The sequence below is a fragment of the Thiobacillus thiophilus genome (genome assembly GCF_055378705.1).
Genome location: NZ_AP042404.1, coordinates 57,672 through 286,403 on the forward strand (window position 1 = coordinate 57,672; position 228,732 = coordinate 286,403).

Consider the following 228,732-nt stretch of genomic DNA (forward strand, 5'->3'; position numbering starts at 1 on the left):
TTTCATAGCGCCACTGGTCGGTGTGGAAATACCAGTAGGAGGTGGAGTTCATTTGGCGCGACGGACGTTGCCAGTCGGTGGCGAAGGCGATCGGCGCCCAACCGGCCTGCGGACGCAGTTTTTCCTGGCCCACGTAGTGCGCCCAGCCGCCGCCCGATTGACCCACGCAACCGCAGATGTGCAGCAGGTTCATCACGCCGCGGTACATCATGTCGTTGTGGTACCAGTGGTTGATCGCAGCACCCATGATCACCATGGATTTGCCGTGAGTCTTGGAGGCGTTGTACGCAAACTCGCGACCGGTGCGCTCGATGTCGGCAGCTTTCACGCCGGTGACTTTTTCAGCCCAGGCCGGGGTATAGGCCACGGCGGCATCCTGGTAATCCCTGGCCACGTTGGCGCCGCCCAGACCACGGTCAATACCGTACTGTGCAATCTGCATGTCAAACACGGAAGTAACCAGCGCTTCTTCACCGTTGGCCAGCTTGATCTTGCGCACGGGCACATTGCGCCACAACAAATCGCCTTCACCCGGCTCGAAGTGCGGGAAGCCAACTGAAGCCACCGCATCCTTGCTGTCGATACATGACAGCTCGGCCAGAATTTCCTGCTGGCTGGCAGCGTTCTTGGGCAATAGATTCCACTTGCCTTCTTCGCCCCAGCGGAAGCCGATCGAGCCATTGGGCACGACGAGGGACTTGGACATCTCGTCAAAGACGATGGTTTTCCAGTCGGGATTGTTGGTCTCGCCCAGTGCGCCGTCCAGATCGGATGCACGCAGGCAGCGGTCGGATACATAGCCTTCGCCATGCTGGCGCAGCATCACCAGAATCGGCAGGTCGGTGTATTTACGGGCGTATTCCGAGAAGTAGGGGTCCTGCTTGTCGATGTAGAACTCTTTCAGTGCCACGTGTCCCATCGCCAGGAAGGCGGCGGTGTCGGTGCCCGGGTTGACCGGCATCCACAGGTCGGAGGCCTTGCAATACTCGGCGTAATCGGGCGCCATCGAGATGACCTTGGCACCCTTGTAGCGTACTTCGGAGACGAAGTGGGCATCCGGCGTACGCGTGGTCGGCAGGCTGGAGCCGCAGACGATGATGTAGGTGGAGTTGTACCAGTCGGCCGATTCCGGCACGTCGGTCTGCTCACCCCAGGTCTGCGGAGATGCGGCCGGCAGGTCGCAATACCAGTCGTAGAAGGAACCGCAGGCGCCGCCGATCAGCGACAGATAGCGCGCACCGGATGCATAGGAAATCTGCGACATCGCCGGAATGGGCGAGAAACCGAAAATCCGGTCAGGGCCGTATTTTTTGATGGTATAGACGTTGGCAGCAGCGACGATTTCTTTCACTTCCTGCCAGTCGGCACGCACGAAACCACCCAGGCCGCGTACGGCTGTGTATTTTTTGCGCTTGTTTTCGTCAGCCTGAATGGCGGCCCAGGCCTCGACCGGATCCTTGCCGGACTTGCGCTCGGTGCGGTACAAGTCCAGCAGGCGGCCGCGGATCAGCGGGTATTTGATGCGCTGCGGGCTATACAGATACCAGGAGAAAGAGGCGCCACGCTGGCAGCCGCGCGGCTCGTGATCCGGCAGGTCTTCGCGGGTGCGCGGGTAGTCGGTCTGCTGCATTTCGAACGCAACCAGGCCGTTCTTGACGAAAATCTTCCACGAGCAGCCGCCGGTGCAGTTCACGCCGTGCGTGGAGCGAACCACCTTGTCATGCGCCCAGCGATGACGATAGGCGTCTTCCCACTGACGATCCTCGTTGGTAACGATGCCGTGGTTGTCGGAGAAGGTCTCTTTGATTTTTTCGAAAAACTTCAAACGGTCGAGAAAGTGGCTCATTTCATGATTCCTATCGTGTCAATTCGATTGCGTTGTTTCATTCACGGGTATTACGGCTGTTACGGGTTCTTGATTTCCGAGCCTGGCCGCAGATAGAACCACCAGTTCAGGATCAGGCACAGGGCATAAAATATAGCGAAGCCGTACATCGCGTTTTGCGGGGTGCCGGCCTTGATCTGCGCGCCGATCACGACCGGGGCGATGAAGGCGCCGTACGCTGCGACAGCGGAAGTCCAGCCCAGTACCGGGCCAGCCTGCACGCGGTCGAAGATCACGCCGACGGTGCGGAAGGTCGACCCGTTGCCGATGCCGGAAGCGGCGAACAGCACCACGAACAGCACCATGAAGATCATGAAATACTGTTCAGGCGTGGCGGAGTTGTAGGCCAGGAACATCACGTAGCCGGTTGCCGCGGAGGCTACCACCATGACGACCGAAATCAGCTGGGTCACGATGGAGCCACCCACCTTGTCGGAAATCCAGCCGCCCACCGGGCGGATCAGCGCGCCGACGAAGGGGCCGATCCAGGCGTAGGTGAGTGCCGACACCGCGTTGGGGTTTTTGGTGGTGTGGGTCATTACGCCGTCTACAAGCTCATGCTGGAAGCCGAAGATCACCGTGATGGCAAGAGGCAGTGCCATCGAGAAGCCGATGAACGAACCGAAGGTCAGCACATACAGCACGGTCATGGACCAGGTGTGCTTGTTACTGAAGATGGTGAATTGCTTGGCGATGTTCGCCTTCATTTCGCCGAACGCCGCGAGCTTCATCACGAACAGCGTGCCGACCATGATCAGCGGCAAGGCCACCCACATGTTCAACAGGCCCAGGCCGGTCGGCGCCGGGAGGTACAGGTACAGGCCCACGCCGGCAGTCACGAAAGCCAGGCCGTAGAGCCACAGGATCTTGATGAAGGCGGAAATCGTCGAGCCGATGTTGGGTGAAATCGGCATCAGGTTGTTCATGCCGAAAAAGCCGAGGAAGGCCAGCGGCACCAGCGCCAGCAGCCAGACAAAACCGGCGTTCTGGATATAGGTGGGCGTGCCGGCCAGAATCTTGCCGAGAATCCAGCCGCTATCCTTGATCAGGGTCATCGGTTCGCCCGCCAGCGCACCGAAGATGCCGGCGGTCATCACCAGCGGGATCAGGACCTGCATGGTGGTGACGCCGAAGTTGCCGAGGCCGGCATTGAGGCCGAGCGCCGTGCCCTGCAGGCGTTTCGGGAAGAAGGTGCTGATGTTGGACATCGAGCAGGCGAAGTTGCCGCCGCCGATACCGGACAGCAGCGCCATCAACTGGAACGCCCACAGCGGCGTGTCCTTGTCCTGAAGGGCGAGACCGGTGCCGATGGCAGGAATCATCAGCAGCGCAGTGGTCAGGAAAATGGTGTTGCGGCCGCCGGCGATACGGATGAAGAACGAAGCGGGGATCCTCAGCGTGGCGCCTGCCAGGCCGGCGATGGCGGTCAGAGTGAACAGCTGCTCAGGCTTGAACGGGAAGCCCAGGTTCAGCATCTGCACTGTGATGATTCCCCACATCAGCCAGACGGCGAAGCCCATCAGAAGGCTGGGGATGGAAATCCACAGGTTGCGGTTGGCAATTTTCTTGCCGGTGGACTCCCAGAACTTCTGGTTCTCCACATCCCATTCCTTGATGTTGATCGACATTTCTCAAACCTCCTTAGATTATTTAAAAGTGCTACTTATTCCAGCGTATCCAGTGCTTGTGGCTTTTTATGGCGCGCCCGGTCAAGCGGCCTGACCTCGGTCCAGTACATCCACATCAGAGACACCCATACGATGCCGAACATCAGCATGAAGGCGGAGGAGCGGATGCCCGTCAGGTCGACCAGCGCGCCGAACATGATCGGCATGAAGAAGCCGCCCAGACCGCCCGCCAGTCCCACTACACCGGAGATCACGCCGATGTTTTTCGGGTAATCGTCGGAAATGTATTTGAAGACCGATGCCTTGCCGATCGCAAAGGCGATCCCCAGGGTGAACATGATGATGGTGAAGGCGGTGGGGCCGAGCCCCACGTGAAATGTGGCAGGGCCGGTCACGGTATGGATGGTGAACTCGGTCTGCGGGTAGGACAGGAAGAACAGGCAGACCAGCGATATCCACAGCACCCACCAGGTCATGGTGTGGGCGCCATACTTGTCGGAGAAGTGGCCGCCGATCGCACGCAGCACGCCGCCCGGAATACTGAAGGCCGCGGCCAGCAGGGCGGCGGTCTTGAGGTCGAAGCCGTATTCGGAAACGTAGTACTTGGTCATCCACAGCGCCAGCGCCACATAGCCGCCGAACACGATGGAATAGTACTGGCTCAATTTCCACACCTTGGGATCCTTGAAGGCGGCGAGCTGCTCGCGGATGGTGACGCTCTTGCCCACCTTGTGGCCGGGGTCGGAAAAGGTAAAGAACCAGAAGAGGATGGCGGTAACCAGCATCAATACCGCATAAACCTTAGGCACCATCGCCCAGCCGTAGCCCACCACAATGATAGGGGCCACCAGTTTGGTCACCGCCGCGCCGGTGTTGCCGGCACCGAAAATGCCCATGGCCAGGCCTTGGCGTTCACGGGGAAACCAGCGCGCACAGTAGGCAATGCCCACGGTAAACGAGCCGCCCGCAACGCCGACGAACAGGCTGGTAAAGAGGAAATGCCAGTACTCGGTGGCGCGTGAAATCATCCAGATCGGGATGACGGTGGACAGCATCAGGATGAAAAACACGATGCGCCCGCCGAATTTGTCGGTCCACATCCCCAGCGGCAGCCGGATCAGGGAGCCGGTGAGCACCGGCATCGCGATCAGGAGACCGAACTGGGTCTCGTTGAGGTCGAGCATTTTCTTGATGGGAATGCCGATCACGGCAAACATCATCCAGATCATGAAGCAGACAGTGAACGCAATCGTGCTTGCAGTCACCACGGACCATGCCTTGTATTGTTGCGTAGCCATGCTATTCCCCCATTTGTCTGGTTTATGCACTGATGACGAGAATAGTTTTTTGCCGGGCCGCGGTATATAGGCAGGACTGCGGATTTTGAGCGGAAAAAAGAACAGTGATTCGCTACGCCATCAGGCCGCCAGGACTAGTTCTTGTGGCCGGGTGGGATAGTTCTTTTGGGGGATATGCCTGGCGGGAATTGTCGAGCGACAGCCAGGTCGAGGCGCGGGTCAGGGCCTTTTGCAGGGTCGGCAAGGCGTTACGATGCGACCTGCCTGTGCCGGGGCTCGTTCAGTCTTTTTGCACCAAGCCGTGTTCCACAGCATAGACCGCCGCCTGCACCCGGCTGGTCAGGTGAAGTTTCTTGAGAATATTCTGCACGTGGATCTTGACCGTGCTTTCCGCCACGTTGAGGGTGTGCGCCATTTCCTTGTTGCTTACGCCCTTGGCGAGCAGGGCGATGATCTCTTTTTCGCGCGGGCTGAGCTTTTCCTTGTCATCCTCCTGCGCGACACCTTCCTTGCCCATGCGGACGCCCATCATCAGCTTGCCGGTCATCTGCGGCGACACCACCGACTCGCCGCGTGCGGCGGAGCGAATGGCATTCAGCAGAAAATCGGTTTCAATGTTTTTCAGCAAGTAGCCGCGGGCGCCGGCGCGGATCGTTTCGATCAGGTCTTCGGCGTCCTCCGACACGGTCAGCAGCAGCACGTTGCACGTCGGCACTTCCTCGGACAGCAGCTTGACCGCTTCACGCCCGCCGATGCCCGGCATGTGCAGGTCGAGCAGCACCACGTCGGGCTGGAGGGATTTGGCGCGTTTCAGTCCCTCCAGGCCGTCGCCGGCTTCGCCCACCACCTCGAAGTCCTCCTGCCGCTGCAGCAGCGCCTTGATGCCGCTCCTGAACAGGGTGTGGTCGTCGACGATCAATATACGAATCGGTTGGTTCATGCAGTTCCCTTCGGTTGTTTGGTAAGCGTCAGGGATACGCGCGTGCCTTCTCCCTGCGCAGAGGCGATTGCCAGTTGCGCGCCGATACGATGCGCTCTTTCCTTCATGATCTTGAGTCCGACATGTTGTTCTGCGTCGATGCTGGATTTTGGTCCGGAGTCGAATCCCTTGCCGTTGTCGATGACGATAATGCGATATCCCTCGTTTTGCTCCATTTCAACGTCAACCTGTGTCGCCTGGGCATGTTTGCGCACATTGGACAAGGCTTCCTGAATGATGTGCAGCAACTGGATCACGTATTCCGGCGCCAGGGGCGCGCCGCCGCCGCGCTGCCGGAAGCGGGTCTTGATCCCGGTCTGGCCCTCGAATTTCTCCAGTGTGCTGGTGATCGCGCTGGCCAGATCGGCATGTTCCATACGGGTGCGGAAGTGCACCAGCAACTCGCGCACGACGTCATAGCTTTCCTGCACCCCTTCGCGAATCTGCGCCAGTCCTTCCATGGCCTCGGTATTGTTGCCGCGACGGAGCGAGTCTGCCAGCATCTGCACCTGAATGTTAAGGAAGGCGAGGGACTGGGCGATGCTGTCGTGGAGTTCCTGAGCGATCAGATTGCGCTCTTCCGATACCGCCATTTCCTTTTCTCGCGAAACCAGGCGCTGGTTCTCGATTGCGACGCCGAGGTGCTGGCCGATGGTTTCGAGCAGCAGGATTTCATGGCTGTCGAACACATGCGGCTCGTGGAAAAAGAGGTTGAAAATGCCCAGCACCTGCTTCTTGGAGCGGATCGGGATGGCGGAAACAGACTGGAAGCCGTCCCGCTTGCAGCGGTTCAACAGCGGTCGCGGCGTTTCGATATTGAGGTCCCAGGATATCGGCGTGCCGTCCCGAGCCGATTCGCCGCACAGGCATTCGCCCAGCGTCAGGCATTCTTCCTCTTTGGCGAATTTTTCCGACACGCCTTCATGGATGATGATATGCAGGGCATTCGAATTCGGCGCAGCCAGGCGCACCAGTCCACCCTGCGCTGTGAGGACGCCCATCAGTTTTTTCAGCACCTCGCGGCACAAGTCTTCCACCGAAGCCGGTTTGTTGAGGAAGGCAGCGAAGTCATACAATATCGCCAGTTCCTGATTTTTGTCTTCCAGGCTCCTGGTTTTTTCCTGCACCCGGTCTTCCAGCGTGCCATAGAGATTTTGCAGCCGGTCGGCCATCTGGTTGAAGCCATCGGCGAGCGCGCCGAATTCATCCTGACTTTGCACCGGCAGACGCACGCTGAAATCGGCTGCCGCCATGCGCTGTATGCCGTCCTGCAGCTTGGCCACCGGCCGGATCACCATCACGAAGAACAGATAGATCAGAATGAGGGTGCCGACCATCGACAGCACCACCAGGCTGATCTGGAATGAGCGCAGCAGGGTGGTATTGCGGGTATTGCTTTGCTCCACCATCAGCACCAGATCGTTTACCATGCTGACGAAATTCACCAGGGCCGGCTGGTAGGCGGTAATAAGCGTCAATTGGCCCGCCACCCTTTCGCTGTTCATGATTTCAAGCGTCAGCGGCTTTATCCGTTCCTCCCATTCCTGGTGCAGCAGCTTCATTTGCTGTCGCACTTCCTGCTCCTTCGGCAGGAACAGCGGCCGCGCCTGATTGCCTTCTTCCAGTGTGCGCAGGGTGGATTCGAACAAGCCGATTTCCTTGAGGATTTCGGCATCGATCACGACGCTGTCGGTGTTTTCGTGGGTGCTTTGCGACAGCAGGTAGGCCATGCGGTAGGAGCGCATGCGCGCGCTGCCGGCATCGTTGATCGCCGCGCCGGCGCCTTCCAGCTGCCAGGAAATATAGAGGGTCATGCCGATCGCGGCGAGCGCAACAAAAAAGAAAAAGATCAGGATGTTGACGATCTTGGTGCCAAGCTTTTGATTAAGGGCGGCCATCAGACAATCTTATCGATACGGGGTGCCGGTAAACTACCGGGAACGGTTGGGGGGATCAAGCGTCGCGATGCGGGGATGCTGCACACCACCCGCGCATGGCCTGTGTTTTTTCGTCAAGAGCGGCAACAAGAACCTTACCGCAATTCCAGTCCGGTCAGGGCCGCACTTACAGGAAGCAGAACGTAAACCGCCCGTCGTCGAACGTTACCGCCAGTCGCGCCCCGCGGTTCTTCGCATAGTCCCACGATCCCCTGGTGGCGCAGCCTTCGTGGCATTCACTCACCCCTGCCGGCGATTCCAGATCGCGCTCGCGGTCGTACCAGCTCAGCAACATGGCATCGTCGTCCAGCTGCTGCCGGGCGATGGCCGTCGCCAGTTTCAACGCGGCGTTGAAGTCGAGGCCCAGTTCGGCTGTGTCGAGGCGAAGCGTTTTCATAATGCGATATGCGTAAGCGCTTTTAATGCGCCTGGCTTCATAAATGCGCTTTCAGCGCATAAAGCATGTCCAGCGCGGCCTTCGGGGTGAGGGTGTCGGGGTCGAGCTCGCGCAGCTGGTCGAGCGCGGGGTGCGGCGGCGGATCGTCGTTGGGGAGGTGGGCGGCGAACAGGTCGCCCTGCGGGCCGGGCTGCAGCTGCGCGTCCTCAAGTTCGCGCAGGTGGCGCCGCGCGGCGAGAATTACCGGGCTGGGCACGCCGGCCAGGCGGGCAACCTGGATGCCATAGCTTTGCGAGGCGGGGCCTTCTTCCACCGCGTGCAGGAACACCAGGTCGGCGCCATGTTCCTTGGCGTCGAGATGCACGTTGACGAGCTGACGGAATTCCTGCGCCAGTTGGGTCAACTCGAAATAGTGGGTGGCGAACAGGGTGAACGCGCGGGTGGCGCTGACCAGATGCCGCGCCACCGCCCACGCCAGCGCAAGGCCGTCGAAGGTCGAGGTGCCGCGCCCGATTTCGTCCAGCAGCACCAGGCTGTTGGCGCTGGCGTTGTGCAGAATGTGCGCGGTTTCGGTCATCTCGACCATGAAGGTGGAACGGCCGCCGGCCAGATCATCCGACGCGCCGATGCGGGTGAAGATCTGGTCGACGTCGCCGATTTTCGCCGAACTGGCGGGCACCCACAACCCGCAGCAGGCCAAGAGCGTGATCAGCGCCACCTGCCGCATATAGGTCGATTTGCCACCCATGTTGGGTCCGGTGATCAGCAGCATCTGACGGCTGCGGGTCAGTGTCACGTCGTTGGCGATGAAATGCGCCACCTGTGCTTCGACCACCGGATGGCGGCCGCCGCGGATGACGATGCCGGGTTCGCTGGCGTATTCGGGTGCATTGAGCTGGAGCGTGCCCGTGCGCTCGGCCTGGCTTGCCAGCACGTCGATTTCGGCCAGCGCGGCGGCAATCGCCAGCAGGTCCGGCACATGCGGCGTCAGCGTCGCCAGCAGCACCTCGAACAGCGCCTTCTCGCGCGCCAGCGCGCGGTCCTGCGCGGACAAGGCCTTGTCTTCGAAAGCCTTGAGTTCCGGCGTGATGTAGCGCTCGGCGTTTTTCAGCGTCTGGCGGCGGCGGTAATCGTCGGGGACGTTTTCCGACTGCGCGCGGCTGACCTCGATGTAAAAGCCATGCACCTTGTTGTATTCGACTTTGAGGGTGCCGATGCCCGAGCGTGCGCGTTCGCGCGCTTCCAGTTCCAGTAAAAACGCCCCGGCGTCGCGTGTCAGCGCGCGCAGCTCGTCGAGATCGGCGTCGTAGCCGTCGGCAATCACTCCGCCTTCGCGCAGCACGCTGGCAGGCTCGGGCTGGATGGCGTGCACCAGTAGTGTATGCAGGTCGGGACGCGCGGCGAGTGCGTTTTGCAGCGCCGAAAGGCGTGCGTGGTCGTCGGGCAAGGCGGCGGCGAGATCGGGCAACAGGGCGAGGGTGTCACGCAGGCCGGACAGGTCGCGCGGACGCGCGTTCTTCAGCGCGATGCGGCCGCCGATGCGTTCCACATCGGCGCAGCTTTTCAGCAGCCGGGTGATGGCCGCCGCCGCGTCGGAGATCTCGGCCAGCACGCCAATGGCATCGCGCCGCTGGGTCAACACGAGCCGGTCGCGCAGCGGATGGTGCAGCCAGTGGCGCAACAGGCGCGTGCCCATGCCGGTGGCGGTGGTGTCGAGCACCGACAAGAGCGTCGGTGCCGCTTCGCCGCGCAGGGTTTCGGTAAGTTCCAGATTGCGCCGGGTGGCGGCGTCGAGCTGAACATAATCGCCGTCGCACTCGGCGCGGATGGCCTGAATGTGCGGCAGTGCGGTGCGCTGGGTGGTCTGGATGTAATCGAGCAGGGCGCCTGCGGCAGCAATCGCCAGGCGCAGATCGGCGACGCCGAAACCGGCGAGATCGCGGCTACCGAATTGCTGTGCCAGCCGGGTCTGCGCCCCGCCCGGATCGAACTGCCACGGCGCCAGCCGGCGAACCGCGCAATTGGCGCCGTTGAAGGCAAACTCATCGGGTGCGAGGATTTCCGCCGGCCGTACCCGCGCCAGCAGGGCGGGCAGGGCGGTGGCATGGATCTCGGTGACCTGAAAGCGCCCGGCTGCGAGGTTGAGCCAGGCCACGCCGACCGTTTCGGCGCCCTGTGCGCCAGCATCTGGCGCGATGGCGAGAATCAGGATGTCGCGCGTCTCGTCCAGCAGACCGGAATCGGTCAGCGTGCCGGGCGTGACGATGCGCGCCACCTGCCGGTCAACCGGGCCTTTGGAGGTGGCGGGGTCGCCCACCTGCTCGGCGATCACCACCGATTCGCCCAGCTTCAACAGCCGTGCCAGATACTGCTCGGCGCTGTGATATGGCACCCCGGCCATCTTGATCGGGCTGCCTGCGGAGGCGCCGCGCGTGGTGAGCGTGATGTTCAGCAGCCGCGCGGCCTTTTCGGCGTCGTCGAAGAACAACTCGTAAAAGTCGCCCATGCGGTAGAACAGCAGCATGTCGGGATGCTGCGCCTTGATGCCAAGGTACTGCTGCATCATCGGCGTGTGTTTTTCGATTGCCTTGTCAAGCAAGGTATTTTCCAGTCAAAACAATAAGTTGAGTGCGTGTGATGGCAGATTTGTGCGGATGTGGCAACCCGACGCAAGGGAATAATGTAGTTGAAGCCGTAGCGATGAAATCGTCTTGGGAAGAGGTTCCCAGTAAATAGCCAGATAATACTCGACAAGAAAATAATGGCAGCGCCGCACGTATAGCTTGGCGCTGGCTACCAGTGACGCTTCCATGTACCGAAATGAGGCAAAACCGTAACGCGTGGCGATAGTGTTCTATTTGTTTGCCGCCGTGCATTTTGTCTACCTTTTGTCTTATTATTATGTATGTATACTTAGCATAAAAGCTGGACCTTATCTAAAACTGTATATCTTTTATGAATCTTCTTGAAAATCTTGACAGCCGCTAAAGCGGGTGTTTTCCACCACTGGTGGAAAAGAAGACGCGGTGAACAAGCCTCGTTGCCGCCGCCACTTCCGCAGAAGCCTGCTGTACTGCGGCCTCTTGTATTCCTTCGTTTCCTTGAATTTCAGTGAAGATAATAATGCATCAAGTTGTTTCTTGAATGAAATCGGATCTTCACCTGACTGAACGCATGCCCTGTCGAGCCTGCGCCGCTGTCCGCCGGGTAGCGGGGATGGCACTTGTCATCGTCATGGGCGTGATTGTGGCGGGCTGCTTGTCCGTGCCGGATGTCATGTGTGCGCACGCACCGATATTGTCCGAAATAGGGCTCAATACTTCCATCGTACTGTGGCTGGCGGGCGTGGCCTTGCTTTCGCCGCGGCACCGCTCTTGGCTGGGCGGGTTCATCGCAGCCATCAGCACAGTGGTGATGGCGCAATATCTTTTTGCCTGGATGCCGCCCGATGGCTTCTGGCGCGTTGTGCTTAATGTCGACGGGCGTGGATTATCCCTGCCCAGGCGTATGCCCCCTCTCGCTGCATTTTCCATGCTGTGCGCGGGTTTGGCACTGGCCACCCTCGATCGATCGCGAAAGCTGCCTGGGCAGATCCTGTCGCAGGTCGCGCCCGGGCTCATCCTGGCTGCCGCGGTTGGCGGCATTCTCAATCACAGTCTCGATGGCTTGCTGTTCGTGGCCACCGTCGATCGAGATGCGGTCATGAACTTGCCGATCACGATGGCTATGTGTGTGCTGGTCTCCGGTTATCTTGCGGCAATGGTTGAAGCGCCCTGGTTTCGCCGTTTTTATGCCGCACGCGAGGAGCGGCAAGTTCTGGCAATCAGTCTGACTGGACTTGCCGCAGCGTTGCTGCTCGGTAGCGCTGCGGCCGTGGCTGTACTTGGCAAACAGATGCAAGTGACGGTGGAGAATGCGCTGTCCAGCTCGGTGCAGAACCAGGCGGAAATTTTTTCGCTGGTGGTGTCATCGGCATTGAACCGGCTGCAAGTACGGGCGGATGGTGTGACGTCCCGCACGGACCCGACAGCCCTGTTGCGAGATCTGGCCGGTCCGGTTGGCTCCGCCTGGCTGGCGGGCGTCGACGGTCCCGAAAGACGGCATGTGGGGCAAGCTGCAGACGATTTACAATTTCGGCTTCGCCTTGAAGATGCGCGCCCAGCCTGGCTGATCTGGAAGCGGGGATGGCTGCTGGAAGTTCATTTCCCGGCCGCGCAGGGGCAAGGAACTATCGTGGTTCAGGAACCCCTGCCTCTACTTGAGCACCTTTTTACGGAGGATGCGGCGGCAGGGTTGGAAACGCGCTTGTGCAAACTTGCGGGCAATGAACACATGGCCTGCTTTCCTTCGGTTTTTATGCCGCGCCCGCAGCTGGAACCGATGCGCCACAGCGATGAACAAACCCCGATGGGGTACGCCCTGAAGGGGCAGCGCGGCGTTGCTGTTGCGTCGGATAGCCGGGGCGAAATGGTGGTTGCGGCCTACGTTCCGGTGGCGGAACTGGGTCTTGGCATGGTGCGCAAAATTGATGCTGAAAAACTATATCAGCCAATGCGCATCACTGTGTGGCGGACGATTACGGTCATAACGGGCATCGGCCTCATTGCTGCGTTGCTGATCTATCTGCGCGTTCGGTTTGTCGTGCGGCGTGCCGTCGAAACCGGACGGCAGTTGCGCGGCGTGCTGGACGTGCTGCCGGTTGGGGTGTGGGTAACGAGGCTGTATAAAAAGCCCCTAAAAATAATCATTCCCGCATCTTGCCCCAGCCTCCCGCCTGCATCAACATCGCTGCATTGATTTTGTGATGGCACAGACCGCATGGCGCGCTACAAGCATATCGACACCAGCCCCCGTTTCCTTGCCGTCGACCTGCAACGGCAACTGCTTCCCGGTACTTTCGAGCACGCGCTCAATCACCTCATCGACCACGAGCTGGACCTGTCCAGCTTCGATGCCCGCTTCAACAACGACGCGACCGGTGCGGCGGCTTATCCGCCTGCCATGCTGCTCAAGGTCGTGCTGTTTGCCTACAGCCAGGGCATTATTTCCAGTCGCAACATTGAAGCAGTCTGCCGTGACCACGTCACCTTCATCGCCCTGTCAGGCGACACCCAGCCCCACTTCACCACGATTGCCGGATTTGTCTCGAAGCTTGCCGACGACATCGCCCGCGTCTTCACCCAAATCCTCTACCTGTGCGACCGGCAGGGTTTGATCGGACGCGAGATGTTTGCCATCGACGGCGTCAAGCTGCCCAGCAACGCCAGCAAACAGAAGAGCGGCACCCGTGCCGACTTCGAGCACCAGGCCACCAAGCTCGAAGCCGCTGCCCGCGTCATGCTCGAACGGCATCGGGAAGAGGACAGCAAACCGGTCGAGGCCGACCTCAGACAGAAAGAAGTCCAGCGCATCAGCCGCCTGCAAACCGATGCCGCCCAACTGCGTCAATGGCTCACCGCTCATCCCGATGATCGCAAGGGCAGCAAAGGCACGATACGGAAGAGCAACCGCACCGACAACGAATCCGCCAAGATGGCGACCAGCAAAGGCGTCATCCAGGGTTATACGGGTGTGGCCGCCGTCGATGCCCGTCACCAGATCATCGTGGACGCGCAGGCCCACGGTACCGGCAGCGAACAGGAACTGCTGGTACCGGTGGTCAAAGCCATCCAGGTCGCATTGAATGATGCTCCACTCATCACCCCGGCCAGCCTCATCACAGCGGACGCGGGTTACCACTCAGAAGCCAACCTTAAGCAACTTACTGAACTGGAAGTGGACGCCTTGATTGCCGACAACGGTATGCGGCAACGCGATCCACGCTTCAAGGATCAGGACAAACACAAGCAGGCCCCCGATCCTCTGCACGACAAATCCGGCCAGAAGAAAGAGAAGAAGCCGACTGCTGTTTATCGCCCCGCAGACTTTCGCTATGACATGGACGCGCAGACCTGCGTTTGCCCTGCGGGCAAGACACTCTACGGCAACGGCAGCCATTGCATCATCAATGGTTTCGTTGCCGTCAAATTTCAGGGCGCGCAGCAGGACTGCGTACCGTGCGCACAACGGGATAAGTGTCTACGCACGCCGACCAGGACCAAGACCCGGCAAGTGAGTTTCTTTCAGGGCAAGGCTGACGGCACGGAGTCCTTCACCGACAAGATGAAAGTCCGTATCGATTGCCCGGAAGGACAGGCGCGATACGGACGACGCTTCGCCACGGTGGAACCGGTGTTCGGCAACTTGCGGCACAACAAACAGCTCAACCGCTTCACCTTGCGGGGGCAGAAGAAAGTGGATGCGCAGTGGAAGCTCTACTGCCTGGTGCACAACATCGAGAAGCTGGCGCATCACGGGTATGCGCAGTAGGGACGGGGCGGGCAGCCCGCACTACGTCAATCAGATGCTGCCATGACTGATCGGAACATCCCACCGAATCGGTTCGGTAAGTTGCAAATCATGAATTGAAAACGGCGTGGAAATTCCACGCCGTTTTTTACGTCGCCAATTTGGCTGAAAAGGGGTTTTTCTACAGCGTCAACGGATGCATCTGGACATTTCATCTTGAATAATCCCGCCGGCAGCGGCATCTGGACTGGCGAATGCAAGGTTGGCATCAAGCCGTGTGGCGAATGCAAGGGCTGGTGGCATGACACGGGCAAGCGCATCGGCGCAGATGACTGGGCGTCTGCCCGCGCCATTAAGCACGGTGAAACCTCCCTTGACGAGGTGATCGACATTGAGTGTTTCGATGGCAGCCATAAAGTCATCAGCAACTCCGCCTTGCCGCTGCATGACGAAAAAGGCGCCATCGCCGGGGCCGTGGTGGTTTTCAGGGACATTACCGAGCGGATGCGGACGGATGCGGAAATTCGGCATCTGGAGCGCAAATTCCATTCTCTGGCCGAGAACCTGCCGGATATTGTTTCTCGCTTCGACAGCGACTTACGCCGTATTTATGTCAATCCCGCGGTCGAGAAATCAATCGGCATGTCACAGGAATTCCTGCTGGGCAAGACCTGTACCGAACTTGGGATGACGGACAAGGAGGCAGAAATATGGACCAATGCGCTGCGGCGGGTGCTTTTCACCGGGGAACCGGAAGTCTTCGAGTTTGGAATAACCACGAAGGAGGGTGTCGTCAGGTATTACCACACCAGAGCCGTCCCGGAATACGATGTATCGGGCAGGGTTGAATCGGTCCTGACCATCGCGCGCGACATTTCCACCCTTAAAGGCGCCGAATTGATATTGCGCGAAAGCGAGGAACGTCTTCATGGCATTACTTCCAATGTGCCGGGCATGATGTTCCAGTGTTGCCGGCATGCGGGTGGCGAACTGCAATTCACGTACGTCAGCAATGGCGCGAAATGGCTGCTGGGCCTGGATGCGGCAGCGATCCTGCGGGAAAACAGCGCGTTCATCGGCCTCGTCGTCGCGGAGGATGCGCACGCCTTCCATGACAGCCTGGCGCAGTCGCAGAAGGAGCTGTCGTTCTGGAATTGGGAAGGGCGTATCGTTACCGCGGATGGTGAGGCGAGATGGATCAACCTGCGTGCCACCCCGCGTCGCTACGGCGAGGATGTCTGCCTGTGGGATGGTGTTGCGATCAACATTACCGAAAGCAAAACCAGCGAAGAAGAACTCGTCAATTCGAAAAACATGTTGCGCGAGCTTTCTGCGCATCTCGAAAGCGTGCGTGAGGAAGAGCGCAAACGTATTGCACGCGAAATCCACGATGAACTGGGACAGACGCTCACCGCGCTGCGGATGGATGTTTCGCTGGCACGTCTCAGCTTTGGCGAGTCCAATCCACAACTCATGGCACGCCTGCAATCCATGACACAACTGGTGGACCGCACCATCAAGACCGCACGGCATGTTACATCGAGCTTGCGGCCGGGGGCTTTGGATCTTGGTATCGTTGCCGCACTTGAGTGGCTGGTAGAGGAATTTATCGGGTATGCGGGCATCCCCTGTGAACTTGTGCTGGGCGATGGCGACATTTCCCTGGGCGAATTTAGCGCGACCGCAGTATTCCGCATCATTCAGGAGTCGCTGACGAATATCGCGCGCCATGCCGAGGCGACCCAGGCCGAAATCCTCGTGGCTTCAACCGATGGCCATCTCTGTTTTGAGGTGAGTGACAATGGAAAAGGATTCGAGCCGCATACCGTAGCGAACCGCAAATCATTCGGCCTGGTCGGCATCCGCGAGCGGGTGGCGATGATGGAGGGCGTATTTGAACTGGACAGCGAACCGGGGCGGGGCACACGTATTCGCGTGTGCGTCCCTGTGGCATAACCGCAGCCTTGTGTCGTGTCCTGTGCTCCATGAACCGTGCCACCCCCTTATCCAACTGAGGTTTTCAGGATGATCCGACTCGTCATTGTCGACGACCATGCCATTGTGCGTCACGGGCTTAAACAGATACTTGCGCTTGCGCCCGATATCAGCGTTGTTGGAGAGGCGGCAGGAGGAGAGGGTCTTCAGCATGTGCTCGTGCAAACCGCCTGCGATATCGTTCTCCTCGATATGAACATGCCGGGCCTGTCTGGCGTAGACCTGATTAAATGGCTGCGTACGGAGCATCCCAATCTGCCGATTCTGGTATTGAGCATGCATGCCGAGGGGCAGATCGCCAGCCGCGCGCTCAAGGCAGGCGCTAGCGGTTATCTGACCAAGGACAGCGAGCCGGAAATCCTCCTTGGGGCCATTCGCAAGGTCTCTGGCGGGGGGAAATTCATCGACGCCGCATTGGTCGAAACGCTCGTGTTTGGTCATGACCCGGAAGGCTGCGCTCCGCATGAGGAACTGTCGGAACGGGAACTTCAGGTATTCCTCATGCTCACCTCCGGCAGGACGATAAGCGAGATCGCAAGTGATTTGTTCCTGAGCATCAAGACGGTCAGCACACACAAATTCCGCCTCATGCGGAAAATGAACCTCCAGACATCAACTGACCTGGTTCGCTATGCCATCCGCCATCAATTGATCGACGGCTGAGTTTTCCTCCCGCGACGGGCCAACCGTCGCCACGCCATTGCCCCGGCCAGTCGATCGTCAAACTGTCGCCGCGGCATTTCATCTGCTCTTCGGGCTGCATACAAGAATTGATCCGGTCGATCTTTGGTCTTGGCTTGAATACGCCGGATTCTCCCGCCTGTAAACGTCAGGGGACTCCAAATCCATACAGTCGTAGCAGATCAAGCCCACCGGTACGTTGGCAGGATGCCGTGGAAATACTTTGCGGCTTAAAACATTACCTGGCCGTCTCAATATCTCAATAGGAATATTCCTACTCCGGTGTGAGCAAGTCCTGAACCAAAAGCAGATTGTGCCGACTTCATTTCAGGGCATTCACTATCGATAACTATTTTGTGTGGAATGGTATGTCCATATCCGTCCGGAGCAGGTCTGACGAGGGGTTGGGGATAATGAAATTATTGCTGGTCGAGCCATCGATTCTTCTGCGAGAACGCCTGGCTGCCATGCTGTCCAGTCTTCACGGCGTCGAGATTGTGGAGATCGCCGTGCTCGAAAATGCAAGCCGTGCAATGCAGGGCGTTCAACCGGAAGTCGTGGTCATGGGGGTCCAGAAGCCGGATGAAGGCGGCCTTGAGGATCTTGCCCGGGCAAGGTCTGCATGCCCTGCGGCATGCATGATCGTGGTGAGTTCCTACTCGCCGGAGGTATACAGAAAGCGCTGGCTGCAAGCAGGGGCGGATCATTTTTACGATCTGTCTGCCCAGATCGATCTGTTGCTGAATACCGTGACGCGCTACAGCTGACACATCTGTGTTCCTCGCCATGACAAGCGTATCGACAAGTGGAAGGTGGTATGGAATTTAATGCAACTGAAGGCCGGGCGACAGATTTTTTGATCGGCATTGGCAGTGTGGAGAACGCGGCGCTCGGCATATTGATTTTTGCTTGCGGGCTGGCGGGCGGATGGGTCGCACATCGATTCCTGGAATCCAGGCGCGCCGCCAGGCTCGCGTCGCTTGAGCGGAGCGGCCATCCGGCGGGAAATAGCCTGCCTGATCTCGACAGGGTATGCGCAAGCGTGATGCCGATCTGGTCGTTGCAGGTGGAGACGGGGCGTGTACAGACCGAGGATGCGGTGACCTCGCTCGCCATCCGTTTTTCCGGTCTGGCGGAAAAGCTGGAGGCGGCGGTATCTGCCTCGCAATCGGCTGCAGGCGGTAGCGACGCGAAACAGGGACAGGAAGGTCTGGTAGATCTGCTCGAAACAAGCCAGTGGGATCTGGGTTCGATTATCGATTCGTTGCGCGAGTCCACCGCTTCCAAGCAAAACCTGCTGCAAGAGGTCAATCAGTTGGCGTTATTCATGAGTGAGTTGAAGGAGATGGCAGCCGAGGTCGGCAGCATCGCCATGCAGACCAACCTGCTCGCGCTCAACGCTGCCATCGAGGCGGCACGTGCCGGCGAGGCGGGGCGAGGTTTCGCTGTGGTGGCCGACGAGGTGCGCAAGCTTTCCAAGCTGTCCGCTGAAACGGGTAAGAGAATCAGTCAAGGGGCGGAACAGATCAATGCCGCGATCGCGTCCACCGTATCTGCATCCGAGCAGTCTGCGACACGGGATGCCGAGACGGTTACGCATTCCGAATCGGTCATCGGCCAGGTGATCGAGCGTTTTCATGGTACAGCGAGTCGATTGACAGACTCTTCCCGCATCCTGAATGAGGCCAGCGTGGGTATTCGGGATGAAATTTCCGATGTGCTGGTCTCGTTGCAGTTTCAGGATCGCGTGAGCCAGATTCTTTCACACGTCCGTGACGACATCCGGAAATTTGAAGCGCATGTCAACGACTGCCTGGATGCGGGGCAATGTACGCCCATCGATGAAAAGGCATGGCTGGACGCGTTATCGAAAACCTATACCACGACCGAACAGCGGGAGATGCACACCGGTGCAAACGCCACGCAGTCGGCCAGTTCAGAAATCACCTTTTTTTAGGAAATTACTATGGCAAAAACCATCATGGTTGTTGACGACTCGGCTTCGCTGCGCCAGGTCGTGAGCATCGCGCTCAAGGGCGCCGGATTCGACGTTATCGAGGCATGTGACGGCAAGGATGGCCTGTCCAAGATTACCGGACAGAAAATTCACCTCATCATCAGCGACGTCAACATGCCGAACATGGACGGCATCACCTTCGTGAAAGAGGTCAAGAAGATGGCGAATTACAAGTTCACGCCCATCATCATGCTCACCACCGAATCGCAGGAGGCAAAAAAGCAGGAAGGGCAGGCGGCAGGCGCCAAGGCCTGGGTGGTCAAGCCCTTCCAGCCGGCACAGATGCTGGCTGCCGTATCAAAACTGATCATGCCCTAAAGCCGACAACAGGGAGAGCGATATGGACATCAATGCGCAGCAGGTGAACGGCATTTGCACGCTGCAAATGGAAGGCGAACTCACCATTTATCACGGCCAGCAAATCAGGGATGGTTTGATTGAGCATCTGGCTGCCAACAATGAGGTCGAACTCAATCTAAGCGGCATCACCGAGATGGATACCGCCGGATTCCAGTTGCTGCTGGCAGCAAAGCGCGAAGGCATTCGACTGGGCAAGGTCGTGCGTTTCGTCTCCCATAGTCAGGCAACGCTGGATGTGATCGATCTCTACAGCATGGCGGCTCAATTCGGCGATCCCCTGCTGATTTCCGCTCGGCAATAACCGCCGTCATATACCAAGGAGACGTAGCGTGAACATGGATCAGGCATTACAGACCTATATCGAGGAAAGCCGAGGCTTGCTCGATGAAATGGAGAGCATCCTGCTGCGACTCGAAAGCGAGCCGCAGGATGAGGAAACGGTCAACGCCATGTTTCGTGCCGCGCACACCATCAAGGGCTCTGCGGGCTTGTTCGGGCTCGATGCAATCGTGGCCTTCACCCATGTGGTCGAAAACGCGCTTGACGAGGTGCGCGAGGATGCACTGGCAATCAGTGGCGAACTGGTCGAACTGCTGCTCAAGTGCTGCGACCACATCGGCCTGCTGATTACGGTGGTGGCAGAAGCCGGAGAGACACTTGATTTGGAGCAGGCGGCTGCGGGCGAGGCGATTGCCGCTGCACTCAGGTCCCTGATGGGGGGGGCTGTCTCCGATATCGCCATACCCGCGGTTCAAGAGGCCCGGCTCGATACGAGCGGCGGCGGCCCGATCGAGGGTGACTATTGGCACATCTCGCTCGGCTTCGGGCCCGATGTGCTGAGAAACGGCATGGACCCTATCTCCTTCATCCGCTATCTCTCTACCATCGGCGATATCGTTTCGCTCAGGGTCGACGATAGCGAACTGCCCGAACTGAACGCAATTGATCCGGAATCCTGCTACTTGAGTTTCTCGATCGAGTTCAAGAGCGAGGCGGACAAGAAAACCATTGAGGACACCTTCGAGTTCGTACGGGAGGACTGCAGGCTGCGCATTTTCCCCCCGCCGAGCCATCTCGCCGCTTTCGTCGAGCGACTCGAGCACGCGAGCGGCAATACCGACATGCTCGGTCAGTTGCTGATCGAGGCGGGCATTCTCACCAGCAACGAATTGGAGGATGCGCTGGCAGCCCAGGAAAGCACGATGGCGGCTAGTGGCGGCGCCAAGCCGCCCATCGGCGAAGTTCTGGTCAAGGAAGGCGTGGTGCAGAAAGAGGTGGTGGATGTGGCGCTGGAGAAGCAGCGCCAGATTCGCGACCACAAAACCCAGGAAGCCAAGTTCATACGCGTGAGCGCGGAAAAACTCGATGAGCTTATCAATCTCGTCGGCGAGCTGGTGATTGCCGGCGCCGGCGCTTCCTTGCTGGCTCATCGTTCCGGTGACGTGGCGCTGCATGAATCCACCTCAGTCGTATCGGGCCTGGTCGAGGAAATCCGCGACGGCGCGCTCAAGCTGCGCATGGTGGAAATCGGCGAGACGTTCAACCGCTTCCAGCGCGTCGTGCGCGATGTGAGCAAGGAACTGGGCAAGGACATCGGCCTGGAGATCGGCGGCGCAGAAACCGAACTGGACAAGACCGTGGTCGAAAAGATCGGTGACCCTCTCATGCACCTGGTGCGTAATGCCATGGATCACGGCATCGAGCCGGCCGAGGCGCGCATGGCGGCCAGCAAGCCGGCGAAGGGCACCTTGCGGCTGAATGCCTACCACGATTCCGGCAGCATCGTGATCGAAGTGGCCGATGACGGCGGTGGCCTCAAGAAGGAACGCATCCTCAAGAAGGCGATCGAGCGCGGCATCATCAGTCCCGGCCAGAGCTTGTCGGATAGCGAGATTTACAACCTGATTTTCGAGGCCGGATTCTCCACCGCAGACCAGGTCACCAATCTCTCCGGCCGCGGCGTCGGCATGGATGTGGTCAAGCGCAACATCCAGGCACTGCGCGGCACGGTGGACATTGAAAGCATGGAGGGAAACGGCACAACGGTACGCATCCGGCTGCCGCTCACCCTGGCCATTATCGATGGCTTTCTGGTCGGCGTAGGCAAATCGGCTTTCGTGGTGCCGCTCGACATGGTGCTGGAGTGCATCGAACTGTCAGACGCGGACAGAAAGGCTGCAGATACGCGCAACTACGTCAATCTGCGTGGCGAGGTGCTGCCCTTTGTCCGTCTGCGCGATCAATTCGAAGTCAATGCAGTCGCAGGCAAACGAGAAAACATTGTGGTCGTCCAATACGGTGGGCAGAAGGCCGGATTTGTCGTGGATGAGTTGATGGGCGAGTTTCAGACCGTCATCAAGCCGCTGGGCAGTGTGTTCAGGCATTTGAGAGGTATTTCCGGTTCCACGATTCTGGGAACGGGCGAGGTGGCGCTGATTCTGGATGTGCCGGCACTGGTGCAGCTGGGGGTCGCGCGGGATGAGCAGATGGTCATGCATGGCGCGTGATTGGGCCGGGTTTTTTTTAGAGTTTCTATTTTTTCAGAGATATACAGGGAGACGTGGCAATGTTTAAGAACATGAAGATAGGGGTGCGGTTGGGGCTGGGCTTTGGCCTGTTGCTGGTTCTGATGGCTGCAGTTGCTGCTATTGGTATCAAAGAGCTTGCTTTGGTTAACGAGATTTCGAACAGGATGGCCACCCAGGATTGGACCAAATCCGTTCTTGCAAACGACGTTGTTGACATGGCCAACGACAATGCACGTGCCAGCTATGAACTGTTCCTGACAACCGACAAAGCCACCATCGCCAAAACCCTGGAGCGTATGGACTCCAACAAAAAGAAAATCACGGACAAGATCGATCAGCTTGAGGCAATGCTCTACAAGCCGGAAGGCAAGGCCATGCTCGCAGCGATTCGGGAGGCGCGCAAACCTTACGTCGCATCATTCACACAGGCAAGCAAGCTGCTGCTGGAAGAAAATAAACGTGAAGAAGCATCGCGTGTCATGGCGCAAGATACGGTGCCCGCACTAAACACCTTCATGGCAGCCATCAACGACCTTATTGCGTTCCAGGGCCAGATTATGGAGAACTCCGGGAAGGAAGCAGCCACTGCCTATGATGATGGCAGTCGGCTCATGATTATTCTGGCTGTGATTTCGGCTATTTTTGGCGCGGGTATTGCTTTCTGGGTTACCCGTTCCATCACCAAGCCAATTGGCGAGGCGGTAAGCGTGGCCAATAGCCTCGCCGAAGGCGATTTCGGCGTGAAGATCGACGTGCAGTCCAGGGACGAGACCGGCATGCTGCTCGGCGCGATGAAGAACATGGTGGAGCGGCTTTCGCAGATCATCACCGAGGTGCGCGGCGCGGCGGACAATCTGTCCAGCGCGTCCGAAGAAGTGTCCGCAACGGCGCAATCCCTGAGCCAGGCTTCCAGCGAACAGGCGGCGAGCGTGGAAGAAACCTCCGCCTCGATCGAGCAGATGTCCGCGTCCATCGGCCAGAACACCGAGAACGCCAAAGTGACGGATGGCATGGCCTCCAAGGCGGCGAAGGAAGCCACCGAAGGCGGCGAGGCGGTCAAAGAGACCGTCACGGCCATGAAGAGCATCGCCGGCAAGATCGGCATCATTGACGACATTGCCTACCAGACCAACCTGCTGGCGCTGAATGCCGCCATCGAAGCGGCGCGGGCCGGCGAGCACGGCAAGGGCTTCGCGGTGGTGGCGGCGGAAGTGCGCAAGCTGGCGGAACGCAGCCAGGTGGCGGCGCAGGAGATCGGCGAGCTGGCGGGCGGCTCGGTGGACATGGCGGAACGGGCCGGCAAGCTGCTGGACGAAATGGTGCCAACCATCAACAAGACCTCGGATCTGGTGCAGGAAATCACCGCTGCCTCCGAAGAGCAATCCTCCGGCGTCGGGCAGATCAACACGGCCATGTCCCAGCTGAACCAGATCACCCAGCAGAATGCCTCCAGCTCGGAAGAACTGGCTGCCACGGCGGAGGAAATGAGCAGCCAGGCCGAGCAACTGCAACAGTCCATGAGTTTCTTCCAGCTGGAGAGTGGCAGCAGCGGGACGATGTCGAGCGCCAAGAAAACAGCCCCCCAGAAGCATACCCGGGTGGCGCACGCCAAGGCTGCCGGCAGCAAAGCCGCGTCGAGATCCGTGGCCGGCCCCAGCGATGAATTTGAATTCGTCAAGTTCTGAGGAGACGACATGAGTGCGCTTGTCAAACTGAAAGAACAGGCGGGGCCGGCTGCGACACAGGACCAGCAGCAGTACCTGACCTTCATGCTGGGGGGCGAGGTGTTCGCGATCGGCATCCTCGCCATCAAGGAAATCATCGAGTACGGCAACCTCACCGAGGTGCCCATGATGCCGGACTACATTCGCGGGGTGATCAACCTGCGCGGCAGCGTGGTGCCGGTGGTGGATCTCGCCGCGCGCTTCGGCCGCAAGGGCACCGAGCTCACCCGCCGCACCTGTATCGTCATCATCGAAGTGGAATCCGATCAGGAGAAACAGGTGGTGGGCGTGGTGGTGGATGCGGTGAACGAGGTGCTGGAAATACCCGGGGACCAGATTGAACCGCCGCCGGCTTTTGGCGCGAAGATCCGCACTGACTTCATTCGCGGCATGGGCAAGGTGGACGGCAAGTTCGTGATCATGCTGAACGTGGACAACGTGCTGTCGATCGACGATCTGGCGTTGCTGGAGCAGGCGAATGCGCATGGCGCGGGATCTGCGGATGAGGCTGTGGCGGAGTGATCGACATCAAACAATGCCCGTGCCTTCCAGCCGATCGCCTGCCCGCAAAAAACAGGAACGGTGTTCGGCCTGCTTTCCTGGCTACTCTGTCTGCCTGCCAGTCAAGCCGCACGCAGCACCTGGCTGACGGTGGCGCATGGCATGCGTGGAATTGCCATGCCGGGCGAATCGAATAAGGGGAGTGGGGCATGCAAGCGTCCACACTGACTGATCAGGAGTTCGGCGAATTCCAGCGGCTGATCTACCGGCTTGCGGGAATCAGCCTTTCCCCGGCCAAAAAGGCGCTGGTATGCGGCCGTCTTGCGAAGCGGCTGAAGCATTATTCACTCGATTCCTACCGCGATTATTTGCGCTTGCTGACAAGCGGCAATGAACCGGCGGAATTGCAAACCGCACTGGACCTGCTCACCACCAACGAAACCTATTTCTTTCGCGAGCCCAAACACTTCGAATTCCTGCAGCAGCGCATCCTCGCAGAGCGGCAACCAGGCTCGCCGTTCCGTGTCTGGAGCGCGGCCTGCTCGAGCGGTGAGGAGCCCTTCACGCTGGCGATGGTGTTGGCCGACCAGCTTGGCGAAGCGCCGTGGGAAATCGTCGCTTCCGACATCAGCACACGGGTACTGGAACGCGCGCGCAGCGGGCTGTATGCGATGGAACGCGCAAGTCATATCCCGCAACGCTACCTGCAGGAATATTGCCTCAAGGGCGTGGGTTCGCAGGATGGCCGTTTTCTTTTGGACAAGCGCCTGCGTGCGCGCGTCAGTTTCCAGCAGATCAACCTCAACGAAACCCTGCCGCGCCTGGGCGAGTTCGATGTGGTTTTTCTGCGCAATGTGATGATTTATTTCAATACCGACACCAAGGCGCGGGTGGTCGAGCGTATCGCCGCCACGCTCAAGCCTGGCGGCTATCTGATCATTGGCCACTCGGAAAGCCTCAACGGTATTACAGATGTGCTCACTGCGGTGCGGCCATCGGTGTACAGAAAATAGACCTGCAACACGCCCCATGCGCAAGCCGCCTCATGTCATTGAAATCTTCCTGAATCCCGGTGAATTCTATTTCGGCGATCGGGATATCCGTATTCGGACAATCCTGGGGTCCTGTGTGTCCATCACGCTCTGGCATCCGAAATTGCTGATTGGCGGCATGTGCCACTACATGCTGCCGAACCGGCAAGCGCGGGGATCGAAGCTGGCGGATGGCAAGTACGCGGATGAGGCCCTTTGGCTCCTGTTTGAAGAGATCCGCAGGAGCGGTACTGCGATTGAGGACTATGAGGTCAAATTATTTGGCGGGGGCAATATGTTTCAGCGGTTGGTCAATGTGGGGCAGCGCCATATCGGGCTCAAAAATGCCGATGCCGGGCGGTCTCTGCTGAAGCACCATGGGCTGCGCCTGGCGTCGGAAGACCTGGGCGGTGCCGGCCATCGCACGGTGATATTCGATATCTGGTCGGGCCATGTATGGGTGCGCCAGCTTGCCCCGAAGTGCGTGGGCGATGACTAAAGCAAGGGATCTATGTCAACGAATATAAAAGTCCTGGTCGTGGACGATTCCGCGGTCGTGCGACAGGTGCTGTCCGAAGTGCTGAACGGTCATGCCGGCATCGAGGTGATCGCCGTTGCAGCCGACCCCATTTTCGCTCAGGAGAAGATGAAAAAGCAGTGGCCGGACGTGATTGTCCTGGACGTGGAAATGCCGCGCATGGATGGCATCACGTTTCTCAGGAAGATCATGGCGGAACGGCCGACGCCGGTGGTGATCTGCTCCTCGATTTCGCAGAAGGGATCGGAAACCGCCATGCAGGCGCTGGCGGCAGGCGCAGTCGGGGTCGTGCCCAAGCCGGGTATCGGTAACCGACGCATGGCGTTGGAAGACGCTGGGTCGGATCTGATTCGCGCCGTGAAAACCGCGGCGCACGCCAATGTCCGCAATCTGAAGGTCAGCAGCGGCGCACCCGCTGCCATGATGCCAAAACTCAGCGCCGACGCGATTCTGCCCGCCACGAACCAGGCCATGGCGCAGACGACCGAGCGCATCGTCGCCATCGGCACGTCCACCGGCGGCACCCAGGCGCTGGAAGCGGTGCTGACCGTGTTGCCGCGCGTGTCGCCAGGGATCGTCATCGTGCAGCATATGCCCGAGAAATTCACAGCCTCCTTCGCCGCCCGGCTCGACACCTTGTGCCAGATCGAGGTGCGCGAGGCGCAGAACGGCGATCGCGTCATGCCCGGTCGTGCGCTGATCGCCCCCGGCGGCAGGCACATGCTGCTCAAGCGCAACGGTTCCCAGTATCACGTTGAAGTGGTGGATGGCCCGGTGGTCAACCGCCATCGACCATCGGTGGATGTGTTGTTCCGCTCGGTGGCCAAGTTCGCGGGCAGGAATGCCCTGGGCGTCATTATGACCGGGATGGGCGATGACGGTGCGCGCGGCCTCAAGGAAATGCACGATGCGGGTGCGCCCACCGTGGCGCAGGACGAAGCCACCTGCGTGGTCTACGGCATGCCCAAGGAGGCGGTGAAGCTGGGCGGGGTGGATCGCATCGTATCGCTGCAGGCGATTCCGGCAGAGATCATGAAATATGCGTGAGCGTAAAGCGGGGTTGAAAATCAGTGTCTGATTGCCAAGCCGCGTCAATGAAGGCACGTCCATCATTCCTTTCCAATGGCATGGGTGCTGCCATTTTCGTGATTGCCTGTCTGGCGGTTCTGTTGGGTATCCTGCACGCCCGGATGCCGCAGGCGTTGGCGCATATCGAGGGCTACCTCGCCTTTCATAACATGGTGGAAATCCTGGCCGTGGTGGTGGCGGGCATGATCTTCGGCATTGGCTGGCATACGGCGAAAGCGCACGGGCCGACATTTCTCACGTTGCTGTCGGTGGCGTTTCTTGCAGTGGGTCTGCTGGATGTCGCGCATTTGCTGTCGTATGCGGGCATGCCGGATTTCGTTACGCCGTCGGGTGCGGAAAAAGCCATCAATTTCTGGCTTGCCGCGCGCATCACCGCGGCAGTTGCCTTGCTGGCGGCGGTAATCATGCCCCGGATATCGATGAATTCCGGCTTGCGCCACGCGGCGCTCGTCGCGGCGCTGGCTTGGGTCGCGGCAGTGTATTGGATCGTGATATACCGGGCAGAATGGCTTCCGGCCACCTTTGTCCCGGCGCAAGGGCTGACGCCGTTCAAGATCGGTGTCGAGTATTTCGTTATCGGACTGCACGCGGCGGCGGCGCTCGTTATATTTTCCAGGCATCGAACGGCAGGCAACGACGTTGCGCCCTACCTGTTTGCAGCGGTCAGCATCATGGCCTTGAGCGAGCTGAATTTCACGCTCTACAGCCAGGTAAACGATGGATTCAGTTTCCTCGGGCACGTCTACAAAGTCGTGGCTTATGGTTTTCTCTATCGCGCCGTGTTCGTGGTGGCTGTGCAGCAGCCCTATCGCGAACTGGCCGCTTCGGAGAAGAACTCGCGAAAAAGCGAGCAACGCTTCCGCACGATTTTAGACGCAGCACCGAATGCCCTGTTCCTGCTCGATGCAGAAGGATGCATCGTGATGGTGAATTCGGCCGCGGAAACGATGCTGGGCTATCGCCATGACGAGATGATCGGCCAGCCGATGGAAATGCTGTTTCCGGAAAATATGCATACCATTTATGCGGAGCAGCGTGAGCGTTATGCCGTTCCCGTACCGGAACCGTTGGCTGTTCAGTTGGACATGGTCGCCCGGCACAAGGATGGCGAGGGCATTCCAGTCGCGATCAGCCTGTCTCGGATCGAGCTGGACGATAAACGTGAAATATTTGTCGTGATGCGTGACACGACCACGACCAAGGAAATGGAAAACCTGCTGCGTCGCCATTCGCAGGAATTTCAGGCACTGGTGGACAACGCGCCGGACGTGATCGCGCGTTTCGACCGCAACCTGCGTTACCTCTACGCCAATCCAGCGAACGAGTTGGCCACCGGGGTGGAACAGGGTGAATGTCTGGGCAAGACCTGGGGTGAACTGGGACTGCCGCAGGAAGCAGCCGAGCCTTGGCAGCGCAGTGCGCATGAGGTATTCGAACACGGTGAGGCGGTGACCATCGAATGCGATATTGAAATACCGCAGCTGGGTTTGCGCCATTTTCATGTGCGCATGGTGCCCGAGCGGGATATGGACAACCGGGTTGTTTCCGTGCTGGTGATCGCGCGTGATATCTCGGAGCGTAAACATCAAGAGGATCAATTGTTTCATCAGGCCCGCCACGATGTGCTGACGGGCCTGCCAAACCGCGCGCTCATTCTGGACCGTCTCCAGCAGGCGATTTCCCACGCACAGCGAGGCCAGCGATTGCTCGCGGTTGCGTATCTGGATCTGGATCATTTCAAGGACATCAACGACACCCTGGGGCATGCCGCGGGAGATGAACTGCTGTGCCAGGCCACGGCGCGGATCAATGGGGCGTTGCGGCAGGGCGATACCGTGGGTCGTCAGAGTGGCGATGAGTTCATTCTGCTGCTGCCGGATATCGTGCACATCGAGGATGTGGCGATCGTGGCCGAAAAGGTTCTGGGTACGCTGGTACAGCCGTTTCTGTTGAATGGTCACCAAGTGTATATGACGGGCAGTCTTGGCCTGTCAATCTGCCCATTAGATGGCGAGGATGCCGAATCCCTGCTGCGTAATGCCGATATCGCCATGTACCGCGCCAAGGAGGAAGGGCGAAACACCTTCCGTTTCTACGTGTCGGAGATGGATACGCGGATGCGCGCCCGGGTCGAGATCGAGCACGATCTTCGCATGGCTATCAAACACGGGGAGTTGGTGCTGCACTATCAGCCGCGCGTCAGCCTGATTTCCGGAGTGGTGCTGGGCTTTGAGGCGCTGGTCCGCTGGAATCACCCGCGCGAGGGATTGATTGGCCCGGATCGATTTATCGGCGTGGCTGAGGATACCGGCCTCATCATGCCGCTTGGTGACTGGGTGCTGGAAGCGGCTTGCCGGCAAGCGCGACAGTGGCAGGACATGGGACTTCCCGAGGTGCGCATGTCGATGAATCTTTCTGCACGACAATTTCGCGATCCGGGCCTGGTGGGCCGTGTGGAGCAGGTGCTCGCGGAAACAGGGTTCGATCCGTCATTCCTGGAACTGGAAATCACCGAGAGCACCGTGATGCATGACAGCGAAGTGGCGATCGGCACGCTGCGTGCGCTCAAGAAACTGGGCGTTACGCTGTCGGTGGACGATTTCGGCACGGGCTATTCCTCGCTGTCCTATCTCAAACTGTTCCCGATCGATGTGCTCAAGATTGATCGCTCCTTCGTGCGTGACCTGACAACGGATTCGGACGATGCCGCCATCGTGCGCGCAATCGTCTCCCTGTCGCACAGCCTGGGTTTGGTGGTGGTGGCCGAAGGGGTGGAAGAGGTCGCACAGGCCGCTTTTCTGCACAATGTGAAGTGCGACGAGCTGCAGGGGTATTACTTCAGCCGCCCCCTTCCCGAGGAAGCCGCCGAACGCCTGCTGCACAGCAACCGTCGCCTGGATATAGACGAACTTGAAATCGAACGGCAGGCGCCTACCTTGCTGATCGTCGATAGTGAACCCGATATACGCAATGCCCTCGCACGCACTCTGCGCGGGAAAGGCTGGCGCATTCTCAATGCGGGCGACGCGGATGAAGCATTGGGCATGTTGACCACGCATGGCGCACAGGTGGTCCTGTGTGAACATCACATGCCCGGCATAACCGGCACCGCATTTCTGGGCCGAATCAAGCAGATGTTTCCGGAAACGGTAGGCATCGTTTATTCCGGCATGGGTAATGTGGAAGCGATGGCCGAGGCCGTCGAGCAGGGAGCCGCATACAAGGCGCTGCATAAGCCATGGGACGATGATGCACTGCCCGACACGATTCGGGAGGCATTCGGCGTTTATGCACAGGATGCCGAAATTCGCGGCGAGATACCCATATGCGGTGGCAAGCTGACATGCCACGACCTGCGGTGCGGGAGGCGGCTGCAATGAACGCCAGAATGCGTGATGTTGGGCTTGCACTGAGCAAGGTGTTCGCATCTGCCAAGGTGGCGCGCGGCACCATTTTTCGGGCCTCGTCACCCGCCGACAGGCCATTGAGGACAGCATGAAACGCGTATTCGAAAGCCTGCGTTCCCGGCTGATCGCATTGATATTGGTCGCAATGCTGCCCATGCTGACGATCGCCTGGTTCATCGGCGCGCAGCTGTACCACCATGCCGTCGACGATGCTTACCGAGAGACCAAAATCTTGGTGCAGGGCATTTCACTGCAGCAGGAAGAGCATATCAACACGGCGCGGGAGCTACTGTTTTCCTTGTCGGCCAGCCCGTTAATCATCGAGCGCAGGCAAGAGGCTTGTTCGGTTTTCAAGGATGCGCTTGCAAAGCACGCAATTTTCGCCAATGTCGGCATGACCGATGTCGAGGGGAATGCCATCTGTATGGGGGCCCCAAAAACACACGAGGGCAGTTTCAGCGACCGGCTGTGGTTCCGCCAGATCCGCCAGGGGCATGATGAAATTGTGGTGGGCGACTATCACCTGGGCGTCCTGATAAAAGAGCCCGTGGTGATCGTTGCCAAACCTGTTAAAGGCAGACATGGCGAGCATCTGGCCTATCTGTTCGTGTCGGTGGATCTTTCCTGGTTCGATCGGAACAACCTCGGTAACAAATTACCCAAGGGTGCCGAGGTGATTTTTTATGATCATAACGGCGTCATTCTTCACAGCGAACCAGAGCCGGAAATCTGGCGCGGCAAACCTATTGGCGCGGCGATTCGACGGATCGGCGCACCGGATCCGGCGACTGGCGTCACAGAGGCGTATGCGATGGATGGCATCTCGCGTCTGTTTTCCTTTGCCAAGCTGGAAAGCAGTTCGGCCAGTGAAAATGCGTTTGTTGCCGTCGGCATTCCCACCGACACCGCGTTGGCGCAGGTGCGCCGCACCGGGGGATTGGCCGTGCTGGTTGTCCTGGGCGTGTTCGGCGGAATGCTGCTGTTCGCCTGGGTCGGAACCGGGCGCCTGGTGATTGCGCCGGTGCGCGCCCTGATCTATCAGGCGAATGCGCATGCGGCGGGGGATCTGGCGCAACGCAGCGGGGTGGCTGATGGCACCGAATTGAGTGAACTTGCGCACGCACTGGACGGGATGGCGGTGAAGTTGGCCGCGCACGAACATGAGCTGAGGCTGCACCTGCATGCGTTCAATGCGCACGCCATCGTGAGCGCTGCGGATACGGCAGGCAATATCGTTTATGCAAACGACAAGTTCTGTGAAATCAGCCAGTACGCGCGGGAAGAGGTCATCGGAAAAACGCACCAACTGATCAACTCCGGCTTTCATCCTCCCGAGTTTTTCTCCACGCTGTGGGGAACGATTTCCCAGGGGGAAATCTGGCACGGCAACATCCGCAACCGGCGCAAGGACGGGAGCTATTACTGGGTGGCCTCGACCATCGTGCCTTTCGTTGACGATAACGGACAGCTGGAACGTTACTTTTCGATTCGGACCGACATTACCCGTGCGCTGGCGATCGATGAGGCGCTTCAGAAAAGCGAGGAGCGTTTTCGGCTGCTGGCCAAGAATGCGCTGGACGTGATTTCGCTGCACGATCCTGATGGCCGGTATTCCTATGTCAGCCCATCCTGCGAGCGCGTGCTGGGCTATGCACCGGCCGATCTGACCGGGCATGACGGCTACGAGCTGGTGCATCCGGACGATGTCGAACGGGTGCGAGGCATGCTGCATCAGCCAGCACTGCTCGGCGAGCCGGGGGAGTGTGGATATGTCCGGGTGCGGCACCGGAATGGCGGATACATCTGGGTGGATGCCACCGCTGCGCCAACCCGGGACGAAGCCGGGAACATTGTGAGCATTCAGGTTTCCGTTCGCGACGTAACGGGCCGCAAGGCAGCGGAGGATACGTTGCGCCTGCATGACCGGGCGATTGCCGCGAGCGGAAGCGGTATCGTGATTTTCCGGCGCGGCGACCTCGGAATCGAGTATGCCAATGCGGCGTATTCGGACATAGTCGAATTGCCGGAAGCGGACCTGCCCGGCCAGCGCTGGCCGGCATTGGCGGAAGCTGCGGGAAGCCTTGGCGCATGGCAGTTCCTGCGCGACGCGGTGATTTCGGGTGAAGAGATGCATGCCGTGGTGGAGGGCTTGTCGCGTCATGGCCGCAACGTGTGGTGCGATGTGTTTGTCTCGCCGGTGCGCAGCGAGGGGCGTGCGATAACGCATTTTGTGGCGGCGATCAGCGATGTGACCGATCAGGTGATCATGGAGGCGGTGCTGATGCGCGCCAAGGAGGCCGCAGAGCAGGCCAGTCAGGCTAAATCGAAATTCCTTTCCCATGTCGGCCATGAACTGCGGACACCGCTCAATTCCATCGTCGGGTTCGCCCAGTTGCTGGAGTCCGACCCGTACGCCCCGCTGAATGAGGAACAGCATGAACGCATCGAACACATTCTGCGTTCTGGCTGGGAGTTGCGCGAACTGATCGACGATGTGCTGGACCTGTCCCGTATCGAAGCTGGCCGGCTGGAACTGAAGCCGGAGGATGTCAATGTGTTTGACCTGGTGCGCGAATGCCTGGAGATGATCGCCGCGCAGGCCACCGAAAAAGGCCTGGAGGTCGTCAATCTGAGCGGCGAATGTGCCCAGCAAATGGCGCGTGTCGATGTGAAGCGCTTCAAACAGGTGATGCTCAATTTACTGAGTAACGCGGTGAAGTACAACCGGGAAGGCGGCCGCGTGACGGTGTCCTGCCACGTGTCGGACGACGGTGTTATGCACATGGCCGTCAGCGATACCGGTATCGGCATTCCTCCGGAGAAGCGCGATGAATTGTTCCAGTATTTCAGCCGTCTGGGCGCAGAAAACTCCGGTATTCCAGGTATTGGCGTGGGATTGGCGCTGTGCCGGCATCTGGTGGATTTGATGGGCGGCAATATCACTGTGGAAAGCGTTCCAGGACAGGGGAGCCGCTTCGAGATCGAGCTTCCTGGTACATGCTGCGTGCCGGAAACGGTTTGAGGCGGGTGCCGAATGAGATGCATGAATCATACAGACCCGAATACCCGATTGATTGATTTTTAAAAGGAGCTGGACCATGAATATAGATACCCAGAAGGAAGGCAGTACAGCCCGCTTGTTGCTGAACGGACGTTTCGATTTCAACAGCCATGTAGTGTTTAACCAGAGCACCGATTCCCTGCTGAAAGACGCAGGTGTCGACGAACTGGAACTGGATTTCGACCAGGTGAAATATATCGACAGTTCCGCCATGGGCATGCTGCTGCTGCTTAAGGAGCGGGCAAAAGGCGCTTCGAAATCCATCACGCTGCTGAATTGCAAGGGATCAGTGGCCCAGGTTTTCGAGTTGTCGAATTTCCGCCGCCTGTTCACCATCAAGTAAATGGATCGAAGGATGAGTCAGTCTGGCATGACGGTTATGGTGGTGGATGACATCGCCAACAACATTGCGATCGCCAGCCAGGTGGTTAAAAGAATGGGGCATCGTTTTATCGAGGCGCGCTCGGGAGAGGAGGCGCTGGAGAAATTTCTTGCCGAGACGCCGGACATGATCCTGATGGATGTGATGATGCCTGGGATAGGCGGCCTGGAAGCGACGCGGCGCATCCGGCAGGCTGCAGGGTCGCACTGGCTGCCGATTTTGATGGTGACCGCGCTCACGCGCGAGGATGAAATTCTTGAAGGGCTGCAAGCGGGGGCGGACGACTATTTGACCAAACCGCTGTCTTTGCCGGTGTTTCAGGCCAAAATTCAGGTGTTTGCGCGGATCGCCGAACTACAGCAGGAACTCTCCCGACGCACGGCAGAACTTTCCGCCTACTACCGCCAGGCGGAAGATGAACGGCGCCTTGGGGCTCGGTTGATGGCGTACATGGTCAACCGCGAAGGACTCGATGACCCCAACTTGCGCTACCGTGTGACCCCCGCATGGCATTTCAGCGGCGATCTGATTGCCGCTGCACGAACGCCCGGAAAATGCCAGCATATCCTGCTAAGCGACGGCATGGGGCATGGTTTGCCTGCAGCGATGGCCTCGCTGCCTCAGTTCGATACCTTTTACGCCATGACCGAGCTGGGCTATGGCATCGGGCGCATTGTGGAGGTGATGAACAGCCGCATGCATACCATGATGCCGCAGGGGCGTTATGCCGCCCTGACACTCGTTTCGATCAATCCTGCGATGGGGGCGATCGAAGTCTGGAACGGCGGCAACCCCTATCCCCGCCTGGTCGATGCCAACGGGAAAATCGTCAAGCACTGGAAATCCAGGCATGTGCCGCTTGGCATTTTGCCGCCGGAAGAGTTCTCTGCGGAACTTGAGGTGTATTCCTACGAAGGGGAATGCCAGCTGTTCCTGTGGTCGGATGGCTTGACCGAGGCTGAAAATGCCGAAGGCGAGCAGTTTGGCGCTGAGCGCGCTTGCGCAACGCTGGAATCGACCGGGCCGGAGCATCGTTTCGAGACGCTTATAGAGGCGCTTGATGCGCATCGGGTGGGTACGCTGGTGGATGACATTACCGTGCTCATGGCGGCAGTTCCGGCGCCGGGTACGATGGTGCAACCGGTTGCTCCTGTGACGGATTCGGAACATGGCAGCAATGGTTTGCGCATGTCGTTTCATTTCGAGGCGCAGGACCTGAGATATCTGGATGTGGTGCCGGCATTGTCCGGCGTGATCGAGCGGATCGCGGCAACGAAAGAACATGCCGGTCAGGTTTTTCTTATTCTGTCTGAACTGGTTTCCAATGCGCTGGACCACGGACTGCTGCGGATAGGTTCTTCGCTTAAAACAAACAGCGATGGTTTCGCCACCTACGCCGCTCATCGCCAGAGTGCACTGGAGGAACTGCAGGAGGGGTTTGTCGACATTGATATCGAAATCCTGCGGCGTGATAACCGGAAGATGGTAAAAATCAACGTGCGTGACAGTGGCCCTGGATTTGATTGGGCAGCCCGGTCACAGACGTCCCCGTCCAGGCTGTATGGGCGCGGTATTGAGCTGGTACGGCGATTGAGCCTGGAAATGCAGTACATCGGTGCCGGCAATGAGGTCGTCGTGTATTACGAGCTGAGTCCTGTCAATCAGTTTGTTGGCAGCAACCAGAGTCATTCGCTTATGCATTAATTGAATTGACCCACCTGTGTAAATGATGGCGGGTTCAGTTTGGCGTTGGTGATAGGTTGATCGCCAGCGGGTGGATTCTGGATTGGGCATGCATCAGGCAGGCCGACCCGTCGTTTCGGGTCGCCCCGTCTTCCAGTTCATCCACCATTCGCTTGTGGTGGCCTGCAAAATCAGACCTTCAGTTCGGGCGGCAGATGGGGGGCGATGACCTGCAGCATCTGCGCGAAGATTTTCGGGGTGGCGGCGACGATGTTGCCGGATTCCAGAAAGCCTTCGTCGCCCATGAAATTGCCGACCAGCGCGCCGGATTCCTGCGCGATCAGGCTGCCGGCGGCGAGGTCCCAGGGTTGCAGGTGCATTTCCCAGAAACCGTCATAGCGGCCGCACGCCACGTAGCATAGGTCGAGCGCGGCGGAACCGGGGCGGCGCAGGCCGGAGGTGGCGAGCATCATGTCGCGGAACATGTTGAGGTAGGCATCGGCGAAACTGAAATCGCGGAAGGGGAAGCCGGTGCCGATCAGGCATTCGCTCAACTTGGCGCGCTTGCTGGCGCGGATGCGGCGGTCGTTGAGCATGGCGCCGCGGCCGCGGCTGGCGGTGAAGAGCTCGTTGCGCGCGGGGTCGTAGACGACGGCCTGGGTAATCTGGCCCTTGTGCTTTAGCGCGATCGAGATCGAATACTGCTGCAGGCCGTGCAGGAAATTGGTGGTGCCGTCGAGCGGATCGATGATCCACTGGTAGTCTTCACCATTTTTGGCTTCGGCCGCGCCAGACTCCTCTGCTAAAATCCCATGGTTTGGGTAGGCGCCGAGCAGGATTTCGATGATGGTGCGTTCGGCGTTTTGGTCGACTTCGCTGACGTAATCGCGGTCCTGTTTGCTCCTTACGGTGAGTTGGTCGAGGTCGAGCGAGGCGCGATTGATAATCCGCCCCGCTTCGCGAGCGGCTTTCACCGCTGTGTTGAGCATGGGATGCATGATGTCTGGCAATAGATTCAAAGAACGAGCTCAGCATTTTACTTGATGGCACAGTCAGACCCGAAACTTCTCGCCAATATTCGTATTGTGCTGGCGCGCACCAGCCACCCCGGCAATATCGGCGCGGCGGCGCGGGCGATGAAGACGATGGGGCTGTCGCAGCTTTATCTGGTGAACCCGGCTGTATTCCCCAACAGTCAGGCCGATGCGATGGCCGCGAGCGCGGGCGACCTGCTGGCGCAGGCACAGGTCTGCGCCACGCTGGCCGAGGCGCTGGCCGGCACCACGCTGGCACTGGGCGTGTCGGCGCGCCGGCGCGATATCGTGGCCGATGTGCTGACGCCGCCCGAAGCGGCCATTCGTCTGTTGACCGAAGCGCAGGCCGGCCCGGTGGCGCTGGTGTTCGGCAACGAAACCAGCGGGATGTCGAACGAGGAGCTGGGCCTGTGTCAGGGGTTGGTGACGATTGCCGCCAACCCGGACTACACCTCGCTCAATCTGGCGGCGGCAGTGCAGGTGCTGGGCTACGAGATCCGCCAGGCCTGGCTGGGCACAGCGAGCTGGCCGCAGCCCGAAATGGACGCGGCGACCGGAGACGAACTGGAGCGGTTCTACGGCCACCTGGAAGCCACGCTGGCCGAGCTGGAATTTCTCAATCCCGGCTCACCCAGCAAGCTGATGCTGAAACTGCGGCGGCTGTTTGCGCGCACCCGGCTGGCGAAGGAGGAAGTGAATATCCTGCGCGGAATTCTGACCGCGGCGCAGGGTGCGCAGCGGGCTGCGGTCAAGGCACGGAACCACGATGACGAATAGTTGACTAAATAACTCGGAAATAGCATCCTCAACGCATGAACCTGTACAGCCAACTCAAGGAAGACATCGCCGTCGTGTTCGACCGTGACCCGGCGGCGCGCACGACGTTTGAGGTCATCACTACGTATCCCGGCTTTCATGCGATGGTCATCCACCGTCTGGCGAACAAGCTGTGGCGCATGGAATGGAGGTGGCTGGCGCGCTTTACCTCGCACATCGGGCGCTGGCTCACCGGTATCGAAATTCACCCCGGCGCCACCATTGGCCGCCGCGTTTTCATCGACCATGGCATGGGCGTGGTGGTGGGCGAAACCGCCGAGATCGGCGACGACTGCACCCTCTATCACGGCGTGACGCTCGGCGGCACCTCCTGGAACAAGGGCAAGCGCCATCCCACCCTGATGCCAGGCGTGGTGGTGGGGGCGGGCGCCAAGATTCTCGGCCCGATCACCATCGGCGCCAATGCCCGCGTCGGCTCCAACGCCGTCGTAGTGAGGGATGTTCCGGACAATGCGACGGCAGTGGGTATCCCGGCGCGCATCCTCGATAGCGTGACCGAAATACAGCGCAACCAGCAGGCGGAAAAGCTCGGGTTTTCGGCCTATGCCATTTCGGCCGACATGAACGACCCGGTGGTGAAAGCGATCCACGGCCTGGTCGATCATTCGGCCCACATCGACCACCGGTTGGAGCTGATTCTGGCGCAGTTGCAGAAACTCGGCGTGGAAATGCCTGTGGGACAGGATCAACCCGATGATTTCGATCCGAACTATTTGAACAAAATAGTTGACTAAATTGCTAAGGTAAGGAATAGTTGACTAAATTGCTCGGGAATTTTATAGTTCGGGCGAAATTCAGGAGAACACGTCATGAGATTGACCACCAAAGGCCGCTTCGCCGTCACTGCCATGCTCGATCTGGCGTTGCGTGGCGGCAAGAATCCGGTGACGCTGGCTGGCATCAGCGAGCGCCAGGATATATCCCTGTCGTATCTGGAGCAGCTTTTCAGCCGTTTGCGCCGCCACGAACTGGTCGAAAGCGTACGCGGCCCCGGCGGCGGCTATTATCTCGCCCGGCCGCTTGGCGACGTCAGCGTGGCTGACATCATACGCGCAGTGGACGAACCCATCGATTCGACCCAGTGTGGCGGCAAGGAAAACTGCCTGGACGAGCACCGCTGCATGACCCACGACCTGTGGGTTGGCCTGAATGCGCACATATTTGATTATCTCGATAATGTGACACTGGCGACCCTGGTGGCCAAGCAGGAAGGATGCAAGGAAAAGGTGCTGCAGGATCGCCGCGCCTTGAAGGTGACGCCGCTGGCGGCCTGATCCCGGACCAGGCAATCCCAGATTCAGCTATTGAGGTTAAGGGCAACACGATGAAAACACTGTATTTCGATTATTCCGCCACCACCCCGGTCGATCCCCGCGTGGCGGCCTTGATGATTCCGTATCTGACCGAGCATTTCGGCAATCCCGCTTCGCGCTCCCACCCGTTTGGCTGGGAAGCGGAAAAGGCGGTGGAAGAGGCGCGTGCTCAAGTGGCCGCGCTGGTCGGCGCCGACCCGAAGGAAATCGTATTCACCTCCGGCGCCACCGAATCGAACAACCTCGCCATCAAGGGCGCGGGGCATTTCTACTCGGCCACCAAGGGCAAGCACATCATTACCGTGCGCACCGAACACAAGGCCGTGCTCGATACCGTGCGCGAGATGGAGCGCCAGGGCTTCGAGGCGACTTACCTGAACGTCAAGGAAAATGGCCTGCTCGATATGGACGTACTGCGCGCGGCCATCCGTCCCGACACCGTGCTGGTCTCGGTGATGGCGGTCAACAACGAAATCGGCGTGATTCAGGACCTCGACGCCATTGGCAGGATCTGTCGCGAGAAGGGCGTGATTTTCCACGTCGACGCCGCGCAGGCGACCGGCAAGATGCCGATCGACCTGAAGACGCTGCCGGTCGATCTGATGTCGTTCTCGGCACACAAGACCTACGGCCCCAAGGGCATCGGCGCGCTCTACGTGCGACGCAAGCCGCGCATTCGCCTGGAAGCGCAGATGCACGGCGGCGGCCACGAGCGCGGCATGCGTTCGGGCACGCTGGCGACCCACCAGATCGTCGGCATGGGCGAAGCCTTCCGCATCGCGAAGGAAGAAATGGCGACCGAGAACGAGCGTGTCCGCATGCTGCGCGATCGCCTCTATAGCGGCCTCAAGGACATCGAGGAAGTGCACCTGAACGGTGACCTGGAGCAGCGCGTGCCGCACAACCTCAACGTCAGCTTCAACTTCGTCGAGGGCGAATCGCTGATTATGGCGATCAAGGATCTGGCGGTGTCGAGCGGTTCGGCCTGCACCTCGGCCAGCCTGGAACCGTCCTACGTGCTGCGCGCACTGGGCCGCAGCGACGAACTGGCGCACAGCTCGATCCGCTTCTCCATCGGCCGCTTCACCACCGAAGAAGAAGTCGATTACGCAATTAAATTGCTGCACGAAAAGATCGGCAAACTGCGCGAACTTTCCCCGCTGTGGGAAATGTTCAAGGAAGGCGTCGATCTGGATTCCGTGCAGTGGGCTGCACACTGATTTTTTAGGGGCTGGATCCTGGATCCTGACCTTCCGCGATTGAAAGGAGCACCAAAATGGCATACAGCGATAAAGTACTCGACCATTACGAAAACCCCCGCAACGTCGGTTCCTTCACCAAGGAAGACGACGCTGTCGGCACCGGTATGGTCGGCGCGCCCGCCTGCGGCGACGTGATGAAGCTACAGATCAGGGTCGGCAAGGATGGCCTGATCGAAGACGCCAAGTTCAAGACCTACGGCTGCGGCTCGGCGATTGCATCAAGCTCGCTGGTGACCGAATGGGTCAAGGGCAAGACCCTCGACCAGGCGATGGAAATCAAGAACACCGCGATTGCAGAAGAGCTCGCGCTGCCGCCGGTGAAGATCCATTGCTCGATCCTGGCCGAAGATGCAATCAAGGCCGCGGTCGCCGATTACAAACAGAAAAAGGGTATGGAGTAAGTCATGGCTGTGACCTTGTCCGAGCGCGCGGCGCAACACGTTACCAATTACCTGTCCAAACGCGGCAAGGGTGTCGGCGTCCGTCTCGGCGTGCGCACCACCGGCTGCTCCGGCATGGCCTACAAGCTGGAGTTCGCCGATGAGGTGCCCGAAGGCGACGAGGTGTTCACCAGCCACGGTGTGACCGTATTTGTCGACCCGAAAAGCCTGACCTACCTCGACGGCACCGAGCTCGACTATACCCGCGAAGGCCTGAACGAAGGCTTCAAGTTCATTAACCCGAACGTGAAGAACGAGTGCGGCTGCGGCGAGTCGTTCAACGTTTGATTGCGGTGAGAGGTGAGGCGATAGGTGTGAGGCGTTCAACAACGCTCGCCTTACGCCTTACGCCTCACGCCTCACGCCTTACCCTTAATGGACTTCTCCCAAACCCACTTCGAACTCTTCGATCTGCCGCAATCGTATGCGCTGGATCGGGACAAGCTTGACGCGGCCTACCGCGATCTGCAGAACACGGTGCATCCGGACCGTTTCGCCGCGCAGCCGGAGGCCGAGCAGCGGGTGGCGATGCAGTGGGCAACGCAGGTGAACGAGGCGTATCGGACGCTCAGGCATGCGGTGAATCGTGGTGTGTATCTGCTGAAGTTGCAGGGCATCGACGCATTCGATGCCAGCAACACCCGGATGGCACCGGTCTTCCTGATGCAGCAGATGGAGTGGCGCGAGGCGATCGAGGACGCGCGTGCGGGCAAGCATATGGCGGTGCTGGATTCGTTGGCGGACGACCTGCGTGCTGCGCATCGCCGCATCGAGGCGCAACTGGCCGAGCTGATCGACACGGTGCACGATTATGAAGCGGCAAGCGAAGCCGTGCGCCAGCTGCGATTCATGGACAAACTCATCGCCGAAATCGGCGACGTCTACGAAGAACTGGAAAGTTAAGATGGCTCTGCTGCAAATCGCCGAACCCGGCATGTCCGCCGCCCCGCACCAGCACCGGCTGGCGGTCGGGATCGATCTTGGTACGACCAATTCGCTGGTGGCCACGGTGCGCTCCGGCCTTGCCGTGGTGCTGGACGACGAATCCGCGCATTCTCTGCTGCCTTCGGTGGTGCGTTACCACGCCAACGGCAACGTCGATGTGGGCTACGCTGCGAAATCGGCGCAAAACAACGATCCCCACAACACCATCGCATCGGTCAAGCGCTTCATGGGGCGCGGAATTGCCGACATCAAGGATATCGCCAGTCTGCCGTACCGCTTCGTCGATGCGTCCGGCATGGTGCAGCTGAAAACTGCCGCCGGCGTGAAAAGCCCGGTCGAGGTCTCGGCCGAAATCATCCGGGTGCTGCGCCGGCGCGCCGAGGCCGCGATGGGCGGCGAACTCGTCGGTGCGGTGATCACGGTGCCGGCGTATTTCGACGACGCCCAGCGTCAGGCCACCAAGGACGCCGCGCAACTCGCAGGCCTGAACGTGCTGCGCCTGCTGAATGAGCCGACTGCGGCAGCGATCGCCTATGGCCTCGACAATGCGTCGGAAGGCGTCTACGCGGTCTATGACCTCGGCGGTGGCACCTTCGATATTTCCATTCTCAAGCTGTCCAAAGGTGTTTTCGAAGTGCTCGCCACACACGGCGACTCGGCGCTCGGCGGCGACGATTTCGACCAGCGCATCTTCTGCTGGATGGTCGAGCAGGGCCGTTTTGCGCCGCTATCGGCGGGCGACATGCGGCTGTTGCTGACCAAGGCGCGCGACGCCAAGGAAGCGCTGACCGAACACACCGAAGTGCGCGTCACCGCGGTGCTGTCGACCGGCGAAATGATGGACGCGACGCTGACGCAAGCCGGATTCAATGCCATGACCGCCGGCCTCGTCAACAAGACGCTGGCGCCCACACGCAAGGCGCTGCGCGATTCCGGGCTTGCCGTGGACGAGGTCAAGGGCGTGGTGATGGTTGGCGGCTCCACCCGCATGCCGTGCATTCGTCAGGCTGTGGCCGACTTCTTCCGACAGACGCCACTGACCAATCTCGACCCCGACAAGGTGGTCGTGCTCGGCGCGGCGATGCAGGCCGACGTGCTGGCGGGCAACCGCGCCGGCGACGACTGGCTCTTGCTCGACGTCATTCCGCTGTCGCTGGGCCTGGAAACCATGGGCGGGCTGACCGAGAAGGTCATCCCGCGCAACACCACCATTCCCACCGCGCGCGCACAGGAATTCACCACCTTCAAGGACGGCCAGACCGCGATGAGCGTGCATGTGCTGCAGGGCGAGCGCGAACTGGCGTCGGACTGCCGCTCGCTGGCGCGCTTCGAGTTGCGCGGCATCCCGCCGATGGTGGCCGGCGCGGCGCGCATCCGTGTCACCTTCCAGGTCGACGCCGATGGCCTCCTGTCGGTGTCGGCGCGCGAGCAGAGCAGCGGCGTGGAAGCCAGCGTGCAGGTCAAGCCATCGTACGGCCTCGACGACGAGGATATCACCCGCATGTTGAAGGATGCCTTCACCCACGCCAAAGGCGACATGTTTGCGCGTGCACTGAACGAGCAGATCGTCGACGCGCAGGGCCTGCTTGCAGCCACCCGCGCGGCGCTGGCGGCAGACCCCGTGCTGCTCGATGAAGCCGAAACCGCGGCGATCGAAGCCAGCATCGCCGCTCTTGAAAAGCTGATGGGCAGCACCGATCATCTGGCCATCAAGCGCGGTATCGAGGCCCTCAATGCAGCCACCACCGACTTCGCCCAGCGCCGCATGGACCAGAACGTGCGCCGCGCAATGGCCGGGCAGAAACTGGAAACCTTTGGCTGATGCCCCGCACCCTATTGAATGCCGATTTCATCGAATTCCTGCGGGCGCGGCTCGAAGCCCTTCCGGTCTGCGTGGCCGAAGCCGGGGTCGATGTCCGGCAGATTTTCCGGGACGGTGTGTGTAAACGCTCCCCGGCCGACAGCCCAAAGTGGCCTGACCGTATCCAATTCAGCCTTATTTAAAAAGACATGCCACAACTCATCGTATTGCCTCACGTCGAACTCTGTCCCGAAGGCGCCGTCATCGACGCCAAACCCGGCGAGACCATTTGCGATACCCTGCTCGCCAATGGCGTCGAGATCGAGCACGCCTGCGAAAAGTCCTGCGCCTGCACCACCTGCCACGTCATCGTGCGCGAAGGCTTCAATTCGCTGGAAGCGTCCACTGAAGAAGAGGATGATCTGCTCGACAAGGCTTGGGGGCTGGAACCGCAGTCGCGGCTATCGTGCCAGGCGCGCGTGGTCGACAGCGACCTGGTGATCGAAATCCCCAAGTACACCATCAACATGGTCAAGGAAGGTCATTGAAATGAAGTGGACGGATACCCTCGATATTGCGATCGAACTCGCCGAAGCGCACCCCGAAATCGATCCGCGCACTATCCGCTTCACCGACCTGCATCGCTGGGTGATGGAACTGCCAGAATTCGAGGATGACGCCGAACATTCCGGCGAGAAAATCCTTGAAGCGATCCAGATGGCGTGGATCGACGAAGTCAGCTAATTCAGCGGGCGCGCCGTGCGCCGGATTCAGGGAAATCGGGCTGACCTATATCCGGTATCCGGGCGGCTCAACGCCTGTCTGCATGCTGGGAGCCGAGACACGAGTAACCGCGCAGCGTGCAAGTCGGGATTAAGTCGCGCCCCCGCCATCATAGAAACCCTGACTGGAGCGTTCGAGTTCCTGCTCATAGGTGAAGTGCTGCTCGTCCGCCTTTAGCGCAACGAGGGCCGGACTGTCGGATCCACTGTGAGACAACAAAGCCTCAATGACCGCGTTGACGTCGCTAATGGGTGGCACTATAAGCATTTGCAACCGGTCGAAAACTTCCTGATCGATCGTGATTTGGACTTGGTCTGTCATATTAGACTCCTGAATGAAATAGCGATTTTCATTGTAGTTCAAATACTCTGCCGTTCACTTCAGGCCGGATCTCGCAATAGTTATTGCCCAGGAAAGCGGCGAAATATGGATCGGTCAGGCGGATTTGCAGCCGATTTCCTTCAAGTCCGACAGGCTGCTAGACTGCTCCAAAATTCGAGACACGCATGGCCGAGGAGACTGATCTTTCCCGTACCGAACCGGCAAGTCCGCGGCGCCTGCAACAGGTGCGCAGCGCGGGCGATGTGCCGCGTTCCGCCGAACTCACCGCATGGGTGATGTTGCTGACGGCGCTGGGCGTGCTGGCCTGGCAGGCGCCGCGCCTGCTGGATGCCTTGCAGGTTCTGACCGTGACGGCGTTCACTCATGCGGCACAGCCGCTTTCCCCGGTTTTCCTTGAAGCGGCACAGTCCGCGCTGTGGGCGGTGCTGCCTGTGCTGGTTGCCATTTTTGTCGCTGCGCTGGTGGCGCCGATGCTACTTTCGGGCTGGGTGTATGCGCCCCAGGTGATCCAGGCCGACCTGACACGTGCCCATCCTTTCAAGCCCTTTACGCGGCTGTTTTCAGCCGATTCCCTGTTCGATGGGACGCTGGCGCTATTGAAGCTGGCGCTCGCCGCCGCTGCAGTGGGGTGGGCGCTGACCAGCGGCTGGCCGGGGCTGCAAGACCTGACCGGCAGCGTGACGAGCGTGGCGCTGGGCGAGACGGCCGGCTGGATCGGGCGTGGCGTGCTGGCGCTGGCCGCGGCGCTGACGCTGGCGGCGGCGCTGGACGCGGGCTGGCGCTGGTGGCGCTATCTGCGCCGCCATGCGATGACCTGGCAGGAGGTGCTGGCCGAGGCGCGCGAAGCCGAGGGCAACCCGGAAATGCGTGCACGGATGCACGGTCGCCAGCAGCAGGCGGGGCAGGGCCGGCATGTTGACGAGGTGATCGGATGAGCGCGCAGGGCGTGATGGTGATGGGCATGCCGGTGAACCGGCTGGCGGTGCCGCTGCTGGTGCTGCTGATCCTGGCGATGATGATATTGCCCTTGCCCACATTTATGCTCGACGTGCTATTCACGCTCAACATCGCGCTGGCGATGATCGTGATGCTGGTGAGCCTGAACGCGCGGCGCCCGCTGGATTTCTCGGTGTTCCCCACGGTGCTGCTGCTGACGACGCTGTTGCGCCTGTCGCTCAACGTCGCGTCCACCCGCATCATCCTGATGCAGGGCCACACCGGACCGGACGCGGCGGGCAAGGTGATCGAGTCCTTCGGCAATTTCCTGGTCGGCGGCAACTACGTCGTCGGCTTCGTGGTGTTCCTGATTCTGGTCATCATCAACTTTGTCGTCATTACCAAGGGCGCCGGGCGCATCGCCGAGGTGGCGGCGCGTTTCACCCTGGACTCGATGCCGGGCAAACAGCTGGCGGTGGATGCCGACCTCAACGCGGGCTTCATCAACGAAAACGAAGCGCGCACACGGCGCCACGAGATTGGCCGCGAAGCCGACTTCTACGGCGCGATGGACGGCGCTTCCAAGTTCGTGCGCGGCGATGCCATTGCCGGCATCGTCATCCTGCTGGTCAACCTGATCGGCGGCGTTCTGGTCGGGCTGTTCCAGCACAACCTGGGGTTGACCGAGGCGCTCGGGTACTACGCGCTGCTGACGGTGGGCGACGGCCTGGTGACGCAGATTCCGGCGCTGATCGTTTCAACCGCGGCGGGCATCGTGGTCAGCCGCGCGTCGAGCGAGCAGGACCTGTCGCGCGAGTTTTCCACCCAGATTTTCGGCCGGCCGCAGACGCTGTATGTCGCCGCCGCGGTGCTGGGCGCGCTGGGGCTGATCCCGGGGACGCCGCACCTGGCGTTTCTCGTCATCGCAGCGGTGCTGGGCGGGCTGGGATTGTGGTTGATGCTGCGTCAGCACACGGCCCTTGGTATCGAGCCGCTGGCGCTGATCGAAGAGGACATCGCGCCGGCCGATGTCACCTGGGACGATATTCCGCCGGTCGACGTGCTGGCGCTCGAAGTCGGTTACCGGCTGATCCCGCTGGTCGACCGCAACCAGGGCGGAGCGGCGCTGACGAAGATCACCGAGGCGCGCCGCCGCTTTGCCACCGACATGGGGCTGGTGGTGCCGCTCATTCGCGTGCGCGACAACCTCGACCTCAAGCCCAGCAGTTATCGCATCACCCTCAAGGGCGTCGACGTCGCACACGGCGAGCTGCCGACCGGCCAGGTGCTGGCGGTCGACATGGGCGACGTGCTGGGGCAGCTCGACGGCACGCCGGGGGTGGACCCGCTGACCGGGCTGGCCGGTGTCTGGATCGATGCCGGGCGGGTCGAGGAAGCCGAATTGCGAGGTTTCGTGGTGCTGGAGCCCGCCGAACTGATTGCGCGCCAGGTCGAGGCCGTGTTCCGCCAGCACGCGCCGGAACTGCTGGGGCGCAGCGAAGTGCAGCAACTGCTCGGCACGCTGGCGCGCAGCCATCCCGGGCTGGTCGAGGACGTGACGCCGCGCCATCTACCGCTGACCAGCGTGCAGGCGGTGCTGCAGCAGCTGATCGCGGAAAACGTCTCGATCCGCGACACCCGCACCCTGTTCGAAACCCTGGCCGCGCGCGCGCCGAAAAGCCAGGCGATCGACGATCTGGTGGAAACCGTGCGCGCGGCGCTGGGGCGCAGTATCGTCGACCGCCTGTTCGAAGGCAGCAACACGCTGCAGGTGATCGGGCTGGCGGCCGCCAGCGAAACCCGTTTACTGAACGAGATGGGTGACGAGGGCGAGGCCCTGCTATCGCCCGCCACGCTGGATGCCCTGAACGACGCCGCCGAGCGCGCGCTGGCCGAGCAGGAAGGCGCAGGCTACCCACCGGTGCTGCTGATCTCGCCCGGCCTGCGCGCCATGCTGGCGCGGCTGCTGCGACGCAACCTGCCGCGGCTTGCGGTGATTGCCTACGCCGAGGTGCCAGCCGATAAAATAGTGCAGATGAGCACGGAACTGCGCATAGAGGAGGGCTCATGAGCGTGCAGGTATTTGTCGCGGCGAACGCGCGCGAAGGCCTGGCGCGCGTTCGCCGCGAGCTGGGCGACGAAGCCGTGGTGCTTTCCACGCGGCCGCACCCACAGGGCGTCGAACTGCTGGCCAGCGCCTACGGCGAACTGGCGGTGCCGGCCGTCGGCGAGAGGCCCGATACGGCCGGCAGCTCGCGCATCCTGAACGAGCTGTCGCGCCTGCGCGGCATGCTGCAAAACCAGCTGGCGGGCTTTGCCTGGGGCGCGGCGCGGCGGCGCGACCCGGCGCGGGTGGCGCTGATGCAGACGCTGTTCGCCGCCGGCTTCGGCAGCGCGCTTGCCCGTACCCTGGCGGCGCGCCTGCCGCGCGGGCTCGACACCGACGCCGCCCGGCGCTGGCTGCGCCAGGTGCTGATCCGCAACCTGCCGGTGCTGCCACCTGAAGCCGACCTGCTGGTGCGGGGCGGCCGCTACGCACTGGTCGGCTCGACCGGCTCGGGCAAGACCACCACGTTGGCCAAGCTCGCCGCACGCGGTGTGGACGCGCATGGCGCCGCGCAGGTGGCGCTGGTGGCCGCCGATGCCTACCGCATCGGCGCAGCGGCGCAATTGACGGTATATGCCGATCTGCTGGGCGTAGCGCTGCATGTGGCTGAAGACCAGGCCAGGCTGGCGCAGCTGTTGCCTGGGCTCGCCACCAAGAAACTGGTGCTGATCGACACCGCAGGGTTTGCGCCGGCCGATCCGCGCAGCCGCGAGGGGCGGACGCTCGATGCCCTGGGTGTGCGCCGTTTGCTGGCCATTTCCGCCAGCCAGCAGGGGGCGGCGATCGAACAGGCGATGACGTATTTTGGCCAGGGCGCGGCCGCCTGCATTCTCACCAAACTCGACGAAACCCCGCAGCCGGGCGCGGCGCTCGACAGCCTGATCCGTCATCGCCTGCCCCTGGCGTATATCAGCGGCGGCCAGCGCGTGCCGGAGGACCTTCACGTGCCCAGCGCCGCCTACCTCATCGACCGCGCGTTGAAGGGGGGGCAGCTCGCCACCCCGTATGCGCTGGAGGCAGAAGACTGGCCGCTGTTTGCCGGCGTCGAGGCCGAACGCGCCGAGCGCCGCACCCTGAAGGGCATGGATGGCGCCTGACCAGGCCGCCGGGCTCAGGCGGCGGCGCGCCCAGCAGTCGCCGCCTTGCATCCACTGTTTTTTCGACGCCGCCGGATCCGTCGTCCGGCTGGCGCAGGCGCTACACCGGCGCGGCGTGTCTTCACTGCTGATCGATGCCCGTGGGCGGGTATTTTCCGATTCCCCGACCCGCAGCCTGTTCGACTGCAGGCAACAGCTCGAGCGAGGCCAGCTGCATAGACTGCCCATGCCGTTTGGCGATGGCTGGTATGCGCCGGGGATACGGGGAGACGAACCGGCATTGAAGGCTATTGTGCGGGGCTACGATTGCGTTGTATTCGATGCGCGTCCTGACGCGCCGGACTGGATACCGCTGCCGGGTACGGCCCAGGCCGTCGTCCTGGAAGTGAACCCCACGAACGCATCGAGCGTGCAGGGCTACACCCTGCTCAAAACGCTGGCTCACTCGGGCATGTCATTCAGCATTGGCCTGCTAGGGGACGCCGCCGCCTGCGATCATCTGCAGGTGGCGTGCAAAAAATTTCTCGATCCCGCGTTCAACCGGGCCGTTTACAGCGTCGCTCGCGAGGATGATGCATTCGCCGCACTTGCCGTTAGAATGGCGAACGAGGAGACGCGCCTGACGGCACGTTATAAAAGAGAAAACACTGAAAGTATGGCCTTGAAACATGGCGGCTAAATCAACACAGCAAGCAACGTCGCAAGACGAACAAATCGCCAAATATGCGCCGCTGGTCAAGCGCATTGCGTATCACATGATGGCGCGCCTGCCTGCCAGCGTCGAAGTCGACGATCTCATCCAGGTGGGCCTGATTGGCCTGATGGATGCGGTATCCCGCTTCGACGGCAACCAGGGTGCCCAGTTCGAATCCTATGCCACCCAGCGTATCCGCGGCTCCATGCTCGACGAACTGCGCGAGGCCGACTGGCTGCCGCGCCATGTGCGGCAGAAATCGCGGCAGATCGAATCCGCCATCTGCCGGCTGCAACAGCGCAACGGCAAGTCGCCGACCGAGCAGGAAATATCGGCTGAACTTGGCGTCCCGATCGATCAGTATCAATCCATGCTGGGTGACGTGAGATGCTCGCAGCTGCTGTATTACGAAGACTTCTCCGACGAGGACAGCGCCAGCTTCCTGGAGCGCTATCTGGTCAGCGGCAGCAATGATCCGCTTGCCGTGCTGGAAGACGAAGGCTTCCGCGACAGCCTGATCGCTGCGATCCACCATCTGCCCGAGCGCGAACGCAGCATGATGGGCATGTACTACGAACAGGATATGAACCTGAAGGAAATCGGCGCGGTGCTCGGCGTGTCCGAATCGCGCGTGTGCCAGCTGCATTCGCAGGCGGTTGCGCGCCTGCGGGTCCAGCTCAAGATCTGGAAGGACTGAGGCAGCAGGCCCCATGCGGGGCCAAGCGTGGATAAATCCGCGATAATGGCGGCTTGTTTATCCAACCCGTATCTGCCGCCATGAGCCAAGCCCCCCTCACAAAAACCTCAGCCAGAAAAAAAGCCCTCGATTACCACCGCCTGCCCAAGCCCGGCAAGATCTCGGTCGAATCGTCCAAGCCCTGTTCCACGCAAGAGGATCTGTCCCTGGCCTACACGCCGGGGGTCGCCCAACCGGTGCTGGAAATCGCGAAAAATCCCGAGAAGGCCTACGACTACACCAACAAGGGCAACCTGGTCGCGGTGATCACCGACGGTACCGCGATCCTGGGGCTGGGCAACCGCGGTCCGCTCGCCGCCAAGCCGGTGATGGAAGGCAAGGCCGTGCTGTTCAAGCACTTCGCCGGCATCGACGTCTACGACATCGAGGTCAACGCCAAAACGCCGCAGGATTTCATCAAGGTGGTGGAGGCGATCGCGCCGACCTTTGGCGGCATCAACCTCGAAGACATCGCCGCGCCGCACTGCTTCGAGATCGAGGTGGCGCTGAAGAAGACACTCGACATCCCGGTGTTCCACGACGACCAGCACGGCACCGCCACCATCATCTGCGCCGGCTTGATCAACGCCCTGCACGTGCAGGGCAAGACGCTGGAGACCGCGAAGATCGTCTGCCTCGGCGCCGGGGCTGCCGGCATTGCATCGATGAAGCTGCTGCTGGCGATGGGCGTGAAGAAATCCAGCATCACTCTGGTCGACTCCAAAGGCGTGGTGCACAAGGAACGCACCGATCTCAACAGCTTCAAGAAGGGCTTCGCGCGCAAGACCGCATTGCGCACGCTGGCCGATGCGATGAATGGCGCGGATGTATTCGTCGGCGTGTCGGACGCCAATCTGGTGAGCCCGGCGATGGTAAAAAGCATGGCCGACCGCCCGGTGGTCTTCGCGCTGGCCAACCCCAACCCGGAAATCCTGCCGGAAAAGGCCCGTGCCGCGCGCAGCGACCTCATCATGGCGACCGGGCGCTCGGATTATCCAAACCAGGTCAACAACGTACTGGGCTTTCCGTTCATCTTTCGCGGTGCGCTCGACGCCCGTGCCAAAGAGATCACCCAGGACATGCTGATCGCAGCCGTTCATGCGCTGGCGGAACTCGCGCGCGAGCGGGTGCCGGCATCGGTGCTGAAGGCCTACAAGCTGAAGAAGCTGAAATTCGGCCCGGACTACATCCTGCCCAAGCCGTTCGACCCGCGCTTGGCCGAGCGGGTGCCGCAGGCAGTGGCGAAGGCGGCGAAGAAGGGGATGGCGGCAGCCAAGCGCCGTTAAACCGGGAAAACAAAAAACCCGAATTGTGCCGTGAAGCCCATCGCGCGCCCCGTTTACCTCAACCTGTTGCGCATCCACCTGCCTTTGCCGGGCTGGGTGTCGATCCTGCACCGGGTGTCTGGTGCGCTGCTGTTCGCGGCCCTGCCGCTCGGGGTGTGGACCCTGTCGGTGTCGCTGGCGGATGAAGCCGGTTTTCAGCGCATTGCCGGATGGCTTGCCCATCCGCTGGCGCGGCCGGTTCTGCTCGGCCTGGTCTGGGCGTTTGTGCATCATCTCCTGGCCGGCTTGCGCCATCTGGCGCTGGACGTGCACTGGGGCGTGGATTTGCGTCATGCGCGGCAGACGGGGAGCGCGGTATTGCTGGTAACCGGCCTGGTCACGCTGCTTGCCGCCTGGAGACTGTACGCATGATGAAATCGGCTACCGGCTCGCGCACCGGAACCGGCACCTGGCTGCTGCAGCGTGCCGCGGCGGTGGTACTGGCTCTGGTTCTGCCGGGGCTGGCAATTTACTTCCTGGCGGCGCTGCCGGCCGATTTCACCGGCTGGCAGGCGCTGTTCGCGCCGCTGTGGCTGCGCGTGCTGATGCTGCTAACGGCATCGGCGCTGGCGCTGCATGCCTGGGTGGGGATGCGCGATATCTTCATGGATTATGCCCACCCAACGGTGTTGCGGCTGACGCTCCATCTGGCGGTGATCCTTACCCTGGCGGGCAGCGTGGCCTGGCTGGCCGCGATTTTGTTTGACACAGCGTGGAGCGCGGCATGAACACGCGCCGCTTCGATGCCCTCATCATCGGCGGTGGTGGCGCCGGCCTGCGCGCTGCGTTGCAGCTGGCGCGCTCGGACTACAAGGTCGCGGTAGTGTCCAAGGTGTTCCCCACACGGTCGCATACGGTGTCGGCGCAGGGCGGCATCACCGCCGCGCTCGCCAACGTCGACGACGACCGCTGGGAATGGCATATGTACGACACGGTCAAGGGCGGCGACTGGCTCGGCGACCAGGATGCGATCGAGTTCATGTGCCGCGAGGCCGCCAGCGCGGTGTACGAACTCGAACACATGGGTTTGCCGTTCTCGCGCCTCGACAACGGCAAGATCTACCAGCGGCCGTTCGGCGGCCAGTCGAAGCATTTCGGCGGCGAGCAGGCCACCCGCACCTGCGCCGCCGCCGACCGCACCGGCCATGCGCTGCTGCACACGCTGTACCAGCAGAACATCGCCCACCGTACGCAGTTTTTCGACGAATACTTCGCGCTCGACCTGCTGCGCGATGCCGAAGGCTATTGCCTTGGCGTCACTGCAATGAGCATCGAGACCGGCGAGCCCCTGCTGATCGAGGCGCGCGCGACGCTCCTGGCCACCGGCGGGGCAGGGCGGGTGTTCGGCAACAGCAGTAACGCCATGATCAATACAGGAGACGGCCTCGGCATGGTGCTGCGTGCCGGGCTGCCGCTGCAGGACATGGAGTTCTGGCAGTTCCATCCCACCGGCATCGCCGGCGTGGGTTCGCTGATTACCGAAGGCGTGCGCGGCGAGGGCGGCTATCTTCTGAACAAGAATGGCGAGCGCTTCATGGAGCGCTACGCGCCGCATGCCAAGGATCTGGCCGGACGCGACGTGGTGGCGCGCGCCATTGCCATCGAGATTGCCGAGGGCCGCGGCTGTGGTGCACGTGGGGATCACGTCGATCTCAAGCTCGACCACCTGGGCGAAACGCTCATCGCCGAAAAGCTGCCCGGCATCCGCGAACTGGCGGTCCGCTTTGCCGGTGTCGATCCGGCCAAGGCGCCGATTCCGGTTGCCCCCACCGCACACTACATGATGGGCGGCATCCCCACCAACCTGTATGGCCAGGTCGTCGCGCCGGCGCGTTTCGGTCCCGAGGAGCCGGTGCCGGGCCTGTATGCCGTCGGCGAATGCGCCTGCGTGTCGGTGCACGGCGCCAACCGGCTGGGCGGCAACTCGCTGCTCGACCTGATCGTGTTCGGCCGTGCCGCCGGCCTGCACATGCTGGAGTATTTGCGCGACAACCCTTACCCCCGGGCCTTGCCCGACAATGCGGCCGAGGCCAGCCTGGCGCGCTTGAATCGTTGGGACCGCCCCGGCAGCGAACGCGTGGCGGCGATTACCGACGACCTCAGGCGCACGATGCAGGTGCATGCCGGTGTATTCCGCACCGATGCGGTGTTGCGCGCGGGGCTGGATAAACTGGACGTTCTGGAAAATCGTCTGGCGCACGCCGGTTTGCAGGACACCAGCCGCGTCTTCAACACCGCGCGCATCGAGGCGCTGGAACTGGAAAACCTGATCGGCGTGGCGCGCGCGACGCTGGTGTCGGCGATTCACCGCACCGAGAGCCGCGGCGCGCATACGCGGGACGATTTCCCAGCGCGCGACGACGCGCTTTGGCTCAAGCACACGCTGTATTCGCGCGAGGGGGACCAGGTGGATGCCAAGCCGGTGCGCTTGAAGCCGCTGACGGTGGAGACCATCCGGCCGCAGGAGCGGGTGTATTGATGAAATTCCGCCTCTACCGCTACCTTCCCGAGTCCGGCGAAAAGCCCTTCATGCAGGATGTCGAGCTGGACATCGATCCCGCCGGCAAGATGCTGCTCGACGCGCTTTTGGCGATCAAGGCGCAGGACGAAACCCTGAGCCTGCGCCGCTCCTGCCGCGAGGGCGTGTGCGGGTCGGACGCGGTGAACGTCAACGGCAGGAACCGGCTGGCGTGCATCACGCCCCTGTCCGAACTGAAAGAACCCATCGAGGTGCGCCCGCTGCCGGGGTTGCCGGTGATCCGCGACCTGATCGTCGACATGGAGCCGTTCTTCAGGCAGTACCGTTCGATCAAGCCCTGGCTGATCAACGACGAGCCGGAACCCGAGGTCGAGCGCCTGCAAAGCCCGGCCGACCGCACACAGCTCGACGGCGCCTACGAGTGCATCCTGTGCGCCTGCTGCACCACCTCGTGTCCCTCGTTCTGGTGGAACCCGGACACCTTCGTCGGTCCGGCGGGCCTCCTGCAGGCCTGGCGCTTCATCGCCGACTCGCGCGACGAGGCGACTGCGGCGCGGCTCGACAATCTGGAGGACCCGTACCGGCTGTACCGCTGCCGCGGCATCATGAACTGCGTCGATGCCTGCCCCAAGGGCCTGAACCCGATGGAAGCGATCGGGCGCATCAAGTCGCTGCTGGTGAAACGTCGTGTCTGATCGAGTGGCCTGGCGCTGCCGGCGCGGGTTGCTGGAGCTGGATCTCTGGCTGGGTGGCTTTTGGGCGGCGCACCGCGCTACACTTCAGCCTTGCGAGACGGCGGCGCTGGAGCGCCTGCTGGGCCTGTCGGACATGGAGATCCTCGACCGGCTGCACGGCCGGTCGTCTGCGGGCGATGTCGGGCTGGAAATTCTGGTTCAACGTCTGCAATATTATCGAGCAGTAATATTTTTGGAATCACAATGACAAAAACCGTCACCCTCACCTTCAGCGACGGCAGCCCTTCGATCGAACTGCCGATCGAGCAGGGCACTTACGGCAAGCCGGTGATCGATATTCGTACACTCGACGCGCACGGCTATTTCACCCATGATCCCGGCTTTACCGCCACCTCCAGCTGCACCTCGGCCATCACCTATATCGACGGCGACGAAGGCCTGCTGTACTACCGCGGCTATCCGATCGAGGCGCTGGCCTACCAGTCGGATTTCATGGAAGTCAGCTACCTGCTGCTGCACGGCGAACTGCCGACGGCGGCGCAGAAAATGGCGTTCGTGCAGTCGATCCGCCACCACACCCTGCTGCACGACCAGATGGAGAACGTGTTCCGCGGCTTTCGCCGCAGCGCTCACCCGATGGCGGTGATGATCGGCGTGACCGGTGCGATGTCGGCCTTCTACCACAAGGGACTGGACAACTTCAATCCGCAGCATCGCGCCATCGTCGCCCATCGGCTGATCGCCAAGATTCCCACGGTGGCGGCTTGGGCCTACAAGTTCAACGAGGGCCAGCCCTTCGTCTATCCGCAGAACCGGCTCTCGTATGCCGAAAACTTCATGCACATGATGTTTTCCAGCCCCTGCGAGCCCTACGAGCCGAATCCGGTGCTGGCGCGCGCACTCGACCGCATTTTCATCCTGCACGCCGATCACGAGCAGAATGCCTCGACCTCGACCGTGCGCCTGGCCGGCTCCAGCGGCGCCAATCCGTATGCCTGCATCGCCAGCGGTATGGCCTCGCTGTGGGGGCCGCTGCATGGCGGCGCCAACGAGGCAGTGCTGAACATGCTGGAGGAGATAGGCGATGTCTCGAAGATCCCGGGATTCATCAAGCGCGCCAAGGACAGGTCCGATCCGTTCCGCCTGATGGGGTTCGGCCACCGCATCTACAAGAACATGGACCCGCGCGCCGCGATCATCCGCCAGACCTGTTACGAGGTGCTGGATGAGCTCGGCCTGCGCGACGATCCGCAGTTCAAGATCGCGCTCGAGCTCGAACGTATCGCGCTGGAGGACGAGTATTTCATCGAGAAGAAGCTCTATCCCAACGTCGACTTCTATTCCGGCATCATCTTCCGCGCCATGGGCATCCCCACCAGTATGTTCACCGCGATCTTCGCGCTCGCGCGCACCGCGGGCTGGGTCGCGCAGTGGCACGAAATGCTGTCCGACCCCGCACACAAGATCGGCCGTCCGCGCCAGCTCTACATCGGTCCGGCGCGGCGCGAGTTCGTGCCGCTGGACCAGCGCGGAATCGGCTAACGATTTCCGTCTCGCATGAGCGCACCTGACTGGCAGCTGACTTCCCCGCTGTATGCCGGCAATGCGGCGTACCTGGAGCAGTTCGGCGACGCCGCCCTGGCGCCCTGGCTGGCGCAGCCCCTGCCGGGCGCGACGCCGACATCGGATGCTGCGCAGGTCGCGGTGTTGCGGCTGATCAACGCCTACCGCTATCTGGGGGTGCGCCGCGCCGAACTCGACCCCCTGCGGCGCTTCGAGCCGCCGCCCACCCCCGAACTCGATCCCGAGCACTACGGGCTGACCGAGGCGGACCTGACGCGCGAATTCGAGACCGGTTCGCTGTTCGGGGTGGCGCGCACCACCCTGGCTGACATCCTGCAGCGGCTTGACGCAGCGTATTGCGGCCATATCGGCGTCGAATACATGCACATCACCGACGTCGCGCGCAAGCGCTGGCTGCAGGAGCGCATCGAATCGGCGCAAGGACGCTTCAAGGTGTCCGTCGACCTGAAAAAGAAGCTGCTGAAGCGACTGACCGACGCCGAGACGCTGGAGAAATACCTCCACACGCGCCATGTCGGGCAGAAACGTTTCTCGCTCGAGGGTGCCGAGAGCCTGATCCCGCTGCTCGACCAGGTGATCGCGCGCTGCGTCCGCCACGGTGCCAGGGAAATCGTGATCGGCATGGCGCATCGTGGACGCATCAACGTGCTGGCCAACATCATGGGACGCACGATCGAGAGCCTGTTCGAGGAGCCAAAAAACAGCTGTCCCGATTCGCCGCTGTCGGGCGACGTCAAGTACCACCAGGGCTTTTCCACCGACTTCGCGACGGATTTCGGCCCGGTGCACGTGGCGCTGGCGTTCAATCCCTCGCATCTCGAGATCGTGCATCCGGTGGTGCGCGGCTCGGTGCGCGCGCGCCAGGATCGGCGCGGCGACGTGCTCGGCTACGAAGTGGTGCCGGTGATCCTGCACGGCGATGCCGCGCTGTCGGGGCAGGGCGTGGTGATGGAAAGCCTCAACATGTCGCAAACGCGCGGCTTCCGCAACCACGGCGCGATTCACATCGTCATCAACAACCAGATCGGTTTCACCACCTCCGACCCGCGCGACGTGCGCTCGACGCTGTATTGCACCGACGTGGCGAAAATGGTCGAGTCGCCGGTGCTGCACGTCAATGGCGACGACCCCGAGGCGGTGGCCTTTGCGGTGCAGACGGCGGTCGACTACCGCTACACTTTCCACAAGAACTGCTTCATCGACCTGGTGTGCTATCGCCGCCATGGCCACAACGAGCAGGACGAGCCGCTCGTCACCCAGCCGTTGATGTACCGCCGCATCCAGGCGCACCCCAGCACACGTACGCTGTATGCGCAGCGGCTGGTCGACGAAGGCGCGCTATCGCAGGCGCAGGCCGATGGTCTGGTCGACGAATGCCGCGAGCGGCTGGAGCATGGCGAATCGCTGAGCCCGCCGGCCTCATCCGATTTCAAGGAAACCTTCAGCATGGACTGGGGCCGCTTCAAGGGCGCCCAGGCCCCGGAAGTGCCGACCGCGGTGCCGGCCAGTCGCCTCGATTTCCTCGGCGAGCGCATCACCACGCTGCAGCACGAAATCGAACTCCATTCGCGGGTGCAGAAGGTGCTGGACGACCGCCGCAGGATGCGTGCGGGCGAACGGCCGATGGACTGGGGCTACGCCGAGAACCTGGCCTACGCCAGCCTGCTCGACGCCGGCCACAACGTGCGGGTGTCGGGCCAGGACTCGGCGCGCGGCACCTTCTTCCACCGCCATGCGGTGTGGCACGACCAGAAGCGCGAACGCCGCCAGAGCGGCGTCTATATTCCGCTCGAACACATCCACGAACGCCAGGGCAACTTCACCATCATCGATTCGCTGCTGTCGGAAGAGGCAGTGCTGGCGTTCGAGTACGGCTACGCCACCGCCGACCCCGACACCCTGGTGGTGTGGGAGGCGCAGTTCGGCGATTTCGCCAACGGCGCGCAGGTGGTGATCGACCAGTTCATCGCCAGCGGCGAAACCAAATGGGGGCGACTGTGCGGACTCACGCTGATGCTGCCGCACGGATTCGAGGGACAGGGGCCGGAGCATTCCTCGGCCCGACTCGAGCGCTTCCTGCAGCTGTGCGCGCAGGACAACATCCAGGTCTGCGTACCGACCCTGCCGGCGCAGATGTTTCACCTGCTGCGCCGGCAGATCGTGCGCCGGTTGAGAAAACCGCTGGTGATCCTGAGCCCGAAGAGCCTGCTACGCCATCCTGCTTCCACCTCGTCGCTGGCGGATCTTGCAAGCGGCGCATTCATGCCGGTGATCGACGATCCGCGTACCCCGCGCCAGGCGAAACGCGTGGTGGCATGCAGCGGCCGGGTGTGGTTCGACCTCGAAGCGGCACGTGCGGCCCGCAGCCTGGACGATGTTGCGTTGATCCGGGTCGAGCAGCTCTACCCCTTTCCCGAAGAGGCATTCCGCGCGGTGCTGGCTGCCTATCCGCAGGTCGCCACCCTTGTCTGGGCGCAGGAGGAACCGATGAACCAGGGCGCCTGGCATCAGACCCTGCACCACCTCAACCATTGCGCGCCCGGCGGCAAACGCTTCCATTACGCCGGACGCCCCGTTGCCGCCGCGCCGGCTTCGGGCTACCTGTCGCGCCACCGCGCGGAACTGGAAGCGCTGCTGAACGATGCGCTGGAGACCCTCTGTGAAAATTGAAGTGCGCATACCGGCGCTGTCCGATTCGGTGGCCAGCGGCACCCTGTTGCCGTGGCGCAAGCAGGTCGGCGAGACGGTCGCGCGCGACGAAACCCTGATCGACCTGGAAACCGACAAGGTGATCCTGGAAATTCCCGCGCCCGCTTCGGGAACCCTGATTGAAGTTCGTCAGCCCGAGGGCGCCGTGGTCAAAGCCGACGAAGTGGTGGCGGTGATCGAGACCGGGGAGGGGGCCGCTGCGGCCGCGTCTGCCGAAAAGCCGGCGCCGACAGCGCCCGTCATGCCGGCTGCCGTGAGCGCGCCGGCACAGGAGAAAAAGCCCAGCGTACCGCTGCCCGCCACGCCTGTCGCGCCGGTCGTCGCGCAGGGCGAAACGCGACGCGAGCCGATGTCGCGGCTGCGCAGCCGCGTCGCCGAACGCCTGGTCGCGGCGCAGCACACTGCCGCCATGCTCACCACCTTCAACGAGGTGAACATGCAGCCGCTGAACGAACTGCGCCAGCGCTTCAAGGCCGAGTTCGAGGTCAGGCACGGCGTCAAGCTGGGCTACATGTCGTTTTTCGTGCGCGCGGTGTGCGCCGCGATGCAGCAGTTTCCCGTCGTCAACGCCGCCATCGACGGCAACGATATCGTGTGGCACGGCGACATCGACATCGGTATCGCCATCTCCAGCCCGCGTGGGCTGGTGGTGCCGATCCTGCGCCATGCGCAGGCGCTGTCGCCGGTCGAAATCGAGGCAGCCATCGCCGACTTCGCCCGCCGCGCGCGCGATGCCAAGCTCACGCTGGAGGACCTGTCCGGCGGCACCTTCTCCATCACCAACGGCGGTGTGTTCGGCTCGCTCCTGTCCACACCCATCCTCAACCCGCCGCAGTCGGCCATCCTCGGCATGCACACCATTCAGGAGCGCCCGGTCGCCGAACATGGCCAGGTAGTGATCCGTCCGATGATGTACGTGGCGCTGACCTACGATCACCGGTTGATCGACGGCCGCGACGCGGTGCAGTTTCTGGTTGCGCTAAAGACGATTCTGGAAGCACCCGAAATCCTGTTGGAGGAAACCTGAGCATGCCGGCATCGCAACAACAATCCCTGGAACAGCCCGCTGAAAATCTGGTCGAGATCAGCGATCTGCATTTCGCGTTCGAGCAGAACCAGGTGCTCAGGGGCATCAATCTCGCTATCCCGCGCGGCAAGGTGGTCGGCATCCTCGGCGTCAGCGGCTGCGGCAAGACCACGCTGCTGCGGCATATCGGCGGCCAGTTGAGGCCGTCGCGCGGCCAGGTAAAATTTGACGGCCAGGTAGTCCACAAGCTGAACAGCACCGAGCTTTACGCGATGCGGCGCAAGATGGGAATGATGTTCCAGATCAGCGGGCTGTTCACCGACCTGTCGGTGTTCGACAACATCGCCTATCCGATGCGCGAGCACACCGACCTGCCGGAAGACGTCATCCACGACCTGGTGCTGATGAAGCTCCACGCCGTCGGCCTGCGTGGCGCCCACGCCCTGCGCACCAGCGAGCTGTCGGGCGGCATGGAGCGCCGCGTGGCGCTCGCACGGGCGATCGCACTCGACCCCATGCTGATCATGTACGACGAGCCCTTCGCCGGTCTCGATCCGATCTCGCTCAACACCATTGCCAACCTGATCCGCCGCCTCAACGATGCGCTGGGACTGACATCGATCGTGGTGACCTACGACGTGTCGGAATCGCTGAAGGTCGCCGACTATGTCTACTTCATCCACGACGGCGTGGTGGTGGCCGAAGGCAATGCCGCCGAAATGGCTGATTCGAGCGACCCCTTCGTCCACCAGTTCGTTCACGCCAAGCCGGACGGACCGGTTGCCTTCCAGTATCCGAGCCGACCCTATGCGGAAGAGCTGGAAATCCCGCCGGCAGGCTCCCAGCCCATCTGACGGCGTGCAGGGGGCCATTTTTCATGGCGCTAGATTCAGGCGTGAACCACGACAATCGGGGGCGGCGGGCGAACTGCGTTTGCACAACGACCAGGGCGCGGTTTTCTGCCTGCTTCTGCCTTGATCCGGCGCACGGGCATCGGCCTGCCTACTCCTCCAGCAGCGTCACCGTGGTTGCGGCCGTCTTCATGTCGATGTCGAACCGCACTACGCAGTATTCGTTCAGTTCGTCGATTGGCGTGGGGTCGTCCGCGCAGCTGCAGCCGGCGATGATCCCCGTATAGAAAATCCCCGCCTTCACCCGGAGCAGACCGGCGTCTTCGGTGGCGCTAAGAAGCATCGCCTGGAAAGGCCGCTCCGTGACGTGGCTGCTGTGGGTCAGTCCCTGCTGCAGGGGGAGTTCGGTGGCATCCATCTGCGCAATTTCCTGGCGGATGACGTCCTTGAATTCGGGCGTTCCCCAGGCGTTCAGTGATGTGGGCAATCGGATCATGGCTGTCGTCTCTCGTGTGGGCGGTCACGCTATCGGCCTGCCTGCCGCCCGGTCAAGCAGGTTTGGTGGGCGCTGCGACGGCCTCGCTCCAGTAGTTGAGGGTCAGCGGCCGCGGCCCGGGCAGGTATCGCGTCTGCAGTGCGTCGCAGCGGAATCCGGCCACCTCCAGCAGCGCCGGAATGTCGTGGTCGAGATGGTAGCCGCCAGCGATCTTCTGCCAGCGCGGCGTCAGCCTGGCCTGTCAGCGCCGCACGCTTTCGTCGGGCGCGCGACCGTGTTTGCAGAATAGCAGCCTGCCACCCGTATCCGCCAGACCGGTACGACCGCGCACCCGCTGGACATTGATGCCCCCCGGATCGTTGCCGAGAAAGAAGCCGCGCACTTCGCCTGCAAAGGCGAGGTGGGCTACATACCCATGGTCGGCCATTTGGCTGAAGCAGGGGTTGTCATCCACGATGACTTTCGCGAAGGCAAGGTTGCCCCCGCCACGCAGAACCGCGAATTCATCCGTGCGTGCGAAGCACGGCGGCCCAGGGGACGCCGTATTGCGCATGTACGCATTGATTCGGCGGGCTGCCAGGCAGACCTCTTCAACCACTGCGAAGACCACGGACAAAGCTTCGCCATCGGCGCGCGCCTGGATGCCCCAACCCGTGCGGCCATTGCTGCGATCCCCGAATCCGCCTGGAAGCCCTGCGCGGACAGCATGGTGGCTGAGACCGCGCACAGCATGAATGGCCCCCGCAAAGCGTTCCGCCTGATCGTCGTCAAGCGGGCGCAGCAGGCTGAACTGCTTGAGGCCGGGGTCGAAGACGACGCGCCCCGTTACCACGTCATCGCCAGCAACCGGCGCGAGTCAACCGAAGCGACGTTGATCTGGTATCGCCAGCGCGGCGACGTGTCGGAGAACGGCATCAAGGAACGCAAACTCGGCTTTGGCATGCAGTGCATGCCGTGCGGCCAGTTTGCGGCGAATGCGTACAACCTGTTTGTACTGTTCCGGCAGTACGCGCTGATCGCTGCGCCGACCACCCACCAGCGCATCATCGATCTCGACGAGGTCATGCAGCCGATAGATGCTGCCCGGTGGCCCATCGCAATGTGGATCTTGCGCAGCATCCGGCTGGCGGTGAGCCAGGACACGGCAATCTGTTTGGAAAGACGCGCGGCAGAGATTCCCCCCTTGTCCGAGGCAATCAGGTAGATTGCGCAGAACCCCTTGGTAAGGGGGGCACGTCGGTGGAATGAAACAGCGTACCTGCCGTGAGCGGGGCCTGGCAATGGCACTGCGAGCATTTGCAGGAATGGCGTGTGCTGATGGCACAGCCATGATCACGCCCGCAATGCGGGCAAGGAAAAACTGAAAATGGTTCAGCGGTATAAATTTTTTATTGATTACTTGGCCCCGGGGGAATCAGGCCTCACAGAACTGTTCGACTTTCCGGCGATATTGCCACCGGTGGCATTTTGGCGGCGTTGTCTCCCCTGTTTTCGCTCTATCTTCAGGCATCTGTTTGCGGAGTGGGTCGGGTAATAGCGACTCAATTCGCTCGAAGTTCCCCTCATGATACGCTGGCCCTACTTCCAGCGGGCTTGAAAAATCTTCACATCACATCAAAATAAAGCCAGTAATTGAGGCTTAATCCTGCTATGGCAACCAAGCGAGAAAGCAGTACCCTACTGGAACCGACTGCGACAAGAGTGAAGCCGCCCCCTCTGTACAAGGTGCTGCTGCTGAACGACGACTACACCCCGATGGAATTCGTGGTGCATGTCCTGAAGAAGTTTTTTGGTATCGGCCAGGAACAGGCAACACAAATAATGCTCAAAGTCCATACTGAAGGCGTAGGAGTGTGCGGGGTTTTTACGAAGGATATTGCGCATACCAAGGTTGAGCAGGTTGTGGATTTTGCGCGGCAGCATCAGCATCCGCTGCAATGTACGATGGAGGAAAGTTAGATGATTGCCCAGGAACTCGAAGTCACACTGCATATGGCCTTCATGGATGCCCGGCAGAAACGCCACGAATTCATTTCGGTGGAGCACCTGCTGATGGCGATGCTGGACAATCCGTCCGGGGTGGAGGTGTTGCGCGCCTGTGGCGCCAATATCGAGGCCATGCGCGAACAGCTTGGCGCCTTTATCGAGGAACACACCCCCAAGGTGGTGGGCGAGGGCGAGGTCGATACCCAGCCCACGCTCGGTTTCCAGCGCGTGATCCAGCGCGCCATTCTGCATGTGCAGTCGTCCGGCAAGAAGGAAGTGACCGGCGCCAACGTGCTGGTGGCGGTGTTCGGCGAGAAGGATTCGCACGCGGTGTATTTCCTGACCCAGCAGGGGGTGACGCGGCTCGATATCGTCAACTTCATCTCCCACGGTATCACCAAGACCCCGCAGGGCGAACCGTTGCCGCGCTCGGATGAGCCTTCCGAAACCAGTTCCGAAGCGCCTGCCGCTTCGCCGCTAGACAGCTTTGCGCAGAACCTGAACACGCAGGCGCTGGCCGGCAGGATCGACCCGTTGATCGGACGCGACCAGGAGCTCGTGCGCGTGATCCAGACCCTGTGCCGCCGACGCAAGAACAATCCCCTGCTGGTGGGCGAGGCCGGCGTGGGCAAGACCGCCATTGCCGAAGGCCTGGCGCGCCGTATCGTTGAAGGCTCGGTGCCCGACATCCTGGCGCAAAGCACGGTGTATGCGCTGGACATGGGCGCCCTGCTTGCCGGCACCAAATACCGCGGCGATTTCGAGCAGCGCCTGAAGGGCGTGTTGAAGCAGTTGACCGAAAATCCCAAAGCAATCCTGTTCATCGACGAAATCCACACCTTGGTCGGCGCCGGGGCGGCATCCGGCGGCACGCTCGACGCATCCAACCTGCTGAAGCCGGCGCTGTCGTCGGGCAACCTGCGCTGCATTGGTGCGACCACGTACACCGAATATCGCGGCATTTTCGAGAAAGATCACGCTTTATCGCGGCGTTTCCAGAAAATCGATGTGCCCGAGCCCTCGGTCGACGAAACCGTGGCAATCCTGCGCGGCCTGAAATCGCGTTTCGAAGATCACCATGGCGTCAAATACACGGCGGCCGCGCTGACCACGGCGGCGCAGCTATCGGCACGCTATATCAACGACCGCCATCTGCCGGACAAGGCGATCGACGTGATCGACGAGGCGGGCGCGGCGCAGCGCATCCTGCCGAAATCCAGGCAGAAGCGGACGATTACCCCGCGCGAGATCGAGGACATCATCGCCAGGATTGCGCGCATCCCGCCGAAGACCGTGTCGTCCGACGACAAGAGCTCGCTGAAGACGCTGGACCGCGACCTGAAGGCGGTGGTGTTCGGCCAGGATGCGGCCATCGATGCGCTGGCCACCGCGATCAAGATGTCGCGCAGCGGCCTTGGCAATCCCCAGAAACCGATCGGTAACTTCCTGTTCTCCGGCCCCACCGGGGTCGGCAAGACCGAGGTTGCCCGCCAGCTGGCCTATGTGCTGGGGGTCGAGCTGATCCGCTTCGACATGTCGGAATACATGGAGCGCCATGCGGTGTCGCGGCTGATCGGCGCGCCGCCCGGCTATGTCGGATTCGATCAGGGCGGACTGTTAACGGAATCTGTCAACAAGCATCCGTATGCCATTGTTTTGCTTGATGAGATTGAGAAGGCCCATCCGGATATTTTCAATGTTCTGTTACAGGTGATGGACCACGGCACGCTGACCGATGCGAACGGGCGCAAGGCCGACTTCCGCAACGTGGTGCTCATCATGACGACCAATGCGGGTGCGGAAATGCTCAACAAGGCGAACATCGGCTTTTCCAACGCGCGCGAAAGCGGCGATGAAATGGGCGAAATCAAACGCATGTTCACCCCGGAATTCCGTAACCGACTGGACGCGATCATTCCCTTTGCGTCGCTTTCCGAGCCGGTCATCCTGCAGGTGGTGGACAAATTCCTGATGCAGCTGGAAGACCAGTTGCACGAGAAGAAGGTCGAGGCGGTATTTACCGACGCACTGAAGGCCCACCTCGCCAAGCATGGTTTCGACCCGCTGATGGGTGCGCGGCCGATGGCGCGTCTGATCCAGGACACCATCCGCAAGGCACTGGCCGACGAGCTGCTGTTCGGCAAGCTGGCGCATGGCGGGCGGGTGACCATCGATATCGACGCCAGCGACAAGGTTTGCCTGGGATTCGAGGAGGCGGTTCCAGCGTAAAGCCGTAAAGATTTTGTATGCGTGGCCGTAAAACGAGTACGGCGACAGGTACGTATTCAGCCGTTACTGAGGATGTTTCCGGCTTCATGCCCATGTAAGCCAGGAAACACGCGGAATACAGCGCCTGTTGCACATTCGTCAAGATGGAAGGAACACATGAACCCCAACCACGCATCGCGTATCACCATTGTGGCGCTGATCAGCCTGTTGCCAGTCTGCGCGCTTTCGGCCGAAACGGGGCACGATCAGGCCGCCTCTGAAAACCCTGCTGCTTCTGGCGAGGATCTGGCGGCGATAGCCGAGCGCATCCGCCAGACGGGGGAGCAGATGCGCGAGGATATCAAGAATGCGCGCGCGCGCCTGGAAGCCAACAAGGCCATTCAGGAAGCGGAGCGCAAGCGGGAAGCGGAGCGGGCGCGTCAGCAGGCCATGAAGGACGCGGCTGAGGAGGCCGCGAACAAGGAACTCAAGCTGCGTCAGGCCAGAGCCGCCGCCCAGGCACAGGCCAGCCGGGAGGCCGCACAGCGGGCTGAACATGAACGCCAGGCGGCCCTGGCAGCGCAGCGCGTCCGGGATGAACAGGCGGGCCGGGAGAGAGCGGCCAAGGCGCTGATGGAAGCCCGAAAATCATCCGATATAAAAGCTTTTGCCGGCGAGAGTAAAAAGGAAAGGGCGGCCCGCGCGTTGCTGGAAGCTCGTCAATCGGCTGGTCCGAAAGCGATGGCTGACTGAGGTCTTTGCGTTGCTTGCGCCATCAGGACGCGAACAAAATAAAAGCGGCGCCGGAAGACGCCGCGAAAAAACCCGGTGTGGCAGGAGGAGGAGCGCCTGGGGATTGCCCCCAATACCGGGAAATATGCACACACTGTATAGGCCAAAATAACGACTTGTGTCAGTACTGCACTCAGCCTTGAGTGATGAAAGGGCTTTGTGGAATTGTATTCGGCAGTTTTATCCTGTTCCTGAGGAGCGGCCGGGAAGGCCTGTTCCGGATGGCGTGGCGCATAAATAACGGTGAAAGAGACTAAAATGAATGCGAACCATTCGAGATCGAGTGGCTCAGAATATGAGCGGTAAGACCATTGCTACCTGCGACGGCCTGTCGTCATATCCGGCACTTAAGGAGATCATGATGAATACACGACTTAATGAAGTTATTGTACATATCGATGAAATTCTTGACGAAGACACTTTACGCCGTCTCGAAGACGGGGTTCGCCAGGATGCGGGGGTGGTTTCCGTGGGTCACAACCCGGAAAAGCCCCACATCCTCATGGTGGTCTACGATTCGGATTCCACTCATGCGTCCAGCCTGCTCCACAGCTTCAAGGAACGCGGCCTGCATGCACAAGTCGTCGGCCTGTGATGATTTGCCGCTGCTGATGATGCGTAAATCGATCGTGATACTGCTGGCGGGCCTGTTTGCCAGTCACGCACTGGCCTTGAACGATGCCGTGTCGGTCAAGCTCGAAGCGCAGAACAACTCGGGTCAAAACGGCATCGCAAGCCTGACCCCGGAAGGGGATACCACCCGTGTTGCGATCGAGATCCCCACCATGCCTGCCGGCGCTTCCCAACCCGCATACGTCTACCTTGGGCGCTGCGGCAAGCTGAGCAAGGCGCCGAAGTGGCGCCTGGAAGATATCAGGGACGGACGCTCCGTCACCGTGGTTCCCGTACCGCTGGATGTTATCCTGAAAGACAAGTCGGCGATCAACGTCCACAAGAGCGCGGCCGAAATGCAGATTCACGTCTCCTGCGGAAACATCGTCGGGGCGATCCAGCACTAATCGCAGCGCGGAGCGGGCGGCTTCCAGGACCGCGTTTACCCGCCCACGGCCAACTGGTTGATCACGTTGTCCACGGCGAACAGGCACCAGGCGTTCTGTTCGGCCCGCTCTTTCTCGGCCTGGGTGGCGACCAGTCCATCCAGGGTGACCACGTAATTGCGGGTGTGGACGCGGATCTGCCCGGGATCGGGAATCAGCGGGTCCATCTCCAGCACCAGCGAGAGGGCATCGCTGACCTCGTCGTCGTTGTCCTGTTCCGGCGGCCGCACTTCCAATGCGTTCACCACGTCGCGGCAGCCCGGCGTCCACCACGCCAGCACCCCCGCCATACGCTTGTGGGAAAGGCTGATGACCCAGCCGTCCAGCGTCCCAACGCCGTCCTTTACCGAAACCAGGATGTCGCCGCTGGCATCCTCCCCGCCGGCTTCCTGCAGGATGAGCGTCTCGCCCTTCCTGATCACGCGCAGCGTACAGTTCTTCAGTTCGCGCACATCCAGCAACAATGTCGTGAGGGCGTCCAGAATCGCGCCGTCGCCCCTGGGCTCCGGCGGCGCCACGTGCAGCCGGTCGACTACCCCGCGCACCGATGGCGTCGCCCCCGCGAGTTCGAGGGCGAGCTTTTTTGCGGCGACGCTCTCGACATCGCCTTCCAGGACCACGACGCCGTCCTCGGTCAGGTCGATCTGAACGGGCCAGCGATGCAGGTTGATGCGCGGCTCGCGCTCGAACGCCGCCCGCAGTGTTTTGAGAATGGGATTTCCATTTTGCATGTCAAGGCACCTCTCCGTTCAACATAGCATATGGGTCGCATGCCCTGCCGGCCCTTCAGGCTTCCCGCCTCGCAGCCGTATGCCGGGCAAAATGGCCGCGTGCAGCCGGGCCGTCATATTTCTTTCCTAGACTGTCAGGTCTAGTGTCACGAACCAGAAATAAAAATGAGGACGACGACATAAACGACAAAACCCGAGCCGCTGTACCGCTCGAAGACAGGGAACTGGCGCACATGCATGCCTGGTGGCAGGCCTGCAACTACCTGGCGGCAGGCGTGATTTATCTGCAGGACAATCCGCTGCTGCGCCAGCCCCTCAAGCCCGAGCACATCAAGCGGCGTCTCCTCGGCCACTGGGGGGCCAGTCCGGCGCTGTCCTTCGCCTACGTCCATCTCAACCGGATGATCGTCAAGCACGACCTCGACGCCATCTTTATCGCCGGCCCCGGCCATGGCGCGCCGGGCGTGCTGGCCCCGTGCTATCTGGAAGGCACCTATTCGGAGGTCTATCCGAACAAGAGTGAAGACGAGGAAGGTATGCAGCGCTTCTTCAAGACCTTCTCTTTCCCCGGCGGCGTCGGTTCCCACTGCACGCCCGAGACTCCGGGCTCCATCCACGAGGGCGGCGAGCTGGGCTATTCGATCTCGCACGCTTTCGGCGCCGCCTTCGACAACCCGGACCTGCTGGTCGCGGTGATGGTGGGCGACGGCGAGGCGGAGACCGGGCCGCTCGCCGCCGCCTGGCACTCGAACAAGTTCCTGAACCCGATCAGGGACGGCGCGGTATTGCCCATCCTCAACCTCAATGGCTACAAGATCGACAACCCGACGGTGCTCGCCCGCATCCCCCACGATGAGCTGAAGAGCCTGTTCGAGGGCTACGGCTGGTCGCCCCGCTTCGTCGAGGGCGACGACCCGATGAACATGCACCAGGCCATGGCCGTCACGCTGGAGAACTGCGTGCTGGAGATTCGCGAAATCCAGCGCCAGGCACGTGAATCGGGCGAGCCATTCCGGCCGCACTGGCCGATGATCGTGCTGCGCACGCCCAAGGGCTGGACCGGACCGAAGGAGGTCGACGGCCACAAGGTGGAAGGCTCCTGGCGCGCCCACCAGGTTCCGCTGGCAGGGGTGCGAGAGAACCCGGAGCATCTGCGGCAACTGGAGGAATGGCTGCGCAGCTACCAGCCGGAGGCGCTGTTCGACGAGCGCGGCCGCCTGATCCCCGAACTCAGGGCCTTGGCCCCGACCGGCACCCGACGCATGAGCGCCAACCCCCACGCCAACGGCGGCCTGTTGTGCCGCGCGCTGCGCCTGCCGGACTTTCGCGACTATGCCACCGCGGTGGCGGGGCCGGGCGAAACGCGGGTGGGCAACACTCGTCCATTGGGCGAATTCCTGCGCGACATCCTGCGCCGCAATCCGGACAACTTCCGCATCTTCGGCCCCGACGAAACCCGCTCGAACCGCCTGAACGCGGTATTCGAGGCGAGCAAGAAGACCTGGCTGGCCGCAATGCTGCCCGAGGATGCCGACGGTGGTGAACTCGCGCCCGACGGGCGGGTCATGGAACTGCTCTCCGAGCACACCCTGGAAGGCTGGCTGGAAGGCTACCTGCTCACCGGACGACACGGCCTCTTCGCCACCTATGAAGCCTTCGTTCACATCATCGATTCCATGTTCAACCAGCATGCCAAGTGGCTGGACATCGCCGAGGACATTGCCTGGCGTGCGCCGGTGGCCAGCCTCAATCTGCTCATCAGTTCAACCGTCTGGCGTCAGGACCACAACGGCTTCACCCACCAGGACCCGGGCTTCCTCGACGTGGTGGTGAACAAGAGCCCCAGCATCACCCGCATCTACCTGCCGCCCGACGCCAACTGTCTGCTTTCGGTAACCGACCACTGTCTGAGATCCACCGACGACGTCAACGTCATCGTGGCGGACAAGCAGGCGCACCTGCAATACCTGGACATGGATGCCGCCATCCGCCACTGCACCAAGGGCATCGGCATCTGGGACTGGGCCAGCAACGACGCCGGCGCGGAACCCGACGTGGTGATGGCCGCCTGCGGCGACGTCCCGACCCAGGAAGCCCTGGCGGCGGTATGCCTGCTGCGCGCGCATTTCCCGGCGCTGAAAATCCGCTTCATCAACGTGGTGGACCTTTATCGCGTGACGCCGGCGAGCGAGCATCCGCACGGCTTGAACGACCGCGACTTCGACAGCCTCTTCACCCAGGACAAGCCCATCATCTTCAACTTCCACGGCTATCCCTGGCTCATCCACCGCCTCGCCTACCGACGCACCAATCATCGCAATCTGCACGTGCGCGGCTACAAGGAGAAGGACAGCATCAACACGCCGCTGGAACTGGCCATCCAGAACGAGATCGACCGCTTCTCACTGGCCATCGATGTCATCAATCGGGTGCACGGGTTGCTGGTGACCGGGGCACACGCCAAGGGAACGCTCCGGGACATGCAGATCGAATGCATCAATTACGCCCATGAATTCGGTGTGGACCAGCCCGACGCTGCCGCGTGGACCTGGCCGCAGTGCAAGCCTTGATGCGGTGCGCCGGTTGATCGGGGAGTCGTCCGCGGCCCGATCAAAAACTGCAGCAACAGCCCGCCAGATTGAACTTGGAAAATACCGTCTATAAATGAATTTGCATCGCCTGCCCGATACGGTGGTCTGGCGAACGTCTTCCGCAACGCTGCCGCATGTACGGGCAGCGTCGCTTACCCAACAGCAAAGGAGATTCAGATGAATAAGCCAATCAACACCTTGGCCGTTCTGTCCATGCTTGCCGGCGTACTGGCAGGGATGCCAGGGGCGGCTACAGCCGAAGAGAACACCATGCCACGTGCGGGAATGATGCAGGACGCGAAAGAGGGCGTCATGGGCTGCCCCGGCTACGGAACGATGGGCGGCACGGGCTATGGAATGGGGATGGGAGCGATGGGCGGCATGGGCCCCGGGATGGGCATGATGGGCGGATTCGGCCCTGGGATGGGCGGTGGCATGGGCGGATTCGGCCCGGGCATGATGGGCATGGGGCCGATGGCCATGCTCGATCTGAGCGATGCGCAGACCGCCCAGGTGCAGAAGATCCAGGCCGAGTTTATGAAGGCGCAGCGTCCGCTCATGCGCCGGATATGGGACGAAAAGAAACAGCTTTGGAATCTGACGAAGACGGAGAAACCCGACCCGGCGGCGGTCGGCAAGGCCTACGGCAGGCTCGCGGACCTGCAGCGCCAGGCGCTAGAAGCCCACATCGACGCGGAAAACAAGATGGCTGCCGTGCTGACCAAGGAGCAGCAGTCGCAAATGCGCCGCGGCTTCGGCCGCAGCATGTGGGGTAACTGACCCGCGTAAGGAGCGAGCGACATGATGGGCGGCTACGGCATGACAGGCGGCTTCGGATTCGGCTGGATATTCATGATCCTGTGGGGGATGCTCATCATCGTTGGCATTGCCGTGCTGGTGAAATGGATGAGCGCACCCTCCGCCGCGGACGGGCGCAGCGGCGGCGCGGGCAAGGCGCTGAACATCCTCAGGGAACGCTATGCGCGGGGCGAGATCGACGAACAGGAATTCCAGAAGAAGAAGCACGATCTGATCCAGTAGCCGTGTATTCCGGCATCTGTTAGCCGCCGGGAAAGAAAGGAACAGCCATGAATCGGAAGCGTGGGTTCTGGATCGCCCTGTGGCTGACACTTGTCGTCGTGACAGGATGGCTGGCATGGGCTCACGGCCCGATGGGCACGGGCTGGCATGGCTGGAGCCACATGGGCGCCTGGAAAATGGATCGCGGCGACGACCCGCATGCGTGGTATGGCATGGGGCGCGGGATGATGGGATTCGGGGTGTGGGGGCATGGCGGGGATTACGCCATGATGCGCCGGCTGCTAACCGACCTCACGCCGGAGCAGATCGAAAAAATCGACCCGCTGCAGGCTGAGCTGACCCGGCGCAATCTCGACTTGATGCAGCAGCGCCGGGCGGCGCAGGCTCGCCTGAACCAGCTTTACGCCAGTGAAGAACGGGACTGGGACGCGATTCGCGCTGCCCCGCGGACCGTGTTCGATCTGCAGCGCCGGCAAATGGCCCATGCCTGGCGCAACCACGGGCGGCTGTGGCGCCATAACCGGCAACGCGCCCTGTCATGAAGATCGGGAAGATGCGCCATGGCCATTGATCCCGTCTGCGGCATGAAGGTGGCCGAGGATGCGCCCCTGCAGCACCGTTTCGAGGACGTCACCTATCGGTTCTGCAGCGAGCATTGCCTGCACATGTTCCGCGACCACCCGCATCGGTATCTGAAGCCGGACTCGGCAGCGCCCCCCGCACCGGCCCTGGCTGCCAAGGGGATCTACACCTGCCCCATGCATCCGGAAATCCGACAGCAGGGACCGGGCGCCTGCCCCAAATGCGGCATGGCGCTGGAGCCGGTCAACCCGCCCGCAGCGGTGCCGAAAACCGAATACACCTGCCCGATGCACCCGGAAGTGGTGCAGGATCACCCCGGCGCCTGTCCCAAGTGCGGCATGGCGCTGGAGCCCCGCACCGTCGCGGCGGAAGAGGACAATGCCGAGTTAGACGACATGAGCCGGCGCTTCCGGGTCAGCGTCGTGCTCGCCCTCCCGATCCTGTTTAGCGCCATGGGCGCCGAGTTCTGGCCCGAAGCCGTCGGTGAAATCATTGCGCCGCGGTCGCGGCAATGGCTCGAACTTCTGCTGGCTACCCCGGTTGTGCTGTGGGGCGGTTGGCCTTTCTTTGTAAGGGGTTGGCGTTCGTTGCTCACGCGCAATCTCAACATGTTCACCCTCATCGCGCTTGGCGTGGGGGTGGCCTGGGGCTACAGTATGGTCGCCGTTTTGGCGCCTGGAATCTTTCCGCGCCCAGTGTTCCACATGGGCGTGGTGCCGGTCTATTTCGAGGCCGCGGCGGTGATCACCGCACTGGTGCTGCTGGGACAGGTGCTGGAGCTGCGCGCCCGCAGCCAGACCAACGCCGCCATCAAGCTGCTGCTGGGCCTGGCGCCGAAGACGGCGCGCATCGTGCGCGACGACGACAGTGAAGCGGACATCCCGCTGGAGCAGGTTCAGCCCGGCGACCGCCTGCGCGTCCGCCCCGGCGAGAAGGTCCCGGTGGACGGCACGGTCACCGACGGCGTCAGCTATGTCGACGAATCCATGGTCACCGGCGAACCGGTACCGGTGGAAAAGCGCGCCGGCACCAAGCTCATCGGCGCCACGGTGAACGGCACCGGCAGCCTGCTGATGACGGCGGAGAAGGTCGGTAGCGAAACCCTGCTGGCGCAGATCGTCCAGATGGTGGCAGAGGCGCAGCGCTCGCGCGCCCCGATCCAGAAGCTGGCGGACGTGGTCGCGGGCTATTTCGTCCCGGCGGTGGTGCTCATCGCCGTGGCGACGTTCGTGGTGTGGTACCTGCTGGGGCCGGAGCCGCGACTGGCGCATGCGGTAATCAATGCCGTCGCGGTGCTGATCATCGCCTGTCCCTGCGCCCTCGGGCTCGCCACGCCGGTTTCGATCATGGTGGGCACTGGACGTGGCGCCATGATGGGGGTGCTGTTCAGGAACGCCGAGGCGCTGGAGGTGATGCGCAAGGTGGACACCCTGGTGGTGGACAAGACCGGCACTCTCACCGAAGGACATCCAGAGCTGGTGAGCGTCACCCCGGCCGTGGGCTTCGATGAAACAGAGATCGTGCGACTCGCCGCCGGCATCGAGCAGGCCAGCGAGCATCCCCTGGCTGCTGCCATCGTTCGCGGCGCGAAAAAACGCGCGGTCGAACGGGTATCTGTGGCGGATTTCCAGTCGATCACCGGCAAAGGCGTCACCGGCACGGTGGGCGGGCGCCGGATCGCCCTCGGCAATCTCGCGTTGCTGCAGGACCTCGGCATCGACGCGGGCGAGCTGCCGGCGCAGGCTGATGCCCTGCGCGGCGAGGGCCAGACGGTGATGTTCCTCGGCGTCGACGGCCGCGCCGCCGGCCTCATCGGCGTGGCCGACCCGATCAAGCCGACCACGCTGGAGGCGATCCGTGCGCTGCATGAAGAGGGCATCCGCATCGTCATGCTCACCGGCGACAGCCGCGTGACCGCCGAGGCGGTGGCCGCCAGACTGGGCATCGATCAGGTGCAGGCGGAAGTCCTGCCAGACCAGAAAGCCAGTGTAGTCAAACAGCTGCAGGCCGAAGGCCGTATCGTCGCCATGGCGGGCGACGGTATCAACGATGCCCCCGCCCTGGCCCAGGCCCAGGTCGGAATCGCCATGGGCACCGGCACCGACATCGCCATGGAAAGCGCCGGCGTGACCCTGGTCAAGGGCGACCTGCGCGGCATCGTGCGCGCCCGCAAGCTCTCGCAAGCCACCCTGCGTAACATCCGGCAAAACCTGTTCTTCGCCTTCATCTACAACTCGCTCGGGATTCCGCTCGCCGCCGGGGTGCTGTATCCATTCTTCGGCCTGCTGCTCTCGCCCATGATCGCCGCGGCGGCCATGAGCTTCAGTTCGGTGTCGGTGATCACCAATGCGCTGCGCCTGCGGCACATCAGCCTCTGAGTCCCCTTAAATATTATTAAGTATCAACAAGAAACGAACTCTTGTTGATACTCTACCCGAATTCCATGTCGGGCCGATTTTCGGCAGGTTCAGGCCACAGGGGGAGGCAAGGATGGACCCGCCCGCTTCGGAAATCTGAGTCACCGAAATGCGGCGCCCGCCCCGGCAGGCGGCCGCGTTTCATACCGAGGGCTGTAATCGTGCCTATATTTCAGGGGAACGCGCGATTGCCGCAAACGCGGCATGGTCGCCAACCCATCTCAAGGAGGCAACATGTTCAAGCGAATTCTGGTAGCGGTGGACGCCAGTCAAACCGGCGAACTGGCGCTGCAGACGGCAATCGGGCTTGCCGCGGAAATGCAGGCCCGGCTGCGGATCGTGCACGCGGTCGATATGACGAACGTCAACATGATCCCTGAGTTTCCCACGCAGCCCGAGACGTCCAAGGTGGCTGAAGAAATCCTCAAGGATGGGCAGGAAATTCTGCGCGGCGCGGAAGCGACCGCTGCGGCCGCAGGGCTTGCGGTCGAAACGAATCTCGTCAGGATCGACACCCAGAATCAGCACAACATTTCCGAGACCATCGCCAACGATGCGGAAGCCTGGCCGGCCGACCTCATCGTGATCGGCACGCACGGCCGGCGCGGGCTGCGCCGCCTGTTCCTCGGCAGTGTTGCCGAGGGCGTCGCGCGCGTGGCGACCACACCTGTCCTGCTGATTCGCGAAAAATGAGCGCAGCGATTTGGTGGCGGTTTTTTTGACAAAGCCACGGCAGGAACCAGAAAAAAGTAGACAGCTGTATGGCGTGGAGCAGGCGGTTTGAAGTTGCGGAGGCGGCGTCCTTGTCGTGAGTGCCGGTGCCGCGTCACCCCAGCATTCGGCCCGAGGCCGGTGCACACTCGATACCGGCGGCGATTGCATTGGCGGATAATCCGGCCTCGCCCACTCAACAGAAGCAAAGCCGAATGCAAAGAGACGCCAAAGAAAAACCCCAGTATGCCGTCGTGGCGGCGGTGCAGTTGCCGGGCGTGAGCGACGTCGAGTTCGAGGCGTCGCTCGCCGAGCTGCGCGAGCTCGCAAAGACGCTGGGGTTCACCGTCACCCGCACTTTCACGCAAAAACGCTCCGGCTTCGACGCGACGGCGTATCTGGGCGTCGGCAAGCGGCAGGAGATACGCCACTTCGTTCACGGCGGGAGCGGCGACGAGATCGAGCCCGAGCGCGCGCCACAGAACCCTTTGTATCGATTGCCGCTTGCCGAGACGGCGAATGATGAGGCCATGGTCTCGCCCGACCCGATCGACATCGTCTTCGTCGACCACGAGATTTCGCCATCGCAGGCACGCCACCTCGAAAACGAGGTCGGCTGCCAGGTGATGGATCGCACCATGGTCATCCTCGAAATCTTCCACCGCAACGCACGCTCTCCCGCTGCGCGCGCGCAGGTGGAGATCGCGCGCCTGGCCTACCTGGCGCCGCGCCTGCGCGAGGCGGCGAAACTCGCGGGGCCGCAGGGGCGGCAGCGCAGCGGCGTCGGCGGACGCGGCGCCGGCGAATCGCACACCGAACTCGACAAGCGCAAGATCCGCGACCGCATCGCCGAACTGCAGAAGGAGATTGCTGCGATGGACGTCGAGCGCAAGACGCAACGCGCACGGCGGCAAGCGCACCAGGGACTCGCCAGCGTGGCGCTGGTCGGCTACACCAACGCGGGCAAATCCACCCTGATGCGCGCACTCACGGGAAGCGCGGTGCTGGTCGCCAACAAACTGTTCGCGACGCTCGACACCACCGTGCGCAGCCTGCATCCCGAGAGCATCCCACGCGTACTGGTCAGTGACACGGTCGGCTTCATCAAGAATCTGCCCCACGGGCTGGTCGCGTCGTTCAAATCAACGCTGGAAGAGGCGCTTGATGCGTCGCTGCTGCTCCATGTCATCGATGCCAGCGATCCCGGCTTCGAGCGGCAGATCGAAACCACCGAAGAAGTCCTGAAGGAGATCGGTGCGCAGGACGTGCCGCGTTTGCGCGTTTTCAACAAGATCGACCACACCGGTGACGCCGCGGTGCAGGTCGAACGCGAAGCCGCGTTGCGCGCCGGCTATCCCGATTGCATCGTGATGAGCGCGCGCCGCCCCGCTGACGTTGCGAAACTGCACCGGGCGATCGTTGCATTTTTCCAGCAGAATCTCGTCGAGGCCGAGCTTTTTCTGCCCTGGTCGGCGCAGCAGCTGCGCGGGGAAATATTCGCGCGCTGCGAGGTGCTGGAGGAGCGCGCCGACGAAGAGGGTGCGTTCTTCCACGTCCGCAGCGAGCAGGGGGCTCTGGACAGCCTGCGCGAGCAATTCGACCAGAACGACCGGCCATGAACCGCCGCTGGGAAAGCCGCCAAACCAAATTTTGGGGGCATCGAGTTCCTGTCCACAACAGACTTAAGCCAAGGAGGCGACATTACAACGTCATGCTCGTGATGCTGGCGGTGCACAGGCCTGGCCGGCTCTTTGTGGACGGATGGTTTGCACACCACTGCAAGGCGTGTCCCTCATGAGCCCGAGTGGCAAGTTCGCGCTCATTCTCATGCCGGAATAACGAGGCTGTATAAAAAGCCCCTAAAAATAATCATTCCCGCATCTTGCCCCAGCCTCCCGCCTGCATCAACATCGCTGCATTGATTTTGTGATGGCACAGACCGCATGGCGCGCTACAAGCATATCGACACCAGCCCCCGTTTCCTTGCCGTCGACCTGCAACGGCAACTGCTTCCCGGTACTTTCGAGCACGCGCTCAATCACCTCATCGACCACGAGCTGGACCTGTCCAGCTTCGATGCCCGCTTCAACAACGACGCGACCGGTGCGGCGGCTTATCCGCCTGCCATGCTGCTCAAGGTCGTGCTGTTTGCCTACAGCCAGGGCATTATTTCCAGTCGCAACATTGAAGCAGTCTGCCGTGACCACGTCACCTTCATCGCCCTGTCAGGCGACACCCAGCCCCACTTCACCACGATTGCCGGATTTGTCTCGAAGCTTGCCGACGACATCGCCCGCGTCTTCACCCAAATCCTCTACCTGTGCGACCGGCAGGGTTTGATCGGACGCGAGATGTTTGCCATCGACGGCGTCAAGCTGCCCAGCAACGCCAGCAAACAGAAGAGCGGCACCCGTGCCGACTTCGAGCACCAGGCCACCAAGCTCGAAGCCGCTGCCCGCGTCATGCTCGAACGGCATCGGGAAGAGGACAGCAAACCGGTCGAGGCCGACCTCAGACAGAAAGAAGTCCAGCGCATCAGCCGCCTGCAAACCGATGCCGCCCAACTGCGTCAATGGCTCACCGCTCATCCCGATGATCGCAAGGGCAGCAAAGGCACGATACGGAAGAGCAACCGCACCGACAACGAATCCGCCAAGATGGCGACCAGCAAAGGCGTCATCCAGGGTTATACGGGTGTGGCCGCCGTCGATGCCCGTCACCAGATCATCGTGGACGCGCAGGCCCACGGTACCGGCAGCGAACAGGAACTGCTGGTACCGGTGGTCAAAGCCATCCAGGTCGCATTGAATGATGCTCCACTCATCACCCCGGCCAGCCTCATCACAGCGGACGCGGGTTACCACTCAGAAGCCAACCTTAAGCAACTTACTGAACTGGAAGTGGACGCCTTGATTGCCGACAACGGTATGCGGCAACGCGATCCACGCTTCAAGGATCAGGACAAACACAAGCAGGCCCCCGATCCTCTGCACGACAAATCCGGCCAGAAGAAAGAGAAGAAGCCGACTGCTGTTTATCGCCCCGCAGACTTTCGCTATGACATGGACGCGCAGACCTGCGTTTGCCCTGCGGGCAAGACACTCTACGGCAACGGCAGCCATTGCATCATCAATGGTTTCGTTGCCGTCAAATTTCAGGGCGCGCAGCAGGACTGCGTACCGTGCGCACAACGGGATAAGTGTCTACGCACGCCGACCAGGACCAAGACCCGGCAAGTGAGTTTCTTTCAGGGCAAGGCTGACGGCACGGAGTCCTTCACCGACAAGATGAAAGTCCGTATCGATTGCCCGGAAGGACAGGCGCGATACGGACGACGCTTCGCCACGGTGGAACCGGTGTTCGGCAACTTGCGGCACAACAAACAGCTCAACCGCTTCACCTTGCGGGGGCAGAAGAAAGTGGATGCGCAGTGGAAGCTCTACTGCCTGGTGCACAACATCGAGAAGCTGGCGCATCACGGGTATGCGCAGTAGGGACGGGGCGGGCAGCCCGCACTACGTCAATCAGATGCTGCCATGACTGATCGGAACATCCCACCGAATCGGTTCGGTAAGTTGCAAATCATGAATTGAAAACGGCGTGGAAATTCCACGCCGTTTTTTACGTCGCCAATTTGGCTGAAAAGGGGTTTTTCTACAGCGTCAACGCATGGGGGAGGGTGGTTTTTACCTGCTTTCATGATGCTTATACTAAAGTCCAAGTGGATGGCTTGCCGCCGCAAAAAAGGCTCAGAGGCATGCCGGAAAATGCCGATGGCTTGGCTGACGGGGTCGGCTTGCCGGATCGACAAACCAGATTGTCATAACAGGAGAAACTTATGACACGCCTTGCCATAACGACACTGATGCTTGCCTTGCTGGTTCCGCCTGCCTACGCCATGGACGGAATGATTGCCGTGCCGAGCATGCACACCGCCAAATCCTCGATGGACAGGCTGGAGGCGATCGCCAAGGCGCGCGATCTGAAAGTTTTTGCGCGTATCGATCACGCAGCGGGTGCGCGAAGTATCGGCCAGGCGTTGCGGCCAACCGAACTGCTTATTTTCGGGCATCCCAAAGGCGGCACCCCCTTGCTGCAATGCAGCCAAAGCTACGGCATCGAACTGCCAATGAGGGTGCTGGCCTGGGAAGACATCCAAGGCAAACGCTGGCTTGGCTACAAGGATCCGGCCGCTTATGCAATGAAGCCGGCGGATCCCGATTGTGAAGCGGCGCTCAAGCGCCTGAGCGGCACACTGGACACCCTGGTCAGGGAAGCCGCGAGCCCATAGTGGGCGCTGCGGTAGAGGCCTGCCTGGCAGCAAAGGGTCAGGATGCGCGGCGCGTCGTATTCGAACAGGCCTTTGGACAGGGTTCATGCTTGTCCAGGTGAGGGATCGTGGCCTTGCGTTTGACATTGTGAACCAACTGGTCCATAAATAGGATCATGAAGCCATCACTCGGTCGACCGCTTGAATTCGATCCTGACGCCGCACTCGATGCAGCGATGCAGGTTTTCTGGCGCAAGGGTTATGAAAACACCTCGATGCAGGATCTGCTCGACACCATGCAGATCTCCAAAAGCAGCCTGTACCAGGCGTTTGGCGGCAAGCAGGCCCTGTTCGAGCGCAGCATGGCGCGTTACGGCGACGAGATGATCGGGGCCTTGCGCGCTGCACTGCAGGCCTCGCCCAGCGGCTTGGGTTTTATCCGGCAGTTTCTGGAAAGCGTGCTGGATGAGGCGCGCGGGGTGAGCGAGGCGCGCGGATGCCTGGTCCTGAATACGGCCAATGAATTCGCCCGCCGCAATCCGCGCATCGCCGAGGCGGTGTCGCAGGGCCTGGACCGCTTTCACGGCGTGTTGCTGGCTGCGGTTGAACGCGCCCAGCAAGAGAGCGAGATCCCGCCGGGGCGCAATGCGGCCATGCTGGCCAGTTATCTGGTCAGCAGCATGAGCGGTCTGAAGACCATGAGCAAAGCCGGGGCAGGGGAGGACACCTTGCGCGGCATCATCGAGCTGACCTTGAAGGCATTGCAGTAAGGATTCGTACTTTTTTTGCAACCAATAATGGACCGAACGGTCCACTAATTAAGGAATCGCCATGCAAGCGGAATACAAGCTCACCCTCCCACCCCTCACCGAAGCCAATGCCGACACCCTCGCCGCCGGGCGGATGCGCGCTGCGCAGGCCGGCTTCGGCTTCGTGCCCAGCATGTATGGCGTGATGGCCAACTCGCCCGGCCTGCTCGATACCTATGTACACGGTTACGAGCGATTTCGGACCTTGTCCGGCTTCACCCCGGCCGAGCAGGAGGTGGTGCTGCTGGCGGTCAGCCGCGAAAACGGCTGCACCTACTGCGTCGCCGCGCACAGTTTCATCGCCGACAAGATGTCCGGGGTTCCTGCAGCCGTCACCGACGCCATTCGCGATGGCCGGCCGATCCCGGATGCCAGGCTGGCCGCCCTGCATGATTTCACCCGCACCATGGTGGTAAAGCGCGGACTGCCCGACAAGGCGGACGTGAGCGCCTTTCTCGCCGCGGGTTACAGCGAACGCCAAATCCTGGAAGTCGTGCTGGCGATTGCAGTGAAAACCCTGAGCAATTACGCCAACCACATGTTTCACACCCCGGTCGACGACATGTTCGCCGGCCGCGCATGGACGGACTGACCGCTGGCCTGTGACGAACGCGCAATTCACGGCTGGGCGCGTAAGAAAATCAGCCGATTTTTTAGGAGAACAGCATGAACTTCGACAAAGAACTCGACGCGCGCGGCCTCAACTGTCCGCTGCCCATCCTGCGCACCAAAAAATCGCTGGGCGAACTGCAAAGCGGCCAGATATTGAAGGTGAGCTCAACCGACCCGGGCTCGGTAAAGGACATGCAGGCCTTTGCCAAGCAGACCGGCAACGAACTCCTGTCCACCGCCGAAAGCGGCGGTGAGTTCATCTTCCTGATGCGCAAGCACTGAGCCGTTTTCAACCAGAAAAAGGAGAAATCTCATGGAAACCAAAAAAATGGCGCTCATCGCCACCAAGGGCACGCTGGACTGGGCCTATCCGCCCTTCATCCTGGCGTCCACCGCAGCCGCACTGGGCTACGAGGTGCAGATATTCTTCACCTTCTATGGCCTGCAACTGCTGAAAAGAAACTTGTCAGGACTCAAGGTCAGCCCGCTCGGCAACCCCGGCATGCCCATGAAAATGCCGTTCGGCCCCAAATGGTTCAAAGAAATCAGCTGGAACATCCCGAATGTGGTGCAGTCCTTGGTGCCGGGGTACGAAAACCTCGCTACCTCGTTGATGAAGCAGACGATCAGCAACACCGGCGTTGCTTCGATTCCGGACTTGCGAGAACTCTGCCAGGAAGCCGACGTCAAGATGATTGCCTGCCAGATGACCGTCGAATTATTCGGCTTTGAGCAGTCCGACTTCATCGACAACATCGAATACGGCGGCGCAGCGACCTTCTTTGAATTCGCGGGCGAAACGGATATTTGCCTGTTTATCTGAGTCCAGCCCGCGAGGGCAGAGATCATCAGCCAGGCCTGAGTTCATCTGACCCAGCGCGTGCTAGATTTAACATAATATACATTATGTGCATATTATCGGGTCTTGATAAAGCCCCAAAGGGGCGTTCGCGCTGCTCAAGTAGACTCGTCTGGCCACATCCCTGACCCTACTAGGCCTCCATCAAACCTAAATTCTTTCAATTTGTCAATATCTCCGCGTACATACGAACTCGAAATCAAATCGTTCGGCAAGCTCCACAGGCTTTACTGGAGATCGCCAGTACAGCGGTCAAGCGACAGCAAGCACCAAATGTCCAAGGGGTTCAGCGGCAGGCTTCACCTTGATTTCAATGTCATAGCCCAACCGATTCAAGCAGTCCATTAACTTGCGTTCGGACAGATTTGAAAAGTCGCCACGCAGCATGCCGGACACTTTCGGCTGTGTGATGCCCATGCGACGAGCCGCCTCATCTTGTGTGAGCCCGAGTTTGTGCACAGCTTTGGTGATCTCAATCACCAAACCGGATTTGATTTTGAGTTTGTCGGCGTTGGGTAGACCTAGATCGGCAAAGACATTCCCCGAGCCCATTTCGACCTCAATTCCATCAATGATTCGTTTTGCCATTTCGTAACTCCTTCGCAAGCACCTCGGCTACCTTTAGCCTGGCGCGGATGATGTCCATGTCCTCTTTCGGTGTGGCGATCCCGCTCTTGCTCTTCTTCTGGAAGCAATGCAGGACAAACACTGCCTCCTCGAACTTCACGGTATAGACAGCGCGGTACGTGCCGCCGATGTCGTTTTCGACCACTTCCAGGACGCCGGCCCCGCCGAATCCCTTCATCACCTTCGCCGCGTCGTGCTGGTCACCGCGCTGCGCGAAGTCAAGGGCGTGACCGAAGAATTTCCGCACATCGGCAGGAAGGGCCATCAAGTCTTTTTTGCACCCCCCGACCCAGACGAGCGATTTGTCTTGTGCTGCCATGGACGCATTATACCTGTAATGGAATAAAAGGTAAGCGCCCATCTGGCGCCACCCAAACCGTCTCGCACAGGTGGCGGGTTTGGGAGCCGGTTTTCACCTAAAAATACTTCTTGTAAAACTGCCACTGAACCCGTGTAGCCACAGTAAAAACCAGCGCCAGCGGTGCAATGACCCAGAACGGACTCATTGCGACCGGCAGGCAGAGATACAGCGTGACCCCGGATGCAAAAAACATCAGCTTCGCGAGGCGTCCAATTTTGTGAAGGTCCGCCGATTCGCGTCCTGCGCACGCGCGGCGGATATAACGCTCGGTCAGGCCGTCTACACCAGCCAAGACATACAACAGGAAAAACAAAGGGATCGCAGCCAGCACGAAGCCAATCCTGATCCCGTACACCTGAATCACGTTCATAGCCAGGTAGATTTCCCGCGCATTGCGCGCAACGAACTGGCTGAGGTACATCCGGTCAACCTCGTTGACCGGATACCCGTAGAAATAGGCATAGGTGGCTTCATGGAGTGATGTCGCCTTGAAAAAAAGCCAGTAAGTCCACTGTTGGGTCTGCTCGGTAAGTGTGGAAAGGCCGGCGGCGTGGCTTCCTGGCCGTACAAGCTCTTTGACGCGTGCGGTTTCCGACTGGAACAAAGCGTCGGCAGCTTGCACAGGATCCAGCCATTGATATTTGGCAAACAGGAAAGCCGCGGTGAGGGCGATCAGCCCAAGCATGACATATAGCAAGAGCGCCCCAAAAAGCCATTTCAATGGCCACAGAAAGGCGACTGCCACATTGCTGTCATAGAGACCGGAATTCCTAGAAGCCACTGCCCTTCCCTTCAACGACCAGATTTTCCGTCTCGGTGCCGTGCGTGTCGTATTTCTGACGCATGCTCGCGGCAATATCTTCCAACGATGCAGGAATGGGGTGCGCTTCGTCGGGGTCGAACAGAGGAAGTCTGATTTTGTAGAGCTGGCCGCCTTCGATAAGCGCAAAAGCCTGCCCCTTGGGCAACTGCACCAGATCAGCAGGCGACAACATGGGGGCTTCCTGGGTGCTGATCCGATCTTCGTTCCGTGTGGTGAAAGACAACACCTCACGATCATCTGAACTGTCCGTGGCAGCACTGGCCTGAATCGAGGTGACCAGTTGCACATCAGGGAGCTGGTCGGTGAGAATTTCGGCGGTTTCCTTGTTCTTGACCCTTAGCATGACCAGGGTATTGAGGTTGCCGCCAATCTGGGATGCCTTCGCCTTGTTACCAATGCGGGCCTCCACGTCGGCCCAGGTCTGGGTATAGACCGCAACTTGGAATCCCGCACCACCGGCCTTGTTCAGCAGCGGGATGAATTCGTCGCCGATCAACTCGTTGAACTCGTCTGCATGGATGGACAGTTTGCGCTTGGGGATGGCCGTGGACAGCCCGTAGCCTTGCTCGAACTTGTAGGTCTGGCCGGCGATCGAGGTTAGGTCGGCGAACATGGCGTTGCCCACTGCGCCAGCCACTTCGTAATCAGAGAGCGAATCGAGCCCGACGTAGACCACCGCGCCGCGTTCGATGACGCTCATCCAGTCGAAGATCGGCCTTGGATCAGTCGGGTCGTCGTACTGAGGAGACAGTATCTGCGCGGTTTTGCCGGTGGTAAGTTTTTCCAGCAAGGGATAGAGACTGGACACCAGTTTCTCGAAATAGCTGCGGTCGTTCGACAGGATGGATGCCAGGCCGTCCGCTATCGGATCATGCAGATTATTCTCGCGGACGAACAGCAGGATTTTCATGGCATCCATCGTCCGCCCCGATTTCATTGCCTGCTGAATCTGGGTCTTATCCATCTCGATGGCATCAACCGCCTCATTCCAGCCGGGCTGTTCCCGGTCAAGCCAGAAGCGTAAGTATTCCAGCGCCAAGGCATCGATATTGACCGCATCCTCATAAATCATGCGGTAATCCGGACGGTAACCGAGGGTGGTGCGCGCGCGTGCGATCACGTTCACGAAGCGCCAGACAAATTCCTTGAACGCGGCAGACTGTCCTTCGCACGGGAGCTGGCCAGCGATACGGGTGCTGACCTCGGTGGTTCGGGCAAAATTTCCAATCGGGTTATAACGTGCAGACTGGTCGGGGTAGCCCAAGTGAAACATGAAGAACTCGCGCCCGGCCATGGCCGCCTCGATGTAGCAGCGGGTCATCAGACCGGCATCGCCCTTGGGGTCGAATACGATCACCACGTCGCCTCGCCGAATGTCCTGTGTGATGAGCACCTCGGCGAGGCGTGATTTGCCGACCCGTGTGGTGCCCAGCACAACCATGTGACCGGGCCGCTCGACCAGATCCATGCTGATTTCCGTTTCGTCCGGCTCCAGGCCGTGAATGATCGGATCGCCGCCGACAGGCGGCAATGGCGTAACCGGATTCCACCAGGCTTCCTTCCTGGTCTGTCGCGCCATCCAGCCCGAGGCGCCGCCGCGCCCTTCGTGGCGGAATTCGAAGCGACGCGCCCAGGTATACAGGCCGGATTGAGTGATGTAGCGACGGTTCTTGGGATCACGCGCCAGCGCCAGGCGCTGGGTATGGCGTTGATCCCACTTGAACCCAAGGCCGAGGAAAAGGCGGCTTTTCGATACGGGAATTTCGCTGGTAGGAATGACGTACTTAGGCAGCCTAGTAAGGTTGCGCTGAAATCGGGATACCCGAATACCCTGTCTCAGTCGCACGCCGGCATGCAGGACCATGCCGGCAGCGGCTGTCACGATCAGCTCCTTTGGCAGGAAAAACCACTCGTGCGCGCTCATCAGGAGAATGGCACCGGACAATGAGGCAAAGACCGGCACGTATTCGACCGCGGGCCTGAATAGATTTTCGATGGGATAGCTCATGTCAGACGTGTTCGATGGGTTTGTCGAACCTGACAATGCAGGGATTATTAGGCGGAAGTGGATTCACGAATCGAACAGGATCCAGTATGACCACGCCAGAGATCAGTTTCTTGCCCTCGCCATCGGCGCCGATCACCATGTAACGCTGGATGTTGCTCTTCTTCTCTCCGGTAACCAGATTCCAGCCAGCATTGGTAACTTGGCGCTGGATGCCGGTCCCCAGCTTGCTCCCCGCTCGATCCGATGGCGTGCCATCGCCCTCCTCCCCGAACAGTTCGGCGAACTTGCGAAAGATCACCGGGGAAACCAGCATCATTCCTTCGTCAACGAAGTGAATCATGGCGTCCGCGCGGTTGTATGGCATGCTGCCTTCCGAGAGCCCTTCCTGAACCCAGCGCATGAACCGCATGGCTGCACCAGAGGGTTCCTTCTTTTTCGAGCCAGGCTTGGGCCTGGCCGCTGTCTGCCCTGCAGGTGCAACCGGCTTCAATGCTGCTGCAGTAGGAGGCTTGGGTTTTGGTGAATGTTTGATCGCGGCGTCATCTTCATCGAGAAAGCCTGCGTCCTCAGCCGCGCCCCCAGGTTCAGATAGAGCGGCCGCTCTGGGCTGTGCCGGCGGGCGAATGGGAGGGAGAGCCGTGCTGGCTCGCTTCGGCTGGTCTTCGGAGTTCGGTGAGGGGGTAGTATCTGGCTGCGGTATGACGAGCGACAGCTGGTTGGCCGGATCCTCTAATGGGTTGGTGGCTGGCTCAACGCCAGAATCACTCATGGAACCAATAGTTAGCTCGGGTTCCGAATCGAGCGGTTGGATATATGAGGCATCCTGTTTTCCGGCAATGATCTTGCCTCTCATGATTTCCGGGTAAAGAACCGGGGACTGGAACAGTTTGTCGAGCGAGAAGCACAGCACGGTCAGCTTTTGTTCCCACCCTTCATCGAGACTGACCATGACCTGCCACACAGCACGGTTCTCACTGGTGGGGATCAAGGCGCCGTACTCTTGCCAGGTATCGAAAAGGCGATCGTTCTTATCCTTGCCAGGTATGCCCTCCCCGCTTTCGCGTTCAGTCAGGAACTGGCGTACCTCGTCGGCCAGCCGCTTGGACACGAACCAGATTTTTCCATCGTAAACCCAGCCATGGGAGCCCGCCCTATTCAGGCTCAGTCGCCCTTCTTCCAGCATCAGGCGCAAGGCTTGCATCAGGCGTTCGATTAGTGGCACCGACCGGGCGGAAGCAAAGCGGGTGCGCGGTCCCTGCATCAGGTTGTTCTTGACCGACTCGGAGTCGGCGCGTGTGACGATTTCTCGCAGCACCCCCTTGTCTTGGTCGTCCCCCGAAAGGTAGCTCGTCAAATCGCCCATGAGCTGTACGTCATCGGCAAGCCAAGCGAGAACATGGGAAGGAACGAGCCGCTGGAACAGCACGATGGGCAGTTTCTTGTGCAGGTCGTAATCCCGCGTGATCTCGAAATTCAACGTGTAATGCGTCAACCCCTGATCCAGCATCGAGCCCGCAAGAGGCTGCCACTTGCCACAGGGTTTTCTCGATCGGAGAACTTGGACGTTGATATCGGCCATAGGCCTTCCAATGTCATGCAGTAACGCGGCAAGGAACACCGCGTAAGTCCAGCGGTGCTTGCGAGCCGGGATTTCCTCGGGGGCTGCTCCGACCGGAAGCAGATAGCCCTGCCGGAAGCGTAGCGCGTGTGCTGCCGACTCCATCATATGGGTCATGAGGCCACCGGGCTGCGCGTGATGGTGCGATTCCGAGGCTGGTAGCAGTTGAGTCCATTCCGCAGCCCGCTCGATGACGGGCATGCAGTCTTGGTTGAACAGGGTGTAGTCGAAGCCCATGCGGTCACGACATCCGTCGACCAGGGCTTGAAGGTTGAGTTGATCCAGGACGGCTTTGCCAGGGAGAACCTTAATATGGTTGGCTGCCCTTGAATCGCTACCGGATGGAGTTGAATGGTCGGACGCCGCGTGGTCGGTGTGGCGGGCAATCCGCCAAACGACCCATACGCCGCCTACTCCCAAGGCTCCAGCGGCAATGAGCAGCCAATCACCGGACATCAGCGGTGTGGGAGCTGTTCGATGAGCCATGAGGCAATTACGGGTGAAGACGGGAAAGTCCCTTCCCATTTCCAGCAATTGGGCGATAAGTCCCCGCCGATGAAATCACTGAGGGATAGTGAGAGCGGATCCCAGCGCTCCGCGGTTTCGGGATGGCGGACACGCCAAGTAAGGAATTCAAGATGAGATAGCGCGTGGGCTACTTCGTCGTCTGTAGTCCCATGCTCCAGTTCGGAGATGCAATGAAGCACCTCATGGGCTGGGGATTCCTCTTCGTCTTCAAAATAGCATCGATCGATCCCGTCATAACGGGCAAGCCATGCAAACACAACGACCGTCCAGTGGGACAGTTCGATTTGTTCGAATCGTGCCGCAATGTGTGCGAAGAGCGTGACAGGATGATCCTGATTGTTGGGTTCTTCTATGGAAGACACGGGCACTCTTTGCACGAGTAGTGAAATGCCCGTGATGCTATGGACTCGGCCTTGGCTATGCAGCAGTTAATTCAAACAAAGTTTTTTTGATTGATTGCTGAAGTGTTTTTTGTTTTGTGGTAAGCCTTCTTAAGGCGGAGGCGCTTGAAATGTAGAAGACATGGCCTTACAGCATGTGTCGAATTTTGTAGTGTTTTATGGTCTCAAATCGACCCGGGCCGTTCGGCCTTCGGTGCCATCAAGGTCAGTAATTTGTGGTGGAGCCGCCGTTCGCCAGTTTGCCGTGGACTTCTGCTCCTCGGCCGAAGCAGTCGCTGGAGATTTGGGCCGACTATTTCCGCTATGGGCTTCTGACCGGTCATTCGCAAATCAGTAACGCCGAGTGTCCACTTCAGATTTCCGCGAATGCGTACTTCCGACCCGAAGCGGCTGGTCACGGCGTACTCATCGACCGTCCGTTGATGTAATGAAACCAGCCATCTGACAATCCGCGCCACTTAACTCCACTTCCGGCGACTGCTAAAAATGGGGGATTACCACTTGACCTACGGCTTCTGGAAGAACCTTATCGCCCCATGAAACCCCAGAAGTGCGTTAAGACTGTATTAAGTTTTGAAGTTCAGAGTACATGAACAGTCAGCGTCGACTGGACTCGATCGAAAGGAAGAATCATGAAGCCAAGCATTATTGCCGTGGTGCTGAGCGTCGCAGCAACCATGATGAGCATGCCTTCGCATGCAGACGATCCTCGCAAGGATGCAGGAGACAGTCATCGGATCAATTCAGGCATGCAAGCTGTCTCCAATGACTCAACGATCGGGCAGCCGGGCTATGGCTGGCACTACTTTGTCGATGCACGCAAAGGCAGGGCAGTCGCGATCAGCCCTAGCAGCCTGTCGGACTTGAACCCCCAATTCGTCTTCCAATCCGCGATAATCCCGCTATCGAATCCGAGCCCCTCCATCGCATGAGCCGCTTCCGCCCGATCGACCGCAAGACTGCCTACCTGCTGCCGCCCTCGGTCGAAGACTGGCTTCCCCAAGACCACCTGGCGCGTTTCATCGTCGAAGCCATCGAACAACTCGACCTCACCGAACTGACCCGCGTCTATGCCGGGCGCGGCAGCGCCGCCTACCACCCTGAAGTCCTGCTCAGCCTGCTGGTTTACGGCTACGCCACCGCCACCTTCTCCAGCCGCCGCATCGAACGCGCCACCTACGATTCCGTCGCCTTCCGCTACCTCGCCGCAGGCAGCCACCCCGATCACGACACGCTCGCCAGCTTCCGCCGCCGCTTTCTTGAAGAACTCGCCGGCGTGTTCCTGCAAGTGCTCGAACTGGCGAGCGAGATGAAGCTCCTGAAGCTGGGGACAGTCAGCCTCGACGGCACCAAGGTTCACGCCAACGCCTCCCGCCACAGTGCGCTCTCGCACGGCCACATCGTCAAGCTCGAAACCCAACTCAAGGCCGAAGTACAAGACCTGCTGGCGACAGCCGAAGCCGCTGACCAGGCCGACATCCCGGATGGCGTGAATCTGCCCGCAGAAATCAAACGCCGTGAAGACCGGCTGGCCGTCATGGCCGCCGCCAAAGCCAAGATCGAAGCGCGTGCCCGAGCCCGCTTCGAAGCGGAACAAGCGGCTTATGAAACGAAGCTCGCCCAGCGAGCCGCACGCGCAGCGGAATCAGGCAAGAAGCCCAGCGGCAAGCCGCCCCAGCCGCCGACGCCGGAACCCCGTCCGGAAGACCAGATCAATCTCACCGACGAGGAATCCCGCATCATGAAGATTGCCGGCGGCGGCTTTGAGCAGTGCTACAACGCTCAGGCGGCGGTCGATGCGCCGACGATGCTGGTAGTGGCGGCATCACTCACGAATGCGGGCAACGACAAACAGCAGGTTCAGCCGATGCTGGACAAGCTCGGTGCGCTACCCGCCAGCCTGGGCACAGTCGATGCCCTGCTGGCTGACACGGGCTATTGCAGCGCGAACAACATCACCGCTTGCGAAGAAGCTGGAGTTGAACCTTACATTGCCGTCGCCCGCGAAGATCACCATCCCGGCTGGCGCGAGCGTTTCACCGAGCCGCCGCAGTTGGAAGCGGACGCCACGCCGATGCAAAAGATGGCGCATAAACTCAAGACCAAACTGGGGCGGATGCTGTATGCGCTGAGGAAGCAGAGCGTGGAACCGGTGTTTGGCATCATCAAATCGGTGATGGGGTTCAGGCAGTTCTTGCTGCGTGGTTTGGAGAAGGCGAAGGGCGAGTGGACGCTGGTATGTCTGGCGTGGAATTTGAAACGCATGGCCGTGTTGCGCCAGAAATCCGTCCCAAGCGCCTGAAAAGAGCAGAAACCCGTTCAAATTTGATACCGATGCGGCGATGAACGACTAAAAATGCCTAAATATTGTGCAAATACCGTCCCGGCGGGGAAATTGCTGCCGTGCGGGGCTCCAAGTCCGACAGGCTGCTAGTGGAGACTATTTCTACGGTCACGGGAAAGCTCCCTCCCTGGTGTTCAAGGCAACCGGCGCCGACTAGCCTTTCCATCGAGAGGACATGCCTTGGCAATCCGGGGCACGCCTCTAATGCCAAAAGTTGACCGCTTGGGGCGGACCTTCTTAATTGTTACCGCTTCTGGCCTATTGTGTGAGTTCGACGTGGTGCCCGTAAGCAGACAGAAGCGCTAACGTACTGAAGAGGAGCTTTCCATGAAACACCAGCACCGCAAATCGTTTGTCATACATCCCTCCCTGCGCCGTGGCTTGCTGGCCCTGTCACTGGGCCTGACCGCCCTGCCCGCATTGGCCGATGACGATTGCGATGCGCCGGTAGAGCGCTGGCAGTCACGCGAGGCTGTGCGGCAGATGGCAGCCCAACAGGGCTGGCAAATCCAGCGGCTGAAAATCGACGACGGCTGCTACGAAATTCGCGGCACAGACTCACAGGGCCGCATCTTCAAGGCCAAAATCGATCCGGAAACCCTGAAGGTATTGAAGATGAAGCAAGGGGACCGCCAGCGTTCCCGAGAGCGCGACCGTGAGCACGCCGCGTCGCAACCAGACGGCGCCGCCGCACCATCGTCCCCATTCACCCCTGGCACCGCACCGCGCGGCCAGATCGATTAATCCCCCACTGGAGTATCACCATGTCCAAACTACTTTTGACCACTTTGGCCGCCGCCTGCGCGCTGGCCATTCCCGCCCTGGCGCACAGCCGCCAGCTCACGCTGACCGCCCAGTTCAAGAATTACGGCGGCGACGGCGCCTACCTGGCCGCGTACCTGACCGACGCCAAGGGCGCCTATGTGCGTACGCTGTGGGTGGCCGGCGGCAAGGCCAAGTACTACAAACACCTGTCGAACTGGAATCGGCTGTCCGCCGGTGACGCCAAGCGTTTGAATGGCGTGACCGGCGCCAGTGTGGGCGCGGGGCGCACGCTCAAGGTCACGGCCGACCTGGCAGATGCACTGATTGACGCAGGCTACGAAATCCGCATCGACGCGGCCGTGGAAGACATGCGCGACAGCCCGTCGGAAGTGCGCGTGCCGCTGTCCACCGGCAACGCCGGCAAGCCGCAGGCCGGCAAGCAGTACATCCAGGCGCTGACCTTCCAACTGCGGTAAAGGACGCGCACATGGGATGGAAGTCAATCCACCGCTGGCTGGGCCTGACGATAGGCACCCTGGCCGTGGTGCTGGGCATTACCGGCGCCATCTTGGCGTTCGATCCGGTGCAACAGGCGTGGCAGGCACCCGCCGCGCCGGACGACCTGTCGGTGGCCACGCTGGTGGAGCGCGTGACACGCACCGTCCCGGGCGCTGAGGAAATCCGCCACCTGCCCTCGGGCGCCATCGTGGTGTTCGGCTTTGTCGGCGACCAGGCGCAGGCGTCCTACGTGGACCCGGCCGATGGTCGCGTGCTGGGCGCTTGGCAGCCTTCGGCGCTGCCGCGCTGGGTGAAGAACCTGCACCGCTCGCTGCTCCTGGGCGACGCCGGGCGTTGGGGTGCGGCGGGCATTGCGCTGGCCATAGGGGTGTTGTGCGTCTCGGCCCTCGTACTGCTGCTGCGCCGCATGGGCGGCTGGCGGCGGCTGGCGGCAAGGGTGCGTGGCTCGCTGGCGCAGCGCATCCACGTGGTCACGGGCCGGGTGGTGCTGGCGGTGCTGTGCCTGACGTCGCTCACGGCGCTGACCATGAGCGCCTCGACCCTGGGACTGGTGGCGCTGGACGCCGGGACCGAGCCCGACGTGGTCTCCGTGGCCACCGGCCAGACGGCTCTGCCCGTGGGGCAGCTTTCCATGCTGCAAAACCTCTCCGTGCAGGACTTGCGCAAGCTGAATTTCCCCTACGCTGCCGATCCTGAAGACACCTGGAAGGTGGCCACCAGTCAGGGCGAAGGCTGGATCGACCGCTACTCAGGGAAAACACTGGCCTGGCAGGACGTCACCCTGGCGCAGCGCATCTACGACTGGGCTCTGGTGCTGCACACGGGTGAAGGAGCTTGGCCCTGGGCCGTGGTGCTCGCGCTCGTGGGCGCCAGCGTGCTGTTGTTCTGGCTGTCGGGCGTCTACATCTGGTGGCAGGCACGCCGCCAGGCGCCGCACATCACGGGCAACAACCCGCTGGCACAGGCCGACGTGCTCATCTTCGTTGCCAGCGAAGGTGGCAGCACGTGGGGCTTTGCCCAAGCGTTGCACGATGCGCTGGGCCACAACGGTCACCGCGTGTACACCGGCGCACTGGAGCTTTTCCAGACCACGGCCGCCACGCGGCAGGTGTTTGTGCTCGCCGCAACCTATGGCGAGGGCCAGGCCCCGGCCCACGCCAGCCACGCCCTGGAGCGCATGGCAAAGCTCAGCACCAACACCGTGCCGGTGACGGTACTGGGCTTTGGCGACCGACAGTTCCCGGCGTTCTGCGCCTTTGCCGAGGCGCTGGAGAAAACCCTGCGTGCACAGGGCTGGCCCGCGCTTCTGCCGCTGGAATGCATCCACCAGCAATCAAGCCAGCAGTTCGCTCGCTGGGGCCAGGCCCTGGCGCAGGCGCTCGGCGAACCCCTGGTGCTGGAGCATGTGCCGCGCATGCCGCCCACCACTGCGCTCACGCTCATGACGCGCCAGGACTACCCGGGGGGCGTCGGCGAGCCCACGGTGATCCTGCGCTTTGCGTGGCCTGCACAAGCTTGGCTGGAACGCCTGCGCGGGCACGGTCTGGCGCACTTTGCGGCGGGCGACCTCGTGGGCATCGTGCCACCGGGCTCGGCCGTGCCGCGCTACTATTCCCTGGCATCGGGCCGGGAGGACGGGTTTTTGGAAATCTGCGTGCGCCAGATGCCCGGCGGCCTGTGCTCAACGCACCTGCATGGCCTGAAGCCGGGCGACCATATCGCCGCCTTCATCCGATCCAACCCCGGCTTTGCGCTGCCGCGCACGCGGCGGCCCGTGTTGCTGATCGGGGCGGGCACGGGGGTGGCGCCCTTGGCAGGCTTCATCCGCCGCAACGACCGGCACACCCCTATGCACCTGTACTTTGGTGGGCGCAACCCTGAGCGGGATTTTTACTTCGGCCCCGAGATCCAGCACTGGCTCGGCGAAGGACGCCTGGCCAGTGTGCAGACGGTGTTCTCGCGCATACCGGAGGGGGGTGGCTATGTGCAGGATGTTTTGCGCCGCGACGCCGAGCGCCTGCGCGACTTGGTGGCCCAAGGCGCCATCGTGCGTGTCTGCGGCAGCCGCGCTATGGCGCGCGACGTGGCCGAGACGTTGGACGCCGTGCTGGCGCCGCTGCAGTTGAGCATATCGCAGCTCAAAGCGAAGGAACGCTATGCCGAAGACGTCTTCTGAACCTGCTGTGGTCTGCAAGCGGACCACCCTGCACGGCCCGACCATGGGCACGCGCTGGTCCGCCAGTGTGGATGCCGACGCCAGCCTGGACTTGGCGGCCCTGCGTCGGGACCTCGCCGCCGCAGTGCAGCAGGTGGACGAGCAGATGTCTCCCTGGAAGCCTGATAGCGACCTCATGCGCCTGAACCGTGCGCGCGTGGACGCCTGGGTCGAACTGCCCACCGAAATGCTGGAGGTGCTGGCCTGCGCGCTCGATATCCACCGCCTCAGTGCCGGCGCATTTGATCCAGGCGTCGGCGCGCTGGTCGATGCCTGGGGCTTTGGTGCGGTGCGCGATGCGCCCGACGCTGGGGCGATCCGCACCGCACGCCAACTCGCGCCGCACCCTACGCACGAGTGCTTGGAGTTCGACCGCCCCGCAGGCCGCGCCCGCAAGCGCGCCCCCTTGCAGCTCGACCTGTGCGGCATTGCCAAGGGCTACGCGGTAGACCGCATGGCCGCCGTGTTGCAGCAGCACGGGGTGCAGCATGCGCTGGTGGCGCTTGATGGTGAGCTGCGCGCAGTGGGCAGCCAGGCCAGCGGTGCGCCCTGGGCCGTGGCGCTGGAGCAACCCGAGGTTGGGCGTCGCGCGGTGCACGGAGTCATCGAACTGCAGGACCTGGCCGTGGCCACATCAGGCGACTACCGGCGCTATCTACAGGTGGGTGATGCGCGCCTCGCACACACCATGGACGCGCGCCGCGCTGCGCCCGTGAACAATGCCGTCGCATCGGTCACGGTGCTGGCGCGCACCTGCATGCACGCGGACGCCTGGGCCACCGCATTGCTGGTGGCCGGCCCTGGAGAAGGCTTGGGCCTGGCACAGCGCATGGGGCTGGAAGCACTGTTTCTGCTGCGCCGTCTCGAAGGGCTGGTGGAAATGGGGCTGGGGCGGTTCGGCGCCTCCACCGTGCCGGGAGGCATTAGAGGCTTCGCTGAATAAGTACCCTCGAAACATTCGGCGTTCCAAACGTTGCTGCCGTTGACTTGACTCCATAGGCCCGGCCGCACATTGAATAGCTGATCACTCTGGCCGCCAGCAAGCACCTGCTCGGCGGCTACCCCCTGGGCCACGTCATCTGGGCTCTGATGAACATCGCCGCGTTCTACATAGCGTTCTTGCGCTTCGGCTTCAGGCACGCAAAGCCCATCCATTGAGCCGTTCGCCACTCCGGCAGCATGCCGGCGTGGCGCCTTGTTCCGCGTTTTTCTCTCTCCCCGTGCAACTGAACAATCAAAGACCTCGGTTCATCAAGATGTCCAATCTGGTTGATCTTTGGGCGAGGACCATGCCACGTCGAGATCACCTATCTTTCCCTACCTTAACAACAAGGAACAGACTGATGTGTCCCCTGTTATTCCCGTCACGGTTTGGACGGTTCGGGGCATTGAGGGGGAGGGGCATCAAAACCGCTTTCCGCGCTGCCTGATTGCGCGCACGACAGCACCTCTAGCAACCTGTGCAGTTCATTCCGGTGCGACTGCGCGACACGTTCAACCAGCGCTTCTCCCGCCGGCAGCAAATGGATTTCCACTACACGCCGGTCGAGGCGTCCGGGCCTGCGCGTGACCCACTGCAACTTCGCGCAGCGATCGATCAGCGAAACTACCCCATGGTGCTTTGCCTGCAGGCGCTCCGCCAACTCACCGATGCTTGCCCAGTCCCGCCCCTGGAATCCTCGCACATGCAGCAGCAGCTGATATTGCAGGGGGGTGAGCCCCTGCCGTCGGCAGATTTCCTCGCTGGCCCGCAGGAAATGCCGCAGGCTATAGCGGAAGTTCGACAGGCGCTCATAATCCGGTTTGCCGAGAGGGGCAGGTGAATTCTTGCTTGACGTCGTAGATTCCATGGCCTAGGTTTATATCACGTTGTGATATGTTTAAGTATGTCCAACTATCCTATCTTCCTTGGAGGCTAATCATGAAACTGAGCACACTTTTCCACTTGCCATTTTCCAACGACCAAGGCTGGCCCGAGATCGAGCGTCTGCATCCACGGCTAGTGAAGTTGTTCGCACTCGTCGCACTCCCCTTGTCGCTGCTGCCGCCGATCATGCTGTACTACGCGGGCAGCGTGCAGCCCGAAATTTTCCCCCCCCAATTGGCCGGCAAGGACTGGGGGGCAATCGCGGTCGTTTTCTTCGTCGCCGAAATGGCCACGCTGGCCTTCATGGGCTGGTTCATCCGCCAAGTGGCGGACGGCAACGGCCTGCGCATTGACTACCACGATGCCTATGTGATCGCTGCGATCGCGCCAATTCCGATGTGGCTGTCCGCGTTAGGGTTGCTCATGCCGAGCTTGGGCTTCAGCGTCGTGCTTGCCCTCGTCGGGCTTGGCCTTTCCTGCAGCCTTGTCTACCACGGTATCGAGGGACTGACACACTCGCGCGAAGATGTTTCGGCGGCGGGGATCGTGCAGACTGTAATCGGGGCCGGGCTCGTTGCGTGGGCGTTACTGCTGATGCTGCTGCTTCTGCTTTAGTTTGCCCGAGGCGCCCGAATTCATTCGGGCGTCAGCTGCAGGGCGCGGATCGCGGCGTCTGCAGCATAAAGCCGGCAACAGAATAAATAACAGGGTGCACAGTTTCCAGATGACTGCTTGGAGGCGTAAGTCGCCTGTGGGATTGTGGAATCCAACGACTTCTACGGGTCAAAAGGGTGAGTAGCGGTTTTCGATATGCGGCCGCTCGGATTCGTCGGCCCAACTTTTCCGCCAGAAGTGAACGAACGGCTGCAATACGAAGTGCTGCTGCCGTTCATGCTCCATATCATCTATGACGCCTTTGGCCGACGTCCTGCCGGTCGTAGCTGGGTAGTCGACCGTCGCATCCTCGGCCTAAGCGGTCTTACGCCCAGCAAGGCAAGTACATCTGCTATGGGCTTGACCGGTCATTCGCGGATCAGTGAAGCCGCGCTTATTCGTGCGTTCCCTGGACAGGGATCGCCTCGACGATGTCTGCCACGTAAATCCACCCCGCCTCGGCTTGGCCGGTGCGGGCGGTGCGCGCGATGATGCCCACCAGTTCGTCCACCTGATGGTCTTCACAGATCAGTTCCAGCTTGGATTCGTAAATGACCTCTTCGGCCAGTTCGATGGAATAGTGCTGCTCCCTCGCGTCCACCGCCTTCAGCAGGCTTTGCACCGGGATGACGGTAAGATTGCGGCAGCCGACGTTCGCGTTGCATTGCCCCGAGTCCTTGAGGGCGCGAATCACGTCGGCGATGCGGTGGTTGTGGATATAGGCCTTGATTTCTTTCATGCGGTTTCTCCTGTCTGGTGATTGTGTGCGGCCTCTTCAGGCCGCACGCTTCCGGTTTACTTCGCTTGTTTGCGTTCGCGGCGTTGTTCCACCCATTCATACATCAATGGCAACAGCAGCAATGTCAGCGCGGTGGAGGTGAACAGCCCGCCCACGACGACCGTCGCCAGCGGCCGCTGGGTTTCGGCGCCGACGCCGCTGGAGAGCAGCATTGGCACCAGGCCGAAGATGGCGATGGAGGCCGTCATCAACACCGGTCGCAGCCGCAGCGCAGCGCCCTGCTTGACCGCCTCTCGGATCGACAGCCCCTGCTGCCGCTGATCGTTGAGGAAGGACACCAAGACTATTCCATTGAGCATCGCCACGCCGAACACGGCGATGAAGCCGATCGCCGAGGGCACCGACAGATACTGCCCGGTGATGAACAAACCGATCACGCCGCCGATGGTGGCGAAGGGCACGTTGGCAATGATCAGCGTGGCGTGGGTCAGCGAGTTGAACGCGGTGTAGAGCAGGATGAAGATCAGCCCGATGGTGAGCGGCACGATCAGCGCGAGCTTGGCCATGGCGCGCTGCTGGTTCTCGAAGGCGCCGCCCCACTCGATCCAGTAGCCAGCGGGCAGCTTGACCCCGCTCTTGATCCTGGCTGCCGCTTCCTTGACGAAGCTGTCGACGTCGCGGCCTTTCACGTCCATCTGGATCACCGCGTAACGCTGCAATTGCTCGCGCCGCACGAAGGAATAGCCTTCGTCCAGTTCCACCGTGGACACTGCGGACAACGGCACCAGCGCGCCCGCGCGGGTGCGGATCGGAATGTTGCCGATGGCTTCCACGCTGTTGCGGAAATCGGGCGCGAGCCAGACCTGGATGTCGAAGCGCTTCACCCCGTCGATCAGGGTGGAGACCGCCTTGCCGCCGATGCCGGCCTCGACTACCTCCAGGATGTCGTCGGCGTTCAGGCCCAGGCGCGAAGCGGCTTCGCGATTTACTTTGACCACCAGTTGCGGCTTGCCCTTGTTGGCCTCCAGGGAAAGATCAGCGACGCCGGGCACTTTCTCCAGGGTGGCCTTGAGCTGACCGGTGAGACGGTCCAGCGTGGCCAGGTCCTCACCATAGAGCTTTAGCGCAAGCGTGGCGCGCACCCCGGAAATCAGTTCCTCGACGCGCATTTGGATCGGCTGCGTGGCGGCGATGACAGAAGTGGGGGCCTGTTTCTCCAGCGCCTCCTGCATCTCCCGCGTCAATTCCGGAAAGGAAAGCGGCTCCGGCCATTCGTCGTGGGGCTTGAGATCCACCAGGATTTCCATGTAGTTGACGTCCGCCGTTTCACCTTTCTCCGCACGCCCGATCATGGCGATCGACGACTTCACCTGCGGGAAGCGCTTGAGCGCGGTTTCGATGCCCTCGGAGATGCGGATCGACTCCTCCAGCGAGGTGGAGGGAATGCTGGTGACGCGGAACATGATGCCGCCTTCCTGCAGGGTCGGCATGAACTCCTTGCCGAGGAAGGGAAACAGCGCGAGGGTGCCGATCAACAGGGCCACCGCGCCGCCGATGACCTTGCGTTTGTTCTCCAGCGCCCAGTCCAGCAACGGCAGATAAAGCTGCTTGGCCCAGCGCACCACGAAGGTGTCCTTCTCCTCCTTGGGCTTGAGGATCAGCGCGGAAAGCACGGGCACCAGGGTCATGGTCAGCACCAGGGAACCGACCATGGCGAAGGTGATGGTGAGCGCCATGGGCTTGAACAGCTTGCCCTCCAGACCTGTGAGGGAGAACAGCGGCAGGAACACCACGATGATGATGAGGATCGCGAACGCGGTCGGATTGATCACCTCCCGTGCCGCCTCCAGGATCACGTGGGTCTGGTTGACCGTCTGGCCCACCTTGTGGCTGAGCAGGCGGAAACCGTTCTCCACCATCACCACCGCGCCGTCGACCATCATGCCGATGCCCACGGCGAGACCGGCGAGCGACATCAGGTTGGCCGAAAGCCCCCATTGCTGCATGAGGATGAAACTGATCAGCATGGCCAGCGGCAGCGCCAGGATCACCACGATCGCGGAACGCACCTCGCCCAGGAACAGGAACAGGATGATCGCCACCAGGATCGAACCTTCGATCAGCGCGCTCTCTGCGGTCCTGACCGCTTTTTCCACCAGTTCAGTGCGGTCGTAGATGGGCTTGATCGTTACGCCCGCGGGCAAAGCCTGCTGCACCGTTTTCAGCTTTTCCTTGACGGCGTCCACTACGTTCTTGGCGTTCTCGCCGATGCGCTGCAAGGCCATCCCCAGCACCACCTCCTCGCCGTCCTTGGTGACCGCGCCGCTGCGCAACGAAGGACCTTCTTTGACGTCCGCCACATCACGTACGAAGATCGGTGTGCCTTCCCGCTCGGCAATGACGACGCCGCCGATGTCCTGCGTGTTCGACACCAGCCCCAGTCCCCGCACCAGATACTGCTCCCGTCCCAGGTTGACGTATTGCCCGCCCACCTGACGGTTGTTGGCGGTCAGGGCCTCCATCACTTCCTTGAAGGTCAGCCCGTACTTGATCAGGCCCCGCGGGTCGATCAGCACCTGATACTGCTTCTCGTCGCCGCCCCAGGACATGATGTCGTCCACGCCGGGCGCGGTGCGCAATACGAGCCGTACCGTCCAGTCCTGCAGGGTGCGCAGATCCATCCCGGACAGTTTCTTGTCGGCGGATTCGATGGTGTACCAGAACACCTGCCCGAGGCCCGAACTGTTTGGCCCCAGCGACGGCTCGCCGTAGCCCTCCGGGATGCGGTCCTTGGCCTCCTGCAGCTTTTCGCTCACCAGGCGGCGGGCGAAGTAGATGTCCACGTCATCCTTGAAATAGACGCTGACATAGGACAGCCCGAACAGGGACACCGAGCGTATCTGCTCCACCCCCGGCAGGCCGGCCATGACACCTTCCACCGGAAAGGTAAGCAGCTTTTCCACATCCTCGGCCGCAAGCCCCGGCGCCTCGGTATAGATGTTCACCTGCACCGGCGTCACGTCGGGAAAGGCATCCACGGGCACTTCGCGCCAGGCCTTCACCCCCAGCATCACCACCAGCAGAAAGGCCACCAGCACCAGCACCTTGTAGCGCAGGGAGAGATCGACAATTTTATTCAACATGGTTGCCCCCTCAATCCGCGTCGCCGATTTGCGACTTGAGCAAGCGCGCCTTGAGGGCGTAGGCGCCACTCACCACTACCGCCTCCCCGGCCTCGACGCCGGACTTGATCACGACCCGCCCCTGCGTGCGGTCGCCCACTTGCACCGCGCGCGATTCGAACCCGCCTTTTTCAGCCACGAACACGGTTGGCTGTCCCTGCACCAGCAACACGGCATCTTCCGGAAGCAGCAATGCTTTCGTGCTCGAACCCGTGTTGATGGCCGCCGTGGCGAACATCTCCGGTTTCAGCCGGCCGTCTGGGTTCGGCACTTCCACCCGCGCCTTGGCGGTGCGGGTTTCCTTGTTCATCACGCTGCTGATATAAGTGAGCTTTCCCTTGAACACTTCGCCCGGATAAGCGGCAACCGCGACACTGGCCTGGGCGCCGACCTTGACCTTGCCAAGGTCCTTCTCGAACAGATCGCTTTCGATCCACAGGGTGGACAGATCGGCGACAGTAAACAGGGACTGATCGGGCGTAGCGAGCTCTCCCAGCACCGCGTTCTTCTCAATGACCGTGCCCGCGAACGGCGTGGTGAGCGGAAAGGTCGAGCCCGTCAGATTCCCGGGATTCACCCCCATCATGCGCAGCCTGTCGGCGGCGGCGCGCAACGCGGCGCGGGCTTTTTCATGCTCGGCGCGGGCGCGCAGATAATCCTTCTCGGGGATGATGCTGTCGGCATTCAGCCGCTGGGCGCGTGCGAAGTTGGCCTGGGCCACCTCCGCCTCGCTCGCCGCTTGCAGATAAGTCGAACGGGCTTCGCCCAGTTCGATGCTGTCGAGCAAAGCCAGTGTCTGGCCCGGCTTCACCTTGTCGCCGAGATTGGCGCTGACCTTGACGATGCGGCCCGGTACCCGCGGTGCGACATGCGCAAGTTTGTCCTGGTTGGCCTGGATGGTGGCGGTGACCGTGATCTGTTCCGTTTTTTCCTGAAGCTCAAGTTTCTGTATCTTGATGCCCGCTCGTTGGGCCTCTTCGGCAGTCAAGGCGAGCAACTTCTCGGCACCTTGCTCTTCCGGTTTTTCCTGTAGCGGTGTTGCCGCGCCTTTGCTTGCAGGTTCCGTTTGCTCGGATTGCTTTGCGTCTTTCTCCGTCGCCTGTTTATCGCCGCACCCTGCGAGAACGATGGCAGACAAGCTGCCGGCCAGGAGCAGCGAGGCCAGTCGTTTCAGGTCAGGTTTTTGTTGGTGGTGTGAGTTTTTCATGTCGTGAGTTCCTGAATTTTTGAATGTCTTGTTCAGCGCAGGTCGGGCGTGGACTGCCAGCCCGCCGCCGCTTCCAGCGCGACTTGGCTCAGGCGCAAGTCGGTGCGGGCGTCGAGCAGATCCCGCTGCCCGTCGAGCACTTGACGGTTGACCAGCAGCAGTTGCAGCAGGCCGATCTCGCCTGCGCGAAAGGAAATGGAGGAGAGGCGCTGGTTTTCCTGCAGGCTGGGCAGCACCGATTCATTGAGCCGCTGCACCCGTGCCTTGAGGTTGGAGAAGCGTTCCCACAGGGCGACCACCTGTGCGCGGACGTCACGGCCGGTGGCCTCGCGCTCGATTTGAGTCTGGGTGAATTCCGTGGTCGCCCGCCCGATGCCGCCCGCGTTCTGGCGGAATAGGGGAAGCGGCAGGGAAATGCTCAATCCGACGATTTTTTCGCGGGCATCGTTCGATCCCTCCCGTCCGGTGCCGAGCCCTACCGTGACATCCGGGTAGCGCGCCGCGCGCTCAAGCTCGAGGCGGCTCTTCGCAACCTGTTCCCGATGGCCCAGCGCCTGCAGGACGGGCCGCTCGGCGGCAGAGTTCAGCAGGTCTTCCAGGGAGTAGGGGACGGATACGGGATCGAGGACACCCTGCACCTGCGGGAGTTCGTCAGGTGGCAGTTGCAGCAAGGCCGCCAACTCCGCCCTTGCCTGTATCAGCTGCTCGCGTAACAGAGACACCTGGTTTTGCGCGCGCTCCGCCTCCACCTTGGCGAGGTTGCCGTCCAGTCGGCTGTCTTCTCCCGCCGCGACCCGCTTGCCGACGGCTTTGGCGGCATCTTCGATGAGATTGAGCGTGGCTTCCTCGGTCTGGATACGCGACTGCAAACTTAATACTCGTACGAAACTGCTCTCCACCTCGGCGCGCACCTGCCGCCGGGTTTCCGTGATCACCTGCCGGGTCGCGGCCAGCGATTGCTCGGCTGCGGTCCGCCGGTCACCTTGCTGGCCCGCGACTTCGAAGGTCTGGGCGATTCCCAGGCCCCACTCCCGGTTAACCTGGGTGGGGGCCGATATCTGAGGGATATCCCTGCGGATCCCTTCCACTAAAACCTGCGGGTTGTTCCACAACGGCGCACGTGCATCCTGTAGCTCGCCTTCGACTGCGGGGACGGCGGCCTGGGCAGCACGCAATGCCGGATTGGCCAATTCGGCCTGCCGCCAGGCATCTTCCAAGGTCAACGCTGGTGGGCCCGCGAACGCCGGGGACAACAAAAACCACAACCATGACGCCACCGCTGCGCGGCGCGCCGGCCGCAACCCACTCTGGGGGCTGCGGCGCAAAAATGAAAACTTCATGCTCATTCCTATCCAAGGCGAACACGACACCCAGCCGAAGGCGTGGCGCGTCCTCGCAACACAAAAATTTCAATGCGATTGGAAACTAGGAGATGAGTCGCGGCGGCCGGAAACGGCTATCCGGAGATGAGAGGCCAATGACTAATGATGTATAGGGTATTTGGCCGTTTGTAAATTCTGCAAAAGTTGGAGCCCAATGGCTGGGTAGCCCCATGAAATGACCAATAGCATGGCACCAGTGGTTGCATGGGTTTTGCGCCAAATCAACTTTGGCTGCATCGGATTTCGTTAAAGACTGATCCCTATCTGAAGCCACGCTCTGTTGCTCGTCGAACCACATGTCAGCCACAGCTTCTTTGTTGAACGTCCAGCCGCCAACGCTGATCACGAGCGTGATCACGAGCAGGTAAACGATCCGACGAATCAATCTATTCATGTCTTGTCTTCAAAGGGCATCTTGTCGAAGCGCAGCCACGCCGGAGGTCCGGCGTGGAGTCCAGCTTCAATGCATCCACATATAGCCCTGATGCTCCATCATCTGGTCCATCATTTGCTGTTGCATGCCCATGTACTGATCCATCATGTACTGGCGTTGTTTCAACTGCTCCGGGGTCAGGCGCTGGTAATCGCTCCACATCATCGGGCCGCTCATCATATGCCCACCCATCATGGGACCGCCCATGCAGCAACCCATCATGCCGGGCCCCTGCATGCCGTGCATCATCCCCCGCGCGTTTTGCATGGTAGTCCAATGCTCCTGCAACAATTTCTGGCGCTCCTGGGGATTCTGAGTCTGGCGGATCTTATCCATTTGCGATTGCATCTGCTTTATCTGCTCCTGCATTTGGGCCACTCTCTTGTCGAAATCCTGGTCTGACGGCTGAACCTGGGCAGCCTTTTTACCAGTCTGCGCGTCACCGGCAAAAGTTGGCGTTGAAACCGGAATGGCCAACATCGCGAGTAATAGAATCTTCTTCATTTCCATCTCCTTTGATGATTGAATCAAACAAAAACTCATGTCGATCGAGTTCTTCAACCCCGCTTCAAGTCATCGCGTTTTTGTAAGTACTCTTCGCGATTAATTTCTCCCCGAGCATATCGTTCCTCCAGGACGGCCAGTGCCTCCGGTTTTCTTTCACCATCCGGGGCATTCGAGCGGCGACCATCCATCAAGTACTTCACCACCGCGAGCACCAGCAATATCGGAATCAGCCAGAAAAACGCCATACCTAGCCACCCCAACCAATGCCAGCCCATGCCGTAGCCTTCAAAATCCATCCACATTCCGTTCTCCTCCAGTCTGGCCGTTGTGCAAATACGCGCCTGCCACAATGAAACCGCTACCGTGCGGCGTCTTTCCTATTTGGTGGCATGCGTCTGCATATAAGCGAGGATTGCTGTCAACTCCTCTGGAGTCGGCGCGGCAATTGCCATGCCGCTGTTTTGCCTCATCCATTGCATGCGCGCGTTCATGCGCCCTACCACCGGCGACCATCCGGGGGTACTGTGCAGAGCAGGAGTGGGAAGGCCATGGCACTGCGTACAGTACTGATTGACCAGTCGCGCCCCTGCCGACTGGGGTTCCGGCAATTGCGCCGGATCCACGCCGCGCGGCATCACTCCTCCCATCATCATGCCTTCCGTCATGCCGCCGCATCGCCCTTCCATCATGCCACCCCATCGGCCACCGCACATGCCTTGCGCCAATTTCTGGCCAGCTGCACCACCCTTCTGAAAAGTCTGCATCTCGAATGGATTTTCGTCAGCCTTGGCCACCTGAGCAGTGGACAGACAAATTGCAACCGCTGCGCCGGCAGCCACGTTTGAAACAGTTTTGCTTTTTCCCATGATTCATCTCCGTTGCCATACGTATCAGAAGAAATGCTTGCCTCGCGGAAATACCTACAGAGCCCTCAATACACTCTCCGGCTTTTGCCGAACCTCACTGACCAACTGACTGATTTCCGGCTGCCCACCAGTTCCAATACCGCATTCGGGTCCATGAATTCCACATGAACTGTGCCAGCTTCGTCCTGCCGCACCACTACATTGCAGGGGAGGAGTAAGCCGATGGATGGTTCGCTTTCCAGGGCGCGGTGCGCCAAGGACGGATTGCACGCGCCGAGGATGCGGTAGGGCGGCATGTCCTGATGAGTTTCATCTTCAGGGTGGCCGCCACGTCGATGTCCGTCAGGACGCCAAAGCCTTCCTTTTGCAGTTCCTGGATAACCTTCTCGATCGCCGCGTCGAAAGATGACGCTACCGTTTTGCCAAAACCGTACCGGGTGCTCTCCTTCGTTGGGTAATGGAATTGTCATGTCCTGAGCATGCGCAGGCCGCTTGCGATCACCACGAACTCGCTGATCTCGTGCGCGATGACGGCGATGGGAAGCGTGAAGTAACCCGTCACCGCCCCTGCGATGAGCGAGCCGATCACCACCACGGAAAGCGCCAGGTTTTGCTGCACCACACCCCAGGTGCGCCGGCTGAAGCGGATGAGATAGGGCAGGCGCGACAGGTTGTCGCTCATGAGCGCCACATCGGCCGTTTCCAGGGCGACATCGGTGCCTGCGGCGCCCATGGCGACACCGACGTGGGCGGCGGCGAGCGCCGGTGCGTCGTTCACACCATCGCCCACCATCAACACCTTGCCGTAGCGGGCTTCCAGTTCGGCGACCTTGCGCGTCTTGTCCTCGGGCGACAGCTCGGCATGCACCTCGTCGACTCCCACCTGTTCGGCGATGGCGGCGGCGGCCAGGGGATTGTCACCGGTCAGCATGACCACCCGTTCGATCCCGGCGCGCTTCAGTTCAGCGATGGCATCCGCCGCTTCGGGGCGCAACGGGTCGCTGATGGCGAACAAGGCCTGGATCGAAGAATCGGTCCCGAGCATCACCACGGTCTTGCCCTGACTTTGCAGGTGTTGAACCTTATCCATCACTTCGGCAACCGGAACAGCCAGGTCGGCGAACAGTTTGGGGCTGCCGATGTAGAGCTGCCGGCCATCCACCAGCCCCTGCGCGCCCGCGCCGGTACGCGAGCGGAAATCCTCGGCGGGGGCGGGTTCGAGGCCGGCTGCCCGGGCGCGGCGCACGATAGCCTGGGCCAGCGGATGCTGCGAGCGGGATTCCAGGGCCGCGGCCGCCTCCAGCACCTCACGCTCGCCGTGACCCCAGAACACCAGCACGTCCGTGACCTCGGGGCGGCCGATCGTGAGGGTGCCTGTCTTGTCGAGCGCGACGACTTTCACCCGGGCCAGGTTCTCCAGGTGGACGCCGCCCTTGATGAGCAGGCCGTTGCGGCCGGCCGTGCCCAGGGCCGCGACCAGGGTGATGGGGATCGAGATCACCAGGGCGCAGGGCGCCGCGGCCACGACGAACACGGTGGCGCGGGTCAGCCATTCCGCCCAGGGTTGGCCGAAGAGCGGCGGCAGCAGGGCGACGAGCACGCCGACCGCCAGCACGGCGGGGCTGTAGCGCTTGCCGAAGCGCTCGATGAAGCGCTGGCTGCGTCCTTTGCTGGCCTGCGCCGCTTCCACCAGGTGGATGATGCGCGACAGGGTGTTGTCCGCGAAGGCCTTGGTCGCACGCACCGTCAGCGCGCCTTCCCCATTGATGCTGGCCGCGAATACCTTGCCACCGGGGGATTTCTCCACCGGAACCGATTCCCCCGTTACCGGCGCCTGGTTTACCGCGGAATGGCCGTCGATCACGTCGCCATCGGTGGCAACCGACTCCCCGGGCAGGACGATGAAGACATCTTCCACCCGCAACTGCTCGACGGGAATGCGCGACTCCTGGCCGTCCCGGCGCACCAGCGCGGTTTTCGGCGCCAGATCCATCAGCGCGCGGACGGCGTGCCGCGTGCGCTCGGCGGTGTAGCCTTCCGCCGCCTCGGAAATGGAATAAAGGAATACCAGCGTGGCAGCCTCCAGCCACTGCCCCATCACACCGGCAACGAGGGCTGCGACGGACATCAGCAATTCGATGCCGATCTCGCGCTCCTTGATCAGTTCCTCGATTGCCTCCCGGCCGAAGTAATAGCCGCCGATGATGATCGCAGCCACATACAACAGGACCGCGGCGGTGTGCGGCAACCCCAGGTAGCCCCCGGCAAAGCCCAGCGCAAGCAAAACCCCGGAAGCAGACGAGGTCACGACCTGCGGGTTTTTCCACGGCGGCGGCATTGCCACCCCAGGCGCGGACAAAGACGCGGAACACGAACAGGCCATCACTCGCCTCCCGCCGCCAGCTCAGACGTCTGGATGCCGATGCGGCAGCGGCCGTCTTCCCGTAGGCACATTCGCTGACGGAAGCGCTCAACATCGCGAGCGAAGTCCCCGTCGGCGTCCGGCAGCGACTGGAGTGCTTCATATAGGCGGTCGAGATAGGGGATGCCCTCAACCAGCCGATGATAGACCCACCGACCTTCCTTTACCGCAGACAACAAACCTGCCTGCCGCAGCACCTTGACGTGGCGCGAGAGCTTGTACTGGGGCTCCAGGAGGCTGTCTACCAACTCGCAAAGGCACGCTTCCTCCCCTGTGTCGGCCAGAAGACGGGCAATTCGGATCCTTGTCGGGTCCGCGAGGGCTTGAAAGATTTCCTGTGGTTTAATATTTATTGAATGCATAGTTGCATTCTAATGCAACTATGCAACCATGCAACTATGCAATCCTGAAAGAGCTTCAGGCGATCAGCTGGAATTCTTGTGGTTCGTGCGGCTGTCTCCCCTATGTTCCAAAACGGTCGGTGAAGCAATGAGCAGCGAACGTTCGTAAGTAGTCATACAGCTGGATGACTGGTCAGGCTGGTGTACGAGGCAAAGCAGACCTGATTAGAGCATGACGCCACTGGCAGCTTAGGCCGAACAGGAGACGGTGGGCATACATGATCTGTGCTTTCGCTTTTGGCCATTGGTCAGTTACGGCTCGCCAGTTTTCCTGAATTCTTTGTGTGGCCGCACTTTCACGAATTGCGGAAATACATTTTCAGCTCTGTGGGAAAAATGTCTTGATATATGAAAACCTACAGCACGCCATCAAGTATTGCCCCGCACGACGTTCGTGCAACAATTCAATGAAAAGCATTGTGCCTATGGCTGAGTTGGATGTTAACGACGCGGTACACGGTCGCTAAAGGGGCCGCGTTGCGCAAATGAGCTAAATGGCCCCGTCACATGGTCGGCATAACGCCCAGCCATGCAAATGACCCGCGCACATGGGGTGCAGCCAGCAGACGATCTCGTGAGCATGTGTTTCTAGTCACCGTGATTTTCATTGAGGTGAGTTACTGCAACCTTTTGATTCATGAGATAAGCAAAGAATGGCTAAGGATTACAACGCAGATTCGATCAAGGTTCTCAAAGGACTTGAGCCCGTCAGGGCTCGCCCCGGCATGTACACACGGACCGACAGTCCACTTCATGTCATCCAGGAGGTTATCGATAATTCAGCAGACGAAGCTTTAGCGGGGCATGCCACCCAGATCGGTGTCCGATTGTGTGTGGATGGCTCTGTCAGGGTCAGCGATGATGGACGAGGCATCCCTGTAGACCTCCATCCTCAAGAAAAAGAGCCCACGGTCGTGGTGGTGCTGACCCGTCTGCACGCCGGGGGCAAGTTCGATAAAACCTCCGGCGAAGGGGCTTACGCTTTCTCCGGGGGGCTGCACGGTGTTGGCGTCTCTGTGACCAATGCCCTCGCCACCCGGTTAACCGTGACGGTGAAACGAGACGGCCAGATCAACGAAGTCGTGTTTGCGGATGGAGGAAGGGTCAGCAAGAAGCTCGCTGTCATCGGCAAGTGCGCCAAGAAAGATACGGGCACAACGATTCATGTCTGGCCCGACCCGGTCTTCTTCGACTCGGCCAAAATCCCCGAGCGTGAACTCGCTCGTCTGCTGCGCGCCAAGGCCGTACTGCTGCCAGGCGTCACCTTCCGGCTGGAGATCGAACGTGGCGACGCTGTGGATGAGCAAGTCTATTGCTACCAAGGCGGGCTGGTCGACTACCTGTCCGAACAGGTCCCCCCTGACGAAGCCTTGGTTCCTGTCTTCGCTGGCGAGGCCTACGCGGACGGATCCGATGGGTTTGCCAAAGGAGAAGGCGCGGCATGGGCGGTGACCTGGGCGGAATCCGGCAGCTTCACTGAATCCTACGTCAACCTCATTCCGACCCTGCAGGGCGGCACCCATGAGGCCGGTCTGCGCGCCGGCGTCTTCGATGCGGTGAAGTCATTTGCAGAACATCACGCTCTCCTTCCGCGCGGTGTGCAGTTGCGCCAGGAAGATGTCACGGGGCGCATGTCCTTCGTTCTCTCCACCCGGCTGCTTGACCCCCAGTTCCAGGGGCAGGTAAAGGAAAAGCTCAACTCACGCGAGGCGGTGAAGCTCGTTTCGACAATGAGTCGCGATCCCTTCGAAGTCTGGCTCAATGGCCACGTGGAGTATGGCAAAGCCATCGCCGAGATGGCGGCCAAGGCAGCAGCGAACCGTCTCAAATCCAGCCAGAAAACCGAGAAGAGAAAAACCTCCGGGGTCGCTGTCCTGCCCGGCAAGCTTTCGGACGCCGCAACGGACGACCCGGTTATTCGTGAAATATTCCTCGTGGAGGGGGATTCCGCCGGCGGCAGTGCAAAACAAGCACGGGACCGCGAAACCCAGGCCATCCTGCCTTTGCGGGGCAAAGTGATGAACTCATGGGAAACCGACCCCAACGCGCTCTACGCCAACAAGGAAATCCACGACATCGCGGTCGCTCTCGGGGTGGAGCGGCATCGCTTGGGCGACAATCCGGACCTCAGCGGCCTGCGCTACCACAAGGTCGTGATCATGACCGATGCCGACGTCGACGGGGCGCACATTTCCACCCTGCTGCTGACCCTCTTCTTCCGTCACTTCCCGAAACTGGTCGAACAGGGGCACATCTATGTGGCACAGCCGCCCCTCTACCGGGTTGACGCACCGGCCAAGGGCAAGAAACCGGCCCGACGCCAATATGCCCTCGATGACGGCGAGCTGACGGCGATCAAGGACCGCCTCGCTTTGGACGGAATCAAGCCTGAGGCGATTGAGGTTGGTCGCTTCAAGGGGTTGGGCGAGATGAACCCGTCCCAGCTTCGTGAAACCGCCATGGACCCGGCCACCCGGCGCGTCCTTCCGGTGCTCGCCACACCCGACGAAATGCACGCGGCGCTGAAGCTGTTCGACATGCTGATGGGCAAGAGCGCCGCCGCCGATCGGCGCGACTGGATGGAAACAAAGGGCAATCTGGTGGAGGCTGACGTATGACCAAGGCGGCTGAAACCCACACCCTGGACCTCTTCGGAAACCCGGATGAAACGTCTTCCCAGCCCACGCCACCCCAGGCACCGCCCTCCCCTCCGTCTTCTGGTGACGGCGGTTTGAGTGGTGAAGAAGGGCTTCCACTGGGCATTTATGCTGAGCGCTGCTACCTGGCATACGCGATGAGCGTGGTGAAGGGCCGTGCGCTGCCCTACGTCGAGGACGGCATGAAGCCCGTTCAACGCCGCATCCTCTACTCCATGCGTGAGATGGGTCTGACGTCCAGTACCAAGCACGTCAAGTCTGCCCGTGTGGTGGGCGACGTGATCGGCAAGCTCCATCCTCACGGAGACCAGTCCGTCTACGACGCCATGGTCCGCATGGCACAGGGCTTCACCCTGCGCTATCCGCTGATCGACGGCCAAGGCAACTTCGGGTCGCGCGATGGCGACGGCGCGGCAGCGATGCGCTACACGGAAAGCCGCCTCACACCCGTCGCCGAACTGCTCCTGTCGGAGATCGACATGGGTACGGTGGACTTCGTGCCCAACTACGACGGCGCCTTCAAGGAACCCGCCCTGCTTCCGGCCCGGCTGCCCATGCTCCTGGCCAACGGGGCGTCCGGCATCGCCGTCGGCATGGCCACCGAGATTCCCTCCCACAACCTGCGCGAACTCGGTTCCGCGGCCATCGCCATCCTGAAAAAACCCGCGATCAGCCTCGACAGCATTCTTTCTCATGTGCCCGGCCCCGATTTCCCCGGCGGGGGGCGGATCATCACCTCTGCCGCAGATCTTCGCGCGGTATACGAATCGGGTCGAGGCAGTGTGCGCGTTCGTGCGCAATGGACGGTGGAGCAGCTGGCACGAGGCCAATGGCGAATCGTTGTCACCGAACTGCCGCCTGGCGTTTCCACGGCCCAGGCGTTGACCCAGATCGAGGCGCTGGCCAACCCGCAACCCAAGACCGGCAAGAAAGAACTGTCGCCGGAACAGAAGAACCTCAAGCAGGCGATCCTCGCCCTCCTGGACAGCACACGCGACGAATCAGACGAGAAAAATCCGGTTCGCCTGGTCCTGGAACCCAGCTCACGGAACCATGATCCCGATACCTTCATGCGTTTCTTCCTGGCCCAGACCAGTCTGGAAACCAATGTGCCGGTCAACCTCACGGTGATCGGCAGGGATGGTCGACCCGGCCAGAAGGGTCTGGTGGCGTTGATCGCCGAATGGGCGGGCTTCCGGGTCGACACAGTGCGCCGCCGAAGCCAGCATCGGCTCGAAGTGGTGAACCGGCGCGTCCATATCCTGGAAGGACGACTGACCATCCTCCTGAACATCGACGAAGTGATCCGGGTCATTCGTGAGTCGGACGATCCGAAGTCTGACCTGATGGCCGCTTTTGACCTCACCGAGGTGCAGGCCGATGACATCCTGGAAATTCGCCTGCGTCAGCTAGCCCGGCTTGAATCCATCAAGATCGAAAAGGAATTGAAGGAATTGATGGGCGAGCGCGATGAACTCAACCGTATCCTTGGCGACGGCAATGCCCTGACGTCTCTTGTCATCGACGAGATCCGCGCTGACATGAAGAAATACGGCGATGACCGCCGCACCCGCATCGAGGCAGCGCAGTCGGTTACCGCCTCAACGACGAGCGAAGAGTCCATTGTGGACGAACCGGTGACCGTAATCGTGTCACTGAATGGCTGGCTTCGCACCCGGCAAGGCCATGGTGTCGACCGGGCATCCATCCAGTACAAGGCGGGCGATGGAGAAATGGCGGTCATCGAAACCCGGACGGTGAATCCTCTCATCCTCATGGACAGCAGCGGCCGCACGTATACGCTTCGCATCTCCGACTTGCCCTCCGGTCGCGGCGATGGGGTTCCATTCACAAGTCTCGTTGATCTGGCCAAGGGCGCGAAGCTGATTCATGCCCTTTCGGCGCCTCCAGAATCCCGCTGGCTGGTATCAACCACGGTGGGCTACGGATTCATTGCCAAGTGTGCCGATATGGTGTCCCGGCAACGGGCTGGCAAGGCGTTCATGACGGTCGAGGACGGCCAGATTCCCCTGCCTCCGGCCCCTGCAACGGGCGACTGGGTTGCTGTTGCGGCAAGCAACGGCAAGGCCCTGGTGTTCCCCATCGATGAAGTAAAGGAAGGCACTGGCGGCAAGGGCGTGCAGCTGATCAAGCTCGACGAGGGTGAAAAGATGATGGCGCTGACCGTATTCGACGGCCAGACCCTTATGGTGGCAGGAGCTGGAAAGGGCAAACGCAGCGGCAGGCTGAAACTTTCGGGCGAGAACCTGGAGCGCTACCGGATCCACCGAGCGAAGAAAGGCAGCCTCCTCGAAAAAGGGATGGTGGCGAGCAGACTCTGGGCAGATTGATCCTACCTGTCCTATCTCTCATTGGTGCCATCGAGCAGCGTCGACAAGCCTCTCTCGGCTACACGATACGTCTCTAAACAGGCTCCCTTGGCACTGGGCGGCTGCCGCCCGCCCATAAAGCATTACCTGTGTTACTGGTAACTATTCAGCAATTAAATCGCAGATCAAGTATGCCCAACGTCTTCTGTTCGTCCTTATGTGGAGCGCTACATAAGGACGAACAGAAGACCACGCCGATTTCACGACCGACCCCTTACTGACCTACACCGGCCGCCCAGTATCGCATTTTCCCCACTCCGCCAATGGCTGTACTTGACCGATTTTTTTCTGACAGAGGCGACCCGTGCTTTCTCTGTTAGTCAGGCCAAATCTGAGCCTTTACTCTCAAAAGCTTTTGGTGATTTCCGCTAGGACGCAAACTGGTGGGCGCTCTTTGTCCAGCCATTTATAGCCCTTAACCAGTAAGCATTTCCCCTTCAGCCCCCCGTATTCCTTTGTGTTCGCGTCTATTCAAGCGAACAAGCCCTTTCGGGTAAGTCCCTTGGCCCTTCTTGGGCTTTCTTTTTTTGGGCAACCGATCATTTTATCCATTTCTGATTTTATTTTCAGCAATCAATCAAAAAAACATTCTTTTGATTTCCGCTGGAAGCGGGATGACCGCATCCCTAGCATTCGCCACATGGTTTCCCTCCCCTCCCCTTGGGTTGTTCTCCTGACGGCCCTTTTTTATACCCAGGCCCACGCCTTCTGTTTTGATGAGGCGGGGGCGATGTATGGGGTCTCGCCGCTATTGCTGAAGGCTGTGGCCCAAGTTGAGTCGAATATGAGACCGCATGCGGTTAACAGCACTCACACAGCGAATACGCAGTCTCAGGACATTGGGCTGATGCAGATAAATACCCGGTGGCTGCGGAGGAACCCAATCAAGTCACTCGGATACACCGAGGCCCACCTCTACGATGCCTGTACCAACGTCAAGCTGGGTGCCTGGGTTCTGGCGAACAACTTCACTCGATATGGCGCTTCGTGGGAAGCGGTTGGTGCCTACAACGCGGCATGCACGCGACTTAAAGGGGATGCGTGCCGCCGCGCACGAAATGGCTATGCCTGGAAAGTCTACCGGGCAATGAGGAAATCCTCATGAAATGCATGTTCACATTGCTTGCCCTGGTCTGGGCAGGTTCGTCGATGGGTGCCGACTGGCAAGTGACGCAGTCCGATTCCATTAGTGCTTATGTCATGTGTCATGAAGGCGATTGCCCTGTAAAGACGGCGAAGGTGCTTGACCTTCCTGTACCCGTCCCCATGCCCGCGAGGGTATCGGATAGCGCTGCCAAGCCGGTCACCGTTCATTCCTCTACTTCAGTTCGTTTTGCGTTGGCCTCAGCCCGGCTCAGCCAGGCCGAGAAAGCCAGGCTCAAGGCTTTTCTTAAACGTCATCGTGACGCGGGACGTTTTCTGGTTGTTGGCAGCACAGATCAGATAGGCAAGAAGCGATTTAACGAAACCCTGGCGTACAAGCGCGGGATAGCGGTCGCGGTTTTTATGCACGCCAACGGAGTCCAGAAACGGAATATCAAAGTCGATTCGCGATGCTGCATCGACCATCCGCCCAGCACGAACCCTAGCGCAAGACGTGCGGTGATCAGCATTAGCGAATAGGGATTGGGAATGACAAAAAACACTACTGAGCCGGGATACAAGGCAGTCCTCGTGCGCGAGGAAACCAAACTCAAGCTGCAGGCGCTTGGGAGAGCCCTTCCCAACAGGAATCTGTTCTTGGAAAGGCGGCTGGCCACAGCCGCCATTGAATACTGTCTGAACGATGGGACAGCGAGGCAAGCCATGCTGGATTTGGTGCGCCACATCGTGATGCGAGACCTTGAGACTGCTGAGACACCGGGACCATGAGACCCATCTTTCAATACATACGCTCAAGGAGAATCAAATGAATTTCATGCAGATGTTTAGCAAAAAACAGGTCGTTGTCGGCGGGCTTCTCTCCGCTCTGATGGTCAGCTCGGCATGGGCCACCACCGCCGGCGGCGGTGTGACCGGTACAGAATTCCAGGCCCTGTTCGACATGCTGGTGGGGTGGGCCGAAGGCTATCTGGGCAAAGCGCTGGCGATCGCCGCGTTCGTGGTCGGTGCGCTCATTGGCTTCGCCAAGTCTACCGCCATGCCGGCGCTGGTTGGCATCGTCTTCGCCATCGTGTTCGGCCTTGGCCCGACGATCATCAACGGCATGTTCGCCGCTGTGATTTAAGCGAAGCATCACCGGACTGAACAGCATGGCCAATCAAGACTCGCCAACGATCCCGACCCGCCTGGACGACCCGCCCAAGTTCATGTGGTGGGATTTCGACGTGGCCATGCTGTTCATGTCCTTCTTTGTATTCGGCCTCATTACAGGCTGGCTCGTGAGCTTCACGGTGTTCGGTTTGGTGATGGCCTGGCTTTACCGCAAAGCCAAATTCGGCCAGCACAGAGCTTATGGCATGCACCTGCTGTATTGGCATCTACCCGTCAATCTGGGAATGAAGGCAACACCACCTTCGAGCATCCGAGAGTTCATTGGCTGATGAGAATAGACAAACTGAGCGGCCAAGTGGCCGTCACTCTCGGGGTGCGCAGATGGGCTGTGATGATGTTCGCCCTGTCGCAGATCGCATTGCTCCTGATGTTGATCGCCTTCCTGACGCGAGGCGACACACACCGCGAAACACTGGTTCCACCGACGATCCACACAACATTCTGGGTCGATGATGACAAGGTTTCCAAAGAATATCTGATCGAGATGGGCGTGTTTCTGGCCCAGCTCTACTTCGATGTGACGCCACAGAACGTGGACTTTAATCACCGCACACTCAAGTCCTATATCGACCCCCGCTTTTACGGAAAGCTGGAAATCGAAGCCGGCGCTTATGCCCAAAAGATCAAGTCGGATAACGCCAGCACATTCATGGCGATCGCGATGGTCATGCCAGACGAGGCAAAACAGCGCATCGCTGTTCAGGGTGTGCTCAACACCTATCTAGGAGACAGCAGAACATCACAGGTGAACAAAACCTACGTATTCGAGTTTGGCCAACGCGGCGGCCGTGTGCTGCTGACCGGTATGAGAGAAGGTAAGAATGCTGCCCGACCGTTTGAAGAAATCACTGCTCCTTAGCCTGTTTTGCTTACTTGCCGCGCCGTCCTCTCACGCTTTGCAGGTAGTGGAAGGCGTCGAGGGCAAGACCCTGTTCGTCAAGGTGAGCCTGAGAGACTTGAACCGCATCTCGATCGAGGGAGGCCGGGTTCGCCTGGTCAAGTCCGCCGACGACGGACTGCTCACTGGCAGCGCGGACGCCACCACCGGGCAGGCTCTGATTCATCCATTGGCCAAGGATCCGTTCGGAGTGTTTGTGTTCAGTCAAAGTGGGAAAACCTACACGCTTGTGTTGCAGCCCCAGGATATTCCGGGTGAAACCATCGTGATCAAGGAAACGGCTGTCCCTGCTTCTGTTGCAGCCAAGCCTGGAGAGATTGAACGTGCCTCCAGTTATCAGCAGGCGATCAAGAAAATGATTCAGGCATTGGCAGGTGAAGGTTTGCCTGAAGGCCTGGAGGTAAAGAAGACATGGGAGGAAATCCGCCTCTGGAAAGGCTCCCGTTTTGCGCTGGAGAATGTTCTCACTGGACATTCACTGGTGGGTGAACAGTATCGCCTGTTCAATATCAGCGACGCCCCGGTTAGGGTCGCCGAACAGGAGTTCTACAAAAAAGGCGTGCTGGCTGTGTCGGTGCGCGACTTGATCGTTGAGCCGGGTCGCAGCACCCAGGTCTTTGTGGTGAAACGGAACGAAGGGGTGAGGTAATGGCGAGAATCATACCCACCCTCAAGGCTTCGCCCGCCCGCAAGAAGCAGCTCATGATGGCGGGCGGCGTCGGCGCCATGATTGTCGGGGTGGCCTTGGCTGCGGCATGGTTCGCCGACTCCGGGAGCAATAAATCCGATCAGGCTCCTGTGGACAAGCCGGAACAGGTCAGCCTCAACCTGGCTGTTCCGGGGCTGCAACTGAACGACAAGGATGTCTGGCGGGCGAACGAAGCATCAAAGATCGAGGCGCTGAACAAGGAAATCGCCGCGATCAAGCAGAACATGGTGAATAGCCCACAAAGTAGTGGCGGAGCCATGCAAGGCACCGCCGGAGCGGGAATCAACGAAGTGCCGATGCCTCCCCCGGCAGCGGTAATTCAGCCCGGCGGCAATTTACGCCCGCTGCAACCCATGGGCTCGGCGGCATTGCCGCCCCCTCCCCCCCCGCCTCCTGGAAGGCCTGGGCAGTTTGCACAGCCTGGCATGGATCCGAATCCGCCGATGCAGCCCGTGGTGAAGCGCGCGTTCACGCTCGAAGTTTCCGATTCGACGGTGGCTGCGCCTGCCGCACCGCAGGCGCAGCCACAAGCCGCCGGCATGTCGTCCGCCCCATCCAAGGAAGAGAAGACATCGGCTGAGAACTATCTTCCTGCCGGGACGTTCATGCGCGTGGTGTTACTGGCGGGTCTGGATGCGCCGACGGGTGGACAGGCACAAAACAATCCGCATCCGATATTGATGCGGGTGCTCGATCCAGCCCAGTTGCCCAATCGCTACATGGCCGACATGAAGGATTGCGTGGTCACGGCCAATGGCTACGGCGACATATCTTCTGAGCGTGCTTATATCAGGACGGATCGGCTGTCGTGCATCGACCAGAAAGGTGGGGCGGTCGACGTATCGCTTAAAGGGTATGTAGCCGGTGAGGATGGCAAGGCCGGGATGCGCGGAAGACTGGTTTCCAAGCAGGGTCAGGCGCTGGCGAATGCCTTCCTCGCGGGGATTGGCTCAGGCATCGGGCAAGCGTTCAAGGAATCTTCGAGCACTGTATCTACCTCACCGCTGGGTTCCACCAGCACGGTGACGGACGGCAAGGAGTTGCAGGCTGGACTGGCATCAGGCGTTGGAAGCGCGATGTCACAGCTCTCGAAGTATTACATCAAGCTGGCCGAACAGGTTTTTCCGGTGATTGAAGTGGACGGCGGCCGCGTGGTCGACGTAGTGCTGACGCGCGGCCAGAGCATCGAGAGAAGGTAAAGAACATGAGACACCAAACCAGAATGAAAACCCTGTTGCCCCAACTGTTGATTCTGTCCTGCATGCCGGGATTTGCGCTAGCTCAGGATGTGAAAGGAAACACTGTTCTGGCGCCTCAAAACGTGAATATTGTGGCCGCAGATGCGGCCATGATGGATGCCGGCGATGCTGCGCGTGCGAACGATCAAGTCGCGATCCAGCGCAATCTGCGGCTGATGTACCCGAAGACACGCTTCGGAATGATTTCGGCCACCCCGCTGCCGGGCATCTACGAAGTCGTGATGGGCCGCAATGTCGCATTCGTGGAAGAGTCGGGGCGGTATTTCATTTTCGGGCGCATGTTCGACATGGAGAAGCAGGAGGACATCACCTCCGGAGCCGATGCTGCGCAGCCGACGTCACCTGCCGTCGATTTCGCCTCACTCCCGCTGCAACACGCGATCAAGAAAGTGCATGGCCAGGGTCGCCGGGCGCTTGCCGTTTTCTCGGATCCGGACTGTCCGTACTGCAAGAAGCTGGAGCAGGAGCTGGCGAAAGTGGATGACGTGACGGTCTACACCTTCCTTATGCCATTGGAGCAGCTTCATCCTGATTCGCGCGCGAAGGCCGATGCGGTCTGGTGCAGCAAGGATCGCTCGGCCGCCTGGTCCGCGCTGATGCTGGATGGCAAGGTTCCCAAAAAGACCAAGGGCTGTGAGGCGCCGCATGAAGCGGTGCTGCCTCTGGCTGAGAAGTTGGGGGTCAGCGGTACGCCTTTCCTGGTGGCCGGCGATGGCAGAACCATGCCGGGAGCTGCGGCTGCCGCGCGGATTTCCACCTGGCTTGATGCCGTGATGAAGCCTGTCGAGGCCAATGTTCAGGGAGGCACACAATGAAAATCGGGTTTCTGTCGCTCGCCGCCGTGACCTTGATGAGCGCGGGTTGTTCTTCATTCTCCGGACTCTCTGGCTCGAAATCGGAACTGGCTTGCAAGGCCCCCGATGGGGTGATCTGCACGTCGGTTTCCGGCATTTACGCGAACTCCCTGGACGAGGCCTTGCCGGGGCAGCAACAACCGAAACCCCAGGATAAATCTTCGCAGGATGCTGGCAGCAAGGATTCAAAGGATGGCGCGACGATGCCGCCTCCTGGCTCTTTCTCCCCTCGCGACCTGGCGACGCCGAACAGCGGCGATCCGATTCGCATGGCGCCGTTGGTGCTGCGTGTATGGATCGCACCTTGGGAGGATACGGACGGCGATCTGCATGATCAGCACTATCTCTACACCGTGGTCCACCAAGGCAAGTGGCTGATCGAAACGAACCAGCAGCAGATTCGTGACGCGTACAAGCCGGTGTTCCCGCTCAGGGGTAAGGATAAGCCCGAGGAGGAACGTCCGGTTGCAGATGACGCGATGCCCGGCGTATCGGGTCAGAGGGGCGGCAATCCATGATGTCCGCGCTGGCGCAACCATTTGTTTCGCTCAAAACGTGGCTGACGCGCGAGGACGAACTTGCGACGCCATCCCCAGTGGCGGACGAGAACCACTTCACCACGCGGCAGGACTACAACCGCTTCTCTGATCTCTTGCCCTGGACGGGGTATTGGGAGACCGAGAAATTATTCGCCATTGAGGGCGAGGCAGAAGGCAGCATCGAGGCGATTGGCTACGCCATCGAAATGAACCCGCAGACAGGCGCTACAGACGACATGGCGCGCCTGATTCAGGAAATCTACCGGGACATGCCAGCCGGAGCCGGGGTGCAGGTTCAGTTGTGGGGGAGCCCGGACATTGATGTCTTCCTGAACAATTTTAAGAAGGTGGTGCGCCCCGAATTGCTACAGGACGACGCCCAGCGTTCATTGATCGCGCGCATGACGGCTGAGCGTTATGCCCATTACAGGAAGGCATCCCTCGTTCCGCCCGTCAGCTCGCGCCCCAGCGTGATGCGTCGCTACCGGGTGCTGCTGTCTGTCGCGATGCCGGTGAAGGATGTGGAATACCGAACGCTGGAACGCATCATCGCCCTGCGCGATGCCCAGGTATCCAAACTCAAGACGTATTACCAGTTCGAGCGGGTCTGGGAGGCGGAAGATCTCATGTCCTGGGTGCGCACCATGTTGAATCCCGCACAACATTCAGCCGATCCGGTCTGCTATGACGGCGGACAGTCATTGCGCTACCAGGTGATTACCCGTGACACCGTGGCATCGGTGGGCAGGCTCGGCATCACCCTGCGCTCGCCAGAAGGGGTTGCGGTCTGTGTGCGTGCGCATTCGGCGCAAGGTTATCCGAAGCAGTTCGACCTGCATCAAGTCGCCAGCATGCTGGGAGACGCCAATAAGGGATCCATGGGCTACCCCTGCCCCTTTCTCATCACCATGGGGGTGCAAATTCTGAATTACGACGAGCACAAGAATCTTACGCAGATGAAAACGGCCCGGGCGATTCAGGTTTCGGAAAGTCCGATGGGTAAAGCGCTGCCGGACGTGAGCAAGCGGGCGGCGGACTGGAAATTGTTGCAGAACGCCTACGACGAGGGGGGAGGTGCATTGCGTCTGTACCATCAGGTGCTGCTTTTCCCCAGTCCGGATGCCGTAGCCGAAGCGGACGAGGCGGCCAGAGCCATCTGGCGCAGCCTGGGCTTCGCACTGAGCCCCGACACCTATATGCAGACCCAGGCGCTGATGTCCTCGCTGCCGATGGCACTCGGTCCCTCCCTGCAACGCGACATCAAGATCGCGCAGCGGTTTTCCACCAAAACGACCGCCAACGCGGCCAATCTGTCGCCTGTTCTGGGCGAATGGCGCGGTGTCGGGGCTCCGGTGCTGACCTTCACGGGGCGTAATGGCCAGACCATAGGCGTGAATCTGTTCGACAACCCGTCTGGCAACTACAACGGTTGCGTGGTGGGAACGTCCGGGTCTGGCAAATCCGCATTCCTGAACGAACTTGCCGAACGCTATCTGGCGATGGGGGCGAAGGTCTGGATTATCGACGTGGGCCGTTCCTACGAGAAGCTGTGTCACGCGCTCGGCGGTCAATACATCGAGTTCACCAAGGAAGCGAATGTCGTCCTCAATCCGTTCACCATGGTGAACGAAATCGACGAAGACATGGAGATGTTGAAGCCGTTGATCGCCCAGATGATCTCCCCTGGACGCCGACTGTCAGATTACGAACTGTCCCAGCTCGAACTGGCGATTCGAGGCCTTTGGGAAGAGCGCGGACCGCGATCGAGTATCGACCTTCTTGCGGAGAAGCTGAAGCTCGCCTGTCACGATGGCGGCACGCTTGAGCATGGCGAGGAAGAGGCCTGCGATCCACGCATCCGCGATCTGGCGGTGCAGCTGACTTCCTACACCTCGCTGGGCAGCTACGGCCATTACTTTGAAGGCCAGCACACGGTCAATTTCAATTCCAATCTGGTTGTTCTGGAGTTGGAAGAGTTGAAATCCAAGAAAGACCTGCAGGCGGTGGCCCTCTTCATCCTGATGTACCGCATCACCCAGGAAATGTACCTGGCGCCGCGCGAACAGCCCAAAGTGGTGATCCTGGATGAAGCCTGGGATCTGCTCACGGGCGGTCAGACGGGTGACTTCATCGAGGCGGGCTACCGCCGCGCCCGGAAATACGGCGGTGCCTTCCTGACGGGCACGCAGGGCATCAACGACTACTACCGTAGCGCAGCCTCACAGGCCGCACTGGAAAACGCTGACTGGCTGTTCATGCTCCGGCAGAAGCAGGAGTCCATTGCCAAGCTCGAAGAGAAACTGGCCTTCACGCCGCACATGGCTCACCTCGTCAGCAGCTTGCGCACCGAACAGGGCAAATATTCGGAAGTGTTCGTCTCCTGTGGCCAGGCTGGTTACGGGGTCGGGATGCTACTGCTTGACCCCTACTCCCAACTCATGGGTTCAGCCAACGCACGCGATTTCTCAGCCGTGCGGCAGAAGCTCGAAACTGGCTTGTCCATGGCCGATGCGGTCGATGCCGTTCTGCAGGATCGGAAGGCGGCGATATGACCGAGATTACAAGGGCCGGGAGTAATTCTGCTGAAGTATCGGCTACGGAAGATCAGGCCGTGGCTCAGCCTGAGATGGGGTGTGATTTTCTTATGGTGAGCGGGATTTCGCTGTTGATGGCATTGCTCGTCACAACAGTGACGCTTGCGGCATACCACTTCTGGCTGGCGAAACCGACCGCGGGATTCGCGATGGTAGACCTCGCCAGTGTCGTCAAAATCAAGGAAACCGAATTCACCACTTTGCTCTCCCGTCCGAATGTCAGCGACGAGGACCGGGAGGCTGCTTACCTGATGGTCAGCCGGATCGGCCCTGCGATCGAACGCGCAGTGGACAGGCTGCAGAAGGAATGCGGCTGCACCATCGTGGTGAAGTCGGCGGTGATCGCGGGGCCGGCCGAGGATCTGACGCCGCGTTTAAAAGCGATGCTCGGCATGTCGACGGTGACTGAGGCTCAAGGCTTCGGAGTGAAACCATGACGAAGGCTGTAGTCGCCCCAGGCGCGGGCAACTTATGGAATCGTTGGCTGGTTTACTGGCATACCGAGATGATTCCGCACCTCCGCCGCAACTGGCTGTTTTGGGGCGGGTTGGTGGTCGCCATCCTGCTCTTCAATGCGTTCTTCACGTTGGCGATTACGGTCACGGAAAGCCTGCCGTACCGGGTGTTTGTGGTGATCAAAGGCGACCTGAATATCAAGCGCGGCGATTACATTGCCTGGCGCTGGGCGGGCGGCGGGCCGTACAAGGCCGGACTTTCGTTCGTGAAACAGGTGCGTGGCATGGCGGGCGACACCGTGACCTCAGAGGGTCGGGATTTCTTCGTGAACGGCGAGTACATGAGCACCGCCAAGCCGCGCACCCGGACAGGCGAACCGTTGGCGCTTGGCCCGACCGGCGTGATTCCGGCCAACCATTTCTATGTTTACGCACCCCACAAGGATTCGTTGGATTCGCGCTTTGCGCTGACGGGCTGGATTCCGCTTGAGCGTGTCTCCGGGCGCGCGATCCCACTGTTTTGACATGCTCAAAAAGGCTCTGGCGATGATTCTGTGTGGGTTGATCATGTATCCGGCCTGGGCTCAGGAGATTTTGGGGCCTTCCTATCCCATCACCGAACCGGACATGCTTGAAGCGATACAGGACAAGCTCAAGTCCATGGAAAAAAACGGCCGTCTCGGCCAGCTCCAGAAAGAAGCCATCGAGCGATCGAAACAAAGCATCGAGCGACCTGACCCAGTGAAAGGCATCGTCAAGACGCGCCAGCCGCGCACCTTCTACTTTGATCCGTCGTGGCGCGTCCCGCGCGACATCACCACGCCAGAGGGCAAAGTCATCGCGCGTGCGGGTGACATGGTCAACCCGCTCGACTATGTGCCCCTTTCAAATCACCTGTTTTTTTTCGATCAGAGCGACCCGAAGCAGGTAAAGAAGGCCGCCGAGATTATCAAGCGCTTCAACGGAGCGGTGAAGCCGATTCTGGTCGCGGGGGAACCCTTGGCGCTCACCCGGCAGTGGAAACGGCAGGTGTACTTCGACCAGAGCGGGCATCTGGTGAGGCGCTTCGGGATCAAGCAGGTTCCTGCGCTGGTGTCGCAAGAGGTAGCGCAAAGGCGCTTGCGCATCGACGAAATGAAAGTTGACTGAACGTGAATACTTTTACCTGTATTGCCGATCCCGGACTGACCCTGCTAATTGCTGAATGGTCAGATATCCACAGGCCGCATTGGGGCAGCACCAGGATCGTGGCCTGGGACGACAACCGGCTGCAAAGCCTGATCATCAAGCTGACAAAGAAGCCCGTGGGCTTGCTGGGAAGGTTCAACTGATGAGCTCGCTGCTCCGGAACATTCGTGCTGTTCTGGTGCTTGCCTTTGCGGTTTCGCCCAGTTCATGGGCGGCAACGACCACTTGCACCGGCAAGTTCATGAATCCGATCACGGATGTTTGCTGGTCGTGCGCGTTTCCTCTCAAGGTTGGCGGCACCACGATCATGGATTTTGGCCAGGAGGATTTTGATAGCGGTGTGAGCAACCCGCTGTGCGCATGCTCAAGTCCGCCCAAGGTGGGTTTGAGCATCAGTTTTTACGAACCGGCGCGGCTGGTCGAGGTGGTGCGCAAACCCTACTGCTTCCCCTCCCTTGGCGGGATCACCATTGATCCCGGCGTGCCGGCGCCAGCGCATGTTCAAGCGCGTGGGGGTAAATCGTTCTACCAGGCTCACTGGTACATCAGTCCCCTGATGTTCTGGCTGGAAGTCATCGTCGATAACCCGTGCCTGGAACAGAATGTTTTCGACCTGGTGTATTTCACCGAGCTTGATCCGCTGTGGGCGGACTCGGAGCTGACCTTCATCCTCAATCCTGATGCCGTGCTGTTTGCCAATCCGCTGGCTCAGGGCGCCTGCGCCGCGGATTGCGTGGCTGCCACGGCGGGCTTTCCCCTGAACGAGCTTTTCTGGTGCGCGGGCTGCCAGGGATCCATGTACCCGCTCAATGGCTGGGTGGGCAACCATGTCGGCGCCGTGCAGGCATCGACACTCATTGCCCAGCGCATGACCAACAAGATGCACCGCGAATTGCTGGTCTGGGGCGCGCACGGAACGTCGGGGCAGTGCGGCTACTACCCCATTCCGCTCATGGATAAGCGCGCCTACAAGACCCAGATGACCTACCCCATCCCCAACACCAAGAAAGAGGATGGCAAATGTTGTTCAACCATGGGACGCACAACGGTCATTTCAGGCGTAGGGAAGGAGTTCCCATACAAGGGCGAGGATTTTGCTTACATGCTCTTTCGCAAGCGGGACTGCTGCCAGGGTGCCTTTGGACTCTGATCGATGAAGAAGCCTGTGATGAAAATGCTGTTGCTTGTTCTGTTCGCTGCCATCGTATCCGCTGGGTATGCGGCTGACACCCCCCCTACCCTGCCAGAGATAAATGGCTATGGCGATGAGGCAGTGGCGCGGCAGAAGTCGAGTCAGGCGATCGATGCTGCCAGTCAGGCGGCGCGCAATGGCGCGGTTCGCGCCTTTCCAAAAATCAAGGTTCCATCTTCCGGCGTGGACATCGGCCAGATTGCGGCCCGCTACAACCAGACAGCGCAGAAACCGGAAGACGACAATCTCATGATCTTCGTCACCCTGGGCATGCCGGCCAAAGCGCTGATAAATCTGGCCAGACAAGCCGCGCGCACGCGTGCCGTGCTGGTCTTGCGAGGGGTCGAGGGCGGGATGGCCAAGGGGAACTGGCCGCGTGCCATGGAGGCACTGAAGCCGATTGCCGAAACGGGTGCTTCCATCATCATCCACCCCGATTTATTCCGGACATACAAGGTTGTTCAAGCCCCCACGTTTGTCCTGACGACAGGACGGCAGGGCGAGGCCTGCCTAAACAACCTGAGACAGGAATGCAGCCAGAGCCTGCGCGCTACTGGCGATGTCACCCTGGATTACGTGCTTGAGCGCTGGGCACAAGGCGGCAGTCCACTGGCCGCTGAGGCACGATCACGGCTGGCCATGCTGGAGTACCGGCCGTGAAGGCTTTACTGCTTCCACTGTGTCTGGTCTCAAGTGTGACCTGTGCCGACATGACCGCGAACGATGCCTTCAATGAGGGCAACACCTTTGGCAAGGCGAATGTTGGAACAGCCAAGAGCAAGATCAGCACCACCACAGCGAGCGACGCCAACACGGGGGTGCCGAACTATACGGCCACCGATCCTGCTTCCAGCTACTACATGGGCGGCACAGGTAGCCTGACGGCGCCAGCCACCGCGGGGGTCACTGGCTGTACGTCCACCGCAGGAACGGCAGATCCCGATCCACATACCCACGGGAAGTGCGAAGGCGTCAGGATGCTGATGAATGACCCTGGCAAGAAGAACGTGATGTTCCCGCTCAACTCCACAACCGACCCGCTGGTTGTCAAACGCAACACGGTATCGGGCGATGCAGAGACATATCTCGGCAGCCTGATCGTGAGCGGGGGTTATGCCGGATGCGCAGAGAAGACGGTCAAGGATCCAGACAAATATGAGACAGAAACGTGCAATCAATATTTGACTGCTGGGGAAGAGCGGTGCGAGGAAGTGCTGTCGGTCATCGTAACGACCAAGTTCTGCACCCCTGGTGAAATCCTCTTCGCATACAGCACTTATAAGGGAGACACGATCCGATTGATCTGCGACCCAGACCCCTCAAAGATAAGAATTACGGGCAATTTCAACGGGTGGTGCTATTGGGACTACAGCGCGTATCAGCACCTGGCTTTCGTGAGCGTGGAACCCACACCCACAGTCTTGCAAAAGGGAGTCGTTGCCTATTACAAGCCGACAGGGAAAGGCGCGACTGGTGCAATCAAAGGCCCAATAGCCACCATGCATCCAGATGTGACTCCAAACAACGTGTTGTTCGGGAGCTATTACCGCCGTGGATGCATGCTGGAATTGAAACCCAGCACTTGTGATTTGAGCAATGAAACCTGCACATTCAATCTGCGTTTCATCAATCAGTACAACTGGGATGATAGCTACTATCCCGACATTGATGTTGCCGTAACCACGCCGCCAATGAATACCCCTCAGCACCACGCTGAGGAGGATGTCTGGGATAACCAATGCACGGCGTTGGAGGCCAGGCTTCCATGATGCCGCTAACCTTGATGCGGCTGGTAGCCCGGCTACTCATCGTCACACTCCTGTTCCCCTTGCTCTCGTCTCCGGTGCTGGCAGGGGATGGCACCTGCACAAAGAATTCCAGGGTCTGCATCGAGGGGCCGGAAACGCGCACGATAAGCGGCTACCCGGTGACTCGCGATTGCTGGAAATACGAAAGCAAGTACGACTGCATCTCCCAGAACTATGTGGACGATTGTGCGCCTCTAGCTGCGCAGGGGTGTGCGCAGATCGGATCAAGTTGCGTGGACTATGTGGACGGTGATCCAGCCAAGTGCTCGCTCTATGAGCAAACGTATCAATGCAAAGTGGCAGATGGTGAGTCTAAAACCATCACGGATTGCGGCGGGAAAACCTACTGCGTGGATGGCACGTGTTTCGATGCGGGCTACACGCCGGACGGTGATTTTGCGCTGGCGATCACTGGTATGGAGGCGCTGCGGCAGGCCGGCAACTACATGGACCCGGATACCCTGACGCTGTTCAACGGCAAAAACAGCAAATGCAGGGTGACGCTCGGGATTTTTAGTTGCTGCAAGACGAACTCGATGGGGAGCAACCAGAACAACAGCGACATGATGACCAGCATGGGCGCGAGTCTGGTGAAGAGTTTCGGGACTGAATCAATCCAATATTTAGGGTCTACAGCAGTCTACGATTCGCTGTTCCAATCGGACGCCCCGAATTTCCTGATAAATGGAATGGAGTCAATTCTTGGGGGAAGCGGATCTTCATCGGTGTTTAGTCCTTCGTTCAGCTATTTTGGTCTGACGGTTGGATACGGCGCCCCAGCAGCCGGTACGACCGTTCTGCTTGGGGAAAGCGGGACGTTCTTCGTCGGTTTCGACCCCGCTTCGTTTGCGATTGCCATCGCGATCTACATCATTATGGAGCTCGTTTCATGCGAACAAGAAGAGCAAATTCTTGGCATGAAGCGCGGGCAGAATCTTTGCGTTCATGTCGGAACCTATTGCTCCCAAAAAGTCCTTGGTGTCTGCGTGCAGAAGAAGCAATCGCACTGCTGTTTCAACTCCCGTATCGCAAGATTGATCGCCGCTTCCGGTCGATCTCAGCTTGGCAAATCCTGGGGGAGCCCCCAAAGCCCGGATTGCGGTGGCCTAACCCCTGCCGAACTCCAGAGCATCGACTTCAGCTTGATCGACTTTTCCAGCGTGGTGGCGGATGTGAAGGCCAGCGTCAAAATCCCGGATTACGCAATCGACCGTGCCACGATAAAGATCAACAGCTACTACGGCACGCCTTAGATTGATTGGAATGAGAGGCGATCATGAAGTCATCTTTGTCACTAACCATGTTCAGAACATGAATCGGACAATCGTAATGTTGCTTCTAACTCTTCTTGGATCCAGCCTTGAATCCGTGGCTGCTCCGACGCTACCTGAGACAGCCAATGTGCGAGGCTTGTTACTTGCGGCCATTGACTCACGGGACGGGACCGCCAAAGCCTGGCTCATCGGTGATATGGCTCAGAAGCTTAAGAACGACACGAAGGCGCCTCCGAACACGCGGGTCAAGGCATCCGTAACGACTGTGCAGGTTATCCGGCCCGGCTGTAAGCGGTTGAGGCTGGTGCTTGGCATGCCAGACCACAAAATGAGAACGGTGAATGGCACGATGGAGCCGTTCAGCATGTTCTACGAACTCAATCTATGCAGGGATGGCCAGCCGCCACAGGTCTCGTCTGTCGGGACGGGAGAGGCGCGTTGAAGCGACTGATTGCCCTGCTTGCTGCAGCGGCTTTGTTGATAAGCCAGGCAGCGTTTGCCATCACCGACTCGGGCCCTGCAAATAAAGGCTGGTGGGACGATACCCCGTGGCAAAACCCGGAGCGCGGGTTCAACTGGTATCCACCGGACGCACCGCCGGTGAAGAAGGACAAGAAGGTTGATACCAAGCCGAAGTCCATCAAGGCAATGACAACGATGGAGGATCTGCAGAAGGAGCTGGCCAGGCTAAAAGACCTGGCCATCATGCAGCCCACCCAAGCGAACGTGCGCAATTACCTTGAAGCGCAGACCTATGTGATGGACAAGAGTTCGGTCTTCGCCGACACCGCACGCCGCGTGGTATGGGCCACACCATCGGTTGACTACAACAACCGGTCACCGACGGCCACCTTCGCCCAGCTCAACAAGAAAGATATGCGGCGTGAAGCGCAGGAGCAGACCCTGGCCGAGCTGTCGCGAGACTACGGCCTGATGTTTTTCTTCCGATCGGACTGCCCCTACTGCCATCAGCAAGCGCCGGTGTTGCGCCTGCTGGAGCGAAATTATGGCTTGCCCGTGATGGGCGTCAGCATGGACGGTGGAACCCTCCCCCAATTTCCTGATGCCAGGCGCGATAACGGCATCTCGATGACCGTGAGCAATGGCCAGGGCATCCAGATGGTGCCCGCGCTGTTTCTGGTTCACCGGGAAACCCGGCAGGCCGTGCCGATCGGCAGCGGCGCGCTGGCGATTGATGAAATTATCGAGCGTATCCGCGTGTTGACCCGCACGCAGCCCGGCCAAGAGTTCTGAACAAGGAGTCCATCATGAAAATCAGCACACGTCTGAAGCCCGTCTCCCTCATGCTGGCCCTGAGCCTGGGACTGGCCGTTCCAGCCACGACCTCGATCGCAGCCGGGTCTGACTGGATGAACGACTACTTTAATTCCGCAGGGGCGGCGATGAATGTCACGCCTTCTGCTGTGTATGAGTCGCAGGGACAAACGACAATGGCGCTGGGAGGATTTTCTTACCGCGCGCCGCAGCGCGCCACCAATCTCTTCAGTTTCTCCCCGCCAGGCTACAAAGCGGGCTGTGGCGGGATCGACGCCTGGCTCGGAGCCTATGGCTTCGTCAACATGGATGCGTTCGTTAATGCGCTGCGAAACATCGGGCAGAACGCCGTGGGCTACTTCTTCCAACTTGCTCTCAAAACCATGGCACCCGAGATCGATGGACTGCTGACCGATCTCTCAAAGACGATGAATCAGCTCAACCAGTTCCAGATTGGCAGTTGCCAGGCGATCAAACAGTATGTCGGAACCACGCCGGATACCCGGAACATGGATATGGAGCAGCGTGCCCAGGTCTTCGGCTCGGCCCTTACCGGCTCCTATGGATCGTTCTTCAATGCCAAGGAAGATACTCAAACCAGTCCGGCGAATACGAAGGCCGCCTACGACGCGGCATGCACCGTGAATGCCGCGCTTTGCCTGGACAGCGCGGGGAATCCGGTACTGAAATCGGATTTCAACCTCGTTTACGACGCCCTTGAACGTGCGGGCGGGTATTCCAATGAAGAAATCGAACTATACATTTCGCTCTTCGGGACTATCACCTTCATCAGGAACAGCAGCGACATCGCCAGCGGCTTCACCACGGAATATTTCAAGCCAACCATCACGTGGGAGGATTTTTTGGGGCCGTTGTCCGGCACGCACACCATGAGGGTCCGTGAGTGCCCGTCCGGTTCCGATTGTCTTCCCTATGCCTCGGCAACGGACGAAGGAACACCCCGTACAACCGTGGGGATGACGGCAATCGTGTATGAGCAGCTGAATAAGCTGAAGGATGCCATTGTCACCAGAACAGCGCTGACGGACCCGAAAGCGTTACAGGTGATCGCCATGACCAGCACGCCGATTTATCAGATGATCGCCCAGTCCATCCACAGCGGCCGTGGCTCGACGATTGTTGCCGATCGCATCATTGATGGCTTCTCGGAAGCGATCGCTACTGAAATCGCATTCCGCCAAATGCAGGACATCAGCCGCGAGGTCGATGATGCGCTCAACAAGACCAAAACAGTTTCGGTTAAAGCCGATGTCAAGGCGATAGACGACTTCCAGGGGAAACTGGCCGAAATCAAGAACACGGCCATCAAGATCTATGGTCTCAAGCAGGAAGACATCTCCAAGAAGATGGGCAATGTGGCGATGATGATGGACTTCCAGCGTCAGATGTACACGAGCCTTGGCCCGCGGCTGACCTCCAATATCGAATTCGGCAGCCGCTGATCCGGTATGGATACCATCTACGCCTATTGGGACGCCCAGCAGATCAAGTATGTGCTCGACGCTGTAGCGATGCTCACCTCGATGAGCGACTACACCGGCTTGATGAAAGTCTTCGCGATATTCGGGTTGTTCGTTGCCGTCGCCACGACTTTCGTGAAGGCACGCGGCGAGGATGCAGCAATCTATATGCTGATGCTGGCCATCTGGTATGTAGGCCTCTTCTTGCCCAAGAAAGATGTGGTTGTGGTCGACGTGGCGGGTGGTTCCGGTACGTATACAGTGGCCAACGTCCCTCTGGGGCTCGCTGTTTTCGCCAGTGCGGAAAGCCACATAGGCTATTGGCTTACCAAAGTCAGCGAAACGGTATTTGCGCTTCCTGGCGATATTTCCTTTGAGAAGACCGGCTTCATGTTCGGATCGCGTGCCATCAAGGATAGACAGAGCGTGCGGTTCTACGATCCCAATCTGGTCAGCTCCCTGACCAACCTGACCAAGGATTGTGTTTACCCGGAACTGAACAACAACGGGGCTTTTTTCGATCAGATCATGAAGTCTGGCGACATCTGGGCAGACATCGCCCCTCAGATGAACCCCGGGCTGCTGGTTCAGGTTTATGACAACGCTGCAGGCGTCTACAAGATCGTCGGCTGTGATCAGGCCTGGTCTTACATTGATGCCCAGATCAACCCGCATGTTTCAAATGACATCCTGCCCCGCCTGGGCAGGATGCTCAACCCGAGCGCACCCACCTCTGCAGCTGCCTCCGCACTGGTGGCCGCTCAATTACCTGCCGTAGACAGCTTCATTTTCGGGGTGAGTCAAACCGCTCAGGAATCCATCAAGCAGGCGGCGATGATCAACCTGATCGCAGACTCGACGGTTTTCGTGCCACAGATGATCGGCGATACGACATCGGCGCAGGTCGCGCTATCGACGGCGATGGCATCTGCCAGCGCAAACAGCAGCTATCGCACCATGGCCAAGATTGCCGAGTCGTCCATGCCCCTGATCCGAAACGCCATCCATATCGTGATTCTGGCGCTGTTTCCCATCGTCATGCTCCTGATCATTGTGGCTGGATCAAAGGGTGGCCTGGTTCTCAAAACCTATCTCATGGCCTTGTTATGGATCAACCTCTGGGCACCGGTTTACGCAGCACTGAATTTCTTCACGAGCTGGTACGCGACGCTCGGTGCCAAGGCTGCCGTCGACGGGATGAATCCCCTCTCCTACGCAAGCCATCAGGCGTTGATGCACTCCATGATTTCCGATCAGGGGGTTGCCGGTATTCTCACGCTCTCAGTACCGGTCATCGCCTACATGCTGACCAATGTCAGCGCGGCATCTTTCACCAGCGTCATATCAGGCGTCATGAGCCCGGCAAATTCCTCAGCTCAGGCCGCCGGTGCGCAGGTCGGCACCGGGAATATCAGCGCTGGCAACACCCAATGGGGCAATGTCACCATGGGGAACTGGAGCGCGAACAATAGAAGTGCGGATCAATGGAATACCGCGCCGATGAACCGGCATGGTGCCGCGATCGACCAGGCTGTTGGAGCGGACGGTACGGTGATGTCGTCCTATGGAAATGGAACATCAACCGCAGCGCAACCTATGAATGCCCTGAGGGTGGGGGCTTCTGTCACAGCCGGTCAGAACGCCGGTCTGCTCAAGCAAGCCGGTAAACACGCATCGGCCGGGCAAGCCCATACCATCGCTGCAGGGAAGGCGGAAGAAAGCATTCTGTCAAAAGCCCGTGCCCATCTGTCGTCGCTCGCCACCACCAACCAGAGTGGCTTTGGCGGCAGATCGAGCTCGGGAGGGGATTTCACGGGATCATTTGGTACGTCTGCAAGTTCAGGAGATGAATCAGGGAGCGACGCCAGTTATACGACCAAAAATCAAGCTTCGCAGAAAGGTTCGGTACGGGCTAACGCCGGTGGCGATATTGCTCTTGGTGGCAACCAGACCGTGACACCGGCAACCATCAAGGATTCGGCTTCCAGCGACGGGGGGGGTATCCAGTCGCGGGATTCGAGAAACGGGAAAGCGGCAGTCACAGGCAGCCTAAAAGGTGGAATTGATATTGCACAGGAATATGCGGCCGGGATCCAGAAGCAAAGCCGCACTGGTGAGAAAAGCGCGGTACTGGGCAATGCCGATGCAAGGCAGGCATTCTTCGATCGGCTGGAGAAAGACCGCGATTTCCGGCATTCGGTGCTTGGCCAGGATGCGGACAGCCAAACTACAGGTGCGACACTTAGCATCCGGCGCACGCACCTCGACCAGGCGCAAGCTGAATTTCGCCAGGCTGAAGACCTCACCCAACAAGCCAATCAGAGCTCATCCCGCGGAGTGGGCGTCAGTTACGATCCGCTCAAGGATCCGGGAAATACGAATGCCGCGTTGGCATTGGTCGAAGCCGTCGAAGCCGCGCCAGCTGGACAGCGCGACCAAGTGGCGCTCAATGGCCTGAAGACCATAGGATACGATCAGGGCGGCCAATTGCCATCTGCTTATCAGGATGGCACAGCGGTGCGTTCCACTCCAGAGGAAGTCCAGGCGCTGGCACAAGCCATGATGGACGATCCGGCTTTGGCAAATCAGATACGCGCCCTGCATGCGGGCCATCTCAGGGATGTGCCCAATTCAGGCGCGCCAGTAGGCGCCGGATCCGCAGCCGCCAACTCCAACAGCGATCTGCCGGGCAAAGCCCAGGACTATCACGACCAAGGCAAGGAGAAGCAGCAAATGGCGATGGACTACCACGAGGCGAAACAGGAATCAGGCGAGTTGCGCTACCAGGGGGAGGCAGGCGATGCCGCGCCCCAATCGCATAGTGTGGCGATCTACAACAAGCTCATGAATACAGCGGAGGACGCCGCCACCGCCGACATGAGGCTCTCGCTGCAGCAAGCGCTTCCAAATGAAATCGCGGGAATCAAGGTGCCAAGAGCAAAACCTACCCTGGAGCAGTTCCAGGAAAAGGTCGGCTACCGGCCTGATGGGGCAAAGAAAGAACCGAAAGAATAGGGCTGGGCGATGAACCCTTCAGTCATCGTCATACATGGGGAATCCATTTGTGGAGTATCCATAACCATATGGGCCACCCACACTTGATATGCCATTTGGATAAATTTCATCCTCCTCCATCGCCCCGTCAGCAGGCCAGTCCCGCTTCTCATCGATCAGACCGAAGGTATTTGCAGCAGCGTAGACGACGAGTGCGAGCAGACCGCCGATGGCCGGGCCGACAGTCAGCGCGATCGCGGCAACTTGCGCCAGGCTGGCGGGCGTAATGCTCGCCAGCCCGAATACCTGGGGAGCCATCAACCAGGCAAATCCGATGATCGGTGCCAGGAAGGTCAGCAGCAGAGCCAGGGCGGTTTTGCGGTTGCGTTTCCAGTTGAAGTCATGCAGAGCGTAGCCCAGGCCTAAACCTACAAAGCCGAAGAAGGCCGCACTTTCAGCGATGCCTTTGTCCATGCCAAAACCGGCACCGGCAAGCATGCCCAGCGCCGCTCCCCCAAGCGGGAACAGAATTCGGCGGGTTTGAGTTTTCATGTTTTTCTCCTTTTTCCTGCTCTCCTGCGATGTTACTCAGGAGGGCATACCACCCTCCCCATCTAACGCATCATCTGCTCGCGGATGCGTTGCGGCACGAGTTGTCGTGGCTTCTGATACCTTTGCACACGCAGCAGCGAGAAAAGTCACGATTATGATTTTATCTACTTTCACAAACTACTTTTTTCTCTCGTCAGTCAGTCGGGTTCTGACCCGGCGCGCTTTTCCTTGAGGGCCCGCCTTCCGAATCTCGGTCAACCGTTTCTCGGTCAGTTCACCATCATTCGCCTCATAGGCGGTAATGGTCCACGGATTCAAAACCGGTACGCCGGTTGACTCAAAGTCGGCCACGTTTCGTGTTACGACGGTCATGCCATGTACCAGCGCCGTTGCTGCTATCAGGCAATCCCTGACTGGACGCGGGTCTGGTACATGAAGCCTCGCACTACACAGCGCAACCGCTGTATCGATGGGCAAGATACGACCTGAGAAAGCTGGCATGACGTGGCTACCCAGCCATGCCCGGAAAACTTCACCTTGCGCCGCATCCCGCCGCTCTGCAAGCAACACACCGATCTCCAGTTCCTGGATCGTGATCACTGACAGATAAAGATCTACGGCTTCGACACTATCGGCCCATCTGGCAACGTGCGCATCGGCCTTACCAAGGCGAATTTTGCGAAGTTCCGATACCACATTGGTATCGAGGAGGAACATCAGGCGAGTTCCGCTGGCCGAGCGATATCCCGCAGTTGCGGAATCTCGAATTCAACGTCCTCGATACCCGGCATCGCCAGCAGATCGGCAATCTTCTGATGGCCACCCGTTATCCGCTGGTACTCCTCAATGCACAGCAGCACATGCGCAGGTTTGCCGCGATCCGTGATGAATACTGGGCCATGCTTCGCAGCCTTCTTGGCCCGGCTAGCATCCTGGTTAAACTCGCGGCTCGATAGGGTCGTGATGGACATGGTGTCACCTCAAAGCAAACATTATGTAGAAATGTTACTACTTTAATTTATTTTTGCAATTGCTGTGGCGAATGACTATATGGCTAGGAATTCTCGGTGTCGCCCACTGGTTTGCTGCGTCTGGCCCTGGGGTGAGCCGAGTCATATACCTTCGCCAAGTGTTGCCAGTCCAAGTGGGTATAGATCTGGGTGGTGGTGATGTTGGCGTGGCCGAGCATCTCCTGAACCGCCCGGAGATCACCTGACGATTGAAGCATATGGCTGGCAAAGGCGTGGCGGAGCATGTGCGGGTGTACCGATTGCCCCAGCCCGGACTGCGAGACCCAGTGATCGAGGCGCATCTGTACGCTTCGCACCGAAAGGCGTCTCCCCCAGCTGCTGAGGAACAATGCCGGAGTATCGTTACCGCCAAGGAGTGCCTGGCGCCAGCTCAACCAGGTCTTGATCGCTTTACAAGCTTGCCTGCCTACCGGCACCACGCGTGTTTTGCTGCCCTTGCCGGTAACCCGTGCCTCCCCTGCTTTCAGATCAATGTCGATGAAGTCCATGCCCGTCAGTTCGGACACCCGCAAGCCCGATGAATAAAGCAGCTCGAACATGGCGTGGTCACGTGCCAGCAAGACATTTGAGTCAATATCCTGCTCCTTCTTGCCATCGAGGAGCTGGGCGCAACTATCGGGTGAAAGCGTCTTGGGAAGGGCCCGTTTTACCTTCGGACCTTTTTGCCCGACACACGGGTTGTTCAGGTACCCGAATCTCTGGATGGCGTATGAATAGAATCCTCGCCAGCTTGATATATGTCTGGCCACGCTCGCCGGCGACAGACTTTTCTTCCTGAGCTTGACGATCGCGTCCCGCACATCGGATGCCACTGCGTCAGCCAGTGCTTTCCCGCATTCTTCAGTCGCCTGGAGCAAAAAAAGAAGGTCCCGCTGGTAACTTTCAAGCGTGTTCGGAGAAAGCCGCCTCTCGGCCGCGAGGTGTTGCAGGTAGGCCGCAACATGCTGCCGGGAAAGCGTCGTGGCTTCCTTATTGTCCGTGTCGGACATCATCAAGTCTCATGGTCTCAGTTTCTCAACCGGGCGGGGATGTCTCCGCCCGGGTACTACCGCTTACCCAAAGATCCAGACCGCGATCATGAAGATCGCCAATCCGTGCCATCAGGCCAATATACCTAACATCTCCCTACACCATAAAGCGCAATTTGGAGATGAACTTGTATCAATGCATAGTATTTATTTTTAATACGATATAAACATACCGCATGTGCTTCCGCGCGACCAGGTCAAGTGGTTTGATGCCCACGGCTCAAGCCGGATTGAAATTTCCGGTGCTGCGTAAAAATGGGGAGATGTCCTCCGCCGGCAGCGGCTTGCTAAAAAAATAGCCTTGCATGGCATCGCAGTCCCGCTCAAGCAGGAAGTCGAACTGTTCCTGCGTTTCCACCCCTTCGGCCACGACCTTGAGGCGCAGGCTGTGAGCCATGGCAATGATGGCGGTCACGATCGCCGCGTCGTCCGGGTCGGTCGTAATATCCCCTACGAAGGATTTGTCGATTTTGATGGTGTCGATGGGCAGGCGTTTGAGATAGCTCAACGAGGAATAGCCGGTTCCGAAATCGTCGATGAAGATGCGCATGCCCTTTGCGCTCAATGCTTGCAGGGTCATGGCCGCCGTCGAGAGGTTCTGCATCAGGATGCTTTCGGTAATCTCCAGTTCCAGGCAGGACGGATCCACCCCCGTTTCCTCCAGCACCCGCTCGATGGTTTCAACCAGGTCGTGAATTCCGGTTGCTTCACCGCTAGCCGAACGGTGCCTGAACTGACGCGCCGACAGGTTTACCGCCACTGGCAGCGGGGGCACGCCTTCCCCTTGCCAGGCCTTGATCTGCAGGCACGCTGTCCGCAAGACCCATTCGCCGATCGGGATAATCAGGCCGGTTTCCTCCGCCAGGGGAATAAACTGGTCGGGCGGGATTATGCCCCTGACCGGATGCGCCCAGCGCAGCAATGCCTCCAGCCCGATCACGGCACCGCTCGCGAGATTCACCTTGGGCTGGTAGTCAAGCTGCAATTCGCCACGCTCCACGGCGCGGCGCAGGCTGTTCTCCAGCGTGAGCCGCTCCGACGGCAGGTTTTCCAGATCGGGCCGGTAGAACTGATACCCTTGGCCTTGCTCCTTGGCCTGGTACATGGCATTGTCGGCGCACCGGATAAGGTTGCCCGCATCGATGGCGTCCGAAGGATAGAAGGCGATGCCAATGCTGGCGGAGACGAAGACTTCATGCGTTTCCAGTTGAAAGGTATGAGCAAAGGTATCCATGATTTTCTGGGCGACGAGCGCGGCATCCTGTGTCCCGGAAAGCCCTTGCAGCAGCACCACGAATTCGTCACCCCCCAGCCTGGCCAGTATGTCGCCCTTGCGGAAGCAACCGGCGAGCCGTTCGGCCACCATCAGCAGCAGCTTGTCACCCAGCGCATGACCAAAGGTATCGTTGATCAACTTGAACCGGTCCAGGTCGAGAAACAGCACCGCCAACTGCGCCCCGTCCAGCGCCGCCTCGTCCAGGCTGATGCCAAGGCGCTCCCTGAAGAATTTTCGGTTGGGCAGATTGGTGAGCGGGTCATGGTTGGCCAAGTGCACCAATTGGCGCTCAAACTGCTTGCGCTCGGTCAGGTCGCGCAGCACGTAGGTGATGAAACGCCCCGTGGACCCTTCGAACACGCTGCTGGATCCCTCCACCATGAAAACCGTGCCGTCCTGGCGCAGCCCCTGGGTTTCCCACACCTGGGCATGCTGCAATCCTTCATCCAGTTGGCAGGACAGCGGTTCCGGCAGCACCGTCCCGATCGGCCGTTCCAGCGCCTGGTTGCGGCGATAGCCGAACATGCGCTCCGCCGCCCGGTTGAAATAGGCGATTTCCCCCTGGGGATCGGTCATGATGATCCCGTCGTGGGCGGTTTCCGCCAAATCCCGGAAACGGCGTTCGGATTCCAGCGCGGCTGCGCGCAACGCTTCCTCCTCGGTAAGATCCTCCACGATCAAAAGAAGCCGAGCTTCTTCTTCTTCTTCTTCTTCCGCAAGCCGGATTCCAGTCAGCGTCACGCGCACCGGTTTGCGCTCGTCGCCGCCCGCCTGCCCCATGGCGAAAAGCACGTCATGCTGGGCGACGCCGGTGGCCAGAACTTCCAGCGCCCGTCCCCGCAAGCCGTCGGCCGCGAGCACTTCCATCAGGTAGCGGCCGTGCACGGCCTTCTCGGTGAGTTCGAACCGTTCCAGAAAAACCCGATTGGCGGACAAAACGGTGAGATTGGGCGAGAGCACCAGCAGTCCGTCGGGAATACTTGTGAATACGATGTTGGCATACTCTTTTAACGCAAGGATCGTTTGCTGGTCGGCCTGGATATAGGTGTCGATGGCGAGTCCCATGTCCAGCAGAACGATCTTGATCAGCGCCTGGCAGGTGGCGACAAACGCCTCGGGGTCTTTTCCGAGCCGCTGCCAGAGTTCGGGAAGCAACCCCGACAGGTACTTGCTGTAGGCGCCCAGATACCATTCCGGCGCCAGGCCGACGCGCTGGTGTACTACGCCGACGCGTAGGCGGTGGAGGATGTAATCCGGCCCGTAGTCGCCCGCGGTGAGGCTGTCGAAGTATGCCGCCTGGGTGCGCTTCAAACGTTCGAGCGTTTGCGCGCCGGGCAACAACGCCCGTGTTTCCTCGAAGGCCAGGAGATGGGTGTAAAAGGCATTGGCGAAATCCGGCGCGAGGGTTCGCAGGGCTTCGTGCAGCGTTCGCAACCGCGCGACGTCGTCATCGGTGAATTCCAGAAAGGCCTTGCGCCGGACGACGGCAGCATCGTCCAGTCCAAGCGTGCGCACCACGGCCTCGACGGCCATATCCAGAGGCTTCATGTTTCCGGACCTCGCAGCAAGCCAGGAAAGGGAGATGAAATCACTGTCAAGCTTGCTTGCTTGCTTGCTTGCGCAAGATTTCTTCCATATCACGCCACTGAACCTTATGGTTGTTCTTGTTCATTTCTTAAGTGCCCGAAATCGGTTCGGGTAGTGCTGGATTTGGATGCATGATATATCGATATATCGACGGGCTGCGCGCTTCCTTATAACGGCCATGGCGATAGCGCCGTACCGAATAGTGATCATCGCTCTCGCCATGACCGTACCCACCCTGGCCTTTATGCCCTTCAGAGTGCTCCGCGCGCGGAAGGTTATCGTGTGGCTGCGCGAGGTTCACAGGGAGCACAGAAAACAATCAATATGTTTCGTGAACAAACCGCTTTACCGCGGATGCAAGTATTCACACGTACGGCTTTGATCATCCCCCATGAACCTCGTGGTTAACTGCTTTATATCGTTTTAAGGACTCATGCGGTTACATGGCGGCGGCTCGCCGAACGTCTCGCAAAACACCCGGTACAACTCACGCTCCACCCAACGCCAGCCTTCGTTCACCAGGCGAAACCGCACCCGCGCGGCGCCGTCGGCCACGTGACGATACAGCAGCGCATTATCGCTGCTGCCTCGCAGGTGGTCGCCGAGGCGCTTGCGCAAATCACCGGCCGATCCGATATAGACCACGCCATGCGGCACGACCGGCACACTTTTCCCCGGCCAGTTCTTTTCTTCACCACTGAGGCGGAAAGTGAAAAGCGTCCTGATCTCATACACGCCGGAATGAGCCGGAACCGCAGTCCGCAGTGCTTGAGCGGTCAGCGGCACCAGAGCGGAAAACCCCTCGGTCGCGGCCAGGTAATCCGTGCGCTGGCTGCGGTGCTTGTAATCGGGAATCGCCAAGTCATGCCGAATATTGGCCACTGTACGACGCGACAACCGGATGCCATGTTCCCGCTTGAGGATAGCGGCGATAGCCTCGTCTGTCAGCGGCCCCCGAATTAACCCTTCTTCTACAAATGTTTTTTCTGTTTTTATCAGATGATCCACGAAATGACAATGAACTTGCCGCGGTTTCGGGAACAGGGTGCTTAACGGCACCGCTTTCCCGTTTGCCAGCGCAATCGACAATCCACGCACCAGCCGGGAGATCCGGCCAGGATCCGCCACCACGGAAAGATTCGACTCCGACCGCAGCCGGCTGGAAGTCTCCGCCTGGGTCAGGGCGATGAGCGACAAGGCTTGCCCGGAGCGCAGATACGCCGCTTGTGATACCAGCACCGCCTGTATCAGTGCATGGGTGAGCCGGTTCCGGGTATTGATGAGGCGTAGCCTATGTAACGTCCCTGTGAAATCTCTGGGGGTTTCCTCGCGTGCCATCAGGCGGTTCATCCCCTCTTCGTCGAACCGGTACTCACGCGCATAACTGTTGCGATGGTAAAGGAACATCAGGTTCTGGCCCGCCTCGTGAATTTCTCCCAGGATCGGGGATGCTTTGGCTTGGGGTATGCCGGCCGCATCATGCACCACCCGTGCATCTTCCAGTCGCCCGACGGTGACCCAAGGGCGCAGTGCGTTAAACCCGATGGATGACTCCGTCTGGGTCACGAGGCGGTCGAAAGCCCGCAGCGGCAACTCCAGAAAACGGGCGAGCATGATTTTGCCGAGCAGTGCGGCGTCGATATTGTTATTGTGGTGCTGCAAGCGCTGTCCCGCCGACAAAATGTTTGAGGTTCTTCTTCTGCTAAGCCTGCGGAGAGACGGGATGATCGATGACTCGGGAGTGTTTGTCTACGGGGGGTTCCGGGACCCAGCAAAGCTGGATTCAAGAATATTCTTTTCAATGCGGGAGCTTAGCCGGTGCGTCGACCGTTCCCCGTCGTTCAACGGGGGCTGCCAAGGCTGCTCGATGACATAAATGACCGGATGGGGCGTGATTCTGTTCGCCTGGCGGTAGCGAATCAATCCAGACCTTGGGCAATGAAACGAGGGAATGTCTCGCCAGCGTATACCAGCTCATGGAAGCAGGTGGCGATCGTCCGGTAATCTCTACTCGGTCGTCGCAAGGGGCTCGATCAAATCGGCGCCTTCCTCGGCCGAACGGCTGACACGCTTGCTTACTGGCCAAGCCTGCATCGCTTCAGCCCGGAAGGGTTTTACAAGTGCGAAGGCATCCACCGGTGGAGCGGACAACCAAGCCTCGTACTGCACGGGAGCAATGATCACCGGCATCCGGTCGTGAACTGGCACCATGATTTCGTTCGCCCCTGTCGTGATGAGGCAGCACGTCCGAAAAATGTCGCCGTCAGGCGCACGCCATGACTCCCAGATGGCACCGAACGCGAAGGCCTCGCCAGCGCGCATACCGAAATAATACGGCTGTTTGCTGCGGCCTTCAGTTTTCCATTCATAGAAGCCATCGGCGGGCACGAGACAGCGCCGGCGCTTGAAGGCGTCACGGAGGGGCTTGTCGGCCACAGTTTCGCCTCTGGCGTTGCTTAGGCGGGCGCCAATGGCTGGATCCTTGGCCCAATGTGGAACTAACCCCCAGCGCAGCAGGTGTAGCACACGCTTGCCTTCCGGTGATTGGCGTATAACCGGGATGTCCGTGCCGGGCGAAATGTTGTAGCGAGCTGGGAAATCCTCGGACTCGTCAAGACCGAACCTAGCAACCAGCTCGCTGGCGGGAGTCTTGAGCGCATAACGTCCACACATGCAATAAACCTCAGTGAGGGGCTCGTATCTGCCCGTCCAGTATTCTATCCACACAACACCAGTTCATGAGCTGCAAGCTGCTCTATCTGCTCGGGCAATCGATACATTCCTGACCTACCACCCATAGCGCGCCTCATGAAGCGCTGCGTAACCGGGTCTTCCAAGATTTCGTGCCAAGAGACTCCTTTGGCGGATGAAGAGCCTGTCGTCACACAGTTCCGGCTACGTGTAGACCACTTCACGACATCACGCAAAATAAGTGTTATAAGAATATATATGTTATATTTTTCCATAACATATGGACAAGCACATGGACCAGCGGAACGACAGCCCACAGCAACGCCTCTCTTTACTTGAACTGTTGAATTGCATCCAAATCTGACCCGGGAATTGCACTGAATTTTGACCCACCCGGATGAGCCGATTATGGCTCAGGTTGCTGCCGATTTTCTGGTTTTTCCCTCCCTGCTGGTCATGGTTGAACTGTTGCGGAAGCGAAAGCTCTCGTTGCCCGTTTCCACGATATGGCAGTGATGGGTCAGGCGGTCGAGCAGCGCCGTCGTCATCTTCGGATCGCCAAACACCGAAGCCCATTCCGCGAAGCTCAGGTTGGTCGTGATGATCACGCTGGTCCGCTCGTAGAGCTTGCTGAGCAGGTGGAACAGCAACGCTCCGCCGGCCTGGCTGAAGGGCAGATAGCCCAGTTCATCCAGGACCACCAGGTCGGTATGCATCAGCCGATTTGCCCACTGCCCCTGCTTGCCCGCCTGCTTCTCCAGTTCCAGCGCGTTCACCAGTTCCACCGTCGAGAAGAACCTGACTCGCCGGTGCAAATGCATGATCGCCTGCACCGCGATCGCCGTCGCCAGGTGCGTCTTGCCAGTCCCCGGTCCGCCGATCAGCACCACGTTGTGGGCGTCATCCATGAACTGCCCGCGGTGCAGCATCCGGACCAGGGCTTCATTGACCACGCTCTGGCCGAAGTCGAAACCGGACAGGTCCCGGTAGGCCGGGAAGCGCGCCGCCTTGATCTGGTAGTTCACCGAACGGACTTCCCGTTCAGCCACTTCGGCCTTGAGGAGCATGTCGAGAATGGTTTGCGCGCCCTGATACGCGGGGGCGCTTTGCTCCGCCAGTTCCGCCATGGCCTGCGCCATGCCATGGAGCTTCAGCGCCTTCAGGGTTTCGATCATCGCACTAGGCTGCATGACGTTTCTCCCTCAGGCTGTCGTAGCGGATCACGTTGGCCTGCGGCTCGACGCCGAGCACCAGATCCTGCGGTGTCGTGACCGGGGCCGGCGGCAGCTGCTCGACTAGGCGGCCGAGCAGATTCAGGACGTGCAGCTTGGATGGCACACCAGATTCCAGCGCGAGCTCGACGGCCGACAGCACCGCCTCCTCGTCGTGATGCAGCACCAGCGCCAGGATCTCGACCATCTCCCTGTCGCCTCCCGGACGTTTGGTCAGCTGGGCCTGCAGGCGCTTGAAGCCGTCGGGGAGTTCAAGGAAGGGGGCGCCGTTGCGCAAGGCGCCGGGCTTGCGCTGCAGCACGGCCAGATAGTGACGCCAGTCGTAGAGCGTCTGCCCGCCCGCATGCCGGCGGTCGAAACAGCGGACGTGCTCGGCAATGACGTGGCCCTCCGTTGCCATGACCAGCCGGTGGGCATAGACGCGCAGGCTGATCGGGCGATTGGCGAAGGTGGCCGGGACGCTGTAGCGGTTGCGTTCGAAGTGGACGAGACAGGTCGGGGAGACCCGCTTGGTGTGCTCGACGAAACCATCGAAGGGGGTGGGCGCCGCCATCAGGATGGGGCGCTCTTCCGCCCAGACGTCGGCGATGGTGCGGTCCTTCTGCTCCGGGTGCGCCAGTTCCGACCAGAGCGCGATGCAACGCGCCGCAAGCCAGTCGTTCAGGTCGGCCAGCGTATCGAAGGCCGGGGCACCGTGCCAGAGCCGGTGCCGGGAATCCTGCACGTTCTTCTCGATCTGGCCTTTCTCCCAGCCGGCGGCAGCATTGCAGAACTCGGCATCGAACACGTAGTGGTTGACCATGACCTGGAAGCGCAGGTTGACCTGCCGCTCCCGTCCCTTGCCAATCCGGTCGACCGCGGTCTTCATGTTGTCGTAGATGCCGCGCCGGGGAACCCCGCCCAGCACCGCAAAGGCATGGTTGTGGGCATCGAACAGCATTTCGTGGGTCTGCAGCGGATAGGCGCGCAGCAGAAAGGCCCGGCTGTGCGACAGCTTGAACTGGGCAACCTGCAGCTTGGTGCGTTCGCCGCCGATCATGGCCCAGTCCTCGCTCCAGTCGAACTGGAAGGCTTCGCCGGGGGCGAATGTCAGCGGAACGAAGGCGCCGCGGCCGGTGGTCCTGGCGGCCTCATGCTGCATCTGCCGCCAGTGCCGGGCAAAGGCGGCGACCCGATCATAGGAACCCGTGTAGCCAAGCGCGACCAGATCGGCATGGATCTGCCGCAGGTTGCGGCGCTGCTTGCGCCCCTTGCTGGACTCGGTCTTGAGCCAGGCCGCCAGCTTGTCGACAAAGCCATCAAGCTTGCTCGGGCTCTGCCGATCGGGGTAGTGGGGGTCGGTGACCCCGTTGCTCAGGTATTTGCGAACGGTGTTGCGGGACAAACCCGTGCGTCGGGCGATCTCCCGGATTGCCATTCCATCTCGCAGGCGCCACCGCCTGATTACACTCAATAACGCCACGTCGATCACTCCTGTGTCTCCCGCTCAGTCCTGAGCAGGTCAGTGTCTCTACGTGGGTCAAATTTGCATGCAAATTCCTACGTCTGGTGGGTCAGTTTTAAGTGCAAATCAACACCGTCATGGAGGTCATCAGCGCCATCACCATGCTTTCCATCGTCCTCACTGGTGCCGCACTCATCCGCGAGCGCGAGCACGGGACGGTGGAACACCTGCTGGTAATGCCGGTGACGCCTTTCGAGATTATGAGCAGCAAGGTATTAGCCATGGCCCTGGTCGTGCTCGCGGCCTCGTGGTTCTCGTTGACGTTCATTGTCCGCGGCCTGCTTGCAGTCCCCATCGAAGGCTCAGTCGCGCTGTTTTTCGCGGGTGCGACCCTGCACCTGTTCGCGACCACGTCCATGGGCATCTTCCTCGCCACCCTCGCCCGCACGATGCCGCAGTTCGGGCTGCTGCTGTTGATGTTCCTGCTGCCGCTGCAGGTCCTGTCGGGTGGCATGACGCCGCGCGAAAGCATGCCTGACGCCGTCCAGTTCATCATGCAGGCCGCGCCCAACACCCACTTCGTCATGCTCTCCCAGGCCATTCTCTATCGTGGCGCCGGCCTCGATGTGGTCTGGCCGCAGTTCCTCAGCCTGGCGGCAATCGGTGCGGTCCTGTTCACGCTGGCCCTGGCGCGCTTCCGTAAAACGCTGGCAACGATGGCATGAGTTCGCGCACCGAACAAACTTCGCCTCGTTCGCGCGTCCCGGGCAAATGGCGCGCACTGCCGACCGGCATCTGGGCACTCGGATTCGGCTCGCTGTTCATGGACATATCCTCCGAGATGATCCATAGCCTCCTGCCGGTCTTCATGGTCACCGTACTGGGCGCCTCCATGGTGACCGTCGGCGTTATCGAAGGGATTGCAGAGGCTACGGCAGCCATCTTGAAAGTGTTCTCGGGTGCGCTGAGCGACTATCTTGGCAAGCGCAAATTCCTGATGATCCTTGGCTACGGACTCGCGGCATTCACCAAGCCCATTTTTCCGCTGGCCTCGTCGATCGGCTGGGTGTTCACGGCGCGTTTCGTCGATCGCATCGGCAAAGGCATTCGCGGGGCGCCGCGCGACGCCCTGATTGCCGACATTTCGCCAGCACCATTGCGCGGCGCGGCCTATGGTTTGCGGCAGGCGCTTGATTCGGTGGGCGCCCTGCTCGGTCCGCTGCTGGCGGTGGCCTTCATGATATGGCTTGCCGATGACATCCGTGCGGTGATGTGGATAGCCGTGGTGCCAGCCTTCATTGCGGTGGCGCTGCTCATGATTTACGTACGCGACCCTGAGCGCACGCATGCAACCGGCGACGTAAAATCCCCACTCGCACGGGCCAACATCAAGCGCCTGCCGCTGCGCTACTGGCTGGTTGTGCTGTTGGGGGCGGTCTTTACGCTCGCCCGCTTCAGCGACGCCTTTCTGGTGCTGCGGGCACAGGACATTGGCCTCGCGCTCGGCTATGTGCCGGTGGTCATGGTCGTGATGAACGTTTTCTATGCCGGCGCCGCCTATCCGGCCGGGGCCGCCGCTGACCGCTTCCACCCGCGCACCTTGTTGCTGATCGGACTCGCGCTGCTCATCGCAGCGGACATGGTGCTGGCCGCAGCCCGAGGCGCACTGGGCGTCTTTGCCGGTGTCGCGCTGTGGGGCCTGCACATGGCCTTTACCCAGGGCCTGTTGTCGAAACTCGTCGCTGACACGGTGCCGACGCAATTGCGCGGCACCGGGTTCGGCATCTTCAATCTCGTCAGCGGCGGTGCGCTACTGCTCGCCAGCGTGCTGGCTGGCGTTCTGTGGAGCGCCATTGGACCTGCTGCGACGTTCCTGGCCGGTGCCGGTTTCGCTGCCCTCGCCGCAATCGGGCTCCTTACTGTGGACGCCGGGCATCGTAATCGAGACAAGGAATGACATGGGCAGACCTGTTCCCCCTGCACCCGGCGCGATCCCTCATAACACTGGCAACGATGGCATGAAAAGAATAGTCGGACTCATAGCGTGGCTTGTTATCGAGGGCGCCAGCCCGGCTGTGGCCTGGTCGGTGGAACCGGAAAAGACCGGGACGCTGAGCTTCGTACTCGAAAACGACATGTTCCAGGGGAGCGACAGCCACTACACGAACGGCGTGCGGGTGGTCTGGGTACCGGGACCGGATGCCTCCACACAGGAATGGGCCATCAAACTGGCCCGCCTCGTGCCGTGGTTCCCCGAGCAAGGCGAGGTTCGCCATGGCTATGCCTTCGGCCAAAGCATGTTCGTGCCGAGTGATATCACCATCGCAGATCCGCCCCCGGGGGAACGCCCCTATGCAGGCTGGCTGTATGGGACGGTGGGCCTGGGCGTGGAGTCGGGCAAGCAGCTCGACCAGTTCGGCATCACCCTCGGCGTGGTCGGCCCGGCCTCTCTGGCCGAGCAGAGCCAGAAATTCATCCACAATGTTGTCGGGTCTAATGAACCACGCGGCTGGGACACCCAGCTCCGCAATGAGCCGGGTGTCATCCTGACCTACCAGCGCAGCTGGCGGGAATTCGCGACCACGACCTTCCTGGGGTACCAGTTGGACTTCACGCCCCACGCAGGGGCCGCACTCGGCAACGTGTTCACCTATGCCAATGCAGGCGTCACGCTGCGTTACGGTAAACGACTGCCCAGCGACTACGGGCCGCCGCGCATCCAGCCCGGCTTGCCGGGCTCGGCAGCCTTCGCCCCGGTGTCCGATTTCGGCTGGTACCTGTTTGCCGGTGTCGAAGGACGCGCGATTGCCCACAACATCTTTCTCGACGGCAACACCTTCCGCGACAGCCGCAGCGTGGACAAAAAACCCCTGGTCGGCGACCTGCAGTTCGGCCTGGTACTGGACTGGTCCGATATTCGTTTCAGTTACACCCACATACTGCGCACGCGCGAGTTCCGAACCCAGGAGAAATTCGACGGCTTTGGCGCGCTCAGCGTATCGATAAAGTTTTAAGCCATCCTGCACCATGGAGCGTAAATTGCCCCACAAACCATACGGACTTGCAGATGGCCGATGCGGCTAGAATGACCTTTTTGCGCAGGAGCCCCATGTCCGAACCGTTGTATACGACCGCAATCTCGCCGAACTCGAACCCGGCGAATACTGGTGGTGCTCGTGCGGCCGCTCGATGACGCAACCGTTCTGCGACGGCTCGCACGAAGGCACCGACATGGAGCCGATGTCGATCGTCATCGAAGAAAAAACCACGGTATGGCTGTGCAGATGGCTCTCGGCTGAGAGCCCCCAAAAAAACCGCACTTCAATCGGCTCGGAGTTATCGGAAAAGCAGGGGTGATTCAGGAAGGGATTGTTTGTGACAAAGAAAAAATAGCACCGACGGCGCTTGTCAGGGAAACCGGGACATCAAGAACGTCCTGAGTGAGCTCGCGACTATCCCGGCGGATATCCGACCGGGGGTGCCAATCCGCTTCCAGCCGCAATGGGAGGCCTTGCCGACGGCCCCGGAGCCTGAGCTTGGGCGTTGACGATCGGCTTTTGACAGACAATCAGACCTTCTCCGAGATTTACCGGGTCGTTCGTTCCTGGCCGAACGCAGAAGCTCAAGGCCGACATCCACTACGATTCGCGCCTGCGTCTGCTATCAGGAAAGACGTACTTCCCGACCCTGAAGAGGCCTTCAGTCGTCTGATTTGTGACTGCGACACGGCATCCTCCTAAACGAATCGTGCAGGAGGATGCCGGCTAAACGCTGGCCTCTTGTCACACTAGCAAGCCACCAATATAATAAGTACTGCTTACTATAAGAGCGGTGACTCGTGGAATTGCGACAAGACAGTCTCGGCTTTCTGCTGACGGATGTTTCCCGCCTGATGCGTCGGGCCTTCCAGCAACGCCTGGAAGGAAGCTCTCTCACACTGGCGCAGGCGCGTGCACTCGTTTACGTCTCTCGCCATGAGGGTGTTCGCCAGGTCGATTTGGCGGAAATGCTGGAAGTCCAACCCATCACGCTCGCCCGTTTGATTGACCAGCTCACGGATGCCGGTTTAGTCGAACGTCGCCCTGATCCCAACGATCGGCGGGCATATCGGGTGTTTCTGACGCCTGCCGCCGCCCCCCATCTGGCCGCAATCGAGCAGGTCGCAGCGGTGATCCGGACGGTCGCTCTGCACGATCTGGACAAGCAGCAAGCCGCCACGCTCCTCCTCGCCTTGAACAAGATGCGCGACAACCTGGCCTCACGCTAACGCCCTTCAGCAGAACATTTATCCCGGAGTATTAAGTTCATGAGAGATGTCCCAACCAGTGACGAATCATCTCGCACCGAGCAGCCTGTCGGACTTGGAGCCCCGCACGGCAGCAATTTCCCCGCCGGGACGGTATTTGCACAATATTTAGGCATTTTTAGTCGTTCATCGCCGCATCGGTATCAAATTTGAACGGGTTTCTGCTCTTTTCAGGCGCTTGGGACGGATTTCTGGCGCAACACGGCCATGCGTTTCAAATTCCACGCCAGACATACCAGCGTCCACTCGCCCTTCGCCTTCTCCAAACCACGCAGCAAGAACTGCCTGAACCCCATCACCGATTTGATGATGCCAAACACCGGTTCCACGCTCTGCTTCCTCAGCGCATACAGCATCCGCCCCAGTTTGGTCTTGAGTTTATGCGCCATCTTTTGCATCGGCGTGGCGTCCGCTTCCAACTGCGGCGGCTCGGTGAAACGCTCGCGCCAGCCGGGATGGTGATCTTCGCGGGCGACGGCAATGTAAGGTTCAACTCCAGCTTCTTCGCAAGCGGTGATGTTGTTCGCGCTGCAATAGCCCGTGTCAGCCAGCAGGGCATCGACTGTGCCCAGGCTGGCGGGTAGCGCACCGAGCTTGTCCAGCATCGGCTGAACCTGCTGTTTGTCGTTGCCCGCATTCGTGAGTGATGCCGCCACTACCAGCATCGTCGGCGCATCGACCGCCGCCTGAGCGTTGTAGCACTGCTCAAAGCCGCCGCCGGCAATCTTCATGATGCGGGATTCCTCGTCGGTGAGATTGATCTGGTCTTCCGGACGGGGTTCCGGCGTCGGCGGCTGGGGCGGCTTGCCGCTGGGCTTCTTGCCTGATTCCGCTGCGCGTGCGGCTCGCTGGGCGAGCTTCGTTTCATAAGCCGCTTGTTCCGCTTCGAAGCGGGCTCGGGCACGCGCTTCGATCTTGGCTTTGGCGGCGGCCATGACGGCCAGCCGGTCTTCACGGCGTTTGATTTCTGCGGGCAGATTCACGCCATCCGGGATGTCGGCCTGGTCAGCGGCTTCGGCTGTCGCCAGCAGGTCTTGTACTTCGGCCTTGAGTTGGGTTTCGAGCTTGACGATGTGGCCGTGCGAGAGCGCACTGTGGCGGGAGGCGTTGGCGTGAACCTTGGTGCCGTCGAGGCTGACTGTCCCCAGCTTCAGGAGCTTCATCTCGCTCGCCAGTTCGAGCACTTGCAGGAACACGCCGGCGAGTTCTTCAAGAAAGCGGCGGCGGAAGCTGGCGAGCGTGTCGTGATCGGGGTGGCTGCCTGCGGCGAGGTAGCGGAAGGCGACGGAATCGTAGGTGGCGCGTTCGATGCGGCGGCTGGAGAAGGTGGCGGTGGCGTAGCCGTAAACCAGCAGGCTGAGCAGGACTTCAGGGTGGTAGGCGGCGCTGCCGCGCCCGGCATAGACGCGGGTCAGTTCGGTGAGGTCGAGTTGTTCGATGGCTTCGACGATGAAACGCGCCAGGTGGTCTTGGGGAAGCCAGTCTTCGACCGAGGGCGGCAGCAGGTAGGCAGTCTTGCGGTCGATCGGGCGGAAGCGGCTCATGCGATGGAGGGGCTCGGATTCGATAGCGGGATTATCGCGGATTGGAAGACGAATTGGGGGTTCAAGTCCGACAGGCTGCTAGGTGGCACGTCCGTCGAAACGCCGCCTGAAACGGCTGGTCCTGCTTGTCGTGGTGCCGCTGATCGTCGCACTCGTCATCGGGGTCGTGTACCTCAGGAGCGGCCGTTTCGTCGATACCGACAACGCCTACGTCAAGGCCGACATGGTGCCGGTCAGTGCCGAGGTGTCCGGAACGATCAAGCAGGTGCTGGTCCGGGAAAACCAGTCTGTCGCTGCGGGTCAGCCGCTGTTCCGGATCGACCCGGCGCCGTTTCAGGTGGCGGTCGCCAAAGCCGAAGCCAAACTGGCGCAGGTGCGCGTCGATCTTGCAGCAACGAAGGCGGGCTTTCGCGAAAAGCAGGCCGAAATTGCCCTGGCGCAAACCCGCTACGCCTTTGCGCGAAAAGACCAGCAACGACAGGCCGATCTGGTAGCACGCAAATTCATTTCGCCTTCCCGGTTCGACGACGCGAAACAAACCACCGACCTCGCCGGGCAACAAATCGGCGCGCTGAATCAGGACCTGAAACGCATCGCGGAAACCCTGGGCGGCAGCGTCGATGCGCCGGTCGAGCGCCATCCGGCGTATCTCGCCGCGCTGGCCGAACTCGATCAAGCGAAGCTCGATCTGGCGCGCGTCGAAGTACGCGCCTCGTTGCCCGGCACCGTGAGCAAACCGCCCAAGCCCGGGCAGTTCGTCGCCGCGGGCGCGACGGCGATGGCCCTGGTGGTCAGCGGCCATGCGTGGATCGAGGCCAATTTCACCGAGACCGATCTCACCTACGTTCATCCGGGGCAGCCGGTCACGATTCATATCGACACCTACCCCGACGCAGAATGGACAGGCACGGTGGACAGCCTGAGCCCGGCCACCGGTGCGGAGTTCTCGGTCATCCCCGCGCAGAACGCCACCGGAAACTGGGTCAAGATCGCCCAGCGGGTGGCAGTGCGGATCAGACTCGACGCCGCGCCGGATCTGCCGCAATTGCGCGCGGGCCTGAGCGCGGTGGTCGAGATCGACACCGGCCATCGCCGTCGCCTGTTCGGATACACGCTCTGAGGCCGCGCGCATGAACGCGCCTGCGGCAGCCGTCCAACCGGAAAGCGCCAAGCGCATCTGGGTCGCCATGTCGGTGATGCTGGCGACCATCATGCAGGCGCTGGACACCACCATTGCCAACGTTGCGCTGCCGCATATGCAGGGGACGATGGGTGCGACCCAGGATCAGATTTCCTGGGTGCTCACATCCTATATCGTGGCGGCGGCCATCTTCATGCCGCTGACCGGGTTTATCACCGCGCGCTGGGGGCGCAAGCGCGTTTTCATGTGGTCGGTAGTCGGCTTCACGCTGGCGTCGATGCTGTGCGGCGCGGCGCAAACCCTGCCCGAGATCGTGTTGTTCCGCCTGCTGCAGGGGATTTTTGGCGCGAGTCTGGTGCCGTTGTCGCAAGCCGTGCTGCTCGATACCTATCCGCCCGAACAACACGGCAAAGCCATGGCGATGTGGGGCGTAGGCGTGATGGTGGGGCCGATTCTCGGGCCCACGCTTGGAGGCTGGCTGACCGAGTACTATAACTGGCGCTGGGTGTTTTACATCAATCTGCCGTTTGGCGTGCTGGCCTGGCTCGGGCTCGCGGCCTTCGTGCGCGAAACGCCCATCGACCGCACCCGGCGGTTCGATCTGCTCGGCTTCGCACTGCTGAGCCTGGGCATCGGCGCGATGCAAATGATGCTGGACCGCGGGCAATCGCTGGACTGGTTCGCCAACCCGGAAATCGTCGTCGAGGCCCTGCTTGCGGGCCTGGCGCTGTATCTCTTTGTCGCCCACATGTTCACTCACGACCACCCATTCATCGAACCGGGGCTGTTCAAGGATCGCAACTTCAGCGTCGGCCTTGTGCTTATCTTCATCGTCGGCATCATTTTGCTCGCCACCATGGCCTTGCTTCCGCCGTTCATGCAAAGCCTGTTGGGATTCCCTGTGATCGATGTCGGCTATCTGCTGGCTCCGCGCGGCGTGGGTACCATGATCGCCATGATGATGGTAGGCAAACTCTCGGGGCGGCTGGATGTGCGCTACATGATTTTTTTCGGCCTCATCCTGACCAGCCTGTCGCTGTGGGAAATGACCCTATTCAATGCAAACATTGATGGTTGGGACATCGTGCGCACCGGCGTCACGCAGGGGTTTGGCCTCGGCTTCATCTTCGTGCCGCTGTCCACCATCACCTTCGCTTCGCTGGCGGCGCGCTACCGCAATGAGGGCACGGCGCTGTTCAGCCTGATGCGCAACATCGGCAGCAGCATCGGCATCTCGGTGGTGATGACTTATCTGGCGCAACGCACGCAAGCCAATCATGCCGCATTCGCCGACTACATCAATCCGTTCAATCTGGCGCTCAGGCAGGCGGTCGAAGCAGATGCCTACAACCTGACCACACCCCAGGGACTTGCGGCAATCAACGGCGAGGTGACGCGGCAAGCCGCCATGCTGGCCTATTTGCAAGACTTCAGACTGATGATGTGGATCACGCTGATCGCGATCCCGCTGGTTGTGCTACTGCGGGCGCCGGTCAAGCAGGCTGCCGCGAGCGGGGCGCACGCGGCAATAGACTGACTGAAGCACGGTTGGGCAGTATGAGCAGCTATGCCCGCCCGATTGCTCAAACGCTTACAATGCTATCGGAGGAAGATGCACATGTTCCAGACCATTATTTTTGCCTACGACGGCAGCGCCGAGTGCCAGGACGCGCTCGAGGAAGGGATCGCCCTGGCAAGCCGCTTCAACGCCCGCTGTCATCTGCTGGCGGTCATTCCGCCGCCGCCCGCCATGGCTTTGGCGAACGGTCCGCTGCCCGGCGAATACATCGAGGAACAGCAAGCTCGCGTCAATGCCATTCTCGAGACAGGGCTCGCGCGCCTGCGCCAGGCCGGGGTGGAAGCGACAGGCATCCTGAGGACGGACGAATCGTCTGTCGAAGCCATCGGAGCTGTCGCCCATGAGACCGGTGCCGATCTCGTCGTCGTCGGCCATCACCAACGCTCGGCCCTCGACCGCTGGTGGCGCGGCTCGGTCGGCCACTCTCTGCTGGATCATCTGCCATGCAGTCTGCTTGTTTCCATGCCGGGTGGCATGGTGATGAAGGCGGACGCCAAAGGCATATAGCACGCCGCCTGACTGGCGCGACCGCATGGGGATTCAGGGCATCAACTGAAAATTGCCTGGACCCAAGCCTTGGTGAGTTCCCCGGGATGGTCGGGAACTTGCCTCGATGAATTGATTGGCGAGGCTGTCCTTCCGGGCGTCACTCACCTGTCGTCGAGTGGCACAGCCAAGCAAATGGAACCGCTTCTCCTGGTGTGTGAGTGGCTCGCACTTTTCACGCTACCCGATTCACTCATCATGTCCGCCCGAATCCAGACAATGGTGCGGTTGGAATTAGAGTCTACCGAACTAACTACTATAGCTTCACGGTTTTCATGCCAGGAGTATCGATGCGAATGGAGAAAGCGTCTTCTAAGCCGCTGAGATCGGATGGGGTGTCGATGTCGGCGAAAATGCCGGGATCCTCGCATTCAAGCATCTGAATCCGCCCGGCATGGGCGGCGAGCAAAGGATGCGCGCCCTGGTCGCTGCTGAGTTGGGCGAGGTCGTGGAAAAATGCTCGCGCAAAACCGACCGGGTGGCCGCGTCGTCCCTGGTAGCGGGGTGCCGCGATCGGCGCGCCGGCTCGAAGCAGGCTGGCTACGCCGTGGATGGTGTCATGCTGGATGAACGGCATGTCGGCCAGGGCGATCAGCCATCCGTCCTCGTCCTGCGCGGCAGTCACGCCGAAAGCAAGGCTGGTTCCCATGCCGGTTTCTGCTCCGGGACAGAATGCCACCTGCATCCCTTCCGCTTCCAGTAGATGCGCAAGCTGCCGATCTGACGGACGCAGCACCGCAACGCCATGATCAACGCCGCTTAGCAGGTTGCGTGCCGCCTGTACGCCGACCGGGGTGCCGTCGGCCAGGGGGAACAACAGTTTGTCGCTGCCAAAGCGCGTTCCAGTACCCGCCGCCAGCAGAATGCCGACGATCATATGGCTGCGGCCATCGACTGGCGCGAGGTGTGATTCCCGCTTGCTGTGGCGGGCAGAACGCCAAGCCGGATGCCGTGTCGCACCGCGGTCAATTCCGCCAGAATGGATATGGCGATTTCCGGCGGGGTGCGGCTGCCGATAGGCAGACCCACCGGCCCATGCAGGCGGTCAATTTCCGCTTTCGAAAGATCGAACAGGCTCAACCGTTCGCGCCGTCTCAGGTTATTGGCGTTCGAGCCGACGGCGCCGACATAGAATGCCGGCGATTTGAGCGCTTCCAGCAAAGCCATGTCATCCAGCTTGGGATCATGGGTCAAGGCCACCACTGCACAGCGGGCATCGGGCATCAGGGCGTTCACCGCGTCGTCCGGCATGCCGGGAACGAGTTCGGCACCCGCAACATCCCAGGCTGCGCTGTATTCCTCGCGGGGATCGCACACCAGCACCTGATAATCCAGGGCTTGGGCGATCTGCGCCAGATGGCAGGATATCTGGCCGGCGCCGATCACGAGCAGCCGCCAGCGCGGCCCATGTACGGCGATCAGCGTCTGCCCGTCGAACTGCGTGGTTTCGTCGATGTGCGGGGTGTAAAGGTGGATATCGCCGGTGACGAGATCGAGGCGCCGCCCGATCAGCCTGTGCTGCGCGATGTCGTCCTGGATCGCTTGCAGCAGGGGCTTGCCAGGCGCCGGCTCCAGCACCAGTTGCAGCGCGCCGCCGCAGGGCAGGCGGAAACGCTCGCATGCCTCGGCGGAGCCGCCGTAAATGAGCACTTCCGGCCGGATGGGCGGCGCGGCGCGCACCCGCTCGATCAGATCGGCCTCGATGCAGCCGCCGGAAACCGATCCGGCAAGCAGTCCATCGTCGCGCACTGCGAGCATGGCGCCCACCGGGCGCGGGGATGACCCCCAGGTTTGGGTGACGGTGGCGAGCGTCACGCGATGGCCGTCATGCTGCCATTGCAGGCACGTGCGCAGGACTTCCAGGTCCGAGCTTTCCATCATGCACTCCGTAGTTCCGAGGTTTCGAACGGCAGCTTGCGCAGGCGCTTGCCGGTCGCGGCGAACAGCGCGTTGGCGACCGCCGGCGCAAGCGGCGGCACGCCCGGTTCGCCGACGCCGGTGGGCGCCGCTTGAGACGGCACGATGTGTACCTCGACCCGGGGCATTTCGCTGATGCGCAGCAGCGGATAATCATGGAAGTTGGATTGCTCGACGCGTCCCGCCTTGAGGGTGATGGCGCTGTGCAGGGCTGCGGAAAGCCCGAAGCCGATGCCGCCTTCCATCTGTGCCCTGACCTGGTCCGGATTGACCGCGATGCCGCAGTCCACGGCGCATATCACACGATCCACGCTGAACGAACCATCCGGCTTGACGCTGACTTCCGCCACCTCGGCGACAAAGGAGTTGAACGATTCATGCACCGCGATGCCGCGCCCGCGCCGCACCCCGCTTTTCGGCGCCAGCGGTGTGCCCCAGCCGGCCTTGGTCGCGGCCAGTTCCAGCACGCCATTGAGACGCGGATGTTGAATCAGTGTGCGGCGGAACGCATAAGGATCCTTGCCTGCCGCCGCTGCCAGCTCGTCGATGAAAATCTCGGTCGAGAAAGCGGTGTGGGTATGGCCGACGCTGCGCCACCACAGCACCGGCACGCCCAGCTTGGGCGAATGCAGCTCAACGTGCAGATTGGGGATGGCGTAGGCGAGGTTAGATGCGCCCTCGACCGACGTCATGTCGATGCCGTCCTTGACCAGCCCACCTTCGAACGCCGTGCCGGCGGCAATCGACTGGCCAACCAGTCGCTGGTTCCAGGCTACCGGGTTGCCTTGGGCATCCAGCCCTGCGCTGATGGCGTGGACGAACATAGGCCGGTAATAGCCGCCACGGATATCGTCCTCGCGCGTCCACATGAGGTGGATCGGCGCGCTGAGATCGCGTGTGGCCTTCGCCACCGAGACGGCTTCCGCGATGTAGTCGGAGGCGGGATTGGCGCGCCGGCCGAAGCTGCCGCCGGCCAGCAGGGTATGGATTTTCACCTGCTCCGGCTTGATCCCCAAAATTTGGGCAGCGGTGGCCTGATCGCTGGTCTGCGACTGGGAGCCGGCCCAGATTTCGCAACCGCTGTCCTTCAATTGCACGACGCAACTGAGCGGCTCCATCGGTGCGTGGGCGAGATAGGGGAACTCGAATGTCGCTTCCAGTTTTTTTGCCGCCTGGGCGAGGGCCTGCGCCGCATCGCCTTCGCTGCGTGCCACCTTGCCGGGCTGATTCAGCAGCGCCAGGTACTGGTCGCGTTGTTCAGTCGTCGAAACTCGTGCGCCGCCCGATTCGTCCCACTCGATTTGCAGCGCGTCGCGGCCTTTCTTGGCCGACCAGAAGTCCGTCGCGATTACCGCGACGCCTTGCGGCACTTCGACTACGGCACGCACACCGGGTACCGCCTTCGCCCGCTCGGTTTGGACGCGCCTGAGCCTGGCGCCGAAGACCGACGGGCGCGCAAGCAAAGCGGTGAGCTGGCCGGGAAGCCGCACGTCGGAGGCGAATTGGGCGCTGCCGTTGGATTTTGCCTTCGAGTCGGTGCGCTTGAACTGCTTGCCGATGTACTTGAAATCCTGGGGTGATTTGAGTGCTACTTCGGCGGGCTGGGGCATCGTTGCCGCCTTCTCCGCCAGTTGTCCGTAGCTTGCTTTGCGGCCGCTGGGGCGGTGCAGCACCATGCCATCCAGGGTGACGAGGGTGTTGGTATCCACTTTCCAGTTATCCGCCGCTGCCGCGATCAGCATGGCGCGCGCGGTGGCGCCCGCCCGGCGCAACTGCTCGAATGAATTGGCCATGGCGGTACTGCCGCCGGTGCCCTGCATCGGCCCCCAGAGCAGGTTGTTATACAGCTTGGCGTCAGCCGGCGCTGTTTCGACCCTGATCTTTTCCCAGGGCACGTCCAGTTCCTCGGCCACCAGGGTCGGCAGACCGGTATTGACCCCTTGCCCCATTTCCAGATGCTTGACGATCACCGTCACGGTGTCGTCGGGCGCGATCCGGATAAAGGCATTGGGCGCAAAGGGTTTGTCTGTGCCTTGGCCCGCCTTCATCCTGGCGGCGCCGCCGACAGGCAGGTAGAACGCGAGGGTGAGGCCGACGCCCAAGGTGGTGCCGGTTTTCAGGAACGCGCGCCGGCTCGGGTTAATGATTTTGTCCATGGCTCATCCCCTCATCGTTCTGGCAGCTTGATGCACCGCCGCGCGTATGCGCTGATAGGTGGCGCAGCGGCACAGGTTGCCGTCCAGCGCCGTGTCGATGTCGGCATCCGTCGGCTGGGGGTTGCCCGCGAGCAGCGCCGCCGCCGACATGATCTGCCCCGACTGGCAATAGCCGCATTGCGGCACGTCGAGCTTGACCCAGGCATCCTGCAGGGCTTTCACGGCCTTGCCCTGGGCGCCTTCGATGGTGGTGATCTTCTGCCCGGCGGCAGCGGAAACCGGCGTCATGCAGGCGCGAACCGGCGCCCCGTTCAGATGCACGGTGCAGGCGCCGCACTGGGCCATGCCGCAACCGAATTTGGTGCCGGTCAGGCCCAGATTGTCGCGCAGCACCCAGAGCAGCGGTGTGTCCGGTGTGGCATCGACGCTGCGCGGCGTGCCGTTGACGATAATAGGGATCATGCGTATTCCTTCCGTTACAGGTTGTATAGAAGATGGAAAATCGAGGATAGCGAGGCTGACGGGTAGCGCGTTACGTCATGAGTTCAAAATTAGTGAGTTCAAAGTTAGATTCTAGATAATTTGTCAGCGAATCGCCCAAGAGGCCCTGTAATCTGTAATCTGTAATCGCATACTAGGGCGTCCAACTCAGCGTACACTACGTTCTTTTCCGTTGCAGTCATCACGCAAGGTGATCAGAAGCATGCGCCCGAAGATGCCTCAGGAACTCGTCCAGCAACTGCTTTAGTGCGATCGCCTTGTCGGGATCAAAGCCCAGCCTTTTCTGCATCTCGGTTGGTATGCAGGCGCATTTCGATTTCAACGCACGGCCGTGCTCGGTCAAGGCGATCATCACGACACGCTCATCGCCCGAATCGCGTGTGCGGGTGATTACACCCTGCTGTTCGAGGCGCTTGAGCAGCGGCGTCAGCGTGTTCGAGTTAAGCAATGCCCGCTCGCCGATTTCGGTGACCGAACACGGCGTTTTTTCCCACAGGATCATTAGCACGATGTACTGCGGATAAGTCAACCCGTACCGTTCCAGCAACGGTTGATAAATGCGGGTCAGCAGTCGCGAGGCCGCATACAGTGGAAAACACAGTTGCTTGTCGAGATCCAGCAGCGTAGCCGTGTCGGGGGGCGTTGCGAGAGCTACCTTCATGTCATTCTCCGAGGGCTTCACAAATGGCACGCTCCAGTTTTTCCGGTTTCGTTACAGGCGCGAAGCGCTTGAGTGGTGTGCCATCGCGGCCAATCAGAAACTTTGTGAAGTTCCATTTAACCGCCTTGCCGAGCACGCCGGGCAGTTGGTCTAGAAGATAACGGAAGATCGGGTGTGCGCCCGCGCCATTGACATCCACTTTCGCGAACACGGGGAAGGTCACGCCATAATTCTTCTCGCAGAAAGCGCCGATCTCTTCTTTCTTTCCCGGCTCCTGGGCGCCAAACTGGTTGCAGGGAAAGCCGAGCACGACCAGGCCCTTGTCGGCATACTTCTCGTGCAGTTTCTGCAGTCCTTCATACTGCGGCGTCAGGCCGCATTTGCTCGCGGTATTGACGACCAGAACCACCTTCCCGGCGTAGCGCTGCATAGGGATTTCCTCATCTTGCAGGCTCTTCGCTGAGAAACGATGAAACGCGTTCATGGTGAACACTCCTTCTGAAAAAAGACGTGAATCAGACACGCCGCCGACATGCTGGATCAGATCATAACTAGATCGACAGCGATTATTGTCAACATCTGATCGCGCGCTTCTAAGATTCGCAATTCGGGGGTGACGAGCCTATTGATCCGGTCGGATGAAGAAGATGCGGAATCGGAAGTGAACATACGGCCATTGACTATAGTCCTAACCCAAACTATATTGGTTCGCACTAGAACTACATGAAGGCATCCCATGGTCGAAGCCCCGTTTCTGCCGAGCCTGCGTGCGCTGGTACGCTGTTACCAGGCCTTCTCCACCCGTTCGGCGGCGCACCTGCGCACCCTCGGCCTTACGCCGCCCCAATTCGACATCGTCGCCACCCTGGGTAATACGCCTGGTATGACGCCCAAAGAGTTGGGCGAAAAAACTCTGATCACCAAGGGCACGCTGACCGGGGTGGTGGACCGGCTGGAGGAGAAAGGGCTCATCAGGCGCATTCCCAGCGCGCTGGATGGCCGCAGCCAGATCGTGAAAAGGGCGAGCGCCTGTTCGACAAGGTATTCCCGGCGCATGTGGCGTATTTCAGCCGCGCTTTCGCGGATTGGAAAGCGGAAGACTACGCCCGCATCGAAGCCGCCTTGCATGACTTGCGCGCCGTTTTCGAGTCAAGTCGAATCAAGCAATAAACCCCGCCGCCGGGCAGTACACCCGTACCGCCTGTTGCCGTCCAATTGGAGGAAAAATATGAGCCAGACACCCGATTCGAACATCACGCTTTTCTCGTCGATCCAGCTCGGCCCCTACGCGCTGAAAAACCGCATGGTGATGGCGCCGATGACGCGCAACCGCGCCGGCGCAGGCAACGCGCCGCAGCCGCTGAATGTGGAATACTACGTGCAGCGCGCCAGTGCCGGATTGATCATCACCGAAGGTTCGCAGGTCGCAGCGGAAGCGGTGGGTTATCCCGCGACGCCGGGCATCCACAGCGCCGAGCAAGTGGCAGGCTGGAAGAAAATCACCGACGCGGTACATGCCCAGGGCGGCAGGATTTTCCTGCAGTTGTGGCATTGCGGACGCATTTCACACCCATCGCTGCTGCCCGGCGGCATGCTGCCGGTAGCGCCTTCGGCGATCAAGCCGTCCGGCCAGGCGGTCACCCCTGAGGGGATGAAGCCCTTCGAAACGCCGCATACGCTGGCACTCTCGGGAATTCCGGGCATCATCGAGCAATTTCGCAGTGGCGCCAGGAACGCGCTTGATGCCGGTTTCGACGGCGTCGAAATCCACGGCGCCAACGGCTATTTGCCCGACCAGTTTTTGCGCGACGGCTCCAACCAGCGCAGCGACGCCTACGGCGGCTCGATTGCCAACCGCGCGCGCTTGATGCTGGAAGTGGTCGATGCGGTATGCGGCGTGTGGAGCGCGAATCGTGTCGGCATCCGCTTGTCGCCGTTGCAGCCGTTCAACGACATGCGCGATTCCAATCCCGAAGCGACGTTCGCCTACATTGTCGAACAGCTCAACCGCTTTGGGCTGGCTTATCTGCACGTCACCGAAATGGGCAAGGAGTCGCCCGGTGCCGCCGGCCCCGCGTTTGATTTGCAGAAGCTGCGCACAATCTGGCAAGGCGTGTACATGACCAACGGCGGCTATGACCTGGCGCGCGGCAATGCTGCGCTGGCTTTAGGTTTCGCCGACATGATCGCATTCGGCGTGCCGTTTCTGGCCAATCCGGATTTGCCAGCGCGCTACGCCAAATCGGCGCCGCTCAACGAACCCGACCCGGCGACGTTCTACGGCGGCGCCGAGCAGGGCTACACCGACTATCCGTTTCTCTTAGCTTAAGGAGGCAATACCATGAAACTCTATTACAGCCCGGGAGCCTGCTCCCTTTCCCCCCACATCGTGGCGATCGAGACTGGCGCACCCGTGGAACTGGTGCGCGTCGACCTCGGGACCGGCCAAACGGAAAGCGGCCAAGACTACCGCAAGATCAATCCGGACGGCTATGTGCCCGCCCTGGTTCTGGCGGACGGCGATGTGCTCACGGAAGGTCCGGCCATCGTGCAGTATCTGGCGGATCAGGCTGCGGAAAAGGGGCTCGCGCCGCCGCCCGGCAGCCGGGAGCGTTACCACCTCATGCAATGGCTGAACTTCATCTCTACCGAGTTGCATAAAACCTACGCAGCCCTGTTCGATCCGCGCGTCCAACCTGACTGCAAAGCCCTGTTCACGGAACGACTCACTCAGCGTTTCGCCCACGTCGCGGCGGTGCTGGAGACGCAGCCCTACCTCATGGGCGAGCGCTTCACCGTGGCGGACGCCTACCTCTTCACGGTGAGTTCCTGGGCCCCTTATGTCGGCTTCGATCTCTCGCCCTGGCCCGCGCTGACCGCCTATCAGGGCCGCGTGGCAGCGCGACCGGCGGTGCAGCAGGCGCTGGCCGAGGAAGGGCTGCTCAAGTAAACCGGATGGCCGCATGAATTCGGAGATGATCGCGGCTGCGCGCCAGCCCGTGCTGTTCATTCCGCACGGCGGCGGGCCCTGTTTTTTCATGGAATGGACCCTGGGGCCGCCGGATACCTGGGATCGCATGGCGGCCTGGCTGCGCGGCCTCGCCGCCACCCTGCCGAGCCGGCCCACCGCCGTGGTGGTGGTCTCCGCCCATTGGGAAGAAGACGCCTTCGCCGTGACGCGCGCCGCCCATCCGCCGCTGATCTACGACTATTCCGGATTTCCCCAACACACCTATCGCCTCGCCTATCCGGCGCCCGGCGATCCAGCCTTGGCTGACCGGATCATCGCGCTGTTGACCGAGGCCGGTTTGCCTGCCCGCGCCGACGATCGTCGCGGCTTCGATCACGGTGTGTTCGTTCCCTTCAAGCTCATCTTTCCCGATGCCGATGTGCCGATCGTGCAGGTGTCCTTGCATCGAAGCCTGGATCCGGCCCTGCATATCGAGGCGGGTCGCGCACTGGCCCGGTTGCGGCAGGAGGGCGTATTGGTGGTGGGCAGCGGCATGAGCTTTCACAACATGCGCGGCTTCGGCGACCCGCGCTTCGCACCCGTCGCCGACGCGTTCGATGCCTGGCTCGTGGAAGCGCTTGGTCAGGCCGATGCCGACCGCCGACACGAGGCGCTCAAGGCTTGGGGGCAAGCGCCTGCTGCGCGTCTGGCTCATCCGCGCGAGGAGCACCTCCTGCCGCTGATGGTGGCGGCCGGGGTGGGCGAAGCAAGTGCCGGTGTACAGGTTCTAGTGGATCGCCCGATGGGGAATCGTGTCTCGGCCTTCCGCTTTGCCTAGACGGCGATAGCCTGGCCGGAGATGCGTCCGGCTTGCCGCGCGTCAGGACGCGCCCGATAAAAACAAGAGCAGGTCAACGCGAACGTGGTTTACTTCAGACCCAGCCCATCCAGAAAGTCCGTCACCGCCTTCACCATCGCGTCCTCCTTGCCGGCGAAGAAGTGATCCGTGTCCGGCACCACCACCTGCTTTCCGCTCACATTACCCTTGAGCGAGGCGCTCCGCTGCTTCGCGGTGGATAGCACCACCGGCAGGTCATGTGCGCCGTACAGGTCGAGCACCGGCGCCTTGATCCCGGCGTAGGTTTCCGTCCCACCCAAACCCAGAGCGGCCCACGCCTTGATATCGCCGGGGTTCTGCGCCATGAACGCATGGCTCATGCGCGAACCCATGCTGTGCGAGACGATGGCGATATTGCGGTAGCCCTTGCCCTTCAGATGGTTTGTCGCGATTCGCAGGCGTTCGACCGCCTCCGGATAAGTCGGCGGATAGGCTTCGGGCTGGGCATCCACCGCGAGGATGGGCATCTGGATCGAGAGCGTCGTGTAGCCGTGATCGGCCAATTGCTGGCGCAGGGTGCTGATCATCCCCCATTCCGGATGGACGCCGATGCCATGCACCACGATCAAGCCGGTCTTGGCGCCTGCTATTTTAGTATAGATACCCAGAAATTTATGCCCGTTCGCCTGTTCCAGATAGACCGGGTCGCCGACCACGATGCCCGGGGTGATTTCATCCGCCCATTTCTTTTCTCGCGCGTAATCCGAAACCGCAAATGCAGGAATCGATACGACCAGCAAGAGGGACATCAACCATGCACGCATTTCTGCTCCATTCATAATCAGAATAACCGCCCAACACCTGGTCTGCGAGGGATTTGCGCAATACAACGTTCCGGTTACAATGTTCCGGTTTGCGCCAGCCTACCCTACCAAGAATCGATCGCTGGCGCAAGACAGCTGAGTAGCCTGACAACCTAGCTCCTGTCATTTGAGGCGGGCCAGAATATTGTCGATCGCCTTGCGCATTTCGTCCCAGGTCTTTTCCGCGCCCTCCTTCATATCTTCCCAGGCGCTATCGCCGCGCTGGCGTAACTCATGCAGCTTGTCCTGGGCCGCTGCACGCTTCGCCCGAAGGGCTTCCACCTGCGCCTCGATGTCATGGCGTAGATCGGCCTTTGCCTCCTTCGCCACCTTCATCAGGCTGTCGAGCTTTTTATCCCACTCGTCGAGCTGCATTTCGAGCTTTTCCTCGAACGCTTCCTTCACAGTCTTTTTTTCATCAGGCTCGCCAGAGCTTCGCAACAGAGCTTCGGTTTCAGCTTCAGCGTCCAGCCAGTCTGCCACCGGATCGCCGCCGTCGAATCCTCTTCGCTCGGCACGGTAATAGGCGGCTTCTGCAATCATGCAATGGCGTTGTTCTGGGGCATGTGCATGGTTGCCCTCCACGCGCGTCTCGTCAACAGAAACCGACTTATTGTCTTGCTCGTTCATGGTGCATCTCCTATCTAGTGATTCGTAAAATGCGGCGCAGTAAACCGCTCTTTGGTTGGCGATTCGAGTTGCAGGATCAAGAGAATTTGTATTAAATGAACGTTCATTAATCAACGTTTAGAATATAGGCAATATTCAATGGCGAAGCAAACTTTCAAGAATACGCGTGAAGAGATACTCGGGCTGTCGGTTCCGCTCTTCGCAACGACCGGATTTGACGGGGTTTCGATGCGTGATATTGCGGCTGCCGTGGGCGTGACGCCTGCCGCGCTCTACCATCACTTTTCAGACAAGGAGCAGCTCTATCTGGATGCGGTTGGACATGCATTCGAAGAAAAAGTGGGACCTTTGAAGTCCCTTCTCGACGGCGGAGGAAAACCCTGGGATCGGCTCGAAACATTCGTCGTCATGTTCACGCGCACGCTCTCCAAGGAGAAAGACTTTAGACGCCTGATGCAGTGGGTGCTGCTGGACAGCGATGAGCGGCGGCTACAAAGCCTGGTGGACTGTGTCTTTCGAGACCTGTTCACCGCACTGCGCAATCTTGCCGGTGAACTCGCCCCGAGCCATGACGCCCACCTGCTTGCCGTTTCGATAATTGGTCTGGTGATCTATCCCTTTGAAACCCAGTCGGTGCGACGTTTCCTGCCGGGCTACCAGCGCCAGCACGAAGACCCCGAGGTCATTGCGCGGCATGTCATTGACTTGCTACGCAACGGCCTTGGCGGAAGCAACGAGGAAAAATCTCAATAACACCCTGTCCAGGGCAAACGTGCGGCGCAGACGTAGCCACCAGGGAAGCCGCACAGAAAGCCGGGGAAGCCGCCAAAAAGACGGCCAAATCTGGCAAGGAGGCTGCGCAGAAAGCGGCCGAAGCCACGCGGGACGCCGCACAGAAAGCCATGGAAGCCACCCGGGAGGCTGCCGACAAGGCGCTTGAGGCAACCAAGGAAACGGCTCGGAACGTCAAAGATGCCGTGACGAAGTAATCCTTGGTGGGCAGGCTGCCTGCTTCAACGCGGTGTCGGAAAGAGGGGATCGATAGGCCGGCTCCGTGGCTGCATGTCTTTGCCAGTCCGATAAATTTTCACAGCATTGCGCTTTCATTTTTTATTTTTATCACTGATCGAGAGGTATGCCATGTCTGAATCCAACACACCCAGTTCCACGACCAAAGACAAACTGATCGCCGACATAAAGCAGATTGTCGCCGATGCCGATGCGCTCTTGCAGGCTACTACCGATCAAGCCAGCGAGAAGGTCGCGGGCTTGCGCATCGGCCTTCGGAAAAACCTGAAGACGGCCCAAGGCCGACTTGCCGAGTTCGAGGCCACCGCCGTCGACAAAACCACGGAAGCCATCCGGGAGGCACTGCAAAAAATCTCGGAAGCGGCCAATCAAGCGACTGTAGCCACCATGGAAGCGGCGCAGAAGGCCGAGGAAGCGGCCAAAAAAGCGGCGGGGTCCGGTAAAGATGCGGCACAGCACGCCGCAGAAGCCGCCAGGGATGCAGCCCAGAAAGCAGTTGCCGCCACCAGGGAGGCCGCCAGCAAGGCACTGGATGCGATGCAGGATTGGATGCGGTGACGGAAATGGCCCGGAAGACCAAAGACACCATCAACAAGTAGTTCTTGGCACGCACGACCTGGTCGCATCGGCGGACGGGTCGTGGAAGGCCCGCGCTAGGCGACGATGAGGTAACAACTATCGCAGCCATCAGGGCTGCCGATATTTTTTATGCGCGGCACCGCCATGACACCCGGTTGTTCAGGTCATCACTTCAGGAGGATCACCATCATGCAAAACGAAACAGGCAACAATATTGGCGGCAGTGACGATACCGGCACGCTCGAAGCTGAAGTGCGTAGCGCCGTCGAGCAGGGTCACGATGTGCAGGAAATGGTGCGGCAGCTCACCTTGCGCAGGATCAGCGCGCGCTCGCTCGATATCGAATCCCTGCGGCAGATCACGCGTGCCGTGCTGAGCGGCGCGCGGGCAGGCGCGCAAAAGGAATTGCAGCAGTCAGCGGCACAAACCGACATCACGCGGAAACGTCTCAAACAGGCCGTCGCGGGGCTGGACACGGCGCTGGCGCAGTTTTCCGAAGCTTCTAAACTGGCGCTGGAGGAAGCGGCGGGCCGGGCGCAGACATTTTCCAGCGATGACCTCGCCCGCGCGCGCAGCGACCTGGAAAGCCTGGAGGCGATGTTCCTGGAAACCCTGCAAAGCGCGGCTTCTGCCACCCAGGACGTAGCGGGAGAAATTCTCCACGACCTGGCTGCGCACGCTCGCGTCCATGGTTCCGCCGTCGGCGCGCAGTTGAAGGAAACCCTGGTCGTCATGACGCACCAGCTCGGCGCGACGGGACGCACTCAGATTGGGGCCGGCCTGCATCTGGCACAAGCCACTTCTGTCCTGTTGCGTCAAATTGCTGCCGGCATGCTCACCGGCCTGGCCGATCACGTCAAACCCGGCCATCCTCAAGGCAAGGAAGACTGATGCTGTGGCAGGCACTAACGGCGGTGCGCGACATCGGCCGCCTGCACGACATCGCCTCGATCCTGATCCGCTACGGCTTTGGCGACATGGTGCGCCGGATGGGGCTGGCGAATGCCCTGGAACGGGCCGGACGGGCATTGCACTGGAACGAAGCGGAGGAACTGGCTCACCTCGAACCTCCCGCCCGGGTGCGGCGGGCGCTGGAGGAGATGGGACCGACCTTCGTCAAGCTCGGTCAGGTGCTCGCCACCCGCGTCGACCTGTTCGACCCGGAATGGATCGCCGAATTCGGCAAGCTGCAGGACAGCGCCCCCGCCGCGCCCTGGGCCGATATCCGTCAGCAGCTCACCGAAGACCTGGGCGCGCCGCCCGAGGAGGTATTCGCTACCTTCGACCCCGAGCCGCTGGCGGCTGCCTCCATCGCGCAGGTGTACCGCGCCCGCCTCGAAGATGGCAGCGAGGTGGTGGTCAAGGTGCGCCGTCCCGGCATCCGCCCGATCATCGAAGCCGACCTGCGCTGGCTCTCGAGGCTGGCAGCGATTACCGAGACGGAAAGCCCGGAACTGCGCAGTTTCCACCCGCAGGAAGTGGTGCGCCAGTTTACCCAGTCGCTGCGGCGCGAACTCGATTTTGCCGGCGAATGTCGCAATGCCGAGCGCATCGCGGAAAATTTCGCCGGCTATTCCGACATGGATGTACCTTCCGCCGAAGCCTCGGCCGCAATGGCAGAAACGGCGCCTGAACCGCAACCTGCGCTTCCGGTCATCCTTATCCCCCGCGTCCACTGGCATTGGACCGGCGAGCGGGTGTGCGTGCAGGAATTCATCGACGGCATTTCCGGACGCAAGCTTAAGGCCGTCGATCAGGCTGGCCTCGACCGCAAGATCCTCGCCCGGCGCGGGGCTCACGCGGTGTTGAAGATGATCGTGGAGGACGGCTTCTTCCACGCCGACCCGCACCCCGGCAACGTGTTCTATCTGCCTGGCAACCGCATCGCCTTCATCGATTTCGGCATGATTGGGCGACTCACCGAAGAGCGCCGCGACCAGTTGATCCGTCTGCTGTTGGGGCTGGTGCAGCACGAGCCACAGCGTGTCGCCGACGTGATGCTCGATTGGACGGGCGACGGCGCGGTGGACGAGGCGGGCTTGATGCTGGAAATCCAGACCTTCGTCGATCAATACCACGGGGTGGCGCTCAAGCAGCTGCGCCTCGGCGCAATGCTGTCCGACCTGATGGCGATCGTGCGCCAACACCAGTTGGCACTTCCGGCCGACCTGTCGCTGCTGATCAAGGCTTTCATCTCGCTCGAAGGTATGGGCCGCGAACTCGACCCCGACTTCGACATGGCCGGCGATGCAATGCCTTTGCTGGAGCAGGCGCTGCGCGCACGGTATACGCCAGCCGCACTCATCAAACGCGGCTGGCAGGCGGCCGGTGAGGCGCTGGCGCTTATCGCCGACTTGCCCCACGACCTCTCCCAGCTACTGCGTGCCGCCCGGCGCGGCCGGCTGGAAATCCGCATCGATGTCACGCACTTGAAGCGCGTCGGCAATCAGCTCGACAGCGCCGCCAACCGGCTAGTGGTCGGCATCGTCGTCGCCGCCCTCATCATCGGATCCTCCATCGTCATGACCGTCCCCGGCGGCCCCAGCCTGCTGGGGCTGCCCTTCTTCGGCCTGCTCGGTTTCCTCAGCGCGGCGGCCGGCGGCATGTGGCTGCTGTTGTCGATCTGGAAGAGCAGCAGAGCGGACCGGGAGTGACCGCGATGACGAGAAAGCACATCGACAGCAACCCCGATCGCCGTCCCAGAGTCGGCCTGGTGCTGGGCAGCGGCTCGGCGCGCGGCTTGGCGCACCTGGGCGTGATCCGGGCGATCGAGGACGCCGGCATCGAGGTGGACTTCATCGCCGGCACCAGCATGGGGGCGCTGATCGGGGCGATCCATGCCGCCGGCAAGCTGAATGAACTGGAAGCCACGTTTCAGGCGTTCGATTGGAAAAAGACGCTTTCTTTCTTCGACGTCGTACTGCCCAAGTCCGGCTTGCTCGACGGCGCCAGGGTCAGCGAACTGGTGCGTGCGCATGTTCATGCCGACGCTATCGAATCGCTACCGAAGCCCTTTGCAACCGTGGCAACCGACATCGTCAGCGGCGAGGAGGTCGTCATCCGGTCAGGCGACGTGATCGAAGCAGTGCGCGCCAGCATCTCGGTGCCCGGCATCTTTACGCCGGTGCGCAGCAACGGACGGATTCTGGTGGACGGCGGACTCACCAACCCGGTACCGGTGAGCGCCGTACGCGCCATGGGCGCCGAGTTCGTGATCGCGGTCGATCTCAACCACCAGATCGTCGCCGGGAAGAACCTGAAGCCGCTGCTGAACACAGGCAAAGCGAACAGCGAAGGCGACAATCCAGCGGGTGTGTTCTCGCGCTGGGTCGACGACTATCGCCTGTCGATGAAAGACATCAAGCAGAAGCTGCTCGCCGGAAATAATCCGGTCTCGGCGCAGTTTTCGCGCTGGGCCTCGACCGAAGAGCCGCTGCCCAGCATTTTCGAAGTGCTGCTCGCCTCGATCAACATCATGGAAACCCGCATTACCCAATCCCGTCTGGGTCTCGATCAGCCGGATGTGATCATCCAGCCGCCGCTGGGGCACATCCGTTTCCTGGAATTCGACCGCGCCGAAGAAATCATCGAAATCGGCTACTGCAGCGCAGCCGAACAACTGGCCCATTGGCCAATAACGAAAAGCCCATGAATGATGACCATCCCATGAACTTCCCCGAGACCGTGATCGCCGGCGTCCACACCGCCGTAGCGAGTGCCTTGCCCTGTGAGGCGTTACCGGTTCGCAATGCCTTGTTCCTGTTGCTATCTGGCCAAAATATTCCGATCAGGGCGCTGGTGACCTGCAGCCTCTATCCAGAGCAGTCGGGCATCGACGCCGGTACGGCTTTGGACCTCATCCACATCGGCCTGCAGCAATTGCATTCACGCGTTGACGCGACAACCGGCGCGTCCGCGCTACTCGGTACCGGCGCGACCGTTTTGGCGGGTGACTACTTGACCACCGGGGCCTTTCGCTTGCTGGTCCGCTGCACTGACAGGCAAGTTCTGGCCCTGGTTTCCGATGCGGTCAACCGGGCTTCGGAGCTGGAGGCAGCCAGTCTGGGACTGGATCAACGTTCGCCATACGACCCGTCGCGGTTGAGGCTACTGGCTGCGCCGCTAGGTGAGGCGGCCGGCACCACGGGCGCCACCCTCGCGGGCTATCCAGAGCTTCTTGTCGGCACGGCCCGGCGTTACGCCGAATATCTCGTTTCAAGCTACGTTTTGCGTCAAGAAGCCGATGACATGGCACCCTCCCAGGCGCGCACGGCCCTCCATGGCGCCGCGCTCGATCTGTGCCTCCTGGCGACGGAGGAAGCGTGGGCCATCATGACGGCCACGGGGAACGGGCGTCCGCTCGAACTGGCTGAACTGATCGCGGCAAGAATCGGCGCGAAGGCATCTAAATGCAATCCAAAAATCTGTACATCGACATCATCATGAAAGTCCCTCTCGTGGAAAAAAATAGAAAACTTCTACTTACCTTCCTAGCGCCACTTGCATTGTCCGCGCTCCTGAGCGCCTGCGGCAAAGCGCCGGAGGCACAGCCCCAGCCCGCCCCAAAAAGTTGGGACCTCGCCGTAGTCAAAGTGGCTACGGCCGGACTCCCGATCGACTATACGACCGTCGGTTCCGTAGTGTCCGACCAGCGCATCGAGGTGACTTCCAGGATGAGTGGCTACATCCACGAGTTGCTGGTGCGCGAGGGCGACCGGGTGCGGCGCGGACAGATTATCGCCAGGCTTGACGGCGCCGACGTCGAAGGCTCGATCCGCCAGAGCCGGGCGGGCGTCGGTGCGGCAAGTTCGGCGCTAGCCGATGCCCAGATCGATTTCGAGCGCTTCCAGCGCCTGTATGAGCGTGCCAGCGTTTCCGAGAATGAGTGGCGCAAAGTCCGCCTCAAGCGTGACGCGCCAGGGAGTCGCTGAATCAGGCGCAAGCCGCGCAGGACACGGCGAATGCGCAGCGCGCCTACGTCGACATCAGGAGCCCCGACGATGGTGTCGTGGTGGCACGCCTGAAGCAGGCCGGGGATCTCGCTGCACCGGGCGCACCGATGCTCACGCTGGAGGTCGGGCGCGCGTTGCTGTTCGAAACTTCCGTCAGCGAAGCCCATGTGGCCGCCATTGCCGTGGGGAGTCGGGCGCGCGTCAAGATCGATGCCCTGACCCAGGTTTTCGAAGGCACCGTCAGCCGTGTCGTGCCGTCGGGCGATCCGGTCACCCGCAGCTATCTGGTCAAGGTCGCGCTGCCCGAAACGGCGGGCCTGATGCCGGGCATGTTCGGGCGCGCCAGCTTTGCCGTCGGAGATAGCCCATCGCTGCTGGTTCCGGCGCAGGCGCTGGTGGAACGGGGCGGGCTGCGCGGCGTGTTCCTGGTGGACGAAGCAGGCCTGGCGCGCTTCCGCTGGTTGCGCACGGGGCGCGAGTGGCCTGACCGCATCGAGGTCACGGCTGGCCTTGCGGCTGGCGAGCGCATCGTGGCGGCAGTCGATCCCGGCTTGCGCGAGGGCGACCGCATCGCCGGAGAGGTTCGTCCATGAGCAAACTCAAACTCAACAGTGCCGGGCGCTTGGCTGAAGCCTTCGTCACCTCCAGGCTGACGGTGCTGTTCATGCTGGCCTGCACCTTGCTGGGCGCGCTCGCCATCACCCTCACCCCGCGCGAGGAAAACCCGCAAATCATCGTCCCCGGCGCGCAGGTGCGGGTGTTCCTTCCCGGTGCTTCCGCCGCAGAGGTGGAGCAGTTGGTGATCAGGCCTTTGGAGGGCATCGTCAAGCAGATTCCCGGTGTCGACCATACCTTCGCCACAGCGATGAACTCTGTCGGCATCCTCGCCGTGCAGTTCAAGGTGGGGCAGGACAAGGAAAAATCCCTGGTCAAGCTCTACGACCGGATCCTCGGTCAGCGCGACCGCCTGCCCGCCGATGCCGGTGCCCCGCTCATCGTCAGCGTGGACGTGGACGACGTGCCAATCGTGACCGTTACCCTGGCCTCGCAGACGTATGACGATTACGCCTTGAAGCGGCTGGCCGATCGCTTGCTTGACGGCTTGCGCAGCCTGGAATCCGTTTCTGCCTCCTACGTAAAAGGCGGGCGCGACCGGGAAGTGCGCGTGGAACTGGAGCCGGATAGTTTGCAGGCGTTCGCCGTGACGGTCGATCAGATTCGCGGCGTCCTCGCCGCCGCCAATGTCTCGGCACCTTTGGGCAGCGTGGTGCAACAGGGGCAAAACCGGAGTGTGTTCCTGGACGGGTTTCTCACCTCGGCGGACGACCTGAAACGGGTGATTGTCGGCAGCCACGCCGGTCGCCCGATTTATCTCGGTGACGTGGCGACGATCATCGATGGCCCGCCCGAGGAGCGAACCAGGCTGTCGCGCTTTGCCTTCGGCCCCGCAGATCCGCGTTTCGGCAAGGGCCTGGATCCGGAAATTCCGGCGGTCGCCCTAGCGGTCGCCAAAAAACCCGGCACCAATGCGGTTGTTGTCGCCGACGAGGTGCTCGCTCGCATTGAGCGGATGAAACAGCAGTTCATCCCCGCCGGGGTGGAACTCGTCGTCACCCGCAACGACGGCCAAAAGGCCGACGCCGCCGTGAATGTGCTGATCGAGCATCTGGGCATCGCGGTGTTCTCGGTGTTCCTGGTGATGGTCTTCTTTCTCGGCCTGAAAGAGGCGTTGATCGTGGGCCTGAGCGTGCCCCTGATCCTGGGGCTGACCCTGGGTGCGAACTACCTGTTCGGCCCCACCATCAACCGCGTGACCCTGTTCGCCCTGATCCTGTCTCTCGGCCTGCTGGTGGATGCGGCCATCGTGGTCATCGAAAACATCCACCGCCATTACGCCCGCCTGGGCCGGCGCGACAAGCGCGCGGTCACGGTGCAGGCCACCAATGAAATCGGCAGCCCCACCAATCTGGCAACCATCGCCGTGATGCTGGTGTTCGTTTCGCTCCTGATGGTGACCGGCATGGCGGGGCAATATTTTTACCCGGTCGCCTTCACCGTGCCGATTGCCATGCTCGCCTCGCTGCTGGTGGCCTACACCGTCACCCCCTGGGCGGCCAACCGCTGGCTCAAACCCGGCGAGGGGCATGACCTTGAAGACCACAATCCCAAGGATCGGCTGCACCGTTTCTACCATGCCTTGATGGCGCCCATGATCGATCGCCCCCGGTTGCGCCGGGGCGTCCTGCTGGGCGTGGTCGCCGTTATTCTTCTTTCCCTGCTGCAACCCGCGTGGCAGTTCGTGCGGCCCGGTGGAATAAGCGGGGCGCAATCCTGGCTTGGCGTCGAGATGGCCATGCTGCCAAAGGACAACAAGAATACCTTCAATATCACTCTCGACATGCCCGAGTCCACCCCGTTGGAAACCACCGACAGGGCGCTGCGCGAGATCGGCGCCGTGTTGCGGGAGAACGCGCTGATCCTCAATTACCAGAGCTGGATCGGCGAGGCCGGGGTGATCGATTTCAACGGGCTGTTGCGCGGCGCCGGCAACAAGGCGGGGCCAAACGTAGCGGAGATCCGGGTCAACCTGATCGACAAGGCGCAGCGCAGCAAGACTTCGATCGAGATGGTGCGCGAACTGCGCCAGCGCCTGATGGCGATCCAGTCGCGTTATCCCGGCAGCGTCATCCAGCTGCTCGAGGATTCCCCTGGACCACCGGTACGCGCCACAGTCATGGCCGAAATCTACGGGCCGGAGCTGGGGCAACTCAGGGCAATCGGCAAGCAGGTCAAGGATGCTTTCAAGCACACCTACGACATGGTCGAAGTGAACGATTCCGAACCGGATGACGTGCAGGAGTACCGGCTGGTGGTGGATCGGGAAAAGGCGGCCCTGTCCGGCGTGACCACGGGCGAGGTGGCCATCGCCTTGCGCCGCCTGCTGGACGGCGAGGAACTCGGGCGCGTACATATTGCAGGGGAAAAGAACGCTGTCCCCATCCGCCTGCAAATCCCGCGCCGCCACCAGATCGACCCGGCGCTGCTGTCGCGGGTCTACCTGACCAGCCGGGAGGGAAAAAGCGTGCCGTTATCCGGGCTGGTCCGCATCGAATCGGCCTGGGCCGACCGACCCATCCAGCACAAGGACGGCGAGCGGGTCGTGTTCATCGGCGGCGAGCTTGGCCACACCGCCCCGGTATACGCCGTGCTCGACCTGGACCAGCGGCTGGACGGGATGCCCCTGGCGAACGGCGAGCGCCTCGGCACCGCCAATCTGCGCCTCAATCCCGCGATACCGGACACCATCGACGGCTACCGTCTGCTGTGGGATGGCGAGATACGGATGACGCTGGACACCTACCGCGACATGCTCGGTGCGCTGGGGATCGCCCTTACCTTCATTTATCTGGTGCTGGTGGCCTACTACCAGTCCTTCGCCATTCCGCTGGTCGCCATGGCCGCGATTCCCCTGGGGCTGGCGGGTGTTTTTCCGGGGCACTGGCTGATGGGGCAACCCTTCACCGCCACCTCCATGATCGGAGTCATCGCGCTGGCCGGTGTGGTGGTGCGCAATTCCCTGCTCATTATCGATTTTGTGCTGGATTATCGGCGCCAGGGCATGGACTTGCGGGAAGCCATTCTGGAGGCAGGGGCGGTGCGTCTGCGGCCGATCCTCCTGACCGCATTGGCCATCATCCTCGGCAGCATGGTCATGCTCAGCGACGCCGTGTTCGGCGGGCTGGCGATCTCGCTGATTTTCGGCACCCTGGCCGCCACGGTGTTGACGCTGATCGTGGTACCAATTCTGTTCTATTTACTGCTCGAACGCCGCTCGCCCGGAGGCCATGCGGCAGAAACACTCAAAGAGGAAAATTCATGATGTCAACGACAACCGCAGCCATTCGCCTAGGGCAATTACGGCATGCGCTTCTAGTCGGCTGCCTGCTTTCCGGCAGTGCCGGCGCCGAGACGCTGCAACAGGCCTGGGAGGCCGCTCTGACGGCTGATCGCGGCCTGCGGGCGGCGCAGCAAAACACCGCCGCCGCTGCCAGCCTGGTACAGGCCGCCGAGGCCGCCCGTCTTCCCGGCGTGTCGCTGGAGGCGGGATATACCGCACTCGACAATGCGCCGACCTCACGCGTCGAGCTGGGCGGCGCCTCCCAGCAGTTTGCCGTGGCGCAGCGGGAAAGTTACGCCTACCGGGCCATGGCGACGCTGCCTTTGTACACCGGCGGCCGTATTACAAGCGGTATCGAGGCGTCGAAGGCGAGTCTGAATGCGGCCCGCTACGGCGAGGCGGGCGAGATGCAGGAACTCAAGCTGCGCGTCGCCGAGGCCTTTACCACCGTGCTGCGCACCACGCAGGGGCTGGCGGTGGCCAACAGCCATGTCGCCAGCCTGCAGGCCCACGCCACCGATGTGCAGAACCTGTTCGAGCAGGGTGTGGTGGCCCGCAACGACCTGCTGGCCGCACAGGTCGCCCTGGCTGACGCTCGACAGCAGGCGATCCGGGCGGCGAACGCCGTGGATATTACCCGCGCCGCTTACAACCGCCTGCTCGGGCGGCCGCTGGATCAAGGGGTTACGCTGGACGAGATCGCCCCTCAAACGGCGAATGATCCTCTGCCCGCCGTGACGGAACGGGCGCTCAGGCAACGGCCGGAACTCGGTGCATTGGCTGATCAAATCCGCGCCTTGCGCCACCAGGCAACCGCCGTGCGCGCTGAAACCGCGCCGCAGGTCGCGCTGAGCGGCGGTTATGGTTATCAGGAGAACCGTTATCAGGTTTATCCGGGGCAGTGGTCAGCCACCCTGGGGGCGCGCTGGAACCTGTTCGACGGCGGCATGGCGAATCACCGCGCGGATGCCGTCAATCGCCAGGAGGCGGCGCTGCAGGAGCGGCGCGACGATTTTGCTACCGTCATCGAGCTGCAGGTGCGCCAGGCCTGGCTGGATATCCAGGAAACCCGCAAGCGTGTCGAAGTCACCCAAAGCGCGATTGCGCAGGCGGAGGAAAACCTCAGGGTCAATCGGGATCGTTATGCCAACGGACTCGCCACCAACACCGAGGTGCTCACGGCGGAGACGCTACGCCTGGTCAGCCAGAACAACCACGTCAATGCACTCTACGACGCCGTACTGGCCGGACTGCGGCTGAAACGCGCGGCGGGCGAAATATGAGAATGTGAAAAGGAAACCGACCATGAAACTATCGCCCAAACTGCCGATGGCAGCCCTGGCAGCCCTGGCAGTGATCGCTGTCGTCGCCCTCGCCGCCGGGTGGCTGTGGCTGCGCCAGCCGCCCCTGCCGGAGGGCCTGATCCAGGCCAACGGCCGCATCGAGGGTGACCACTATGCGGTGGCCGGCAAAATCCCGGGCAAAGTCGCCGAACTGCTGGCTCGCGAGGGCGACAATGTGACCCAGGGGCAGGTGCTGCTCAGGCTCGACGATGCGCAGACCCGCGCCCGGGTCGATCAGGCTCGGCAGGCGGCCGCCGCCATGGAGGCGCAATTGAAGGCGGCCCAGACCGCGCTGGCGGTATCGAGAAAGGAAGTGCCGCTGGTCGTACAGACTGCCGAAGCCACTGTGGTTCTGGCCCGATCCCAACTGGCCACGGCGCGCGCCAGCGAGGAGCAGGCCGGGCGCGATGCCAGCCGTTTCAGCAGGCTGGTGGAGACCGGCACGGTGGATAGGCGGCGTTACGAGCAGATGGAGCTGGCCTGGCAGGTGGCGCGAAACCAGATGATTTCCGCGCAAAAAGAGGTCGAGCGCGGCGAGAAGCAACTGGCTCAGGCTCGCCTGGGTTGGGAGCGGATTCAAGCCAAAGTGGATGAGGTGGCGGCAGTGGCGGCGCAGTTGAAGCAGGGGCAAGCCGCATTGGCCGAGGCGCAAAGCGTGCAGGACGATCTCACCCTTCGCGCCCCGGCAGCGGGCGTCATCACCCAGCGCCTGGTGGACGTGGGCGAGGTGGCGGCGGCGGGCGCGCCGCTGTTCGACATCGTCAATCTCGACCGGCTCTATCTCAAGGTGTATGTCCCGGAAAACGAGATCGGCAAGGTGCGTCTGGGCTTGCCGGCGCGAATCTACACCGATGCCTTTCCGAACGAGCCCCTGTCCGCCACGGTGCGCTACATCGCCGCCCGGGCCGAGTTCACCCCCAAGGAGGTGCAAACCCCGGATGAGCGCGTCAAGCTGGTGTACGCGGTCAAGCTCTATCTGGACGCCAACACGCAACATCGCGCCACGCCCGGCTTGCCGGCCGATGCCGTGATCCGCTGGAAAGAGGACGCGCCATGGGCCAGGCCGCGATGGTAGGTAAGGACGCGCCCGTCGTGCGGGTGCAGGATTTCGTCAAACGCTATCGCAAACAGATGGCGGTCGACGGCGCCAGCCTCAGCATTGACCGCGGCGAAATCTATGGTCTGATCGGCCCCGACGGCGCAGGAAAAAGCAGTCTGATGAAAGCGATCGCCGGTGTGCTCTCCTTCGATGGCGGCACGCTTCACATCTTCGGCGAAAAGATCGACTCCGAAGCTGCTGCCGAAAGGGTCAAGGGCCGGCTCGGTTTCATGCCGCAGGGCCTGGGCCTCAATCTCTACCCCGAACTTTCGGTGGAGGAGAACATCGATTTCTTCGCCGAACTGCGCGATGTGCCGCCCGCGGAACTTGCCCAGCGCAAGCACAAGCTGCTGGCCATGACGCGCCTGGACAATTTCCGCGACCGGCCGATGAAGCAGCTCTCCGGCGGCATGAAGCAAAAGCTCGGCCTCGTCTGCACGCTGATCCACGAGCCCGAGCTGATCATCCTGGACGAGCCGACCACCGGCGTGGATCCGGTGTCGCGGCGGGATTTCTGGATGATCCTCACGCAATTGCTGCGCGAGCGCGGCGTCACGGCGCTGGTCTCCACCGCCTATATGGACGAAGCGGCGCGTTTTCACCGCCTGTCCCTGATGTTCGACGGGCGGGTGCTGATCGAGGGTGAGCCGGACACGATCCTGCGCGAGGTGCCGGGCGCGCTGGTCGAACTGGTGGCCGAGCCGCAGGTCGAGGCTTTGTTGCGGTTAAAAACGCGCTTCCCGCAGGCGGAAGCGGTGGGACCAAAGTTACGCGTGTTTGTGCCGGGGGCGACGCCGCAGCTTGCCCGTGCGCAGGTCGAAGCGCAGCTTGAGGGGCTGATGGTGAGCGAGATGCAGGCCGTGGCGCCCGAGCTGGAAGACGCCTTCATCGCCCTGTTGCAGCAGCGGCAACCGGCCGGGCAGGACGATGCCCGGCAGACACAGGTCTGGCTGGATGGCGATCCGCCCAAGGGCGACGGCATCGCCATCGCAGCGCGGGAACTGAGCCGCGATTTCGACCACTTTCGCGCCGTCGACCGGGTCAGTTTCGAGGTACGCCAAGGGGAGATTTTCGGCCTGTTGGGCGCCAACGGCGCCGGCAAGACCACGGCGATCAAGATGCTCACTGGCATCCTGCCCCCCACGGGCGGCGCGGGTACGGTGGCGGGCGCGGACATGCGCCGGGCCGGCCTGGCCATCAAAGGGCGTATCGGCTATGTGTCTCAAGCGTTTTCCCTGTATCAGGACATGACGGTGCAGGAGAATCTGCGTCTGTTTGCGCGCATTTACGGCGTGCCGGGCAGTCGTCTGGCTGAGCGCATTGGCCGCGTGGTGGCGCTGGCGGGACTCTCCGGGGTCACAGCCCAGCTTGTCAGCAAGTTGCCGATGGGCATCCGCCAGCGTCTGGCGCTGGCCTGCGCCCTGGTGCACGGGCCGCGCGTCTTGTTCCTCGATGAGCCAACCTCTGGCGTGGACCCCATCGGCCGGCGCCGTTTCTGGGAGATCCTGGTGCATCTGGCGCGCATCGAGCAGGTGGCCATTCTCATCACCACCCATTACATGAGCGAGGCCGAACATTGCGACCATCTCGCGCTGATGCACGCCGGCCGCATCATCGCCGACGACACCCCGGCCGCGCTCAAGGCCGCGCTGCAACAGGAGGCCGGGCAGGTGCTCGACATCGGCGCTGAGCCGGTGCTGCCGGCACTGGAAGCGTTGGAGCAGGCGGGATTTTCTGATGCGGCCCTGTTCGGCGAACGCATCCATCTGCTGGCACGGGATATCACAGCAGCCGAGGCGCGCATCCGCACGCTGTTTGCCGAACGGGGCATCCAGTTGCGTGACATCGCCCCGCGCACTCCGACCCTGGAAGATGTGTTCGTGCATCGCATCCTGCAACAGGAACAACAGGAGGCATCCGCATGAAGATCCGTCGCATCGTCGCGCTGGCCTACAAGGAATGGCGCGAGATTCTGCGTGACCGGCTGTTTTTTGCTCTGGCCTTCGTGGTGCCGGCGTCCCTGATGCTGATATTCGGCTACGGCCTCACCCTCGATGTGGAGCACATCCCGTTCGCGGTGGTCGATCACGACAAGAGCGCCATGAGCCGCGATTATCTGCATCGTTACATCGACTCGCGCTACTTTGACTACAAAGGGGACGTGGCAAGCGAGCGCGAGATCGAACCCTTGCTCGCCGACAGCCGCATCCGGCTCGCCATCGTTATCCCGCCGCGCTTCCAGGAAAACCTGATGTCCGGGCGGGCGGTGGAGGTACAGACCCTGATCGACGGCACCTTCCCGTTCCGCACGTCCAGCAGCAAGGGTTACGTGGTCGCCATCAACGCAGCTTTCAACGGCGAACTGCTGGGAAGTTACATTTCGCGCCGGCTCGGCGTGTCTGCGGAAACTGCGAAAGCCATGGCGCAGCCAGTCGGGGTGCAGCTTCGTTACCTCTATAACCAGGAGGTGAAGAGCGTCTGGTCCATCGCGGCCGTACTGATGATGTTCGTGCTGATGATTACCCCGCCTTTCCTGACCGCGCTGGGCGTGGTGCGCGAAAAGGAGAATGGCTCCATCTACAACATCTATGCCTCGACGGTGACGCGCGGCGAGTTTCTGATCGGCAAGCTCGCACCCTACGTGGCGATCTCGGTGATCAATTTTCTGATTCTCTGGCTCATGGCCACGCAACTCTTTGGCGCGCCCTTCAAAGGCGATCCGCTGTTCTTCTTGCTCGCCTCGGTGATCTATGTGACCTGCACCACCGGCATCGGCCTGCTGGTGTCGCTCTTCGTGCGCACCCAGGTGGCGGCGATGATGCTCACCGTCATCGTCACCATTGTCCCGTCGGTGCTGTACTCGGGGCTTTTGGTGCCGATTGCCTCGATGGATGCGGCCGGGCAGTTCGAAGCCCACCTGTTCCCCGCCATGTATTACACCGACATCGTGCTCGGCAGTTTTCTCAAGGGCGTCGGGCTGGAGCAGTTGTGGGGCAAGGTGCTGGCGCTGCTGATCTACGCCGTCGGGCTGTGGACGGCGAGCTTCCTCATGTTTCACAAGAGGCCGAAATCATGAACGGCGACCCGGCAGAAAGCCGCGCGCGGCTTTACCTGTGGTGGTCGCGACTCGCAGCGATGACGGCGAAGGAACTGATCCAGTTCGGGCGCGATACGCTGCTGCTGATCGCCATCGCCTATCTGTTTATCTTCGACATCTATATGGCGGGCAGCGTCAGCATGCAGCTGAATCACGCCGTGGTGGTGGTGCATGACGCCGACCACAGCGCTGCCTCGCGCGAGCTCGTCTATCGCTTCCGCCCACCCTACTTCAAGCTGGGCGGCGAAGTGCTGGACAACCGCGAAGGACAGCGCCTGCTGGATCAGGGGCAAGCCTTGGTGGTGCTCGACATCCCGCCCGATTTCGAGCATGACATCAGGAAGGGGAAGCCGGTTGACGTGCAGGTGCAGGTGGATGCCAGCAATACCGTGCTGGGCTTTCTTGCCGCCAGCTACAGCGCGCAGATCATCGGCCAGTATGGTTTCGATCAGGCGCTCTCCCGCCTGGGCGTCACCGAGCGTTCGATACAGAACGTCCCCATGATCCAGAGCCAGCACCGCGTCTGGTACAACCCGAACCAGAGAGATGCCTGGTTCATGCCCATCGCCGAACTGCTCACCGTCATCACCATCATGGCCATCATGCTGCCCGCCGCCGCCGCCGTGCGCGAGAAGGAGCGCGGCACCATCGAACAGTTGCTGGTGTCTCCCCTGACGCCGATCCAGATCCTGCTGCCCAAGGTCATCGCCATGACCCTGGTGATTCTGCTGGGCACTGCGGTAAGCCTGTTCTTCGTGCTGCACGGGATGTTCGATGTGCCAATGAAGGGCAGCCTCGCGCTTTTCTTCGCCGTAACCACGCTCTACACCTTCACCACGGCGGGTCTGGGCCTCTACATCGCCACCCTGAGCCGTAACCTCGCCCAGGCGGCCATGCTCGCGATCCTCGTGCTGATGCCGATGATCTTTCTCTCCGGCGCCTGGACCCCGCCGGAAGCCATGCCCGCCGGGATGCGCACAGCGATGTTTCTCTCGCCGCTCTACTACTTCATCGAGATGGGCTACGGCATCCTGTTGAAAGGCGCGGGGCTGGATGTGCTGTGGGATTCGCTGCTGGGCTTGGCGCTGCTGGGGATGGTGATCTTCGGCTTCGGCGTCTGGCGCTTCAAGCGGCAGTTCGGATAAGAAAGGCTTCGATGGCGCAAGACCGCAATGCGAACAGCGCCACCGGCGCATCAAGCACCATGGTCGCCATGCTGTCCATTTTTTTCCTGCTCTATGGCGGGATGCATGCGTATGTCTTCGTCAAGCTAGAGGCCGCTCTGGGCCTTGCACCGGTCGGCGGTCTCGCCGTTGCGGCCTGGATGGCGCTGATGACCTTGTTGCCGCTCATCGTCTGGTGGCTGGAGCAACGCCAGTGGCATGCGCTGGTCTGGGTCGGCGCGTGGGTCGGCTATATCTGGATGGGTTTCATATTCCTGTTTTTCTGGATCGCGCTGGCATTCGACGTGCTCGGGCTGTTGGCAGCCTATGTCGGCACTGTGCTGCATTGGAATCCCGGCGCCTTGCGATTCACGGATTCATCCCTCTTTTACGCCACCACGGCCCTGGCATTAGGCGCAACCGTGTACGGCTATTTCGAGGCGCGTGTGGTCCGCGTGGAGCGCATCCGCCTGCGCACCACGAAGCTGCCGGCTGCTTTTGGCCCATCGAGCCCATTGAAGATTGTCCAGATCGCCGATGTGCACCTCGGCGATCTGATCGGCGCGCGCCAACTGCGCCGGATCGTGGCGCAAATACAAGCGCTTGATGCCGATCTGCTGGTTTCGACCGGCGACCTGGTCGATGGTCAGGGCGATCATCTGGACGGGCTGACCCGGCTGTTCCAGGAATTGCATCCGCGCTTCGGCAAGTTTGCCGTGACCGGCAACCACGAGTTCTTTGTCGGGGCTGACCGGGCGCTCGATTTCACGGCGCGCGCCGGCTTCACCGTCCTGCGCGGCGAAGCCGCATCGCTCGCGGGTGTGCTCACGATCGCCGGCGTGGACGATCCGGCCGGGAGATGGATGGGTGTGCCCGTCCGTACCGACGAGAAAGCACTATTGTCCGCATTACCGCGCGAGCGCTTTACCCTGCTGCTCAAACACCAGCCGGTAGTGGACCGCAACAGCCTGGGGCTTTTCGACCTGCAGCTTTCCGGCCACACCCACGGCGGGCAGATCTTTCCCTTCGGCCTGTTGGTACGCATAGCCTATCGGATGCGCAACGGCCTCACGTCGCTCACCCCTCACGGCCACCTGTACGTGAGCCGCGGTACCGGCACTTGGGGGCCGCCCATGCGGCTCGGTACGCCGCCCGAACTTACGCTTATCGAGCTGGTGGGGGCTGGATGATGCTCAATATTTGCCTTGTCGCGGTTCCCGTACAGGAATCCGGGTTCACTTTTCCGGGGTTTGATGTTGGACCTGCCTTGTTCTCCATTCAAGCTCCCGACAGTGTGCAGACGACCATCTGGGGGATCCTGTCCGAATATGGCTTCGGCTTCGGTTCCGAGATAGTCATGATGGTGATTGCGATCGTCGTGGCGGCGGCAGCGATATATGTGATAACCAGAGACTGAGATATGCCAGGTTTGAAGTGTTTCCTGATGCACCGGCGAATCACACTCTCGAGTTCGCCAAAGACTGATGGCATGCGGAGTTTGGTGCGTTTTCCGCCGCAGGCAAGGGATGTTCCGGGCTCGGCCCCGACCAATGCCGGGCGCGACGATGTTCGGCGTGGCCTTCAGGCGCCACCGTGGCAGCCTGCTGGCAGCGGGCGTGGGCTGCATCATCGCCGCCGACCTCATCCTGGCTCTGGCCGGCAACGTCTGGCTGGTGGGTGCCGGCGCGGCCCTGTGGGGCCTGCACATGGGTGCGACCCAAGGGCTGCTGTCGGCACTCGTGGCCGATGCCGCGCCGGCCGATCTGCGCGGCACGGCCTTCGGCGTGTTTAACCTCGTCACCGGAGTAGCCTTGCTCGCCGCAAGCGTCATCGCCGGATGGCTCTGGACGGTATTCGGGCCGGCGGCGACCTTCCACGCGAGCGCCGCGCTTGCCACGGCGGCGCTGGTGGGGCTTCTGGCAAGGCCGCGTACCTAACACCGGCGGGGCTCGATGATGCGTTGGGTCCAGGTGGGGCATGATTCTGCCTGGGTTGTACCTTGGTGATCCAGGTGGAGACAGAATCTCGGGGCTGCTCGGTCAGTTCTAACTGCACAGCCCGCACCGACTTAAATGGCAGCTACCCGGTGCAGTTTCATTGAATGTGTATCATCTCGGGCCTGATGCATAGCGCATAACTCTCGGTATTAATGCGGTGGATTTGATGGCATCAGCGGAGAGCACTTACAACACCTCGGCGCAAAAAACGGCGGGCGTAACAATCCGGGTGCGCCCAACATGCCCGCGTTGCAGCAAGCCCGCACGGCGATCACCTGTCACCAGGTAGTCCGCATCGCTAGCCGTGGCCATAGCCATGGCTAGCAGCCTGTCGGACTTGGAGCCCCGCACGGCAGCAATTTCCCCGCCGGGACGGTATTTGCACAATATTTAGGCATTTTTAGTCGTTCATCGCCGCATCGGTATCAAATTTGAACGGGTTTCTGCTCTTTTCAGGCGCTTGGGACGGATTTCTGGCGCAACACGGCCATGCGTTTCAAATTCCACGCCAGACATACCAGCGTCCACTCGCCCTTCGCCTTCTCCAAACCACGCAGCAAGAACTGCCTGAACCCCATCACCGATTTGATGATGCCAAACACCGGTTCCACGCTCTGCTTCCTCAGCGCATACAGCATCCGCCCCAGTTTGGTCTTGAGTTTATGCGCCATCTTTTGCATCGGCGTGGCGTCCGCTTCCAACTGCGGCGGCTCGGTGAAACGCTCGCGCCAGCCGGGATGGTGATCTTCGCGGGCGACGGCAATGTAAGGTTCAACTCCAGCTTCTTCGCAAGCGGTGATGTTGTTCGCGCTGCAATAGCCCGTGTCAGCCAGCAGGGCATCGACTGTGCCCAGGCTGGCGGGTAGCGCACCGAGCTTGTCCAGCATCGGCTGAACCTGCTGTTTGTCGTTGCCCGCATTCGTGAGTGATGCCGCCACTACCAGCATCGTCGGCGCATCGACCGCCGCCTGAGCGTTGTAGCACTGCTCAAAGCCGCCGCCGGCAATCTTCATGATGCGGGATTCCTCGTCGGTGAGATTGATCTGGTCTTCCGGACGGGGTTCCGGCGTCGGCGGCTGGGGCGGCTTGCCGCTGGGCTTCTTGCCTGATTCCGCTGCGCGTGCGGCTCGCTGGGCGAGCTTCGTTTCATAAGCCGCTTGTTCCGCTTCGAAGCGGGCTCGGGCACGCGCTTCGATCTTGGCTTTGGCGGCGGCCATGACGGCCAGCCGGTCTTCACGGCGTTTGATTTCTGCGGGCAGATTCACGCCATCCGGGATGTCGGCCTGGTCAGCGGCTTCGGCTGTCGCCAGCAGGTCTTGTACTTCGGCCTTGAGTTGGGTTTCGAGCTTGACGATGTGGCCGTGCGAGAGCGCACTGTGGCGGGAGGCGTTGGCGTGAACCTTGGTGCCGTCGAGGCTGACTGTCCCCAGCTTCAGGAGCTTCATCTCGCTCGCCAGTTCGAGCACTTGCAGGAACACGCCGGCGAGTTCTTCAAGAAAGCGGCGGCGGAAGCTGGCGAGCGTGTCGTGATCGGGGTGGCTGCCTGCGGCGAGGTAGCGGAAGGCGACGGAATCGTAGGTGGCGCGTTCGATGCGGCGGCTGGAGAAGGTGGCGGTGGCGTAGCCGTAAACCAGCAGGCTGAGCAGGACTTCAGGGTGGTAGGCGGCGCTGCCGCGCCCGGCATAGACGCGGGTCAGTTCGGTGAGGTCGAGTTGTTCGATGGCTTCGACGATGAAACGCGCCAGGTGGTCTTGGGGAAGCCAGTCTTCGACCGAGGGCGGCAGCAGGTAGGCAGTCTTGCGGTCGATCGGGCGGAAGCGGCTCATGCGATGGAGGGGCTCGGATTCGATAGCGGGATTATCGCGGATTGGAAGACGAATTGGGGGTTCAAGTCCGACAGGCTGCTAGCAGAAATGCATCGTCAGAATCATCGGTTTCAACCTCGATGGTCAGGCGATCCAGTACCACGGCACGCTGCAAATTGTTGACCATGACCCCTACTTTGGCAGGCTGTAAAACAGCCTGGAGCTTGGGATAACGACTGGCTCGGCGAATTTTGTCGAGCTGCGCTCGTGATGTCACCACCTCGAAGCGCGCAGCACGCCAGGCACGATAGATCGCATCGGGAACCCCATGCGGAGAGATCAGAGCGCTGAACAGAATGTTGCTATCCAGAACAACCCGCGCATCAGTTCTTACGAGCCCACTGGAGCGCCTCATCGACCATGGAGGTCAAATCTACTTCGCTCACATTGGCATTGGTGGTCTTGACCTGCTCGGCCGTCAGTTCGAGGATGTGTGCCCGTACTGCTTCTTCAATGAAGCGTGATAGGTCGCCGCCACCCCACATCCAGGTCAGCACCCAGTCGCCCCGCAAATCCTGTCCAAGGCGGACACAGTAATAGCTCGTTTCGGCCAGCCAGCGATCGACCCCCAAGATCGTATGTAATTCATGATAAGGTTAATTATCAAGAATGCTGATTTTATGATTTAACTCATGGGTTTATGGCTTATATTTCCGGTTTCCCCTTGATTTCAGCCAGTTAGCCATGGAATCCACTCGCAAAATCGGGCGTCACCACCTCGCCTTCTACCGCGGCTGGCTGCAGGGCCTCGATCTCAAGGTCGCAGCGGACCGCTACCTCGAATCCGGCCTCGATCAGCGCATCGCGCGCTCCACGCTGGCCTGGATCCAGCAAACGCTGACGATGGCTGCCCGCCGGCATGGCCGACATGCGCTGGCCCGGCTGCTGCGCCTGCCGCTCGGCACCCTGCCCGAGGCAGTACGGTCGACGACCGCCCTCCCCTCGCTCGAAACCTTCCGCGAAGCACACGACCCCGATCACTTCTATTCGGAGAAGGAACTGGCCGCGATGTACGTCGAGGCCTATCCGCAGAGCATCGACCGCCGCGCGAGACGCTACGCCCGTCTGGTCGAGCGCCAACTGGTGGCGCTGGTGTGGGTGGAGGAACTGCTCGCCACCGATCCGCAGCCGCAGGATCCGGTTGCCGCCTGGTTTGACGATCGACTCGCTGCCAGGCTCATCCTCGCCGGCGTCCCCACCATCGAGGCGCTGCATCAGCGTATCCACACGCAGGGCTACCGCTGGTGGGTGTCCGTCCCTCGCCTCGGCGAAAAAGGGGCGCGCCGGCTCGTGACGTGGCTTGCCACCCACGAAGGCAGTCTGGGGGTAATGGCGCCGCAGGGGCTCGCCCCGCTGCGGTCGCTGTCACCGATCGAACTGACCCGGCCCCCAGCCACCGCCATCATGCCGCTGGAGTCGTTCTCGACGCCGGCGGAACTGGACGGCTCGGTTGGCGAGAACCGATGCCTCGGCCGCAGCCGCATCAATGCTGACAATGACCATCAGGCGATCCAGGCCTGGCTGAAAGCGCGCGCGTCGAATCCGCATACCGAGCGCGCCTATCGCCGCGAGGCAGAGCGCCTCCTGATCTGGTCAGTGATGGAGCGCAGACGCGCCCTGTCGTCGCTGTCGATCGAGGATGCCGTTGCTTACCGGGATTGGCTGGGCGGGCTCGGCCGCACATTGCCTGCGGCATGGCCATGGCGCGTCCCCCAGCAGGAATGGATGGGTAAACGCGGCACGCCGCGCTGGTCGGCCAACTGGCGGCCCTTCGAGGCGGCTGCCTCGCTGCGCAGCCAAGTCCAGGCCCATACCATTTTGAAGTCCATGTTCGAGTGGCTTGCCAAAGTGCGTTACCTCGACAGCAATCCCTGGGACGGCGTGCCGCCACCACAGCGGACGATGGGCGTGGCCACGGCGCCTGATTTGGAACTGACGCACGCTTTCACACGCAGCCAGTGGGCGTTTCTCATGGAATACCTGCATCGACAGCCTTTGGAAGAATCCATTCGGCGCTTACGCTTCGTGTTCCCCTTCGCTTATGCCACGGGACTGCGCCTGGCTGAATTGGTGGATGCCCGCCTGGAAAGACTCTATTCGGTCCCGTTCAAGCATGACCTGGGTGTCCGCTGGATGCTGAAAGTGCTCGGCAAGGGTGGCAAATGGCGGGCAGTCCCGATGCCCGGCATGGTGATGGATGCATTACGCGATTACCTGGCCTGGCGTGGTTTGAATGCCGACCCTCTGGACAACCCTGGAGATATTCCCCTGATTGCCCGGCTGCGGCTGGGGCAGGATACAGGCACCCTGGATCCCACGACGCTGTACAAGGCCTTGAAGACGTTCTTCAGGGAAGCGGCTGCAGCGCTTGCATCGCAGGGGCATCATGATGATGCCAAAAAGATGGCGAAAGCCTCGACGCACTGGCTGAGACACACGCGCGGCGCGCATTCCGCAGAGACGATGCCGGTCAACATGATTCAGCGCCTGCTCGGACACGCCAGCGTGGCAACCACCAGCATATACACGTCGACGGACGACGAGATGCTGTTTCTGCTACTGGATGACAGCCTGAAAATAGAAACACAACCGGGCAGCTGGGGCAGCTGAATGACCATGCCAATTATGTTGGACTCTGGCAGACGATAGAACGCTGAACCCGGATACCCAGAAATCCTTCTCCACATTCTGGATCGGCGTGCCGAGCCGGTTGGCGGTCGCCAGGAAGGCCGCGACGATCCTCGGGAGAGGCAGCGATGATACGAAGAAAGCCGGCGTTCACGGTGAGGCCTTGGTGCCTGCCTGTTCTGACCGGGCAAGCAGATCGCGAATCCACTGTTGCATCCACGACGGCACGGTGTGTAAACCGGATCGCAGATCATCACGAATCACGCTTCCCTGGCTGGAGTCCTGCAGTAGCCGAATGAGCCTGGCTTGAATCGCATCCTGATCGACCTGGGCACCATCCTTCAGACCTTCGCGCAGCCAGTACAGGGCTTGCACCACCCGCATGGCTGGACGGCTAGCCCAGTAGAGTTTGCTTGGCGCCGTCAGCTTGAACTGAAGGGTCAATTTGCCCAACTGGATCGGTCGCAGCCGACCATCCGTATGTACGATGACCTGCCCCGGCACCGCATTGGTCAGGCCCAGATCGTTGGCGGCGGTCATCCCGTCAATCAATACGCGCACCTGGTCGCGGCGACAGACGGCATCAATCACGCTGCGATAATCGGGAGCGGTTTGCTGCCCGGTGAGGGCGTTCATCCGGGGCTGGTCATACAGCCCTCGGTCGATGCGACGCAGCTCATTGCTGGCGACCATGCGCTGGAGCGTTTTATCCACCGCATCGCGGCTACCCAGGTCGAGAAAATCCACCGGCGTCCACACTTTGGCTGCCGGGGTCTGGTTGATACGTTGCCTCACCTGCGATTTGATGACGGGCGTCGAATTGAGTATGACTGGCTCCATGTCTATTAATTGTATACATATATCGGACATCGGTAGGGCCAGGAATGATCGAACAAGCAGGAAGGCAAGTCGGCAGAAGAAGCCTGCCACGTTGCCTAAAAAGACGCCCTTGAGGTTAGACGTCAGAAGGCACGAAGAGTCTTATACCAACCTGCTCATCAAGCTGGGATTGGCATGGCACGTCAGGAAATATTAAAATTTGAAGCCTGTTGTGGATCGTGCCTCCAGGCACGATAGGAAAACGATTCAGGAATGCACCCGGGATGGGCTAACTTGAATGCAATACCGTCATGGGAGTGGCGGCGAAAATAATAAGCTGAAAATTTCCCCCTGCAGTTGCGGAGCCGAAGGGGTTAAACCAAGAAAGGCAAAATAAATGGGTTCCGCAAAATCTAAATCCCTGCTCCCATTCGTGGAGCAGTTCAGCAATGAGTTATGGCTTGTTCATGGTCTCGCCGACAGGACCATCGACGCCTATCGGGCGGATCTGATCAATTTCGGATCGTGGCTGACCCAGCATAATAAGAAGACGTTACTCCAGGTCCAGAATCAGGACATTGAGGCGTGGCTGGCAAGCCTGCTGGAGAGAAAGGTCAGCGCTCGGAGCGTGGCTCGCTATACCGCTTCGCTTCGTCGGTTTTACCAATATCTCTTGACCAATGGGCAGGTTGCGCAGGACCCGACCCTGCGCCTTGGCAAGATCAAAATACCCCACCGCCTCCCGAACACGCCGACACAGGATGAGGTGGCGTCACTGCTTGATATTACTGATCTCAATTCTCACCAAGGCCTGCGTGACAAGGCCATGCTCGAATTGCTCTATGCGACCGGGATACGCGCCACCGAGCTATCCGATCTCAAGGTCGAAGACTTTGATTTCAAAAACCGTGTGATTCGAGTTTGTGGAAAAGGAAACAAGGAGCGGCTGGTGGTTTATGGTGAAGAGGCTGCATTCTGGCTCGATCTGTACTTGAGTAGGTCAAGACCCGCCCTGAGACAGGACGACCTTTGCAATCATGTGTTCCTCGCGGTTCGCGGGAAAAAAATAAGTACGGGCGTACTCCGCCTGGTGGTGAAGAAGCACGCCTCAAACAAGGGCATCGAAAGACCCCTCAGTACTCATAGCCTCCGGCACGCCTTTGCCACCCACTTATTGGATGCTGGTGCCGATTTGCGGGTGATCCAGGAGCTATTGGGGCATGTGTGCATCAGTACAACCCAGATATACACATTCGTTTCAACCAAGCGGTTAGTAACGCTGCATTCCAGGTTCCATCCGAGAAACATGGCCAATGTTTTATAGCAAGGGAACGAGACTCGCGACTGGCTTGTGGTGCCTTTAGGAATAAGCATGAAGAGGTCATTTAGGCGGTAGTAAAGCGATCCGCCAAACCTGACAAGGTTATGTTGGATGCAATTTCGTCATGCGGAATAAGCACATAACGCCATGGCTTGCCGTCATGAGTTGCTGCATGGTTTGATGCATGTTCACACCATTTGATGGCGGCATCTTTTTTTGCGATGACAACTGAGTCTTCCATCTCTTTGCGCATCTTGGGTTCCAGCATGTAAATTATGTCTGCAGTCTCCGCTACGAAGTCAGGCTGGTATTCCAGGTGATCCGCCCCCTTGCGGTAGAAAATCTGGAACTGGCCTTTGGCCGGTTTGAACCACTTCTCTGCGTCGCGCTCAAGAATCACTGCCAGCTTGCGTTCCGAATCGGAATCGAATTTCTGCACTGGATAGAGACAGCGCGCGAACCCCCCAAACAGGTACTTCGCCATATTGCTCTTGTCTGCCGGTGCAACCCGGTAGTCGGCAGGCGGCTCTTCAACGGAGTAGGTATAAGCGCTCTGCTTTAGCTCGGTAAAGCCCTTGCTGATTTTTACCTCATAGCCGACCACGTCCTCCCAGTAGTGCGCCTGCATCTGGGCGTGTATGAATTGTGCGATGTTGCGCTGGTAGCAGCGCAACACCTTGCGGGTGTCATCCTCGGAAAGGTAAGTCAGTAAATGCTGCACGGTCTGTGTGGCAAGCTCGTAGAGCAGATCTGCGTGGTCGTCGTAGGAGATGTCGTCGAAGTCCACCAGGCCACCGACCACGTAATCTTCCAGCCGCGCTTCCTCTATGCTGCCGCGACCCAATGAAATCACTTCAAGCTCATTAGTGCGCAGGTGCTGAATCCAAAGCTCGTCAGACACTGCTGGGTACTTCAACGTATCAAGCTCTAACGTGAAGGGCTTGAATCCCGACTTCACCTCGCCTTTAGGCACAACCAATATGCGCGGTATGTCGATACTCTGTTGTGTGACCAGATCAACCGTTCTCGCCACCACGGAGGCAAAATCCGGTTTCTCACTTACGCCTTCCAGTTCCAGTTGGGACGGCTGATGTTGCTCTTCGACTGCCTTGACGATGACTGCCTGGATTTCCGGTTTTTTCAGGTGTTCGATGGTGGGCAGCATCTGCGGCTGGTTTTCCAACTTGCGGATTACCTCCCAGGCAATCTGCGCCACTTTTTGCTCTTCCGGCTTGGTGAAAGTCGGCGCCACGTCCTGCCCAGCCAGTGTCGTGCTACTGGTTACCTGCACGGGTTTGAATCCTAGTTTGGTCGCCAATTGCGATTGCGATACCACCGTAGCGGTTTTCTGGCCGAGTTCGTCCGTATCCAGCACCACCGCCTGCAAGCGAATGGTCGAGTCCGGCTTGTTGGCCTCGTCGATGATTTCCTGGAACTTGTCATGCGCGACGATATTCAGCCGATCCACCGCCGTCACCCCGGTGCGCTTGCCGTAGGGCAGGCGCAGGCCGCGTCCAATGGATTGCTCGATGAGCACGCGCGCATTGGCCGCCCGCAGCGGCACGATGGTATAGAGGTTGGTCACGTCCCAGCCCTCTTTCAGCATGTTGACGTGAATCACAATTTCCGTCGGCTCTTCGGTGTGCTCCACCTTGAGCAGGCGCGTGATCATTTCCTCTTCCTCCGCGCCGGTCTTGCTGGAGTCCACCTGGATGACCTTGTCCCTGTAGCGGCCTTCAAAGAAGCCGTCAGACTGAATTAACGCCAATAGCTGGCTCGCATGGGTTGTGTCGCGGGCAATCACCAGCACAAAGGGCTTAACGATGGGGTTTTCGCTCTCGCGTGCGTAGGTTTCCAGTTCCACCTTCACGCTTTCATGCAGACGCACGCCGTCTTCCAGCTTAAGGCGCTCAATCTCATCCGGCGACATGCCTACCGGGTTGAAATTCTTGCGTGTGACAACCGCCGGCTCCTTCACAAAGCCGTCCGCCATGGCCTTTGCCAGCGGGTAATCGTAGATCACGTTCTTGAATGCCACCGCGCCGCGCGCGGATTCCACGTATGGCGTTGCAGTCAGCTCCAGCCCCAGAATCGGCTTGAGTTCGTTAATCGCCCGTATCCCGGCGCTGGCGCGGTAGCGATGCGATTCATCCATCAGCATCACCAAGTCGGGTAGGCCCGCCAGATAGTCGAAGTAGCTCTCACCGATGTACTCCGAAAGCCGCTTGATACGAGGTGACTTGCCGCCACGCACCTCGGAGTTGATTTTCGAGATGTTGAAAATGTTGATCCGGACACTGCCAAACAGCGATCCGCTTAAAGGGTCGCGCTGATCGTAGTTGTCGCCGGTAATGATGGAAGGCGCGTCGATGGCGAATTCCGCAATGCCCTTGAAGACATACTTGGGATGATTACGATCGCTGAAGTCGGTAATCAGTTTGTTGTAGATGGTCAGGTTCGGCGCCAGCACGAAGAAGTTATTGATGCCATGCGCCAGGTGCAGATAACTGATGAAAGCGCCCATCAGCCGTGTCTTGCCCACGCCAGTGGCAAGTGCAAAACACAGTGACGGAAACTCGCGCTCAAAGTCTGTAACCGACGGGAACTCACTGCGGATGATCTCCAGCACAGCGGCCGTGTCGATGTTCTTGCCGGGCCGTGATATCTCGGTTATCCGGTCAAGAATCTCAAGCGAGCGGCGTTGCGGATGGCGCAAGCTCAGGCGGCCGGCAATAGCATTCACATGGCGGTTCATTGCGCCACCTCCCCATCAAAAAGAACCTGTTGGCCGGGCTTGGGCGGTTCCTTGGGCAGGTTTTCCACTTGTAAGGAGTAGTCGTCGTGGCCCCACTCGCAGCGCGACAGAACCTGCCTGGGAATTTTCTTTACCGTCAGGTTGGAGTAGGCATCCGCCTTGGCGCGGAAGGCGGTGCACAGCACCAGCAACGTGCACTCCGGCCCTACCTCATCGCTCAACTGTTGGAGCTGCTCGTGGGTGAGACTGGCGGTAGTCACATAAACAAAATCCCGCTCGGTGGAATGGCCGTGCTGCCAGTACACCGCATCCGAAGGCGCATAGGTAAAGCCTTCCAGCTTGCATAACGCCTCGGACAGCATGGTGGCGTTGTAATCGTGGTTGATGACCCAGTTACCCCACTTGTCCTTTTCCAGCAGCGAAGGCGCAAGGCGGTAATAGCGAAAGCCGCCACCGCCCTGCCAGTTCACCGCCTTGCTGATGCCGCCCTGGTCTTCGCCGTCGATGACCTTTTGTAGGCGCGGGATGATGTGGGTGTGGCAGTGCTCGCCCAGCTCAATCATGATCCAGCGGCGGCCCATTTTGTGGGCGACTGCGCCAGTGGTGCCGGAACCGGCGAAGGAGTCGAGGACGAGGTCATTGGGTTGCGTAGCAAGTTCCAAAATACGGTAGAGGAGACGCTCTGGCTTAGGAGTGCCGAATATGTCATCGGAATTAAACGTAAGCACTTCTTTTTTTGATTCTTGGTTATCCCCAACCTCACTACGCAGCCAGACTGTCATGCAGACAATACCTTCTTGCACCTCGGTAAGAAATCGTTTGATCCGAGGAACATTGTTTCCACTCTCACCAAACCATAAACGATTGTCCGCTCTCAATTCTTCATAGCGTCTAGGCCCCGCCCCCCAGCAACGACCTTTTGTTGGCATAAGCTTCCTACCAGATGGCGTGGTAAGTTCATATATATTTTCGCTAACTCCAGTCCTTGCATACTGCGCCCCTCGCTGACCACCGGTCAGACTTATCGTGAAGTCACCCGAAGTCCAAAGTCCTCTTGGATCATTGTCAGGATTTGAAAAGCGAGCATCTGCGCTGTCAGTTCTCGGTAGCAAATTCGGTCGCCAAATTGCTTTGTTTTTTGCATAAGTAAGCACATGGTCGTGACTGTCTGATAGCCAGATTGCGTTGGCTTGTGGCGATGCTTTCTTCTGCCACACAACATTCGCAACAAAATTCCCCCGCCCAAACACCTCGTCGCACAACACCTTGAGGTAATGCGCCTCGTTGTCGTCAATCGTTATCCACAGCGAACCATCATCCGCCAGCAACCGCCGGATAATCTCCAGCCGGTCGCGCATCAGCGACAGCCAGATCGAATGCTCCACCCCGTCGTCGTAGTGTGTGAAGGCACTGCCCGTGTTGTAGGGTGGATCGATGAACACGCACTTCACCTTGCCCGCAAACTCCGCCTCCAGCGCCTTCAGTGCCAACAGGTTGTCCCCGAAGATCAGCCGGTTGTCGAAGATGTCCTTCTCCGTCACCCGATGCTTCGCGTGATATGACAGCGCCGGGTCTTCCAGCAGAATGCGCGGCTCCAGCTTGGGCCGCGCATCCTTGCCAATCCATGTAAGTTCTAATTTTTGTTTATTGCTCATTTTTTTATATCTCGCGCACTTCACTAACAATTCCTGCGGGAAAGGGGTGGCTCAAATTATTTTTCTTTGGAACTCTCTGCTGGAGCCGGTGCGGGTGCGGGTTGCGAAGGAACTCTTTGCAACGAAGGTACGGGAGCACCACTTTGAGGATTTGCTGGAATTGTTTGTAGCATCGGAATCGGTGCTCCTTTTTGTTGTATCTCACCCCCCTGTGGGATGCGCTGTATCGATGGCACAGAAGCACCTTCGTTAATCTGTTTCTTATCGCTCACAGGTTCTCCTTTCCAAAAGTTAATTCCAACAAACATGCACGTGACCAACAGGCCGACCACAAGCAAAAAGGCTCCAGATTTATTCAAAGTATCCGTAGCCCCCGCATATTTTGATCGCTGCGTAGCTGCTGCATCATCACGGTCAATGTAATACCTGTGCGCCACGCCCAACTGCTCGTCGATAGCTTTTTGACTGGTAAAAAACGAGAGTAGCGTCACTACGATAGCCAGCACGAATAGCGCCCAGGACACATAAGGCAAGTAGGACAGCATTGCCCCTTGCAAGGAAACAATGTCCTTTAAAAATGCAAGAGAAAAACCAAGCGCGGCCGTTGACACACTGAGAATTGCACGATCTGCATTTTCACTATTTGATAGCTGACGCTTTAATAAATCCGCACGTGTATCTGCATAAAGCTTTAGACGGAGCTCTTGATCGCTACAGGTATTTTCATCTGCCATATATTCAATCGCCCCCGGCTCTACTAGGCTCTTGCGTACCGAAAGCGGCCTTTGATTTGTTGCGCCAAGAATTGGCCCTTTGACGACGCAGCCGTCATTTGCTCGAAAATTACATCAGGGATATCAAAGTAGTTATACGTCCCGCCAGTCTTAAACTCGACCGTTAGAACTTGTGACGGCGCTTCGTAGGCAAAGCGTGCAATATTTGAAGATTGCGGGGTCTCTATCCATTCCATCATTTACTCCTTGTCATCAGGATTGTTAACATCGTCACCGGCATTATGCTCATAGTGAGGGCTTTGCTTGCGCCATTGCCGCACCATCGCTGAATAATCTGGTGGATCGCGACGTTGACTCCAACCGCCAGGTCCGTCGTAGCCATCGTTGATATTTCCTCTAACAACCACACGTGGATCAACGCTGTCAGGACGTTTGTCTTTCGTAGGCGGAGAAATCAGGGTGCGGACCGGCAAGCTAACCGCTTCACCGACAATTATGGCTTCACCAGTGCGCAGGACAGGCAGCATATCAAACAGTCCCTTGAGGTTATCTGACGCCGCACTTGTGATATGACCTCTGTCCGCATCGTTTGAGAGCCGCATAGCGAAGATCGTCCCGCACTGAGACAGTATCGTTGAATCAATCTCTGAGGGTCGCTGGCTCACGATCATCATGCCAACTCCGTACTTGCGACCTTCCTTCGCGATCCTTCTTACTGCGGTCGAAGCGGAGCCCGAATTTTCTTTCGCTAAATAGGCGTGCGCCTCTTCAAGCACGAGTAGCAAGGGGCGCTCACGCCCACCTTCTGGCAAGTTTCTAGCCCAAAATATCGCGTCGTACAGAATACGAAGAAGCGCGCCAATCAAATCATTAAGAATCGACGAAGGAATTCCTGAGAGGTCCAGAATCGTGATTGGCTGCGGCCCTCCAATCCATTCTGCCAGCAAAGCGTCGAGGTCTTTTGCGGTCTTACCCTGAACATCCGGCAACCAGTCCCCGGGGCTAAACAGGAATGAAAGTCGGGGGTCTCTCAGTTTCGAGGCCAGACCGGCAAGTTGCTGCCGAATGCCCAGCGGATCCCTTCCCAATTGAACTCGCTCAGGCGCAGGCCCAGTTGTTTTTACGGTTCGATAAAGAGGTGGCGTTACCGACATCGGGGCACCCAACTGTACAGGCTGCCCATCGGGTCCCACAACGTATGCTGGATCAACCTCATCCGCAGCTCCACCAGGCCGAGGAATCAGCGTGTGATGCTCGCGCTTATGAAGCTCAAACCACATCTTGTGAAGCGAGAACGGCGTCGGCGTATCAACCGTTACTTGCGGGTCATCGATGCCGTCTATAGGCTGACCTGCCAGAGATTCCTTTTTTAACAGGACAATCGCATCAGCAATTGCTGCCGTCTGCGAATCGCTCAGTTTCCCCAACGCCAAGGCGACCAACTCTTCAAAGCTCAGCGCCCAGAATGGCACATGCAAGGACTTCTCGTTCTTGGATGCATCTGCCGAGACACGGAAAACGGTTGCTCTGTCAGCCAGTGCTTTCGAGTATTCGCCATGGATATCTAAAACTACGATTCTCGATGATGGATATCGAACTGGGTCCGAAAGCGAACTCAATAGCCCAGCGACTGTTGTTGATTTACCCGAGCCTGTGGTTCCTACTACCGCTGAATGCCTCGTCAGCAGTTTATTGATGTTTACCAAGGATGGAATGGATTCGGCACTTGCGAGATGACCAACTGCCACGAAATCATCCGGGTCTCCGGCACCATAAATTGCTCTAAGGTCGGCTTCGGTAACGATATGAACTCGGTCATCTATAGTCGGATGCTGGGATATTCCACGTTCAAAGTGGCCTCCCCGCTGCCCTTCGCCAACCATTTGTACCGTTATCCAACGATTGCCGAATACTTGCTGTTCTCTTTCACGCTCAGGTGCAGCTCCCGCACCAACCTGTGAAACCACGCCATAGAGATCGACAAAGCCCAGCGGGATACGAACAAAGCTTCCGACTTGTCCGATGCGATAACCTTCACCATTAACAAAACTAAGCCCTGTTACAGTTTCGTTGCTCAGCTCAACCGTAATGGTCGCACCGTGAACATCCTGAACCGTTCCGATGAAAGTAGGGTCATGCAACATCGCTGACTGCCTGTTTATCATCAAAACGTGACAATTGCCGTGCCATGAATTCACCAAAAACCTGGAAATCTCCAAGAAGGAATTCGCAGCTTGTTGCCGATGGGTCAGCACCATCGCTAGGGTCTTTTTTAGTTACGGCAATTCCGTGAAGCGGGTGACCTGTCTGTTCATCCTGTCTCCAATCTCGCTCGATAGTGCCTAGAACAGCACCATCAGCAGCAAGGAGGCTAAGGTTTGGATGCATTCTCGCTTTGGCTAGCACATCGGAATAGTTGGATCGTGGGCCAAACAGCAAGCCGAAACAAACCGCGGTTGGATTGCTCCTCAGACCATGAAGAATGACCTCATTCAGGTGCTGATCCAAAAACGAATATCCGTTTGTCACGAGAACTGCTTGCCCCCGAGCAAGAAACGACCGTAGTCGATCAAGCATTGCGAGATATGGCATTCGTCGACTTTGGTCATACTTAAGATGTGATGGGTAAATCATTTGCCGGTCGCCTGCGGCGGCAGCAACGATTGCATCCCTGCGCACAACTTCGTCGTCTGCATTACGCCACCAATTAACTGACCCGTGCACCTTCCACAAGCGCCCCCAGCGTGCCGGAAGCGATTCATTCTCCATCGAGGCCAAGTCAAAAAAAGCCTGCCGGGATCCAATGAAGCCATCGAAATATGGGATCTTGTTGGCCTCGAAAGCCTGCTCCATCAACAAATCATAATTTGGCGTAAAAATCTCAACCGGGTGGGTTCTGTGGATACCTCCTACCCAGGTAGCTAAGCGGTGATAAGGAGTTAGAGGTGTAGGTAAATCAACATTGACCACCCTTGTCGTTATTGCGCAAATTTCTGCATCAAGGCCCGCCAGCGCAACCCTGTTTAGGCCATCAATATTTCCGTCCCTTACGACTTCATGCAATAGGCGCACATGGCTCAGAATGTCCTCGATGGTTGAATCGGCTGCGAGCCTGTTCAGTACCTTAGCGAAGTTCTCCTTGTGCTCCGCCGACTGCTTGAGTCCATCCTTCACTACAGCAGTTAAACCGCGAATGTCGGGGATTAGCGGTTTTGTCCCTACATCATTCGGAAGTCGAATTGAAACGGGACACCCCGCGCCGAGCAGAAAAGCGATACGCATCTTGTCAGGCGCTAGTGCTTGCTGGAGAAGCGTCGATTGACGATACGGGCAATGCGTTGTGGTGTTCATTGGTTTGTCAGTGCCTCCCCGGAAGCGATTTCGGATTCAAGGGCTGGAAAATCAAGCCCTTCAATTTCCTGCAACGACTTACCCGCAATCCCCTGCAAATCGCCATACATTCCCACCGTGGCCCCCATCACGCGCTCGATCTGCTCTTCGCGCTTGGCCCACTGCTTCATGATGACTTTTCTCTCCTTGTCGAGGTCCTCCTGCATGGTGGAAAAGGCTTCGACAATGGCTTCCACACGCTGACGGAAACGCGGGCCGGTGAGGTACTGGTAGACCATTTCGGTCTTGGTCTGCTGGCCTTCGGTGGTCTGCCGTGCAAGGGCAAGCTCCAGCAATGACTGGCGCAAAATCATGGCTACCGGCAATGCGGCGCGGGGGTGAGTGACCCATACACCCTCTACCATTTCGAAAGTTTCAACGCCTTTTGGCAATATCTGGCTCACGATCACGGCGATTTCTGCTTTCGCTGTCCGCTGATCATCACGAAGCTTTACCAGCCAGGCGTCGCTCCAGTTTTTGGTGCGCTTGAACTCCCACAAAATGGTGCCGCCAGTTTGGCCACCCGTGCCAACAACCCGATGCAGCACATCCCCGCCATATTCGCCCTTGGGTACGGGATCAATCGAATCGAAAGGGAATTTTGTGCGTAACAGGTTTTCAAGCTCCATTTCCTGGACTTCGCCCTGCAATTGCTGTGATCCCTGTTCGGCCCGGCGCTTAAGGTCCTCGATCTGTTTCTGCATCGCGGCAATGGTCTGCTCCTTCTCCATGACCTTGAGTCTTTGTTCGTCCTCGGCTTCTTTCTTAGCTTTCAGGCGGGTAGCGTCGAGGCCTTCTTGTACCCGTTTTTCAACGGTGAGATCCAGTTCGCGCTTGGCATCATCGAGTTCGCGCTGCTTCTTGATGAGTTCAACTTGCGCCTTTTGCGCTTCAGCGAGCTTTTCGTCACGCGCCTTGAGCACCTCTTGCAAGTCACCCAGTTCACGCACCTTGTTCTCCAGCTCGGCTGCGCTGGCAAGTTTTGCTTTCTTGGATTCTTCGACAATGATGCGGGCGCGTTCCGCCTTCAACTGTGCGGCAACTTGATCGGCCACCTGGTCGTCGAGTTTGTGCCTGGCATCGTTGAGTTGCTTTTCCTTGTCGCGCATGGCCTGTTCGCGCTTGGCGATGTCGCTGTCTTTCTGCGCCAACTGCTGCTCAAACTGTTGGCGTGTAGCCGCGATCAGCGGTGCGGCCAGCGATTCAGTGAGTTTGATTTCTGTCTTGCAGTTTGGACAGGTGATGGTTGGCTCAGTCATTACTTTTCCTTACCCACAGATAATCTACGAAATTGCCCAGCGTATCGAAAACAGATTCTCAGACCGTGTGTTTTGGCTCATCTTGCCTTCTATCGCTGCAATTAACTCTTCTCGCTGCTTGTCTACTTGATCTTGCGCGTCGAACAGCGAGCGTCGCTTCTGATTGCGCTGTGCCTCTAGTGACTTGATCAGCTTCTGCCCGGCTAGCTTTTCTTCCAGCGTCAGCGCGGTAGTGGCGGCACGGCGTGCTTCCTTGATCTGGCGGTCGAGTTCCTTGATCTCACGTTCCAATCCCACCTTGAGGTCGTCGGCCCAGCCGTCGAGCTTGTCGGCTTCGGCTTCGAAGAAGCGGGCATTGCGCTCGGAAATATCACGCTGGATGACGGCTTGGCGTTGCTGGGTGTGGGTTTCAAGTTGTTGTGTAACCTCACCCTCACCCGCCTGTGACAGGGGGGCGGATGTGCCAGGCAGCGTCAGCAGACGTGCCGCGACGTCATCGTCCAGTATCTGGCCGTCGTCGGTGGTTGCTGCAAAGATCAGGTGGTCTTCTGCCTGTTCGAGAGATTCAACGCTGAAAAGCGTGAGGGTAAGCCAACCGGACTTGCCGATGAGTGGCTCCAGCGGGGTGATTTTCCCATCGTGTTGGCCGTAGTCGAAGTGAATCTCGGTGGTGGGTAGTACCCGTCCCTTTGCCTTTGCCACCAGTGATTCGGCAAGGGGATGATTCAACCGGTAAAGGTGTGCCTCGCCGGTTCGGCGTGGCAGCTCATACAGTCCCATCGGGATAACGGCGGCTTGATCTGGAAATGGCTGTGTTTTCAGGCTGAAGGTGGCGTCGCCCATGAACTTGGCCTGGCCGTTCAATTCATGCTGCGTGAGCTGCATGAGCAGACGTTCGTAGCGGTTGAGATAAGCCTTGGAGGCTTCGTCGCGCACTTTGAGCTTTTCGCGCACTTCGTCGTCGAAGTTTTCCAGCAACTGCTGGCGTGTGCGCGTCATGGATTCGTTGATCTCCAGGCTCAGCTCAAGCTGGAGCTGGTTGAAGGCGCTCTGGATTTCATCCTGCTTGCGGCAATCCTGATAGATGGCGGCGATGCGCTTTTCGAAGTCCACGCCGGACTCGATGGCGCCCAGCACTTCGTCGCTGGCGCCAAAGACGCCCTCGAAGAGCTGGAATTTTTCGGATAGCAGCTCGAAGACGCGCTGGTCGGCCGCGTTCTTGCGGTTGAGGAAGTTCACCACGACCACGTCGTGCTTTTGGCCGTAGCGATGACAGCGGCCGATGCGCTGCTCGATGCGCTGAGGGTTCCAGGGCAGGTCGTAATTCACCACCAGTGAACAGAACTGCAGGTTGATGCCCTCGGCCGCGGCCTCGGTGGCGATCATGATGCGGCCCTGCTCACGGAAGTAGTCCACAAGCGCCGAGCGCATGTCGGCGGTGCGCGAACCGGTAACCCGGTCGCTGCCTTGGTGGCGTTCCAGCCACTGGCTGTAGATCAGCTTGGAACCGTCGTCGGTGTTGGAACCGTTGAACAGTACGATGCCTTCACTAAACGGGCTATCGGCCAGAAGGCGCAGCAGGTAGCTCTGGGTACGCCGCGATTCGGTGAAGATGATGGCCTTCTCCGAGCCGCCGAGTTCCTTGGCCTTGGCAAAGGCAATTTTTAACGCCTTGAGCAGGGCTGTCCCCTTGGCATTGTGTGTGATGCTGGTGGCAAGCTGGGCGAAGGCGTCGAGGTCAGCGATTTCCAGTTCAAGTGCTTGGCGGTCCGCTTCGCTGAGCAGTTCGACCGGTTCGTCTTCAGCCCATTCCTCGGCGGTTTCGTCCAGCGCTTCGTAATCCTGATCCAATTCGTCTTCGAGCGATTCAGCGGGCGTCTGCTTGCTTAGCTTGGCCTTGAGCCGGTTTGAAATCGAAGTTAGCGCGCCCGCAATGGCAAATGTGGATGAGGCCAGCAGTTTGCGTAAAACCAGCGTCATCAGGCTGCGCTGCCCGGCGGGCAGGGCTTGCAGGTTGTCCCGTTGCAAGTATTCGGAAACGAGGTGGTAGAGCCTGTCCTCGCTTTCTTCCGGGGTGAATTCCTCCACCATGGGTAGGCGTTTGGTATAGGGGATGTACGCCGTGACCTGACGCCGCAGAGTGCGATGGCAAATGGGCTTCAGCCGTGCCTTGAGCGTATTGAATACCTGTTCCTGATTGAGATTGGCGAACTGTTCGCGGAAGCTTTTCAGGTCACCGAAGGCGTGTTCGTCGATAAAGCTCACCAGGCCGAACAATTCCAGCAAGGAATTCTGTAACGGTGTCGCCGTGAGCAGCAGCTTGTGCTTGCCGGCCAGCGCCAACTTGAGCGTGTTGGCAATGACGTTTGCTGGCTTGTAGACGTTGCGCAGCCGGTGCGCTTCGTCGATGACTACCAAGTCCCAAGGCACGGCATGCACGTCGGCTGCCTTGCTTTTGGCGAACTGATAGGAGCAAATGACGATTTCGGGTGCCTCGAAGGGGCGGAACTGGCCTTGCTTGATTGCAGCGTTGTAGGACTTGGCTTCAAGAATCCGGCACGGCAGGAAAAACTTTTCCGCCATCTCCTGATACCACTGCTTGCGCAGATTGGACGGCGTTATCACCAATATCCGCCGCTTGTGCTCCGCCCACTTTTGCGAAAGCACCAGGCCCGCCTCGATGGTCTTGCCCAGACCCACTTCGTCCGCCAGTAGCGCCCCTTTGGAGAGTGGCGAGCTGAAAGCGAACAGGGCAGCATCAACCTGATGTGGATTCAGATCAACCTGCGCATCGACAAGCGCCCCGGCCAGCTTCTCAACACTATCAACCGGGCAGCGACGAGTCAGTTCATGGGCGAAGTATTTAGCGTGGTAATCGGTTAACTGCATGGAAAGACGTCAGCTAAACCGTGACATGAGATATGAATGAATTCGTGGATGGCCACGCAACGCGCGCTATGGATTCTGGCAGCAGCGGCATCGTAGACGTGCCAGCCTACCGCCTTCAGCAGCACCTGAATGTTTCCAACTGCACGCTGTCACCCATGTACACCTCCCTTTTAATAATTATCTGTTGAATTTTCGCATAACCTGGCGGTCGGGCGTAATTGTCTTCAGCGATTGGCCTTGGCCGAACCCGATCCATCTCGCTTTGCCAATCCCCATATATCATTCCGACTAACGGCAGCGAACTGACTACGTGTTACGTGCCATATTCAACACGAGATTACGAATGCATAACAAAAAAACCACCCCGAAGGGTGGCTACAGTACGCGATCAAGCAAGCAACTGCTTGGCCAGGGCGACTTCAATGCTGTCCCCTGACTGATTTAGAACGTCCAGGCCGGAATCCGGCATGTCGCCTGAAGTTGATTGAGACACGGCAATCTTCCTGGCCATAAGCTCCAGGCATCCCATCTGGGCCGATCCTGCATAGCCCAGAAAATGCACATCCACGTCCTGCTTCTGTCCGATCCGCCAACTGCGGCGGGAGGCTTGCTGCAGGGTATAGACGTTGTAACCGCTTTGCATGAACACGATGGTCGGGAATTCCAGCATGTCCAGTCCGGTTTTGACCAGCTCAGGGTTGGTGATGATCACCTCCACACCGCGGTCAACCTGATCGAACAGCCAATCTTCCCGCTTTGACGCATCGACGCTTGCCCTCAACACCGCTGTCTTGAAACCTTCCTTTTCAAGAAAGTTTTTCAGTCGGGTGGTGGTGTCACGAGTGCCGGTGTAGGTCGAATACACCAGAATCCTCCGGCCGCGTGCCTTCTCTGCTTTGCAGATACGCAGCAGTTCCAGCTCTTTCGGACTTGCCTCGGTGCCGTTCAGCAACGCCGGCACGAAAGCGAGTTGCTGCTTCGATCGGGGATGGCGAACCAGCTCGTCACGGAAACAGGTATCTGGCCAGGCAAGCAGCACGTTCAGGACAACGCCCAGCAAGCTGGTGTCGCCCTTCCTCAGCGCCTCACGGAGATCTTCGCGCAAGCTCATACTCAACTCGCGGTAAATACCGGACATCGCCTCCGTCATCGGGACTTCCGTGAAATGCTCTCGGTAAGGCGGCAGAACATCGCCGCCTATATCCTTGAGCTTCAGGAACACCGTCTGCGGCAGCACATAGCGCATGATGCCTTTCGGGCCGAATCCTGGTCCCTTGGAGGTGCGGTGCGTGATGTTCTTGCCCCGCGCCGTGCGATGCGACTCACTTTCAGTCTCCTTGAACACGTCCTTCAGGATGCCGTGATCGCGCATGAACGACATGCCGGCAGGCCCAAGCGAATTGCGGTTGTTATACCCAAAACCGTCCTCGATCATCAAACCCGGGTTAAGCCGGTGCAGGAGATAGAACAGATCGTCGGCATAGCCGCCCATCAGAGTGCCGGTCAGGAGCAGGGTTTTCTGGCACTTGCGTGCAAGAACCCCCATCGCCTGCCCTTGCGCGGACCCCTCGTTCTTGTACTCATGCCCTTCATCCACAACGAGGAGGCCGAAGTACCCCTGCGGAAGGTAGCGCTTGATGAACTCCGTTGCCTGGTAGCCGCCCTGCCCGAAGGAGAACTCGGTGTTGGCCATTGCACGCTCCATTCTGCGTGCCTGCCGGTCTGTAAAGAACAGATCGCCTCTGTCATCCATCAGATTGATGAACTCGTAGACGTTGTCCTCAAGCATCCCGGACAGCATGTCCTCGCCGAACCGATCAAGCAGCCTGTCGGCAGTTTTGGAACCGATGGTCGGTATCTGACGCAGGCTTTCCATAACCAGCTGACGCCGGGATTGGGTGTTTCCACGTTTCGACACCAGCGTCCAAAGACGTTCTCCGCATGGCACCCTGTCTTCTAACAGCGCTCCATCCACTATCCGCTTCACCGACTGCTGATTGGTGCAATAGGATCGTGTCTGATTGAGCCTGCCTTCAGCCAAGGTCGCTGGCAATGGGTTGCCCTCGTCATCTACCAGCAAAGCGCCGCACTTCGGACAGGCGGCATAGGTTCTCACCTGCTTGTCCTGGCCCTCACCCACGATAGTTCGCTTATGGGTGTAGGCCGGCTTCCAGTTGAATCCCATGCGCATGCGCACACGTCCCATGACGAAGAACTCTGGAACGACCGGCTTCTCACGCAACTCCCGTAACTGCAGGAGTTTGCGCAACGTGTCAGGGCCGTTGAGAATCCAGACCCTGGCATTAGGTACCGTCGCCTTGATTTCGCGACGCCACTTGTAGACAAGATGCGGTGGCGCGATCACCAATGTGCGGCGAAAGCCCTCCTCGTGCATGACTGCCGCGGCGGCAATCGCCATCATGGTTTTACCGGTACCCATTTCAGCGTTGATGATCGCTGCGGGCTGGGCTTCGTCAACCAGAAGGCGCGTTACAGCCTGGACTGCATCCTGCTGAGGCGGAAAAGGCTTGCGAAGCAAGGTTTCCATCAGGATGGCATGCCTGGAATTCGGCACACCATCGTAGATTGGCGGATTCTGCTGCTGAACCGCGCTCAGTAGCCCCTCCCCGAACTCGTGAATGAAATCGCTCAAAGGAATGACTTCCCGCTGCGATACTTCAATGACTGCTTCCATGACGACTCTCCTGAAAAACGCGGAGGCAGCCGTCCCCTTGCGGGGTGGATGCACCCCGCTGGGTTGATGAATTGAATCCCGGCCTCCCTGCCCTTGTGGGAGCATCGAGGCGTTCCGGTCTCAGGGACTGACCGGACTCATAAGCGATGCATGACGCGCATCGGTCGGGCTGTTACTGACAGCCAGCAGTGAAACACCTCAAAGGCCCGGAGCCTTTCTCCAACACGCCGGCATCACCCGCGCGTTCGAGAAAAGCCCCCGGAGGGGGCAGTTAAGAATCAGAACATTACCTGCGAAGAATCATCCATACCGATCCTCCAGCGACTGCTTGATCTGAGCCATGGGGGTGGGCTTGAAGTGGAAATCCAGTTCGGCGCCGACACCAGTATCAACAAGCTCTGTGATTGGAATATATCCATACTCGGCATTGATCAAGTCGCCGTGCAGGATGGCATACCCGAAAGCCTGCTCGACCTCCCCTTCCCTGTCCTTCTCGGTGATGTACCAATGGCAATCACCCAGGAAGTAGTGAAGGTGTGCAATGGCATCGTCGCCCTTGCCATCTTGCTGGTACGTTACCGGCATGCCTTCGACAGTGGCCGCAATCTCAACCATTTTGTCGAAGAAATACTGCCATTCTTCTCCATTCATACATGTGGCCACGATTTGCTTCTGTCTCTCTGGCATGAACAGCCGAAGACGAAGGAATGCTTCAACGGCATCACGTCGACTGACAGAGTTCACTTTTCCGTCAAGGCTGGGTTCTGCCTCGGGAGAACGGGCCGATGGAGTCGGCCGTCCGGGTATTTCAATCTGAATGTTGTCTTCAAATAAACGCATGGTGTTTCTCCTTGAATATGCCAAGAGCGGAACACCCCTTGCGGGAATGTTCCCCGCAAGGCGATTTGATAAAACTCAACGAATCGAAACGACTTTCCCAAAACCCGGACCCGGGGTGAAGTCGATGCCGGTGATGCTTGGCACGAACTTGTCCGTATAGGTCAGGATTTCTGACACGGAGCCATCGGCACGGGTCTCGAATGTCGTCTTGAGATCACGCTCCTTGAATGTGTCACCTTTGATCAGGAGACGCCTCCCATTGCCAGACTCCACCACTCCCGAGATTTGTCCTGCTGCCAGCGCCAGCGCCAAATGCCAGTCAGAAAGCGCACGCAAGGGCCGGCGGTGAGTATCGTCAGCACGCACAAAGTGAGTCCCGAACATCGGCCAGAGCGTATTCTTGCGAACACGCTCAAGCTCTGCCTGGAGCTGGGGACCGTCAATACGAATTGACGTGAAGCGTGCTTCGGCCTCCTTGATCTGTGGCACCAGGTACTGCTCACCTTGCCAATACTCCGGCAATACGGCGGGCACTTCCCCGCGACCACAGGCCTCAAGCAGCTTCTGCACGCCTGGATCCACTCCGTCTGCACGACGCTTGACGCCAAACACGACGCACTGCTTGAACCGTGCTTCCGGCGCCATGAAGACCTGAACCTGCTCGAAGTGCCGGGCAATCATTCCGGAGAACTCCTTGTCCAGAACGTAGTGCGGAACAATGAGCACCATGACACCGCCGAACTGCAGCCAGGCAACCGTCTTGCGATAGAACACCTTCTCAAGACGATCACCCCGGGAACGATCACCCGTAGCGGCCTTGTCCGATACGACATCGCCATACGGTGGATTCAGGAACAGCAGCCCCTGACTGCGAGCCGATAAAAACACGTCGTTCACATCGCTGTGCGCGACTGTGTCGAGTATCCCCTTGGCATGCCATGCGCGCTCCGCATCGAACTCGATGCCATTAGCCACGACAGATGCTCCGCATTGAACCAGGTGGTGCTTAACTTCAGCCAATGCCGTTCCTTCGCCGCAGCACGGGTCAAGAATACGCAGTTGCCCACCACCAATGTCGAGCGCCTGGAGAATCCGGGCCAGCGTCACTTCGTCCGTCGGGAAATATCCGTTCTTGATAAAGTTCTGGGCCAATCGCGGAAAGATGAGGCTCATGCCGACACCTCGCTTTCCGGCTCATTCAACACCATAGCCCCGTCGATTTTTCCCTGCAGTGCCATGATTTGCGGGATGCCGAAATCGCTTTCTGTGTAAGCAATTTCGCTTCCACCGTAGCGGTACGACTCATCCGCCCACCTGTGTGCTTCCCGCTTTTCTGCAAGGAGCAAATCCAGCCCCTTGGTAATCAGGTTCACCTCAGACTCCGAGAATTCTTCTCTCATCATGATGATCCCCTTTAGATAATGCCCAGAAGGCTGAGCCAGCTATCGGGATGGTCGGGCTCGACACAATCCCCTTCCGGGGTTTCACATACCGAGTCGAGCACCCACACCTCGATTTCGGACATTGATGGCACCTGATAGGTCTGTCCGCGCCACTGAATCGTTTTGGGAAATACCATTGCTGCTCTCCTAAATAAAAACGCGGAGGCAGCCGTCCCCTTGCGGGGTGGATGCACCCCGCTGGGTTGAATTGAATTAAATCCCGGCCTCCATGCCCTTGTGGGAGCATCGAGGCGTTCCGGTCTCAGGGACTAACCGGACTCATAAGGCGATGCGTGACGCGCATCGGTCGGGCTGTAACTGACAGCCAGCAGCAAAACACTTCAAAGGCCAAGAGCCTTTCTCCAACACGCCGGCATGACCCGCGCGTTCGAGAAAAGCCCCCCGAATTGGCGGGGGAAAATGTCGATATGCCTCAAACGAAGTATCTGTAGTTTTCGAGTGCTTTGGCACCTTCCAGGCGTGTTCTGAATGATCCAATGCGGGAGCCATCCACCCACTCTGCTTCCCAATGCCCTGGACGCCCGCTCAGCATGCCAATTCGCCCTGGGCATGGGGTGCCGTCCACCAGAAGGCGAACTTCGTACATTCCTGCCTCACGGCGGGTGATCTGATAGGTGCTGGTAGCCACCATACGACCCTCCAAAAAATCGCGGAGGCAGCCATCCCCTTGCGGAGTGGTTGCACCCCGCTGGGTTGAAAATCGCTGACGCTAAGCTGCCATAGTGTTGGCGCTTCGAGCTTGTTCGAGGTAAGCATCTTCCTCGCCATTCAGGCCGATCATGCTTGCCTGAACCATTCTCGACACGTCGTCCGAAAATGATTCGGTCAAAATGATTTTGGCAGCCGTTACCTTTCCGATCGGTGGATGGTCACTGTCTTCCAGAAAACTCACGCACTCGGCGTGGGTTGCCCGTATGACTACGTCCCTCCAGCTATCGAGCAACGGCACAGGTGAGAGGGTCTTGTACGAAGACCATATCCCCTGCAGCAATCTAGGCCTTGCTTCCGGTGTAAATGGCTCGTCCAGCATGAACCACGCGGTCTTGGTAGACCTGTCAGGCTTGAGCAGAGCTGCATCGTATATCCAGGTATGGACAAGGTTCCCAAAGAGGTTGTCCTTGGGTAATCGTCCGCTGAATTTTGTCAGCCGGTCCGGACTGCGTACATGGACTTGCTCGACCGAGCGGCCATCGCCGTCATTGACTGGCGAGAGGCGGAAACCAGACAAGCCTCCGCAGCTTTCCTTCAGGGTGAATGCGGCGAGAAGCTGCTGAATCGCAGTGTCCCGACCGTACAGGGAGAGGAACATCAACTCGCCCGATTCGTCCCGGATGCAAGCATCCGCATACAGGTCAGAGAGTTCCGATATTTTGTAAAGCATGGCGTGCTCCTGGAAAAAAGGGGAGCACTTTCCCGGAGGGGAGTCGTGACTCCCCATGGGGTGGTTGAACTGCAATGGAATTCCAGATCCGCAGACCCGCCGTTTTCAGGAACTTAACGGCATTCAAGGGCGATGCATGACGCGCATCGGTCGGGCTGATACTGACAGCCAGCAGGTGCAACTGCGTTAATTATGCGCGTTTCAAGAGCCTTTACAAGCCTGGCTCCGCCCACTTAATTGCCAGCGCCTGCATCGATAATTTCCTGGATATATGCCGCCGCGCTGTGATTGTCTGCATACCGCAGACAGGCTGCCACGGTGATCCAGTCACTCCGAATCAACGACACATGGGTACATCCGGAAAAGTCCCTCAGCTTTCCTTGAAGAACGCCACCTTGCCTAGGGTCAATATCATCTGCGTAAAAGGAAACCGCCTCTTCAAGGTCGTCGAGATGCAGGACGTGGCGTTTCATCTCGATGGATATCAAGCTGTCCACTTCATCAGAGGCATGTTGAGTCCACGAGGATCTGGAACATGCCACATCAAGAAGCCTGGCAATGAACCCGCTTTCTGATTCCAGTGGCGCGATGTCACCCGGAATACCGTGCTTCGCCATCACTTTCCCAGCAATCATTGGCTTCCCTGGCATGATCGAGCAGCTCGGGTCTGATCTCGTTGGCAAAAACCAGCCTCGAATCCAGACCCTCGCGGTATAGCCCCGCATGAATCGCATGGCACATGATGCCGCCGCCATGGGAAAGCGACCCGATTTCCAGCGGGTCGCCCTGCCCCATCCTGGCGGCAGTACGCTCGACTCTCTCCTGGCGACGCAGCTCGGATGCAAGCGGAAGGATATGGATTTCCTCCTCCAGCATCACCACCCGTACCGCGCTCATTCCCTCGAACATCTCCAGCAGTTCCCTGCTATTGATGTCGATGACCGGATACTCGCTTTCGCCTCGCCGTTTCCGTGAGACCACACGAATGCCCTGATCGGATCGAGTAAGCACCAGTCTCGCATCGTCCAGCTTGATGTCGAATCGAGTGCCAGGATTGAATCCGGCATGATTCAGATTGGAACCTTGAAGCCACACGCGCGGAGCTCCTTTGTTCTCCCCAATTGAGGTCACCAGATAATGTCTCATCATTTCCATTTGCATCTCCTAGAAAGAATCCGGAGACACCCCCTGACGGGGATGCCCCGACAGGGTTAAGAAAATTTGATCTACCGCTTTGCTACTGGCCTTCGACCTCTTCCACCAATTTCGTCACCCACTCAGGAAGGTGATCTGCAAGCACTGTGGAAGAAGTCCGGATGACATCTGCAAAGCTTCCGTTTTCCATCGTGACTTTCATGCTGTCGTTACCATCCGTATCGGCATCGAGCACCAGGTAGCGCATGGGATGGTCCGATGCCATCCATTGCACGACTCCGCCTTCAAGCCACGCCACAACCGTTGGCATCACTTCCGATCCAGCGGTGCCATTGCTTGAACTGGTTGAAGCGGAGAGGTGCGGCATTGCCACATGCGCTTCCTCAAGTGCAGACTGAAAGAGTGCCTCGCGAACAGATGCTGAGTTGCTGCATTCATGCGCGGCGATCAGGTGCTCGCACGCACGCCTGGCGGCCGCATCACGCTCAATAATCTTGACGCACACCTCAGGCTCGGGCCATTCCTGATATTCGCCAACAACCTTGAATTCCAGAACGGCACCAGAATCTCCGGTTTCCTCATAGTCGTCGTACAGCAAGGGCATTTCGGGCGTGTTGTCCCAAATCGTGCAATCAGTGAAAGCCTGATCGGCAATCGAAATCGCGGATTCCTCGTTCTTGGCCTGGATGCCCACACGCACCAAATGCACGTAAGGCAATTCGTACTCAACGAGAAATTTCTTCATGGCCGCCTGCTGCTCGGCGGATAGGTCAGCGCAAGTCTCAACATCACCACGCATGTTGCTCTCCTAAAAAAACGCGGAGGCAGCCGTCCCCTTGCGGGGTGGATGCACCCCGCTGGGTTGATGAATTGAATCCCGGCCTCCATGCCCTTGTGGGGACATCGAGGCGTTCCGGTCTCAGGGACTGACCGGACTCATAAGGCGATGCCTGACGCGCATCGTTCGGGCTGTAACTGACAGCCAGCAGTGAAACACTTCAAAGGCCCAGAGCCTTTTTCCAACACGCCGGCACCAGCCCGCGTGTTCGAGAAAGGCCCCCGGAGGGGCAAGGGGAAAACTATTCCGGCTCTGGCGGTGCTTCACCGAAAAGTTCGGATGCGAAGCTCTCCAGGGTTTCCCAGTTGGTACCAATACTCGCGTCATGATTCTTGTCGATCAAGCGTAAAACCTGAATGGCCTGCTCTTCTGCCAGATCGGGGCGAACTTCCAATACATCTTCGACCGTCCAGACAATCACAATCTGCGTTGCCGGGTCATACCGATCTGCCGCCTGGAGACGTTCTTCAGAATCAACCAATGTCTGGAGTTCAGTAATGGTCTCCCAGGCGGAGTGCTCATGCTCTGGATCATATTCCGGCATGATGGCTTCAAGGTCAGCCAGTGCGCAGCGCAACGCGGTAGCAATCGAAGGCTCAGCCATGGCTCTCTCCTTCAACAATCTCGAAGCTGCCAGGGCCATTGCCTTCATCATCCGCAAGGATGAACAAACGCCTGACTTCGCCATCCTTGCATTTGATGGCTAGTCCGAAAAACTCGTCGCCGAACTCATCCCCGTTAGTACGAACGGCATCCTCTATGACCCCGCCAACCAAAGGTTTGAGTTGGTCAAGATAGAACTGCGTGTGCTTGTTTGCATCCATTTCCTTCTCCTTTTCAATCAAAAAAAGGAGGGGAATCCCCCGGAGGGGATTGCACCCCCCGGGTAGCCGCATTGAGCGGAATTCACTTGAAACTACATTTTTGCTGCCACCAGCCAGCGATAAACACCCATCAGGCTTGTGAGCGTGAAGCCGATTTGCATTACAACCAGTCCATGCGCGCCAACCTTGATTCCATACGCAATCCAGGCACCGTTGGACAGCAGGAACAGCAGCCAGCCGAAGCGGCTTGCTCTCACATTGAGCGAGAGCAATGCAGCGCCAGTCAGACCAAGAAATGCCCCGGCCCATTCAAATGCCCACAGGGGAATATCAGATATAGGGTTCATGCAGCTTTCAGGACAGCATTGCCAAGCACTGCACTGACCTCCTCAGATAGTGATTCTTCTGCCCATTCTCTGCCGACATAGCCCCATACCGCAGACTCGTTGATCCGTTTCAGGCGATCACCCTCGGTCGAAAATACATCGACCGCCACCCCGTAACAGTCACCCGCCAGCCAGGCGTTGTACGACCCGAGTGCCTGACGCGCAAATTCGACTGCCCTGGAACGCGCCGCATCAATGCCTTCATTGGTCTTGATCGAGTCCAGCTCTTCACGAAGGCATTGATCGGGCACCCAAACACCGGCACCCCGAGCCGTATCAAACAGACATTGCGGTCCAGAGCCTGTCACCGACCAAACCTGGCCACCATGCTCATAACAATCGAGCATGACGGTGTAGGGATCGCCCACTTGCCCTGACAGTCTGGCTAATTGCCAAGCCTCATCAAGCAGGCTCTCCCAAGTGACTTGCTCACGCACCTTTTCAGTAAGCCAGGTTTCCCGGTGGTAAGAAAGCTGGCCTGTGAAGTCCCCGGCGAAATACTCAATCGCCTGATCGCGGCTCATTCCATTGTTATTGGCGCACTCAAGGATGAACGCAACCAGATCGACCTGGAGCCTGGTACTGACCAACGCCTTCAAGGCAGACTCCGCCTCGCGCTCGACCACTCGCAGGGATAGATCGCGTTGCCAGTCCGAGTCCAGGCCAAGTACGTCTTGCATCTTGGCGTGCTGGCCAGAGTGACGGTGCGAAGAATAGATATGACCCATTCCGTCACAGTCGTCTAAGGGATTTTCCACATCATGATCGTCAACAAGATAGCCAACTGCGACCAGGCCACCTTGCTTTTCGATCTTGTGTTCCACGTAGTTCATGACGCAGGAAGGCTCGAAGCTCAACTCGGCGGTCAATCCATCCACGTCAATCTCGGATACCTTGCGGGTACGGAAATTCATAGCGCTGCTCTCCTAAATAATAACGCGGAGGCAGCCGAACCCAGCGCGGGGTGGTTGCACCCCGCTGGGTTGAAATAACAAATTGAATCCCGGCTTCCGTAGAAGCGTTCCGGTCTCAGGGACTGACCGGACTCATAAGGCGATGCATGACGCGCATCGGTCGGGCTGTAACTGACAGCCAGCAGAGAAACGCTGCAGCAGCAATTGCTTAAAGAATTACGTCCTGCGTCCAGGTACCATCCTGCAGTGCCTGTTGAGCAGCGGCATGCGTCTGAAAATACTCAACGCTCTCTTTTGAAACAGGGTCACCCCCATCGGCCGTGCCGATATAGAAGCCCGAATTACTTTGAAGCACTTGAAGCGGCAGCTCCAATTTGCACCACCGTCTTGCCAGTTGACCGTACACACCTTTCTCCTTCGATGAAGGGACATACTCCCCAAGAGGGAGTGAAAACGCCCCGCTGGGTTGATGAATTGAATCCCGGTCTCCATGTCCTTGTGAGGACATCGAGACGTACCGGCCTCAGGGACTGACCGGACTCATAAGGCGATGCGTGACGCGCATCGGTCGGGCTGTTACTGACAGCCAGCAGTGAAACACTTCAAAGGCCCAGAGCCTTTCTCCAGCACGCCGGCATAAGCCCGCGCGTTCGAGAAAAGCCCCCATCTGGGGGCTTTAAATAAAAATCAGGGCAGGGGCCGATCAATCGGCATCCATTGCTGGATACCCCGGGTTCCGCCCCATTCCATTTCACTTTCAACGAAGCGGTCTACGTCAGGGTGATACTCGCAGAATCGTCCTTCGATCATCCGCCCGAACGACATCGTTCCTGACGCAGAGATCACGACCACCGGCTGTTGTTCACCCGGAAGTGCATCCTGCGTTTTTACCCAGCTGAATTGAACAGGCAGGCACACGACACCATAGGCCTCAGTACCGGGAACAGGTTTTTTCGTACCAGTATCGATCCTGGCCATTCCGATGAACAGGAAGCCCATTGCAAGTCGGCCATTTTTCATTTGCCTATCAATTGCAGCCTCGAAGTCCTCCCTCTCAAGGTGGCACTGTTCGCCAAACTCCGCCTGGAAGGCTTCTGCTGCATCCACATACTCAACGTCTGTCGTCGCCAGGATAATCCCATAACCATCTGGATCCTTGATGCCAAGCTGGCGAGCGGCTTCTGTGACGGTAATGCCAAGGCCAAATAACATATTGCTCTCCTTAATAAAAAGTTAGGGGAGCACTTTCCCGGTAGGGAGTCGTGACTCCCCATGGGGTGGTTGATGAAACAAAATCCCGGCCTCTTGCGAGGCGTTCCGGCTTCAGGGACTGACCGGACTCAAGCTTTCAAGAAACTCGCTTCATGGCACTACATCCCATGAAATACGCAACGATCAGCCAATTCGGCCAGTGACTCCCACTCATCAAATGAACGGCACTCATCCAGGAATTCCTTGATGAGCGCCAACGCAATCGAGCGGTTCCCACTGTCCAGGGGCAGGAGGTCATTGAATTTCAACCCACCTTCACCGTGCAACGCCTTGATGAGCCTGGCCAACGCTCTTCCACCGCCCGTATCCCCCAAACTTCGCAGAATCTGCTCTGCCTGAAGGAACACATCGTTGGCGATTTCCTCAGCCTGTTGGGCACGGAAGTCGTCAACTGTGATGGTAAGAACCTCAGCCTGAGGAGGCATGCTCGATTTCATGTTCACTCTTCTTTCCTGGACCATCCTTGGGACTTGGCATCGAACACGTAACCCATCTCCTTCAGCCGGTCACGCTGGCTGCGGAAGACCGCTCGATCCACAGTGGGGTCAAGTTTCACGTCCTTGCTAACCCAGACAAGATCGGCAAGATCGGCCCCAAACAATTCCAGCAACTCCTGGAAAACCGGGTCCTGGTTTTCATGCTCCTGAACCAGCGCAGCTGGAACAGGAATATCGGATTGACCGGCTTGATTCGCTGCCGCTGTGGGCTCTGTGGCGATTGGATCGGGTTCGGTCGGCACGTCCTCAATCTTGCCCTCATCAACCGTGTCCAGGAATATTTCCATTACCTTCGCACGGATGTCGGTGGTCGATTTCCCGCGCCAAATATACGAACTGAGGTAAAAGTTCTCGACGAGAAACTCACCCTCGTATCGGCCTTCCGAAAACTGATCGAGGATGGGCTCCTTGACCTTGAATTCTCCGATCGGGGTGGTCAGGTCGCCGACGCAGAACTTGCCGTTGGCACCTTTGATTTCCTTGATTACAAGCGTTCCATTGATGCGAATAGACATAATGCTCTCCTTAAGAAACAGAAAAAAAGGGAGCACTTTCCCCAAAGGGAGCGTGACTCCCCATGGGGTGGTTGAACTGCGATGGAATTCCAGGTCAGAAGACCCGCCGTTTTCAGGAACTGAACGGCTTTAATAATGAGCGATGCATAACGCGCATCGGTCGGGCTGATACTGACAGCCAGCAGTGAAACTTTGGCAAACGGCTTATCCAAGATGGCCAGTTATCCTGGATACCCCGCTCGCGGGGCAGGATGGGTTGGTCATGATTCAATGTGGTTGGTAATGAAACCCCTGCTCAACTCTTCCATATAGGAAGCGACGCACCGCACTGAGGGGCTCGGCGCGAATTTTTGGATGCGGCAAACCGCAAATGCCGTGACCGTTCTGGCCGTCACAACCCATGATCTAATCGATGCCCAGAAGGCTTGCCCGAAACCTGGTCTCGGGCAAGCCTTCTGGCGGGTGTAGGGAAGACGGGTTATCGGTCCGTCTCAGGGATGAGGCAAGCAGATGGGGATGCATCCGTCGCCAATGTAACCCCTGGGAAACCTGCGGAGGAATCCCAATCCGGTATGAGGGGCTGCCCGGACTAAAAGCCAGCGCTTAGGGCGCCAATCCTGCTGTACTCAGCAAACGAGAAACTGGGTTTACCGAAACGGGCATGGCCCGCTTGGGTAAACGCCCAGAGGCTGGGCGTTTCCTTCCATCAACCGAAACAGATTTTATCAGCCAGGATGGATTGGATGCGACGGAACCGGAGTACATCCCGTTCACGAAGCAAACCCCGACGACGCGCAATGCAGTGAAACCACCTCGCGTCCTCGATCGGCACTTCAGCCTTGGCCATCAATTGAAGGAAGTTTTGTGAGAGTTGGTGACTCATGGATGTCTCCTGGTTGGTTGCGGGGTTTTCACCGGAGGGTTGGCCCTCTGGTGAAAACCCCACGCAGGAGGTTTTCAGATTGACTCCATCAATTCGACAGAGTGCTCGCCATGGCGATGACTTGTGACACCATCACGCACAGACTCATGATGCGCAAATCGAACAGAACATTCAGAAAAGCTTCTTTCATCGTGGACTCCTGGTTTTCAAAATGAAAACTGGGGAGTCCACGATACCCGGCAGGGAGCGTGAAACTCCCCGGTCGGGTTTGTGAAGCTGGACGTTACTGGCCACCTGCTGCAGCCTCTTGCTGTTGCGATGAAACCGCAGGCAGGACAACCGGATTACCGTCCACCCAGGCATTGGTGATCTTGAGCAAACGGCCCTTGATCATCACTCCCGTATCACCCTTCTTGCGTGTGCCCACGTCTTTTTCGTAGACAAACACTTCAGGGTAGATGTCACCCAGCTTGAACTGGATCATTACTTTCCGTTTCTCATCACCATGCGGCTTGAGTACCTCGATCGCTTTGATCGCGTCCTGACCATAAACCCGCACATCGAATTTAGTAGACTCAGGTTTGATCGAGCCATCCTTGTTCCACTCACCACGGAGAGCGGAAATGGAGCAAGCGAGGAACGTTTCACCTTTGTTGGGCTTGACCATGCGAACACGGTTCAAGTAGCCAAGGCCGGTGACATGAAGATCGTAGAATTTGGATTCAGACATAATGCTCTCCTTAAATAATAAAAAAGGGGAGCACTTTCCCCAAAGGGAGCGTGGCTCCCCATGGGGTGGTTGAACTGCGATGGAATTCCAGATCCGAAGACCCGCCGTTTTCAGGAACTGAACGGCATTTATGCGCGCCTTGCGGCAAAAGGCGGCTCCTTACGGGAGGCCAATCGGGCTGCATGAGCCAACAAAACAGGCTTTAGGTTGCCAATTTTCAGATGGTGTGTCAATACTTGGCCGGGCGACTTAACAGGCTCGAAAGCCTGCACCCCTTCGGCAGCAAAAACCGCTGTTGGCGCAATAGACTCGAAGCCCCTTCAGACTGGCCTTGGGTGTCTGGACACCGGAATAGTCGACGCAAATGTGGCGGGTGAAGGCGGGTGCCATCGACGCGCCTCGGTAATCAAGAAGCTTCGGCTAGCAGACTCTCGTAGGGGATATTCAATCCGTCATGTAGTTGCTTGACCATGCGCAGGCTCAGGGGCCGCTTGCGGTTGAGCACTTCGGAGACCCGGCCGCTCGATCCGATGAAACGCTCGAGGTCGCGCGCGGTCAGACCCTGCTGCTCCATCCGGAACTTGATGGCCTCGACGGGGTCGGCCGGGCCGAAGTCATAGTGCTTGTTCTCATAGGCCTCGACGAGCGTCACGAGCACGTCCCGCTCGTCCGCCTCCGGGGTCTGCTCCTCGGCCTGGAAGATGGATTCGAGCCGGCGGAACACCGCCTTCAGGTCGTCGTCGTTTCGGATCGGTTTAATAGTCATTTACATTCTCCACATCGATGCGGTCGTACTGGGCATGTGTACCGACGAACTTTACCCAGACGATGCCCGCCCGGTACTGCATTTCGACCACCAGGCGGTACTTGTTGCCGCCCACGTTGAACACCACGCGGTTGTTGCCGCAGATGCTGGCACTGGCGTACTGGTCCTTGACATCCTGTGGTGATTTCCAGGTCGCCTTGACTGCCTCGTCGTACCAACTGTGAAGCGGGCCACGCGCATCACCGCAGCCGGGCCTGCCCCAAAAGTTCTTTAGACTGCTCTTTGCGATGACCCTCATTAACACCAATATCTCCCATTTTGGGAGACACGTCAACCGCCTGCACGTAGTCTGTGCAAGCATCATGTTTCAGAGGTTGTTTGAGGGAGCATTAGCTCAACCGTCACTACGGGCCAGGTGCTGACGATCACGGTTCGCTGAAATTACCAAAACGAGCGGCAGCAGCGCCACAGATTGCGGACCTTGAAAATATCGCCATCAATGAGCGCTCCTCGGCCTAAGCGGACCATGAGGCAAGCCGTCGCTTCAGTCCGCTGCCGAGCCTAAGCGGACGCTCCGAATGAGAGACGCTAGGGATCGGTATGCGGCAGAGCAGATGTTGGTGTACTGCGCACACCTGCGGTAGGCCAGGCCGGCACAGATGCCCCCAATAACAAGGCGAGGCTGGTGTTGACGACGCCTGCCGTCCAGCCCTTTGCCCCGGCAAGGAACAGGGCGTCCGAGCCGGAAACCCGGCGCGTCAGGTTGTTGTCGATGTGCCCAGCACAAGCAGGCGGCGGCGATGGCCAGAGGGCCGATCCAGTCCGGGCACTCGTTGTTGGCGCCGGGCCAGACGAGTACCGCGCCGCCCGCGACGATGAGCAGCATCCCAAGCACGATGCGGCGGTCGGCGTTTTCCTTGAAGATCACCCAGGCCAGCACGGCCGTGAGCACCGCCCAGATTGAGCATGAGGGAGGCGGCGCCCGCATCGGTATGGGTGAGGCCGAACACCAGCAGCACCGGCCCCAGCAGCAGTCCGCCGAAGACGATGGCACCGGCAAGCCAGCGCCATTCCCCGGTTGCCAGCCCATATAGAGCAGCCCGGCCAGCAACAAGGTCGGCAACTCGCCGACCAGCAGCTTGACCAGCGACGAGGGCGGGCCAGATGACCGAACGTGCGTTGCTCATTTCATCCACGATAGGCCAGCAAACGCAAGGCGTTCACCACTACAACCACGGTCGATCCTTCGTGGATCAGCACTGCCACGCCGATCCCCGCCCAGCCGAACAGGGTGGCGGGAACCAGCAAGGCCACCACGCCCAGGGACACCCACAGGTTCTGGCGAATAATGCGCTTCGATGCGCGGCTCAAGGCCACGGCGAACGGCAGTCTGGAAAGATCGTCGCCCATCAGCGCGACATCGGCGGCTTCCAAGGCCACGTCGGTGCCGGCGCCGCCCATGGCGATGCCGACGGTGGCGCGCGCCATCGCCGGCGCATCGTTGACGCCGTCGCCGACCATGGCTACCTGGCCGTAGCGCTGCGCGAGTTCCTCCATGGCCTTGACCTTGTCTTCCGGCAACAGGCCGGCTTTCACTTCGTCTAGACCCACCGCGTCGGCGATGGCGCGGCCCACGCGCTCGTTGTCGCCGGTAAGCATGATGGTCTTGCGGATGCCGGTCTGATGCAGACGCTCCAGCACCTGCTTTACGCCCTCGCGCGGCGTGTCGGCCAAGGCAAAGATGCCGAGGAACTGTCCGTCCGCCTGGATCAGCATGATGGTTTTGCCTTCTGTCTGCAGGCGCTCTGCGTGCTGCTGAACCACTTCGGGGATGGCTTCGCCTTCAAACAGCCTGGCGTTACCAATGGCTATTTTTTGCCCGCCAAATTCAGCGCGCACGCCTTTTCCTGTCACGGCTTCGACTTCCCCGGCTTCATCCCAACTTAAACCGCGACCCTTCGCCTCCGTCACCACCGCCTGCGCCAGCGGATGGGCGCTACGGCTTTCCACGGCGGCGGCAGTAGTTAGCAGACGCGATTCGTCGCCGCTGATGACGACGACGTCGGTCACTTTGGGCTTGCCGATGGTCAGGGTGCCGGTCTTGTCGAAGGCGATGGCTGTGAGCACGCCCAGATTTTCCAGATGCACGCCGCCTTTGATCAGTACGCCGCCGCGTGCGGCGCGCGCGATGCCGGACAGCACCGCCGACGGGGTGGCGATGGCGAGCGCGCAGGGGGAGGCCGCCACCAGCACGGCCATCGCGCGGTAAAAGGATTCCGCAAAAGGAAAGCCGAACAGCGGCGGCAGCACGATGAGCAATACGGCGCCCCCCAGCACGACGGGTACGAAGATGCGCTCGAAGCGGTCGGTGAAGCGCTGGGTGGGAGACTTCTGCGTCTGCGCCTCGGCCACCATCGTAACCATGCGCGCCAGCGTGCTCTCCTGCGCCAGCTTGGTGACCTCGATCGTCAACATGCCTTCGCCGTTGACCGTGCCGGCGAACACCTTGTCGCCCGGCTGCTTGTCCACCGGCATGGATTCGCCGGTGATGGGCGCCTGATCCACCGCCGAGTTGCCTGATGCCACCTGGCCGTCGGAGGGGATGCGCTGGCCGGGTTTGACCACCACCCGGTCGCCGCGCTGCAAGGCTTCGACCCGCACCTCGATCTCGGCACCATCGCGCTGCACGATGGCGGTCCTGGGCGCCAGTTCCGCCAGCGCCTCGATCGCCTTGCGCGCCCGGTCCATGGCCATGTGTTCCAGAGCATGACCGAGGCTGAACAGGAACAGCAGCAGCGCGCCTTCTACCCAGGCACCCAAAGCCGCGGCCCCGGCCGCTGCGACGATCATCAGGGTGTCGATGTCGAAGCTGCGGCTCTTCAAACTCTGCCAGGCGTCGCGCAGGGTATAGAAACCGCCCGCCGCATACGCACCCAGCAGCAGGCCGAGCGAGAGCGGGCGCGGCGCGTCGGCGAGACCGGCCAGCCAGCCGGCCAGTAACAGCAAGCCGGCCACGCCGCTAAAAATAAGCTCGCGATGTTCGGCGAACCAACCGGCCTCATGGCCTTCCTCCAGCACGGCATAGCCGAGCGCCTGGATGCGCTTAATGATTACCGGACGTCCGATTTTCTCGCTGTCGAATTCCAGGCGCAGGCGTTCCGAGGCGTAACTCACGGAGGCTTCCAGTACGCCATCCGTGCGTTGCAGGGCATGTTCGATCACCGTGGCGCAGGTGGGGCAATCCATGCCGTCGATGCGCAGGCTCTCGTGACGAAACCGGTCTCCGATCTTCGCGCCGGCCGCCTGCGCCAGTTCGCGCACCCGGCTCACGCTGAATTGCTGCGGATCGTAGTGCAGGCACAGGCGGGCGCTTCCGTCCTCACGTACCAAGTGCACTTTTTCCAGACCTTCGGCCTGCAGCAGCTCCGTCAGCCGCCCTACGCAGGCGTCGCGCTCGTCGGGGATTTCCGGCAGGACCAGGGACAAATCCAGTTCAAGTTTTTCAGCCATGCTGCTACTCCTTATTGAAACCATCGATTTCGACGCGGGGTTGCGCGCCTCATGGAACGGACAAAGACCTGCGCTTGGCAGGTGCCCTCATAAGGTCTCGCGTTCCGTTGCAGGCTTAACCAAGCGCGGGATCCAGCGCACATAGACAAGTTCGCTGACGAGTTCGACCAGCGTTTGCGTCACCACGACCGCGGGGATGAGGGCGCCGCCACCGGGGACGGCGAATGCCAGCGGCAAGACCACTAGGGAATTTCGGGTACCCGCGCTGAAGGCCAGGGCGCGGCCCGCGCCTACATCGAGTCCCATGAGTTTTCCCACTGCATAGGCGACAAACGGCATGACGATCGCGAATGCCACATAAATCGGCACCGTCCGTGCAACATCGGCCGACGCAGCGCCGATCCGCGGTGCGACGGCTGCGAACACCAGCAACAGCACCAGCGCCATCAGCGGGACCGGCAGCCATCCCATCACCCCCTCGACCCGCCTGCCCGACGCGCGGCGGGCGGCCCAGTACTGTGTTGCTCCAGCGAGCACAAGGGGGATCGCAATCAGCCAGAAAAACGCATGCAGGAATGGGCTTGCCTGCACCAGGCCCGCGGCGTCGGGCCCGAGAAACAGCCCGATATAAACGGGCAGCAGCAGCATTTGCGCGATGAGCAAAACCGGCGTCGCCGCGAGGATGAGCTTCGCGTCTCCCCGCCCCAGGTGCGTAAATACGACGACGTAATCGATACAGGGCGCCAGCAATACCAGCAGCACGGCAAAGTGAAGGGCCGGATGGGCAGGAAGGAACTGGATCAGCCCGAGTACCACCAGCGGAACCGCAACGAAGTTGACGATCAGCAGCGCCGAGAGGAAGCGCCCGTGAGCAAGCGCCTGCCCGAGGGCAGCCATCGGCACTTGCAGGAAGGTGACATACAAAAGCGCAGCCAGCGCCGGATTGATCCAGGCTTCCAGTGCGGCAGTGGATGGCCCCGCAACGGCGGCTACCAGCAGGCCGGCAAACACCGCCATGAAATAAATGGCGACCTGATGCTTTTCCAGCGTCGGCCTGGAGATGCGAATCATGCCTGGAAAATGCGTTGTGCTACCGCCGGGCTTTGCCGCACTGGTCGTAAAACCGGGAGCCCTTCAGCAGCACCCCCGCCGAATTTGCCGCCTATCAAACTACCGAACATGCGTTCAAGCAATCCCATGATTTACTCCTTTGCAGTTGATTGATTTGACGAGACGCCCCAGCCTGTCGGCCGGGGCGTTCCGGTCAGGCGGGTTGTGCTTGCAGTCTGCTGTTATCAACAGGACCCGCCTCGATCTCTTCCTCTTTCCGGTGCGCCAGCCGATACAGGAGCGGCAGAACCAGCAGCGTCAATGCGGTAGACGACAGGATGCCGCCGATGACGACGGTAGCAAGCGGGCGCTGCACTTCGGCACCGGTGCCGGTGGCAATCGCCATCGGGATAAATCCGAGCGATGCGACCAGCGCTGTCATCAGCACCGGACGCAAGCGGGTCAGTGCGCCATCGACAATTGCTGCGTCGAGCCGTTTTCCGTCTTCGCGCAGGCTGCGGATATAGGCGATCATCACCAGGCCGTTCAGCACGGCCACACCCGACAGCGCAATAAAGCCGACTCCTGCCGAGATCGACAATGGAATATCGCGCAGCCACAGCGCGAGGATGCCGCCGGTGAGCGCGAACGGCACGCCGGTGAATACCAGCAGCCCGTCCTTGACGTTGCCGAACATGGCGAACAGCAGCATGAACACCAGCAGCAGCGCGACCGGGACGACGATTTGCAGGCGCTTGGCGGCCGATTGCAACTGCTCGAAGGTGCCGCCCCAAGTTGTCCAGTAGCCGGCGGGAACCGGCGCGTCGGTCTGGATTCTCTGCGTGGCTTCGCTGACGAACGAGCCGATGTCGCGGCCGCGGACGTTGGCGGTGACGACCACCCGACGCTTGCCGTCTTCGCGGCTGATCTGGTTGGGGCCGGGGGCAATATTGATAGTCGCCACCTCGCCCAGCCGCACGAAGTTGGCTTGCGCATTGTCCGCTGTGGATGGCAGGGGGATCGGCAACTGCTGCATCGCCGCCAAGTCGTTGCGCAGGCGCTCGGGCAGACGGACGATGATGTCGAAGCGCCGATCGCCCTCGAACAGCATGCCGGCTTCGCGCCCGCCGAGCGCGATCGACACTGCATCCTGCACATCGCCGACATTGATGCCGAGCCGCGCGGTTTTTTCGCGGTCGATCTGGATCGTCAGCATCGGCAGCCCGGTGGTCTGCTCGACCTTGACGTCGGCTGCACCCGGCACGCTTTCGAGCACGCGGGATATTGCTTCGGCGCTGGCGTTCATGGTGTCCATGTCGTCGCCGAACACCTTGACCGCCACGTCGCTCCTCACGCCCGACAGCAGTTCATTGAAGCGCATCTGGATCGGCTGGGTGTACTCGTAGTTGTTGCCGGGTACCCTGGCGGTCGCCTCCCGCATCGCCTGCACCAGGTCGGCCTTGCTGCGCGTGGGATCGGGCCATTCCGACTGCGGTTTGAGCATGATGAAGTTATCCGCGACGCTGGGCGGCATCGGGTCGGTGGCGATTTCCGCCGTGCCGAGCTTGGCGAAAATCCGCTCGACTTCTGGAAACTGCTTGATCGTGCGTTCGAGTTCGGTCTGCATCTCGACTGCCTGCGACAGACTGGTGCCGGGGATGCGCAAGGCGTGTAGCGCGATGTCGCCTTCGTTGAGACTGGGCACGAATTCGCTGCCCATGCGCGTGAGCAGAAGCGCCGACAAAACCACCGCGACGCCCGCAAAGCTCAGTACCAGCGGTGCGTTCTTCAGCGAAAAATCCAGCATTGGCGCATAGCCTCGCCGCGCCCAGCCCATCAGGCGGTTCTCCTTCTCGCTGACCTTATCGCCGATCAGCAGCGCGACGGCGGCGGGGATGAACGTCACCGACAGAATCATCGCGCCGAGCAGGGCCGCGACCACGGTGAACGCCATCGGGTGGAACATCTTGCCCTCGACGCCGGTGAGCGCGAAGATCGGCAGGTAGACGACCATGATGATGAGCTGGCCGAACAGCAGCGGCCGCCGCGCTTCACGCGACGCCAGAAACACTTCGTGGAAACGCTCGTTGCGGGTCAGGCTTCGCCCCGCCGCAGCTTGTGCGTGTGCCAGCCGGCGCACGCAGTTCTCGACGATCACCACCGCGCCGTCGATGATGATGCCGAAGTCGAGTGCGCCCAGGCTCATCAGATTAGCGCTAACCTTGTTGCTGACCATGCCGGTAAAGGTGAACAGCATCGCCAGCGGGATGACCATGGCGGTAATGATCGCGGCGCGGATATTGCCCAGGAACAGGAACAGCACCGCGATCACCAGCAGCGCGCCTTCGAGCAGATTTTTTTTGACCGTGTCGATCGCCTTGTCGACCAGGATGGTGCGGTCGTACACCGTCTGCGCGACCACCCCGGCAGGCAGGGTGCTGTTGACTTCTTCCAGCCGCTTGGCCACCGCCTGCGATACGGTGCGGCTGTTTTCGCCGATCAGCATGAACACCGTGCCGAGCACGACTTCGCGCCCGTTTTCGGTCGCAGCGCCGGTGCGCAGCTCCTTGCCCATGCCGACTTCGGCCACGTCGCCGATGCGAATCGGAACGCCTTCCCGGCTGCCGACGATGATGTTGCCGATGTCGGCCAGATTGGCGACCTGGCCGGGCGCGCGGATCAGATATTGCTCGCCGCTTTTTTCGATATAGCCTGCGCCCGTGTTGCCGTTGTTGCGCTCGATGGCGGCGACCAGGTCGTGCAGCGTCAGGCCGTAGGCCATCAGCTTGTCGGGCAGCGGCGCAACCTGAAATGTCTTGGCATAGCCGCCGATGCTGTTGATCTCGGTCACCCCCGGCACGTTGCGCAATTGCGGCTTGATGATCCAGTCCTGAATCTCGCGCAGGTCGGTCGACGTGTAAGCACTGCCGTCGGCTTTTTTCGCGCCCGGTGTGGCCTCGACCGTCCACATGAAAATCTCGCCCAAGCCGGTCGAAATCGGCCCCATTTCCGGCGCGACCCCGGCGGGCAATTGCGCGCGCGCCTGGCCGATGCGCTCGTTGACGAGTTGCCGCGCAAAGTAGATGTCGGTCCCTTCCTCAAAAATAACCGTCACTTGCGACAGGCCATAACGCGACAGCGAGCGCGTCTGTTCCAGACCGGGCAGCCCGGCCATGACGGTTTCGATCGGGAAGGTGATGCGCTGCTCGGATTCAAGCGGCGAATAACCGGGGGCGGCCGTGTTGATCTGTACCTGCACGTTGGTGATGTCAGGCACGGCATCGATCGGCAGCTGCTGGTAGTTGTACACGCCGAGTGCCGCCATGCCCAGCGTCATCAGCAGCACCAGCCAGCGCTGGTCGATGGCAAAACGGATGATTTTTTCAAACATGATGAGATTTTTCCTAAAGCGCCGCGTCGCCGCGTTCGCCGGAGCGAATGCGCAGCACGTCTGCAAGTTCAGAAACAGCGATCAGACCGTCGCCGGGATTGCCTGTGCAGGCCGCTGCGCGTATGGCTTCCACCACCGTCTGCGCGTGTTCGTCCGAGCAAAACATCAGCAGCATCAGTCGCTCGTGGGCGTCCGGGTTCCACTCGGTGGGTACAAAGGCGTGGTGCGGCCCCTGTCCACGGGAATGGCCGTGCGCCGGAAAGTAGGTGAAGCCGGACAAATGGGCGAGGCCATGCAGTGCCTGTTCAATGCTGTCCAGACGATGCGGCTGCACGATAGCGATGATCTGTTTCATTGGGGTCTCCTAGTGGTCATGGCTCGCGCCGGATTTTTCCAGATCGGCCTTGATCAGAAAGCTGTTCGTCGCGGCATACACTTCACCCGCATTCAGCCCGCTGACGACCTCGATGAACTTGCCGTCGCTACGCCCGAGTTCCAGCGGGCGCGCTTCCAGATCGTTGCCGTAGCGTCCGAACACCGCCGTCCAGTCGCGCACGCTCTGAATGGCTTCGGTGGCCACCGCGACCGGCACCTCGACCGAGCCAGTGACCAGCTGTACCTTGACCTGCAAGCCGGGGCGCCAGACCCCGTCCGGGTTGGGAAGCACCACTCGCGCAGTGGCCGCGCGCGTCGCTTCGCCGACCAGCGCGCCGACATAGGAAATCGTGCCGCTGCCCTGCGCCGCAAACGCGGTGGCCTGGATGTCCGCTTTCTGGCCGGGTCTGACTGCACCGAGGTCCTTGGCCGCGACCGTCATGTCCACCCACACCGTGGACAAATCGGCGATGACGAAAATCTTCGCATCACCCTGCACGGCTTCGCCCAGCGAGAGGTGCTTTTCGACCACCACGCCGTCGATCGGCGCGCGGATTTCGTAGCGCGTCAGCGCGCCGCCCGGTTGTCCCGCGCCACCCAGCGACGCCAGCTTCTGCCGCGCGTTCTGCATGGCAATTTCGGCTTCCTGCATGGCATGCTTCGCTTGCAGGTAGTCCTGCTCGGCTGAGATTTTTTCTTCCCACAACTGCTTCTCCCGCTCAAACGTCGTGCGCGTCAGCGCCAGGCGTTTTTGCGCCGCCAGCAGTTCGCTGCGCTGGTCGGCCAGCGCCTGGCTGGAAATCACCGCCAGCAGTTGGCCTTTTTTCACCTGGTCACCGGCATTGGCCGGCGAAGCCGCCACCACCCCGGTCAGCAAAGGCACCACATGCACCATGCGGTCTTCGTTCAGGCGAATCTCACCGATCAGTTGCAGCACGGCATTGATCCGTGCCGGGCCCGCAGTCAGCAGGTTCACGCCGTTTTGCTTGAGCTGCGCATCGCTCAGGCTCACCCGCGCTTCAATCTGGTCGTAGCCGAAGCGGTACGCCTTGCCGCCGGACTGCGCGGCTATCTCCGCCTTGAACGAATGTGGCTCGACCACTTCGGCGTCGCCCTTGAGGTAATCACCTACCTTGGCAAACTGGATGGCCTCTGGCGCGCGCCCGAGGCGGTGCAGCGTGATTACAACCTGGCTTGACGACGGATCGACCGGCTTGCCGTCGCGGTAGAGATAGACGCGAAATTCCGGCGGCACGCCCTGTTCAAAGATGGTTACTTCTAGCCCGTAGCCGTTGTCGTTAAAAAGCTTGCCGCCGTGCGGGCCCTTGGCCGGACCGGCTTCTGCCACGTGCGGTTCTTCGTCGTCGTGACCCGGCGCTTCGGCATGACTTTCTTGCCCGTGCCCGTCGTCTGCGGACTGCAGCTTGCCCGTGCCGAGGATCAGCCCGGCCAGCACGACGCCGATCCCCAGGACAGCGGCAATGTAAAGGGTCTGTTTCTTGTTCAGATTGAGTTTCATGTGGGCTCCTACTACTGAGTGGCGGCTGGCGCCAGGGTCGATTGGGTCGATGCCGCGCCGAGAATGCGTTCGATTTCGGCGGCGGATCGATGCGCTTCGGCCAGTGCGCGCAGATATTGGGATTTGGCCTGGAATGAAGTGCGCTGGGCGTCCAGCACTTCGAGGAAACTGAATTTGCCCAACTCGAAGCCCTTGGTCGCGGCGTCGTAGGCGCTCTGCGCACCCGGCAGAATGTCCCGCTGTAGCGACGCCACCTCCTGACGTGCCGTATTCAGGCGTTCATGCGCTTGCACAAGCTCATTGGACAGGCGGATCCCGGTGGCGGACAGTTCGTCGCGCGCCTTGTCGGTGCGGCGCAGCGCTTCAAGCAGGTTCCCTTGATTGCGATCAAAGATCGGAATCGGAATCGAAACGCCGAGGATCGCCTGGTTGAGATCCTGTTCTTCGATGCGTTTGCCACCCAGGCTGACAATCATGTCCGGAACGCTCCGGCTTCGTTCAACTTCCGCCAGCGATTGCCGACGATCGACCTCAATCCTGGCCCGCAGCAAGTTGGGGGAAGCGGCGAGGCGCGCGTTCAGGTCTGCCATGGAGGGGAGTGGCGGCAGGGCTTCTGGGTCGCCTTCGGCACGCTCGAAACGCGGTGACGAATTGCCCCAGGTGGCAGCCAGTCGGCGGCGTGCGGTCGTGACCTCGCTTGCTGCCTGCGCCTGTTCAACACGCACGGCGGCCTCGGCCACGCGCGCCCGGGTCTCTTCGACCGGGGACACCTTGCCAGCTGTGACTCGCCGCGCGGCGGCACCAGTCGCGCGTTGCGCAAGCTCGACCGACGCCTGGGCAAGCCGCAGACGTTCCTGCGCAACCAGCACGTCAAAGAACGCCTCCGTTACCACCGCACGAATCTCGGCACGTTTGGCATCCAACTCCAGGGAAGCAGCATCGCGGCCGCGTTCAGCAGCTTCGATCCTGGCGCTACGCTTGCCGCCCAGTTCGATCGGCTGATTCAACTGCAGGGTCGTGGTCCGCGTCTCCCGGCGCGTGTCCTCGATCAAGGCCGAAAGCTCAGGATTGGGCCGGGCTTGTGCCTGGGTGATGGTGGCGTCGAGCGCCTCCAGTTCGCGGCCCGCCGCCGACAACTCTGGGTTGGCGCCAAGTGCCAGTTCCAGTGCCGCATTCAGGGTAAGCGGGGCAGCCGGTTCGCTGGCGCGTGGCGCGCCTGATTCCAGACCGGTTTGCGGGATTTGCGCCCACGCCGCCAACGGCAGCGCGAGCAAGAATACGGATAGCGTAAGTCGCATGGTTTTCCTCGTGAAGAAATAACAGAACGAAGATCACCGGCGCGCGACAGCGGAACGCGGTTTGAAGCCGCGTTAAAGCAAACGTTCGCCGGTTCAGGCGGACGCTAGAGGGGGACGGTCGAGTAAGGGGGGGGTGCGGCTGAGGA

At 60.2% G+C, this 228,732-nt stretch carries 214 protein-coding genes and 3 pseudogenes (1 of these 217 cut by a window edge); 128 read left to right on the forward strand and 89 right to left on the reverse strand.

The window, feature by feature from the left end:
• The 7 genes from ACZ41T_RS00305 to mutS form a co-directional block, all read right to left on the reverse strand.
• A protein-coding gene (locus ACZ41T_RS00305) for a nitrate reductase subunit alpha (RefSeq protein ID WP_464922549.1) crosses the window boundary here: on the reverse strand, window positions 1-1,846 show its start. The gene continues 1,910 nt to the left of window position 1, outside the view; 1,846 of the gene's 3,756 nt are visible here — the first part of the coding sequence; its start codon is at window positions 1,844-1,846; its stop codon lies off the left edge, out of view.
• Between the two features lie 59 nt (window positions 1,847-1,905).
• Window positions 1,906-3,513 carry an MFS transporter gene (locus ACZ41T_RS00310; RefSeq protein WP_464922550.1) on the reverse strand — a complete coding sequence of 536 codons (1,608 nt, stop codon included), beginning with the start codon at window positions 3,511-3,513 and terminating at the stop codon, window positions 1,906-1,908.
• 35 nt (window positions 3,514-3,548) lie between these two features.
• A complete protein-coding gene (locus tag ACZ41T_RS00315; protein WP_464922551.1) occupies window positions 3,549-4,811 on the reverse strand; it encodes an MFS transporter in 1,263 nt (420 codons plus the stop codon).
• Window positions 4,812-5,091: 280 nt separating this feature from the next.
• The gene (locus ACZ41T_RS00320) at window positions 5,092-5,751 is read right to left on the reverse strand and encodes a response regulator (RefSeq protein WP_464922552.1); all 660 of its coding nucleotides are present in this window, start codon (window positions 5,749-5,751) and stop codon (window positions 5,092-5,094) included.
• Window positions 5,748-7,688, reverse strand: coding sequence for a type IV pili methyl-accepting chemotaxis transducer N-terminal domain-containing protein (locus tag ACZ41T_RS00325; protein ID WP_464922553.1), 1,941 nt, complete (start codon window positions 7,686-7,688; stop codon window positions 5,748-5,750). Before ACZ41T_RS00325 ends, ACZ41T_RS00320 begins: the two co-directional genes overlap by 4 nt.
• Before the next feature lie 166 nt (window positions 7,689-7,854).
• Complete coding sequence (locus ACZ41T_RS00330) at window positions 7,855-8,124, reverse strand: AF1514 family protein (RefSeq protein ID WP_464922554.1); 270 nt, start codon at window positions 8,122-8,124, stop codon at window positions 7,855-7,857.
• A 37-nt stretch (window positions 8,125-8,161) separates the two neighbouring features.
• On the reverse strand, window positions 8,162-10,690 hold the full coding sequence (gene mutS, locus ACZ41T_RS00335) for a DNA mismatch repair protein MutS (protein WP_464924006.1): 2,529 nt from the start codon (window positions 10,688-10,690) through the stop codon (window positions 8,162-8,164).
• Window positions 10,691-11,340: 650 nt separating this feature from the next.
• On the opposite strand from mutS, the gene ACZ41T_RS00340 reads away from it, so the two are divergent.
• The 18 genes from ACZ41T_RS00340 to ACZ41T_RS00425 all read left to right on the forward strand — a co-directional run bounded on the left by ACZ41T_RS00340 (window position 11,341) and on the right by ACZ41T_RS00425 (window position 35,490).
• Window positions 11,341-12,921: a hypothetical protein gene (locus tag ACZ41T_RS00340; RefSeq protein WP_464922555.1), complete on the forward strand. Its 1,581-nt coding sequence runs from the start codon at window positions 11,341-11,343 to the stop codon at window positions 12,919-12,921.
• A gap of 21 nt (window positions 12,922-12,942) precedes the next feature.
• On the forward strand, window positions 12,943-14,493 hold the full coding sequence (locus ACZ41T_RS00345; protein ID WP_464921023.1) for a transposase: 1,551 nt from the start codon (window positions 12,943-12,945) through the stop codon (window positions 14,491-14,493).
• 195 nt (window positions 14,494-14,688) lie between these two features.
• The gene (locus ACZ41T_RS00350) at window positions 14,689-16,428 is read left to right on the forward strand and encodes a PAS domain-containing sensor histidine kinase (protein WP_464922556.1); all 1,740 of its coding nucleotides are present in this window, start codon (window positions 14,689-14,691) and stop codon (window positions 16,426-16,428) included.
• Window positions 16,429-16,497: 69 nt separating this feature from the next.
• Window positions 16,498-17,130, forward strand: coding sequence for a response regulator (locus tag ACZ41T_RS00355; RefSeq protein ID WP_464922557.1), 633 nt, complete (start codon window positions 16,498-16,500; stop codon window positions 17,128-17,130).
• A gap of 431 nt (window positions 17,131-17,561) precedes the next feature.
• The gene (locus ACZ41T_RS00360; RefSeq protein ID WP_464922558.1) at window positions 17,562-17,915 is read left to right on the forward strand and encodes a response regulator; all 354 of its coding nucleotides are present in this window, start codon (window positions 17,562-17,564) and stop codon (window positions 17,913-17,915) included.
• Window positions 17,916-17,965: 50 nt separating this feature from the next.
• The gene (locus tag ACZ41T_RS00365; protein WP_464922559.1) at window positions 17,966-19,105 is read left to right on the forward strand and encodes a methyl-accepting chemotaxis protein; all 1,140 of its coding nucleotides are present in this window, start codon (window positions 17,966-17,968) and stop codon (window positions 19,103-19,105) included.
• A 9-nt stretch (window positions 19,106-19,114) separates the two neighbouring features.
• Entirely contained in the window at window positions 19,115-19,483 is a 369-nt protein-coding gene (locus tag ACZ41T_RS00370; protein WP_464922560.1) for a response regulator, read from the forward strand.
• Between the two features lie 22 nt (window positions 19,484-19,505).
• Window positions 19,506-19,826 (forward strand): STAS domain-containing protein, encoded by a 321-nt coding sequence (locus tag ACZ41T_RS00375; RefSeq protein ID WP_464922561.1) that lies wholly within the window; start codon window positions 19,506-19,508, stop codon window positions 19,824-19,826.
• A gap of 34 nt (window positions 19,827-19,860) precedes the next feature.
• Window positions 19,861-22,032, forward strand: a complete 2,172-nt coding sequence (locus ACZ41T_RS00380; protein ID WP_464924007.1) for a chemotaxis protein CheA — start codon at window positions 19,861-19,863, stop codon at window positions 22,030-22,032.
• A gap of 59 nt (window positions 22,033-22,091) precedes the next feature.
• Window positions 22,092-23,738, forward strand: a complete 1,647-nt coding sequence (locus ACZ41T_RS00385; RefSeq protein WP_464922562.1) for a methyl-accepting chemotaxis protein — start codon at window positions 22,092-22,094, stop codon at window positions 23,736-23,738.
• A 9-nt stretch (window positions 23,739-23,747) separates the two neighbouring features.
• A complete protein-coding gene (locus tag ACZ41T_RS00390; RefSeq protein WP_464922563.1) occupies window positions 23,748-24,299 on the forward strand; it encodes a chemotaxis protein CheW in 552 nt (183 codons plus the stop codon).
• 188 nt (window positions 24,300-24,487) lie between these two features.
• The gene (locus ACZ41T_RS00395) at window positions 24,488-25,291 is read left to right on the forward strand and encodes a CheR family methyltransferase (RefSeq protein WP_464922564.1); all 804 of its coding nucleotides are present in this window, start codon (window positions 24,488-24,490) and stop codon (window positions 25,289-25,291) included.
• A gap of 16 nt (window positions 25,292-25,307) precedes the next feature.
• On the forward strand, window positions 25,308-25,808 hold the full coding sequence (locus tag ACZ41T_RS00400; protein ID WP_464922565.1) for a chemotaxis protein CheD: 501 nt from the start codon (window positions 25,308-25,310) through the stop codon (window positions 25,806-25,808).
• A 12-nt stretch (window positions 25,809-25,820) separates the two neighbouring features.
• Window positions 25,821-26,894 carry a protein-glutamate methylesterase/protein-glutamine glutaminase gene (locus ACZ41T_RS00405; RefSeq protein ID WP_464922566.1) on the forward strand — a complete coding sequence of 358 codons (1,074 nt, stop codon included), beginning with the start codon at window positions 25,821-25,823 and terminating at the stop codon, window positions 26,892-26,894.
• 224 nt (window positions 26,895-27,118) lie between these two features.
• Entirely contained in the window at window positions 27,119-30,316 is a 3,198-nt protein-coding gene (locus tag ACZ41T_RS00410; RefSeq protein WP_464924008.1) for an EAL domain-containing protein, read from the forward strand.
• Between the two features lie 115 nt (window positions 30,317-30,431).
• On the forward strand, window positions 30,432-33,365 hold the full coding sequence (locus ACZ41T_RS00415) for a PAS domain S-box protein (protein ID WP_464922567.1): 2,934 nt from the start codon (window positions 30,432-30,434) through the stop codon (window positions 33,363-33,365).
• Window positions 33,366-33,441: 76 nt separating this feature from the next.
• The gene (locus ACZ41T_RS00420) at window positions 33,442-33,747 is read left to right on the forward strand and encodes an STAS domain-containing protein (RefSeq protein ID WP_464922568.1); all 306 of its coding nucleotides are present in this window, start codon (window positions 33,442-33,444) and stop codon (window positions 33,745-33,747) included.
• 12 nt (window positions 33,748-33,759) lie between these two features.
• On the forward strand, window positions 33,760-35,490 hold the full coding sequence (locus tag ACZ41T_RS00425; RefSeq protein WP_464922569.1) for an ATP-binding SpoIIE family protein phosphatase: 1,731 nt from the start codon (window positions 33,760-33,762) through the stop codon (window positions 35,488-35,490).
• Between the two features lie 170 nt (window positions 35,491-35,660).
• On the opposite strand, the gene ACZ41T_RS00430 is transcribed toward ACZ41T_RS00425, so the two are convergent.
• Window positions 35,661-36,467 carry an inositol monophosphatase family protein gene (locus ACZ41T_RS00430; RefSeq protein WP_464922570.1) on the reverse strand — a complete coding sequence of 269 codons (807 nt, stop codon included), beginning with the start codon at window positions 36,465-36,467 and terminating at the stop codon, window positions 35,661-35,663.
• A gap of 45 nt (window positions 36,468-36,512) precedes the next feature.
• On the opposite strand from ACZ41T_RS00430, the gene ACZ41T_RS00435 reads away from it, so the two are divergent.
• The 11 genes from ACZ41T_RS00435 (at window position 36,513) to iscX (ending at window position 43,845) form a co-directional block, all read left to right on the forward strand.
• Window positions 36,513-37,280 carry an RNA methyltransferase gene (locus ACZ41T_RS00435; RefSeq protein ID WP_464922571.1) on the forward strand — a complete coding sequence of 256 codons (768 nt, stop codon included), beginning with the start codon at window positions 36,513-36,515 and terminating at the stop codon, window positions 37,278-37,280.
• 35 nt (window positions 37,281-37,315) lie between these two features.
• Window positions 37,316-38,074 (forward strand): serine O-acetyltransferase, encoded by a 759-nt coding sequence (gene cysE / locus ACZ41T_RS00440; protein ID WP_464922572.1) that lies wholly within the window; start codon window positions 37,316-37,318, stop codon window positions 38,072-38,074.
• Between the two features lie 75 nt (window positions 38,075-38,149).
• Window positions 38,150-38,614 carry a Fe-S cluster assembly transcriptional regulator IscR gene (gene iscR / locus ACZ41T_RS00445; protein WP_464922573.1) on the forward strand — a complete coding sequence of 155 codons (465 nt, stop codon included), beginning with the start codon at window positions 38,150-38,152 and terminating at the stop codon, window positions 38,612-38,614.
• Between the two features lie 50 nt (window positions 38,615-38,664).
• A complete protein-coding gene (locus ACZ41T_RS00450; protein ID WP_464922574.1) occupies window positions 38,665-39,873 on the forward strand; it encodes an IscS subfamily cysteine desulfurase in 1,209 nt (402 codons plus the stop codon).
• Window positions 39,874-39,929: 56 nt separating this feature from the next.
• Window positions 39,930-40,316, forward strand: coding sequence for a Fe-S cluster assembly scaffold IscU (gene iscU, locus ACZ41T_RS00455; RefSeq protein WP_464922575.1), 387 nt, complete (start codon window positions 39,930-39,932; stop codon window positions 40,314-40,316).
• Window positions 40,317-40,319: 3 nt separating this feature from the next.
• On the forward strand, window positions 40,320-40,643 hold the full coding sequence (gene iscA, locus ACZ41T_RS00460) for an iron-sulfur cluster assembly protein IscA (RefSeq protein WP_464922576.1): 324 nt from the start codon (window positions 40,320-40,322) through the stop codon (window positions 40,641-40,643).
• Window positions 40,644-40,730: 87 nt separating this feature from the next.
• Complete coding sequence (gene hscB, locus ACZ41T_RS00465) at window positions 40,731-41,258, forward strand: Fe-S protein assembly co-chaperone HscB (RefSeq protein ID WP_464922577.1); 528 nt, start codon at window positions 40,731-40,733, stop codon at window positions 41,256-41,258.
• Window position 41,259: 1 nt separating this feature from the next.
• Complete coding sequence (gene hscA, locus ACZ41T_RS00470; protein ID WP_464922578.1) at window positions 41,260-43,122, forward strand: Fe-S protein assembly chaperone HscA; 1,863 nt, start codon at window positions 41,260-41,262, stop codon at window positions 43,120-43,122.
• Complete coding sequence (locus ACZ41T_RS00475) at window positions 43,122-43,304, forward strand: hypothetical protein (RefSeq protein ID WP_464922579.1); 183 nt, start codon at window positions 43,122-43,124, stop codon at window positions 43,302-43,304. Before hscA ends, ACZ41T_RS00475 begins: the two co-directional genes overlap by 1 nt.
• Before the next feature lie 6 nt (window positions 43,305-43,310).
• Window positions 43,311-43,649 carry an ISC system 2Fe-2S type ferredoxin gene (gene fdx, locus ACZ41T_RS00480; RefSeq protein ID WP_464922580.1) on the forward strand — a complete coding sequence of 113 codons (339 nt, stop codon included), beginning with the start codon at window positions 43,311-43,313 and terminating at the stop codon, window positions 43,647-43,649.
• Window position 43,650: 1 nt separating this feature from the next.
• Window positions 43,651-43,845: a Fe-S cluster assembly protein IscX gene (gene iscX / locus ACZ41T_RS00485; protein WP_464922581.1), complete on the forward strand. Its 195-nt coding sequence runs from the start codon at window positions 43,651-43,653 to the stop codon at window positions 43,843-43,845.
• A gap of 129 nt (window positions 43,846-43,974) precedes the next feature.
• Here iscX and ACZ41T_RS00490 read toward each other — a convergent pair whose 3' ends face one another.
• Entirely contained in the window at window positions 43,975-44,205 is a 231-nt protein-coding gene (locus tag ACZ41T_RS00490; protein ID WP_464922582.1) for a hypothetical protein, read from the reverse strand.
• Window positions 44,206-44,390: 185 nt separating this feature from the next.
• Between ACZ41T_RS00490 and ACZ41T_RS00495 the strand changes: the two genes are divergently transcribed.
• The 15 genes from ACZ41T_RS00495 (at window position 44,391) to ACZ41T_RS00565 (ending at window position 60,469) form a co-directional block, all read left to right on the forward strand.
• Window positions 44,391-45,161 (forward strand): EscU/YscU/HrcU family type III secretion system export apparatus switch protein, encoded by a 771-nt coding sequence (locus ACZ41T_RS00495; RefSeq protein WP_464922583.1) that lies wholly within the window; start codon window positions 44,391-44,393, stop codon window positions 45,159-45,161.
• Window positions 45,158-47,233: a flagellar biosynthesis protein FlhA gene (flhA, locus tag ACZ41T_RS00500; protein ID WP_464922584.1), complete on the forward strand. Its 2,076-nt coding sequence runs from the start codon at window positions 45,158-45,160 to the stop codon at window positions 47,231-47,233. The genes ACZ41T_RS00495 and flhA overlap by 4 nt, the downstream gene beginning before the upstream one ends.
• A complete protein-coding gene (flhF, locus tag ACZ41T_RS00505) occupies window positions 47,230-48,366 on the forward strand; it encodes a flagellar biosynthesis protein FlhF (protein WP_464922585.1) in 1,137 nt (378 codons plus the stop codon). The genes flhA and flhF overlap by 4 nt, the downstream gene beginning before the upstream one ends.
• Window positions 48,356-49,045, forward strand: coding sequence for a hypothetical protein (locus tag ACZ41T_RS00510; RefSeq protein ID WP_464922586.1), 690 nt, complete (start codon window positions 48,356-48,358; stop codon window positions 49,043-49,045). The genes flhF and ACZ41T_RS00510 overlap by 11 nt, the downstream gene beginning before the upstream one ends.
• A complete protein-coding gene (locus ACZ41T_RS00515; protein WP_464922587.1) occupies window positions 49,035-49,757 on the forward strand; it encodes an RNA polymerase sigma factor FliA in 723 nt (240 codons plus the stop codon). The genes ACZ41T_RS00510 and ACZ41T_RS00515 overlap by 11 nt, the downstream gene beginning before the upstream one ends.
• Window positions 49,758-49,837: 80 nt before the next feature.
• Window positions 49,838-51,082 (forward strand): malic enzyme-like NAD(P)-binding protein, encoded by a 1,245-nt coding sequence (locus ACZ41T_RS00520; protein WP_464922588.1) that lies wholly within the window; start codon window positions 49,838-49,840, stop codon window positions 51,080-51,082.
• Between the two features lie 30 nt (window positions 51,083-51,112).
• Window positions 51,113-51,493 carry a succinate dehydrogenase, cytochrome b556 subunit gene (gene sdhC / locus ACZ41T_RS00525; protein WP_464922589.1) on the forward strand — a complete coding sequence of 127 codons (381 nt, stop codon included), beginning with the start codon at window positions 51,113-51,115 and terminating at the stop codon, window positions 51,491-51,493.
• Window positions 51,490-51,849 (forward strand): succinate dehydrogenase, hydrophobic membrane anchor protein, encoded by a 360-nt coding sequence (sdhD, locus tag ACZ41T_RS00530; RefSeq protein ID WP_464922590.1) that lies wholly within the window; start codon window positions 51,490-51,492, stop codon window positions 51,847-51,849. The genes sdhC and sdhD overlap by 4 nt, the downstream gene beginning before the upstream one ends.
• Complete coding sequence (gene sdhA / locus ACZ41T_RS00535) at window positions 51,846-53,600, forward strand: succinate dehydrogenase flavoprotein subunit (RefSeq protein WP_464922591.1); 1,755 nt, start codon at window positions 51,846-51,848, stop codon at window positions 53,598-53,600. The genes sdhD and sdhA overlap by 4 nt, the downstream gene beginning before the upstream one ends.
• Window positions 53,600-54,295 (forward strand): succinate dehydrogenase iron-sulfur subunit, encoded by a 696-nt coding sequence (locus tag ACZ41T_RS00540; RefSeq protein WP_464922592.1) that lies wholly within the window; start codon window positions 53,600-53,602, stop codon window positions 54,293-54,295. Before sdhA ends, ACZ41T_RS00540 begins: the two co-directional genes overlap by 1 nt.
• Window positions 54,288-54,542: an FAD assembly factor SdhE gene (locus ACZ41T_RS00545; RefSeq protein WP_464922593.1), complete on the forward strand. Its 255-nt coding sequence runs from the start codon at window positions 54,288-54,290 to the stop codon at window positions 54,540-54,542. The genes ACZ41T_RS00540 and ACZ41T_RS00545 overlap by 8 nt, the downstream gene beginning before the upstream one ends.
• Complete coding sequence (gene gltA, locus ACZ41T_RS00550) at window positions 54,539-55,837, forward strand: citrate synthase (protein WP_464922594.1); 1,299 nt, start codon at window positions 54,539-54,541, stop codon at window positions 55,835-55,837. The genes ACZ41T_RS00545 and gltA overlap by 4 nt, the downstream gene beginning before the upstream one ends.
• A gap of 15 nt (window positions 55,838-55,852) precedes the next feature.
• Complete coding sequence (locus ACZ41T_RS00555) at window positions 55,853-58,549, forward strand: 2-oxoglutarate dehydrogenase E1 component (protein WP_464922595.1); 2,697 nt, start codon at window positions 55,853-55,855, stop codon at window positions 58,547-58,549.
• A complete protein-coding gene (sucB, locus tag ACZ41T_RS00560) occupies window positions 58,539-59,615 on the forward strand; it encodes a dihydrolipoyllysine-residue succinyltransferase (RefSeq protein ID WP_464922596.1) in 1,077 nt (358 codons plus the stop codon). The genes ACZ41T_RS00555 and sucB overlap by 11 nt, the downstream gene beginning before the upstream one ends.
• Window positions 59,616-59,617: 2 nt before the next feature.
• Entirely contained in the window at window positions 59,618-60,469 is an 852-nt protein-coding gene (locus ACZ41T_RS00565; protein ID WP_464922597.1) for an ABC transporter ATP-binding protein, read from the forward strand.
• A 148-nt stretch (window positions 60,470-60,617) separates the two neighbouring features.
• On the opposite strand, the gene ACZ41T_RS00570 is transcribed toward ACZ41T_RS00565, so the two are convergent.
• Window positions 60,618-60,962: a hypothetical protein gene (locus ACZ41T_RS00570; RefSeq protein ID WP_464922598.1), complete on the reverse strand. Its 345-nt coding sequence runs from the start codon at window positions 60,960-60,962 to the stop codon at window positions 60,618-60,620.
• 241 nt (window positions 60,963-61,203) lie between these two features.
• Window positions 61,204-61,389: a hypothetical protein gene (locus tag ACZ41T_RS00575; RefSeq protein WP_464922599.1), complete on the reverse strand. Its 186-nt coding sequence runs from the start codon at window positions 61,387-61,389 to the stop codon at window positions 61,204-61,206.
• On the opposite strand from ACZ41T_RS00575, the pseudogene ACZ41T_RS00580 reads away from it, so the two are divergent.
• A pseudogene (locus ACZ41T_RS00580) lies at window positions 61,318-61,923 on the forward strand (transposase); the annotation flags it as partial. The gene ACZ41T_RS00575 and the pseudogene ACZ41T_RS00580 overlap by 72 nt on opposite strands.
• 48 nt (window positions 61,924-61,971) lie before the next feature.
• Here the strand turns inward: ACZ41T_RS00580 and ACZ41T_RS00585 are convergent.
• Window positions 61,972-62,320 (reverse strand): annotated as a pseudogene (locus tag ACZ41T_RS00585) (IS1595 family transposase); the annotation flags it as partial.
• A gap of 292 nt (window positions 62,321-62,612) precedes the next feature.
• Here ACZ41T_RS00585 and clpS point away from each other — a divergent pair.
• The 5 genes from clpS (at window position 62,613) to ACZ41T_RS00610 (ending at window position 66,967) form a co-directional block, all read left to right on the forward strand.
• Entirely contained in the window at window positions 62,613-62,921 is a 309-nt protein-coding gene (gene clpS / locus ACZ41T_RS00590; protein WP_464922600.1) for an ATP-dependent Clp protease adapter ClpS, read from the forward strand.
• Window positions 62,922-65,177, forward strand: coding sequence for an ATP-dependent Clp protease ATP-binding subunit ClpA (gene clpA / locus ACZ41T_RS00595; protein WP_464922601.1), 2,256 nt, complete (start codon window positions 62,922-62,924; stop codon window positions 65,175-65,177).
• A gap of 156 nt (window positions 65,178-65,333) precedes the next feature.
• Window positions 65,334-65,909: a hypothetical protein gene (locus ACZ41T_RS00600; RefSeq protein ID WP_464922602.1), complete on the forward strand. Its 576-nt coding sequence runs from the start codon at window positions 65,334-65,336 to the stop codon at window positions 65,907-65,909.
• A 334-nt stretch (window positions 65,910-66,243) separates the two neighbouring features.
• Window positions 66,244-66,543 carry a hypothetical protein gene (locus tag ACZ41T_RS00605; RefSeq protein ID WP_464922603.1) on the forward strand — a complete coding sequence of 100 codons (300 nt, stop codon included), beginning with the start codon at window positions 66,244-66,246 and terminating at the stop codon, window positions 66,541-66,543.
• A complete protein-coding gene (locus ACZ41T_RS00610; RefSeq protein ID WP_464922604.1) occupies window positions 66,521-66,967 on the forward strand; it encodes a hypothetical protein in 447 nt (148 codons plus the stop codon). The genes ACZ41T_RS00605 and ACZ41T_RS00610 overlap by 23 nt, the downstream gene beginning before the upstream one ends.
• A gap of 35 nt (window positions 66,968-67,002) precedes the next feature.
• On the opposite strand, the gene ACZ41T_RS00615 is transcribed toward ACZ41T_RS00610, so the two are convergent.
• Window positions 67,003-67,737: a BON domain-containing protein gene (locus ACZ41T_RS00615; protein ID WP_464922605.1), complete on the reverse strand. Its 735-nt coding sequence runs from the start codon at window positions 67,735-67,737 to the stop codon at window positions 67,003-67,005.
• A 233-nt stretch (window positions 67,738-67,970) separates the two neighbouring features.
• Between ACZ41T_RS00615 and ACZ41T_RS00620 the strand changes: the two genes are divergently transcribed.
• The 14 genes from ACZ41T_RS00620 to dsrE2 all read left to right on the forward strand — a co-directional run bounded on the left by ACZ41T_RS00620 (window position 67,971) and on the right by dsrE2 (window position 81,593).
• Window positions 67,971-70,307, forward strand: coding sequence for a phosphoketolase family protein (locus ACZ41T_RS00620; protein ID WP_464922606.1), 2,337 nt, complete (start codon window positions 67,971-67,973; stop codon window positions 70,305-70,307).
• A 198-nt stretch (window positions 70,308-70,505) separates the two neighbouring features.
• On the forward strand, window positions 70,506-71,108 hold the full coding sequence (locus ACZ41T_RS00625; protein WP_464922607.1) for a Spy/CpxP family protein refolding chaperone: 603 nt from the start codon (window positions 70,506-70,508) through the stop codon (window positions 71,106-71,108).
• Window positions 71,109-71,129: 21 nt separating this feature from the next.
• The gene (locus ACZ41T_RS00630; RefSeq protein ID WP_464922608.1) at window positions 71,130-71,369 is read left to right on the forward strand and encodes an SHOCT domain-containing protein; all 240 of its coding nucleotides are present in this window, start codon (window positions 71,130-71,132) and stop codon (window positions 71,367-71,369) included.
• Between the two features lie 47 nt (window positions 71,370-71,416).
• A complete protein-coding gene (locus ACZ41T_RS00635; RefSeq protein ID WP_464922609.1) occupies window positions 71,417-71,911 on the forward strand; it encodes a hypothetical protein in 495 nt (164 codons plus the stop codon).
• 18 nt (window positions 71,912-71,929) lie between these two features.
• Window positions 71,930-74,329: a heavy metal translocating P-type ATPase gene (locus ACZ41T_RS00640; RefSeq protein WP_464922610.1), complete on the forward strand. Its 2,400-nt coding sequence runs from the start codon at window positions 71,930-71,932 to the stop codon at window positions 74,327-74,329.
• 243 nt (window positions 74,330-74,572) lie between these two features.
• Window positions 74,573-75,061 (forward strand): universal stress protein, encoded by a 489-nt coding sequence (locus ACZ41T_RS00645; RefSeq protein WP_464922611.1) that lies wholly within the window; start codon window positions 74,573-74,575, stop codon window positions 75,059-75,061.
• A 233-nt stretch (window positions 75,062-75,294) separates the two neighbouring features.
• Window positions 75,295-76,698: a GTPase HflX gene (hflX, locus tag ACZ41T_RS00650; protein ID WP_464922612.1), complete on the forward strand. Its 1,404-nt coding sequence runs from the start codon at window positions 75,295-75,297 to the stop codon at window positions 76,696-76,698.
• A 324-nt stretch (window positions 76,699-77,022) separates the two neighbouring features.
• Window positions 77,023-78,573 (forward strand): transposase, encoded by a 1,551-nt coding sequence (locus tag ACZ41T_RS00655; protein WP_464921023.1) that lies wholly within the window; start codon window positions 77,023-77,025, stop codon window positions 78,571-78,573.
• A 95-nt stretch (window positions 78,574-78,668) separates the two neighbouring features.
• Window positions 78,669-78,905, forward strand: a complete 237-nt coding sequence (locus ACZ41T_RS00660) for a hypothetical protein (RefSeq protein WP_464922613.1) — start codon at window positions 78,669-78,671, stop codon at window positions 78,903-78,905.
• A 12-nt stretch (window positions 78,906-78,917) separates the two neighbouring features.
• A complete protein-coding gene (locus ACZ41T_RS00665; RefSeq protein ID WP_464922614.1) occupies window positions 78,918-79,370 on the forward strand; it encodes a DUF302 domain-containing protein in 453 nt (150 codons plus the stop codon).
• A gap of 155 nt (window positions 79,371-79,525) precedes the next feature.
• Window positions 79,526-80,119 carry a TetR/AcrR family transcriptional regulator gene (locus ACZ41T_RS00670; protein WP_464922615.1) on the forward strand — a complete coding sequence of 198 codons (594 nt, stop codon included), beginning with the start codon at window positions 79,526-79,528 and terminating at the stop codon, window positions 80,117-80,119.
• Between the two features lie 61 nt (window positions 80,120-80,180).
• A complete protein-coding gene (locus ACZ41T_RS00675) occupies window positions 80,181-80,750 on the forward strand; it encodes a carboxymuconolactone decarboxylase family protein (protein WP_464922616.1) in 570 nt (189 codons plus the stop codon).
• A 74-nt stretch (window positions 80,751-80,824) separates the two neighbouring features.
• Entirely contained in the window at window positions 80,825-81,052 is a 228-nt protein-coding gene (locus ACZ41T_RS00680; RefSeq protein ID WP_464922617.1) for a sulfurtransferase TusA family protein, read from the forward strand.
• 31 nt (window positions 81,053-81,083) lie between these two features.
• The gene (dsrE2, locus tag ACZ41T_RS00685; RefSeq protein ID WP_464922618.1) at window positions 81,084-81,593 is read left to right on the forward strand and encodes a sulfur carrier protein DsrE2; all 510 of its coding nucleotides are present in this window, start codon (window positions 81,084-81,086) and stop codon (window positions 81,591-81,593) included.
• Between the two features lie 288 nt (window positions 81,594-81,881).
• Here dsrE2 and ACZ41T_RS00690 read toward each other — a convergent pair whose 3' ends face one another.
• From ACZ41T_RS00690 to ACZ41T_RS00715, 6 genes are all read right to left on the reverse strand, one after another.
• Window positions 81,882-82,217 carry a helix-turn-helix domain-containing protein gene (locus tag ACZ41T_RS00690; RefSeq protein WP_026177641.1) on the reverse strand — a complete coding sequence of 112 codons (336 nt, stop codon included), beginning with the start codon at window positions 82,215-82,217 and terminating at the stop codon, window positions 81,882-81,884.
• Entirely contained in the window at window positions 82,198-82,575 is a 378-nt protein-coding gene (locus ACZ41T_RS00695) for a type II toxin-antitoxin system RelE/ParE family toxin (RefSeq protein ID WP_464922619.1), read from the reverse strand. The genes ACZ41T_RS00690 and ACZ41T_RS00695 overlap by 20 nt, the downstream gene beginning before the upstream one ends.
• A gap of 97 nt (window positions 82,576-82,672) precedes the next feature.
• Window positions 82,673-83,362: an IncC plasmid conjugative DNA transfer DtrJ family protein gene (locus ACZ41T_RS00700; protein WP_464922620.1), complete on the reverse strand. Its 690-nt coding sequence runs from the start codon at window positions 83,360-83,362 to the stop codon at window positions 82,673-82,675.
• 25 nt (window positions 83,363-83,387) lie between these two features.
• Window positions 83,388-85,448, reverse strand: coding sequence for a type IV conjugative transfer system coupling protein TraD (traD, locus tag ACZ41T_RS00705; protein WP_464922621.1), 2,061 nt, complete (start codon window positions 85,446-85,448; stop codon window positions 83,388-83,390).
• 1 nt (window position 85,449) lies between these two features.
• Window positions 85,450-87,552 carry a MobH family relaxase gene (gene mobH, locus ACZ41T_RS00710; protein ID WP_464922622.1) on the reverse strand — a complete coding sequence of 701 codons (2,103 nt, stop codon included), beginning with the start codon at window positions 87,550-87,552 and terminating at the stop codon, window positions 85,450-85,452.
• Entirely contained in the window at window positions 87,522-87,956 is a 435-nt protein-coding gene (locus ACZ41T_RS00715) for a hypothetical protein (protein WP_464922623.1), read from the reverse strand. The genes mobH and ACZ41T_RS00715 overlap by 31 nt, the downstream gene beginning before the upstream one ends.
• Before the next feature lie 671 nt (window positions 87,957-88,627).
• Here ACZ41T_RS00715 and ACZ41T_RS00720 point away from each other — a divergent pair.
• From ACZ41T_RS00720 to ACZ41T_RS00745, 6 genes are all read left to right on the forward strand, one after another.
• Window positions 88,628-88,927 carry a hypothetical protein gene (locus tag ACZ41T_RS00720; protein ID WP_464922624.1) on the forward strand — a complete coding sequence of 100 codons (300 nt, stop codon included), beginning with the start codon at window positions 88,628-88,630 and terminating at the stop codon, window positions 88,925-88,927.
• Window positions 88,924-90,297, forward strand: coding sequence for an IS1182 family transposase (locus ACZ41T_RS00725; protein ID WP_464921300.1), 1,374 nt, complete (start codon window positions 88,924-88,926; stop codon window positions 90,295-90,297). Before ACZ41T_RS00720 ends, ACZ41T_RS00725 begins: the two co-directional genes overlap by 4 nt.
• A 369-nt stretch (window positions 90,298-90,666) precedes the next feature.
• A complete protein-coding gene (locus ACZ41T_RS00730) occupies window positions 90,667-91,083 on the forward strand; it encodes a PepSY domain-containing protein (protein ID WP_464922625.1) in 417 nt (138 codons plus the stop codon).
• Window positions 91,084-91,103: 20 nt separating this feature from the next.
• A complete protein-coding gene (locus tag ACZ41T_RS00735) occupies window positions 91,104-91,580 on the forward strand; it encodes a DUF2271 domain-containing protein (protein WP_464922626.1) in 477 nt (158 codons plus the stop codon).
• Between the two features lie 11 nt (window positions 91,581-91,591).
• A complete protein-coding gene (locus tag ACZ41T_RS00740) occupies window positions 91,592-93,799 on the forward strand; it encodes a PepSY domain-containing protein (protein WP_464922627.1) in 2,208 nt (735 codons plus the stop codon).
• Window positions 93,780-94,781 (forward strand): FAD:protein FMN transferase, encoded by a 1,002-nt coding sequence (locus ACZ41T_RS00745; RefSeq protein ID WP_464922628.1) that lies wholly within the window; start codon window positions 93,780-93,782, stop codon window positions 94,779-94,781. Before ACZ41T_RS00740 ends, ACZ41T_RS00745 begins: the two co-directional genes overlap by 20 nt.
• Before the next feature lie 421 nt (window positions 94,782-95,202).
• On the opposite strand, the gene ACZ41T_RS00750 is transcribed toward ACZ41T_RS00745, so the two are convergent.
• Window positions 95,203-95,688 (reverse strand): MarR family winged helix-turn-helix transcriptional regulator, encoded by a 486-nt coding sequence (locus ACZ41T_RS00750; protein WP_464922629.1) that lies wholly within the window; start codon window positions 95,686-95,688, stop codon window positions 95,203-95,205.
• Window positions 95,689-95,759: 71 nt separating this feature from the next.
• Between ACZ41T_RS00750 and ACZ41T_RS00755 the strand changes: the two genes are divergently transcribed.
• Window positions 95,760-96,320 (forward strand): Yip1 family protein, encoded by a 561-nt coding sequence (locus ACZ41T_RS00755; protein WP_464922630.1) that lies wholly within the window; start codon window positions 95,760-95,762, stop codon window positions 96,318-96,320.
• A gap of 433 nt (window positions 96,321-96,753) precedes the next feature.
• On the opposite strand, the gene ACZ41T_RS00760 is transcribed toward ACZ41T_RS00755, so the two are convergent.
• The 11 genes from ACZ41T_RS00760 to ACZ41T_RS00810 all read right to left on the reverse strand — a co-directional run bounded on the left by ACZ41T_RS00760 (window position 96,754) and on the right by ACZ41T_RS00810 (window position 107,459).
• Window positions 96,754-97,098 (reverse strand): P-II family nitrogen regulator, encoded by a 345-nt coding sequence (locus tag ACZ41T_RS00760; RefSeq protein WP_464922631.1) that lies wholly within the window; start codon window positions 97,096-97,098, stop codon window positions 96,754-96,756.
• Window positions 97,099-97,154: 56 nt separating this feature from the next.
• Window positions 97,155-100,241 carry an efflux RND transporter permease subunit gene (locus tag ACZ41T_RS00765; protein WP_464922632.1) on the reverse strand — a complete coding sequence of 1,029 codons (3,087 nt, stop codon included), beginning with the start codon at window positions 100,239-100,241 and terminating at the stop codon, window positions 97,155-97,157.
• A gap of 10 nt (window positions 100,242-100,251) precedes the next feature.
• On the reverse strand, window positions 100,252-101,487 hold the full coding sequence (locus ACZ41T_RS00770) for an efflux RND transporter periplasmic adaptor subunit (RefSeq protein WP_464922633.1): 1,236 nt from the start codon (window positions 101,485-101,487) through the stop codon (window positions 100,252-100,254).
• Between the two features lie 32 nt (window positions 101,488-101,519).
• Window positions 101,520-102,827, reverse strand: a complete 1,308-nt coding sequence (locus tag ACZ41T_RS00775) for a TolC family protein (RefSeq protein ID WP_464922634.1) — start codon at window positions 102,825-102,827, stop codon at window positions 101,520-101,522.
• 85 nt (window positions 102,828-102,912) lie between these two features.
• Window positions 102,913-103,263 carry a hypothetical protein gene (locus ACZ41T_RS00780; RefSeq protein ID WP_464922635.1) on the reverse strand — a complete coding sequence of 117 codons (351 nt, stop codon included), beginning with the start codon at window positions 103,261-103,263 and terminating at the stop codon, window positions 102,913-102,915.
• 66 nt (window positions 103,264-103,329) lie between these two features.
• Window positions 103,330-103,806, reverse strand: a complete 477-nt coding sequence (locus ACZ41T_RS00785; RefSeq protein WP_464922636.1) for a hypothetical protein — start codon at window positions 103,804-103,806, stop codon at window positions 103,330-103,332.
• A 53-nt stretch (window positions 103,807-103,859) separates the two neighbouring features.
• Complete coding sequence (locus ACZ41T_RS00790) at window positions 103,860-104,105, reverse strand: SHOCT domain-containing protein (RefSeq protein ID WP_464922637.1); 246 nt, start codon at window positions 104,103-104,105, stop codon at window positions 103,860-103,862.
• An 81-nt stretch (window positions 104,106-104,186) separates the two neighbouring features.
• Window positions 104,187-104,675: a c-type cytochrome gene (locus tag ACZ41T_RS00795; RefSeq protein ID WP_464922638.1), complete on the reverse strand. Its 489-nt coding sequence runs from the start codon at window positions 104,673-104,675 to the stop codon at window positions 104,187-104,189.
• A 65-nt stretch (window positions 104,676-104,740) separates the two neighbouring features.
• Window positions 104,741-105,145, reverse strand: a complete 405-nt coding sequence (locus ACZ41T_RS00800; protein WP_464922639.1) for a DUF302 domain-containing protein — start codon at window positions 105,143-105,145, stop codon at window positions 104,741-104,743.
• Entirely contained in the window at window positions 105,142-106,983 is a 1,842-nt protein-coding gene (locus ACZ41T_RS00805; protein ID WP_464922640.1) for a heavy metal translocating P-type ATPase, read from the reverse strand. The genes ACZ41T_RS00800 and ACZ41T_RS00805 overlap by 4 nt, the downstream gene beginning before the upstream one ends.
• Window positions 106,984-107,057: 74 nt before the next feature.
• The gene (locus ACZ41T_RS00810; protein WP_464922641.1) at window positions 107,058-107,459 is read right to left on the reverse strand and encodes an ArsR/SmtB family transcription factor; all 402 of its coding nucleotides are present in this window, start codon (window positions 107,457-107,459) and stop codon (window positions 107,058-107,060) included.
• Between the two features lie 692 nt (window positions 107,460-108,151).
• Between ACZ41T_RS00810 and parE the strand changes: the two genes are divergently transcribed.
• From parE to ACZ41T_RS00930, 24 genes are all read left to right on the forward strand, one after another.
• Complete coding sequence (gene parE / locus ACZ41T_RS00815) at window positions 108,152-110,116, forward strand: DNA topoisomerase IV subunit B (RefSeq protein ID WP_464922642.1); 1,965 nt, start codon at window positions 108,152-108,154, stop codon at window positions 110,114-110,116.
• Window positions 110,113-112,506, forward strand: coding sequence for a DNA topoisomerase IV subunit A (gene parC / locus ACZ41T_RS00820; RefSeq protein ID WP_464922643.1), 2,394 nt, complete (start codon window positions 110,113-110,115; stop codon window positions 112,504-112,506). The genes parE and parC overlap by 4 nt, the downstream gene beginning before the upstream one ends.
• Window positions 112,507-113,047: 541 nt before the next feature.
• A complete protein-coding gene (locus tag ACZ41T_RS00825; RefSeq protein ID WP_464922644.1) occupies window positions 113,048-113,650 on the forward strand; it encodes a lytic transglycosylase domain-containing protein in 603 nt (200 codons plus the stop codon).
• Window positions 113,647-114,168 (forward strand): OmpA family protein, encoded by a 522-nt coding sequence (locus ACZ41T_RS00830; protein WP_464922645.1) that lies wholly within the window; start codon window positions 113,647-113,649, stop codon window positions 114,166-114,168. Before ACZ41T_RS00825 ends, ACZ41T_RS00830 begins: the two co-directional genes overlap by 4 nt.
• Before the next feature lie 9 nt (window positions 114,169-114,177).
• Window positions 114,178-114,417, forward strand: coding sequence for a hypothetical protein (locus tag ACZ41T_RS00835; RefSeq protein WP_296827359.1), 240 nt, complete (start codon window positions 114,178-114,180; stop codon window positions 114,415-114,417).
• Between the two features lie 37 nt (window positions 114,418-114,454).
• Window positions 114,455-114,772 (forward strand): TraA family conjugative transfer protein, encoded by a 318-nt coding sequence (traA, locus tag ACZ41T_RS00840; RefSeq protein WP_464922646.1) that lies wholly within the window; start codon window positions 114,455-114,457, stop codon window positions 114,770-114,772.
• A 25-nt stretch (window positions 114,773-114,797) separates the two neighbouring features.
• On the forward strand, window positions 114,798-115,088 hold the full coding sequence (gene traL / locus ACZ41T_RS00845; RefSeq protein ID WP_312532830.1) for a type IV conjugative transfer system protein TraL: 291 nt from the start codon (window positions 114,798-114,800) through the stop codon (window positions 115,086-115,088).
• On the forward strand, window positions 115,088-115,678 hold the full coding sequence (gene traE / locus ACZ41T_RS00850; RefSeq protein WP_464922647.1) for a type IV conjugative transfer system protein TraE: 591 nt from the start codon (window positions 115,088-115,090) through the stop codon (window positions 115,676-115,678). The genes traL and traE overlap by 1 nt, the downstream gene beginning before the upstream one ends.
• Window positions 115,641-116,366 carry a type-F conjugative transfer system secretin TraK gene (locus ACZ41T_RS00855; protein ID WP_464922648.1) on the forward strand — a complete coding sequence of 242 codons (726 nt, stop codon included), beginning with the start codon at window positions 115,641-115,643 and terminating at the stop codon, window positions 116,364-116,366. Before traE ends, ACZ41T_RS00855 begins: the two co-directional genes overlap by 38 nt.
• Before the next feature lie 53 nt (window positions 116,367-116,419).
• Complete coding sequence (locus ACZ41T_RS00860; RefSeq protein WP_464922649.1) at window positions 116,420-117,625, forward strand: TraB/VirB10 family protein; 1,206 nt, start codon at window positions 116,420-116,422, stop codon at window positions 117,623-117,625.
• 23 nt (window positions 117,626-117,648) lie between these two features.
• Complete coding sequence (locus ACZ41T_RS00865) at window positions 117,649-118,500, forward strand: DsbC family protein (RefSeq protein ID WP_464922650.1); 852 nt, start codon at window positions 117,649-117,651, stop codon at window positions 118,498-118,500.
• The gene (gene traV, locus ACZ41T_RS00870) at window positions 118,497-119,057 is read left to right on the forward strand and encodes a type IV conjugative transfer system lipoprotein TraV (protein WP_464922651.1); all 561 of its coding nucleotides are present in this window, start codon (window positions 118,497-118,499) and stop codon (window positions 119,055-119,057) included. The genes ACZ41T_RS00865 and traV overlap by 4 nt, the downstream gene beginning before the upstream one ends.
• On the forward strand, window positions 119,054-121,630 hold the full coding sequence (gene traC, locus ACZ41T_RS00875) for a type IV secretion system protein TraC (protein ID WP_464922652.1): 2,577 nt from the start codon (window positions 119,054-119,056) through the stop codon (window positions 121,628-121,630). Before traV ends, traC begins: the two co-directional genes overlap by 4 nt.
• Window positions 121,627-122,109 carry a hypothetical protein gene (locus ACZ41T_RS00880; RefSeq protein WP_464922653.1) on the forward strand — a complete coding sequence of 161 codons (483 nt, stop codon included), beginning with the start codon at window positions 121,627-121,629 and terminating at the stop codon, window positions 122,107-122,109. The genes traC and ACZ41T_RS00880 overlap by 4 nt, the downstream gene beginning before the upstream one ends.
• Complete coding sequence (locus tag ACZ41T_RS00885) at window positions 122,106-122,651, forward strand: S26 family signal peptidase (protein WP_464922654.1); 546 nt, start codon at window positions 122,106-122,108, stop codon at window positions 122,649-122,651. Before ACZ41T_RS00880 ends, ACZ41T_RS00885 begins: the two co-directional genes overlap by 4 nt.
• Complete coding sequence (gene traW / locus ACZ41T_RS00890; RefSeq protein ID WP_464924009.1) at window positions 122,620-123,276, forward strand: type-F conjugative transfer system protein TraW; 657 nt, start codon at window positions 122,620-122,622, stop codon at window positions 123,274-123,276. The genes ACZ41T_RS00885 and traW overlap by 32 nt, the downstream gene beginning before the upstream one ends.
• Before the next feature lie 2 nt (window positions 123,277-123,278).
• Window positions 123,279-123,458 (forward strand): hypothetical protein, encoded by a 180-nt coding sequence (locus ACZ41T_RS00895; RefSeq protein ID WP_464922655.1) that lies wholly within the window; start codon window positions 123,279-123,281, stop codon window positions 123,456-123,458.
• Complete coding sequence (gene traU, locus ACZ41T_RS00900; RefSeq protein ID WP_464922656.1) at window positions 123,458-124,465, forward strand: conjugal transfer pilus assembly protein TraU; 1,008 nt, start codon at window positions 123,458-123,460, stop codon at window positions 124,463-124,465. The genes ACZ41T_RS00895 and traU overlap by 1 nt, the downstream gene beginning before the upstream one ends.
• 18 nt (window positions 124,466-124,483) lie before the next feature.
• Window positions 124,484-125,167 carry a type-F conjugative transfer system pilin assembly protein TrbC gene (gene trbC, locus ACZ41T_RS00905; protein ID WP_464922657.1) on the forward strand — a complete coding sequence of 228 codons (684 nt, stop codon included), beginning with the start codon at window positions 124,484-124,486 and terminating at the stop codon, window positions 125,165-125,167.
• Window positions 125,164-126,276 (forward strand): hypothetical protein, encoded by a 1,113-nt coding sequence (locus ACZ41T_RS00910; RefSeq protein ID WP_464922658.1) that lies wholly within the window; start codon window positions 125,164-125,166, stop codon window positions 126,274-126,276. Before trbC ends, ACZ41T_RS00910 begins: the two co-directional genes overlap by 4 nt.
• Complete coding sequence (locus tag ACZ41T_RS00915) at window positions 126,273-127,568, forward strand: conjugal transfer protein TraN (protein ID WP_464922659.1); 1,296 nt, start codon at window positions 126,273-126,275, stop codon at window positions 127,566-127,568. Before ACZ41T_RS00910 ends, ACZ41T_RS00915 begins: the two co-directional genes overlap by 4 nt.
• Window positions 127,569-128,027: 459 nt before the next feature.
• The gene (locus ACZ41T_RS00920; protein WP_464922660.1) at window positions 128,028-128,843 is read left to right on the forward strand and encodes a conjugal transfer protein TraF; all 816 of its coding nucleotides are present in this window, start codon (window positions 128,028-128,030) and stop codon (window positions 128,841-128,843) included.
• Window positions 128,844-128,857: 14 nt separating this feature from the next.
• A complete protein-coding gene (locus tag ACZ41T_RS00925) occupies window positions 128,858-130,327 on the forward strand; it encodes a conjugal transfer protein TraH (RefSeq protein WP_464922661.1) in 1,470 nt (489 codons plus the stop codon).
• 6 nt (window positions 130,328-130,333) lie between these two features.
• Entirely contained in the window at window positions 130,334-133,360 is a 3,027-nt protein-coding gene (locus ACZ41T_RS00930; protein WP_464922662.1) for a conjugal transfer protein TraG N-terminal domain-containing protein, read from the forward strand.
• Between the two features lie 18 nt (window positions 133,361-133,378).
• Here the strand turns inward: ACZ41T_RS00930 and ACZ41T_RS00935 are convergent, their stop codons facing one another.
• The 5 genes from ACZ41T_RS00935 to ACZ41T_RS00955 form a co-directional block, all read right to left on the reverse strand.
• Window positions 133,379-133,891, reverse strand: a complete 513-nt coding sequence (locus ACZ41T_RS00935; RefSeq protein ID WP_018078996.1) for a hypothetical protein — start codon at window positions 133,889-133,891, stop codon at window positions 133,379-133,381.
• 177 nt (window positions 133,892-134,068) lie between these two features.
• Window positions 134,069-134,608 carry a type II toxin-antitoxin system VapC family toxin gene (locus ACZ41T_RS00940; protein WP_018078995.1) on the reverse strand — a complete coding sequence of 180 codons (540 nt, stop codon included), beginning with the start codon at window positions 134,606-134,608 and terminating at the stop codon, window positions 134,069-134,071.
• The gene (locus ACZ41T_RS00945) at window positions 134,608-134,862 is read right to left on the reverse strand and encodes a type II toxin-antitoxin system Phd/YefM family antitoxin (protein WP_018078994.1); all 255 of its coding nucleotides are present in this window, start codon (window positions 134,860-134,862) and stop codon (window positions 134,608-134,610) included. The genes ACZ41T_RS00940 and ACZ41T_RS00945 overlap by 1 nt, the downstream gene beginning before the upstream one ends.
• 83 nt (window positions 134,863-134,945) lie before the next feature.
• Window positions 134,946-135,914, reverse strand: a complete 969-nt coding sequence (gene xerC, locus ACZ41T_RS00950; protein WP_464922663.1) for a tyrosine recombinase XerC — start codon at window positions 135,912-135,914, stop codon at window positions 134,946-134,948.
• Between the two features lie 256 nt (window positions 135,915-136,170).
• Window positions 136,171-138,660, reverse strand: coding sequence for an EAL domain-containing protein (locus ACZ41T_RS00955; RefSeq protein ID WP_462724084.1), 2,490 nt, complete (start codon window positions 138,658-138,660; stop codon window positions 136,171-136,173).
• Between ACZ41T_RS00955 and ACZ41T_RS00960 the strand changes: the two genes are divergently transcribed.
• A complete protein-coding gene (locus tag ACZ41T_RS00960; protein WP_464924028.1) occupies window positions 138,595-138,948 on the forward strand; it encodes a hypothetical protein in 354 nt (117 codons plus the stop codon). The two genes, ACZ41T_RS00955 and ACZ41T_RS00960, sit on opposite strands and share 66 nt — an antisense overlap.
• Window positions 138,949-139,236: 288 nt before the next feature.
• On the opposite strand, the gene ACZ41T_RS00965 is transcribed toward ACZ41T_RS00960, so the two are convergent.
• The gene (locus ACZ41T_RS00965; protein ID WP_051068533.1) at window positions 139,237-140,475 is read right to left on the reverse strand and encodes an RNA polymerase factor sigma-54; all 1,239 of its coding nucleotides are present in this window, start codon (window positions 140,473-140,475) and stop codon (window positions 139,237-139,239) included.
• Between the two features lie 222 nt (window positions 140,476-140,697).
• On the opposite strand from ACZ41T_RS00965, the gene ACZ41T_RS00970 reads away from it, so the two are divergent.
• Window positions 140,698-140,817: a DUF4113 domain-containing protein gene (locus tag ACZ41T_RS00970; protein WP_081601635.1), complete on the forward strand. Its 120-nt coding sequence runs from the start codon at window positions 140,698-140,700 to the stop codon at window positions 140,815-140,817.
• 3 nt (window positions 140,818-140,820) lie between these two features.
• Here ACZ41T_RS00970 and ACZ41T_RS00975 read toward each other — a convergent pair whose 3' ends face one another.
• The 3 genes from ACZ41T_RS00975 to istA all read right to left on the reverse strand — a co-directional run bounded on the left by ACZ41T_RS00975 (window position 140,821) and on the right by istA (window position 144,207).
• On the reverse strand, window positions 140,821-141,486 hold the full coding sequence (locus ACZ41T_RS00975) for an SOS response-associated peptidase (RefSeq protein WP_026177556.1): 666 nt from the start codon (window positions 141,484-141,486) through the stop codon (window positions 140,821-140,823).
• Between the two features lie 431 nt (window positions 141,487-141,917).
• Entirely contained in the window at window positions 141,918-142,694 is a 777-nt protein-coding gene (gene istB / locus ACZ41T_RS00980; protein ID WP_320384080.1) for an IS21-like element helper ATPase IstB, read from the reverse strand.
• Window positions 142,684-144,207 (reverse strand): IS21 family transposase, encoded by a 1,524-nt coding sequence (istA, locus tag ACZ41T_RS00985; RefSeq protein WP_464922664.1) that lies wholly within the window; start codon window positions 144,205-144,207, stop codon window positions 142,684-142,686. The genes istB and istA overlap by 11 nt, the downstream gene beginning before the upstream one ends.
• Before the next feature lie 92 nt (window positions 144,208-144,299).
• Here istA and ACZ41T_RS00990 point away from each other — a divergent pair, with 92 nt between their 5' ends.
• The 5 genes from ACZ41T_RS00990 (at window position 144,300) to ACZ41T_RS01010 (ending at window position 148,447) form a co-directional block, all read left to right on the forward strand.
• Window positions 144,300-144,905 carry an ABC transporter permease gene (locus ACZ41T_RS00990; RefSeq protein ID WP_464922665.1) on the forward strand — a complete coding sequence of 202 codons (606 nt, stop codon included), beginning with the start codon at window positions 144,300-144,302 and terminating at the stop codon, window positions 144,903-144,905.
• The gene (locus tag ACZ41T_RS00995) at window positions 144,902-146,137 is read left to right on the forward strand and encodes an MFS transporter (protein ID WP_464922666.1); all 1,236 of its coding nucleotides are present in this window, start codon (window positions 144,902-144,904) and stop codon (window positions 146,135-146,137) included. The genes ACZ41T_RS00990 and ACZ41T_RS00995 overlap by 4 nt, the downstream gene beginning before the upstream one ends.
• 61 nt (window positions 146,138-146,198) lie before the next feature.
• Window positions 146,199-147,194 carry a lipid A deacylase LpxR family protein gene (locus ACZ41T_RS01000; protein WP_464922667.1) on the forward strand — a complete coding sequence of 332 codons (996 nt, stop codon included), beginning with the start codon at window positions 146,199-146,201 and terminating at the stop codon, window positions 147,192-147,194.
• A gap of 175 nt (window positions 147,195-147,369) precedes the next feature.
• Window positions 147,370-147,537: a CDGSH iron-sulfur domain-containing protein gene (locus tag ACZ41T_RS01005; RefSeq protein WP_018078973.1), complete on the forward strand. Its 168-nt coding sequence runs from the start codon at window positions 147,370-147,372 to the stop codon at window positions 147,535-147,537.
• Between the two features lie 481 nt (window positions 147,538-148,018).
• Window positions 148,019-148,447 (forward strand): MarR family winged helix-turn-helix transcriptional regulator, encoded by a 429-nt coding sequence (locus ACZ41T_RS01010; protein ID WP_026177554.1) that lies wholly within the window; start codon window positions 148,019-148,021, stop codon window positions 148,445-148,447.
• A gap of 209 nt (window positions 148,448-148,656) precedes the next feature.
• Here ACZ41T_RS01010 and ACZ41T_RS01015 read toward each other — a convergent pair whose 3' ends face one another.
• Complete coding sequence (locus ACZ41T_RS01015) at window positions 148,657-150,030, reverse strand: IS1182 family transposase (RefSeq protein WP_464921300.1); 1,374 nt, start codon at window positions 150,028-150,030, stop codon at window positions 148,657-148,659.
• An 82-nt stretch (window positions 150,031-150,112) separates the two neighbouring features.
• Between ACZ41T_RS01015 and ACZ41T_RS01020 the strand changes: the two genes are divergently transcribed.
• The 3 genes from ACZ41T_RS01020 to ACZ41T_RS01030 all read left to right on the forward strand — a co-directional run bounded on the left by ACZ41T_RS01020 (window position 150,113) and on the right by ACZ41T_RS01030 (window position 153,257).
• Entirely contained in the window at window positions 150,113-151,150 is a 1,038-nt protein-coding gene (locus ACZ41T_RS01020) for an HlyD family secretion protein (RefSeq protein ID WP_018078970.1), read from the forward strand.
• A 10-nt stretch (window positions 151,151-151,160) separates the two neighbouring features.
• Window positions 151,161-152,708 carry a DHA2 family efflux MFS transporter permease subunit gene (locus ACZ41T_RS01025; protein ID WP_018078969.1) on the forward strand — a complete coding sequence of 516 codons (1,548 nt, stop codon included), beginning with the start codon at window positions 151,161-151,163 and terminating at the stop codon, window positions 152,706-152,708.
• An 81-nt stretch (window positions 152,709-152,789) separates the two neighbouring features.
• Window positions 152,790-153,257, forward strand: coding sequence for a universal stress protein (locus ACZ41T_RS01030; RefSeq protein ID WP_018078968.1), 468 nt, complete (start codon window positions 152,790-152,792; stop codon window positions 153,255-153,257).
• Window positions 153,258-153,552: 295 nt separating this feature from the next.
• Here the strand turns inward: ACZ41T_RS01030 and ACZ41T_RS01035 are convergent, their stop codons facing one another.
• The 6 genes from ACZ41T_RS01035 to ACZ41T_RS01060 form a co-directional block, all read right to left on the reverse strand.
• Window positions 153,553-154,173: a nucleotidyltransferase family protein gene (locus ACZ41T_RS01035; RefSeq protein ID WP_464922668.1), complete on the reverse strand. Its 621-nt coding sequence runs from the start codon at window positions 154,171-154,173 to the stop codon at window positions 153,553-153,555.
• The gene (locus ACZ41T_RS01040; protein ID WP_018078966.1) at window positions 154,170-155,174 is read right to left on the reverse strand and encodes an XdhC family protein; all 1,005 of its coding nucleotides are present in this window, start codon (window positions 155,172-155,174) and stop codon (window positions 154,170-154,172) included. The genes ACZ41T_RS01035 and ACZ41T_RS01040 overlap by 4 nt, the downstream gene beginning before the upstream one ends.
• Entirely contained in the window at window positions 155,174-157,369 is a 2,196-nt protein-coding gene (locus tag ACZ41T_RS01045; RefSeq protein ID WP_018078965.1) for a xanthine dehydrogenase family protein molybdopterin-binding subunit, read from the reverse strand. Before ACZ41T_RS01045 ends, ACZ41T_RS01040 begins: the two co-directional genes overlap by 1 nt.
• 3 nt (window positions 157,370-157,372) lie before the next feature.
• Window positions 157,373-157,831: a (2Fe-2S)-binding protein gene (locus tag ACZ41T_RS01050; protein ID WP_018078964.1), complete on the reverse strand. Its 459-nt coding sequence runs from the start codon at window positions 157,829-157,831 to the stop codon at window positions 157,373-157,375.
• Between the two features lie 220 nt (window positions 157,832-158,051).
• Window positions 158,052-158,531, reverse strand: a complete 480-nt coding sequence (locus tag ACZ41T_RS01055; RefSeq protein ID WP_018078963.1) for a MarR family winged helix-turn-helix transcriptional regulator — start codon at window positions 158,529-158,531, stop codon at window positions 158,052-158,054.
• A 1-nt stretch (window position 158,532) separates the two neighbouring features.
• Window positions 158,533-159,015 (reverse strand): glutathione peroxidase, encoded by a 483-nt coding sequence (locus ACZ41T_RS01060; RefSeq protein ID WP_018078962.1) that lies wholly within the window; start codon window positions 159,013-159,015, stop codon window positions 158,533-158,535.
• A gap of 399 nt (window positions 159,016-159,414) precedes the next feature.
• Between ACZ41T_RS01060 and ACZ41T_RS01065 the strand changes: the two are divergent.
• From ACZ41T_RS01065 to ACZ41T_RS01080, 4 genes and pseudogenes are all read left to right on the forward strand, one after another.
• A pseudogene (locus tag ACZ41T_RS01065) lies at window positions 159,415-159,477 on the forward strand (MarR family transcriptional regulator); the annotation flags it as partial.
• A gap of 282 nt (window positions 159,478-159,759) precedes the next feature.
• Entirely contained in the window at window positions 159,760-160,860 is a 1,101-nt protein-coding gene (locus ACZ41T_RS01070) for an alkene reductase (RefSeq protein ID WP_018078960.1), read from the forward strand.
• A gap of 12 nt (window positions 160,861-160,872) precedes the next feature.
• The gene (gstA, locus tag ACZ41T_RS01075) at window positions 160,873-161,481 is read left to right on the forward strand and encodes a glutathione transferase GstA (RefSeq protein ID WP_018078959.1); all 609 of its coding nucleotides are present in this window, start codon (window positions 160,873-160,875) and stop codon (window positions 161,479-161,481) included.
• 13 nt (window positions 161,482-161,494) lie between these two features.
• Window positions 161,495-162,319: a DODA-type extradiol aromatic ring-opening family dioxygenase gene (locus ACZ41T_RS01080; RefSeq protein ID WP_018078958.1), complete on the forward strand. Its 825-nt coding sequence runs from the start codon at window positions 161,495-161,497 to the stop codon at window positions 162,317-162,319.
• Window positions 162,320-162,408: 89 nt separating this feature from the next.
• Here the strand turns inward: ACZ41T_RS01080 and ACZ41T_RS01085 are convergent, their stop codons facing one another.
• Both ACZ41T_RS01085 and ACZ41T_RS01090 read right to left on the reverse strand, forming a co-directional pair.
• The gene (locus tag ACZ41T_RS01085; RefSeq protein WP_018078957.1) at window positions 162,409-163,143 is read right to left on the reverse strand and encodes a DUF3530 family protein; all 735 of its coding nucleotides are present in this window, start codon (window positions 163,141-163,143) and stop codon (window positions 162,409-162,411) included.
• A gap of 162 nt (window positions 163,144-163,305) precedes the next feature.
• Window positions 163,306-163,812 carry a DUF2934 domain-containing protein gene (locus ACZ41T_RS01090; protein ID WP_018078956.1) on the reverse strand — a complete coding sequence of 169 codons (507 nt, stop codon included), beginning with the start codon at window positions 163,810-163,812 and terminating at the stop codon, window positions 163,306-163,308.
• Window positions 163,813-163,950: 138 nt separating this feature from the next.
• Between ACZ41T_RS01090 and ACZ41T_RS01095 the strand changes: the two genes are divergently transcribed.
• The 17 genes from ACZ41T_RS01095 to ACZ41T_RS01175 all read left to right on the forward strand — a co-directional run bounded on the left by ACZ41T_RS01095 (window position 163,951) and on the right by ACZ41T_RS01175 (window position 182,909).
• Window positions 163,951-164,565 (forward strand): TetR/AcrR family transcriptional regulator, encoded by a 615-nt coding sequence (locus ACZ41T_RS01095; RefSeq protein ID WP_018078955.1) that lies wholly within the window; start codon window positions 163,951-163,953, stop codon window positions 164,563-164,565.
• 387 nt (window positions 164,566-164,952) lie between these two features.
• Entirely contained in the window at window positions 164,953-165,399 is a 447-nt protein-coding gene (locus ACZ41T_RS01100) for a DUF883 family protein (RefSeq protein WP_018078954.1), read from the forward strand.
• Window positions 165,400-165,609: 210 nt separating this feature from the next.
• A complete protein-coding gene (locus ACZ41T_RS01105; RefSeq protein WP_018078953.1) occupies window positions 165,610-166,311 on the forward strand; it encodes a DUF6781 family protein in 702 nt (233 codons plus the stop codon).
• Window positions 166,311-168,074 carry an ABC1 kinase family protein gene (locus ACZ41T_RS01110; protein WP_018078952.1) on the forward strand — a complete coding sequence of 588 codons (1,764 nt, stop codon included), beginning with the start codon at window positions 166,311-166,313 and terminating at the stop codon, window positions 168,072-168,074. Before ACZ41T_RS01105 ends, ACZ41T_RS01110 begins: the two co-directional genes overlap by 1 nt.
• A 5-nt stretch (window positions 168,075-168,079) precedes the next feature.
• Window positions 168,080-169,072: a patatin-like phospholipase family protein gene (locus ACZ41T_RS01115; RefSeq protein ID WP_018078951.1), complete on the forward strand. Its 993-nt coding sequence runs from the start codon at window positions 168,080-168,082 to the stop codon at window positions 169,070-169,072.
• On the forward strand, window positions 169,069-169,866 hold the full coding sequence (locus ACZ41T_RS01120) for an isoprenoid biosynthesis enzyme family protein (protein ID WP_018078950.1): 798 nt from the start codon (window positions 169,069-169,071) through the stop codon (window positions 169,864-169,866). Before ACZ41T_RS01115 ends, ACZ41T_RS01120 begins: the two co-directional genes overlap by 4 nt.
• Window positions 169,867-169,925: 59 nt before the next feature.
• Window positions 169,926-170,351 (forward strand): efflux RND transporter periplasmic adaptor subunit, encoded by a 426-nt coding sequence (locus ACZ41T_RS01125; RefSeq protein ID WP_464922669.1) that lies wholly within the window; start codon window positions 169,926-169,928, stop codon window positions 170,349-170,351.
• Window positions 170,348-170,965 carry an efflux RND transporter periplasmic adaptor subunit gene (locus ACZ41T_RS01130; RefSeq protein WP_464924010.1) on the forward strand — a complete coding sequence of 206 codons (618 nt, stop codon included), beginning with the start codon at window positions 170,348-170,350 and terminating at the stop codon, window positions 170,963-170,965. Before ACZ41T_RS01125 ends, ACZ41T_RS01130 begins: the two co-directional genes overlap by 4 nt.
• On the forward strand, window positions 170,962-174,252 hold the full coding sequence (locus tag ACZ41T_RS01135) for an efflux RND transporter permease subunit (RefSeq protein WP_464922670.1): 3,291 nt from the start codon (window positions 170,962-170,964) through the stop codon (window positions 174,250-174,252). Before ACZ41T_RS01130 ends, ACZ41T_RS01135 begins: the two co-directional genes overlap by 4 nt.
• On the forward strand, window positions 174,249-175,553 hold the full coding sequence (locus tag ACZ41T_RS01140) for a TolC family protein (protein WP_018078947.1): 1,305 nt from the start codon (window positions 174,249-174,251) through the stop codon (window positions 175,551-175,553). The genes ACZ41T_RS01135 and ACZ41T_RS01140 overlap by 4 nt, the downstream gene beginning before the upstream one ends.
• 22 nt (window positions 175,554-175,575) lie before the next feature.
• On the forward strand, window positions 175,576-176,688 hold the full coding sequence (locus ACZ41T_RS01145) for an HlyD family secretion protein (RefSeq protein ID WP_018078946.1): 1,113 nt from the start codon (window positions 175,576-175,578) through the stop codon (window positions 176,686-176,688).
• Complete coding sequence (locus tag ACZ41T_RS01150) at window positions 176,667-178,637, forward strand: ATP-binding cassette domain-containing protein (RefSeq protein ID WP_026177548.1); 1,971 nt, start codon at window positions 176,667-176,669, stop codon at window positions 178,635-178,637. Before ACZ41T_RS01145 ends, ACZ41T_RS01150 begins: the two co-directional genes overlap by 22 nt.
• A complete protein-coding gene (locus tag ACZ41T_RS01155; protein WP_464922671.1) occupies window positions 178,634-179,788 on the forward strand; it encodes an ABC transporter permease in 1,155 nt (384 codons plus the stop codon). Before ACZ41T_RS01150 ends, ACZ41T_RS01155 begins: the two co-directional genes overlap by 4 nt.
• On the forward strand, window positions 179,785-180,954 hold the full coding sequence (locus tag ACZ41T_RS01160) for an ABC transporter permease (RefSeq protein ID WP_464922672.1): 1,170 nt from the start codon (window positions 179,785-179,787) through the stop codon (window positions 180,952-180,954). Before ACZ41T_RS01155 ends, ACZ41T_RS01160 begins: the two co-directional genes overlap by 4 nt.
• Window positions 180,955-180,965: 11 nt before the next feature.
• Window positions 180,966-182,162, forward strand: coding sequence for a metallophosphoesterase (locus ACZ41T_RS01165; RefSeq protein ID WP_464922673.1), 1,197 nt, complete (start codon window positions 180,966-180,968; stop codon window positions 182,160-182,162).
• Entirely contained in the window at window positions 182,159-182,389 is a 231-nt protein-coding gene (locus tag ACZ41T_RS01170) for a hypothetical protein (RefSeq protein WP_157273716.1), read from the forward strand. The genes ACZ41T_RS01165 and ACZ41T_RS01170 overlap by 4 nt, the downstream gene beginning before the upstream one ends.
• 148 nt (window positions 182,390-182,537) lie before the next feature.
• A complete protein-coding gene (locus ACZ41T_RS01175; protein ID WP_464922674.1) occupies window positions 182,538-182,909 on the forward strand; it encodes an MFS transporter in 372 nt (123 codons plus the stop codon).
• Between the two features lie 512 nt (window positions 182,910-183,421).
• Here ACZ41T_RS01175 and ACZ41T_RS01180 read toward each other — a convergent pair.
• The 3 genes from ACZ41T_RS01180 to ACZ41T_RS01190 form a co-directional block, all read right to left on the reverse strand.
• Entirely contained in the window at window positions 183,422-184,795 is a 1,374-nt protein-coding gene (locus ACZ41T_RS01180; RefSeq protein WP_464921300.1) for an IS1182 family transposase, read from the reverse strand.
• Between the two features lie 61 nt (window positions 184,796-184,856).
• Window positions 184,857-185,189, reverse strand: a complete 333-nt coding sequence (locus tag ACZ41T_RS01185; protein WP_464922675.1) for a putative toxin-antitoxin system toxin component, PIN family — start codon at window positions 185,187-185,189, stop codon at window positions 184,857-184,859.
• The gene (locus ACZ41T_RS01190) at window positions 185,158-185,406 is read right to left on the reverse strand and encodes a ribbon-helix-helix domain-containing protein (RefSeq protein ID WP_464922676.1); all 249 of its coding nucleotides are present in this window, start codon (window positions 185,404-185,406) and stop codon (window positions 185,158-185,160) included. The genes ACZ41T_RS01185 and ACZ41T_RS01190 overlap by 32 nt, the downstream gene beginning before the upstream one ends.
• Before the next feature lie 112 nt (window positions 185,407-185,518).
• Here ACZ41T_RS01190 and ACZ41T_RS01195 point away from each other — a divergent pair, with 112 nt between their 5' ends.
• A complete protein-coding gene (locus tag ACZ41T_RS01195) occupies window positions 185,519-187,444 on the forward strand; it encodes a phage integrase family protein (RefSeq protein WP_464922677.1) in 1,926 nt (641 codons plus the stop codon).
• Window positions 187,445-187,612: 168 nt separating this feature from the next.
• Here ACZ41T_RS01195 and ACZ41T_RS01200 read toward each other — a convergent pair whose 3' ends face one another.
• Window positions 187,613-188,392: a DUF6088 family protein gene (locus ACZ41T_RS01200; protein WP_464922678.1), complete on the reverse strand. Its 780-nt coding sequence runs from the start codon at window positions 188,390-188,392 to the stop codon at window positions 187,613-187,615.
• A 286-nt stretch (window positions 188,393-188,678) separates the two neighbouring features.
• Between ACZ41T_RS01200 and ACZ41T_RS01205 the strand changes: the two genes are divergently transcribed.
• Complete coding sequence (locus ACZ41T_RS01205; protein WP_464922679.1) at window positions 188,679-189,605, forward strand: site-specific tyrosine recombinase XerD; 927 nt, start codon at window positions 188,679-188,681, stop codon at window positions 189,603-189,605.
• Window positions 189,606-189,666: 61 nt separating this feature from the next.
• Here the strand turns inward: ACZ41T_RS01205 and ACZ41T_RS01210 are convergent, their stop codons facing one another.
• The 36 genes from ACZ41T_RS01210 to ACZ41T_RS01385 form a co-directional block, all read right to left on the reverse strand.
• On the reverse strand, window positions 189,667-192,357 hold the full coding sequence (locus ACZ41T_RS01210; protein ID WP_464922680.1) for a DEAD/DEAH box helicase: 2,691 nt from the start codon (window positions 192,355-192,357) through the stop codon (window positions 189,667-189,669).
• Window positions 192,354-194,012 (reverse strand): site-specific DNA-methyltransferase, encoded by a 1,659-nt coding sequence (locus ACZ41T_RS01215; RefSeq protein WP_464922681.1) that lies wholly within the window; start codon window positions 194,010-194,012, stop codon window positions 192,354-192,356. The genes ACZ41T_RS01210 and ACZ41T_RS01215 overlap by 4 nt, the downstream gene beginning before the upstream one ends.
• Before the next feature lie 56 nt (window positions 194,013-194,068).
• Window positions 194,069-194,746: a hypothetical protein gene (locus ACZ41T_RS01220; protein ID WP_464922682.1), complete on the reverse strand. Its 678-nt coding sequence runs from the start codon at window positions 194,744-194,746 to the stop codon at window positions 194,069-194,071.
• Window positions 194,747-194,769: 23 nt separating this feature from the next.
• The gene (locus ACZ41T_RS01225) at window positions 194,770-194,982 is read right to left on the reverse strand and encodes a KTSC domain-containing protein (protein WP_464922683.1); all 213 of its coding nucleotides are present in this window, start codon (window positions 194,980-194,982) and stop codon (window positions 194,770-194,772) included.
• A 3-nt stretch (window positions 194,983-194,985) separates the two neighbouring features.
• Window positions 194,986-196,944, reverse strand: a complete 1,959-nt coding sequence (locus ACZ41T_RS01230) for an ATP-binding protein (RefSeq protein WP_464922684.1) — start codon at window positions 196,942-196,944, stop codon at window positions 194,986-194,988.
• Window positions 196,880-198,097, reverse strand: coding sequence for an SIR2 family protein (locus ACZ41T_RS01235; RefSeq protein ID WP_464922685.1), 1,218 nt, complete (start codon window positions 198,095-198,097; stop codon window positions 196,880-196,882). Before ACZ41T_RS01235 ends, ACZ41T_RS01230 begins: the two co-directional genes overlap by 65 nt.
• Entirely contained in the window at window positions 198,094-199,395 is a 1,302-nt protein-coding gene (locus ACZ41T_RS01240; RefSeq protein WP_464922686.1) for a DUF2130 domain-containing protein, read from the reverse strand. The genes ACZ41T_RS01235 and ACZ41T_RS01240 overlap by 4 nt, the downstream gene beginning before the upstream one ends.
• 24 nt (window positions 199,396-199,419) lie before the next feature.
• On the reverse strand, window positions 199,420-202,284 hold the full coding sequence (locus ACZ41T_RS01245) for an SNF2-related protein (RefSeq protein WP_464922687.1): 2,865 nt from the start codon (window positions 202,282-202,284) through the stop codon (window positions 199,420-199,422).
• Between the two features lie 388 nt (window positions 202,285-202,672).
• Complete coding sequence (locus ACZ41T_RS01250; RefSeq protein WP_464922688.1) at window positions 202,673-204,979, reverse strand: SNF2-related protein; 2,307 nt, start codon at window positions 204,977-204,979, stop codon at window positions 202,673-202,675.
• Between the two features lie 300 nt (window positions 204,980-205,279).
• On the reverse strand, window positions 205,280-205,819 hold the full coding sequence (locus ACZ41T_RS01255) for a hypothetical protein (protein ID WP_464922689.1): 540 nt from the start codon (window positions 205,817-205,819) through the stop codon (window positions 205,280-205,282).
• A gap of 75 nt (window positions 205,820-205,894) precedes the next feature.
• Window positions 205,895-206,992 (reverse strand): DUF6094 domain-containing protein, encoded by a 1,098-nt coding sequence (locus ACZ41T_RS01260; protein ID WP_464922690.1) that lies wholly within the window; start codon window positions 206,990-206,992, stop codon window positions 205,895-205,897.
• Window positions 206,989-207,222 (reverse strand): hypothetical protein, encoded by a 234-nt coding sequence (locus ACZ41T_RS01265; protein ID WP_464922691.1) that lies wholly within the window; start codon window positions 207,220-207,222, stop codon window positions 206,989-206,991. The genes ACZ41T_RS01260 and ACZ41T_RS01265 overlap by 4 nt, the downstream gene beginning before the upstream one ends.
• 11 nt (window positions 207,223-207,233) lie before the next feature.
• A complete protein-coding gene (locus ACZ41T_RS01270) occupies window positions 207,234-207,398 on the reverse strand; it encodes a hypothetical protein (protein WP_296825615.1) in 165 nt (54 codons plus the stop codon).
• Window positions 207,399-207,991: 593 nt separating this feature from the next.
• Window positions 207,992-208,663: a hypothetical protein gene (locus tag ACZ41T_RS01275; RefSeq protein WP_464922692.1), complete on the reverse strand. Its 672-nt coding sequence runs from the start codon at window positions 208,661-208,663 to the stop codon at window positions 207,992-207,994.
• A 233-nt stretch (window positions 208,664-208,896) separates the two neighbouring features.
• On the reverse strand, window positions 208,897-209,280 hold the full coding sequence (locus tag ACZ41T_RS01280) for a hypothetical protein (protein WP_464922693.1): 384 nt from the start codon (window positions 209,278-209,280) through the stop codon (window positions 208,897-208,899).
• A complete protein-coding gene (locus ACZ41T_RS01285; RefSeq protein ID WP_464922694.1) occupies window positions 209,255-209,818 on the reverse strand; it encodes a hypothetical protein in 564 nt (187 codons plus the stop codon). The genes ACZ41T_RS01280 and ACZ41T_RS01285 overlap by 26 nt, the downstream gene beginning before the upstream one ends.
• Before the next feature lie 82 nt (window positions 209,819-209,900).
• Window positions 209,901-210,617: a hypothetical protein gene (locus tag ACZ41T_RS01290; RefSeq protein ID WP_464922695.1), complete on the reverse strand. Its 717-nt coding sequence runs from the start codon at window positions 210,615-210,617 to the stop codon at window positions 209,901-209,903.
• 280 nt (window positions 210,618-210,897) lie between these two features.
• The gene (locus ACZ41T_RS01295) at window positions 210,898-211,260 is read right to left on the reverse strand and encodes a hypothetical protein (protein WP_296641469.1); all 363 of its coding nucleotides are present in this window, start codon (window positions 211,258-211,260) and stop codon (window positions 210,898-210,900) included.
• Entirely contained in the window at window positions 211,253-211,480 is a 228-nt protein-coding gene (locus ACZ41T_RS01300; RefSeq protein WP_296641468.1) for a hypothetical protein, read from the reverse strand. Before ACZ41T_RS01300 ends, ACZ41T_RS01295 begins: the two co-directional genes overlap by 8 nt.
• A gap of 92 nt (window positions 211,481-211,572) precedes the next feature.
• On the reverse strand, window positions 211,573-211,827 hold the full coding sequence (locus tag ACZ41T_RS01305) for a hypothetical protein (protein WP_026177614.1): 255 nt from the start codon (window positions 211,825-211,827) through the stop codon (window positions 211,573-211,575).
• Window positions 211,824-212,780: a hypothetical protein gene (locus ACZ41T_RS01310; RefSeq protein WP_464922696.1), complete on the reverse strand. Its 957-nt coding sequence runs from the start codon at window positions 212,778-212,780 to the stop codon at window positions 211,824-211,826. Before ACZ41T_RS01310 ends, ACZ41T_RS01305 begins: the two co-directional genes overlap by 4 nt.
• A 208-nt stretch (window positions 212,781-212,988) precedes the next feature.
• The gene (locus tag ACZ41T_RS01315) at window positions 212,989-213,186 is read right to left on the reverse strand and encodes a hypothetical protein (protein WP_296641463.1); all 198 of its coding nucleotides are present in this window, start codon (window positions 213,184-213,186) and stop codon (window positions 212,989-212,991) included.
• A gap of 281 nt (window positions 213,187-213,467) precedes the next feature.
• Window positions 213,468-213,992, reverse strand: a complete 525-nt coding sequence (locus ACZ41T_RS01320) for a hypothetical protein (protein ID WP_296641462.1) — start codon at window positions 213,990-213,992, stop codon at window positions 213,468-213,470.
• 158 nt (window positions 213,993-214,150) lie between these two features.
• Window positions 214,151-214,489, reverse strand: a complete 339-nt coding sequence (locus ACZ41T_RS01325; protein WP_296641461.1) for a hypothetical protein — start codon at window positions 214,487-214,489, stop codon at window positions 214,151-214,153.
• A gap of 2 nt (window positions 214,490-214,491) precedes the next feature.
• A complete protein-coding gene (locus ACZ41T_RS01330; RefSeq protein ID WP_296641458.1) occupies window positions 214,492-215,064 on the reverse strand; it encodes a DUF3275 family protein in 573 nt (190 codons plus the stop codon).
• 706 nt (window positions 215,065-215,770) lie between these two features.
• Window positions 215,771-215,947: a hypothetical protein gene (locus ACZ41T_RS01335; protein WP_464922697.1), complete on the reverse strand. Its 177-nt coding sequence runs from the start codon at window positions 215,945-215,947 to the stop codon at window positions 215,771-215,773.
• Between the two features lie 283 nt (window positions 215,948-216,230).
• Window positions 216,231-216,677: a DUF3577 domain-containing protein gene (locus ACZ41T_RS01340; protein WP_296641453.1), complete on the reverse strand. Its 447-nt coding sequence runs from the start codon at window positions 216,675-216,677 to the stop codon at window positions 216,231-216,233.
• A 406-nt stretch (window positions 216,678-217,083) separates the two neighbouring features.
• Window positions 217,084-217,443 (reverse strand): helix-turn-helix domain-containing protein, encoded by a 360-nt coding sequence (locus ACZ41T_RS01345; protein WP_296641451.1) that lies wholly within the window; start codon window positions 217,441-217,443, stop codon window positions 217,084-217,086.
• Window positions 217,433-217,741 (reverse strand): type II toxin-antitoxin system HigB family toxin, encoded by a 309-nt coding sequence (locus ACZ41T_RS01350; RefSeq protein WP_296641449.1) that lies wholly within the window; start codon window positions 217,739-217,741, stop codon window positions 217,433-217,435. Before ACZ41T_RS01350 ends, ACZ41T_RS01345 begins: the two co-directional genes overlap by 11 nt.
• A 460-nt stretch (window positions 217,742-218,201) precedes the next feature.
• A complete protein-coding gene (locus ACZ41T_RS01355; protein WP_464922698.1) occupies window positions 218,202-218,639 on the reverse strand; it encodes a hypothetical protein in 438 nt (145 codons plus the stop codon).
• Complete coding sequence (locus ACZ41T_RS01360; protein ID WP_464922699.1) at window positions 218,632-220,953, reverse strand: heavy metal translocating P-type ATPase; 2,322 nt, start codon at window positions 220,951-220,953, stop codon at window positions 218,632-218,634. Before ACZ41T_RS01360 ends, ACZ41T_RS01355 begins: the two co-directional genes overlap by 8 nt.
• 87 nt (window positions 220,954-221,040) lie before the next feature.
• Window positions 221,041-222,024 (reverse strand): arsenic resistance protein, encoded by a 984-nt coding sequence (locus tag ACZ41T_RS01365; RefSeq protein ID WP_464922700.1) that lies wholly within the window; start codon window positions 222,022-222,024, stop codon window positions 221,041-221,043.
• Between the two features lie 193 nt (window positions 222,025-222,217).
• A complete protein-coding gene (locus ACZ41T_RS01370) occupies window positions 222,218-225,394 on the reverse strand; it encodes an efflux RND transporter permease subunit (protein WP_464922701.1) in 3,177 nt (1,058 codons plus the stop codon).
• A gap of 13 nt (window positions 225,395-225,407) precedes the next feature.
• Complete coding sequence (locus tag ACZ41T_RS01375) at window positions 225,408-225,749, reverse strand: P-II family nitrogen regulator (protein ID WP_464922702.1); 342 nt, start codon at window positions 225,747-225,749, stop codon at window positions 225,408-225,410.
• 9 nt (window positions 225,750-225,758) lie between these two features.
• Window positions 225,759-227,288, reverse strand: a complete 1,530-nt coding sequence (locus ACZ41T_RS01380) for an efflux RND transporter periplasmic adaptor subunit (protein ID WP_464922703.1) — start codon at window positions 227,286-227,288, stop codon at window positions 225,759-225,761.
• Window positions 227,289-227,299: 11 nt separating this feature from the next.
• Window positions 227,300-228,586: a TolC family protein gene (locus tag ACZ41T_RS01385; protein WP_464922704.1), complete on the reverse strand. Its 1,287-nt coding sequence runs from the start codon at window positions 228,584-228,586 to the stop codon at window positions 227,300-227,302.
• Window positions 228,587-228,732 lie beyond the last annotated feature (146 nt).

What these genes read in the sequence shown, in the direction of transcription:
- ACZ41T_RS01360 (WP_464922699.1), bottom strand. Translation starts at nt 220,953, where the DNA reads ATGGCTGAAAAACTTGAACTGGATTTGTCCCTGGTCCTGCCGGAAATC.
- ACZ41T_RS01100 (WP_018078954.1), top strand. Translation starts at nt 164,953, where the DNA reads ATGTCTGAATCCAACACACCCAGTTCCACGACCAAAGACAAACTGATC.
- traL (WP_312532830.1), top strand. Translation starts at nt 114,798, where the DNA reads ATGGCCAATCAAGACTCGCCAACGATCCCGACCCGCCTGGACGACCCG.
- ACZ41T_RS01310 (WP_464922696.1), bottom strand. Translation starts at nt 212,780, where the DNA reads ATGAATTTCCGTACCCGCAAGGTATCCGAGATTGACGTGGATGGATTG.
- ACZ41T_RS01040 (WP_018078966.1), bottom strand. Translation starts at nt 155,174, where the DNA reads ATGGAAAGCTCGGACCTGGAAGTCCTGCGCACGTGCCTGCAATGGCAG.
- ACZ41T_RS01070 (WP_018078960.1), top strand. Translation starts at nt 159,760, where the DNA reads ATGAGCCAGACACCCGATTCGAACATCACGCTTTTCTCGTCGATCCAG.
- ACZ41T_RS01145 (WP_018078946.1), top strand. Translation starts at nt 175,576, where the DNA reads ATGAAACTATCGCCCAAACTGCCGATGGCAGCCCTGGCAGCCCTGGCA.
- ACZ41T_RS00915 (WP_464922659.1), top strand. Translation starts at nt 126,273, where the DNA reads ATGATGCCGCTAACCTTGATGCGGCTGGTAGCCCGGCTACTCATCGTC.
- traU (WP_464922656.1), top strand. Translation starts at nt 123,458, where the DNA reads ATGAGCTCGCTGCTCCGGAACATTCGTGCTGTTCTGGTGCTTGCCTTT.
- ACZ41T_RS00795 (WP_464922638.1), bottom strand. Translation starts at nt 104,675, where the DNA reads ATGGGAAAAAGCAAAACTGTTTCAAACGTGGCTGCCGGCGCAGCGGTT.
- ACZ41T_RS00330 (WP_464922554.1), bottom strand. Translation starts at nt 8,124, where the DNA reads ATGAAAACGCTTCGCCTCGACACAGCCGAACTGGGCCTCGACTTCAAC.
- hscA (WP_464922578.1), top strand. Translation starts at nt 41,260, where the DNA reads ATGGCTCTGCTGCAAATCGCCGAACCCGGCATGTCCGCCGCCCCGCAC.
- ACZ41T_RS00315 (WP_464922551.1), bottom strand. Translation starts at nt 4,811, where the DNA reads ATGGCTACGCAACAATACAAGGCATGGTCCGTGGTGACTGCAAGCACG.
- ACZ41T_RS01370 (WP_464922701.1), bottom strand. Translation starts at nt 225,394, where the DNA reads ATGTTTGAAAAAATCATCCGTTTTGCCATCGACCAGCGCTGGCTGGTG.
- ACZ41T_RS00610 (WP_464922604.1), top strand. Translation starts at nt 66,521, where the DNA reads ATGCACAAGTCGTCGGCCTGTGATGATTTGCCGCTGCTGATGATGCGT.
- ACZ41T_RS01285 (WP_464922694.1), bottom strand. Translation starts at nt 209,818, where the DNA reads ATGGAAATGATGAGACATTATCTGGTGACCTCAATTGGGGAGAACAAA.
- ACZ41T_RS01350 (WP_296641449.1), bottom strand. Translation starts at nt 217,741, where the DNA reads ATGAGGGTCATCGCAAAGAGCAGTCTAAAGAACTTTTGGGGCAGGCCC.
- ACZ41T_RS00880 (WP_464922653.1), top strand. Translation starts at nt 121,627, where the DNA reads ATGACCGAGATTACAAGGGCCGGGAGTAATTCTGCTGAAGTATCGGCT.
- ACZ41T_RS00395 (WP_464922564.1), top strand. Translation starts at nt 24,488, where the DNA reads ATGCAAGCGTCCACACTGACTGATCAGGAGTTCGGCGAATTCCAGCGG.
- hflX (WP_464922612.1), top strand. Translation starts at nt 75,295, where the DNA reads ATGCAAAGAGACGCCAAAGAAAAACCCCAGTATGCCGTCGTGGCGGCG.
- ACZ41T_RS01300 (WP_296641468.1), bottom strand. Translation starts at nt 211,480, where the DNA reads ATGGATGCAAACAAGCACACGCAGTTCTATCTTGACCAACTCAAACCT.
- ACZ41T_RS00640 (WP_464922610.1), top strand. Translation starts at nt 71,930, where the DNA reads ATGGCCATTGATCCCGTCTGCGGCATGAAGGTGGCCGAGGATGCGCCC.
- ACZ41T_RS00835 (WP_296827359.1), top strand. Translation starts at nt 114,178, where the DNA reads ATGACAAAAAACACTACTGAGCCGGGATACAAGGCAGTCCTCGTGCGC.
- iscA (WP_464922576.1), top strand. Translation starts at nt 40,320, where the DNA reads ATGGCTGTGACCTTGTCCGAGCGCGCGGCGCAACACGTTACCAATTAC.
- ACZ41T_RS01340 (WP_296641453.1), bottom strand. Translation starts at nt 216,677, where the DNA reads ATGTCTGAATCCAAATTCTACGATCTTCATGTCACCGGCCTTGGCTAC.
- ACZ41T_RS00755 (WP_464922630.1), top strand. Translation starts at nt 95,760, where the DNA reads ATGAAACTGAGCACACTTTTCCACTTGCCATTTTCCAACGACCAAGGC.
- ACZ41T_RS01205 (WP_464922679.1), top strand. Translation starts at nt 188,679, where the DNA reads ATGGGTTCCGCAAAATCTAAATCCCTGCTCCCATTCGTGGAGCAGTTC.
- ACZ41T_RS01050 (WP_018078964.1), bottom strand. Translation starts at nt 157,831, where the DNA reads ATGATCCCTATTATCGTCAACGGCACGCCGCGCAGCGTCGATGCCACA.
- ACZ41T_RS01195 (WP_464922677.1), top strand. Translation starts at nt 185,519, where the DNA reads ATGGAATCCACTCGCAAAATCGGGCGTCACCACCTCGCCTTCTACCGC.
- ACZ41T_RS00620 (WP_464922606.1), top strand. Translation starts at nt 67,971, where the DNA reads ATGCATGCCTGGTGGCAGGCCTGCAACTACCTGGCGGCAGGCGTGATT.
- ACZ41T_RS00860 (WP_464922649.1), top strand. Translation starts at nt 116,420, where the DNA reads ATGATGGCGGGCGGCGTCGGCGCCATGATTGTCGGGGTGGCCTTGGCT.
- ACZ41T_RS00415 (WP_464922567.1), top strand. Translation starts at nt 30,432, where the DNA reads ATGAAACGCGTATTCGAAAGCCTGCGTTCCCGGCTGATCGCATTGATA.
- ACZ41T_RS00380 (WP_464924007.1), top strand. Translation starts at nt 19,861, where the DNA reads ATGGATCAGGCATTACAGACCTATATCGAGGAAAGCCGAGGCTTGCTC.
- ACZ41T_RS01005 (WP_018078973.1), top strand. Translation starts at nt 147,370, where the DNA reads ATGACGCAACCGTTCTGCGACGGCTCGCACGAAGGCACCGACATGGAG.
- ACZ41T_RS00375 (WP_464922561.1), top strand. Translation starts at nt 19,506, where the DNA reads ATGGACATCAATGCGCAGCAGGTGAACGGCATTTGCACGCTGCAAATG.
- ACZ41T_RS00370 (WP_464922560.1), top strand. Translation starts at nt 19,115, where the DNA reads ATGGCAAAAACCATCATGGTTGTTGACGACTCGGCTTCGCTGCGCCAG.
- sdhA (WP_464922591.1), top strand. Translation starts at nt 51,846, where the DNA reads ATGAACACGCGCCGCTTCGATGCCCTCATCATCGGCGGTGGTGGCGCC.
- mutS (WP_464924006.1), bottom strand. Translation starts at nt 10,690, where the DNA reads ATGATGCAGCAGTACCTTGGCATCAAGGCGCAGCATCCCGACATGCTG.
- ACZ41T_RS01055 (WP_018078963.1), bottom strand. Translation starts at nt 158,531, where the DNA reads ATGAAGGTAGCTCTCGCAACGCCCCCCGACACGGCTACGCTGCTGGAT.
- ACZ41T_RS00340 (WP_464922555.1), top strand. Translation starts at nt 11,341, where the DNA reads ATGGCACTTGTCATCGTCATGGGCGTGATTGTGGCGGGCTGCTTGTCC.
- ACZ41T_RS00690 (WP_026177641.1), bottom strand. Translation starts at nt 82,217, where the DNA reads ATGGCAAAACGAATCATTGATGGAATTGAGGTCGAAATGGGCTCGGGG.
- ACZ41T_RS01160 (WP_464922672.1), top strand. Translation starts at nt 179,785, where the DNA reads ATGAACGGCGACCCGGCAGAAAGCCGCGCGCGGCTTTACCTGTGGTGG.
- ACZ41T_RS00810 (WP_464922641.1), bottom strand. Translation starts at nt 107,459, where the DNA reads ATGCATTCAATAAATATTAAACCACAGGAAATCTTTCAAGCCCTCGCG.
- istB (WP_320384080.1), bottom strand. Translation starts at nt 142,694, where the DNA reads ATGCAGCCTAGTGCGATGATCGAAACCCTGAAGGCGCTGAAGCTCCAT.
- ACZ41T_RS00540 (WP_464922592.1), top strand. Translation starts at nt 53,600, where the DNA reads ATGAAATTCCGCCTCTACCGCTACCTTCCCGAGTCCGGCGAAAAGCCC.
- cysE (WP_464922572.1), top strand. Translation starts at nt 37,316, where the DNA reads ATGAACCTGTACAGCCAACTCAAGGAAGACATCGCCGTCGTGTTCGAC.
- ACZ41T_RS00975 (WP_026177556.1), bottom strand. Translation starts at nt 141,486, where the DNA reads ATGTGTGGACGTTATGCGCTCAAGACTCCCGCCAGCGAGCTGGTTGCT.
- ACZ41T_RS00940 (WP_018078995.1), bottom strand. Translation starts at nt 134,608, where the DNA reads ATGTTCCTCCTCGATACCAATGTGGTATCGGAACTTCGCAAAATTCGC.
- ACZ41T_RS00750 (WP_464922629.1), bottom strand. Translation starts at nt 95,688, where the DNA reads ATGGAATCTACGACGTCAAGCAAGAATTCACCTGCCCCTCTCGGCAAA.
- trbC (WP_464922657.1), top strand. Translation starts at nt 124,484, where the DNA reads ATGAAAATGCTGTTGCTTGTTCTGTTCGCTGCCATCGTATCCGCTGGG.
- ACZ41T_RS01335 (WP_464922697.1), bottom strand. Translation starts at nt 215,947, where the DNA reads ATGAGTCACCAACTCTCACAAAACTTCCTTCAATTGATGGCCAAGGCT.
- ACZ41T_RS00575 (WP_464922599.1), bottom strand. Translation starts at nt 61,389, where the DNA reads ATGGCCGACCATGGGTATGTAGCCCACCTCGCCTTTGCAGGCGAAGTG.
- ACZ41T_RS00310 (WP_464922550.1), bottom strand. Translation starts at nt 3,513, where the DNA reads ATGTCGATCAACATCAAGGAATGGGATGTGGAGAACCAGAAGTTCTGG.
- ACZ41T_RS00790 (WP_464922637.1), bottom strand. Translation starts at nt 104,105, where the DNA reads ATGGATTTTGAAGGCTACGGCATGGGCTGGCATTGGTTGGGGTGGCTA.
- ACZ41T_RS00680 (WP_464922617.1), top strand. Translation starts at nt 80,825, where the DNA reads ATGAACTTCGACAAAGAACTCGACGCGCGCGGCCTCAACTGTCCGCTG.
- ACZ41T_RS01220 (WP_464922682.1), bottom strand. Translation starts at nt 194,746, where the DNA reads ATGGCAGATGAAAATACCTGTAGCGATCAAGAGCTCCGTCTAAAGCTT.
- ACZ41T_RS00925 (WP_464922661.1), top strand. Translation starts at nt 128,858, where the DNA reads ATGAAAATCAGCACACGTCTGAAGCCCGTCTCCCTCATGCTGGCCCTG.
- ACZ41T_RS01110 (WP_018078952.1), top strand. Translation starts at nt 166,311, where the DNA reads ATGCTGTGGCAGGCACTAACGGCGGTGCGCGACATCGGCCGCCTGCAC.
- ACZ41T_RS01240 (WP_464922686.1), bottom strand. Translation starts at nt 199,395, where the DNA reads ATGACTGAGCCAACCATCACCTGTCCAAACTGCAAGACAGAAATCAAA.
- ACZ41T_RS01115 (WP_018078951.1), top strand. Translation starts at nt 168,080, where the DNA reads ATGACGAGAAAGCACATCGACAGCAACCCCGATCGCCGTCCCAGAGTC.
- ACZ41T_RS00615 (WP_464922605.1), bottom strand. Translation starts at nt 67,737, where the DNA reads ATGCAAAATGGAAATCCCATTCTCAAAACACTGCGGGCGGCGTTCGAG.
- ACZ41T_RS01345 (WP_296641451.1), bottom strand. Translation starts at nt 217,443, where the DNA reads ATGACTATTAAACCGATCCGAAACGACGACGACCTGAAGGCGGTGTTC.
- ACZ41T_RS00855 (WP_464922648.1), top strand. Translation starts at nt 115,641, where the DNA reads ATGCTGCCCGACCGTTTGAAGAAATCACTGCTCCTTAGCCTGTTTTGC.
- ACZ41T_RS00765 (WP_464922632.1), bottom strand. Translation starts at nt 100,241, where the DNA reads ATGTTGAATAAAATTGTCGATCTCTCCCTGCGCTACAAGGTGCTGGTG.
- ACZ41T_RS00495 (WP_464922583.1), top strand. Translation starts at nt 44,391, where the DNA reads ATGGCCGAGGAGACTGATCTTTCCCGTACCGAACCGGCAAGTCCGCGG.
- ACZ41T_RS01330 (WP_296641458.1), bottom strand. Translation starts at nt 215,064, where the DNA reads ATGTCTATTCGCATCAATGGAACGCTTGTAATCAAGGAAATCAAAGGT.
- traD (WP_464922621.1), bottom strand. Translation starts at nt 85,448, where the DNA reads ATGAGCTATCCCATCGAAAATCTATTCAGGCCCGCGGTCGAATACGTG.
- ACZ41T_RS01060 (WP_018078962.1), bottom strand. Translation starts at nt 159,015, where the DNA reads ATGAACGCGTTTCATCGTTTCTCAGCGAAGAGCCTGCAAGATGAGGAA.
- flhA (WP_464922584.1), top strand. Translation starts at nt 45,158, where the DNA reads ATGAGCGCGCAGGGCGTGATGGTGATGGGCATGCCGGTGAACCGGCTG.
- ACZ41T_RS00935 (WP_018078996.1), bottom strand. Translation starts at nt 133,891, where the DNA reads ATGAAAACTCAAACCCGCCGAATTCTGTTCCCGCTTGGGGGAGCGGCG.
- ACZ41T_RS00630 (WP_464922608.1), top strand. Translation starts at nt 71,130, where the DNA reads ATGATGGGCGGCTACGGCATGACAGGCGGCTTCGGATTCGGCTGGATA.
- ACZ41T_RS00670 (WP_464922615.1), top strand. Translation starts at nt 79,526, where the DNA reads ATGAAGCCATCACTCGGTCGACCGCTTGAATTCGATCCTGACGCCGCA.
- ACZ41T_RS00930 (WP_464922662.1), top strand. Translation starts at nt 130,334, where the DNA reads ATGGATACCATCTACGCCTATTGGGACGCCCAGCAGATCAAGTATGTG.
- parE (WP_464922642.1), top strand. Translation starts at nt 108,152, where the DNA reads ATGGCTAAGGATTACAACGCAGATTCGATCAAGGTTCTCAAAGGACTT.
- sdhD (WP_464922590.1), top strand. Translation starts at nt 51,490, where the DNA reads ATGATGAAATCGGCTACCGGCTCGCGCACCGGAACCGGCACCTGGCTG.
- ACZ41T_RS00665 (WP_464922614.1), top strand. Translation starts at nt 78,918, where the DNA reads ATGACACGCCTTGCCATAACGACACTGATGCTTGCCTTGCTGGTTCCG.
- ACZ41T_RS00865 (WP_464922650.1), top strand. Translation starts at nt 117,649, where the DNA reads ATGAAAACCCTGTTGCCCCAACTGTTGATTCTGTCCTGCATGCCGGGA.
- ACZ41T_RS01095 (WP_018078955.1), top strand. Translation starts at nt 163,951, where the DNA reads ATGGCGAAGCAAACTTTCAAGAATACGCGTGAAGAGATACTCGGGCTG.
- ACZ41T_RS00735 (WP_464922626.1), top strand. Translation starts at nt 91,104, where the DNA reads ATGTCCAAACTACTTTTGACCACTTTGGCCGCCGCCTGCGCGCTGGCC.
- ACZ41T_RS00675 (WP_464922616.1), top strand. Translation starts at nt 80,181, where the DNA reads ATGCAAGCGGAATACAAGCTCACCCTCCCACCCCTCACCGAAGCCAAT.
- ACZ41T_RS01260 (WP_464922690.1), bottom strand. Translation starts at nt 206,992, where the DNA reads ATGAGCCTCATCTTTCCGCGATTGGCCCAGAACTTTATCAAGAACGGA.
- ACZ41T_RS01215 (WP_464922681.1), bottom strand. Translation starts at nt 194,012, where the DNA reads ATGAGCAATAAACAAAAATTAGAACTTACATGGATTGGCAAGGATGCG.
- clpS (WP_464922600.1), top strand. Translation starts at nt 62,613, where the DNA reads ATGGCAACCAAGCGAGAAAGCAGTACCCTACTGGAACCGACTGCGACA.
- ACZ41T_RS00420 (WP_464922568.1), top strand. Translation starts at nt 33,442, where the DNA reads ATGAATATAGATACCCAGAAGGAAGGCAGTACAGCCCGCTTGTTGCTG.
- ACZ41T_RS00450 (WP_464922574.1), top strand. Translation starts at nt 38,665, where the DNA reads ATGAAAACACTGTATTTCGATTATTCCGCCACCACCCCGGTCGATCCC.
- ACZ41T_RS01120 (WP_018078950.1), top strand. Translation starts at nt 169,069, where the DNA reads ATGAATGATGACCATCCCATGAACTTCCCCGAGACCGTGATCGCCGGC.
- ACZ41T_RS00745 (WP_464922628.1), top strand. Translation starts at nt 93,780, where the DNA reads ATGCCGAAGACGTCTTCTGAACCTGCTGTGGTCTGCAAGCGGACCACC.
- ACZ41T_RS00785 (WP_464922636.1), bottom strand. Translation starts at nt 103,806, where the DNA reads ATGAAGAAGATTCTATTACTCGCGATGTTGGCCATTCCGGTTTCAACG.
- ACZ41T_RS00345 (WP_464921023.1), top strand. Translation starts at nt 12,943, where the DNA reads ATGGCGCGCTACAAGCATATCGACACCAGCCCCCGTTTCCTTGCCGTC.
- ACZ41T_RS00520 (WP_464922588.1), top strand. Translation starts at nt 49,838, where the DNA reads ATGAGCCAAGCCCCCCTCACAAAAACCTCAGCCAGAAAAAAAGCCCTC.
- ACZ41T_RS00725 (WP_464921300.1), top strand. Translation starts at nt 88,924, where the DNA reads ATGAGCCGCTTCCGCCCGATCGACCGCAAGACTGCCTACCTGCTGCCG.
- ACZ41T_RS00360 (WP_464922558.1), top strand. Translation starts at nt 17,562, where the DNA reads ATGAAATTATTGCTGGTCGAGCCATCGATTCTTCTGCGAGAACGCCTG.
- ACZ41T_RS01025 (WP_018078969.1), top strand. Translation starts at nt 151,161, where the DNA reads ATGAACGCGCCTGCGGCAGCCGTCCAACCGGAAAGCGCCAAGCGCATC.
- ACZ41T_RS00945 (WP_018078994.1), bottom strand. Translation starts at nt 134,862, where the DNA reads ATGTCCATCACGACCCTATCGAGCCGCGAGTTTAACCAGGATGCTAGC.
- ACZ41T_RS00830 (WP_464922645.1), top strand. Translation starts at nt 113,647, where the DNA reads ATGAAATGCATGTTCACATTGCTTGCCCTGGTCTGGGCAGGTTCGTCG.
- ACZ41T_RS01235 (WP_464922685.1), bottom strand. Translation starts at nt 198,097, where the DNA reads ATGAACACCACAACGCATTGCCCGTATCGTCAATCGACGCTTCTCCAG.
- ACZ41T_RS01165 (WP_464922673.1), top strand. Translation starts at nt 180,966, where the DNA reads ATGGCGCAAGACCGCAATGCGAACAGCGCCACCGGCGCATCAAGCACC.
- ACZ41T_RS01275 (WP_464922692.1), bottom strand. Translation starts at nt 208,663, where the DNA reads ATGCTTTACAAAATATCGGAACTCTCTGACCTGTATGCGGATGCTTGC.
- ACZ41T_RS01385 (WP_464922704.1), bottom strand. Translation starts at nt 228,586, where the DNA reads ATGCGACTTACGCTATCCGTATTCTTGCTCGCGCTGCCGTTGGCGGCG.
- ACZ41T_RS01290 (WP_464922695.1), bottom strand. Translation starts at nt 210,617, where the DNA reads ATGCGTGGTGATGTTGAGACTTGCGCTGACCTATCCGCCGAGCAGCAG.
- ACZ41T_RS01265 (WP_464922691.1), bottom strand. Translation starts at nt 207,222, where the DNA reads ATGATGAGAGAAGAATTCTCGGAGTCTGAGGTGAACCTGATTACCAAG.
- ACZ41T_RS00655 (WP_464921023.1), top strand. Translation starts at nt 77,023, where the DNA reads ATGGCGCGCTACAAGCATATCGACACCAGCCCCCGTTTCCTTGCCGTC.
- ACZ41T_RS00320 (WP_464922552.1), bottom strand. Translation starts at nt 5,751, where the DNA reads ATGAACCAACCGATTCGTATATTGATCGTCGACGACCACACCCTGTTC.
- ACZ41T_RS01250 (WP_464922688.1), bottom strand. Translation starts at nt 204,979, where the DNA reads ATGGAAGCAGTCATTGAAGTATCGCAGCGGGAAGTCATTCCTTTGAGC.
- ACZ41T_RS01000 (WP_464922667.1), top strand. Translation starts at nt 146,199, where the DNA reads ATGAAAAGAATAGTCGGACTCATAGCGTGGCTTGTTATCGAGGGCGCC.
- ACZ41T_RS00515 (WP_464922587.1), top strand. Translation starts at nt 49,035, where the DNA reads ATGGCGGCTAAATCAACACAGCAAGCAACGTCGCAAGACGAACAAATC.
- ACZ41T_RS01245 (WP_464922687.1), bottom strand. Translation starts at nt 202,284, where the DNA reads ATGCAGTTAACCGATTACCACGCTAAATACTTCGCCCATGAACTGACT.
- iscU (WP_464922575.1), top strand. Translation starts at nt 39,930, where the DNA reads ATGGCATACAGCGATAAAGTACTCGACCATTACGAAAACCCCCGCAAC.
- ACZ41T_RS00800 (WP_464922639.1), bottom strand. Translation starts at nt 105,145, where the DNA reads ATGACAATTCCATTACCCAACGAAGGAGAGCACCCGGTACGGTTTTGG.
- ACZ41T_RS01170 (WP_157273716.1), top strand. Translation starts at nt 182,159, where the DNA reads ATGATGCTCAATATTTGCCTTGTCGCGGTTCCCGTACAGGAATCCGGG.
- flhF (WP_464922585.1), top strand. Translation starts at nt 47,230, where the DNA reads ATGAGCGTGCAGGTATTTGTCGCGGCGAACGCGCGCGAAGGCCTGGCG.
- ACZ41T_RS00645 (WP_464922611.1), top strand. Translation starts at nt 74,573, where the DNA reads ATGGTCGCCAACCCATCTCAAGGAGGCAACATGTTCAAGCGAATTCTG.
- ACZ41T_RS00885 (WP_464922654.1), top strand. Translation starts at nt 122,106, where the DNA reads ATGACGAAGGCTGTAGTCGCCCCAGGCGCGGGCAACTTATGGAATCGT.
- ACZ41T_RS00695 (WP_464922619.1), bottom strand. Translation starts at nt 82,575, where the DNA reads ATGGCAGCACAAGACAAATCGCTCGTCTGGGTCGGGGGGTGCAAAAAA.
- hscB (WP_464922577.1), top strand. Translation starts at nt 40,731, where the DNA reads ATGGACTTCTCCCAAACCCACTTCGAACTCTTCGATCTGCCGCAATCG.
- ACZ41T_RS01255 (WP_464922689.1), bottom strand. Translation starts at nt 205,819, where the DNA reads ATGCGTTTATTTGAAGACAACATTCAGATTGAAATACCCGGACGGCCG.
- ACZ41T_RS01175 (WP_464922674.1), top strand. Translation starts at nt 182,538, where the DNA reads ATGTTCGGCGTGGCCTTCAGGCGCCACCGTGGCAGCCTGCTGGCAGCG.
- traE (WP_464922647.1), top strand. Translation starts at nt 115,088, where the DNA reads ATGAGAATAGACAAACTGAGCGGCCAAGTGGCCGTCACTCTCGGGGTG.
- ACZ41T_RS00995 (WP_464922666.1), top strand. Translation starts at nt 144,902, where the DNA reads ATGAGTTCGCGCACCGAACAAACTTCGCCTCGTTCGCGCGTCCCGGGC.
- traA (WP_464922646.1), top strand. Translation starts at nt 114,455, where the DNA reads ATGAATTTCATGCAGATGTTTAGCAAAAAACAGGTCGTTGTCGGCGGG.
- ACZ41T_RS00390 (WP_464922563.1), top strand. Translation starts at nt 23,748, where the DNA reads ATGAGTGCGCTTGTCAAACTGAAAGAACAGGCGGGGCCGGCTGCGACA.
- ACZ41T_RS01210 (WP_464922680.1), bottom strand. Translation starts at nt 192,357, where the DNA reads ATGAACCGCCATGTGAATGCTATTGCCGGCCGCCTGAGCTTGCGCCAT.
- ACZ41T_RS00600 (WP_464922602.1), top strand. Translation starts at nt 65,334, where the DNA reads ATGAACCCCAACCACGCATCGCGTATCACCATTGTGGCGCTGATCAGC.
- fdx (WP_464922580.1), top strand. Translation starts at nt 43,311, where the DNA reads ATGCCACAACTCATCGTATTGCCTCACGTCGAACTCTGTCCCGAAGGC.
- ACZ41T_RS00605 (WP_464922603.1), top strand. Translation starts at nt 66,244, where the DNA reads ATGAGCGGTAAGACCATTGCTACCTGCGACGGCCTGTCGTCATATCCG.
- ACZ41T_RS01085 (WP_018078957.1), bottom strand. Translation starts at nt 163,143, where the DNA reads ATGCGTGCATGGTTGATGTCCCTCTTGCTGGTCGTATCGATTCCTGCA.
- ACZ41T_RS01150 (WP_026177548.1), top strand. Translation starts at nt 176,667, where the DNA reads ATGGGCCAGGCCGCGATGGTAGGTAAGGACGCGCCCGTCGTGCGGGTG.
- gltA (WP_464922594.1), top strand. Translation starts at nt 54,539, where the DNA reads ATGACAAAAACCGTCACCCTCACCTTCAGCGACGGCAGCCCTTCGATC.
- ACZ41T_RS01320 (WP_296641462.1), bottom strand. Translation starts at nt 213,992, where the DNA reads ATGTTATTTGGCCTTGGCATTACCGTCACAGAAGCCGCTCGCCAGCTT.
- ACZ41T_RS00365 (WP_464922559.1), top strand. Translation starts at nt 17,966, where the DNA reads ATGGAATTTAATGCAACTGAAGGCCGGGCGACAGATTTTTTGATCGGC.
- ACZ41T_RS01035 (WP_464922668.1), bottom strand. Translation starts at nt 154,173, where the DNA reads ATGATCGTCGGCATTCTGCTGGCGGCGGGTACTGGAACGCGCTTTGGC.
- iscR (WP_464922573.1), top strand. Translation starts at nt 38,150, where the DNA reads ATGAGATTGACCACCAAAGGCCGCTTCGCCGTCACTGCCATGCTCGAT.
- ACZ41T_RS00325 (WP_464922553.1), bottom strand. Translation starts at nt 7,688, where the DNA reads ATGGCCGCCCTTAATCAAAAGCTTGGCACCAAGATCGTCAACATCCTG.
- ACZ41T_RS00720 (WP_464922624.1), top strand. Translation starts at nt 88,628, where the DNA reads ATGAAGCCAAGCATTATTGCCGTGGTGCTGAGCGTCGCAGCAACCATG.
- ACZ41T_RS00510 (WP_464922586.1), top strand. Translation starts at nt 48,356, where the DNA reads ATGGCGCCTGACCAGGCCGCCGGGCTCAGGCGGCGGCGCGCCCAGCAG.
- ACZ41T_RS01375 (WP_464922702.1), bottom strand. Translation starts at nt 225,749, where the DNA reads ATGAAACAGATCATCGCTATCGTGCAGCCGCATCGTCTGGACAGCATT.
- ACZ41T_RS00760 (WP_464922631.1), bottom strand. Translation starts at nt 97,098, where the DNA reads ATGAAAGAAATCAAGGCCTATATCCACAACCACCGCATCGCCGACGTG.
- ACZ41T_RS01305 (WP_026177614.1), bottom strand. Translation starts at nt 211,827, where the DNA reads ATGAACCCTATATCTGATATTCCCCTGTGGGCATTTGAATGGGCCGGG.
- ACZ41T_RS01325 (WP_296641461.1), bottom strand. Translation starts at nt 214,489, where the DNA reads ATGAAATCGAGCATGCCTCCTCAGGCTGAGGTTCTTACCATCACAGTT.
- ACZ41T_RS00570 (WP_464922598.1), bottom strand. Translation starts at nt 60,962, where the DNA reads ATGATCCGATTGCCCACATCACTGAACGCCTGGGGAACGCCCGAATTC.
- dsrE2 (WP_464922618.1), top strand. Translation starts at nt 81,084, where the DNA reads ATGGAAACCAAAAAAATGGCGCTCATCGCCACCAAGGGCACGCTGGAC.
- iscX (WP_464922581.1), top strand. Translation starts at nt 43,651, where the DNA reads ATGAAGTGGACGGATACCCTCGATATTGCGATCGAACTCGCCGAAGCG.
- ACZ41T_RS00780 (WP_464922635.1), bottom strand. Translation starts at nt 103,263, where the DNA reads ATGAATAGATTGATTCGTCGGATCGTTTACCTGCTCGTGATCACGCTC.
- ACZ41T_RS00430 (WP_464922570.1), bottom strand. Translation starts at nt 36,467, where the DNA reads ATGCATCCCATGCTCAACACAGCGGTGAAAGCCGCTCGCGAAGCGGGG.
- ACZ41T_RS00635 (WP_464922609.1), top strand. Translation starts at nt 71,417, where the DNA reads ATGAATCGGAAGCGTGGGTTCTGGATCGCCCTGTGGCTGACACTTGTC.
- xerC (WP_464922663.1), bottom strand. Translation starts at nt 135,914, where the DNA reads ATGATGTCCGACACGGACAATAAGGAAGCCACGACGCTTTCCCGGCAG.
- ACZ41T_RS00960 (WP_464924028.1), top strand. Translation starts at nt 138,595, where the DNA reads ATGGGTGTAAAAGGCATTGGCGAAATCCGGCGCGAGGGTTCGCAGGGC.
- traC (WP_464922652.1), top strand. Translation starts at nt 119,054, where the DNA reads ATGATGTCCGCGCTGGCGCAACCATTTGTTTCGCTCAAAACGTGGCTG.
- ACZ41T_RS00400 (WP_464922565.1), top strand. Translation starts at nt 25,308, where the DNA reads ATGCGCAAGCCGCCTCATGTCATTGAAATCTTCCTGAATCCCGGTGAA.
- ACZ41T_RS00425 (WP_464922569.1), top strand. Translation starts at nt 33,760, where the DNA reads ATGAGTCAGTCTGGCATGACGGTTATGGTGGTGGATGACATCGCCAAC.
- ACZ41T_RS01180 (WP_464921300.1), bottom strand. Translation starts at nt 184,795, where the DNA reads ATGAGCCGCTTCCGCCCGATCGACCGCAAGACTGCCTACCTGCTGCCG.
- ACZ41T_RS01045 (WP_018078965.1), bottom strand. Translation starts at nt 157,369, where the DNA reads ATGGACAAAATCATTAACCCGAGCCGGCGCGCGTTCCTGAAAACCGGC.
- ACZ41T_RS00970 (WP_081601635.1), top strand. Translation starts at nt 140,698, where the DNA reads ATGGGGCGTGATTCTGTTCGCCTGGCGGTAGCGAATCAATCCAGACCT.
- ACZ41T_RS00555 (WP_464922595.1), top strand. Translation starts at nt 55,853, where the DNA reads ATGAGCGCACCTGACTGGCAGCTGACTTCCCCGCTGTATGCCGGCAAT.
- ACZ41T_RS01185 (WP_464922675.1), bottom strand. Translation starts at nt 185,189, where the DNA reads ATGAGGCGCTCCAGTGGGCTCGTAAGAACTGATGCGCGGGTTGTTCTG.
- ACZ41T_RS01080 (WP_018078958.1), top strand. Translation starts at nt 161,495, where the DNA reads ATGAATTCGGAGATGATCGCGGCTGCGCGCCAGCCCGTGCTGTTCATT.
- ACZ41T_RS01155 (WP_464922671.1), top strand. Translation starts at nt 178,634, where the DNA reads ATGAAGATCCGTCGCATCGTCGCGCTGGCCTACAAGGAATGGCGCGAG.
- ACZ41T_RS00405 (WP_464922566.1), top strand. Translation starts at nt 25,821, where the DNA reads ATGTCAACGAATATAAAAGTCCTGGTCGTGGACGATTCCGCGGTCGTG.
- ACZ41T_RS01030 (WP_018078968.1), top strand. Translation starts at nt 152,790, where the DNA reads ATGTTCCAGACCATTATTTTTGCCTACGACGGCAGCGCCGAGTGCCAG.
- clpA (WP_464922601.1), top strand. Translation starts at nt 62,922, where the DNA reads ATGATTGCCCAGGAACTCGAAGTCACACTGCATATGGCCTTCATGGAT.
- ACZ41T_RS01015 (WP_464921300.1), bottom strand. Translation starts at nt 150,030, where the DNA reads ATGAGCCGCTTCCGCCCGATCGACCGCAAGACTGCCTACCTGCTGCCG.
- ACZ41T_RS00770 (WP_464922633.1), bottom strand. Translation starts at nt 101,487, where the DNA reads ATGAAAAACTCACACCACCAACAAAAACCTGACCTGAAACGACTGGCC.
- gstA (WP_018078959.1), top strand. Translation starts at nt 160,873, where the DNA reads ATGAAACTCTATTACAGCCCGGGAGCCTGCTCCCTTTCCCCCCACATC.
- ACZ41T_RS00625 (WP_464922607.1), top strand. Translation starts at nt 70,506, where the DNA reads ATGAATAAGCCAATCAACACCTTGGCCGTTCTGTCCATGCTTGCCGGC.
- ACZ41T_RS00385 (WP_464922562.1), top strand. Translation starts at nt 22,092, where the DNA reads ATGTTTAAGAACATGAAGATAGGGGTGCGGTTGGGGCTGGGCTTTGGC.
- ACZ41T_RS01225 (WP_464922683.1), bottom strand. Translation starts at nt 194,982, where the DNA reads ATGGAATGGATAGAGACCCCGCAATCTTCAAATATTGCACGCTTTGCC.
- ACZ41T_RS00490 (WP_464922582.1), bottom strand. Translation starts at nt 44,205, where the DNA reads ATGACAGACCAAGTCCAAATCACGATCGATCAGGAAGTTTTCGACCGG.
- ACZ41T_RS01140 (WP_018078947.1), top strand. Translation starts at nt 174,249, where the DNA reads ATGATGTCAACGACAACCGCAGCCATTCGCCTAGGGCAATTACGGCAT.
- parC (WP_464922643.1), top strand. Translation starts at nt 110,113, where the DNA reads ATGACCAAGGCGGCTGAAACCCACACCCTGGACCTCTTCGGAAACCCG.
- ACZ41T_RS01295 (WP_296641469.1), bottom strand. Translation starts at nt 211,260, where the DNA reads ATGGCTGAGCCTTCGATTGCTACCGCGTTGCGCTGCGCACTGGCTGAC.
- ACZ41T_RS00435 (WP_464922571.1), top strand. Translation starts at nt 36,513, where the DNA reads ATGGCACAGTCAGACCCGAAACTTCTCGCCAATATTCGTATTGTGCTG.
- ACZ41T_RS00410 (WP_464924008.1), top strand. Translation starts at nt 27,119, where the DNA reads ATGATCTTCGGCATTGGCTGGCATACGGCGAAAGCGCACGGGCCGACA.
- ACZ41T_RS01090 (WP_018078956.1), bottom strand. Translation starts at nt 163,812, where the DNA reads ATGAACGAGCAAGACAATAAGTCGGTTTCTGTTGACGAGACGCGCGTG.
- ACZ41T_RS01105 (WP_018078953.1), top strand. Translation starts at nt 165,610, where the DNA reads ATGCAAAACGAAACAGGCAACAATATTGGCGGCAGTGACGATACCGGC.
- ACZ41T_RS00730 (WP_464922625.1), top strand. Translation starts at nt 90,667, where the DNA reads ATGAAACACCAGCACCGCAAATCGTTTGTCATACATCCCTCCCTGCGC.
- ACZ41T_RS01135 (WP_464922670.1), top strand. Translation starts at nt 170,962, where the DNA reads ATGAGCAAACTCAAACTCAACAGTGCCGGGCGCTTGGCTGAAGCCTTC.
- ACZ41T_RS00775 (WP_464922634.1), bottom strand. Translation starts at nt 102,827, where the DNA reads ATGAAGTTTTCATTTTTGCGCCGCAGCCCCCAGAGTGGGTTGCGGCCG.
- ACZ41T_RS01380 (WP_464922703.1), bottom strand. Translation starts at nt 227,288, where the DNA reads ATGAAACTCAATCTGAACAAGAAACAGACCCTTTACATTGCCGCTGTC.
- ACZ41T_RS00740 (WP_464922627.1), top strand. Translation starts at nt 91,592, where the DNA reads ATGGGATGGAAGTCAATCCACCGCTGGCTGGGCCTGACGATAGGCACC.
- ACZ41T_RS01280 (WP_464922693.1), bottom strand. Translation starts at nt 209,280, where the DNA reads ATGGCGAAGCACGGTATTCCGGGTGACATCGCGCCACTGGAATCAGAA.
- ACZ41T_RS00565 (WP_464922597.1), top strand. Translation starts at nt 59,618, where the DNA reads ATGCCGGCATCGCAACAACAATCCCTGGAACAGCCCGCTGAAAATCTG.
- mobH (WP_464922622.1), bottom strand. Translation starts at nt 87,552, where the DNA reads ATGGCTCATCGAACAGCTCCCACACCGCTGATGTCCGGTGATTGGCTG.
- traV (WP_464922651.1), top strand. Translation starts at nt 118,497, where the DNA reads ATGAAAATCGGGTTTCTGTCGCTCGCCGCCGTGACCTTGATGAGCGCG.
- ACZ41T_RS01270 (WP_296825615.1), bottom strand. Translation starts at nt 207,398, where the DNA reads ATGGTATTTCCCAAAACGATTCAGTGGCGCGGACAGACCTATCAGGTG.
- ACZ41T_RS00475 (WP_464922579.1), top strand. Translation starts at nt 43,122, where the DNA reads ATGCCCCGCACCCTATTGAATGCCGATTTCATCGAATTCCTGCGGGCG.
- ACZ41T_RS01365 (WP_464922700.1), bottom strand. Translation starts at nt 222,024, where the DNA reads ATGATTCGCATCTCCAGGCCGACGCTGGAAAAGCATCAGGTCGCCATT.
- ACZ41T_RS00355 (WP_464922557.1), top strand. Translation starts at nt 16,498, where the DNA reads ATGATCCGACTCGTCATTGTCGACGACCATGCCATTGTGCGTCACGGG.